Here is a 230686-nt window from a genome sequence, read left to right as displayed (position 1 = left end):
CTGTCGGCGTTCCGCGCGATGAACAAGGCCGCGGAAAACGTCTACACCGCAATCCGCCGCGACGGCACGCAGCAGAATGTCATCGACACCATGCAGACTCGCATGGAGCTTTACGATCGCATCGATTACCACACGTTCGAGCAGAAGCTCGATGCGTTGTTTGCACAAAAGAAAGGCTGAATCAAACCCTGTGGGAGCGAGCCTGCTCGCGAAAGCGGCGGGTCAGGCAATATCAATGTGACTGACACGACGCATTCGCGAGCAGGCTCGCTCCCACAAGTTTCCCCATACAAATTCAAGAAGATTGGAGAACACAATGGCCGAAGCAAAAGTACTCAGTGGCGCCGGGCTCCGTGGCCAGGTTGCCGGGCAAACCGCACTGTCCACCGTGGGCCAGGCCGGTGCCGGGCTGACCTATCGCGGCTACGACGTGCGTGAACTGGCAGCCGATGCGCAATTTGAAGAAGTCGCGTACTTGCTGCTGTACGGCGAGCTGCCAACGAAAGCGCAACTTGACGAATACCAAGGCAAACTGAGCAAGCTGCGCGACCTGCCGCAAGCGCTGAAAGAAGTGCTCGAACGCATCCCTGCCGACGCCCACCCGATGGACGTGATGCGCACCGGTTGCTCGTTCCTCGGCAACATCGAACCGGAGAAAGACTTCTCCGAGCAGCGCGACAAGACTGACCGTCTGCTCGCCGCGTTCCCGGCGATCATGTGCTACTGGTATCGCTTCAGCCACGACGGCAAACGCATCAACTGCGTTAGCGACGAGCCGACTATCGGCGGCCACTTCCTGCACCTGCTGCACGACAAGAAACCGAGCGAACTGCACGTCAAAGTGATGAACGTCTCGCTGATCCTTTACGCCGAACACGAATTCAACGCCTCGACCTTCACCGCCCGCGTTTGCGCCTCGACCCTGTCCGATTTGTATTCTTGCGTGACCGCCGCCATCGGCTCACTGCGCGGCCCGTTGCACGGCGGCGCCAACGAAGCGGCGATGGAAATGATCGAACGCTTCTCGTCGCCGGAAGAGGCAATCAAAGGCACCCTCGGCATGCTCGAACGCAAAGACAAGATCATGGGCTTCGGGCACGCGATCTATAAGGACAGCGATCCGCGCAACGAGGTGATCAAGGGCTGGTCGAAAAAACTCGCGGATGAAGTCGGTGACAAGGTGTTGTTTCCGGTTTCCGAAGCGATCGACAAGACCATGTGGGAGCAGAAAAAACTGTTCCCCAACGCCGATTTCTACCATGCCTCGGCGTACCACTTCATGGGCATCCCGACCAAGCTGTTCACGCCGATTTTCGTCTGCTCGCGCCTGACCGGCTGGGCTGCGCATGTGTTCGAACAGCGCGCCAACAACCGCATCATCCGTCCAAGCGCCGAGTACGTCGGCGTTGAACAGCGCAAGTTCGTGCCAATCGAACGTCGCTGAAATGGTGAGCTGACCCGGAACCAGAGAGCACCGCTAGACCCTGTGGGAGCGAGCCTGCTCGCGAAGACGGACTGACATCCAGCATGGATGTAGACTGATCTACCGCTTTCGCGAGCAGGCTCGCTCCCACAGTGGACGGTGTGTAACTCAGGTTTCTGGCCTCACCCTTTGAAACTACCGTGACCCGAGTCCTGACCCGATGAACACAGAATTCCGTAAAACCCTGACCGGCAGCCCTCTGGATTATTTCGACGCCCGTGCGGCGGTCGAAGCGATTCAGCCCGGCAGTTACGACACCCTGCCGTACACCTCCCGCGTGCTGGCGGAAAACCTCGTACGTCGCTGCGACCCGGCCACGCTCACCGATTCCCTCAAACAACTGATCGAACGCAAACGCGACCTCGACTTCCCGTGGTTCCCGGCGCGCGTGGTCTGCCACGACATTCTCGGCCAGACCGCGCTGGTCGACCTCGCCGGTTTGCGTGACGCGATCGCCTTGCAGGGCGGCGATCCGGCGCAGGTCAATCCGGTGGTGCCGACGCAATTGATCGTCGACCACTCGCTGGCAGTGGAAGCGGGCGGTTTCGACAAGCAGGCGTTCGAGAAAAACCGCGCCATCGAAGACCGGCGCAACGAAGACCGTTTTCACTTCATCAACTGGACCAAAAAGGCTTTCAAGAACGTTGATGTGATCCCGCCGGGCAACGGCATCATGCACCAGATCAACCTGGAGAAAATGTCACCGGTGATTCAGGTGCGTGAGGGCGTCGCGTTCCCCGATACTTGCGTCGGCACCGACAGCCACACCCCGCATGTCGATGCTTTGGGCGTGATCGCCATCGGCGTCGGCGGCCTCGAAGCCGAGAGCGTGATGCTCGGTCGCGCGTCGTGGATGCGTCTGCCGGAAAGCGTCGGCGTCGAACTGACCGGCAAGCTGCAACCGGGCATCACCGCCACCGACATGGTGCTGGCGCTGACCGAATACCTGCGCAAACAGAAAGTCGTCGGCGCGTGGCTGGAATTCTTCGGCGAAGGCGCCGCCGCGCTGACCCTCGGCGACCGCGCGACCATTTCCAATATGGCCCCGGAATATGGCGCCACGGCGGCGATGTTCTACATCGATCAGCAGACCATCGATTACCTGAAACTGACCGGTCGTGAAGACCAGCAAGTGCAGCTCGTCGAGCAATACGCCAAGCTCACCGGCCTCTGGGCCGACAGTCTGAAAGGTGCGCAATATGAGCGCGGTCTGACTTTCGACCTGTCTTCGGTGGTGCGCAACATGGCCGGCCCGAGCAACCCGCACGCGCGCGTCGCGGTGTCGGATCTGGCCGCCAAAGGCATCTCCGGGCAGTGGGATGACGTGCCGGGGCAAATGCCTGACGGCGCGGTGATCATCGCCGCCATCACCAGTTGCACCAACACTAGCAACCCGCGCAACGTGATTGCTGCCGGCCTGCTGGCGCGCAACGCCAACAAGCTCGGTCTGACCCGCAAGCCGTGGGTGAAATCCTCGCTGGCGCCGGGTTCGAAAACCGTGGCGTTGTACCTCGATGAAGCAGGACTGACCACTGAGCTGGAGCAGCTCGGTTTCGGTGTCGTCGCCTTCGCTTGCACCACGTGCAATGGCATGTCCGGCGCGCTCGATCCGCTGATCCAGCAAGAGATTATCGATCGCGATCTCTACGCCACCGCCGTGCTCTCGGGCAACCGCAACTTCGACGGCCGCATTCACCCGTACGCCAAGCAAGCGTTCCTCGCCTCGCCGCCGCTGGTGGTCGCCTATGCGATTGCCGGGACCATCCGCTTCGATATCGAGAAGGACGTGTTGGGCGTGGTCGATGGCAAGGAAATCCGCCTGAAAGACATCTGGCCGAGCGATGAAGAAATCGACGCCGTGGTGAAGTCTTCGGTCAAGCCTGAGCAGTTCCGTCAGGTCTACATTCCGATGTTCGCCATCCACGAAGACACCGGCCCGAAAGTCACGCCGCTGTACGACTGGCGCGAGATGAGCACCTACATCCGCCGTCCGCCGTACTGGGAAGGCGCACTGGCCGGCGCCCGTCCGCTCAAAGGCATGCGCCCGCTGGCGGTGCTGCCGGACAACATCACCACCGATCACCTGTCGCCGTCCAACGCAATCATGCTCGACAGCGCCGCCGGCGAATACCTGGCGAAAATGGGTCTGCCGGAAGAAGACTTCAACTCGTACGCCACCCACCGTGGTGACCACTTGACCGCGCAACGCGCGACGTTCGCCAACCCGAAACTGTTCAACGAAATGGTCGTGGAAAACGGCAAGGTCAAGCAGGGTTCGCTGGCCCGTGTCGAGCCGGAAGGAAAAGTGATGCGCATGTGGGAAGCCATCGAAACCTACATGGAACGCAAGCAGCCGCTGATCATCATTGCCGGCGCCGATTACGGTCAGGGATCGTCCCGCGACTGGGCGGCGAAAGGCGTGCGACTGGCCGGCGTCGAAGCGATTGCCGCTGAGGGTTTCGAGCGCATTCACCGCACCAACCTGGTGGGCATGGGCGTGTTGCCGCTGGAGTTCAAAGCGGGCACCGACCGTCACACCCTGGCCATCGACGGCAGCGAAACCTACGACGTGATCGGCGAGCGCAAACCGCGTGCGGATCTGACACTGGTGATCCATCGCCAGGACGGCGAGCGCGTTGAGGTGCCGGTGACCTGTCGTCTGGATACCGCTGAAGAAGTGTCGATCTACGAGGCTGGCGGCGTATTGCAGCGCTTCGCGCAGGACTTCCTTGAAGAGTCGGCGGTTGCCGTTTAAAAAATCAACTGATGTGGGCATGGGATTTTAAGTCCCATGCTTTCGGTAAGGAGCAATATGGCTCACGCACCACAAATCAAAATCCCCGCCACCTACATGCGCGGCGGCACCAGCAAAGGCGTGTTCTTCAGCCTCAAGGATCTGCCTGAAGCGGCACAGATTCCCGGCCCGGCTCGCGACGCTTTATTGCTGCGCGTGATCGGCAGTCCTGACCCGTACGACAAGCAGATCGACGGCATGGGCGGCGCGACTTCGAGCACCAGCAAAACCGTGATCCTGTCGAAAAGCATCAAGGCCGATCACGACGTCGATTACCTGTTCGGACAGGTCTCGATCGACAAGCCGTTCGTGGACTGGAGCGGCAACTGCGGCAACCTCTCGGCTGCGGTCGGTTCGTTTGCCATCAGCAACGGTCTGGTCGACGCCAGCCGCATTCCGCACAACGGTGTCGCGGTGGTGCGCGTGTGGCAGGCCAACATTGGCAAAACGATTATTGCCCACGTGCCGATCACCAACGGCGAAGTGCAGGAAACCGGTGATTTCGAACTCGACGGCGTGACCTTTCCTGCGGCCGAAGTGCAAGTTGAATTCATGGACCCGGCAGCGGAAGAAGAGGGTGGCGGTGGCTCGATGTTTCCTACCGGCAACCTGATCGATGAGCTGGAAGTGCCGGGTGTCGGTACGTTCAAGGCGACCATGATCAACGCCGGTATCCCGACGATTTTCGTCAACGCCGCAGACATCGGTTACACCGGGACCGAGTTGCAGAGTGCGATCAACAGCGATCCGCAAGCGCTGCAGATGTTCGAGACGATTCGAGCTTATGGCGCGTTGCGCATGGGCCTGATTGCCAATGTGGATGAAGCGGCCAAGCGGCAGCACACGCCGAAAGTCGCGTTCGTTGCCAAGCCTGCTGATTACGTGGCGTCGAGTGGCAAAGCGGTTGGGGCTGGCGATGTGGATTTGCTGGTGCGCGCGTTGTCGATGGGCAAGTTGCACCACGCGATGATGGGCACGGCGGCGGTGGCGATTGGGACTGCGGCGGCTATTTCCGGCACGTTGGTAAACCTTGCTGCCGGTGGCGTTGAACGCAATGCCGTGCGTTTCGGGCATCCGTCCGGGACCTTGCGCGTTGGCGCTGAAGCCAGTCTGGAAAACGGCGAGTGGATCGTCAAAAAAGCCATCATGAGCCGTAGTGCCCGCGTGCTGATGGAAGGCTATGTACGCATCCCCGGAGACTCTTTCTGATTCGATAACCTTTGCCCTCACCCCAGCCCTCTCCCGGAGGGAGAGGGGGCCGACCGAGGTGTCTGGGGTTGTACATTGATCTGATCGATTATGGATTCAGCGCAGATCGTTCACTTCGGTGAACCTCTGAAGCATCCCCCGATCAGTCCCCTCTCCCTCGGGAGAGGGCTAGGGTGAGGGGCCTCCCACTGAAGAAACCCCAAACAAGCAGGCACCCCAGACCTGCAATCAACCAGACCCGCCAAGCCCTGAGGAAGACCGCACCACTCATCATTCCCGCACAGGAGAACCGCAATGAGCGCCAACGTCGACCTGAACAACCGCCCCGATTACGACCGTGTCCTGCAGGACATTGCCGACTACGTCCTCACCTTCAAAGCCCCCTCTGCCGAAGCCCTCGACACCGCCCGCAACTGCCTGATGGACACGCTGGGCTGTGGCCTGCTGGCGTTGCGCTTTCCCGAGTGCACCAAACACCTGGGCCCGATAGTCGAAGGAACGGTGGTTCCTTACGGTGCGCGGGTCCCCGGCACCTCCTATCGCCTCGACCCAGTCAAGGCCGCGTGGGACATCGGCTGCATCGTCCGCTGGCTCGACTACAACGACACCTGGCTCGCTGCCGAGTGGGGCCATCCATCCGACAACCTCGGCGGGATTCTCGCGGTGGCCGATCATCTTTCGCAGAAGCGTCTGGCCAGCGCTGAAGCGCCGCTGACAATCCGCGATGTGCTTGAAGCGATGATCATGGCCCACGAAATTCAAGGCGTGATTGCCCTGGAAAACTCCTTCAATCGTGTAGGACTCGATCACGTCATTCTGGTGAAAGTCGCTTCAACCGCTGTCACCGCCAAACTGATGGGCGCCAATCGTGAGCAACTGTTGTCGGCGTTGTCTCATGCGTTTGCCGATGGTCAGGCCCTGCGTACCTATCGTCATGCGCCGAACGCCGGTTCACGAAAATCCTGGGCGGCGGGGGATGCGTCGAGTCGCGGTGTGCGTCTGGCCGATATTGCGATGCGTGGCGAGATGGGCATTCCCGGCGTTCTCACCGCCAGGCAATGGGGCTTTTATGATGTGCTGTTCAGCCACACCAACAGCGATCTGGCGCTGAAACCGGAAGATAAACGCGCCTTCAATTTCTCTCGGCCATTCGGCAGTTATGTGATGGAAAACGTCCTGTTCAAGATCAGCTTTCCCGCCGAATTCCACGCGCAAACCGCCTGCGAAGCCGCGGTGACACTGCACCCGCAAGTGCGCAATCGCCTGCACGAAATCGACAAAATCGTCATCACCACCCACGAATCGGCAATCCGCATCATTTCCAAGGTTGGACCGTTGGCCAACGCCGCCGACCGCGACCACTGCATCCAATACATGACCGCCGTGCCGCTGGCGTTCGGCAATCTGGTCGCCGAACAATACGAAGACGATTTCCACCGTGCGCATCCGATCATCGATGTGCTGCGCGAGAAAATGCTCATCGTCGAAGAACCGCGTTTCACCCGCGAATATCTGGAGGCTGACAAGCGCTCGATCGCCAACGCCGTGCAGGTGTTTTTCAAGGATGGCAGCAGCACTGAAAACGTCGTCGTGGAATACCCGATCGGTCATCGCCGGCGCCGTGCCGAGGGCATTCCATTACTGGAAGACAAGTTCAAGGCCAATCTGGCAACACGTTTCACCGGCCAGCGCAGCGGTGAGATCTTTGCGTTGTGCAAGGATCAAACCCGGCTCGAGGCCACCCCGGTAAACCGTTTCGTCGACCTACTTGTGATCTGACGAAAAACCTGTAGGAGCTGCCGCAGGCTGCGATCTTTTGACGTTGATGTTTAAAAACAAGATCAAAGGATCGCAGCCTTCGGCAGCTCCTACACGGACCGCGTACGCCATTTTTCGATGGGCAATTTGGTGATCGCAAAACCGCTCAACAAAATCGCTGAATAGATCATCAACTCCCGGGACAGGGGTTGTCCCTCGTACCAGGCGCCGATGATCACGGCGAACACCGGGAAAATGATAAACACGAACGACAGAATGATCGGGCTCAAGCGTTTAAGCAGCAAAAAGTAAACGATGAATCCGCCGACCGACGCCACCAGTCCTAGGTAAAACAGGGCGGCCCAGGAGCGTGCGCTGACATCCCTGAACACCGGCGTCTCAATGCTCAGCCCGACAATAAATAACATCGCCCCGGCAATGCCGATCGGCAGGGTGTTGTAGGTGATCACGCTGATCGCGCTGCCGTGTTTTTTCGTCACCACGTAACACAGCGCGTGCATCACCGCTGCGCACAGGATCGCCAGCCCCCCCAGCCATTCGGCCTGATCCAGGTGCAGACCCTGACTGCGGATAATCATGAACAGACTGCCAAAGCCAATCGCGATACCGAGCATCTGCGACGGGTAGATTTTCTCGCGCAGAAACAACGCGGAAAACAGCAGGATAAACACCGGCATGCAACTGAACAGCAGCGCTGTCAGGCCTGACGACACGTGCATCTCGCCATAGTTGAGCAAGTAGTAAGGCAGGCTGAAATACGACAGCGTGACGAACACAAAGAACCAGCGGCTTTGTCGGGGAAACAACAGCGGTTCCTTGCGCAACAGCGCGAAGCTCAGGAACAGCGGAAAAGCAATCAGAAAACGCAGCCCGGCGGCCGTCAGCGGCGGCACGCTTTCCACCGCAATCTTGATCCCCAGCCACGTCGTGCCCCAACTCAGGCAGACGATCAGAAACAAGGTGCTGGTAACCAGTCCTGCGAGCCAGGGTTTGCTGATGTGCATCGGTGTGCTGACGGCGGTCGACATGTGGCGTGCTCCGAACGGTGGAATTGACCTGATCGCGGAAACGGTCTATTTCTGATTGACCCTTTTTTAATCACGCTATTCGGGGTGAGAATGACTGTCAAAGTAAGTATTGCCATGGTGTCAATCCTCCGTGATGGTCTCGCCAATGGCGTGGGCGTGAAGTACAAACGCCTGGCGAATGCCGTCGCGCAGGCCATCGATGAGGGCGTCATCGATTCCGGTAGTAAACTGCCGCCGCATCGGTTGTTGGCCGACAATCTCGGAGTGACCATCGGTACGATCAGCCGTGCCTACGGCGAATTGGAACGCGTGGGATTGGTCGTCGCCCGCGTCGGAGATGGCACTTATGTGTGTCAGCGCGGGATGGAGCGGGCGCAGGACAAAGGCTTTCGTAATGTCAGCGATGAGCCGTCAGCCTGTTTCGATATGAGCCGCAATCAGCCGATTCCCGCACAGGAAGCGGCGTTCATGAGCCAGAGTCTGCAGGAACTGGCCAGTGATCCGCGGGTGTTACAGCAGTTGACCGGTTACACCGCCGAAGCGGGGCTGGCACGGCACCGATTGGCCGGGGCGGTCTGGCTGCAGCACGAAGCGTTCGTGCCGCACGCCGATCAGGTGTTGTGCGTCAACGGTGGTCAGCATGGCTTGTTGTGCGCGTTGATGGGCCTGCTCAAGGTCGGCGACACAGTGGTGACTGAGCATTTGTCCTACCCGGGATTGATCGGCGTCGCACGCCAGCTTGGGATAAAACTTGTCGGCGCGACGATGGATGACGAAGGACTGTTGCCGTCGGCACTGGAGGACATCTGCCGTCAACATCGTGTTTCAGCGCTGTATTGCACGCCAACGATCCAGAATCCTACAGCCGCTGTGATGTCGATCTCACGGCGCCAGGCGATTGCCGATATCTGCCGCCAGCACAATTTGCTGATTATCGAAGACGAAGCCCATGCGGTTCTGGACCGCCAGCGCCCGTTGCCGCTGAGTTATTTCGCGCCGGAGCGCTCGGTGTTGATCGGCAGTCTGAGCAAGGCTGTTTCCGCCGGATTGCGCGTCGGTTACCTGCATGCGCCACTGCCGCTGGTCGGGCGTTTGAGTTCCGCCATTCGTGCAACGTGCTGGATGGCCAATCCGTTATCGATGGAAGTGGCGAGCCTGTGGATTGAAAGCGGCATGGCCGAGCGCTTGTTGGACGAGCAAATAAGCGAGATTGGCCGGCGCAAGGCACTGGTTTCGCCCGTTCTGCAGGGCTTGAATTACAAGACTCATGCTTACAGCCCGCATTTCTGGGTGGAGGTGCCTGAGCTGTGGCGGGCGTCGCAGATTGCCGCGGAGTTGAAGGAAAACAACTATCTGGTCGCCACCGCTGAGGCGTTTGCGGTCGGGCATGCGGCGGTGCCGCAGTTTGTTCGGGTGAGTGTGTGTAATGCAGTGGGGGATGATGGGTTGTTGCTGGGGGGCTTTGAAGCTCTGGCGCAGGCATTAACAGAGTCCGTGTAATCGTTCTTCGCGAGCAAGCTCGCTCCCACAGTGGACCGCATTCTTTCAGTTGGAATGCATTCCCCCTGTGGGAGCGAGCCTGCTCGCGATAGCGGTCATTCAGACACCACAAATCTATTTGAACCGCCGCTCCACACCTTTCTCCACCAGAATCTTCGCCGAAATCTCTTCCACCGAAAAATGCGTGGAGTTGATGTTGGGGATGTTCTCGCGGCGGAACAGATTCTCTACCTCACGCACTTCGAATTCGCACTGGGCGTAGCTCGAATAGCGGCTGTTGGGCTTGCGCTCGTTGCGGATCGCGGTGAGGCGGTCGGGGTCGATGGTCAGGCCGAACAGCTTGTGCTGATGGGCGCGCAGGGCCGTCGGCAGGGTCAGACGTTCCATGTCGTCTTCGGTCAGCGGATAGTTGGCCGCGCGAATGCCGAACTGCATGGCCATGTACAGACACGTCGGCGTTTTGCCGCATCGCGACACGCCCACTAGTATCAAATCGGCTTTGTCGTAATAGTGCGTGCGCGCACCGTCGTCGTTGTCGAGGGCAAAGTTAACCGCCTCGATACGCTCCATGTAATTGGAGTTGTGCCCGATCGAGTGCGACTTGCCGACCGTGTAGGAAGAGTGCTCGGTCAGTTCCTGCTCCAGCGGGGCAAGAAAGGTCGAGAAAATGTCGATCATGAAACCATTGGACGTTGCGAGAATCTCACGGATGTCCTGATTGACGATGGTGTCGAAGATGATCGGGCGAAAGCCGTCGGTTTCAGCGGCTTTGTTGATTTGTTGTACCATGGCCCGCGCTTTTTCAACGCTGTCGATGTACGGTCGCGTGAATTTGCTGAAGGTAATGTTTTCGAACTGCGCCAGAAGGCTTTGACCCAGGGTTTCGGCAGTGATGCCGGTGCCATCGGAGATGAAGAAAGCAGATCGTTTCATTTGCACCTTGGGCCTTAAGCTAATGAGCATTTCTGGATATGATAGGCGCGATTTGTCGGCCGCGACTGGCCCGCATTCTCACTTATTTTCCAGGTCCAGGCCATACAACCGGCCAAGGCTCCCCCGGGCCGCCGGTTTCTGAGCTTTTCCAACACAGTTAGTGGAGAGATCACCTTGGTAGAGTACGTAGTTTCCCTCGATAAGCTCGGCAAACACGATGTTGAGCATGTGGGGGGCAAGAACGCATCCCTGGGCGAGATGATCAGTAACCTGGCAGGCGCCGGTGTTTCGGTCCCCGGCGGCTTCGCCACGACGGCTCAGGCTTATCGTGATTTCCTCGAACTGAGCGGCCTCAATGACCAGATCCACGCGGCCCTCGATGCGCTCGACGTCGACGACGTCAACGCCCTGGCCAAGACCGGCGCGCAGATCCGTCAATGGATCATGGAAGCCGAATTCCCGGAAAAACTGAATGCCGAGATCCGCACCGCCTTCGCCGCGCTGTCGGCCGGCAACCCTGACGTGGCCGTGGCCGTGCGTTCTTCCGCCACCGCCGAAGACTTGCCGGACGCCTCGTTCGCCGGTCAGCAGGAAACCTTCCTGAACATCCGTGGTGTGGAAAACGTTATCCGCGCCGCCAAAGAGGTGTTTGCTTCGCTGTTCAACGACCGTGCGATTTCCTACCGCGTGCACCAGGGCTTCGACCACAAACTGGTCGCCCTGTCGGCTGGCGTGCAGCGCATGGTGCGTTCGGAAACCGGCACTGCCGGCGTGATGTTCACCCTCGATACCGAATCCGGTTTCCGTGACGTGGTGTTCATCACCGGCGCTTACGGCCTGGGCGAAACCGTCGTACAAGGCGCGGTCAACCCGGATGAGTTCTACGTGCACAAGGGCACGCTGGAAGCCGGTCGTCCGGCGATCCTGCGTCGCAACCTCGGCAGCAAAGCCATCAAGATGATCTACGGCGACGAGGCCAAGGCCGGTCGTTCGGTCAAGACCATCGATGTCGACAAGGCTGACCGCGCGCGTTTCTGCCTGTCCGACGCTGAAGTCAGCGAGCTGGCCAAGCAAGCGATGATCATCGAAAAGCACTACCAGTGCCCGATGGACATCGAATGGGCCAAGGACGGTGACGACGGCAAGCTGTATATCGTTCAGGCCCGTCCGGAAACCGTGAAAAGCCGCACCCAGGCCAACGTCATGGAACGTTACCTGTTGAAAGAAACCGGCACCGTGCTGGTTGAAGGTCGCGCCATTGGCCAGCGCATCGGCGCCGGTAAAGTGCGCATCATCAAAGATGTCTCCGAGATGGACAAAGTCCAGCCGGGCGACGTACTCGTTTCCGACATGACCGACCCGGACTGGGAACCGGTGATGAAGCGCGCCAGCGCCATCGTCACCAACCGTGGCGGCCGTACTTGCCACGCAGCGATCATCGCTCGCGAGCTGGGTATTCCGGCTGTGGTTGGTTGCGGCAACGCCACCCAATTGCTGAAGGATGGCCAGGGCGTGACCGTGTCCTGCGCTGAAGGCGACACCGGTTACATCTTCGAAGGCGAGCTGGGTTTCGACATCAAGAAGAACTCCGTCGACGCCATGCCGGAGCTGCCGTTCAAGATCATGATGAACGTCGGCAACCCGGACCGCGCTTTCGACTTCGCACAGTTGCCGAATGCCGGTGTCGGCCTGGCCCGTCTGGAATTCATCATCAACCGCATGATCGGCGTCCACCCGAAAGCGCTGTTGAACTACGACGGTCTGCCACAGGAAATCAAGGACAGCGTCGACAAGCGTATCGCCGGTTACAATGACCCGGTCGACTTCTACGTCGACAAACTGGTGGAAGGCATCAGCACCCTGGCTGCAGCGTTCACGCCGAAAAAAGTCATCGTGCGTCTGTCGGACTTCAAGTCCAACGAATACGCCAACCTGATCGGTGGCAAGCTCTACGAGCCGGAAGAAGAGAACCCGATGTTGGGCTTCCGTGGCGCTTCGCGTTACATCAGCGAATCGTTCCGTGACTGCTTCGAACTCGAATGCCGCGCGCTGAAACGTGTGCGCAACGAGATGGGCCTGACCAACGTTGAAATCATGGTGCCGTTCGTCCGTACCTTGGGCGAAGCCAGTCAGGTTGTCGATCTGCTCGCCGAAAACGGCTTGAAGCGCGGCGAAAACGGTCTGCGCGTGATCATGATGTGCGAATTGCCATCCAACGCGATTCTGGCCGAAGAGTTCCTCGAATTCTTCGACGGTTTCTCGATCGGTTCCAACGACCTGACTCAGCTGACGCTGGGCCTGGACCGCGATTCCGGTATCATCGCGCACCTGTTCGACGAGCGTAATCCGGCGGTCAAGAAGCTCTTGGCCAACGCGATTGCCGCGTGCAACAAGGCCGGCAAGTACATCGGCATCTGCGGTCAGGGTCCTTCGGACCACCCGGATCTGGCCAAGTGGCTGATGGAACAGGGCATCGAAAGCGTGTCGCTGAACCCGGATACCGTGCTGGAAACCTGGTTCTTCCTGGCGGAAGGCCAGGCGCCGGCTTGATCAACATGTGAATGGGCCGCGTCCCCCTGTAGGAGTGAGCCTGCTCGCGATAGCGTCATGACAGTCTGCATTGATTCGAATGACACACCGCCATCGCGAGCAGGCTCGCTCCTACACGATTCGGCTCCTTATGATTCAAACAGGGCGGGGTCTCCGGATGCCGCCCTTTTTTGTGCAAGAGCATTATGCAAAGCAGCAGCAACCTGTTTCCTGTCGCCCTGATCAGCGCCGAACGGCGCGGCGATCTGAGCGAAGACGTTTACCGACTGAAACCCGGCAACAGTCCCGACTGGTCCGTGGAGATCGCCGTCACCCGTTTGGGCATGGCCGATGACTCCGCGCCACGCGGCGTGCCGGTGATTCTGCTGCACGGCAGTTTTTCCAATCGTCGCTTCTGGTTTTCACCGAAAGGCCTGGGCCTGGGCGCGTATCTGACGCGACTGGGGTTCGACGTGTGGATTCCGGAGATGCGCGGCCACGGCCTGTCGCAGCGCAATGAGGAGTACCGGCGCAATCGTGTCGCCGACTACGCCCGTTACGATCTGCCGGCGATTGCCGCGTTCGTGCGTGAGCAGAGCGGGCAGATCCCGCACTGGATCGGCCATTCGCTGGGCGGCATCACTTTGGCCGCAGCGCTCGGTGGCGAATACCTCGGCGAGCCTGCCGTAGCTTCGGCAGCGTTTTTCGGCACACAAGTCAGCCGCACTTACTGGCCGCTGAAAATTCCGCCGGTGGAGTGGAGCAGCCGCTTCATTCTCAAGCGTTTTGCGCAACTGTCGGGTTCACGCCTCAAGCGCGGCCCGGAAGATGAGCCGATCGGTCTGGCGCTGGAAAGCATGCGCTGGTACGGCTTGTTCGGCCGTTTTGGCGACAAGGACACGGATTGGTGGGCGGGGCTGGCCGATGTTCAAGTGCCAGTGCTGGCGGTGACTGCAGCAGGGGATCATCAGGATCCTGCGTGGGCCTGTCGCAAACTGTTTGAGCAAATTGGCTCCGAACACAAGCAGTTCATCAATCTGGGGCGCGAGAAGGGTTTCACTGATAATTTCGGTCATGTTGAAATGTTGGTGAGCAAAACCGCGCAGACTGAGGTGTGGCCGTTGGTGGCGCGCTGGTTGAACGATCAGCACGCGCCGTTGCTGGGCGAGCAGCCTGATCTGGTTGCTGCGGTCTGAGACGGAGGCTCTGAAGGGCATTTCGTTCAGATCGGCTTGCGGCTAAGATATGACGAATTGTGCGGTTCTGGTCATATTCGGTGACTGTTTAGCAATTACGTTTCAGCGTTTGTTCAGGTTCATTCAGCGAACATTCAATGAGCTAAGGTAAACAGCGACCAGCGGAGCTCGTCTCTTCAGAACGCGGCATCCTTGATCGTCTTCCTTTTTACAGGAGTTTTTCGATGAACCATTACCTTACGCCTGACCTGTGCGACGCCTATCCGGAGCTGGTGCAGGTGCTGGAACCGATGTTCAGCAATTTCGGTGGCCGTGATTCGTTCGGTGGCGAAATCGTGACCATCAAATGCTTCGAAGACAACTCGTTGGTCAAGGAACAAGCCGAACTCAAAGGCAACGGCAAGGTGCTGGTGGTCGATGGCGGCGGTTCGCTGCGTCGCGCGCTGCTGGGCGACATGATTGCCGAGAAGGCTGCTAAAAACGGTTGGGAAGGGCTGGTGATCTACGGTTGCATCCGTGACGTCGACGTCATCGCGCAAACCGATCTGGGTGTGCAGGCGCTGGCCAGCCATCCGATGAAAACTGAAAAACGTGGTATCGGTGACCTCAACGTTCCGGTGACTTTCGCCGGTGTGACGTTCCACCCGGGCCAGTACATTTATGCGGACAACAACGGCGTGATCATTTCGCCGAGCCCGCTGCAGATGCCTGAATAAGAGTTTCGACAAAGGGATGCGGATGTTCGAGGAAGAAAACGCGCAATGGGGGTTGGTGCATGCCCTGGTGCTGGACGGAAAAGGCGGTGCGCGTTCGATAGCCCGGACTGAGCTCGACGATTTGCAGTTGCAGGCCCATGAAAGCCTGTGGCTGCATTGGGATCGCAGCCATCCGCAGACCCAGACCTGGCTGCGCAAATCCAGCGGTCTCAACGAATTCACCTGCGACCTGCTGCTGGAAGAGAACACGCGTCCGCGCCTGTTGCCGTTGCCGGATGCCGAACTGCTGCTGTTTCTGCGCGGGGTCAATCTCAACCCGGGTGCCGAGCCGGAAGACATGGTTTCGGTGCGGATTTTTGCTTCGGCCCAACGGGTGATTTCCCTGCGCTTGCGCCCATTGCGCGCCACCGATGAACTGTTGGTTCAATTGGCGGATGGCAAAGGTCCGAAAACGGCCTCTGAACTGATCCTTTATCTGGCGCAGTTCCTCACCAACAAGGTTCAGGATCTGGTCACTTGCCTCTCGGAAATCGCCGATGAGGAAGAAGAAAAGATGGATGCCGACGAACGGTATACCCCTGAGCATGGCGCCATTTTGCACATCCGTCGCAGGGCTGCCGGGCTGAAGCGTTTTCTTGCGCCGCAGCGGGATATTTTTGGACAACTCACGCGGATAAAACTGCCGTGGTTTGTCGATGACGATGCCGATTACTGGAACGAATTGAACAACAGCCTGACCCGCTATCTCGAAGAGCTCGAATTGACCCGAGAGCGCGTGGGGCTTGTGCTTGAGGCTGAAGACCGGCGTTTGAGCGAGCGCATGAATCGCACGATGTACCGCTTCGGGATCATCACCTGCATCTTTTTACCGATGAGTTTCATCACCGGTCTGCTGGGCATCAACGTTGGCGGCATTCCATTCTCCAGCAGCCCCTATGGTTTCCTGATTGCCTGTTTGACGGTGCTCGCCCTGGCCTTTGGTCAGTGGTGGTTGTTCCGTCGTTTGCGCTGGGTTTGAACATGGAGCATGTGACCCGACCAAATCTGCCCGCGTCTTTCACAGACATCACGAGAGGTGCGTATGCACGATCCGTTTGAACAGTCTTTGCGCGACATGCTCAACGCCTCGCCGTCCAGCCGCGACGACGATGCGTGCTTGGGCCGCGTACTCAAAACCGCCAACCGCCAGGTTGGCGCCGGTGATCTGTTCAGCCTGCTGGGCCGCTGGCTGCCCGCGCTGATGATCGCCCTGAATAACGGCTCGGCCCATGTCTCGCCGGTTTCCCGTCTTCGTAAACCTACCGCTCGCACTGCTGATAAGGCTGATTGAATATGGAACTCGACCTCTGGACTCAGAGCCTCGTCACTGCAATGACTGCGTTGTGGACCAAAGTGGCCAATTTCATCCCGAACCTGTTCGGCGCACTGGTCGTGCTGCTGTTGGGTTTCGTCGTGGCCAAGCTGCTCGATACCTTGCTCTCCAAGCTGCTCGCCAAACTGGGCCTTGATCGCCTGATGGGCGGTACCGGGCTGACCAAATTGATGTCCCGGGCGGGACTGCAGGTTCCGATTTCGACGCTGATCGGTAAAATCGTTTACTGGTTCGTCCTGCTGATTTTTCTGGTTTCTGCAGCAGAATCCCTTGGCCTTGAGCGAGTTTCAGCTACGCTGGATATGTTGGCGCTCTATTTGCCGAAAGTATTCGGCGCGGCGCTGGTGTTGCTGGTAGGTGTCTTGCTCGCGCAATTGGCCAACGGACTGGTGCGCGGGGCGGCAGAAGGCGTAGGCCTGGACTACGCTTCGGGGCTTGGGCGAATTGCTCAGGGGCTGGTAATCATCATCAGCATCTCGGTCGCGATCAGCCAGCTTGAGGTCAAGACCGACCTGCTGAACCATGTGATCGTCATCGTTTTGATTACCGTTGGTCTGGCGGTTGCGCTGGCCATGGGTTTGGGAAGCCGGGAAATTGCCGGTCAGATTCTTGCGGGAATCTATGTGCGTGAGTTGTATCAGGTTGGGCAACAAGTGCGTGTTGGCGAGGTCGAAGGGCAGATCGAGGAGATCGGCACGGTGAAAACCACATTGCTGACCGATGAGGGTGAGCTAGTCTCTCTTTCCAATCGGATCCTGCTGGAACAGCATGTGAGTAGCCGCTAATCCGGCAAACCCTGCTAATGTATGCCGCCGCAAAATGCCAGCTGATGCTGGTCGCGGTGGACATTGACCTGACTGTCGGCACGACTTGTTTTGAATAAAGCCCAAACGCTATCCACGCGCTACGACCCCCGCGAGCTCTCTGATGAGGAGTTGGTCGCGCGCTCGCATACCGAGCTTTTTCACGTAACGCGCGCTTATGAAGAACTGATGCGGCGTTACCAGAGAACATTATTTAACGTTTGTGCGAGATATCTTGGGAACGATCGCGACGCAGACGATGTCTGTCAGGAAGTCATGTTGAAGGTGCTGTATGGCCTGAAGAACTTCGAGGGGAAATCGAAGTTCAAAACGTGGCTCTACAGCATCACGTACAACGAATGTATTACGCAGTATCGGAAGGAACGGCGAAAGCGTCGCTTGATGGACGCATTGAGTCTTGACCCCCTCGAGGAAGCGTCCGAAGAAAAGGCGCCGAAACCCGAGGAGAAGGGCGGGCTTGATCGCTGGCTGGTGTATGTGAACCCGATTGACCGCGAAATTCTGGTGCTTCGATTTGTCGCAGAGCTGGAATTTCAGGAGATCGCAGACATCATGCACATGGGTTTGAGTGCGACAAAAATGCGTTACAAACGTGCTCTAGATAAATTGCGTGAGAAATTTGCAGGCATTGCTGAAACTTAGTTCAGCGCAAATATCTCTTACGTGTAGGCAAGTTCTGATAGACTTGCCGCCGAGTTGTCCCCCGGTTTGCGGGACTGCTTCACAATCACCAGATGGGGATTTAACGGATGAAACTGAAAAACACCTTGGGCTTGGCCATTGGTTCTCTGATTGCCGCCACTTCGTTCGGCGCTCTGGCACAAGGCCAAGGCGCAGTTGAAATCGAAGGCTTCGCAAAGAAAGAACAATTCGACAGCGCTCGTAACTTCAAGAACAACGGCAACCTGTTCGGCGGTTCGATCGGTTACTTCCTGACCGACGACGTTGAACTGCGTCTGGGCTACGACGAAGTGCACAACGTGCGTTCCGACGACGGTCGTAACATCAAGGGCGCTAACACCGCTCTGGACGCTCTGTACCACTTCAACAACCCAGGCGACATGCTGCGTCCATACGTATCGGCTGGTTTCTCCGATCAGAGCATCGGTCAGAACGGTTCCGGCGGTCGTAACCGTTCCACCTTCGCCAACGTTGGCGGCGGTGCCAAGCTGTACTTCACCGAGAACTTCTACGCCCGTGCCGGCGTTGAAGCTCAGTACAACATCGACCAGGGCGACACCGAGTGGGCTCCTAGCGTTGGTATCGGTGTGAACTTCGGTGGTGGCTCCAAGCCTGCTGCTGCTCCAGTTCCAGCACCAGCTGAAGTTTGCTCCGACAGCGACAACGATGGCGTTTGCGACAACGTTGACAAGTGCCCGGACACCCCAGCCAACGTAACTGTTGACGCTGACGGCTGCCCAGCAGTTGCTGAAGTTGTTCGTGTTGAGCTGGACGTTAAGTTCGATTTCGACAAATCTGTTGTTAAAACCAACAGCTACGGCGACATCAAGAACCTGGCTGACTTCATGAAGCAGTACCCATCCACCACCACTACTGTTGAAGGTCACACTGACTCCGTCGGTCCTGACGCTTACAACCAGAAACTGTCCGAGCGTCGTGCAAACGCCGTTAAGCAAGTTCTGACCAACCAGTACGGTGTTGAATCGTCCCGCGTTCAGTCTGTTGGCTACGGCGAATCCCGCCCAGTTGCTGACAACAAAACTGAAGCTGGCCGCGCTGTAAACCGTCGCGTAGAAGCGCAGGTTGAAGCTCAAGCTAAGTAATTAGCTGCCGCTCTGAGAAAAGCCCGGCTTAGGCCGGGCTTTTCTTTGCCTGCGATTTGAGATTGAAGCTTTGAAACCAGGCTGCTCCTACATTGCGGCAATACGCGTCTCGCTGGCTTCCTGCGCATAACCGGCCACGGCGCCGATCACCAGTATCGCAGGGCTCTTCAATTGAAATCTGTAGGCTGCTTCGTTCATTGCCGTGAGATCGCTCCGGCATTCTCGTTGTTCTGGTAACGATGCATTCTCGATCATCGCCACCGGGGTATCCGCCGCCATTCCGCCCGCCAACAACTGATCGCGAATCTCGCCCAGCTTAGCCACGCCCATGTATATCACCAGCGTTGTGCCACTTTGCGCCAGTGCCTGCCAGTTCAACTGGCTGTCGTCCTGAGTATGCGCAGTCACCAGCGTCACCCCGCGCGCTACACCGCGTAACGTCAATGGAATATCGCACTGCGTCGCCCCAGCGAGCCCGGCGGTGATGCCATTGACCAACTCCACCTCAACGCCACGTTCACGCAGCCATTGCGCCTCTTCACCGCCACGGCCGAAGATGCACGGATCGCCGCCCTTGAGCCGCACCACACACTTGCCATGACGGGCATAGCGCAGCATCAACCGATGGATAAATGCCTGCGGCGTGGAACGGCAACCACCGCGCTTACCCACCGCAATAATGCGCGCGCCAGGGCAGTGCTCGAGCACTGCGTCGTTGACCAGATCATCGATCAGCACCACATCGGCCTCGCGCAGGGCGCGCACCGCTTTGAGGGTCAGTAATTCGGGATCACCAGGACCTGCACCCACCAGCCAGACTTTTGCGTTCATGGTGTTTTCCTCATCAGATGACGGCGACTGGCTGCACATCGGCAGCCAGCAAGCGTTTTATTTCCGGGACACAGGAGCCGCATTGCGTGCCGCAGCCCAGATTGTTTTTCAAGCCTTGCAAATCGAGCCCTTGGCGAATACCGGCGCAGACCGCGTTGAGGCTGACGTTCTTGCAGTTGCACAGGGTTTTATCCGCAGCGATCTGCGCCCCGGCACTACCCGGAGGAGCACTCATCGGTGCCAGCAACCAGCGCCGCAGTTGTTCGTCCGCACGGCCCTCCAGCCACAACCCTTGCAGCCAATGCCGGGCGAGGGTTTCGCCGGCCAGGCGAATCGCGGTGATTCGGCCGTTTTCAATGCGTACGCGCTTGCCAATGGCCCGACGTGGATCGTCGTAAGCCAGAACCGGGCCGTCGATCAGTGACAGGCATCGGTCGATTTCATTGAGCAACTGCGCATCCGGCGCCTCGCTGCTGGCTGCGCGTATCAGCAATGCCGGTCGTTCACGTCCGACAAGGCTGAGACTCACGTAGGAAAATGCCTCACAGAGCGGTCGCAGGGCCTCGAAATGCCGTTGAACATCACCCTCAATGAGCGCGAAAAGCTGCCACGGCAGATTGACCGGCTCCAGGCGCACGCCGCTGTGTTTGAGTTCCGGTTGTTTCGACAACGGGTCGAAGGCCGGCAGGGTCAGGCTGTTTACGCCACCCTTGAGAAAGCGGTCGCCCCAGTGCATCGGTAGAAATGCCTGTCCCGGACGCACACTGTCATCGCTGCCAACCGCGACGATCACTGCGCCGCGACGACTTTTGAGGTTGACCAGATCTCCTGGCTGCAAGCGATGCCTGCGCAGTTCGTCCGGGTGCAAGCTCAACACCGCTTCGCTGACATGCCCGAACAATTGCGCCGCCGTGCCGGTGCGGCTCATACCGTGCCATTGATCACGCAGACGTCCAGTGATCAACGTCAGTGGAAAACGTGCGTCGCGCTGTTCTTTGGCGGCGCGATAAGGGTCGGCTATGAATTGCGCGCGTCCGTTGGCGGTTGGGAAAATCCCATCCTCGTACAGGCGTGGCGTTCCTTGCCGCGCTCCGACAGGGAAGGGCCATTGCTGCGGTCCGATCTCGTCGATCAGCGCGTGACTGATCCCGGACATATCCAGATCGCGGCCGCGTGTCAGCCCTTTGAACTCATCGAACAACTGCGCGGGCCGAGTAAACGTAAACAGGCTCGGCTCAGCGGGACGCAGATGTTTCTCCAGGCGCTGTGCGAAATCCACTGTGATCGCCCAGTCCGGCCGCGCTTCGCCCGGTGGGAGGATGGCCTTGCGTACGTGGGAAATGCGTCGTTCGGAGTTGGTCACCGAGCCTTCCTTCTCGCCCCAACTGGCGGCGGGTAGCAGGAGATCGGCAAACGCTGCGGTTTCGGTGGTGCGAAAGGCTTCTTGCAGAACCACAAACGGGCAAGCTTCCAGCGCCGCGCGCACTGAGTTCTGATCCGGCATCGATTGCGCAGGGTTGGTGCAGGCAATCCACAACGCCTTGATCTTGCCGCTGCGCACTTGCTCGAACAGTTCGATGGCGCTGAGACCAGTGTTTTCCGGCAGTTGATCCACACCCCAATAAGCCGCCACTTGTGAGCGATGCTCCGGGTTGGCCGCGTCACGATGACCCGGCAACAGGTTCGACAAGCTGCCGGTTTCGCGTCCGCCCATGGCATTTGGCTGACCGGTCAGGGAGAAAGGTCCTGCACCCGGACGACCGATTTGTCCGGTGGCCAGGTGCAGATTGATCAGTGCACTGTTTTTCGCGCTGCCAGCCGTGGACTGGTTCAAACCCATGCACCACAGCGACAGAAAACTCGGCGAAGTGCCCACCCATTCGGCGCACTGCTGCAATTGCTCGACGCTGATGCCGCATAACTGCGAAACCATTTGCGGGGTGTAATCGCGCACCAGACTTTTCAGTTCGGCGAGGCCATCGGTGTGCGCTTTGACGAAATCGCGGTCGATCCAGTCTTCCCACAACAACAGATGCAAAATCCCATGAAACAAAGCGACATCGGTACCGGGCAGAATCGCCAGGTGCAAATCGGCAAGGTCGCAGGTGTCGGTGCGCCGTGGATCAATGACGATGACTTTCATCTGCGGGCGGCGAGATTTTGCTTCTTCCAGCCGACGAAAAAGTACCGGATGGGCGTAGGCCATGTTACTGCCGACGATCATCACGCAATCGCTGAGCTCCAGATCCTCATAACTGCACGGCGGGGCGTCGGCGCCGAGGCTGCGCTTGTAGCCGACCACGGCTGAGGACATGCACAGGCGCGAATTGCTGTCGATGTTGTTGGTCCCGACCAGTGCCCGTGCCAGCTTGTTGAAGGCGTAGTAGTCCTCGGTCAGCAACTGTCCGGAGATATAGAACGCCACGCTGTCAGGGCCGTGCTCGGCGATGGTCTCGGCGAACACGTTGGCAGCGTGTTCCAGTGCGGTGTCCCAGTCTGTGCGGCTGCGCGCCAGGCCTTTGCCCAGGCGCAATTCCGGGTACAGCGCGCGAGCGGCAAGGTCGCCGGTCAGATGCAGGGTCGAGCCTTTGCTGCACAGTTTGCCGAAGTTGGCCGGGTGCGCCGGATCGCCGCTGACGCCGAGGATGCGCTCGCCGTCATGCTCGATCAGCACGCCGCAGCCGACCCCGCAATAACAGCAGGTCGAGGCGGTCGTCTGGCGGTTCATCAGATGGCGTCCCGCAGGGCCAGTTGCACACGACCGTTTTCGACCCGCGCCGGGTGATGGTGCGCGCAACCGATGTCCGGCGCCTGCGCTTCGCCGGATTCGAGATCGATCTGCCAGTTGTGCAGCGGGCAGGCCACACGTTTGCCGTAGATCAAGCCTTGCGACAACGGCCCACCCTTGTGCGGGCAGCGGTCGTCGAGGGCGAAAACCTCATCGTCGCTTGTACGAAAAATCGCGATGTCACCTTTCGGCCCGGCAATGATCCGCGAGCCGAGGGCGTTGATCTCTTCGAGAGCACAGATATCCAGCCAGTTCATGCCGGCACCTCCAGGTTTTTCACAGGGATCACATCGAATTCTTTCTTCAGTTGCGGCTGCGCCAGGCGTTCTTTCCACGGGTCTTGTTCGAACGACAGGGAGAATTGCAGGCGTTCGTTCAGCGCTCTGCGGCGCTCCGGGTCTTCCAGCACGGCTTTCTTGATGTGTTCCATGCCGACCCGTTGCAGGTAATGCACGGTGCGTTCGAGGTAGAAGGCTTCTTCGCGATACAGCTGCAGAAAGGCGCCGTTGTATTCGCGCACTTCTTCGGCGGTTTTCAGCTTGACGAAGAATTCGGCGACTTCGGTTTTGATCCCGCCGTTGCCGCCGATGTACATCTCCCAACCGGAGTCGACGCCGATGATTCCTACGTCTTTGATCCCCGCTTCCGAGCAGTTGCGTGGGCATCCGGAGACAGCGAGTTTCACTTTGTGCGGCGACCACATGTTGAACAGGTCGTGCTCGAGTTCGATGCCCAGTTGTGTCGAGTTCTGCGTGCCGAAGCGGCAGAACTCGCTGCCGACGCAGGTTTTCACCGTGCGGATGGATTTGCCGTAAGCGTGGCCGGACGGCATGTCGAGGTCTTTCCAGACGCCGGGCAAGTCCTGCTTCTTGATGCCGAGCAAGTCGATGCGCTGACCGCCGGTGACCTTGACCATCGGCACGTTGTACTTGTCGGCGACGTCGGCAATCCGTCGCAGTTCCGAAGGATTGGTCACGCCGCCCCACATCCGTGGCACCACCGAATACGTGCCGTCCTTCTGGATGTTGGCGTGTGCACGTTCGTTGATCAGGCGTGATTGCGGATCGTCCTTGGCTTCGCCGGGCCAAGTGGAAATCAGGTAATAGTTGAGAGCAGGGCGGCACGTTGCGCAGCCGTTCGGCGTGCGCCAGTTGAGGTAGCTCATGGTGCCGGCGATGGTCAGCAGATGTTGCTCGCGAATGGCTTGGCGGATCTGCCCGTGATTGAGGTCGCTGCAACCGCAGATGGCTTTTTCGCTTTTCGGTTTGACGTCGGCCGCACCGCCGACGGTGTTGATCAGGATCTGTTCGACCAGCCCGGCGCACGAGCCACAGGAGCTGGCAGCCTTGGTGTGTTTCTTCACCTCATCGACGCTGAACAGGCCGTGTTCCTGAATGGCTTTGACGATGGTGCCTTTGCACACGCCGTTGCAGCCGCAGACTTCGGCGGTGTCGGCCATGACCATGGCTTTGTCCTGGCCCTGATGTCCTACGTCGCCGAGGGCGTTTTCGCCGAACATCAAGTGATCGCGGATCTCGCCGATGGCGTGATTCTCACGAATCTGCCGGAAATACCAACCGCCATCTGCCGTATCGCCGTACAGACAGGCGCCGACCAGTACGTCATCCTTGATCACCAGTTTTTTGTACACACCGCCGATCGGGTCGGAGAGGGTGATGGTCTCGGTGCCTTCGCCGCCCATGAAGTCGCCAGCGGAAAACAGGTCGATGCCGGTGACTTTGAGTTTGGTCGAAGTCACCGAACCCTGATAACGGGCGAACCCCAGTTGTGCGAGGTGATTGGCGCAGACTTTGGCCTGTTCGAACAGTGGCGCGACCAGACCGTAGGCAATCCCGCGATGGCTGGCGCACTCGCCGATCGCGTAAATGCGCGGGTCGTAGGTTTGCAGCGTGTCATTGACCAGGATCCCGCGATTGCACGGGATGCCGGCCTTCTCAGCGAGTTCGGTGTTGGGGCGAATGCCGGCAGCCATCACCACCAGATCAGCGGGGATGATGTCGCCGTTCTTGAATTGCACCGAGCCGACCCGGCCATTGCCAGCGTCGTGCAGGGCTTGGGTCTGTTCGCACAGACGGAAGTGCAAACCACGGGATTCGAGGGCGCTTTGCAGCAGTTGACCGCTGGTTTTATCCAGTTGCCGTTCCAACAACCATTCGCCGATATGCACCACGGTGACGTGCATGCCGCGCAGCATCAGGCCGTTGGCCGCTTCGAGACCGAGCAGACCGCCACCGATGACCACCGCGTGTTTGTGGGTTTTGGCGGTGTCGATCATGGCTTGGGTGTCGGCGATGTCGCGATAACCGATCACACCGTGCAGGGTGTTGCCGGGGATCGGCAGAATGAACGGCGTCGAGCCGGTGGCGATCAGCAGGCGGTCGTATTCGGCTTCGGTGCCGTCCTCGGCGATCACCCGGCGTTTGACCCGGTCGATCTCCACCACTTTGCGGTTGAGCAGCAACTTGATGTTGTTTTCCAGGTACCAATCGAGGTCGTTGAGGACGATCTCTTCGAAGGTCTGCTCGCCGGCCAGCACCGGTGACAGCAGAATGCGGTTGTAGTTGGTATGCGGTTCGGCGCCGAAGACGGTGATGTCGTACAGCTCGTTGCTCAGCTTGAGCAATTCTTCGAGGGTGCGGACCCCGGCCATGCCATTGCCGATCATCACCAGTTTGAGTTTTTTCATCAGGTTCTCCGGGGAGCTGCGGCTGGCCTCTTGTGGGCAGTCAGGCCTTGCTCGAGAAATTTTGCGCAAACAAAAAAAGGCGTCCCGCTAGTTGCCTAGCGAGGACGCCTTTGTCCTGGTCCCGTTCTCTCGGGAAGCGCAGCCTTCGTCGTTGAAGGTTGAGCTTTATGTGTGTGTTGGGAGAGGTAATGCAGTGGTTGTGCCAAGTGGGGACGGTGGCGGGTTTATTGGGGGTGACAGATTTTGAGGATGGATTTTTTGCACTGATTCGAAGCGGGTTGCTCGTTCGTGGGGCATTCAGGCAGTTGAATTTGTGGTGACTGGGCGGGCGCCTTCGCGAGCAGGCTCGCTCCCACAGTGGCTCTTTGTCGTTCACAAATTCCTTGTGGGAGCGCGCCTGCTCGCGAATGACGCGACGCGGTGTCAGCCATGAAACAACAAAACCAGCAGCACCATATTCCCCAATAAAGCCACCAACGCTATCGTCCGCCAAACCTTCAACGGCTCACGCTCCAGTAACGGTCTGGGCCGCACACTCAAACTGCGCCGCTCGCCCTGTTCCAACACCAACAGCCATTCCTCAGCCGTTTCAAACCGTTGTTGCGGATCAGCCGCCACCCCACGCTCCAGGCTCTGCGCCAACCATTCCGGCAGATCCGGCCGAAATCGACTGGCACTCACTGCCACAGCAAATCGCGGCCGCTGAAACGCTTCGATCTCGCCATAGGGAAAATGCCCGGTGAGCAAGAAATACAGGGTCACACCGACCGCATACAAATCCTGCTGCACATTCGGCGGATCCCCACGAAACGCTTCCGGGGCGATATAGGTGGGCGTTCCCGGCAACGTCGACGGCGCGTCTTCGGACAAGCCTGGGCAGTATGCCAGGCCAAAATCCAGCAGACGCAATTCGCCGTCGTCGCCCACGTGCAGATTTTCCGGTTTGATGTCCCGATGCAGGATCTGCCGCCGATGCAGCAGACCGACCGCACGCAACAGGCGCTCGGCGATGTCCTGCCACTGTGCCAACGGCAATGGGCCTGACTGTTGAAACAACTGTGCCAGCGTCGCCCCGGAATATTCTCGCATCACGTAGTACAAATGCTGACGCTGATTACACGCATGGACTTCAGGAAAATGCCGGCCGGCCACGCGTTTCAGGAACCATTCCTCGGACAGCAGCGCCTGCCCGGCGTGAGGATCATCGGCGCTGCGCGACGGCAGGGTTTTCAGCAACCACATCTGACCTTGCTCATCGACAATCCGATACAGCAGCGATTGCTGGCTCTGAGCGACAATGTCCAGCACTTGCCAGCCTTCGAACGACTGACCGGGTTTCAACGGTGGCGGCAGTGGCCATTGCTGCAAATGAATCAGTGCATCGCCGATATTTGCCTCACCCAAAGCATCCACCCGCACCAGCAAAGCACTGGCATTGTCCTGGCTCCCCGCAAGATGCGCGGCGTTGACCAGCGTCTGCGCGGCGCTGTGCAGATCCGGCTGATCACGCAGAATCGCCGCAATGGCGGTATCGCCGAGTGTCGACCAGACACCATCGCTGAGCAGCACAAAGCTTTCGCCTTCACGCAGTTCGCCATCGAGAAAATCCAGCACCAGATGCTGATCCAGCCCCAGCGCGCGTTTGAGCACATGCTGCATGCCCGGCTGATCCCAGACATGATCCTCCGAGATCCGCTGCAAACTATCGTAGTGCCAGCGATACACCCGGCAATCTCCGACGTGCGCGAGGGTAAAACGCCGACCGCGCATGACCAAAGCACTGACCGTGGTGAGCAACGGTTGCCCACCACCGTTGGCCTGCAACCAGCGGTTTTGCGCGAGCAGCAGGCGATCCAGTGCCTGCGCCACGCTCCAGGTTTCCGGCGTGGCGTAGTAGTCGAGCGCCAAGGCCTGCAAGGTCGAACGCGCAGCCAGTCCGCCATCGGCACACTGACTGACGCCGTCGGCGATGGCGAACAGAAAACCTTTGCTCGCCGCCAACGCCGGAGCGGGCGTGACCAGGCGCAAAGCGTCCTGATTCTCTGCGCGCGGGCCGGTGGCGCTGGCTTCGGCGAAACTCAGTTGCAGGGCCATCGATGCTTCAGACCCGCGCCGCCGTCACTGCCGCCGAACCCCAGGTGGTTCTCCAGCGACGCTTGACGCCGTGCAGGCCAAACCATGCCAACACGCCGAGACTGGCGAACAACCACAGGGCCAGTTGATAGCTGCCGGTGCTCTGTTTGATCGCGCCCATGCCGGCGGCCAAGGCAAAACCGCCGATGCCGCCGGCCATGCCGATCAGTCCGGTCATCACGCCGATCTCCAGACGAAAACGCTGCGGTACCAGTTGGAAAACGGCGCCGTTGCCGGCGCCCAGACCGAGCATGGTGCAGACGAAAAGTGCCAGCGCCGCATAGGAACTTGGCAGGTTGAAGCCGACAGCAGCGATACAGACAGCAGCGACGGTGTACATCGCCAGCAAGGTGCGGATGCCACCGAAACGGTCAGCCAGGGCGCCACCCAATGGCCGCATCAAACTGCCGCCGAACACGCAGGCTGCGGTGTAGTAGCCAGCGGTCACCGGGCTCAGCCCGTATTGATCGTTGAAGTAGCCGGGCAGGGCGCTGGCCAAGCCGATGAAGCCGCCGAAGGTGACGCTGTAGAAAAACATGAACCACCAGCTGTCGCGGTCGCCCAAGGCTTTGAAGTAGTCGGTCATGGCTTTGGCTTTCGGCCGCTCAGGCGCATTTTTTGCCAGCCAGGCGAACAGCACCAGAGTCAGGATCAGCGGAATCAAAGCGAAACCGAAGACATTGCTCCAGCCGAACGCGGCGGCGAGCACCGGTGCCAGCAGCGCGGCGAACACGGTGCCGGAGTTGCCCGCACCGGCGATACCCATGGCTTTGCCTTGATGCTGTGGTGGATACCATTGCGAGGCCAAGGGCAGGGCGACGGCAAACGACGCGCCGGCCATACCAAGAAACAGGCCGAGTATCAGCGCCTGTTCGTAACTGTGAATGCCGATTTTCCAGGCGCCGAACAATGCGCAGATGACGATGACCTGGCCGATCAGCCCGGCGGTTTTCGGCGACAGTCGATCGGCGAGCATGCCCATCACGAAGCGCAGTACGGCGCCGGCGAGGATCGGTGTGGCGACGACGAGGCCGCGTTGTTGCGTGGTCAGGTGCAGGTCGGCGGCAATCTGCACCGCCAGCGGGCCGAGCAGGTACCAGACCATGAAGCTCAGGTCGAAATAGAGGAAGGCCGCGAACAGGGTCGGGGTGTGGCCGGATTTCCAGAAGCTTGAATTCATCGCGCACCTCAGCTGAAAAGAGTCTCGAAAGGAGTCATGCAACAGCAGGTGGAGCGCCGCCACGGCCGCACCACCGGCCCCGAGCTGTGGGGCCAAAACGCAAAAACGCCGCTACCTGATGCGCCGGTTGGGCGAACGGGTGAGCGACGTCTTTGTCGTGGGTGGGGCAACCGCCGTTGGTTACCTGTGCGTTTTACGTAGCGAGATTTGTGCCAACAGCTGAAAGATCAAAAGCCCCTCACCCTAGCCCTCTCCCAGAGGGAGAGGGGACTGACCGAGGTGTCTTGCGCAAAACATCGACCTGAAACACGGAGTCGAATATGGATTCACCGAAAATCGTTCAGGTCGGCAGTATTACTGCGCCATCCCCCAATCAGTCCCCTCTCCCTCTGGGAGAGGGCTAGGGTGAGGGGCTTTTCAGCGGTGAGAACACCTCAGCCAAGCAACTCACTCATCGCAATAATCTGCTCCGCCACCTGAATCAGCTTCTGCTGCCGACTCATCGCCTGCCGCCGCATCAGGGTGTAAGCCTCTTCCTCATTGCAATCCTTCATCTTCATCAACAAACCCTTGGCCAGCTCAATACGCTTGCGCTCAGCCAATTGCTGATCACGCGCCTGCAACTGCGCACGCAAGGCCTGATCACTCTCGAAACGCGCCATCGCCACATCCAGAATTGGCTGCAGACGCTGGGCGTGAATGCCTTCGACGATGTAAGCACTGACCCCTGACTTGATCGCCTGGCGCATCACCCCCGGATCATGTTCATCGGTAAACATCACGATTGGCCGTGGCTGGTCGCGGCTGACCAGCACCACTTGCTCCATGACATCGCGGCTCGGTGACTCGGTATCGATCAGAATCACGTCCGGGCGCACCGTTTCGACGCGTGCGGGCAGGTCGATGGTCAGGCCGGACTCGTCGATCACCTCGAAACCGGCCTCGGTCAACGCAGCTTTCAGGCGACCGACTTTTTTCGCTGTGTCGTTGATCAACAGAATGCGCAACATGTTCGCGGTCTCCTGTCAGCGGCGGGCGAGAAGGGGGGCGTCGTCGTTCAACGCGTGCAGCTTGAAACTGCGCGCGTAGCCGGCGGGATCGCTGCCGTCCCAGACTTTGCCGTCGAGCAACTGGCTGCTGCGCATGTCTGTGCCCCACGCCGCTACGCCGACTGCCGTCGCAGCATCGCGGTAGATATCCATTTGCTGGACCTGACGGGCGACGGCGAGGTAATCCGGATCCTCACGCAGCAGGCCCCAGCGGCGGAACTGGGTCATGAACCACATACCGTCCGACAGATAGGGCAGATTCACCTCGCCGTTGCCGTGAAAACGCAGCGCGTGTGGATCCTGCCAGCGATTGCCGAGTCCATCGGCATAATCACCGAGAAAACGCGGCTCGATGCACGAAAGCGGCGCGTCCAGATATTCCGGAGCGCTGAGCAATTGCGCGGTGCTACGGCGATTCTCCGGGCTTTCTTCGATGAAGCGGCTGGCCTCAAGAATCGCCATCACTAACGCCCGCGCAGTGTTCGGGTATTGCTCGACAAATTCACGGGTGCAACCAAGGACTTTTTCCGGGTGATCGGGCCAGATGGTCTGGCTGGTGGCCAAGGTGAAACCGAGATCCTGCTGCACCGCACTGGCCGCCCAAGGCTCGCCGACACAAAAACCGTCGATGCGCCCGGCTTGCAGGTGCGCGACCATTTGCGGCGGCGGCACGACGACGCTGTCGACGTCCTGCAATGGATGAATGCCCTGACTCGCCAGCCAGTAATACAGCCACATGGCATGAGTGCCGGTGGGAAAAGTCTGGGCGAAGGTGAGTTTTGCGCGGCTTTGGTGCACGTGGCGGTCCAGCGCTTCAGGACTGCTCACACCAATGTTCTGGAGACCGTGGGAGAGGTTGAGGCTCTGACCGTTCTGGTTCAGGCCCATCAGCACGGCCATATCGGTCGGGGCGACGCCGCCGATGCCCAGGTGCACGGCGTAAATCAGGCCATACAGACTGTGCGCGGCATCCAGTTCGCCGCTGACCAATTTGTCGCGCAGATTCGCCCAGGAGGCCTGGCGCTTCAGGTTCAGCGTTAGGCCGTAAGGCTGGGCAAAGCCCTGTGTGGCCGCGACGACCACCGAGGCACAATCGCTCAGGGCCATGAAACCGAGGTTGATTGCAGTCTTTTCCGGGGCATCGCTGCCATTGACCCAGGCCAGTGGCCCTACCGAAGGTTCATTCATACACCGCCACCTCGAAAAAAAGCGCCGCCGCGGACTTTGCGCAGGCAAAACCCGGGACGACGCCATTGTCCTTGCCCGCGTGCCGTCATTGGCCTTGCGCGCTGATGGCAAGGAGGGTGCAAGGCATATGCCAGTGACAGCGATTTGCGCATGCGCCTCGCGCCGCAGGTCGATGCCCGGCTATAATCGCCGCCTCTTTTCGCCGCCCGAGTCATCGCCGCCCATGTACACCCTGGCCCGTCAGCTGTTGTTCAAACTTTCCCCGGAAACCTCCCACGATCTGTCGCTGGATCTGATCGGCGCGGGTGGGCGTTTGGGCCTCAACGGCTTGCTGTGCAAGGCGCCGGCGAAGAAACCGGTGACGGTCATGGGCCTCGAATTCCCGAACCCGGTGGGTCTGGCCGCCGGTCTGGACAAGAACGGCGCGGCCATTGATGGCTTCGCGCAACTTGGTTTCGGTTTTGTCGAAATCGGCACCGTGACTCCGCGCCCGCAGCCGGGCAACCCGAAACCACGGATTTTTCGCTTGCCGGAAGCCGAGGCGATTATCAATCGCATGGGCTTCAACAACCTCGGTGTCGATAACCTGCTGGCGCGGGTGGCAGTGGCGAAATACAAAGGTGTGCTGGGCATCAACATCGGCAAGAACTTCGATACTCCGGTTGAACGTGCGGTCGACGATTACCTGATCTGCCTGGACAAGGTCTACGCCCACGCCAGCTATGTGACGGTCAACGTCAGCTCGCCAAATACCCCGGGCCTGCGCAGCCTGCAGTTCGGTGATTCGCTCAAGCAATTGCTCGCGGATCTGGCCACGCGCCGCGCTGAACTGGCGTTGCGTCATGGCAAACATGTGCCGTTGGCGATCAAGATCGCGCCGGACATGACCGATGAAGAAACCGCGCAGGTGGCTCAAGCGTTGATCGAAACCGGCATGGACGCGGTGATCGCGACCAACACCACCCTCAGCCGGGTTGGTGTTGAAGGCATGGAGCATGGCGACGAGGCGGGCGGTTTGTCGGGCGCGCCGGTGCGGGAGAAGAGTACCAATACGGTGAAGGTGCTGGCCGGTGAGCTGGCTGGGCGTTTGCCGATCATTGCCGCGGGCGGGATTACTGAAGGCAAGCATGCGGCCGAGAAGATCACCGCCGGTGCGAGCCTGGTGCAGATCTACTCCGGCTTCATCTATAAAGGCCCGGCGCTGATTCGCGAATCGGTCGACGCGATCGCCGCCCTACGCTGATCCCCCTAGGCTGACCTGGCCAATGTAGGAGCCTTCGGCAGCTCCTACACGAAATGTGTGTCAGCCAGACAGGCATAAAAAAGGGCTCCTCGAAGGAGCCCCTGGGCCGCAGCCCGCCGTCCGGGAAGGACGTGCATGGTAAGTCGTTACAAATTCAGATTGTCGTGTCGGAATAAATGCCCTGTGTCAGCCGACGGCGTGAAGTTCGTTGAGTCTGTGGATTCCCGCAGTGCCGGTCATACCGTCCCAGTTGTCGCCGCGTCCTTCTCGCCAGCCGTTAATCCAGGCTTGACGTACCGACGGTAGAGTAAATGGGCAAAGCTCACGGGATTTGCCACCAACGCCATATTGATATCCGCGCAAAAATGCTCTTTCCAACGGATCACGCTTAAGTCTTCTCATAGGGTGTTTCCCTCACTTGTTGACTGTTTTGTGTCGCGTTGACCTCAACTGAGGTCTGGCAGAAGAAACCTGCCATGGTGCGGCTCGCTGCCGGCGTGGCGAGCCAAGGTGTTGACGCCGTTGCGACGTCAACCTGTGTTCAGTTCTAACCAATGAGTCACACCGAGGGAATGATCGTTTTGTCATAAGGACGTAACGAAATTAGTGCTACAGCCATAAGTAACGACGGGTTTCATGCACGGTTTTTCAGCAAACCCCGGTATGATCGGCCCCGCGCTGGATGATGGGGTTAATTCTTTAGTGAGAATGACCCACGTTTGCGCTGGGGTATAAAGCGACGAAGGGTCGCTTTAAGACTTTTTGTTGCATCAACTTTTTTATCTGTCCCGGCATCTAAGCTCTTTTAACCCGAGCAGCGGGGATGGAACGGCACACCTTCGTGCCACACGGGCGTTCTTTTAGAAAAGCGCCTGATTGAAAACCGGATCGGCAATGCGTTGCCGATTCACTAGCCAAAGGCTCTGGAAATACCATGTCCGACCGTTTCGAACTCTTCCTCACTTGCCCTAAAGGCCTTGAAGGCCTGCTCATCGAGGAAGCCGTCGGGCTTGGCCTTGAAGAAGCGCGCGAGCACACTTCCGCCGTGCGTGGCATGGCGACCATGGAAACCGCTTATCGCCTGTGCCTCTGGTCGCGTCTGGCCAACCGTGTGTTGCTGGTGCTCAAGCGTTTTCCGATGAAAGACGCTGAAGACCTCTACCACGGCGTGCTCGACATCGAGTGGCAGGATCACATGCTCAGCGACGGTACCTTGGCCGTTGAATTCAGCGGCCACGGCTCAGGCATCGACAACACCCACTTCGGTGCCCTGAAAGTCAAAGACGCCATCGTCGACAAACTGCGCACCCCACAGGGCGACCGTCCGTCGATCGACAAGCTCAACCCGGATCTGCGCATTCACCTGCGTCTGGATCGCGGCGAAGCGATTCTCTCCCTCGACCTCTCCGGCCACAGCCTGCACCAGCGCGGCTATCGCTTGCAGCAAGGTGCGGCACCGCTGAAGGAAAACCTCGCGGCAGCCATCCTGATCCGTTCCGGCTGGCCACGCATTGCTGCCGAAGGCGGCGCGCTGGCTGACCCGATGTGCGGTGTCGGTACGTTCCTCGTCGAAGCCGGCATGATTGCCGCCGACATGGCGCCGAACCTGCGTCGTGAGCAGTGGGGTTTCACCGCCTGGCTCGGTCACGTCCCGGCGCTGTGGAAAAAACTCCATGAAGAAGCCGTCGAACGCGCCGCTGCCGGTCTGGCCAAGCCACCGCTGTGGATTCGTGGTTATGAAGCTGACCCTCGTCTGATTCAACCGGGTCGCAACAACGTTGAGCGTGCCGGCCTGAGCGAGTGGATCAAGATCTACCAGGGCGAAGTCGCGACCTTCGAGCCGCGTCCGGATCAGAACCAGAAAGGTCTGGTGATCTGCAACCCACCGTACGGCGAGCGTCTCGGTGACGAAGCCAGCCTGTTGTACCTCTACCAGAACCTCGGTGAGCGCCTGCGTCAGGCCTGCCTGAACTGGGAAGCGGCGGTGTTCACCGGCGCGCCGGATCTGGGCAAGCGCATGGGCATTCGCAGCCACAAACAGTATTCGTTCTGGAACGGCGCACTGCCGTGCAAACTGCTGTTGATCAAAGTGCTGCCGGATCAGTTCGTCACCGGCGAGCGTCGCACTCCGGAACAGCGTCAGGCCGAGCGCGAGCAAGCGGCTTACGACCAGACCCCGGACGAGCCGCAAGAGCGCAAGTTCAACAAGAACGGCAACCCGATCAAACCGACGCCAGCCCCGGCACCGGTGATCGAGCAACCGCGCTTGAGCGAAGGCGGGCAGATGTTTGCCAACCGTCTGCAAAAGAATCTCAAGGCCATGGGCAAGTGGGTCAAGCGCGAAGGCATCGATTGCTACCGCGTCTACGATGCCGACATGCCTGAGTACGCGATGGCCATCGACCTGTACCACGATTGGGTGCACGTCCAGGAATACGCCGCGCCAAAATCCATCGATCCGGAAAAAGCCTCGGCGCGCATGTTCGACGCCTTGGCCGCCATTCCGCAGGCGCTGAACGTCGACAAGAGCCGCGTGGTGGTCAAACGCCGCGAACGCCAGAGCGGCACCAAGCAGTACGAGCGTCAGGCTGCACAGGGCAAGTTCAATGAAGTCAGCGAGGGCGGCGTGAAGTTGCTGGTCAACCTCACCGACTACCTCGACACGGGTCTGTTCCTCGACCACCGCCCGATGCGCATGCGCATTCAGAAAGAGGCCGCCGGCAAGCGCTTCCTCAATCTGTTCTGCTACACCGCGACCGCCAGCGTACACGCGGCCAAGGGCGGCGCGCGCAGCACCACCAGCGTCGATCTGTCGAAGACTTACCTCGACTGGGCGCGCCGCAACCTGTCGTTGAACGGCTACTCGGACAAGAACCGTCTGGAGCAGGGCGATGTCATGGCGTGGCTGGAAAGCAGCCGTGACGAGTACGACCTGATCTTCATCGATCCGCCGACGTTCTCCAACTCCAAGCGCATGGAAGGCATCTTCGACGTGCAACGTGATCAGGTGCAGTTGATCGACCTGGCCATGGCCCGTCTGGCAACCGGCGGTGTGCTGTATTTCTCCAACAACTTCCGCAAGTTCCAGTTGGAAGAAAACCTCGCCGAGCGTTACGCGGTCGAGGAAATCAGTGCGCAGACCATCGATCCGGATTTCGCCCGCAACACCAAGATCCACCGCGCCTGGAAAATCACGGCTCGTTGACGCTTTGCCGGGTTGGATCCACAGAGCCTTGATTTTTAAAGGCTCCGTGGATCTGCCCGCGCTAGCTAAATTAGTGGCTAATAGCTATAACTCACACACGGTCAATGGGGTTTTCCCGTAAATGCTGGCGTAGTGAGTTGTCTTTATGTCGTTGCACCCCGTGCGCCCAAAGATTCTGGGTTTCATCAGCGAAGACGTCTCGGCCTGGCTGGTCGCGCTGCTGGTATTGCTCGCCGGCGGGATTCTCACGGGGCTGCTCGCCTGGGCCACCCTCAATCAGTTTCAGCAACAAACCCGTCAGCGTTTTCAACTTCTGGCCAACGAACGTTACAGTCGCATCGAAGAACGCTTTCAGGATCAGGAGCAACGCCTCGACGGCCTGCGCCGCTTCTTCGCCAACTCTGAATCGGTGTCCCGCGCCGAATTCGACGGTTACACCCAACCCTTATTAATGCGTACCCAGGCCTATTCGTTTGCCCTCAAGGTCAGCGGTGCCGAGCGCGCTGCGTTCGAGCAACGGGTGCGTGACGAAGGCCTGAGTAACTTCACCCTGCGTGAACTGAATGCACAGGGCGAGCTGCAACTGGCTGGCGTGCGCGATGCCTATGTGCCGGTGCTCTATAGCCAGACGCAAAGTCGGCTCGGCTCACCGTTGGGTTATGACCTGCTCGCGCAACCTTTACGCCGCGACACGTTGCAACGCGCCGACAGGCTCGGCGGTCTGGCAGTATCGCAACCGATGCATCTGGTCAGCATCGAGCCGTCCTATGCGCGCGGTGTGCTGCTCGTCGCGCCTGTAAGCCGCAGTGGCGAGCGCCAATCGTTCGGCTACGTGATGGCGGTGATCAGCATGCGTCAGTTGCTGGCCGACGGTTTGCCGGATGCCTTCCATGACTATCTGTCGGTGCGCATTCTCGACATGTCGACCAATGATCAGCACGAGGTGTTGTTCGAGTCGACCAATGAACCGGCGCCGAGCGACCTGACTGCCACGCGCTTGGTGCGCATGGCCGATCATGATTATCAGGTCGATATTCTGCCGAGCGACGCGTTCGTTCAGGCCAACCATTCGTCGGTCGGCAGTGTGATCATTCTGGGCAGCTTGCTCAGTCTGCTGCTCAGCGCCTTGCTCTATGTGTTGGTCAGTCAGCGCCAGCGCGCCTTGCGCATGGTCGAATTGCGCACACAGGAACTGCATGCCAGCGAACAGGAGCTGCGCGGCACCCACGGTCAGTTGCGCGGCGTGCTGAATGCGGCGACGCAGGTGGCGATCATCGCTACCGACCTGCGCGGTGTGATCAATACCTTCAACCCAGGCGCCGAACAAATGCTCGGCTACAGCAGCGCCGAGGTGGTCGGTCACATGACCCTGGAAAACCTGCACCTGCCCCGTGAGCTGACGGCCCGTGCTGCCGAATTGAGTGCGCGCTACGGTAAAAGCATCCCGACCTGCCACGCGATGCTGGTCGAGGGCGGCGAAGTCGGCGGCCACGAGGCCCGCGAGTGGACGCTGGTGCGCAGCGATGGCAGCCATATTCCGGTGAACATGCTGGCCACCCCGGTGCTCGATGAGCAGGGTTTATGGGTCGGGCATCTGGCGATCTGCATCGACATCACCGAGCGCAAGCGCGTGCACGAAGTGCTGGCCGCGCGCGACGTGCTGCTAAAGAAACTCAGCGCGCACGTACCCGGCGGCATCTATCAGTTCAAGATGGAATTCGACGGACGCTTCAGTGTGATCTACGCCAGCGACGGCATCCGCGAGATCTACGAGCTGGAGCCGGACGTGCTGCTGTTCAACGCCGAAGCGATCTTCACGCGCATTCATCCACAGGACGTTACTCGTGTGCGTTCTTCCATTCGCGCCTCGGCCGACAGCCTCAGCCCGTGGCGCGAGGAATACCGCGTGCAACTGCCCGAACGTGGCCTGCGCTGGGTGCGCGGCGAGGCGACGCCGGAGGAACTGCCGGGCGGCGGCGTGCTGTGGCACGGCTATATCTCGGATATTTCCGACCTGAAACGCGTGGAAGAAGAACTGCGTGCGCTGTCGGTGACCGATTCGCTGACCGGCATCCACAACCGCCGCTATTTTCAGGAACGCCTGACCACGGAAATGGCCCGGGTCGAGCGCGGCGGCGGCGAGCTGTCGGTGATCATGCTCGACATCGACCATTTCAAACGCATCAACGATCAGTACGGCCATGCCGTGGGCGACCGCGTGCTGCAAGCGGTGTGCGAGCGGATCGGCCATCGATTGCGGCGCACCGATGTGTTCTGTCGCTTGGGCGGCGAGGAATTCATGGTGCTGTGCCCGGACATCGACGGCGAACACGCGTACATGTTGGCGGTTGAGTTGTGGCAGGGTTTGCGCAGTGCGCCGGTGGATGTGGTCGGCGTGGTCACGGCGAGTTTCGGGATCGCCAGTTGGCGACCGGAGGAGGGCGCGGATGCACTGTTGCTCAGGGCGGATTCGGGTGTGTATATGGCGAAGCAGCGCGGGCGTGATCGCGTCGAGCAGATGAGTTAGCCGCGACGCTAAACCCTTGTAGGAGTGAGCCTGCTCGCGATCGCGATATGTCAGTCACTTTGATATGCCTGAACTGACGCTATCGCGAGCAGGCTCACTCCTACAGGGGGCCGCGGTGATCAGAGGACCGAAGCGGTCTGCGCCAGTTTCGGCTGTTTGTACAGATCGAGCAGCACCTGATCCAGAACCGACGATGCCCCAAACGGTGCCTTGTCGTTGAGGATCGCCACCACCGCCCAAGTGTTGCCATTCACATCACGGCTGAAACCGGCAATCGCTCGCACAGTATTCAAAGTACCTGTCTTGACGTGCGCTTCACCGCGCATTGCCGTGGTCTTCAGACGCTTGCGCATGGTGCCGTCGGTACCAGCGATCGGCAGCGAGCTGATGTACTCGGCGGCATACGGGCTGTGCCAGGCGGCTTGCAGCATGCTTGCCATTTCACGGGCGCTGACCCGTTCAGCACGGGACAGGCCGGAGCCGTTCTCCATCACCAGGTGCGGCGCAGTAATGCCTTTCTTCGCCATCCACTGGCGCACCACACGTTGTGCGGCTTTCGCGTCATCACCGTCGGCGTCGTTGCGGAATTTCTGCCCAAGACTCAGAAACAATTGCTGAGCCATGGTGTTGTTACTGTATTTGTTGATGTCGCGGATGATCTCCGCCAGATCCGGCGAGTAGGCACGCGCGAGCAGTTTGGCGTTGCCCGGCGTCGAGGCCAGACGATCCTTGCCCTGAATGCTGCCACCCAGTTCTTTCCAGATCGCCCGCACGGCGCCGGCGGTGTAGGTCGCGTGGTCGAGCAGCGACAGGTAAGTCTGCGAGCTGCAACCTTCGCCCAACTGGCCGGCCACGGTCACGGTCACGCTGCCATCAGCTTCTGGCACCGGGTTGTAGCGCACGCCGCCGGTGCATTGTTTGGAGGGCAGGGCTTTAACGGTGTTGGCGATGTGGATGCTGGCAATCGGCGGTTCAACCGAGATCAGTACCCGGCCATTGTCGTTGCGGGCAACAAAGCGCAGGGCTTTGAGGTTGACCAGCAGCGAATCCGGTTTGACCAGGAACGGTTTGTTCTCGTCATTGCCGTCATCGTTGAATTCCGGCAGCACCGGCTGCACGAAGAAGTTGCGGTCGAGGATCAGGTCGCCGGTGATCTGGGTCACGCCGTTGGCGCGCAGGTCGCGCATCAGCAGCCAGAGTTTTTCCATGTTCAGCTTCGGATCGCCGCCACCCTTGAGGTAGAGGTTGCCGTTGAGGATGCCGCCATTGAGGTCGCCGTCGGTGTAGAACTCGGTCTTCCATTGATGATTGGGGCCGAGCATTTCCAGCGCCGCGTAGGTAGTCACCAGTTTCATGGTCGAGGCCGGGTTGACCGAAACGTCGGCATTGAACACGGTCGGCGTGCCCGGGCCGTCGAGCGGCACCATCACCAGCGACAGGGCGCTGGGCTGCAATTTGCTCGCCTTGAGGGCTTTTTCAACGTTGGGGGTCAGGGAAGTATTGATGGTGGCAGCAGAAACAGGCAGGGCCAGAGGCAGAAGAAGGCCAGCGAGCAATAGAGGACGCAACGATTTGATCATATGAAATAAAACCCTACAGTCGAGGGGAAAATAACGAGGACATGGATGAAAAAGCCCTCAGCGGTCATGAAAGTGTCGGCATTATGCCCCAAGGTGTTACAGCTTGTGCCTTGTCGGGGCCGGCCAATACGTTATTTTTTTACAGGCGGTCGGCTTCAGGGGCCAGAGAGTCGGGCAATCGACGGCTTAAACTGGTAAAGTGCCGGCCGTTAATACTTATGAGGATTGTTCCAATGGCGACTAACCGTTCCCAGCGTCTGCGCAAAAAACTGTGCGTTGATGAATTTCAAGAGCTGGGTTTCGAACTGAACCTGGACTTCAAAGAAGACTTGTCCGAAGAAGCCATTGACGCTTTCCTCGAAGCCTTCATCAAAGAAGCCATGGAAGCCAATGGTCTGGGTTATGTTGGCGGCGACGACTTCGGTCTGGTTTGCCTGCAGAAGCGTGGCTCGGTCAACGAAGAGCAGCGCGCTGCCGTTGAAGCCTGGCTGAAAACCCGCTCCGAGCTGACCAAGTATGACGTCAGCCCGTTGCTGGACGTTTGGTATCCGGAAAAGCCGATCAACGCGGCTAAGTGATACTGAAAAAAACGGCGACCTGAGGGTCGCCGTTTTTTTTCGTCTGGGGTTTGGGGGGGCGGTTTGGGATTTGTGGTGAGTCTACCCCTCACCCCAGCCCTCTCCCCCTGGAGAGGGAGCCGACTTGTGGGCTGTTCAAAATTTGAGTTCGACTCGGTATCCCGCGTCGCTATAACTCCCGCATACAACGCGGTCAGTCCCCTCTCCCTCCGGGAGAGGGCTAGGGTGAGGGGCTTTTGACCTTAAGCTTTGCGCCAATTGAGGATCAGCAAGGTCAGCACCCCCGCAACAATCCCCCAAAACGCCGAACCAATGGAAAACAGCGTCAACCCCGAGGCCGTGACCATAAAGGTGATCAACGCCGCTTCCCGTTCCTTCACCTCGGTCATGGCAATGCTTAAACCATTGATGATCGAACCGAACAACGCCAGCGCCGCAATCGACAGCACCAGTTCCTTCGGCAGCGCGGCAAACAATGCCGCCAATGTCGCGCCGAACACCCCGGCAATCCCGTAGAAAATCCCGCACCAGACCGCCGCGGTGTAGCGCTTGTTGCGATCTTCATGGGCGTGCGGCCCGGTGCAGATCGCTGCGCTGATGGCCGCCAGGTTGATGCCGTGGGAGCCGAACGGCGCCAGCAGCAGCGAGGCGATACCGGTGGTGGTGATCAGCGGCGAGGCCGGTACGTTGTAGCCATCGGCGCGCAGGACAGCGATGCCGGGCATGTTCTGCGAGGTCATCGCGACCACGAACAATGGAATGCCGATGCTGATGGTCGCCGCCAGCGAGAAGTGCGGCGTCGTCCATACCGGCGTCGCCACTTCCAGATGAAAACCGCTGAAATCCAGCAAGCCCATGAAGCCCGACAGCGCGGTGCCGATCAGCAGCGCGGCGAGCACGGCGTAGCGCGGTGACAGACGCTTGACCAGCAGATAGGTAAAAAACATCCCCAGTACCAGCCCGGTACGATGCTGCGCGGCGACGAAGATTTCGCTGCCGATCTTGAACAGAATCCCTGCCAGCAATGCCGCCGCCAAAGAGGCCGGAATCTTTTTTACCAGCCGCTCGAAGCTGCCGGTCAGCCCGCAGATCGTCACCAGCACCGCGCAAGTGATGTAGGCGCCGATGGCCTCGCCATAGCTGACACCGCCAAGACTGGTGATCAGCAGGGCCGCGCCGGGCGTCGACCAGGCGATGGTGATCGGCGTGCGATAGCGCAGCGACAGACCGATCGAACACACTGCCATGCCAATGGAAATCGCCCAGATCCACGAAGAAATCTGGCCGCTGGTCAGGCCCGCCGCTTGCCCGGCCTGGAACATCAGCACCAGTGAGCTGGTGTAGCCGGTCATCATCGCAATGAAACCGGCGACGATCGCCGAGGGCGAGGTGTCGGCCAGAGGGCGCAGTCGAGTGTGGGTGGCGTCGTTCATGACAACGGTGTTCCTTATACAGATAAAGATGTCCCCTTTGACGCGATCCCTTGTAGGAGTGAGCCTGCTCGCGATGGCGGTGTGTCAGTCGAATTATTATTGAATGACACACCGCCATCGCGAGCAGGCTCACTCCTACAGGGAAATGTGCGCTGAAGGCGGATTCTGTGATCAAGCCTAAACTCAATCGTAACGGATCGTTGCAATACAGCCGAAGTCACAAACAGCCGTACAGTCGTGTTGCCACCTTCCATTGTGTACAATCGCGCTGTTTTTTACGCGATACTTGCCAGCGACCTACTGTGCCGTATTACAGTCACGGTCTATTCGCCGCAGTTCTCCCGACTCGAGTGCCCATGAACGAACAGTTGCAACCCCTCAAGAAACAACCGCGAGCAGGCAAAGCCGGCCGCAGCGGAACCCAGGACGATATTGTCTACGCGCATATCTTCGAGGCCATCCTCGAACAGCGTCTGGCGCCCGGTACAAAATTGAGCGAAGAAGCGCTGGGGGAAATCTTCGGGGTCAGCCGCACCATCATTCGCCGCGCGCTCTCGCGTCTGGCCCATGAAGGTGTGGTGCTGTTGCGGCCGAACCGTGGCGCCGTGGTTGCCAGCCCGAGTGTGGAAGAGGCGCGACAGGTGTTCCTCGCCCGCCGTCTGGTGGAGCGTGCGATCACTGAGCTGGCGGTGCAACACGCCACCGCCGAGCAGATCGCCGAGCTGCGGCAGATGGTCAACGACGAGCGCGACAGCTTCTCCCGTGGCGATCGTGGTGCCGGTATTCGTCTGTCGGGCGAATTCCACCTGAAACTCGCGGAAGCGGCGATGAACGCACCGTTGATCAGCTTCCAGCGCAGTCTGGTTTCACAGACGTCGCTGATCATTGCCCAGTACGAAAGCGGCAACCGCTCGCACTGCTCGTATGACGAACACACCCAGTTGATCGACGCGATCGAGAAGCGCGACGGTGAGTTGGCGGTGAATCTGATGATGCATCACATGGATCACATCGACAGCAAGCTCAACCTCGATGAGGAGGGTGCGTCGGATGACTTGCATGCGGTGTTCTCGCATTTGTTGCAGACCAAGAAACCGGGGCGCCCAGCGGCCAAGCTCTGAGCCTGCTCGCGAAGGCGATCTGACAGGCAATAAAAATCCCCCGGGGTGAACACCACCGGGGGATTTTTTATGCCTTGGAAAAAGCTTAGCGCTGATGCACTAGCGCACCCGCCGCATACGTCTGCTGCACCGTGCGGTCATCACCCAGCGTCATCAGCACAAACAACGTTTCGGCAATGTTGTTGGCCTGCTTCAAGCGGTAGCTCAGCAGCGGCGTAGCGTGGTAATCCAGCACCAGGAAGTCGGCGTCGGAACCCGGTTGCAGATTGCCGATCTTGTCTTCCAGGCGCAGCGCCCGCGCACCGCCCAGTGTCGCCAGATACAGCGACTTGAACGGGCTCAGTCGCGCACCTTGCAGCTGCATCACTTTGTACGCTTCGTTCAGTGTCTGTAGCAGCGAGAAACTGGTGCCGCCACCGACGTCAGTGCCCAGGCCGACATTGAGCTTGTGCTTCTCGGCCATCGGCAAGTTGAATAGGCCACTGCCGAGGAAGAAGTTCGAGGTCGGGCAGAACGAGATCGCCGAGCCGGTTTCTGCCAGTCGCGCGCATTCGTCGTCGCACAAGTGCACACCGTGGGCGAACACCGAGCGCTCGCCGAGCAATTTATAGTGATCGTAAACATCGAGGTAGCCCTTGCGCTCCGGGAACAGCTCCTTGACCCACTCGATTTCCTTGAGGTTCTCGCTGATGTGGGTCTGCATGTACAGATCCGGGTATTCGGTCAGCAGTTGCCCGGCGAGGGTCAGTTGTTCCGGGGTGCTGGTCGGCGCGAAGCGCGGGGTCACTGCGTAGTGCAAACGGCCCTTGCCGTGCCAGCGCTCGATTAGCGCTTTGCTCTCGACGTAGCTCGATTCGGCGGTGTCAGTCAGATAGTCCGGCGCGTTGCGGTCCATCATCACCTTGCCGGCGATCATCCGCAGGTCAAGCTTCTCGGCCGCTTCGAACAACGAGTTCACCGACTGTGGGTGCACGCTGCCAAATACCAGTGCGGTGGTGGTGCCGTTGCGCAGCAGCTCCTTGACGAAAATGTCAGCGACTTCGTCGGCGTGGGCCTTGTCGCCGAACTGGCTTTCGCACGGGAAGGTGTAGGTGTTCAGCCAGTCGAGCAATTGCTCGCCGTAGGCACCGACCATGCCGGTTTGCGGAAAGTGAATGTGGGTGTCGATGAAGCCCGGAGTAATCAGCGCGTCTTGGTAGTGCTCGATTTCGATGTCTGCCGGCAGCGTCGGCAGCAAATCACTGGCGTGGCCAAGGGCGCTGATCTTGCCGCCATCGACCACCAGCAGGCCATCCTCGAAATATTCGTAGGAGGCTTCGATCCCGACTTCGGCAGGGTCGGCGATGCTGTGCAGGATGGCGGCGCGGTAGGCTTTGCGAGTCAGAGGCATGAGGGTTCTCTAATCAGTTTGAGGCTTTGAGTTTGGTGGCTTGACTGCGCCGCGACACCGGCAGCAGTTTGGCAATCGGTTCGGCGCTGGCAGTCTGCTGGCCGAAGTTGGCGTTGTAGGTGGCGATGATTTCGCCGGCGATGGAGATGGCGATTTCCACAGGCAGTTTGCCTTTGACCTCGCCGATGCCCATCGGGCAGCGCATGCGTTGCACGACGCCGCTGTCGAAACCGCGATCACGCAAACGATGTTCGAACTTCGCGCGTTTGGTCTTCGAACCGATCAGGCCGAAGTAGGCGAAGTCGTTTCGCTTGAGAATCGCGGCAGTGAGTTCAAGGTCGAGCTGATGGTTGTGGGTCATGACGATGCAATAACTGCCGGCGGGCAGCTCATCGATTTCATCCGCAGGCTCTTCGGAAACGATTTTACGCACGCCGTGGGGGATGTGTTCGGGGAATTCGGCCTCGCGCGAATCGATCCAGCGCACCCGGCAGGGCAGGCTGGCGAGCAACGGCACCAAGGCGCGGCCAACGTGGCCGGCACCGAACACAGCGATTTGCGCCTGCACCTGGCCCATCGGTTCGAACAGCAACACGGTGGCGCCGCCGCAGCACTGGCCCAGGCTGGCGCCGAGGCTGAAACGCTCCAGATGGGTGTCCTGCTTGCCGCTGGCGAGCATCTCGCGGGCGATCTGCATGGCTTTGTATTCCAGATGCCCGCCACCGATGGTGTCGAAACTCTGATTAGCGCTGATGACCATTTTCGAGCCGGCGTTGCGTGGCGTCGAGCCGAGTTCTTCGATGATCGTCACCAGCACACAGGGCTCGCCCTGGTTCTGCAGGTCGGCGAGGGCGTCGATCCAGTTGTACATAGTTCACCCCTACAACATCGTTGTCTGTTCGGGCCTCTTCGCGAGCGAGCTCGCTGCCACATTTGGAATGCATTCCCCTGTGGGAGCGAGCCTGCTCGCGAATGGCCGCGCCTCGGTCTTTAGAGCGGAGCCAACTCGGTTTCAGCTTCAACGGCTTTCACCGCTTTCAACTGACGCATCTGCTCACACCCCCACAACACCCGCTCCGGCGTCGCTGGCGCATCGATCTGCGGCTGATGCTTGTAATCACCGAGGCTCGCCACCGCATCCTTGATCGCACACCACGAGGCAATCCCGAGCATGAACGGCGGTTCACCGACAGCCTTGGAATGGAACACCGTGTCTTCCGGGTTCTTGCGGTTTTCCACCAGCTTCACCCGCAGGTCGAGCGGCATGTCCGCCACCGCCGGAATCTTGTAGCTGGCCGGGCCGTTGGTCATCAGCTTGCCTTTGTTGTTCCAGACCAGCTCTTCCATGGTCAGCCAGCCCATGCCCTGAATGAAGCCACCTTCGACCTGACCGATGTCGATGGACGGGTTCAGCGAGGCGCCGACGTCGTGAAGGATGTCGGTACGCAGCATTTTGTATTCGCCGGTCAGGGTGTCGACGATCACTTCGCAGCACGCCGCGCCGAAGGCGAAGTAGTAGAACGGACGGCCACGCGCCTGGCTGCGGTCGTAGTAGATCTTCGGCGTCTTGTAGAACCCGGTGCTCGATAGCGACACCTGATTGAAATACGCCTGCTGAATCAGCGCTTCAAAGGTCAGGATATGGTCACGAACACGCACGTGGCCGTTGTGGAATTCAACGTCTTCTTCAGTGACTTTGAAGTGACGTGCAGCGAATTCGATCAGGCGTTTCTTGATGATTTCCGCCGCGTTCTGCGCCGCTTTACCGTTCAGGTCAGCGCCGCTGGACGCCGCTGTCGGCGAGGTGTTCGGCACCTTGTCGGTGTTGGTCGCGGTGATCTGCACGCGATCGATTTCAACCTGGAACACTTCGGCCACGACCTGCGCGACTTTGGTGTTCAGGCCCTGACCCATTTCGGTGCCGCCATGGTTCAGGTGGATGCTGCCGTCGGTGTAGATGTGAATCAGCGCACCGGCCTGGTTCAAGAAACTCGCGGTGAAGGAAATACCAAATTTAACCGGGGTCAGCGCCAGGCCTTTTTTCAGGATCGGGCTGTTGGCGTTGTAGCGACGGATCGCTTCGCGACGCTCGTGATACTGGCTGCTTTCTTCCAGTTCGGCGGTCATTTCCTCGAGCATGTTGTGCTCGACGGTCTGGTAGTAATGGGTGACGTTGCGCTCGGTCTTGCCGTAGTAGTTGGCCTTGCGCACCGCGAGCGGATCAAGCTGCAGGTGACGGGCAATCGCGTCCATCACTTCTTCGATCGCGACCATGCCTTGTGGGCCACCGAAACCACGGTAAGCAGTGTTCGACGCGGTGTTGGTCTTGCAGCGGTGACCGTTAATGGTCGCATCGCCGAGGTAGTACGAGTTGTCGGAGTGGAACATCGCCCGGTCAACGATCGAGGCGGACAAGTCCGGCGAGCAGCCGCAGTTGCCGGCCAGATCCATGTTGATCCCGTGCAGGCGTCCGGTGCTGTCGAAGCCGACGTCGTATTCGACGTAGAACGGGTGACGCTTGCCGGTCATCAGCATGTCTTCAACACGCGGCAGACGCATCTTGGTCGGCTGACCGGTGAGGTGCGCGACCACGGCACACAGGCACGCCGGACTCGCAGCTTGAGTTTCCTTGCCGCCGAAACCACCGCCCATGCGGCGCATGTCGACGACGATTTTGTTCATCGACACGTCGAGTACTTCGGCGACCAGTTTCTGCACTTCGGTCGGGTTCTGCGTCGAGCAGTAGACGATCATGCCGCCGTCTTCGGTGGGCATTACCGAGGAGATTTGCGTCTCCAGGTAAAAGTGTTCCTGACCGCCGATGTGCAGCGTGCCTTGAATGCGGTGTTCAGCAGTGGCCAGCGCAGAGGCGGAATCGCCGCGCTGGTGGGTGTGGCTGTCGAGCACGAAGTGGCGTTTGCGCAGGGCCTCAACCACGTCGAGCACAGGTTCGAGGTCTTCGTATTCGATGATCGCCGCCATCGCGGCTTTGCGCGCGGTTTCCAGATCCTTCGCGGCGACGGCAAGCACCGGTTGACCGACGAACTGCACGTCATCGATGGCCAGCAGCGGATCGCCCGGCATCAACGGGCCGATGTCTTTCAGGCCTGGCACGTCTTCGTGGGTGATGGCGATGCGCACGCCCTCGAAGGCGTAGCACGGCGAGGTATCGATGCTGATGATTTTCGCGTGGGCGCGGTCCGACATGCGTGCATACAGGTGCAGTTGGTTCGGAAACTCCAGGCGGTCATCGATGTACTGCGCTTCACCGGACACGTGCTTGGCGGCGCTGTCGTGCTTGACGCTGCGGCCGACACCGGAGGTCAGATCCTTGGCGAACAATTCAGCCAGTTCAGCTTGAGTTTTCTCTACGCCGTGATGGTTAGACATAAGCGGTCACCCGAGTCTCGATGTGCGGTGTTTGCAGTTCGATGAAGTATTTGCGCAGCAGGTTCTGCGCGCTGAGCAGGCGATATTCCTTGCTGGCGCGGAAGTCCGAGAGCGGGGTGAAATCTTCCGCCAGGGCAGCGCAGGCGCGTTCGACTACGGCGTTGTTGAACGGCGCACCGATCAGTGCGGCTTCGCAATGGGCGGCGCGTTTCGGGATCGCAGCCATGCCGCCGAAGGCCATGCGCGCATCGGTGATAACGCCGTTTTCGACGCGCAGGTTGAAGGCGGCGCAGACGGCGGAGATGTCGTCGTCCAGACGCTTGGAGACTTTGTAGGCACGGAACAATTGCACGGCGCTGGCGCGCGGGACGATGATCTTCTCGATGAACTCACTTTCCTGACGGGCAGTGACTTTGTAATCGATGAAGTAATCGTCAAGGTTCAGGGTGCGGCGGGTTTCGCCCTTGCACAGCACAACCTGCGCGCCGAGGGCGATCAGCAGCGGTGGCGAGTCACCGATCGGCGAGGCGTTGCCGATGTTGCCGCCGAGGGTGCCCTGGTTGCGGATCTGCAGCGAGGCGAAGCGGTGCAGCAACTCGCCGAAGTCCGGGTACTCGGCGTTCAACGCTTCGTAGCAATCGGAGAGGGCGGTGGCGGCGCCGATTTCAATGCGGTCTTCGAAGGTGTCGATGCGCTTCATTTCCGCGACGTTGCCGACGTAGATCATCACCGGCAGGGTGCGGTGAAACTGGGTGACTTCCAGTGCCAGATCGGTACCGCCGGCGAGCAGACGCGCTTGTGGATAAGCATCGTAGAGGTCGGCCAGATCGGCGACGGTCAGCGGCACCAGGCAGCGTTTGTCGCCGCTGTTGAGTTCACCGATATCGGTCGGGGCAATGGCTTTGAGGCGCGAGATGGTCTCCGCTTCGCGGGCATCGAACTGATCCGTTTGCTTGCCGCAGCACGATTGCTCGGCAGCCGCCAGAATAGGGCGGTAACCGGTGCAGCGGCAGAGGTTGCCGGCCAGCGCTTCGTGGGCCTTGGCGTGATCCGGTGCATCGCTGTTCTTTTGCAGGGCGAACAGCGACATGACGAAACCGGGGGTGCAGAAACCGCACTGCGAGCCGTGGCACTCGACCATGGCTTTCTGCACGCTGTGCAGTTCGCCTTTGTGCTTGAGGTCTTCGACGCTGATCAGTTGTTTGCCGTGCAGCGACGAAACAAAGGTCAGGCACGAATTGAGGCTGCGATAGCGAATGTGTTCGCGGCCAGCGTCATCCGTTTGCAACTCGCCGACCACCACGGTGCAGGCGCCGCAGTCACCGCTGGCGCAACCTTCTTTGGTGCCGGATTTACCGACGTGTTCACGCAGGTAATTGAGCACAGTCAGATTCGGGTCCAGGGCGTGCTCGCTACGGAGTTCCTGGTTAAGTAAAAACTGGATCACGGAAGGCCTCGCAGACTCATTATTGTTGTTAACCGACTTGAGCCGAATTTAGCAGGTCTGACTTTTCGGTCAATGGTTTTCTGACTTAAAGGTCAGGAAAGTGTATTTCGTCGATCAACAACGTGTCTATTCAGTATTGACCCACATCGGATCTCCTGCTTTTTTGCGGGAATCGTGCCAAAAACCGCTGAGTGGGCACTCCGCCATGACCGTGCATTTGCGCTACACTGCGCCGCTTGTGCAGATCGATAGAGTTTGAAGGACAACCATGACGTTCAAGGCGCCGGACAGCCTCGCCGAGCAAATCGCTCACCACCTCGCCGAACGCATCATTCGTGGCGAAATGAAGCCGGGAGAGCGCATCCAGGAACAGAAGGTCACGCTGGCACTGAATGTCAGCCGCGGTTCGGTCCGCGAAGCCTTGCTGATCCTCGAACGCCGTCACCTGATCGCGATCCTGCCGCGCCGTGGCGCGCACGTTACCGAGCTGACGCCGCACAAGGTGCAGAGCCTGTGCACGCTGATGAGCGAGCTGTACATCCTGCTTGGCAACTCGGTGGCCAATGGCTGGCAAGTGCAGTCGGACATGGCGCCGTTCGTGCAGATCCAGCAGCGCTTGACCGCCAGCTACGAGCGTCAGGACATCCGCAGCTTTGTCGACGACAGCTTCGCGGTGATGCGCGCCGCTTATCCGTTCGCCAACAATCCTTACCTGCAAGAAACCGTCGAGAACCTGCAGCCGGCGATGAGTCGCGCCTACTTTCTCGCCCTCGAACAGCGCAAGGCCTCAATGAGCGAGTTCCTCGAACTGTTCGAACGCTTGCTGGCCGCTGTGCTCGCCCGTGATTTGCCGCAGATCCGCATCGTGCTGACGGCTTACGCCCAGCGCAGCTGCGATCTGGTGGTTTCTGCCCTGACGGTTGCCTAAGCGTGCGGCTCAAGTGCATCAAACTGGCGGGATTCAAATCCTTCGTCGACCCGACCACGGTGAACTTCCCCAGTAACATGGCGGCGGTCGTCGGGCCGAACGGTTGCGGCAAGTCGAACATCATCGACGCCGTACGCTGGGTGATGGGCGAGAGTTCGGCGAAGAACCTCCGTGGCGAGTCGATGACCGACGTCATCTTCAACGGTTCGACCAGTCGCAAACCGGTGAGTCAGGCGAGTATCGAGCTGGTCTTCGACAACTCCGACGGCACGCTGCTGGGCGAATACGCGGCCTACGCCGAGATCTCGATTCGCCGCAAAGTCACCCGCGACAGCCAGACCACTTATTACCTCAACGGCACCAAATGCCGGCGCCGCGACATCACCGATATCTTCCTTGGCACCGGTCTTGGCCCACGCAGCTATTCGATCATCGAGCAGGGGATGATCTCCAAGCTGATCGAATCCAAGCCCGAAGACCTGCGTAATTTCATCGAAGAAGCGGCCGGCATCTCCAAGTACAAGGAGCGCCGCCGCGAGACCGAAAACCGTATCCGCCGCACCCACGAAAACCTCGCGCGTCTGACTGACCTGCGCGATGAGCTGGAACGGCAACTCGAACGCCTGCACCGCCAGGCCGAAGCGGCGAAGAAGTATCAGGAATTCAAAGCCGAGGAGCGCCAGCTCAAGGCGCAACTGTCGGCCCTGCGCTGGCAGGATCTCAACGATCAGGTCGGCCAGCGCGAGTCGATCATCGGCACCCAGGAAATCAGTTTCGAAGCCTTGGTCGCTGAGCAGCGCAATGCCGATGCGGCCATCGAACGCCTGCGTGACGGGCACCATGACCTGTCCGAACGCTTCAATCTGGTGCAAGGGCGCTTCTATTCGGTCGGCGGCGATATTGCCCGGGTCGAGCAAAGCATCCAGCACGGCCAGCAACGTCTGCGGCAGTTGCAGGACGACTTGAAAGAAGCCGAACGCGCACGCCTCGAAACCGAGTCGCATCTGGGCCACGACCGCACGTTGCTACTGACCCTCGGCGAAGAGCTGGACATGCTTACCCCCGAGCAGGAAGTCACCAGCGCCGCCGCCGAAGAAGCCGCCGCTGCGCTGGAGGATTCCGAATCCGTCATGCACGGCTGGCAGGAGCAGTGGGACGCCTTCAACCTGACCGCCGCCGAACCGCGTCGTCAGGCCGAAGTGCAACAGTCGCGCATCCAGCAGTTGGAAACCAGCATGGAGCGCCTCGCTGACCGGCAGAAACGCCTCGGCGAAGAGCGCGCGTTGCTCTCGGCTGATCCAGAAGACGCGGCGATAATGGAACTCAACGAGCAGCTCGCCGAGTCCGAAGCGACCCTCGAAGATTTGCAGACCAGCGAAGAAGCCCAAGTCGAAAAACTCGAACAATTGCGTCAGGAGTTGCAGCAAGCACTGACCGCGCAGCAACAGGCGCAGGGCGATTTGCAGCGCCTCAACGGTCGCCTCGCGTCCCTCGAAGCCTTGCAACAAGCCGCGCTCGATCCAGGCACCGGCACCGCCGAATGGCTGAAGGAACACCACCTCGCCGAGCGCCCGCGTCTTGCCGAAGGCCTGAAGGTTGAAGCAGGTTGGGAACTGGCGGTGGAAACCGTGCTCGGCGCTGACCTGCAAGCGGTGCTGGTCGACGACTTCAGTGGCTTCGATTTATCCGGGTTCACCCAAGGCGATCTACGTCTGCTCAGCCCCGGCAATGATGGTGTGCGAGCGGCGGGCAGCTTGCTGGATAAAGTCGACGCGCAGATCGATCTGTCGCCGTGGCTGGGTCAGGTCAAACCGGTCGACAGCCTCGAACAGGCCTTGGCTTTGCGCGGGCAATTGAGCGCTGGTGAGAGCCTGATCAGTCGTGACGGTTACTGGGTCGGTCGGCACTTTTTACGCGTGCGTCGGGCCAGCGAAGCGGAAAGCGGCATGCTCGCCCGTGGCCAGGAAATCGAAGCGCTGCATCTTGAGCGTGAAGAGAAAGAAGCCACCGTCGAGGCGATGGAAACCCGTCTGCAAACCCTGCGTGCGCAACAGCGTCAGCAGGAAAACGGCCGCGAACATTTGCGCCGTTTGCTGCAAGACGAAGCGCGTCAGCAGGGCGAGTTGAAAGCACAGCTGTCCGCCGGCAAAGCCAAGGCCGAACAGCTGACCTTGCGCCGCAAACGCCTCGATGAAGAACTGGTCGAACTCGGCGAACAGCGCGAACTCGAGCACGAACAAATCGGCGAAGCGCGCATGCAACTGCAGGACGCGCTGGATGCCATGGCGCTGGACACCGAGCAGCGCGAGTTGCTGCTGGCCCAGCGTGACAGCCTGCGCGAACGCCTCGACCGCGTGCGTCAGGAAGCGCGGCAGCACAAGGATCATGCGCATCAATTGGCCGTGCGTCTCGGCTCGTTGCGCGCGCAGCACGACTCCACGCGTCAGGCGCTGGAGCGTCTGGAGATGCAGGCCGAGCGCCTCACTGAAAAGCGCGAACAGTTGAGTCTGAATCTGGAGGAGGGCGAGGCGCCGCTGGAAGAGCTGCGCCTGAAACTCGAAGAGTTGCTCGATAAGCGCATGACCGTCGACGAAGAACTCAAGACCGCGCAGATCGCCCTCGAAGACGCCGACCGCGAATTGCGCGACGCGGAAAAACGCCGGACTCAGGCCGAGCAGCAATCGCAGTTGATTCGCGGCCAGCTCGAACAGCAGCGCATGGAATGGCAAGCCCTGACCGTGCGCCGCAAGGCCTTGCAGGATCAATTGCTCGAAGACGGCTACGATCTCAACGGCGTGCTCGCGACATTAACCGCGCAAGCCAGTGAACGCGAAGCCGAAGAAGAACTCGAACGCATCAATGCGCGGATTCAGCGTTTGGGTGCGATCAACCTCGCGGCCATCGATGAATACACGCAACAATCCGAGCGTAAACGTTATCTGGATGCGCAGGACGCCGATCTGGTCGAAGCACTGGAGACCCTGGAAAACGTCATTCGCAAGATCGACAAGGAAACCCGTAATCGCTTCAAAGATACCTTTGATCAGATCAACGGCGGTTTACAGGCACTTTTTCCAAAAGTTTTCGGTGGTGGACGGGCGTATTTGGAACTGACGGGCGAAGATCTACTCGATACAGGGGTAACGATCATGGCGCAGCCGCCAGGGAAGAAGAACAGCACCATCCATTTGCTCTCCGGTGGGGAAAAAGCCCTGACCGCGCTGGCACTGGTTTTTGCCATCTTCAAATTGAACCCGGCGCCGTTCTGCATGCTCGATGAGGTTGACGCGCCACTGGATGACGCTAACGTTGGACGCTACGCACGCTTGGTCAAAGAGATGTCGCAGACCGTGCAGTTCATCTATATCACCCACAACAAGATCGCCATGGAAATGGCCGAGCAGTTGATGGGCGTGACGATGCATGAGCCGGGTTGTTCGCGACTGGTAGCCGTGGATGTCGAGGAGGCGATGGCGATGGTGGACGCCTGAGCCAGCGTGGTGTCGGAAAGGTAATTGAGGGTTGTAGGACTTTTTTACCGGGTTCGACTTGCTGGCCAATCGACATATTCGCGCAAGCCAATGAGACAGACGGTGTAAAGTTGTCTTTGGTCGTGCTAGTTTAATGTCAATTTTTCGTATACGTGGGCAAAACGCCTGTCAGAACATAGAGTTGGCGCCACGTTTTAAAGCGGTTTGCACAATGTAAACCCCTTATTTTTCAGCATTTTTTATAGAGGCACGGGATTACATGGAAATCGGTCTGCGCGAGTGGCTGATCGTCATCGGCATCATTGTGATAGCCGGTATTCTTTTCGATGGCTGGCGCCGTATGCGCGGCGGCAAGGGAAAACTGAAATTCCGTCTTGACCGAAGTCTGTCCAACCTGCCGGACGAGGACACCAGCGCTGAGCTGTTGGGCCCGGCCCGTGTTCTGGACAACCATAAAGAACCACAGCTGGACGAACACGACCTGCCGTCGGTGAGCATGCCGGCCCGCGAAGCACGCGAGCCTCGCGAATCCGGCTCGAAACGTGGCAAGCGTGGCAGCAACGGTCCGGCTCAGGGCGACTTGAACCTCGACCTGGATCTGGACGGCGGCCCGAGCTTCAGCAGCCGTGACGACGATTTCGCCGAAGACAGCAAGCCATCGCCGGCGGTGGTCGACAAGGATCAGCCGCAAGCTGAAGAAGTGCTGGTGATCAGCGTGATCTGCCGCGACGCTGCCGGCTTCAAAGGCCCGGCGCTGTTGCAGAACATTCTCGAAAGCGGTCTGCGTTTTGGCGAGATGGATATCTTCCATCGCCACGAAAGCATGGCCGGTAACGGTGAAGTGCTGTTCTCCATGGCCAATGCGGTCAAGCCGGGTATCTTCGATCTGGACGACATCGACCATTTCAGCACTCCGGCGGTGAGCTTCTTCCTCGGCCTACCAGGCCCGCGTCACCCGAAGCAGGCCTTCGACGTGATGGTGGCGGCAGCCCGCAAGTTGTCGCAGGAACTGAACGGCGAGCTGAAAGATGACCAGCGCAGCGTTCTGACCGCACAAACGATTGAGCACTACCGTCAGCGCATCGTTGAATTCGAACGTCGCGCCCTGACCCAGAAGCGCTAAGGCCAAGATCAAAAGATTGCAGCCTCGTTTCACTCGACAGCTCCTACAGGAATGCTATTTCTGTAGGAGCTGCCGAAGGCTGCGATCTTTTGCTTCTGCTGCCACAGATAGATGAATTAGAGCAGCCTCGGCTGCTCTTTTGCTTTATGAGAGAACACCCATGACCGCCGCGAAAAACCGCATTCTCGAGCTACGCGCTGAACTCGATCAACACAACTACCGTTACCATGTCCTCGACGAGCCGAGCATTCCGGACGCCGAGTACGACCGGTTGTTCCACGAGCTCAAGGCGCTGGAAGCGGCCAATCCGGAGCTGATTACCAGCGACTCGCCGACCCAGCGCGTCGGCAGCGTGGCGCTCACCGCGTTCACTCAGGTGCGTCACGAAGTGCCGATGCTCAGCCTCGGCAACGCCTTCGAAGAAAGCGACATGCGCGAGTTCGATCGCCGCGTCACCGAGGGGCTGGATATCCCTGCAGGTGATCTGTTTGGCGGCGGCGCGGCGGTGGAATACAGCTGCGAGCCAAAGCTCGATGGCCTGGCGGTCAGCCTGCTCTATCAGGACGGTGTGCTGGTACGTGGCGCCACACGCGGCGACGGCACTACTGGTGAAGACATCAGCGTCAACGTGCGCACCGTGCGCAATATTCCGCTGAAGCTGCACGGCGAAGGCTGGCCGGCGACCCTGGAAGTGCGCGGTGAGGTGTTCATGTCCAAGGCCGGTTTCGAGCGCCTTAATGCCTCGCAGCTGGAAGTCGGTGGCAAGACCTTCGCCAACCCGCGCAACGCCGCCGCCGGCAGCTTGCGCCAGCTCGATTCGAAGATCACCGCCAATCGTCCGCTGGAATTCTGCTGCTACGGCATCGGTCAGGTTTCCCACGATATTGCCGACACCCACATCGGCAACCTCAAGCAGTTGCAGCAGTGGGGCATGCCGATCAGTCACGAGCTGAAGCTGGCCAAGGGCATCGACGAATGTCTGGATTACTACCGCGACATTGGCGCGCGCCGTAACTCGCTGACGTATGAAATCGATGGCGTGGTGTTCAAGGTCAACAGCATTGCCGATCAGCGTGAACTGGGCTTCCGTGCCCGTGAGCCGCGCTGGGCGATTGCGCATAAATTCCCGGCGATGGAAGAACTCACCGAACTGCTCGACGTAGAGTTTCAGGTTGGCCGTACTGGCGCTGTTACGCCGGTGGCACGATTGAAACCGGTCAAGGTCGCTGGCGTCACCGTGGCCAACGCCACGCTGCACAACATGGATGAAGTCGCGCGTCTGGGCCTGATGATCGGCGACACCGTGATTATCCGCCGCGCCGGTGATGTGATTCCGCAGGTGGTGCAGGTGGTTCTGGAGCGCCGCCCGGAAAACGCACGGCCGGTGGCGATTCCCGAGAGCTGTCCGGTCTGTGGCTCACACGTCGAGCGCACGCAACTGGTCAAGCGCAGCAAAGGCAAAGAAACCGTCAGCGAAGGCGCGGTGTATCGCTGCGTCGGCCGTCTGGCCTGCGGCGCACAACTGAAGCAGGCGATCATTCATTTCGTTTCGCGTCGGGCGATGGATATCGAAGGGCTGGGCGACAAGAGTGTCGAGCAACTGGTCGATGAAGGTTTAGTCAATTCGCCGGCTGATCTGTATGCGCTGAAGTTTGACGATATCGTCGATCTGGAAGGCTTTGCCGAAGTCTCCAGCAACAAACTGTTGGCAGCCATTGAGGACAGCAAGAAGCCGGGGCTGGCGCGCTTCATTTATGCGCTGGGGATTCCCGATGTCGGCGAAGAGACGGCCAAGGTGCTGGCGCGCTCGCTGGGTTCGCTGGAGCGTGTGCAGCAGGCGCTGCCGCAAGTGCTGACCTACCTGCCGGATGTCGGCTTGGAAGTGGCGCACGAGATTCACAGCTTCTTTGAGGATGCGCATAACCAGCAGGTGATTGCCGAGTTGCTGGGGCATGGTTTGCAGATTCAGGATCAGGGTGAGCTGGGCGCCGAGTTTGCTGCCAGCACGACGCTGGGTGGCTTCCTCGACAAGCTGCACATTCCGTCGGTCGGCCCCGGTGGCGCGCAGAAACTGGCGGACAAGTTTGGCTCGCTGGAAGCGGTGATGGATGCGGACTGGCTGGACATGCGTCAGGCATTGCCGGAGAAACAGGCGAATTCGGTGCGAGAGTTTTTTGCGTTGCCTGAGCATCGGCAACTGGCTGAGGCATCTGAGAAACAACTGCGTGATTTCGGCATGCACTGGCAGAGCGAGAGGAAAGTCGTGGAAGGCTTGCCACTGTCCGGCGAAACCTGGGTGCTGACCGGCAAGGTCGAGTTGATGAGCCGCGATGTCGCCAAGGAGCATCTGGAAAGCCTGGGCGCCAAGGTCGCGGGTTCGGTGTCGGCGAAGACCCATTGTGTGGTCGCAGGCCCCGGCGCCGGTTCCAAACTGACCAAGGCCAATGAGTTGGGCGTGAAAGTGATGGACGAAGAAACTTTCATCGCGTTCCTCAAAACTCACGGCGTCGCCGTTTAAGATCAAAAGATCGCAGCCTGCGGCAGCTCCTTGGGGTTAGTGTCTAGCACATTGATCTCCTGTAGGAGCTGCCGCAGGCTGCGATCTTTTGATTTATCCCAAACACAGCGCGGGAACGATGTTGTCACGGGAATGATCTAGTCTTGGCAAGCCCCAGGGAGAGATCGCCATGCACCGTTTTTTCGAGCAGCTCAGTTCCCGCATCATCGCGCCGTTCATGGGCGAATCCTCACGCAACAGCAAAGTCTGGCCGTGCCGCTGCGGCCAGTCGCTGTTCTTTCGCAACAGCCAGTGCCTGGCCTGTAACGCTTTGCTCGGTTATCAACCGGAAGAAAGTCGTCTGACTTCGCTGCAACCGGGCCCGTACGAGGGCACCTGGACGCTCGACGCCGATCCCGACGCCGGATTGTTCCGCCGCTGCGCCAACCTCGACACAGCCGCCGCGTGCAACTGGCTGCTGCCGGCCAACGATCACGACAGCCTGTGCATCGCTTGCAGCCTCAATCGCACCATCCCCGACCTGTCCGATCCGGACAACCCCGAACGCTGGCGCAAAGTCGAAATCGCCAAGCGTCGTCTTGTCGCACAACTGATCACCCTCGGCTTGCAGGTCATCCCGAAGAGCGTGGATGAAGACGCCGGGCTGGCCTTCGATTTCATCGGCGTCGACCTCGAAGGCAACGCGCCGATGACCGGCCACGCCAACGGCCTGATCACCCTCGACATCAAAGAAGCCGACGATGCCCACCGCGAGCAGGTGAGGGCGCAGATGCACGAACCGTATCGCACGCTGCTCGGACATTTTCGCCATGAGGTGGGCCACTATTACTGGGATCGCCTGATCGCCAACGGCCCGTGGCTCGGCTCATTCCGCAGCCTGTTCGGCGACGAACGCGCCAGTTACGCCGAGGCGCTCGATCGTCACTATCAGCAAGGCGCGCCGCTGGATTGGCCGCAGCAATACGTCAGCGCCTACGCAACCATGCATCCCTGGGAAGACTGGGCGGAAACCTGGGCGCACTACCTGCACATGATGGATGCCGTGGACACCGCGTTGGGTTTTGGCATGAGCGCGCGGGAAATGGATTTTGATTACCAGCCGTTTCCGACCAGCACGCTGTATGACCCGGAGCATCCTGGTGGCGAGGCGTTCCTGTCGTTCGTCAACGCGTGGATCGAACTGGCCGGGATGCTCAATGAGTTGTCACGGAGCATGGGTCAGCCGGATTTCTACCCGTTCGTGCTGCCGGCGGCGGCGATTGCCAAGTTGCACTTCATTCATCTGGTGATCCAGCAGGCGGGCGGCCGGGCGGACGAGGTTTTGGCCCTGTAGGCGCTGCCGCAGGCTGCGATCTTTATGTCCTTGAACCCGTTCATATTTTTAATCTGCAACCAACGGTTGTAACTTCGTCTCAGATAGGTACAATGGCGCGGCTCGCCGACAGGCAAGCATCGTTATGGTGACCCCATCGGTCCCCCCGCAACGATTACCCGTGAACCTGGTCAGAGCCGGAAGGCAGCAGCCACAGCGGGAACATTGTGTGCCGGGGTGTGGCTGGTGGGGTTACCACCTTAACGAACAATCGAACGCTTCACCAGAACTGCATGGGTTTCGCCCACTGCGGTTTTTTTGTGTCTGCGATTTGTCAGGTCGACACAAATCCCCTGTAGGAGTGAGCCTGCTCGCGATGGCGGTGGGTCAGTCAGCTCATGTTTGGGAGACAGGACGCCATCGCGAGCAGGCTCACTCCTACAAGGGTTATGGGGTGGCTTCGGAGGACCCGGTATAGAGCCGGATAATCTCATCAATCTCCCCCGACATTTTCATCCGCAGTAACGTGCGCAATATCCGCTGCACCGGCACCTTCGGATCATTCCTCACATAACAACCGACCTTCTGCTCCTGCAACACCGCCACCGCTTGCAGTTGTTGCTCCGGCATCAAGCGTTGGTTAAACCAGTCCAGCGTCCACTGATTGCTCACTGCATACCGATAACGCCCGGCCAGCAGCTTCTCCAACACCTGCTCCTGATTGCGCGCATCTTCGCGTTGCAGTCGGTCAGCGTCGAACAACGGTTGCAGAGTCGGGTAGGTGTAGCCAAGCACGGTGCCGATGGATTGGCGGGGCAGGTGAGCGGGATCGGCGCTGGCAGGTTGATCCTTGCGGCTGATCAACAGATCGCGCTGGAAGAACAACGGCAGACTCCAGATGTAGTCCCCCGACTGATTCGGCAGCCATGACTGCGCGGCATAGCAGCGCACGTCGATCTCGCCGTGCTCCATCGCCGTCTGCACACGGGCGCGGGGCAGGACGTGAAACTCGGCCGGTACGCCGACCTGCGTGGCCAGGCTGAGCATCAGGTCGTAAAGAATGCCCTGGGTCGGGCGGCCGCGTTCGTATTGCACCATCGGCATCGCCCAGCTGTCGGGCATGGCGAAGCGCAACGGGGCTTGCGCTGCCATCACATTCAGGCTGATTCCCAGCAACGCCCCCACGGCCCACCGCATAAACGCTCCGGTAATTCCCGATCCCGAGCCGATAAAAGCCTCTGCTGATGCAGCTTAGCCATATTAGACGAGGACACCGGATGCAATTTTGCCCTTGCTCCGCTAGCATTAGCCGCTTCTGCTTCCTTCGCTGCGACGGTTTTCGATGAGTTATCAGGTTCTTGCACGTAAATGGCGTCCGCGCTCGTTCCGCGAAATGGTCGGCCAGACCCATGTGCTCAAGGCTCTGATCAATGCCTTGGACAGCCAGCGGCTGCACCACGCGTACCTGTTCACCGGTACGCGCGGGGTGGGTAAAACCACGATTGCGCGGATCATTGCCAAATGCCTGAACTGTGAGACAGGTATCACTTCCAGCCCGTGCGGCGAATGCTCGGTGTGCCGTGAAATCGACGAAGGTCGCTTTGTCGACCTGATCGAGATCGACGCCGCGAGCCGCACCAAGGTCGAAGACACCCGCGAACTGCTCGACAATGTGCAGTACGCGCCAAGCCGTGGGCGCTTCAAGGTCTACCTGATCGACGAAGTGCACATGCTTTCCAGCCATTCCTTCAATGCGCTGCTGAAAACCCTCGAAGAGCCGCCGCCGTACGTCAAGTTCATTCTGGCGACCACTGACCCGCAGAAACTTCCGGCAACGATTTTGTCGCGCTGCCTGCAGTTCTCGCTGAAGAACATGACGCCCGAGCGTGTGGTCGAGCATTTGACCCACGTCCTGACCGCCGAAAACGTGCCGTTCGAAGACGATGCGCTGTGGCTGCTCGGTCGCGCCGCTGACGGTTCGATGCGAGATGCCATGAGTCTGACCGATCAGGCGATTGCCTTCGGTGAAGGCAAGGTGCTCGCCACCGACGTGCGGGCAATGCTCGGTACGCTGGATCACGGTCAGGTCTATGACGTCCTGCATTCGTTGATCGAAGGCGATGCCAAGGCGTTGCTTGAGGCGGTGCGTCACTTGGCCGAACAGGGCCCTGACTGGAACGGCGTGCTCTCGGAAATTCTCAACGTGTTGCACCGCGTGGCCATCGCTCAGGCGTTGCCGGAAGGTGTCGACAACGGGCACGGTGACCGCGATCGCGTGCTGGCCTTGGCGCAGGCGTTGCCGGCCGAAGACGTGCAGTTTTATTACCAGATGGGCCTGATCGGTCGCCGCGATTTGCCGCTGGCGCCGGATCCGCGTGGCGGTTTCGAAATGGTCCTGCTGCGGATGCTTGCTTTCCGGCCCGCCGACACCGCGGACGCCCCGAGGCAACCGCTAAAGCCAGTGGGGATCAGCCAGGCCACAGTTGATTCCGCAAACTCCGTGGCTGCCGCGCCTAAACCTGCGCCGGTAGTCGCTGCGGCTGTTGCGCCGGCTCCAGCTCCGGCACCCGTGGCGGTACCAGCGCCTGCACCGGCTCCCGAACCCGCGCCGGTTGCGCCCGTTGCCGCGCCAGAACCTGAACATGATCCTGAACCTGCGCCTGTCGTCGCCGAAGCCGTCGTCGACCTGCCGTGGAATGCCCCGGCTGAGCCCGAGACGGAGCCAGAGCCCGAGCCTGCGCAGCAACCCGCCGTCGAGCCGGTACTGGAAACCACCGCCGAGCAACCCGATTTGCCGCCGATGCCGTTGCCGACCCCGGACAGCGTCGTTCCGGAGGCTCCAGAATGGGCCGCCGCACCGATTCCCGAGCCGTCGGTCGCCGATGTCGATGCCGCCACACCGGGCATCGACATGGACGACGAGCCGCCGCTCGACGAGGACTACATCGAGCCGGACATGGATTCGGCCTACAGCTACCTCGACGAACTGGCCAGCGAACACGCCGCCGAGCCTGCCCCGGAACCTGAGCCAGAACCGGCTGCAGCGCCGGCCACAGGTTTGGCGTTGCAATGGCTGGAGCTGTTCCCGAAACTGCCGATCTCCGGCATGACCGGCAGCATCGCCGCCAACTGCACGTTGATCGCGGTCGATGGCGATCATTGGCTGATGCACCTCGACCCGGCGCACAGCGCACTGTTCAACGCTACGCAACAGCGGCGTCTGAACGACGCGTTGAACCAGTTCCACGGCCGCACGCTGAGCCTGACCATCGAGCTGATCAAGCCCGAACAGGAGACCCCGGCTCAGGCCGCATCCCGCCGGCGCGCCAACCGTCAACGCGAGGCGGAGGAGTCGATTCACGGCGATCCGTTCATCCAGCAGATGGTTCAGCAGTTCGGCGCGGTGGTGCGACACGATACTATTGAACCTGTCGACGCCTTGGTCGCCCAAGGCTAATAACTGAAGGTGCCCGGCCTTGCTGGCCGGGCGCTGTTTTGATCCAAGTACTTTTGAGGTGATTCCCATGATGAAAGGTGGCATGGCCGGCCTGATGAAGCAGGCGCAGCAGATGCAGGAAAAAATGGCCAAGATGCAGGAAGAACTGGCCAACGCCGAAGTCACCGGTAAGGCCGGCGGCGACATGGTCACCGTGGTGATGACCGGTCGTCACGACGTGAAAAGCGTGAGCATCGACCCAAGCCTGGTTGAAGGCATGAGCGAAGACGACAAAGAAATGCTGGAAGCGGTGATTGCTTCCGCCGTCAACGACGCCGTGCGCAAGATCGAAAAAAACAGCCAGGACAAAATGGGCAACATGACCGCCGGCATGAACCTGCCAGCCGGTATGAAACTGCCATTCTGATTCGCCAATCGGCGGCAGATGAGCTACACAAAATGCCAGGCCTTGCGCCTGGCATTTTTGTTTCCGACTCTTGGTGGTGCGGTGTCTTTGAGGCCGCCTTCGCGAGCAGGCTCGCTGCCACATTTGAAACGCATTCCCCTGTGGGAGCGAGCCTGCTCGCGAATGAATTCACCTCGGTCCACCTGAATAAACATCGAACGCGCAAAAGCCTCAACGGTCTGCTCTATACCCGCTGAATTCACCCTTCACAGGAGACGCTGACATGTCCGAACCTCTCACCCTCAACCAGCGCTTTGTCCTCGCCTCACGCCCGGTCGGTGCGCCGACCCCGGAAAACTTCCGCCTCGAACGCGAAGCGCTGCCGGATCTGCAGGACGGTGAAGTACTGCTGAAAACCCTGTACCTGTCCCTCGATCCCTATATGCGCGGACGCATGAGTGACGCGCCGTCCTACGCTGCGCCGGTGCAAATCGGCGAAGTGATGACCGGTGGCGCTGTCAGCCGTGTCGAGGACTCACGTCATCCGAAGTTTCATAAAGGCGATCTGGTGGTCGGCGCCACCGGTTGGCAAAGCCACAGCATCAGCGACGGTCGTAACATCATCCCGATTCCGTCCGGTCTGCCGAGCCCGTCGATGGCGCTGGGTGTGTTGGGCATGCCGGGCATGACCGCGTACATGGGCTTGATGGACATCGGTCAGCCTAAAGAAGGCGAAACGCTAGTCGTCGCTGCGGCGTCCGGCGCGGTGGGCTCGGTGGTCGGCCAAGTGGCGAAGATCAAAGGCCTGCGCGCGGTCGGCGTGGCCGGCGGTGCCGACAAATGCAAATACGTGGTCGAAGAGCTGGGTTTCGATGCCTGCATCGATCACAAGGCGCCCGATTTTGCTGAGCAATTGGCCAAGGCCTGCCCCGATGGCATCGACATCTATTACGAGAACGTCGGTGGTCATGTGTTCGATGCGGTGATGCCGTTGCTCAACCCCAAGGCGCGCATTCCGTTGTGTGGCCTGATCGCCGGTTACAACGCCTCCGAAGCGCCGCAAGGCGCGGATCGCCTGCCAATGCTGCAACGCACACTGCTGACCAAGCGCGTGCGCATTCAGGGCTTTATCGTGTTCGACGACTACGGCGATCGTCAGCCGGAATTCATCAGCCACATGGTGCCGTGGGTGCGCGATGGCAAGGTCAAATTCCGCGAGGACGTGGTGGAAGGCCTGGAGCAGGCACCCGAGGCGTTTATCGGTCTGCTGGAGGGGCGCAACTTCGGCAAACTGGTAGTGAAGGTCGCGCAGGACTGAGTATTTGACGCTGGCCGGAGGCGCGGGTATAAACCGCGTCTCGTTGTTTTGTCGGACTTTTTACCCATGAGCTTCAGCCCTTTGATTCGCCAACTGATCGACGCCTTGCGCACCTTGCCGGGCGTGGGTCAGAAAACCGCCCAGCGCATGGCGTTGCAGATGCTCGAGCGTGACCGCAGCGGCGGTTTGCGTCTGGCCCAGGCCCTCAGCCAGGCTATGGAAGGGGTCGGTCACTGCCGCCAGTGCCGCACGCTGACCGAAGACGATCTGTGCCCGCAATGCGCCGATACCCGCCGTGACGACACGCTGCTGTGCGTGGTCGAAGGGCCGATGGATGTGTATGCCGTCGAGCAGACCGGCTTCCGTGGGCGCTACTTTGTGCTCAAGGGCCATTTGTCGCCGCTTGATGGCCTCGGGCCTGAGGCGATCGGCATTCCGCAGTTGATGACGCGGATCGAAGAGGCGGGGACGTTTACCGAAGTCATTCTCGCCACCAATCCGACAGTGGAAGGTGAGGCGACGGCGCATTACATCGCACAGCTGCTGAGCAACAAAGGCCTGATCGCTTCGCGGATTGCCCACGGCGTGCCGTTGGGTGGTGAGCTGGAGCTGGTCGATGGCGGCACGCTGGCGCATTCGTTTGCCGGGCGTAAACCGATCTCCCTCTGATAAAAATCAAAAGATCGCAGCCTTCGGCAGCTCCTACAGGGAAGCGCGTATTTCCAATGTAGGAGCTGCCGAAGGCTGCGATCTTTTGATCTTCTGCATCTTGTAAACCAAGCAAGCGCTCGGTTAAGTTCGGCGAACCCTTCCGTGGAGCTCGCCCATGCCTGCCTTTCAGGAATACTTCGACCCCAGCCACCAATTGGTCCGCGACAGCGTCAGACGTTTCGTCGAACGCGAGATCCTGCCGGACATCGATCAGTGGGAAGAAGCCGAAAGCTTCCCCCGCGAGCTATACCTGAAGGCTGGCGCGGCAGGCATCCTCGGCATTGGTTACCCCGAAACGCTGGGAGGCAGCCATGAAGGCGATCTGTTCGCCAAGGTTGCCGCCAGCGAGGAGTTGATGCGCTGCGGCTCTGGCGGCCTGGTAGCGGGGCTCGGCTCGCTGGATATCGGCTTGCCGCCGATCGTCAAATGGGCCCATCCCGAGGTGCGTGAGCGTGTTGTGCCGCAAGTGCTCAGCGGCGAGAAGATCAGCGCCCTGGCGGTCACCGAGCCCGTCGGCGGCTCCGACGTCGCCAACCTGCAAACCCGCGCCGTGCGTGACGGTGACTGCTACCGGGTCAGCGGCAGCAAAACCTTTATCACCAGTGGCGTACGCGCCGATTTCTACACCGTTGCGGTGCGCACCGGTGCGCTGGGTTTCGGCGGCATCAGCCTGTTGTTGATCGAGAAGGGTACGCCGGGCTTCACCGTTGGTCGCCAGCTGAAGAAAATGGGCTGGTGGGCGTCGGACACGGCTGAATTGTTTTTCGACGACTGCCGGGTGCCTGTGGGAAATCTGATCGGTGCCGAAAACATGGGCTTCGCCTGCATCATGGGCAACTTTCAAAGCGAACGACTGGCGCTGGCGCTGATGGCCAACATGACCTCACAGCTTGCGTTGGAAGAGAGCCTGAAGTGGGCGCGCGAGCGTGAGGCGTTCGGCAAGCCGATCGGCAAGTTCCAGGTGATCAAGCATCGCCTCGCCGAGATGGCCACGGCGCTGGAGGTCTCGCGGGAATTCACCTATCGGCAAGCGGCGAAGATGGCGGCGGGGCAGAGTGTGATCAAGGAGATTTCCATGGCGAAGAATTTTGCCACGGACACGTCGGACCGGATCACCACCGAGGCGGTGCAGATTCTCGGCGGGCTGGGGTATATGCGCGAGAGTCTGGTGGAACGGCTGTATCGGGATAACCGCATCTTGTCGATTGGCGGCGGGACGCGGGAGGTGATGAACGAGATCATCAGCAAGCAGATGGGGCTTTAGGTTTTGCGTGGAGGCGCCCGACGCCTTCGCGAGCAGGCTCGCTCCCACAGGAGAATGCATTCCAAATGTGGGAGCGAGCCTGCTCGCGAAAGCGGTCTGACAGGCGCTACTTACTTATCAGTCAGGGCAAACTGCGTCAGGCAGAAGGTAGGAATCCCCATGTCCTCAAGCCGCTGCGACCCGTTCAGCTCCGGCAAATCAATGATCGCCGCCGCCTCATGCACCCGCGCGCCCATGCGGCGAATCAGGTTGGCGGCTGCAATCAACGTCCCGCCAGTGGCGATCAAGTCATCGAACATCACCACCGAGTCGCCTTCACACAGGCTGTCGGCGTGTACTTCCAGGAACGCTTCGCCGTACTCGGTCGCATAACCTTCGGCCAACACGTCCGCCGGCAGTTTGCCTTGCTTGCGGAACAGCACCAGCGGCTTGTTCAACTGATAGGCCAACACCGAACCGATCAGGAAACCACGGGCATCCATCGCGCCGATGTGGGTGAAGTCGGCTTCAACGTAGCGGTGGGCGAAGCTGTCCATCACCAGGCGCAGGGCCGTCGGCGACTGGAACAGCGGGGTGATGTCGCGAAAGATCACGCCCGGTTTCGGGAAGTCGATCACTGGGCGGATAAGCGATTTGATGTCGAAGGAGTCGAAGACCATCGTCGAGGTGTCCTGGCAGGGCTGCAAACGGCGCAGTATACCCGCGGCTGAAACGCTTCGCTCAACCGCGGATCGAGATCAGCCTTCGATCGAGCCACCGGCCAGTGCGCACAACTGGATCGGGTCGAGGATGTGAATCTCCTTGCCCTCGGCGGCGATCAGCTCGTTTTGCTGGAAGCGCGTGAACACGCGAGACACGGTTTCCACGGCCAGACCGAGATAGTTGCCGATTTCATTGCGCGACATGCTCAGGCGGAACTGATTGGCCGAGAAGCCGCGAGCGCGGAAGCGCGCGGACAGATTGACCAGAAAGGTGGCGATGCGCTCGTCGGCGGTTTTTTTCGACAGCAGCAACATCATTTGCTGGTCGTCGCGGATTTCCCGGCTCATCACGCGCATCAACTGGCGGCGCAGCTGCGGCAGTTGCAGGGCCAATTCGTCGAGGCGTTCAAACGGAATTTCGCAGACCGAGGTGGTTTCCAGCGCCTGGGCGGAGACTGGGTGTTTCTCAGTGTCCATGCCGGACAGGCCGACCAGTTCGCTCGGCAGGTGGAAACCGGTCAGTTGCTCTTCGCCGCTGTCGCTGAGGCTGAAGGTCTTCAGGGCGCCGGAGCGTACTGCATAAACGGAATCGAACGTGTCGCCCTGGCGGAACAGGAACTCGCCTTTTTTCAGCGGGCGGCCACGTTTAACGATTTCGTCCAGCGCATCCATGTCTTCCAGATTCAGAGAAAGTGGCAGGCAGAGAGGGGCCAGGCTGCAATCCTTGCAATGGGCCTGGTTGTGAGCGCGCAGTTTAACTGGCTCGGACATTTCTTTAATCCTTGTGGGAAAACACACATAAGCCGTAAGGGTAACCCACGGGAGGACATTCAGGCCAGTCTGTGGCGACTTTGTCCCACCGCCATAAAGCCGCAGAGCGAGCCGCCGATATACAGGTATCAGAACGCATACAAGGAACGCTTCGATGGCCACCATTGGCACGCTGGGCCCCGGTAGCAGCGACGTTGCGGCAGTGCCGGAAACGTTTAAAGCTTCGTCGGGCAATGCACGCGACCCAGACTCGACCGAAGAGGCAACCCCGACCTTGGTCGAGGGCGTCAAAGTGTCGCTGTCCGGTGCGTCGATCGCAAAATCCGCCGGTGTCGGTGGTGAAAACAGCGACATCGACGACAGCGGATTGCCGGAGAACATCCAGCAATTGCTGAAGATGATCCGCAAGTTGCAAAAACAGATTGCCGAGAAAAAGGCGCTTATCGAAGCGGTCATGGCCGACAAGCGCCTTTCCAACGAAGAAAAAATCAACAAGGTCGCGGCTCTTCGCGGCGCCATCGCCGCGTTGAATACGGGTCTGATCACCGCCAACCTGGCCTTGTCCAAAGTGGTGGGGCAGTCGGGCCTGACGGCGGATCAGAATATGAAAGTCGGTTCGCTGCTGATGAAGAACTAAATCACCCGCGAGAAACGCTGGCGGTTCTGCTGTTCCAGATACGCATCGAACACCATGCACACCGAGCGCACCAGCAAACGTCCCGCCGGCAATACTTCGATCCGCTCGCGATCCAGTTCGATCAGGCCATCGCTGGCCATGCCTTGCAGCTGCGGCCACAGCGTGCCGAAATATCCCTGAAAGTCGATGTTGAACTGCTGCTCGATCTCGGCGAATTCCAGGCTGAAATTGCAGATCAGTTGCTGAATCACTGCACGGCGCAAGCGATCATCGGCGTTGCACACCAGGCCCCGGCTAGTCGCCAGTTGCGCGGCGGCGAGGGTGTTCTGGTACTCGTTGAGGTCGCTGCTGTTCTGGCAGTACAGGTCGCCGATCTGGCTGATGGCCGACACGCCCAAGCCAATCAAGTCGCAATGACCATGGGTGGTGTAACCCTGGAAGTTGCGTTGCAGGGTTTGTTCTTCCTGGGCAATCGCCAGCTCATCGTCGGGCAGGGCAAAGTGATCCATGCCGATGTAGCGATAGCCGGCGGCGGTGAGCTGTTCGATGGTGCGCTCGAGCATTTCCAGTTTCTGCGCGGGCGCCGGCAGTTCATTGCCGTTGATCCGCCGCTGCGGCATGAAGCGCTCCGGCAGGTGCGCATAGTTGAACACCGAGAGCCGATCCGGTTGCAGGCTGATCACTTCCTCGACGGTGCGGGCGAAGTTTTCCGGCGTCTGCTTGGGCAAGCCGTAAATCAAGTCGATATTGATCGAGCGAAACTGCAGGGTGCGCGCGGCATCGATCACCGCGCGGGTTTCTTCCAGACTCTGCAGGCGATTGACCGCGCGCTGCACCGCCGGATCGAGATCCTGCAGGCCGATGCTGACCCGGTTGAAGCCGAGTTCGCGCAGCAGGCCCATGGTCGACCAGTCGGCTTCGCGCGGGTCGATCTCGATACCGTAGTCGCCGGAGTCGTCGTCCAGCAGATTGAAATGCTTGCGCAGGTGCGCCATCAACTGCCGCAGTTCGTCGTGGCTGAGAAAGGTCGGCGTGCCGCCGCCAAAGTGCAATTGCTCGACTTTTTGTGCCGGGTCGAGGTGGCAGGCGATCAACTGGATTTCCTGCTCCAGCCGCTGTAGATATGGCGCCGCGCGACCTCGGTCCTTGGTGATGACCTTGTTGCACGCGCAGTAGTAGCAAATGTTCGCGCAGAACGGCACATGCACGTACAGCGACAACGGGCGCAGGGCCTTGCGGCTGTCGCGCAGGGCATGAAACAGGTCGAAGGTACCGACCTGACCGTGAAATTGCACGGCCGTCGGATAAGAGGTGTAGCGCGGCCCCGCCAGGTCGTAGCGGCGGATCAGATCAGAGTCCCAACGAATGGCGTCGAGCATGCGGGCATTCCCCCGGATAGGCTGGCAGTGTGGCGAGTCTAGGGGAGGGCGCGCAGGGGCATCTTGATTTGCATCAACAGCATAAGATCAAAAGATCGCAGCCTGCGGCAGCTCCTACAGGGAAACGCATTCCAAAGGTAGGAGCTGCCGAAGGCTGCGATCTTTTGATCTTAATGGCCCATCAACCAATGCTGATGCGGCCCGGGCAATGTCCATATCCCGAACAGAATCACCAGCAAACCACCGGCCATGCGCACGCTGCGTTTGCGCAACAGCGCCGTAACCCGCTCAGCCGCAAGCCCTGTGGCGAGCAACACCGGCCAGGTGCCGAGGCCAAACGCAAGCATCAACAACGCACTGTCCAGCGCATTGCCCTGACTCGCCGACCACAACAGCGTGCTGTAAACCAGTCCGCACGGCAGCCAGCCCCACAACGCGCCAAGCAACAGCGCGCGAGGCAAACTCGACACCGGCAGCAAGCGATTGGCGACCGGCTGAATGTAGCGCCACAGCCCGCGGCCGAGGCTTTCAATGCGGGTCAGTCCGCTCCACCAACCGGCCAGATACAAACCCATGGCGATCAGCAACAACCCGGCCAATACACGCATGAACAATGCGCCTGGACTGTTCGCCACCGCCCATCCCGCCAGCCCGATCAGCAAGCCAGCCGTGGCATAACTGAGGATTCGGCCCAGGTTGTACGCCAGCAACAAGCGAAAACGCCGACTGCGCTGCTCCTTGGGGATCGCCAAAGTCAGCGCGCCCATCAAACCGCCGCACATGCCCAGGCAATGACCGCCACCGAGCAGGCCGAGGATCAATGCCGAGACCAGCAAGGGCGCCAGTTCAAGCATGAGGCGGGGCCTTGTCGTCCGGTTTGCTGGCGTTGACTTCGTCCACGGCGGCGGTGTGGTTCGGATCCTGATCATCGAACAGAATGCTGTGCGCAGGGCCGTCGAGGTCGTCGTACTGACCGCTGTCCACCGCCCAGAAAAAGATGTACACGGCGATGGCCACAATCAGCAGGGCGGCCGGGATCATCACGTAGAGAGCTGGCATCGGTACTCCAGGCGCCCGCACGGTTCAGGCCGGCAGCGGGCGGGTTTGTGATCGGGTGCTGGCGGGCGGCGGACTCGGCAGGCGAGTCAGGCGCAGGGCATTGAGCACCACGGTCAACGAACTGATCGACATGCCGACGGCGGCCCACACCGGCGTGATCCAGCCGAGGGCGGCGAACGGCAACATGAGGCCATTGTACAGCGCCGCCCACAGCAGGTTCTCGATGATTACCCGGCGGGTGCGCCGAGCCAGAGTGAACGCTTGAACCAAGGCGTCGAGACGGTTGGACAGCAGCACCGCATCGGCGCTGGTTTTCGCCAGATCGGTGGCCGAACCCATGGCGACACTGATGTCGGCTGCCGCGAGCACTGGTACATCGTTGACGCCGTCGCCGAGCATCAGCACTTTGCGACCTTCCTTGTGCAGTTGCTGCAGGACTTGCAGTTTGTCGTCCGGGCGCAAGCCGCCGCGAGCCTCATCAATGCCCAGTTCCGCCGCCACACTGGCGACCATCGGCGAGCTGTCACCGGATAACAACAGCGTACGCCAGCCGCGTGCCTTACAAGCAGCGAGCAAGGCGGGGGCGTCATCACGCAAGCGATCGTCGAGGACGAACCACGCCAGTGGCCCTTGAGTATCGCCGAGCAGCAACCATTGGCCGGCCTCGTCCGGCATCGACGGTGCCGTTGCGCCGCTGAGGGCGCAGACAAACTCGGCCTGGCCGATGCGCAAACGCTGTCCGCCCACCAAGCCTTCGAGGCCAAGCCCCGGCGTGCTGTGGACGTCTTCAGCGGCCAGCGGCGCACGGCCAAAGGCACGGGCAATCGGGTGTTCCGACCGGTTTTCCAGAGCGGCGGCGAGGCTCAGGCATTGATCACTGTCCTGCGCGCCGAGTGGGCGAATCGAACGCAGCATCAATCGGCCTTCGGTGAGGGTGCCGGTCTTGTCGAAGATCACCGTGTCGATCTGATTCAAGCCTTCCAGCACATGCCCGCGCGTCAGCAGCAAACCAAGTTTGTGCAAGGTACCGGTGGCAGCGGTGAGCGCGGTCGGCGTCGCCAGCGACAGGGCGCACGGGCAGGTGGCAACCAGCATGGCGAGGACAATCCAGAATGCTCGCGACGAATCCAGTTCCCACCACAACAGGCCAATGGCGGCTGCGGCGATCAGCGATAACAACAAAAACCATTGCGCGGCACGGTCGGCGATTTCTGCCAGTCGCGGTTTTTCCGCTTGAGCGCGGTCGAGCAGGCGGACAATGGCCGATAGGCGCGTGTCTTGGCCCAGCGCCTGAACTTCCACGGTGAGCGCGCCTTCAACGTTGAGCGTGCCAGCGGTGACCGCATCGCCCGGCATGCGCGGTTGCGGCAGGTATTCGCCGGTGAGCAGCGATTCGTCGATGCTCGACTGGCCGTCGATGATCTTGCCGTCCGCCGGCAGAATCGAGCCGGCCTGCACCAGAATCCGCTCGCCGAGGCGTAGCTCGCTGAGCAGGATGCGTTCGCTCTGGCCGTTGTTGTCCAGCCGTAGACACGAGGCCGGCAATAGATTCACAAGTTGCGCCGTCGCGGCAGCGGTGCGCTCACGGGCACGGCGTTCCAGATAGCGGCCGGCGAGCAGGAACAGCGCAAACATGCCGACCGCATCGAAATACAACTCGCCAACGCCGGTGATCGAAGTCCAGATCCCGGCAATGTAGGCGCTGCCGATCGCCAGTGACACCGAGACATCCATGGTCAGGTGGCGCGTGCGCAGATCGCGCATTGCGCCTTTGAAGAACGGCGCGCAGCTGTAGAACACGATCGGTGTGGTCAGGAACAGTGCGACCCAGCGCAGGATCGTGTGCAGCTCGGGGCTGAGGTCGATGTTGAATTCCGGCCAAGTGGCCATGGTCGCCATCATCGCCTGAAACCACAGCAGTCCAGCCACGCCGAGCTGGCGCAGAGCGAGGCGGTTTTCACTGGCCAGTTGTTCGCTGGCACGGTCGGCCTGATACGGGTGGGCGGCGTAACCGATGTGGCGCAGTTCGGCGAGGATCTGGCTCAGCGGTAATTGCGCGTCGGCCCAACTCACGTGCAAACGATGGTTGGACAGGTTCAGCCGCGCCTCGGCCACGGCGGGCAGCGTGCGCAGGTGTTTTTCGATCAGCCAGCCGCAAGCGGCGCAACTGATGCCTTCCATCAACAGGGTGGTTTCGGCCAGATCGCCTTCATGGCGAACGAAGGGTTGCTGCACATCGGCGCGGTCGTACAGGGCCAGCTCATCGACCAATTGCACCGGCAATGCTTCGGGGTTGGCCGAGGCTTCGCTGCGGTGTTGGTAGTAGCTTTCCAGACCACCGGCGACGATGGCTTCGGCCACAGCCTGACAGCCCGGACAGCAGAACTCGCGGGAATCCCCGAGTACGACGGCGGTGAAGCGGCTGCCGGAGGGGACGGGCAGGGCGCAGTGGTAGCAGGGGAGTGGGGTGGTCATGGCATCGTTGAGGGGTTAAACCCTTGCATTGGAGTTGTCCGCTTGCCCTCACCCCAGCCCTCTCCCGGAGGGAGAGGGCGCCGATCGGTGTGAGCCTGGATTTTCACTGTCATACACAAAACGTGCAAACGCTCCAGATCAGTTCCCTCTCCTGGGGGAGAGGGCTAGGGTGAGGGGGCTTTCGAAGTTGCTTATTTTTTCAGGTCTTCGGCGCCTTGCAGCGGCTCATCACCGAGCAGCAGATCCTTGTCATGGCTCACCAACTCTTCCTCGAACATGCGCCACACATGGTCATCCTGACTGCCGAGCAATTCGACAAAGCGACGACCCTCAACCTTGTCACCCAGTTGACCGATGTAGCGGCCCGTTTCAGTCTCGCTGCGAGTCAGGATAATCTTGCGATCCTTCTCGGGCTGCGTCGGCGAAATCAGGTTCAATTCCAGTGTCTTCGGCTGACTGTCACCGCTCAAACGCAGATCAACCTCACCAGTAACATCATCCAGACGCACCGCCGCACGCATCTTCAGATTCTGCGCCAACAGCTCACGGTCCAGCGAACGGTTGATGCCTTTGCCAGCCTCGTAATAGTTGTCGTTGACGAGGTTGTCCGGGTTGTTCACCGCAATGGTCACCATGGACAGGGTCAGGGTCACCGAGCAGGCCAGAATCCCGATGATGATCCATGGCCAGAGGTGCTTGTACCAGGGACTTGCGGCGTTTGCTGCGGGCATGTTCAGTTCTCTCAACGGATTTGTGGGCCGATGAATCGGCTCTTGGCTTCAACGTGGACGCTGTCATCATCGGCATCCTTGAGGAGGAATTTCACCTCGTTGGTGCTCGATGGCAGTTGTTCCGGCGCGCTCGACAACTCGACCGGCATGCTGACGATGTCGCCGGCCGCGACTTTGATCTCGCGCTTGCCTTGCAGGCGCAGATCCGGCAAACCGCTGGCTTCGAGCACGTAGGTGTGGTCGCGCTGATCCTTGTTCATGATCTTCAGGCTGTAGACGTTTTCGATTCGGCCTTCAGCGTTTTCGCGGTACAGCACGCGGTCCTTGCTGACGTCAAAACCGACCAGCGAACGCATGAAGAACGCGGTGACCAACAGGCTGATCATCGCCAGCAACACCACGGCATAACCGATCAGGCGTGGCCGCAGTTTATGGGTTTTCTGCCCAGACAGGTTGTGTTCAGTGGTGTAACTGATGAGCCCGCGCGGGTAATCCATTTTGTCCATGATGCTGTCGCAGGCATCGATGCACGCGGCGCAGCCGATGCACTCGATCTGCAGGCCGTCGCGGATGTCGATGCCGGTCGGGCAGACCTGAACACACATGGTGCAGTCGATGCAGTCACCAAGGCCCTGGGCTTTGTAATCAATACCTTTCTTGCGCGGGCCACGGCTTTCGCCACGACGTGGATCGTAGGAGACGATCAGCGTGTCCTTGTCGAACATCACGCTCTGAAAGCGCGCATACGGGCACATGTAAATACACACCTGCTCGCGCAACCAGCCGGCGTTGCCGTAGGTAGCGAGGGTGAAGAAACCGACCCAGAAATACGACCAGCCATCGGCTTGCCCTGTGAAGAACTCAAAGACCAGTTCGCGGATCGGCGAAAAGTAGCCGACAAAGGTCATGCCGGTGACGAAACCGATCAATAGCCACATCACGTGTTTGGCGGCTTTGCGCAGGAACTTGTTGGCGCTCATCGGCGCCTTGTCGAGCTTGATGCGCTGGTTGCGGTCGCCTTCGGTGACCTTCTCGCACCACATGAAAATCCACGTCCACACACTTTGCGGACAGGTATAACCGCACCAGACGCGCCCGGCATACACGGTGATGAAGAACAGGCCGAACGCGGCAATGATCAACAGGCCCGAGAGCAGGATGAAATCCTGCGGCCAGAACGTTGCGCCGAAGATGAAGAACTTGCGCTCCGGCAGATTCCACCATACGGCCTGGTGACCGCCCCAGTTCAGCCACACCGTGCCGAAATACAGCAGGAACAAGGCGGCGCCGCCCATCATCCGCAAGTTGCGGAACAGACCGGTGAAGGCACGGGTGTAGATTTTTTCTCTGGAGGCGTAAAGGTCAACGCTGTTGTTCGCGTTTTTGCTCGGTGGTGTGACGTCGTGTACCGGAATCTGATTGCTCATCATTGCATCCCACGGCAGTGGAAAAATGCCTCGGTCGATACGTGCCAACCAAGGTCAAAAAGGGGCGTTGCAGTGGCGCAATGATACGCCGGTCGCTCTGGGTCGAGGGTGCGACCTTTGGTCGCGTTGGGTAAAAAACCTGAATGGTGTAGCGAATGCAGTAAAGCCTGATGCAGGTCAATTGACTTATTGAGTATGGACGGTTTTGGCGTGGTGGCTAATCCGTTGTTGTCAGGGGTTCATCGGTACGACGCGCTTGCCACCGCAAGCCTTGGAAAAATCTGGGTCGACTTGAAGGGGGGCGAGCACTGACAGTGTCATCTTCAGGTTTCCAGTTGCAGAAGTTGCCGAGTGAGCACTTCAAAGTGCAACTTCAAACATGGCTTTTTGCATCAGGCGTTGTTGTAAGTTTTTTTTGTGCCTGAAACATATCTACTTGATTGTTCTGGTTCGGTGCTTTGAAGTTTTCTGTTTTTTCTAATAAGTTCTGTTTTCGCGAAAACTTGTTCGCGTGTAATTGATTAATTTAAATGGAATTTTAAGTATGACTTTCAATAAGTTTACAAGCGTTGTGCTGGGGGTTTGTTTATTGGCTTCGGTTGCCTGCGCTCAGGCGATGACCGGAACCCCGAAACACATGGTTTTTGCCTCGGATACTCAATATCCCTGGACCGACAAGACAGATAACCGTGATCCTGAATCCGACTCGGAATTCGAAGTTCGCTCCAAGTGGCTGGTCGACAGTCAGCTTGCGAGTATTGCTGATTTCAGAAATCAGCATGGTTCGCAAGCCCAGGTTCCACTGATGATCAATGGTGACATAACCGCTTTTGGTCATGGCTGGCAGCGGTCTTTTATGAAGGATATGTTGAACAAACACTTTAAGGGTGACTACTTGTACGGCCTGGGTAATCACGATTATGAAAATAATGTTGATGATTGTTTTACCAATAGCTGTGCGGCGGGAAGTATCGTCGAGTTCAAGGAACATCATGAAGGCAAGGTGGACAGCTTTGATTTGAAAGTCACCAGTGGATTTCTCAGCAAGACGTACTCCGGCAGTCTCGCGTATTCAAAAAATATCGGCGAAGTTCATATGGTTCAGCTCAATAACGAGCCGACTTATACCACCCGGATTGCTCATCCACTGAACCCGACGACATTTGAAATCAACGACGCGCTGGACTGGCTCGAGAAGGACCTCAGGCTGGCACGAGTTTCGGGTTACGCCATCATCATCAATATGCATAAACCGTTGAACCACAAAGGGACCCAGGCGCAACAAAAACGCTTCCACGACATGGTCAATAAATATCAAGTGACGGCGATCTTTGCCGGCCATTTACATAAGGATGGAGGTGATGCTTATTGGGAGGGTAGCGTACCCATCTACCTGAGCGGCAGTACGTCTCAGCAAACCTATCTGATTGCCAGTTTCACCGAGGACCGCAAGCAGTTGCAGGTCTATCTGGTGAAGAACAATCAGTGGCGCAATCGAACGCTGATCGATACGACGCCGGTGCATTCAATCTTTGCCAAGCGCCCATAAAAAAAGCCCCGCCAGTGATTAGGCGGGGCTTTGTACGATCAGTGATTGGCAGCGTTCCATGGATTGATCAGATGAACGCCGCTGAGTTGGAAATCGGCAACATTACGGGTGACCAGCGTCAGCCCATGAACAAGCGCGGTGGCGGCGATCAAAGCGTCGCATTCATTGCTGCGATCAGGCACGTGCAGCTGTGCGCATCGGCTAGCGACGGCGCTATCGACCGAGAGGATTCTTCCCGAGAATGCGGGTTTGACATGACGCTCGAGCCAGTTGCGCAGCATCCCTCCTTGTGGCGGGTCGCGGCGTTCGATACGCAGAATGCCGGTTTCCAGCTCCAGCACAGTGATGGCCGATAAATACAGGCTGGCCGGGGCAACGCTGTTTGCCCATGTCACCACTTGCCGGTCGGCTTGGGGTTTTCTCAGCTCGGAAACGACATTGGTATCGAGTAGAAACATCAGGACAGATCCACGCTGCGAGGGAGGATGACGGCGCGCTCGGGTTCGAATTCGATGTCAGGCGCATTCGGCATGACCAGCAGGTCGACGATGCTGGTCTGGCTACCGGTCAGTTTCTGGTACTCCTCGATGCTCAGCAGTACATGGGCAGGCTTGCCACGATCGGTAATGATGACCGGACCCAGATGCGCGGCTTTTTTGGCAGCACTGGTGTCCTGATTGAATTCGCGGCTGGAAATGGTCGTGATGGCCATCAAGTTCGGCCTCCGGTGATTCTGGTGTAGAAACGTTACTACGCTGAGGTTTTCCCGGCAATCGGAAAGGTGGGTTGCGGACGATCGGTTTATCACTGTCATAACGGCACCAGCCAGAGCGCCCCAGCCAACGGGCAGGGGCGCAGGATATCGGGCGAATATTCGCTGCGTTTTGCTGCTTTTTCAGAGCAATCGGCCGCCGCCGAGACCGTCCAGACCGCCACCGTTACCTGGATGGGCCATGGTGTCTGGCGATGTCGAGCGTGCGAGCGCAGCAGGTGTTTTTACCGGCGTTGCTTGATGGTCAGGGCAGGGCTGCAAACATTTTGGCAGTGTGTTTTCGTTATTTTTTGACATGTAGGCTTCATCCTTGAAGGTTGACCCGATGCTGCTCATCGGGGTGGGAAAAACCTACAGGGCAGCTTTCCTCAGGTCTATTGAGCAAACGTTACAAGTCATGAATGCCAGCATGAAAAAAGGCCCCGCCAATCAATATTGGCGGGGCCTTTTTTTGTTTCAAGCGATGACCCTATTCGGCGTTCGCTTCCGGTGCTTTTTCACCGTGAGACAGGCTGTAAACGTAAGCCGCCAGCAGGTGCACCTTGTCGTTGCCTTGCAGTTGTTCCTGCGCAGGCATCTGGCCCTGACGGCCGTAACGAATGGTCTGCTGCAGTTGCGCAAAGCTCGAACCGTAGATGAAAGCACCCGGGTGAGTCAGGTCAGGCGCGCCCATGGCGGGAGTGCCTTTGCCGGCCGGACCGTGGCACGCCACGCAGTTGGCGGCGAACAGTTTGCCGCCGTTGGCCGGATCAGCCTTGGTGCCTTCCGGCAGCTTGCGGCCATCCAGATTGGTCACGACAAAAGCTGCCACGTCGGCAACGCCTTGCTCGCCAATCACTTCAGCCCAGGCCGGCATCACCGCGTGGCGACCGCCCATGATAGTGGTCTTGATGGTTTCCGGCTCGCCGCCCCAGCGCCAGTCGGCGTCGGTCAGGTTAGGGAAACCGTAAGCGCCCTTGGCGTCGGAACCGTGGCACACCGAGCAGTTGGAGGCGAACAGGCGGCCACCCATTTTCAGTGCTTGTGGATCCTTGGCGACTTCTTCGATTGGCATCGCGGCGAACTTGGCGAAGATCGGACCGAATTTGGCGTCCGAGCGAGCCATTTCCTTTTCCCACTCGTGTACGCCGGTCCAGCCGGTCTGGCCGTTGGCGAACGCGGTCTGTTTGTCGTTATCAAGGTAGTTGTAGCCCGGCAGCAGGCCTTTCCAGTTGCCCAGGCCCGGGTACAGCACCAGGTAACCCAAGGCAAAAATGATGGTGCCGACAAACAGCATGAACCACCATTTCGGCAGTGGGTTGTCGTACTCCTCGATCCCGTCGAAGGAGTGCCCGACCGTCTCGTCCGTCTGTTCGCTGCGCTGGCCCTTGCGGGTCGACAGCAGCAGCCAGGTCAGGGCGAAGATCGTACCGAGACTGAGGACTGTGACGTACAGACTCCAGAATGTAGTCATTCTTTGTTACTCCTAGAAGCTTGCTCGACGTGCTTGATGGCTTCGGGATCATCCGCAAAAGGCAACAAGGTCGCGTCTTCAAACTCCGACTTGCGCTTGGGGCTGAACACCCACAACGCCAGACCGATGAAGGCCACCATCACGACAACGGTGCCCAGGCCACGAATCATCCCGATATCCATCTAATTCACCGTTTGCTTTTGATGATGGTGCCCAGGCCTTGCAGGTAGGCCACCAGCGCGTCCATTTCGGTTTTGCCCTTCACGGCATCCTTGGCACCGGCGATGTCTTCGTCGGTGTAAGGGACGCCGAGCGTGCGCAAGACTTCCATTTTTTTGGCCGTCTCTTTGCCGTCGAGCTTGTTTTCCACGAGGAACGGGTAAGCCGGCATTTTCGACTCAGGCACTACGTTGCGCGGGTTGTACAAGTGCGCACGTTGCCAGTCATCGGAGTAACGACCGCCGACACGGGCCAGGTCCGGACCGGTACGTTTGGAGCCCCACAGGAACGGGTGGTCCCAGACGCTTTCACCGGCAACCGAGTAGTGGCCGTAGCGTTCGGTTTCAGCACGGAACGGACGGATCATCTGCGAGTGGCAGCCGACACAACCGTTGGCGATGTAAACGTCGCGGCCTTCCAGCTCCAGTGCCGAACGCGGCTTCATGCCTTCGACCGGCTTGTTGGTGACGTCCTGGAAAAACAGCGGAACGATTTGGGTCAGGCCGCCAACGCTGACGGCGATGACCATGAAGAAGGCCAGCAGGCCAATATTCTTCTCGACAGCTTCATGCTTCATCAGTGAGCTCCAACGACAGCGATCTGGGCAGCGGCTTCGGCTTCAGCCGGGTTCGAGGCGCGCACGGTGCGCCAGACGTTGTAAGCCATCAGGAACATGCCGCTGGCGAAGAAAGCACCGCCCAAGGCACGCACGATGTAACCCGGGTGGCTGGCTTGCAGTGCTTCAACGAACGAGTAGGTGAGGGTGCCGTCGTCGTTGATTGCACGCCACATCAGGCCCTGAGTGATGCCGTTGACCCACATCGAAGCGATATACAACACAGTGCCGATGGTCGCGAGCCAGAAGTGCGCGTTGATCAAGCCGACACTGTGCATCTGCGCACGGCCGAACAGACGCGGGATCATGTGGTAGATCGCGCCGATCGAGATCATCGCCACCCAGCCGAGAGCGCCGGCGTGTACATGGCCGATGGTCCAGTCGGTGTAGTGCGAGAGCGAGTTGACGGTCTTGATCGCCATCATCGGACCTTCGAAGGTCGACATGCCGTAGAACGCCAGGGATACCACGAGGAAACGCAGGATCGGGTCGGTGCGCAGCTTATGCCAGGCACCCGACAGGGTCATCATGCCGTTGATCATGCCGCCCCAGCTTGGCGCCAGGAGGATGATCGACATCGCCATGCCTAGCGATTGTGCCCAATCCGGCAGTGCGGTGTAGTGCAAGTGGTGCGGGCCGGCCCAGATGTACAGGGTGATCAGTGCCCAGAAGTGCACGATCGACAGGCGATAAGAGTAGATCGGACGCTCGGCCTGTTTCGGCACGAAGTAATACATCATCCCGAGGAAACCGGTGGTGAGGAAGAAGCCCACCGCGTTGTGGCCGTACCACCACTGGATCATCGCGTCGGTCGCGCCCGAGTAGGCAGAGTAGGACTTGAACAGGTTCACCGGCAGCGACATGTGGTTGACGATGTGCAGCATCGCGGTCACGACGATGAAGGCACCGTAGAACCAGTTACCCACGTAGATGTGCTTGGTTTTGCGCTTGGTGATGGTGCCGAAGAACACCAGACCGTAAGTGACCCAGACAATGGCCAGCAAAATGGCGATCGGCCATTCCAGTTCCGCGTATTCCTTGGTGGTGGTGTAACCCAGCGGCAAGGTAATGATCGCGCCGACAATCACCGCTTGCCAGCCCCAGAAGGTGAAGGCCGCGAGGCTGTCGGAAATCAGTCGCGTCTGGCAGGTTCGCTGCACGACATAGTAGGAAGTGGCGAATAGTGCACAACCACCGAAGGCGAAAATCACCAGGTTTGTGTGCAACGGGCGCAGGCGTCCAAAGCTCGTCCACGGCAGACCGAAGTTCAACTCCGGCCAGACCAGTTGCGAGGCGATGAAGACACCGAGCCCCATGCCAAGGATCCCCCAGACCACCGTCATGATGGCGAACTGGCGGACTACCTTATAGTTATAAGCAGTCGGACTGATTGCTGTGCTCATTCTAAGGTTCCACGGTTTGGGTGTTTTATTAGGATTAAAATCGGCCGCAAGTATGCAGAGAGCAGGGGGTCATTGCAACGCGCCATGACCTGGGTCAATGCTTTCCAACGCTGATTCTGCGGCCTTTCCATGCGCCGCGTAAGGACAAAATCGGCCTCGGACAAAATGTCGCAGCGGACGAAAAAAGCGAGGGGTTCAGGTCGCTTGTAACGGGGTGTGTTCAAACGCTCGGTTCGGGTGACGGATGGCAAATGGCACGACAGCCGGTATCTACCGGCGTTTGCGGCCACATCAGTCAGCCGGTTCGCGGAACACAGCAGTCAGCGTTGACCTGGAACCGGCACAAGCCAGTCCGCATCGAGCAAGCGTAGACCCGAATCCGGGGAACCGAAAGGAGAGGGTGTGAAGGGGTGCGACAATGCGTCGCAAAGGGGCTGGATGCTGCCGCACCGAGAATGGTGCGGCAGATGTGTACGCAATACTTACTTTTTCTTGTCTTCAGTAATCAGTTTTTCTGTATTCAATACGTGCGACAGGCTGTACACATAAGCGGCCAGCAATTGCACTTTATCGTTACCCAGCAGTTCGTTCTGCGCCGGCATATGGCCCTGACGACCGTGGCGAATGGTCTGCTCGAGTTGAGTCAGGCTGGTGCCATAGATAAACCCGGCCGGGTGCGTCAGATTCGGCGCGCCCATGGCTTCAGTGCCGTGACCGGTTGCCCCATGACAGGCCACGCAAGTGGTGCTAAATGCCTGCTGCCCCGCTTGCAGATCAGCCTTGCTGTCGGCGGGCAGCGGCAGGCCGGCGAGTTCGTGACGCACATAGGCGGCCACGTTCTTCACCCCGGCTTCGCCCAAAACTTCGCCCCAGGCCGGCATCGCCGCCATCCGGCCACCCATGATGGTGGTTTTGATGGTGTCGGCGTCGCCGCCCCAGCGCCAGTCGCTGTCGGCAAGGTTAGGGAAACCGAACGCGCCTTTGGCATCGGAACCGTGGCACACCGAGCAATTGGAAGCGAACAAGCGGCCACCCATTTTCAGCGCCTGCGGGTCCTTCGCCACTTCTTCCAGCGGCATGGCGGCGAACTTGGCGAAGATCGGGCCGAACCTGGCGTCAGCCTTGTTCATCTCCTTTTCCCACTCGTGCACGCCGGTCCAGCCATCCTCGTAACCCGGCAGGATGCCTTTCCAGTTGCCCAGGCCCGGATAAAGGATCAAATAGCCCACGGAAAACACCAGGGTGCCGGCGAACAGCATGAACCACCACTGCGGCAGCGGGTTGTCGTACTCCTCGATGCCGTCGAAGCTGTGGCCCATGGTCTGGTCGACGCTGCCCTTGGTTTCGCCCCGGCGGGTGCCGATCAGCAGCCACGTCAGGCCGATCAGGCTGCCGATGGTCAGTACGCAGATCCACGTACTCCAGAAGGTGGTCATGGCCGGGTACTCCTTGGTTCAGGTGCTTGGGTTGTTTCAAATGCTGGGGTAGTTTCGGGTTGTGGCTCGTCGGCGAACGGCAGCAGACGTGCTTCAGCGAACTCCGGGGTGCGCTTGCGGTTGAACACCCACAAGGTCAAGCCGACGAACGCTACAAACACGACAACGGTGCCTAAACCACGGATCAGCCCTGCGCTCATTTCAAAGACCATCGTGCTCACCTCTTGCTCTTGATCGCAGTGCCGAGCACTTGCAGGTAAGAAACGAGGGCGTCCATTTCGGTCTTGCCCTTGAGGCTGGCCACCGCGCCGCTGATGTCGTCGTCGGTGTACGGCACGCCGAGGGTGCGCATGGTCTTGAGCTTGGTTTCGGTGTGGCTGCTGTCGACCGCTTGCGTGACCAGCCACGGGTAGGCCGGCATTTTCGATTCCGGTACGACGTTGCGCGGGTTGTACAAGTGCGCGCGGTGCCAGTCATCCGAGTAACGGGCGCCGACCCGGGCCAGATCCGGACCGGTACGTTTCGACCCCCACAGGAACGGGTGATCCCAAACGCTTTCGCCCGCTACCGAGTAGTGCCCGTAGCGTTCGGTTTCGGCGCGGAACGGCCGGATCATCTGCGAGTGGCAACCGACGCAGCCTTCGCGGATATAGATGTCGCGGCCTTCCAGTTGCAGCGCGGTGTAGGGTTTCATGCCTTCCACCGGTTTGTTGGTGACGTCCTGGAAGAACAGCGGGACGATCTGGGTCAGGCCGCCGATGCTCACGGCGAACACCATGAGCAACATCAACAGGCCGACGTTCTTTTCAATCGTTTCGTGTTTCATGGCGGACTCCTCAGGCCATCTGCGCGGCAGCAACGACGTCAGCAGGCTGCGAGGCCCGCACGGTGCGCCAGGTGTTGTAAGCCATCAGGAACATGCCGCTGAGGAAGATCGCCCCACCAATCAGCCGCACGACGAAGCCTGGGTGGCTGGCCACCAGGGTTTCGACGAAGGAGTAGGTCAGCGTGCCGTCCTCGTTGACTGCCCGCCACATCAGGCCCTGGGCGATGCCGTTGACCCACATCGACGCGATGTAGAGCACGGTGCCGATGGTTGCGAGCCAGAAGTGCGCGTTGATCAAACCGACGCTGTGCATCTGCGTTTTGCCGAAGATTTTCGGGATCATGTGGTACAGCGCGCCGATGGAAATCATCGCCACCCAACCGAGGGCGCCGGCGTGTACGTGGCCGATGGTCCAGTCGGTGTAGTGGGAGAGGGCGTTGACGGTTTTGATCGCCATCATCGGACCTTCGAAAGTCGACATGCCGTAGAACGCCAGCGAGACCACAAGGAAGCGCAGGATCGGGTCGCTGCGCAACTTATGCCAGGCGCCCGAGAGGGTCATCATGCCGTTGATCATGCCGCCCCAGCTCGGCGCCAGCAGAATCAGCGACATCACCATCCCCAGCGACTGCGCCCAGTCCGGCAGCGCGGTGTAGTGCAAGTGGTGCGGGCCGGCCCAGATGTACAGGGTGATGAGTGCCCAGAAGTGCACGATCGACAGGCGATACGAATACACCGGACGCTCGGCCTGTTTCGGCACGAAGTAGTACATCATCCCGAGGAAACCGGCGGTGAGGAAAAAGCCTACGGCGTTGTGGCCGTACCACCATTGCACCATCGCGTCGGTTGCACCGGCGTACACCGAGTACGACTTGGTGAAACTCACCGGCAACTCAAGGTTGTTGACGATGTGCAGAATCGCCACGGTGATGATGAACGCGCCGAAGAACCAGTTGCCCACATAGATGTGCTTGGTCTTGCGCTGCATGATCGTGCCGAAGAACACGATGGCGTAGGCGACCCAGACGATGGTAATCAGGATGTCGATCGGCCATTCCAGCTCGGCGTATTCCTTGGAACTGGTGTAACCCAGCGGCAAGCTGATCGCCGCCAACAGGATCACCAACTGCCAGCCCCAGAAGCAGAACGCGGCGATTTTTGGTGCAAACAATTGGGTCTGGCAGGTGCGTTGCACCGAGTAAAACGAACTGGCGAACAGCGCACAGCCACCGAAGGCGAAGATCACCGCGTTGGTGTGCAGCGGGCGCAGACGGCCGAAACTGGTCCAGGGCAAATTGAAGTTGAGTTCGGGCCAGACCAATTGGGCCGCGAGAAAAACCCCGAGCCCCATGCCGACGATGCCCCACACCACCGTCATAATGGCGAATTGGCGGACCACCTTGTAGTTGTAGGCGGTACTGATAGAAGTGTTCATGGTTCCCCATCCACGGTTCAGCCGAAGTGAGCGCGCGCAAAAGACGCGGCGAATCCTTCGTCTGGAGTTATAGGCAGACTAAAAGCGAGGCAAGCATGGACAAACAGCACAAGGCCAGTATTGACGGGGATCAATGGGCGCAGTGCGTGCGTGATCATGGGTGGCTTTGGGATGCCGCCAGTGGTAAGGCTGCGGCGACGTTGATCCTTGCTCACGGTGCTGGTGCGCCGATGGACCGTGACTGGATGAATGACATGGCTGGGCGCCTTGCTGCACTGGGTGTGAACGTGTTGCGGTTTGAGTTTCCGTATATGGCGCAGCGGCGGGTGGATGGGGTTAAACGGCCGCCGAATCCTGCTGGGAAATTGCAGGAATGCTGGCGTGAGGTGTATGCCGAGGTGCGGCGTCATGTCGCTGGGGTTTTGGCCGTTGGCGGGAAGTCTATGGGTGGGCGGATGGCGAGTCTGCTTGCTGATGAGTTGGGGGCTGACGCGTTGGTGTGTCTGGGGTATCCGTTTTATGCGGTGGGGAAGCCGGAGAAACCGCGGGTTGAGCATTTGGCTTCTTTGCAGACTCGGACGTTGATTGTGCAGGGGGAGCGGGATGCGTTGGGCAATCGTGAGGCTGTCGAGGCTTACACTTTGTCACCGAGTATTGAGGTGGCGTGGCTAGTGACCGGGGATCATGACCTCAAGCCATTAAAGGTTTCCGGGTTTACCCATGAACAGCATTTGGCTGCCGCTGCGCAGAAAGTATCCGAATTTCTCAAGGGTTAACCGAGATCCCGAACCGCATAAAGATCGGCTCCCTTTCCCCCTCGCCCCCTTGGGGGAGAGGGCTGGGGTGAGGGGGTAGATCTTGAACGCGACACATTTTTCAATCTGAGTACATATCCATTGCTGCGGTAACGGCCACTTAGGGTTCCGCCCTTACGGCGGGTCACTTTTTACAAACGCCTAAAAAGTAACCAAAAACGCTTGCTCCTACGTCCGGCCCGCTCGCTAAAGCTCGGGGTTCCTTCGCTGCGGGATCGATCCGGGCGCAGCGCCTACGGTTTGCTTCGCTGCACCTCCTCTCGCTGTGTTTGGCTGCGCCAAACGGTCGCTGCGCTCCCACGCCCGGATCAATCCCTCCACTCAGCCTTCCGACGTCGCCCGTGGATCAAGATCAAGAGCAGGCGAGCTGACACTCGGCCTATTGAGTGGTTAAGGGCCAAGCGGTGTTCGGCTATTAATTTGTGTTGTGACTGCCCCTCACCCCAGCCCTCTCCCGAGGGAGAGGGAGCCGATTTGTGAGCTTTTCAAAGCCTGAGTTCAACGCGCTATTGCACGTCGGCGTACCTCTCCCAAACACCGCGATCAGTCCCCTCTCCCTCTGGGAGAGGGCTAGGGTGAGGGGCTTTTGATCTGTTTCAGAATCTGAACTCGACTCGGTATTTCACGTCGGCGTACCTTGCCCAAACGCCTCGGTCAGTCACCTCTCTCTCTGGGAAGGAGAAGAGCCGATTTGTGTGCTTTTCAGTGCTTGAGTTCAACGCGGTATTGCACGTCGGTATACCTTGCCCAAACACCTCGGTTCAGTCCCCTCTCCCTCTGGGAGAGGGTTAGGGTGAGGGGCGATTTCGCTGACACGATAAAAAACTGGAAGCGCTCTCTGTCCAGCATTTCCTGTGCGTAAACATGATTCCGTGAGCGCGTTTAAAGTACACGAACCGTTACGCCATCGGGCCTACAACACCTTGCGCCGTTACCTACGCGTACGCCAGAATCCGCCGGCTTACGCGGCTATAGGCCGGGCTATATCGTTTGCCTGTCACTGCAAATCAGTGATCGGGTTTGGTAGCCCGCTTTAAATTGTCGTTGTTGCGACACCGTCGATGCTGTCTCCTTTTTTGAGATATGGCTTTGTATGGTGGGCATGCGTGGGGCTCCTCTGTGAGCGCCGGGTTACCCAATTTGACCGGTCTACCAACCCGCGCATGGCCGCCACCCGCCGTTTGGTAGCGAGGGTGATGGCTCCCTTTTTTCAAATTGGAGCTTTATCTATGTTCAAAATCACACCAAACCCACCAGTCACCGACCCAGTCCCCCACGACCCCTCACTTGATCCGCAAAAGGTCAAAGAAGCGACTGATCGCGCCCTCGACTACTACCTCCGCCCCGAAGCCCTGGGGGCTCCACCAAGCTCGCCAAAATTTCGCCCCGTCTATCTCGTCGACCCCACGCTGGATGACGAAACCCTGCTGGTCGAGGCTAGCGAGTCGCTTTCATACGCCCATGCCATGGCCGGTAACATCGCCAACTCAATCGGCGGCCCGGAGCGCAAACCGCTGCTGGCGCTGCAACAGGTGATCATGCTCAACGAACTGTTGGTCAATCGACTGCTGGATAAGCTGAAGTTGCCTCAGTAGTTTCGCTGGCTGTTATGGCTTCATCGCGAGCAAGCTCGCTCCCAAATTGAATCTGCGGTGATCACTGATTGAGTGCCCGACAACGATCCCCTGTAGGAGTGAGCCTGCTCGCGATGGCGGCCTGCCAAGCACCATCGATTTCAAACAGGCAATAAAAAACCGGAAGCTTTCGCCGTCCGGGCTTTCAGAATTAAAAGATCGCAGCCTGCGGCAGCTCCTACACAATGGCTTTTTAGGAGCTGTGGCAGGCTGCGATTTTTTTGATTTACTTTGTAATGGGTAGCCTGCCAGTGATCACAAATTTATCGAGCACTTTCTGCCCATCACGGGCGGCTTGTCGAACATCAAGGAATGTCAGTTCATCACGAACTTTCTGTTTTGCGGGTTTTCGAGCAGGGGTTGTATTCATGCTTGCCGGTCTGCGTGATTGAGTAGCGACCGGCAAACGATAGAACCTGGCCTCAACGAGCACCAGTCGGCGCATTCTGGGTGAGTTGTAGGCAGTGTCTGCATTGCTTGAGTGAGATCGTCGTCGGCAGAGAAGGCCTCTTCGTGAGCAGGCTCGCTCCTACAGGGGATTGTCGTCGGACACAAAACTGTGGTCCCAAGCAGTTCCAATGTGGGAGCGAGCTTGCTCGCGAAAGCGGTCTGCCACCATCACTTTCAGACAAGCAACAAAAAACCCGGAAGCTCTCGCTCTCCGGGTTTTTTGTTATCGCCAGTTCAATCAGCGGTTAAACCGCTCCACCAACGAGTACTGCGTATTCGCCGTCTTCGTCAGCTCTTCACTCAGCAACGCCGAGTTATGCGCCTGTTCCGAGGTCTGATCCGCCAGTTCCGAAATATTGCTGATGTTGCGGCTGATCTCCTCAGCCACCGCACTTTGCTCTTCGGTCGCGGCTGCAATCTGCGTGGTCATGTCGGTGATGTTGGCCACCGCTTCACTGATCCCGACCAGCGCCTGATCCGCTTCCAGCACCCGCGCTACACCTTCTTCAGCCTGACGATGCCCGGCTTCCATGGTTTGCACAGCACTCGAAGCTGTCTGTTGCAGCTTGGCGATCAGAGCGTGAATCTGCCCGGTCGATTCGCTGGTGCGTTGCGCCAGTTGGCGTACTTCGTCAGCCACCACAGCAAAACCACGGCCCATTTCACCGGCACGCGCGGCTTCGATCGCAGCGTTCAGAGCGAGCAAGTTGGTCTGGTCGGCGATGCCTTTGATCACATCAACCACGCCGCCGATTTCGTCGCTGTCCTTGGCCAGTTGGGTCACGGTCAGACCGGTTTCCCCAACCACCACGGACAAACGCTGAATGGCTTCGCGGGTTTCGCCGGCGATGTCACGACCGCGACCGGTCAGGCGATTGGCTTCCTGAGTGGCGTCGGCGGTGCGCTGCACGTGGCTCGCCACTTCCTGAGTGGTCGCGGCCATCTGGTTGACGGCGGTGGCGACTTGTTCAGTTTCCACGCGTTGACGTTCCAGGCCGGTCGAGCTGCTGTGTGCCAGTCGGTCGGATTGCTTGGCCTGATCGGTCAGGTGTTCGGCCGTGTCCTGCAGACGGGTCAGGCAGGTTTTCAGGCGTGCTTCCTGGCTGAGGATCGACATTTCCAGACGCGCCTGGGCGCCACGGCTGTCGGTGTACATCTGCGCGATCAGCGGGTCGGAGGTGGTCTGTTCGGCCAGACGCAGCAGGCGCTTGAGCCCGCGTTGCTGCCATTGCAGGCCCATCAGGCCCAGTGGCACCGACAGACCGGCGGCGAGGGCGAAGCCCCACTGCGAGTTCAGGGTCGCGCCGATCACGAAGCTCAACTGGCTGACCAGAATGAACGGAAGCCAGTCTTGCAGCACCGGCAGCCATTTGTCGCTGGAAGGGATCGCCGACTTGCCTTGGTTGATGCGTTGGTAGAGCGCTTCGGCGCGGCGGATCTGTTCGGCGGTGGGTTTGATCCGCACCGACTCGTAACCGACCACCTGATTGCCGTCGAACACCGGTGTTACGTAGGCGTTAACCCAGTAATGGTCACCGGTCTTGCAGCGATTCTTGACAATGCCCATCCATGGCAAGCCTTGTTTCAATGTGCCCCACATGTGCGAAAACACCGCCGCCGGGACGTCTGGGTGACGGACCAGGTTGTGCGGTGCACGGATCAGCTCTTCACGCGAAAACCCGCTGATCTCGACGAAAGCGTCGTTGCAGTAGGTGATCACGCCCTTGGCGTCGGTTGTGGAAATCAACCGCTGCTGAGCCGGGAAAGTCCGTTCGCGTTGTGTAATGGGCTGGTTGTTACGCATGGTTTTTCAATCCGCAAGGCTTTGAAAGGTTGTCGGCGGTGACAGCTTTTTATTGAAATTTTTTTTCAATAATCAGTACGGCGTCGCAAAACGGCGCTTGCTTCAGCCGGCGAGCATCGGATAGGTGAACAAACCGAAATGCAGCAGGTTCAGGCCGAAATGCGTGGCGATTGCCGCGCCGAGCCCGCCAAAACGGTAGGCCAGACCATAGCCGACACCCGCCAGACCCGCCAGCAACACCCAGGTCCAGCCCGCGCCGGCATGCACCAGACCAAACAGCAGCGAGGCCAGCAGCAGGGCGAGGTTTTCACCGTAAGGCAGATGTTTGAAACGCTGGCTGAGGCCGCCCTGTATATAGCCGCGAAACAGCGCTTCTTCGACCAAGGTCACCAGCAGTAGGTTGTTCAGCACCCACAACCATGCCTGATCCGGCCACTTCGGCGCCCAGGCGATCACGCCCAGCAACAGTGCGCCGCCGAGAGCCAGAATCGCACTGAGAGTCAGGGCGAGGGCGGTGGCGTACACGCTCAGACGCAATGAACGGCGCCCGACAATCCACGGGCACACCAGCAGCAGCCAGAAACCAATCAGCGGTTTATCAAGATTCAGGTACATCGCGAACGGCACGGCGTTGTCTGTGAAGCGTTGCGGATCAATGGCGCGACCGTTGGCGAAGCCCGGCAGCCAGTGCAGTGCCAACGCCAAGGCGAGCACGATGAACAGGCCATGGCCGAGAAAACGTGCGACCGGAACCTGTTGCTGGCGAACGGCAAAACCGGCGAACGCCAGCAGCCCCACGGAAATCAAAGCGAGCCAGCCGAGGTGGCCGTAGCTCAGCGCCCATCCATAACCGAGGCTGAGAAGCGCCAGATAGAGCCATGGCAAAGCCTTCATCGAAAGTCCCTGTGCAGAATGTGTGGAGGGGCTTTCTACACGGGTGGGGGCGTGGGGACAAGTGAAGGTGTGGCGGTGATCGGGGACAACCAAAATATCCTTGGTAACCCGATCAACTGTAGGAGTGAGCCTGCTCGCGATTGCGGTGTGTCATTCAACGCAGATGTTGGCGGACCCACCGCAATCGCGAGCAGGCTCACTCCTACAGGGTTTTGTATTTGGCTGACGAATCAGTGCAGATTGAGTTTCGCGGCAGCACGCTCGGTGATTTCCGTGCGCAACTTCAGTGATGGCGCCGCACGCAAACGTGCCTCATCGACAATCGCACCCGGCGCAGTCTCCGGGCTGCCCGCGTTGAACGGCGGCGCTGGGGCATATTCCAATTGCAACTGAATCAGTTGCGCCGTGTCGGCCCCCACCAACTCTTCAGCCAACACCAAGGCAAAATCGATCCCCGCTGTAATTCCGCCACCCGTAAACAGATTGCCGTCACGCACCACCCGATCCTTCACCGCAATCGCCCCCAATGTCGGCAGCAAATCGTGATACGCCCAATGCGTGGTCGCGCGTTTGCCTTGCAGCAGGCCTGCTGCGCCGAGGACCAGCGAGCCGGTGCACACTGAGGTCACATATTTCGCCTGAAGGGCCTGGCGTTTGATGAAGTCCAGCGTCTGCGCGTCTTCCATCAACGGCCCGACACCGCCGCCGCCGGGAATGCAGATCACATCCAGACACGGGCAATCCTCGAACGTGATGGTCGGTTTCAATAGCAGACCGGTGCTGGCGGTCACCGGCATCAGATCCTTCCAGATCAGATGCACCTGCACGCCCGGCAACGAGGCGAGCACGTCGTACGGCCCGGTCAGGTCGAGTTGCTGAACCTGTGGAAACAACAGAAAACCGATCTGCAGCGTCATCGTTCTTGCTCCATGAAAAAGGGGTGGACGGCTTCACTGTAGGCGCGTAGGTTCTGGCGCATACGCCAATAACCCCACGAATTACGCCAAATGCCCAAAGCCATCCACGTACTCGCGTTTGCCAACATGCAGATCCTCGATGTCACCGGGCCGTTGCAGGTGTTCGCCTCGGCCAACGACATCGCCCGTCAGCGCGGCTTGCCGATGCCTTATGCACCGAGTGTGATTGCCAGCGGCGGCGGGGCGGTGATGTCATCGGCGGGTTTGGCGGTGTTGGCTGAGCCGTTGCCCGAAGCGCCCAGCGACACGTTGATCATTGCCGGTGGCTGGGGCATTTATCCCGCCGCCGAAGATGTGCCGCTGGTGGATTGGGTGCGCCAACATGCCGGCAAATGTCGACGCGTGGCCTCCGTGTGTACAGGGGCATTTCTGTTGGCCGCCAGTGGCTGGCTTGATGGCCGCAGAGTGGTCACCCACTGGACCCGCTGCGAACAACTGGCGCAGCAGCACCCGAAACTGCAAGTCGAAGCCAATCCGATTTTCATCAATGACGGCCCGGTGTGGACCTCGGCAGGTGTCACTGCCGGCATCGATCTGGCGCTAGCGATGGTGGAAGAGGACTTGGGCAGCGACATCGCATTGGACGTCGCCCGGCATCTTGTGGTGTTTCTCAAACGTCCGGGCGGACAGTCGCAGTTCAGCGTGACCCTGTCGTTGCAGAATCAGGGCAATCGTTTTGATGAGTTGCACGCGTGGATCGCCGAAAACCTCACCTGCGATCTCGGCATCCCGGCGCTGGCCGAGCAGGCTGGCATGAGCGAACGCAGTTTCGTCCGCCATTACCGCGCCGACACCGGCCAGACCCCGGCGCGGGCGATTGAACTGATCCGCGTCGAAACGGCGCGGCGCTTGCTCAGTGATACTGGTCTGCCGGTCAAACGCATCGCGGCCAATTGCGGGTTTGGCAGTGAAGAGACATTGCGACGAAGTTTTCTGCGCGCGATCGGGGTGACGCCTCAGGCGTATCGGGAGCGGTTTTCGGTTAGCGCTGCAGCAGAACTGGTGATGCCTTGAGCATTTCCGGTGGGGCTTTCTCCGGTTCAGATAGACTGCGCAGCTTATTCTGCCAACCGACTTCAAGGACGATGCATGTCACTCAAATCGCTGCTTGCTCTGCTGGTATTCGTCGGGATGCTGGCCGGTTGCGCTTCGCCGCCCCCGTCACTGCCGGATACCCCGCAACGCCGTGAACTGATGGAGCGCATGTTTGCCAAGTCGACGATCATGCTGTCATTCAAGGAACTCGAAGCACGAGCTGCCGCCGAGCCGGGCGAACGAAAGCGCCAAGTCTCTGCAGATGAGGCAGTGGCCAGCCATAAGAAACAAATGAATGTCGACCTGCCAGCCGCGTACTGGCAGCAGCGCCGCGCAAACCTCGCGCAACTGATCGATGCCAGAGCCAAGGGCGAAGCCATCGGCCTGACGGCTTATAAAGAAAAGTACTTCGAGCAGTTGTCCGAGGCTCCGACGCCCATGCTAGCGGCTCTGGCCGATGCACCGCGAATGGACGCGCTGCCAGAGTTTGCGCTGGTGCTGCCCAATGATCATCAACTCAGTTACTTCTACTTGATGACCGTCGCGGATGAGACGTTCTGGGAAATTGAGCAGTTTTACCAGCACATGGCCGATCTGGATGCCCAGTACGGCGTATGCGCGCTGTACCCGGATTGCTACCGCCCGGACTTCCGCACGGCTAAGCCTCGGCTTCCGCCACCTGATTGAAATACTTCGTCCGATCCGGCGTAAACGTCACCCGCATCTTCGTCCGCGAGCAGGTCAGCGAACGCTCTTCACTCAAATCGATATCCAGATCCTCGCCGCGCAAGCCTTGCCATTGCGCCAGATACTTCAGCGAGCCATATTTTTCGTTTTTCTTCAGGCTACGGCTCACGCCACCCTTCCAGCCGAGCACTGGCAGTTCGCCGGCGAGACATTTTTGCGCGAGGTCGGGGAAGCGGTTGGCGCGTTGGCGGCCGATTTCCCAGCATTTGATCAGGCCTTTGTCCGCGGCTTCCCAGAGTTGGGTGCGGGTCAGGCCGCTGCGAAGAGGCGTGTCGATGGTGCGCTGGACGTGCTGGGACATTCTGGTTCCTTGAATTCGGGTTTTATTGGACAGCTCCGCTGTGCCCGTTGCGGTGGATGGTAGGGGCGGATGTAACGGCTGGCAACAAGGTATTTCGGGGTGTAAGTGCAAGTTACGAGGGTGGCTTTGCGTGGCTTTTGTGAGTTTTTTGCAGGCATTGATTTACACAAAGTGTCGCCGCAGGTAACCGGTGCAGGGGGCAGCGCCGAAATTCGGCGCTGGGTGATGTGTGTGGCGTGTAGTCCGGCTTCCCACAAAAGGCGTTTAAAGTACGATTTATCTGACAGACGCTGACGAAGAACGGGACGACCTCAAGGCTGCCACTCACTCTTTTCCCCGCTCAAGCGTCGATCCAGAAAGCTCGCCGCACTGATCAACGCCAGATGTGTCAACGCCTGTGGCGTATTGCCAAGGTGCCGGCCATGGCTGTCGAATTCTTCGGCATACAACCCGAGCGGGTTGGCATAGCGCAGCAATTGCTCAAACTCCAGATGTGCTTTTTCAACCTGCCCCGCGCGAGCCAGGCATTCGACATACCAGAACGAGCACGCAGCAAAAGCGCCTTCGGTGCCGGCCAGGCCATCGATATTGCTGTCGTCGTTGCGATAGCGATACACCATGCCGTCGCGCACCAGATGTTTTTCAATCGCCTCAAGCGTCGACAGCCAGCGCGGATCCTTGGCGCTGACGAAGCGCACCAACGGCATCAGCAGCATCGAGCCGTCCAGCGCCGTGCCACCCTTGTACTGAACGAAATGCCCGCGCTTTTCATCCCAGAAGTTGTCCCAGATATCCGCGTAGATCGCCTGCCGGGTCTGATCCCATTGCGCGAATGGCGCCGGCAGCGAGCGTTTCGAGGCCAAACGAATAGCCCGGTCCAGCGCTACCCAGCACATCAAACGCGAGTGCAGAAAGTGGTGCTGCTCACCGCGCATCTCCCAAATGCCAACGTCTTTGGTCTGCCACGTCTCACAGACTTGATCGACGACTTCGCGCACGTGTTTCCAGCCCTCGTGGGAAATTGCATCGCCGTATTTGTTGACCAGATACACCGCGTCCATCAGCTCGCCGAAGATATCCAGTTGAATCTGATCGTAAGCGCCGTTGCCGATGCGCACCGGTTGCGCGCCGCCGTGACCGGACAGGTGCGAAAGCTCGGTTTCCGGCAATTCCTGTCGTCCGTCGATGGCGTACAGAATGTTCAACTTCATCGGCTTGCCGCAGCAATCGCTGACCCGTCCGCGCAGCCAGCCCATATAGGCGTTGGCTTCGCCGACAAAGCCCAGGCGCATGAACGCGTACACCGTGAATGACGCGTCGCGGATCCACGTGTAGCGATAATCCCAGTTGCGTTCGCCGCCGGGCGTTTCCGGAAGACCGAAAGTGGCGGCAGCGAGAATGGCTCCGTGTTTGCGCGACGTCAGCAGTTTCAACGCAAGGGCCGAGCGGTTGACCATTTCGCGCCAGCGTCCGCGGTAAATCGACTGTCCGATCCAGTCGCGCCAGAACTTCAGCGTGCGTTCCATGCACAAGTGTCCGGCGCCTTCGGCGAATCGAGGATCATCGGTGGCACCGAGCATGAACGCCGCCGTTTCATCTTGCTTGAGCGTGAATTGCGCCACCGCTGCTTGCGCATCGATCCGCAGCGGCTGGTCCGAAGCCAGGCGCAGTGATGGTTGGCCAGCAGCGCTGAACGTCACGTCTTGTTGATCCATCTCTGCTCGGGTGTCGGCTCGGGCGTAATCGTGGCGCACGGCGCAGCGCATCGTGAAAGTCGCCGAGCCACTTACTACGCGAACCCGCCGCATTAACAGCGGCAGGGCATCGTCACTGTCTCCGATAGGCAACAGGTCGGTGATTTCTACCACCGCACGCTCACTCAGCCAGCGGGTTTGCAGCACATTGGTGTCGGGCAGGTAAATCTGCTCGCGGCGCGCATCGGGCAAGTCCGGCGCCAACTGAAAAATCCCCGCGTCGGGGCTGTCCAGCAACGAACAGAAAATCGACGGGCTGTCGAACTCCGGCCAGCAGAAGAAATCCACGCTACCGCGATCATTGATCAGCGCTGCACTGCGCATGTCACCGATGATGCCGTGGGCATCGATCGGACTTTGTCGTTCCAGGTGATGCTCAGCCATTGCCGCGAAACTCCGGATAGAGGCTCATGCCGCCGTCGATGAACAGGGTGGTGCCGACGATGTAATCGGAGGCATCCGAGGCGAGAAAGACCACGGCGTTGGCGATGTCTTCCGCGTCGCCGATACGGCCGTAGGGGATCAGCTCCAGCAGCTTGTCGCCGGCAGCGCCTTCGGTCGCGTCTTTGTTGATTGCCGTGCGAATCGCCCCCGGCGCGATGCCGTTAATGCGAATGCGTTGATGGCTGACTTCCTGCGCGAGGGTCTGCATCAATTGATCGACGCCACCCTTGGACGCGGCGTAATTGACGTGCCCGGCCCAGGGAATGCGTTGGTGCACTGAACTCATGTGAATGATTTTGCCGGCGGCGCTGGACACGCCTTCGCGAATGCCCTGGCGATTGAAGATGCGCAGGGCGGCGCGGGCACAGAGAAACTGTCCGGTGAGATTGACGCCGATGACCGCGTTCCAGTCGTCGAGGGTCATGTCCACGGCGGCGGCGTCTTTTTGCATCCCGGAATTGGCGATCAGAATATCCAGTGAGCCGAAGGCGTCGAGGGTTTCGGCGAACAGTCGCTCAACGTCGTCTTCCTTCGAGACGTCGGCGCCGATGGCCAGCGCCTGGCCGCCGTCGGCAATGATCTGCCGGGCCAGTGCTTCGGCCGGTTCTGCCTGGCGGTTGTAGTTGATGACCACCGCCGCGCCGGCAGCGGCGAGGGCTTTGGCGGCAGCGTGGCCGATGCCGGAGCTGGCGCCGGTGATCAGGGCTGTTTGTCCGGCGAGGGAAATGTGCATGCAAAGTCGCACCTTGGGTCAGTGGGCTTATTTAGCTGACTGACGTGCGGCGGCGAGAGTTCATCTCGCGATCATGAAAAGATCGACAGCTTCAGACCCGATAGCGCCCACTTGTGCGATGCCATTCGACATTGCCGGCCAGCCAGCTCTTGATTCCGCACAGGTAACGTTTGAGCGGCGCTGATGCGTTCGGCAGTACGGACTGTTCTGCGGCTTCGTACAAATGCATGATTTCTTCGTGAATGGCGGCACTTTGCGCCATGGCTTGTTCGGGCGAGCATTGCTGTTCACGGGTCAACAGCAAAGGCAGGTTGAAATCACCGATCCCGGCCTGCTGTTCTTTCAGCGCCGAAAAAAGATCATTGGCAATGATCGTCGCGCTGGCGGCCAGAGCCGTGACGCGTCGCACATCCGGTGCGCTATACACATTCGCGGGGAGTTCGTAGCCCCCGATGATGTCGATCAACGACAGGCACGGCAGGAAACTGTTGACCTGACGGTGGGCCAGATATTCCCAAAGCGCGGGCGTGAGACCTTCGGTGCGCCAGGCCGCTTCGGCGCTCATGGTCACGAACATGGCGATGATTTCATGGCGTACGCGTGCGACCTGTGCCGGTGTTGCGAGGGCCTCCACCCGCGCCAGATAGCCGCGCAGAGCGACCAATACCGGATCGCTGCTCAATGCCTGCTCAAGACCGGGCCGGAACCGTTCGCTCAAGTACACCGGTTCCAGCGCCGCCAGCGCCACGGACAGGCGCGGGCCGACCATTTTCGGTTCAGATCCCGTTCTCTCATCATCACAGTAGTAATCATCGACAGCGAAGAGGGCGGCAAAACATTGCGCCGCCAGCAACAGCCGAGCCGGATCATCGGTGTCGGTATGACACAGCATGGCGAAGCGGCCGAAGCCCATGGCGCGCACTTTTGCATGGTGTCCTGGAAAAATTCCGACCTGCTCAATCCACGGCATGAGGCGATCATCCACTTCTGCCGCCAGAGAGAGGTCGACTCTAAAGGGCGCAAGTCCATAAAGCTGCGGGACGGTCCAGGGCGATTTCATCGACGATTCCTTCGCGGTTGAGCGCAGGGTCATCAGAGCCCTATTGGCCAAAAAAGGCACCTGTCAGACCTGACAGGTCTGTGCGTTTTGCGACGGATGGTCAACGTCGATCCAGCATCCAACGGAGATTTCCATCGGTCTGGTCAGTTGACACCGGCAGGCTCGCCGGGGCGGCTGAGTCATCTGTTTATCAAAAGGCCCTTGGACTTCACTCCTTCACATTCCACCAACAATTGCGCGCTTCCCCGCCACCCGACCCTATGGCAACTTGGCGGCCCTTGATGAGGCTGCAGTCCATGGCAAACCCTTACCGCGAATTATTCAACGCCCCCGGTGCACGAAATTTTGTGCTGGCCGGGATGATCGCGCGCATGCCGATCTCCATGACCGGTATCGGTGTGATCACCATGCTCTCGCAGTTGAAGGGCGGCTATGCGTTGGCCGGTGCGGTGGCGGCGATGTTTGCCTTGGCCACCGCGTTTTGCGCGCCACAGGTGTCGCGTCTGGTTGACCGTTATGGCCAGCGAAAAATTCTCCCGGTATCGGCGTTGATCGGCGGCGGAGCGCTGCTGATGCTGCTGCTCTGCACCCGCTTGCAGGCACCGACCTGGACGCTGTTCATCTTCGCCGCGCTGGCCGGTTGCATGCCGAGCATGTCGGCGATGGTGCGGGCGCGCTGGACGGAAATCTATCGCGGTCAGCCGCAATTGCAGACGGCCTATGCGCTGGAGTCGGTGCTCGATGAAGTCTGTTTCATCGTCGGCCCGCCATTGTCGGTGGGGTTGTGCGTGGCGGTGTTTCCCGAGGCGGGACCGCTGGCGGCGCTGCTGGCGCTGGCGATCGGCGTGACGGCGTTTGTCGCCCAGCACAGCACCGAGCCGGGGGTGCATCCGCACTCGTCCGAAGATCAGGGCTCGATCATTGGTTCGACCGACGTTCAATTACTGCTAGCGCTGATGATCGCCATGGGCGTTATTGTCGGCGTGATTGATGTAGTCAGCGTTGCGTTTGCCCAACAGCAAGGGCAGCCGGCGGCCGCGAGCATCGTGCTGTCGGTGTACGCGATCGGTTCGTGCCTGGCCGGCATCGCCTTCGGTGCGATGCGCTCGAAATTGCCATTGCCGCAGTTGTTCCTGTACGGCGGCGTGGCGACGGCGGTGACGACATTGCCGCTGTTGCTGGCGAGCAATATTTTCGGCTTGTCGCTGGCGGTATTCGTTGCCGGGCTGTTCTTCTCGCCGACGCTGATTGTGGCGATGGCGTTGATTGAACGCATTGTGCCAGCGGCCAAACTCACCGAAGGGTTGACCTGGCTGGTTACCGGTTTGAGTATCGGCGTGGCCGTCGGGGCTGCCGGCTCCGGTTGGCTGGTGGACGCTTTCGGTGCGCGCAGCGGTTTCTGGCTGGCGATTGCAGCAGGGGCGGTGGTGCTTGGCTCCGCGATACAGAGCTACCGCCATCTCAAGTAGGAGCTGCGGCACGCTGCGATCTTTTGATCTTGATCGTTAAAGTCAAAAGATCGCAGCCTCGTTTCACTCGACAGCTCCTACAAAGTGGAGGTGGCAACTGTTTACCAGCCCCGTCCCGAATTCACCCAGAAATTCACCGACAGTGATGTCGACACCGACTCCACCTGATGGAACCAGCCCTCCGGCAAAAACAGCAGATCCCCAGCCTCCAGCGTTACGCGCAGGAAGGTCACGTCCCGAGCGGCGGGGAAGCGCTTGTAATCCGGCGCATCGGGGTTGAAATCACAACCATCCAGCCCGCCCTTCGGCGCCGTCGACCAAGTGCCCAGCGCCTCGCGGTGATGCGGCGCGGCGAGGGTGAATTTCTTCTGTCCCCAGACTTGCGCGAACAGGTTGTCGGTGTCATCGCGATGCAGCGGCGTCAGCGTGCCTTTGGGACCGATCCAGATACGCGGCGGAATGAATAACGAGGCGTCGAAGTAGGCCGGGTATTTGATCTGTTGCATCAACTGCGCTGGCAGAATGTTGTTGCCCATATACGCTGGCGGCTCGCCATCCGCACCCTTGACCGCCGGTTGGTCCAGCGAGGCGATAAAGTCGGCCATCGACGTCGAGCGGAAATCACGTTCGGTGGAGAAGGTTTTCTTCACGTAATCGCCATGGCGGGTGATGCCTTGCAGCTCGGCGAAATGCACCAGCGATTCTTCGCGGCTGAGCTTGAACAGTGGCCAGTCGTGCAGCGCATTGCTGATCACCACCGGAATGCCATTGGGCAGGTAACGGCTGTTGAATTCGGCGACCGACAGATCACTGCGGGCAAGGCGTTCGATGCTGCTTTGGGTCGGCAGGCTGGCGGTGAGTTTTTCACTGAAGCGCGGCGGGGTTGGGTAGCGCTTGTTCATGTCGACTTTTTCCGCCACGGCGCCACCGTGCATCGCATGCTCGATGATTTGCGGCAGCATCGTTGCCAGGCCCATGTTGCCGCCGATTTTCAGGCGCCCGCTGGCGAACAGCTCCTCAACGTTGGCCATGCCGCTCATGATCCCGAGGAAATCGCGCTCGGCGACTTCAATGGTCACGTCCGGGCTGGCGTGAAGTCCTGGCTCGGTGCGGCTGCTGGCCTTGACCTCTGACCAGAAAGCCAGGTGCGGGCCAAAGACGAATTGGAAAACGCCTTCGATGCCGACGGCACCGGCATTGGCGAACAGCTTGCCCAGAATGCTCTGCAGGTCCACGGTGAATCCTCGTTATTGGTTTTGGCCTGAACAGTTAACGAGCGCCTGTGGGGGGAATTTACCGGTCGATGACTAATTTAACCGCCACGGGATCCGTTTCTCTCTACAGATGAATTTTCCGAGGAAAGCGTGGTGACCAAGCTGACCCTGCTGTGCCTGCCGTATTCCGGCGCCAGTGCCATGGTCTACAGCCGCTGGCGGCCGAAACTGCCGCAGTGGCTACACTTGCAACCGGTTGAGCTGCCGGGACGTGGCGCACGTTTTGGTGAGCCGCTGCACACTGACATGCGTGGGCTGGCGATGCAGCTGGCCAAGGAATTGCGCCCGACCCTAAAAGCGCCTTATGCGCTGTTCGGCCACAGCCTTGGCGCGTTGCTGGCCTGCGAAATTGCTCATGCCTTGCGTGCGCTGGGTTGTCCGGAGCCGGTGGCGATGTTCGCTTCGGGAACCGCGGCGCCGACGATGCGTGCCGATTATGATCGCGGCTTTGCCGAACCCAAGACCGACGCCGAATTGATCGAACAATTGCGCACGCTCAATGGCACCAGCGAGGAAGTGCTGGCCAACGAAGAATTGATGAGCCTGACCCTGCCGATCCTGCGTGCCGACTTCCAGCTCTGCGGCAAGTTCGAGCCGCTGGCCCGACCGCTGCTCAACTGCCCGGTGCATGTGTTGGGCGGCAAGGCAGATCGCGCCACCACCGAGCAATTGATCGGCTGGAGCAAGGAAACCCGCGGCAGTTTCTCGGTGGACATGTTCGCCGGCGGGCACTTCTTTATTCATGAGCATGAAGCGAAGGTATTGAAGGTGATCAAGGATCAGCTCGACGTGCATCATCGCCGGCATGCCATGGCCGCCACCGCCTGAACACCGAAAATCCCTGTGGGAGCGAGACTGCTCGCGAATGCGCCCTGTCAGCCAATATAGATGGCGCCTGACACACCGCGTTCGCGAGCAGGCTCGCTCCCACACTGATTTGCACATGTCTCAAACCCTCGCATAGCCCGCCTGACAGTTGTTCTCATTCGCTAATTTTTCCGGTCTGCATTCGTTTTATAGGGATGACGTGCCTTTGTGCTTCCTGCCTACTGATCCGGATGCTGAGAAATGAATGCTGAAGACTCCTTGAAACTTGCTCGCCGGTTTATCGGGTTGCCCCTGGAAAAGCGCCAGATGTTCCTCGCGGCGCTGCAAAAGGAGGGCGTGGATTTCGCCCGGTTTCCGATCCCGGCCGGGATCGAAGCCGAGGATCGCCTGGCGTTGTCCTACGCGCAGCGGCGCATGTGGTTTCTCTGGCAACTCGATCCGCAGAGCGGCGCCTATAACCTGCCGGGCGCGGTGCGCCTGAGCGGCCGCCTCAACCTCGGCGCGCTGGAGCAAGCTTTCGCTAGCCTGGTCGAGCGTCACGAAACTCTGCGCACGGTGTTCCAGCGCCAGGCGGACGACAGCCTGTTGCAGGTGCCGGCCACGGCGCCGCTGATGATCAGGCATGAAGATTTCAGCGCGCTGCCAGCCAGTGAGCGGGAACAGGCCGTGGTGCAGGCCGCCGAACAGCAATCGGTATTGCCGTTCGATCTGGCCGTCGGCCCGCTGCTGCGGGTGACCTTGCTCAAGCTCGCCGAGCAGGAACATGTTCTGCTGCTGACCCTGCACCACATCGTCTCCGATGGCTGGTCGATGAACGTGCTGATCGACGAATTCATTCGTTGCTACGACGCGTTCGATGCCGGTCAGCCGCCACAGCTGAGCGCGCTGCCGATCCAGTACAGCGACTATGCCCTGTGGCAGCGCCGTTGGTTGGAGGCCGGCGAGCAGGCGCGGCAACTCGATTACTGGCAAGCACAACTGGGTGACGAACACCCGGTGCTGGAGCTGCCGCTGGATCATGCCCGCCCGGCGATGCCGAGCTATCGCGGCACTCGTTACGAATTCGCCATTGATGGGCAATTGGCCGAGCAACTGCGCAATACCGCGCAGAAGTATCAGGTCACCCTGTTCATGTTGTTGCTCGGTGCCTTCAACGCGCTGCTGCATCGCTACACCGGTCAGACTGACATCCGTGTCGGCGTGCCGATTGCCAACCGCAACCGTGGCGAAATCGAAGGGCTGATCGGCTTCTTCGTCAACACTCAGGTGTTGCGTACTCGACTGGACGGGCAGACGCGAGTCGATGACCTGCTGCGCGGGATCAAGGAAACCGCGCTCGGCGCTCAGGCGCATCAGGATCTGCCATTCGAGCAACTGGTCGAAGCACTGAAACTGGAGCGCAGCCTCAGTCACACGCCGCTGTTCCAGGTGATGTACAACCATCAGCCGCAAGTGGCCGATATCGCCACCCTCAGCACGGCGTCCGGTCTGGTGCTCGACAGCCTCGACTGGCAGAGCCGCACCACCCAATTCGATCTGACCCTGGATACCTACGAGAAGGGCGGCAAGTTGCACGCCGCGCTGACGTACGCCAGCGATTTGTTCGAGCCCGCGACCATTGAGCGCATGGCGCGCCACTGGCTGCGTCTGCTCACCGCCATGGTCGCCGATCCGTCGCAACGCATCGGCGAATTGCCGTTGCTGGAAGCGGATGAACAACACACGCTGGTGCATGACTGGAACAACGTCCACGCGGTCTATCCGACCGAAACACCGATACACCAACTGATCGAAGCGCAAGTTGCGCGTACGCCGAATGCGCCGGCGCTGCTGTTCGGTGAGCAGACCCTGAGCTACGCCGAACTGGATGCCCGCGCCAACCGCCTGGCGCATCTGCTGCGTGAGCAAGGCGTGCGGGCCGACAGTCTGGTCGGTGTGTGCGCCCTGCGTTCGGTGGAAATGGTCATCGCGCTGCTGGCGATTCTCAAGGCTGGCGGTGCTTATGTGCCACTGGATCCGGAGTACCCGCAGGAACGTCTGGCGTACATGATCGAGGACAGCGGCATCACCTTGCTGCTGACTCAGGATGCTTTGCGGGCATCGCTGCCGACTGACGGGGTCAAGGTCATCACACTGGATCAGCCAGGTCTGCTTGACGGCTACAGCGACAGCCGTCCCGAGGTCAGCGTCGATCCGCTGAATCTGGCCTATGTGATTTACACCTCCGGCTCTACCGGTAAACCGAAAGGCGCCGGCAACAGCCACGCCGCGCTGGTCAACCGTTTGTGCTGGATGCAGGAAGCGTACGCGATCGATGCCAGCGATTCGGTGTTGCAGAAAACCCCGTTCAGTTTCGACGTGTCGGTCTGGGAGTTCTTCTGGCCGCTGCTGACCGGCGCGCGCCTGGTGGTTGCCGCGCCGGGTGCGCACCGCGATCCGCTGCAACTGATCGACATCATCAACCGCCACGGCATCAGCACGCTGCACTTTGTGCCGTCGATGTTGCAGGCGTTCATTCACGAGGCGGGCGTTGAAAGCTGCGTGGGCCTCAAGCGCATCGTCTGCAGCGGTGAAGCGCTGCCGCTGGACGCGCAACTGCAAGTCTTCGCCAAGCTGCCGAATGCCGGCCTCTACAACCTCTACGGCCCGACCGAAGCGGCCATCGACGTGACCCACTGGACCTGCGTTGACGAAGGCGCCGACAGCGTGCCGATCGGCCGGCCGATCGCCAACCTGCGTACCCACGTCCTCGACGCCGAGTTGCTGCCGGTGCCAAGTGGGGTGGCTGGCGAACTGTATCTGGGCGGTGCCGGTCTCGCGCGCAGTTATCACCAGCGTCCGGCGCTGACCGCCGAGCGTTTTGTGCCGTGCCCGTTCCACGACGGCGCGCGGCTGTACCGCACCGGAGACCGTGTGCGTCAGCGCGCCGACGGCGTGATCGAATACCTCGGTCGTCTCGACCATCAAGTGAAACTGCGCGGTCTGCGCATTGAGCTGGGCGAAATCGAAACCCGCCTGATGCAGCACCCGCTGGTGCGCGAAGCGGTGGTGCTGGTGCAGGGCGGCAAGCACTTGGTGGCCTACCTTGTGCTGGAACAGGCTCAGCCGGACGAACAGTGGCAGCAGGACGTCAAGGCGTGGCTGCTCGGCAGCCTGCCGGAATTCATGGTGCCGGCCTACCTGATGACGCTGGAAAAACTGCCGGTAACGGCCAACGGCAAACTCGATCGCAAAGCCTTGCCGCAACCGGACGCCGCGCCGCAACAGGCGTTCGTCGCGCCGCAGGATGCGCTGCAAAAAGCTCTGGCGGCGATTTGGGAGGACGTGCTCGGCCTTGAACGCGTCGGCCTCGAAGACAACTTCTTCGAACTGGGCGGCGACTCGATCATCTCGATTCAAGTGGTCAGCCGTGCGCGGCAGGCCGGGATTCGACTCAGCCCGCGCGACCTGTTCCAGTACCAGACTGTGCGCAGCCTCGCGCTGGTTGCCACGCTGGATAATCAGACCTCGGTAGATCAAGGGCCGGTGACCGGCAGCGCCTTACTCGGGCCGATCCAGCAGTACTTCTTCAGTCGCGCGATGCCGCTGCGTGAACACTGGAACCAGTCGCTGCTGCTGACGCCGCGCGACACATTGAATGCACAGTGGCTTGATGCCGCGCTGGCGCAGGTGATCAATCATCACGACGCCTTGCGCCTGCGCTTTGTCGAAAGCGCCGAAGGCTGGCAGCAAAGCCACGGCCCGCTGGTCGACAGTGCTGAGCTGTGGCTGCGTGACGCCGAGACTGCTGAGCAATTGCAGGCGCTGTGCAACGAAGCCCAGCGCAGCCTTGATCTGCAAAACGGTCCGCTGCTGCGTGCACTGCTGGTGACGCTGGCCGATGGCTCTCAGCGCCTGGCGTTGATTATTCACCACTTGGCGGTGGACGGCGTTTCCTGGCGGGTGTTGCTGGAAGATGTTCAGCAGGCGTACGAGCAATTGGCGGCGGGAGGCGGCATTCAGTTGCCGGCCAAGACCAATGCCTTCCAGACCTGGACCGCGCGCCTCGAAAGCGCCGCTTCACGCTTCGACGAACAACTGGATTACTGGAAAACCCAGCATCAAGGTGCGCAGGATTTGCCGTGCGAACGTCCCGATGGCAGCCTGCAAAACCTGCACGGCGAGAAAATCGAATGGCGCCTTGATGCCGAGCGCACCCGTCAGTTGCTGCAACAGGCACCGGCCGCGTATCGCACGCAGGTCAATGATCTGCTGCTCACCGCATTGGCGCGCACCATCAGCCGCTGGACCCGGCAGCCGGGTACGCTGATTGAACTGGAAGGGCATGGTCGTGAAGACCTGTTCGATGACATCGACCTGACCCGCACCGTGGGCTGGTTCACCAGTCTGTTCGCGGTCAAGCTGACGGCTAGTGACGATCTCGACGGGTCGATCAAGTCGATCAAGGAGCAGCTGCGCGCGGTGCCGGACAAAGGTCTGGGCTACGGCGTGCTGCGTTATCTGGCGGCGCCATCGGTGCGCGCCGAGCTGGCGCAGTTGGCACCGCCACGCATTACCTTCAACTACCTCGGCCAGTTCGACCGTCAGTTCGACGACGCCGCGCTGTTAGTGCCGTCCGCTGAAACCAGCGGCGTCGCCCAGGATCCGGCTGCGCCCTTGGCCAACTGGCTGACCGTAGAAGGTCAGGTGTATGGCGGTGAGTTGTCGATGAGCTGGGGTTTCAGTCGTGAGATGTTCGACAGCGCGACCGTGCAGCATCTGGTCGATCGATACGCGCTGGAACTGCATGCGCTGATCGAGCATTGCTGCACGTTGCAAGCCGCGCAAGCGACGCCGTCGGACTTCCCGCTGGCGCGCGTGACGCAAGCGCAACTGGATGGGTTGCCGGTGCCAGCGGGTCAACTCGACGATGTCTATCCTCTGTCGCCGATGCAGCAAGGCTTGCTGTTCCATACCCTCTACGAACAAGCCGCGGGCGAGTACATCAACCAGTTGCGCGTTGACGTACAAGGTCTCGATCCCGAGCGGTTCCGCGCTGCGTGGCAAGCCACCGTCGATGCGCAGGACATTCTGCGCAGCGGGTTCGTCTGGCAGGGTGAGCTGGCGCAGCCGGTGCAGATCGTCCACAAGCAGGTGCATCTGCCATTCAGCACGCTGGACTGGCGCGACCGCGACGATCAGCCCGCAGCGCTTGCGGCGTTGGCCGATGCCGAGCGTCAGCAAGGTTTCGATCTGAGCAGTGCACCATTGTTGCGACTGCTGCTGGTGCAGACTGGCGCCGAGCAATGGCACCTGATTTACACCCATCACCACATCCTCATGGACGGCTGGAGCAACTCACAGTTGCTCGGCGAAGTCTTGCAGCGCTACAGCGGGCGCACGCCGGCGAATGGCGGCGGGCGTTATCGCGACTACATCGCCTGGCTGCAACGCCAGGATGGTCAACTGAGTCAGGCATTCTGGAGCGGTCAATTGGCCGCGCTGCAAGAGCCGACGCGACTGGCGCGCGCAGCCACCGGCGGCGAGAACCTCAGCGGCCACGGCGATCACTACCTGACCCTGGACGTGCAGCGCACTCAAACACTGGAGGCCTTCGCCCGCCAGCAAAAAGTCACCGTCAACACCTTGGTGCAAGCGGCGTGGCTGCTGTTGCTGCAACGCTATACCGGTCACGAAGCCGTGGCGTTCGGTGCGACCGTGGCCGGGCGTCCGGCGGATCTGCCGGGCATCGAGCAACAGGTGGGTCTGTTCATCAACACCTTGCCGGTGATTGGCGCGCCGCGTCCGGATCAAAGCGTTGGCAGCTGGTTGCAAGCCGTTCAGGCGCAAAACCTGAGCCTGCGCGACTTCGAACACACGCCACTGGCGGACATCCAGCGTTGGGCCGGGCAGGGCGGTGAAGCACTGTTCGACAATATTCTGGTGTTCGAAAACTACCCGATTGCCCAGGCGCTGAGTCAGGCCGGACAAGGACTGACATTCGGCGAGGTCGGTAACCTCGAACAGACGCACTATGCACTGAGCGTGGCGGTCACGCTTGGCCAGCAACTGGCGTTGCACTACAGCTTTGATCGCGGCCAGTTTGACAGCGATGTCGTCGCCGGCATCAGTGCACACCTGCTGCAATTGTTGGAACAGTTCGCCCTGTCGGCCGAGCGCAATCTCGGTGAAATCGCTCTGGCAGATGCTCAAGAGCAGGCACGCCAGCAAGCCGAAAACCACCCGCAGCCGTACCCGGTGGACATCGGCGTGCATCAGCGCATTGCCGCATTGGCCGCTGAAAATCCGCAACGCACAGCGGTGATTTTCAATGATCAGCATTTCAGCTACGGCGAAATCGACCAGCGAGCCAATCAACTGGCGCACGCGCTGATCGCCCGTGGTGTCGGTGCCGAAACCCGCGTTGGCGTAGCGTTGCCGCGCAGTGAGTCGGTAATCGTCGCGCTGCTGGCCGTGCTCAAGGCGGGCGGCGCCTATGTGCCGCTGGACACCAGTTATCCGCGCGAGCGTCTGGCCTATCTGATCGAAGATTCCGGGCTGGCGCTGCTGATCAGCGACTCGTCGGTGTCGGCGCAATTGCCGGTCGATGAAGCGGTGCCGCTGCTGGAACTGGATCGCCTCGATTTGCGTGAGCTGCCGATCAAGGCACCGCAGGTGCAACTCGATCCGCACAACCTCGCCTACGTTATCTACACCTCCGGTTCCACCGGCAACCCGAAAGGCGTCAGCGTCGCGCACGGCCCGTTGGCCATGCACTGTCAGGCCATTGGTCAGCGCTATGAGATGCGTGACAGCGACTGCGAATTCCACTTCATGTCGTTCGCCTTCGATGGTGCCCACGAACGCTGGCTGACCAGCCTGACTCACGGTGCGTCGCTGCTGATTCGCGACGACACGCTGTGGACGCCGGAGCAGACCTACAACGCAATGATCGAACACGGCGTAACCGTGGTCGCCTTCCCGCCGGTGTACTTGCAACAACTGGCCGAACACGCCGAGCGCGTCGGCAATCCGCCGAAGGTGCGTATCTATTGCTTCGGCGGTGATGCGGTGCCGAACGCGAGTTTCGAGCGGGTTAAACGCGCGCTCGATCCGGACTACATCATCAACGGTTACGGCCCGACCGAAACCGTGGTCACCCCACTGATCTGGAAGGCCGGACGCGAAGTGCCATGCGGTGCAGCCTATGCGCCAATCGGCAGCCGCATTGGTGACCGTAGCGCTTATGTGCTCGACGCCGATTTGAACCTGCTGCCGCAAGGCATGGCCGGTGAGTTGTACCTTGGTGGTACAGGGTTGGCGCGGGGTTACCTGAACCGTCCGGGTCTGACCGCCGAGCGCTTTGTCGCTGATCCGTTCAGCACCACCGGCGGTTTGCTTTATCGCACGGGCGACCTGGTGCGTCAGCGTGGCGATGGCACGTTCGACTATCTGGATCGCATCGATAATCAGGTGAAAATTCGTGGCTTCCGCATCGAGCTCGGCGAAGTCGAAGCGGCGCTGCAAGCCCTCGACGGCGTGCGCGAAGCGGTGGTCGTCGCGCAGGAAGGCAGCGCCGGCAGTGGCAAGCGCTTGGTGGCGTATGTAGTCGGCGATGCAGACCGTGCCGGCTTCACCGACGATCTGCGTGCACAACTCAAGGCGACGTTGCCGGCGCACATGGTGCCGGCGTACGTGCTGCGTCTGGAACGCATGCCGCTGACACCGAACGGCAAACTGGATCGCAAGAACCTGCCGAAACCGGACGTCAGCCAACTGCAGCAAACTTACGTTGCACCGCAAACCGCGCTAGAACAGCAACTGGCGACGATCTGGCAGGACGTGCTCAAACTTGAGCAAGTGGGCGTCAGCGACAACTTCTTCGAGCTGGGCGGCGACTCGATCATTTCGATTCAGGTGGTCAGCCGTGCACGGCAGGCCGGGATTCGCTTTACACCGAAAGACCTTTTTCAGCACCAGACCATCGCGGCGTTGGCGTTGGTGGCGCAGACCGGTGAAGCGCTGCAGTCGATTGATCAGCAACCGGTGACGGGCAGCACTGCGCTGTTGCCGATTCATCAGGAATTCTTCGCGCAGGCGATTCCCGATCGTCATCACTGGAACCAGTCGGTGATGCTCAAGCCGAATCAGGCGCTGGACGCGCAGCTGCTGGAACAAGCGCTGGACGCTTTGGTACTGCATCACGACAGCTTGCGTCTGGACTTTGTCGAGCAGGCTGACGGCTGGGTCGCGCAATACCGCGATGCTGCAACGCAAGCGGGCGAGACCATCCTCTGGCAAGTCGAGGTGGCTGATCTTGCTGCCCTTGAGGCACTGGGTGACAAGGCTCAACGCAGCTTGCAATTGAGCGGTGGCTCGCTGATTCGCGCGGTGTTGGCGAACCTGGCCGACGGCAGTCAGCGTCTGCTGCTGATCGTGCATCACTTGGTGGTCGACGGCGTGTCGTGGCGGATTTTGTTCGAAGACCTGCAAAACGCTTATCGGCAGCTCAGCGCTGGCGCGTCCGTGCAATTGCCGGCGAAAACCAGTGCAGTCAAAGCTTGGGCGGCAGCCTTGCAGGACTACGCGGCAAGCCCTGCGTTGCAGACTGGGTTGAGCTTCTGGCAGCACCAGTTGCGAGGCGCTTCGGCTGACCTGCCTTACGACCATCCGCACGGCGGGCAGCAACACGATCAGGCGCTGACAATCCGCAGCAAACTGGACAAAGCCCTGACCCGTCAACTCTTGCAGGACGCGCCACAGGCCTATCGCACGCAGGTCAACGATCTGCTGCTGACGGCATTGGCGCGAGTGATGGTGCGCTGGACCGGCGCTGACAACGCGTTGGTCTTGCTTGAGGGCCACGGTCGCGAAGACCTCTTCGACAACATCGATCTGACCCGCACGGTCGGTTGGTTCACCAGTGTGTTCCCGGCGCGTCTGTCGCCAGTGGCTGAGCTGGGGGCTTCGCTGAAACAGATCAAGGAGCAGTTGCGGGCGATTCCGCACAAAGGCATCGGCTTCGGTGCGCTGGCACATCTGGGCGATGCGCAGGCTCGCGAAACGCTGCAGGCCTTGCCGGCGCCGCGCCTGACCTTCAACTATCTGGGCCAGTTCGATGGCAGCTTTGCCGAGGCGGATGAGGCTTTGTTCGCACCGACCAGCGAATCCGGTGGCGCCGAAGTCAATATGCAAGGGCCGCTGGGCAACCCGCTGGCGCTGAACGGCAAAGTCTTCGGCGGTGAACTGGACCTGAGCTGGACTTACAGCGGCGCCATGTTCGACGCGGCGACCATTCAGCGTCTGGCCGATGACTATGTGCAGGAGCTGACAGCACTGATCGGCCACTGTTGCGACAGCGGCAACCGCGGCGTGACGCCGTCGGACTTCCCGCTGGCGCAACTGTCGCAAGCGCAACTGGATGCGCTGGTGCTGGAGCCGCAAGGCATCGATGACATCTACCCGCTATCGCCGATGCAGCAGGGTATGTTGTTCCACACCCTGCTCGAACAGGGCAGTGGCGACTATATCAACCAGATGCGGCTGGACGTCGATGGCGTCGATCCGCAGCGTTTCCACGCCGCGTGGCAAGCGGTGGTGGATGCCCACGACATTCTGCGCACGGGGTTCTTCTGGCAGGGCGACTTGCCGCAACCGGTGCAAGTGGTGCAACGGCAGGTGGACGTGCCGTTCAGTGTGCTCGACTGGAGCGGCAAGGCTGATCTGGATTCGGCGTTGCAAACCCTGGTTGATGAGGAGCGCGCACTGGGGCTGGACCTGACCTGTGCGCCGCTGCTGCGTCTGGTGCTGGTGCGCACGGCGACTGATCGTCATCACCTGATTTACACCAACCATCACATCCTGATGGATGGCTGGAGCAGTGCGCAATTGCTCGGCGAAGTGCTGCAGCATTATCGCGGCGAAGCGGTGCCGCGTCCGGCGGGTCGCTATCGCGATTACATCGGTTGGCTGCAACGTCAGGATGCAACGGCGGCTGAAGCCTACTGGCTGGCGGCGCTGGAACCTCTGCACGAGCCGACGCGTCTGGCCAATGCCATTGCACGGCCAGTCGATGCTTTGCCAAGTGTCGGTTACGGCGACCATTACCAAGTGCTGGATGCTGATCTGAGCGTGCGTCTTGGTGAATTTGCCCGGGCCTCGAAAGTCACCGTTAACACACTGGTGCAAGCCGCATGGCTGCTGCTGTTGCAGCGCTACACCGGCAAGGACTGCGTGGCGTTCGGCGCGACCGTGGCCGGGCGTCCGGCGGATCTGCCGGGGGCCGAGGAGCAGATCGGTCTGTTCATCAACACCTTGCCAGTGGTGGCCGCGCCGCAAACGCAGCAAAGTCTGGCCAGTTGGCTGCAAGCCGTGCAGGCGCAGAACCTCGCTTCACGCGAGTTCGAACACACGCCGCTGGCGGACCTTCAGCGCTGGGCCGGGCAGGGCGGTGACGCACTGTTCGACAGCCTGATGGTTTTCGAGAACTATCCGATTGGCGAAGCGCTGGAGCGCGGCGCGCCGCAGGGTTTGCGTTTCGGTGCAGTGGTCAATCAGGAACAGACCAACTATCCGTTGACCTTGCTGGTGAGCATGGGCGCGCAACTGTCGGTGCACTTCAGTTACCAGCGCGACAGTTTCGCCCCGGCCAGCGTGGCGCAGTTGGGCGCGAGTCTGCAGCGTTTGCTGACGCAGATGGCTGCAGCAGGTGAACGTTCGTTGAGCGAGTTGAACCTGATCGACCACATCACGAACGTCGACACCGACTTCGTCACCGAACTGTGCATTCATCAAGGCATTGCCCGCCAAGTGGCAGCAACGCCGGATGCGCTGGCGGTGACCTTCGCCGATACACGACTGACCTACGGCGAACTGGACGCGCAGGCCAACCGTCTGGCGCACAAGTTGATCGAGCTCGGTGTCGGTCCTGAAGTGCGCGTAGGCGTGGCGATGCCGCGTTCCGAGCAGTTGCTGATTGCGCTGTTGGCAGTGCTCAAGTCGGGTGGCGCTTATGTGCCGCTGGACCCGGATTACCCGGCTGATCGCGTTGCCTACATGCTTGAAGACAGCCGTGCGCGAGTGCTGCTCACCGAGCAAGCAGTCGCGGCGACGCTGAGCGTGCCGGGCGATACGCAGGTGCTGCTGATGGATCAGGATTCGCTGAGCGGTTATTCAGCCGTCGCACCGCAAACCAAAGTGCAGCCGGACAACCTCGCGTATGTGATCTACACCTCCGGTTCCACCGGCAAACCGAAAGGCGTAGCGATTGCCCACCGCAATGTCATGGCGCTGATCGATTGGTCGGCCAAGGTCTACAGCCGTGACGACATTCAAGGCGTGCTGGCGTCAACTTCGGTGTGCTTCGACCTGTCGGTGTGGGAGCTGTTTGGCACGTTGGCCAATGGCGGTTCGCTGATCATCGCGCGCAACGCGCTGGAGTTGCCGAACCTGCCGGCGCGCGATCAGGTACGCCTGATCAACACCGTACCGTCGGCCATCGCTGCGCTGCAACGCGCCGGGCAGATTCCGCCGAGCGTGCGCATCATCAACCTGGCCGGTGAGCCGCTGAAACAAGGGCTGGTCGACGCGCTGTATCAACAGCCCACCGTTGAGCATGTCTACGACCTTTACGGCCCGTCGGAAGACACCACCTATTCGACGTGGACTCATCGCACCGCCGGTGGCCAGCCGCGCATCGGTCGTGCTCTCGATCACAGCGCCAGTCACTTGCTCGACGCCGATCTGCAAGCGGTACCGCACGGGGTTTCGGCGGAGCTGTACTTGTCTGGTGCCGGCATCACCCGCGGTTATCTGGGCCGTGCGGCGATGACCGCTGAGCGCTTTGTGCCGAACCCGTTGGTTGGCAATGGCGAGCGCATGTACCGCACCGGCGACCTGATTCGTGAACGCGAAGAGGGCGAGCTGGAGTACATGGGGCGGATCGACCATCAGGTGAAAATTCGTGGATTCCGCATCGAACTGGGCGAGATCGAGGCGCGATTGCTCGCGCAACCGGTGGTCACCGAAGCGGCGGTGCTTGCCGTTGAAGGCGAGGGCGGTGCGCAACTGGTGGCCTACGTGGTCGCCGCGCAACTGGATCTGTATGACGGTGAAGCGCAGCGGCAACTGCGCGACGGACTAAAGACTGGCCTCAAGTCTTCGTTACCTGACTACATGATTCCCGCGCACCTGCTGTTCCTTGAGCAGTTGCCACTGACGCCCAACGGCAAACTCGACCGCAAGGCCCTGCCCGCGGTGGATGCCAGCCAGATGCAGGCCGCGTATGTCGCGCCGCAGAGTGAGCTTGAGCAGCAGGTCGCGGCGATCTGGCAGCAAGTGCTCGAGGTTGAACGCATTGGTCTGAACGATCACTTCTTCGAACTGGGCGGGCACTCGCTGCTGGCGGTCAACGTGGTGTCGCGCATGGCCCTTGAACTGGGCCTGACGCTGACCCCGCAACTGTTATTCCAGCACCCCGTCCTGAGCGACTTTGTCGCTCGACTCGATACAGGAGGCGGGGCAATCAACGAACAGAAACTGAACAAGCTGGAAGCCCTGCTTGACGATATGGAGGAAGTCTGATGGACAAGAGTGTTGCTTTGAGGGTAGCCAAGCGCTTTATCACTCTGCCGCTGGACAAACGTAAGCTGTACCTGGAAAAGATGCTCGAAGAGGGCGTCTCTCCGGCCAACCTGCCGATCCCGGAAACACGTTCCGGGTTTGCAGCGATTCCTCTGTCGTACGCTCAGGAACGCCAACTGTTCCTCTGGCAAATGGACCCGCACAGCACCGCGTATCACATTCCCAGCGCCTTGCGCCTCAAGGGGCAGCTGGACGTGGCGGCGCTGGAGCGCAGCTTCAATGCCGTGGCCGCGCGTCATGAAAGTTTGCGCACCACGTTCGCCGAGCACGGCGAAACTTTCTGTCAGGTGATTCACCCGCAGTTGCCGCTGAGCATCACCCTGGCCCCTTTACCGGCCGGCCTCGACACCGCTGGCGCAGAGGCGGCGATCAAGGCGTTCGTCGAAAGCGAAACCGCGCGCCCGTTCAATCTGCAACAGGGGCCGCTGCTGCGCGTGGCATTGCTCAAGGTCGCCGATGACGATCATGTGCTGGTGTTGATCCAGCACCACATCATCTCCGATGGCTGGTCGATCAAAGTGCTGGTCAACGAGTTGATCCAGCATTACGCCGCCGACACCGCCGGGCAGCCACTGGCATTGCCGGAACTGGAGGTGCAATACGCCGACTACGCGATCTGGCAGCGTCACTGGCTGGAAGCGGGCGAGCGTGAGCGGCAACTGGCTTACTGGATCAAGACGCTGGACGGCGAGCAGCCGGTGCTGGAATTGCCCATCGACTTTCCGCGCCCGGCGGTGCAAAGCCTGCGCGGTGCACGTCTGCAACTGGACCTGCCAGCCGCCCTCGGCGATGCGCTCAAACAACTGGCCCAGCGTGAAGGCGCGAGCCTGTTCATGGTGTTGCTGGCGTCGTTCCAGGCGTTGCTGCATCGCTACAGTGGCCAGGCGCAGATTCGTGTCGGCGTGCCGACTGCCAACCGCAACCGGGTCGAAACTGAAGGCCTGATTGGCTTCTTCGTCAACACCCAGGTCTTGAATGCCGAGGTCAATGGTCAACTGCCGTTCAACCAATTGCTGGCGCAGGTCAAGCAAGCGGCGATGGCCGCCCAAGCGCATCAGGATCTGCCGTTCGAGCAGTTGATCGAAGCGCTGCAACCGGAACGCAGCCTGAGCCACAGCCCGGTGTTCCAAGTGATGTTCAACCATCAGACCAGCCGTGATCAGGGCCGTGGCGCGGTGCAACTGCCGCAACTGAGCGTCGAGGATGTGCAGTGGGAAGGGCGCACCGCGCAATTCGACCTGACCCTCAATACCTATGAATCGAATGACGGTTTTGCCGCCGAGCTGACCTACGCCACCGATCTGTTCAAACCGGAAACCGTCGAGCGTCTGGCCCGTCACTGGCAGAACCTGTTGCAAGGCATCATCACCGCGCCAACCCAGCGTGTCGGCGAACTGCCGCTGCTGGACAGCGCTGAACACGGCGTGTTGTTGCAGGACTGGTTGCGCGTGGCGGATCACAGTGCGCAGGCCGAGTGCGTGCAGCAGGACTTTGCCTTGCAGGCGCAACAAAACCCGCAGGCCACGGCGCTGATCATCGGCGACGAGGTGCTGACGTATGGCGAACTGGATACCCGGGCCAATCAACTGGCGCATCACCTGATCAAGGCCGGCGTCGGCCCGGATCAGCTGGTCGGCATCGAGGTCGAGCGCAGCGTCGAAATGATCGTCGGCCTGCTGGCAATCCTCAAGGCCGGTGGCGCGTATGTGCCGCTGGATCCGGCGTATCCCGAGGATCGTCTGGCCTACATGATCGAAGACAGCGGTCTGCAATTGCTGCTGACCCAAACGCACTTGCAGGCGCAATTGCCGATCCCGGCGGGTGTGCAAACCCTGTTGCTCGATCAGCCCGGTGACTGGCTGGCGGCTTACCCACAGACCGCGCCGGACGTTGCCGTCAATGGCGAACACTTGGCGTACACGATCTACACCTCCGGCTCTACCGGCAAACCGAAAGGCGTGATGGTACGCCACGCGGCGCTGCGCAACTTTGTCGCGAGCATGATCAAGCAGCCGGGGATTGCCGCTGCGGATCGCATGCTGTCGCTGACCACGTTCTCCTTCGATATTTTCGGCCTGGAAATCTACGGCCCGCTGCTCGCCGGCGCCTGTGTGGTACTGACCGGCAAGGACGTGCATCAAGACCCGCAAGCGGTGCTCGAACTGATCGAGCGTCATGCCGTCAGCGTGCTGCAAGCCACGCCATCGACCTGGCGCATGCTGCTCGACAACGAACACGCAGCGATTCTCAAGGGCCGCACGTTCCTCTGTGGCGGTGAAGCGCTGCCGCAGGAACTGGCCCAGCGCATGCTGGCGCTGACGCCGAGTGTGTGGAACCTGTATGGCCCGACCGAAACCACGATCTGGTCGGCGCAACATGCGCTGAGCGTGGACAACAGTCGTCCATTCCTTGGCACGCCGATCGACAACACCGCGCTGTACATCCTCGGCAGCGACCTTGAGTTGAATCCGCTCGGCGCACCCGGTGAATTGCTGATTGGTGGTGACGGTCTGGCGCGTGGTTATTTCCAGCGTCCGAGCCTGACCGCTGAACGTTTTGTGCCGGATCCGTTTTCGGCAAACGGCGCGCGTCTGTACCGCACCGGCGACCTGACCCGTTATCGCGCAGAAGGCGTGATCGAGTACATCGGGCGCATCGACCATCAAGTGAAAATCCGTGGTTTCCGTATCGAGCTTGGCGAGATCGAAGCGCGCTTGCTTGCGTTGGACAGCGTGCGTGAAACCGTCGTCGTCGCTCAGGACGGCCCGACCGGTCCGCAACTGGTCGGCTATGTGGTGCCGTCCGCCAGTGCTGTTGACGAAGTCGAACTGCGCGCCGCACTGAAAGCCAGCCTCAAGGCTGAGCTGCCGGAATACATGGTGCCGGCGCACCTGTTGTTCCTCGCGCAACTGCCGCTGACGCCCAACGGCAAAGTCGACCGCAAAGCCTTGCCGGCACCCGACGCCAGCCAGTTGCAATCGACTTACAGCGCGCCGCAAACCGCCACCCAACACACCGTCGCCGAGATCTGGCAAGCGGTGCTCAAGCTTGAGCGTGTCAGCCTCAGTGACAACTTCTTCGAACTCGGCGGCCATTCCTTGCTGGTAACGCAAGTGGTCTCCCGTGTGCGTCAGGCGCTGAACGTTCAGGTGCCGCTGCGCACGCTGTTCGAACACAGCACGCTGGAAGATTTCGTTGCTGCATTGGGTGTCGATCAAGCCACTCAGGAACCACCGATTGTTGCCTTGCCACGCCTGCAACCGCTGGCGCTTTCCTATGCACAGGAACGCCAATGGTTCCTCTGGCAGCTGGAACCGACCAGCAGCGCTTATCACGTTCCGGCGGCACTGCGTCTGCGTGGCGAACTGGATCTGCCGGCGTTGCAGCAAAGCTTCAATGCGCTGATCGAGCGCCACGAGTCCCTGCGCACCTGCTTCGTCGAAGAGCAGGGCCAGACCCTGCAAGTGATTCAGGCCCACGGCACGCTGAATCTGCAAGTGCAGGACGTGGCGGGGCTCGACGATGCGGCGCTGCAAGCGCTGGTCGCCGCAGAAACCCTGCACTTGTTCAATTTGCAGCAAGGCCCGTTGCTGCGGGTGAAACTGCTGCGCCTGGCCGCCGATGACCATGCGCTGGTGATCACCTTGCACCACATCGTCTCCGATGGCTGGTCGATGAACATCATGGTCGATGAACTGGTGGCGCTCTATGCCGCGTACAGCCAGGGCCAGACCGCGCAATTGCCGGCGCTGCCGGTGCAATACGCCGACTATGCCGTGTGGCAGAAACAGTGGATGGACGCTGGTGAACGCGAGCGTCAGTTGAGCTACTGGACCGCGCAACTCGGCGATGGTGATCAACCGTTGCTGGAGCTGCCGACCGACCGTCCACGTCCCGCCGAGCAAAGCTATCGCGGCGCGCGTCGCGACATCCCGCTGAGCCGCGAACTGGCCGCAGCCCTCAAGCACATCGCGCAGCGTGAAAACGTCACCCTGTTCGCGCTGCTGCTGGCCTCGTTCCAGACCTTGCTGCACCGTTACAGCGGTCAGGCCGACATCCGTGTTGGCGTGCCCGTGGCCAACCGTAATCGAGTCGAGACTGAAGGGTTGATTGGCTTCTTCGTCAACACCCAAGTGCTCAAGGCTGAATTCGACAGCCAGCAGACCTTCCGCAGCCTGTTGCAACAAGTGAAGAACACCGTGCTCGGCGCTCAGGCCCATCAGGATCTGCCGTTTGAGCAACTGGTCGACGCGCTGCAACCGGAACGCAGCCTCAGCCACAGCCCGCTGTTCCAGGTGATGCACAACCACCAGAGCCAGGCGCGTCAGGCGCAGGGTGCTACACGTCTGCCGCAACTGCAGATCGAAGGCTTGCCTTGGGCGTCGAATACCGCGCAGTTCGATCTGACGCTGAACACCTTTGAGTCGACCGACAATGTCTGGGCCGAGCTGACTTACGCCACCGACCTGTTCGACGTCGAGACCATCGAGCGTCTGTCGCAACACTGGACGAATCTGCTGCAAGGCATCGTCGCGGACAGCGCCCAGCGTATCGCCGAACTGCCACTGCACGATGCCACCGAGCGCGGCGCGACCCTGCTGCAATGGAACCCGGCCGTGGCCGACTTCCCAAGCGAGCAGTGCCTGCATCACTTGATCGAAGCCCAGGCCGCCCGCGCACCGCAAGCGGTTGCCGTGACGTATGCCGAGCAATCCTTGAGCTACGGTGAACTGAACAGCCGCGCCAACCAGTTGGCGCACAAGCTGATCGCCAATGGCGTCGGCCCGGACGTGCGCGTCGGTCTGGCAGCTGAACGCAGTCTCGACATGCTGGTCGGACTGCTCGCCATTCTCAAGGCCGGCGGTGCTTACGTGCCGCTCGACCCAAGCTACCCGGAAGAACGCCTGAGCTACATGATCGGCGACAGCGGCATCGGCCTGCTGTTGACCCAGAGCCATTTGCTCGCACGTCTGCCGGTGCCGGACTCGGTGCGCAGCCTGATGCTCGATCAGGGTCGCGAAGACCTCGAGGGCTACAGCGACAGCAATCCGCAAGTGAGCATGAGCGCGGATAACCTGGCGTACGTGATCTACACCTCGGGATCGACCGGCCAGCCCAAAGGCACCTTGCTCGTCCATCGCAATGTGCTGCGCCTGTTCGAAGCCACTGATGCCTGGTTCGATTTCGGCCCTTCAGATGTGTGGAGCCTGTTCCACTCCTATGCGTTCGACTTCTCCGTGTGGGAGATTTTCGGCGCGTTGCTGTACGGCGGCAAACTGGTGGTGGTGCCTTACGAGGTCAGCCGTGCGCCGGAAGATTTCTTTGCCTTGCTGTGCCGCGAAGGCATCACCGTGCTCAACCAGACGCCTTCGGCGTTCAAGCAGTTGATGCAAGTTGCTTGCGCCCCGGAGCACGCTGCGCAACAGCTGGCGCTGCGTTACGTGGTGTTTGGCGGTGAGGCGCTGGAAGTGAAAAGCCTGCGTCCATGGTTCGAGCGTTTCGGCGACCAAACGCCGCAACTGATCAACATGTACGGCATCACCGAAACCACCGTCCACGTGACGTACCGGCCGTTGTCGATGGCCGATTTGCAGCGTGACACCAGCAGCCCGATCGGCGAGCCGATCCCGGACCTGTCGTGGTATTTGCTCGACGGCGACCTGAACCCGGTGGCCAAAGGCTGCATCGGTGAGCTGTACGTCGGTCGCGCCGGTCTGGCGCGCGGTTATCTGAACCGTGCCGATCTGACGTCGTTGCGGTTTATTCCCGATCCGTTTGCCGCTGACGGTGGTCGTCTGTATCGCACCGGCGACCTGGCGCGTTATCGCGCTGACGGCGTGATCGAATACATCGGGCGGATCGACCATCAGGTGAAGATTCGCGGTTTCCGTATCGAACTCGGTGAGATCGAAGCGCAGCTGCTCGAACAGACTGCCGTGCGTCAGGCGGTGGTGCTGGCGCAACCGGGCCTCAGTGGTCAGCAACTGGTTGCTTGGCTAGTGCCGAACGATGCGGCGTTGCTCGACGCCAGCGCCGCTGAGCAAGCGCAATGGCGCGACAGCGTGCGTGCCGAGCTCAAGGAAAACCTGCCGGATCACATGATCCCGGCGCACCTGTTGCTGCTCGGGCAATTGCCGCTGACGGCCAACGGCAAGCTCAACCGCAGCGCGTTGCCGTCGCCGGATGCCAGTCAGGCGCAGCAGGCCTATCAGGCGCCGCAAAGTGAGCTGGAACAACGCTTGGCGGCGATCTGGCAAGACGTGCTGAAGCTGCCGCAAGTGGGCCTCAACGACAACTTCTTCGAGCTGGGTGGCGACTCGATCATCTCGATTCAGGTGGTCAGCCGCGCGCGACAGGCCGGCATTCGGCTGAATCCGAAAGATTTGTTCCAGCACCAGACCATTCAGCGTCTGGCGCTGGTCGCGCAGTTGGGCGACGACGAATCGAGCATCGACCAGCAAGCGGTCACCGGTGCGGCGTTGTTGCTGCCGATCCAGCAGCAGTTTTTCGAAGACGATATCCCTGAGCGTCAGCACTGGAACCAGTCGGTGTTGCTCAAGCCGCGTCAGCCGCTGGACGCGGAGAAAATCGAGCAAGTATTGCGCGCGCTGGTCGCGCATCACGATGCCTTACGCCTGAGCTTCACTCTGCACAACGGCGTGTGGCAGGCCGAGCACCGCGCGATTGAAGCGCAGCCGCACAACCTGCTGTGGCAAGAAGACGTCACCGATGCCGCTGCGCTGGAAGCCTTGGGCAATCGTGCCCAGCGCAGCCTCGACCTGCAGAGCGGGCCGTTGCTACGGGCGGTGCTGGTGAATCTGGCCGATGGTACTCAGCGTTTGCAGCTGGTGATCCATCACCTGGCTGTCGACGGTGTGTCGTGGCGGATTCTGCTGGAGGATCTGCAAAACGCTTATCAACAAGTGCTCGACGGTCAGCCCCTGAACCTGCCGTCCAAAACCAGTGCCTTCAAGGACTGGAGCGAGCACTTGCAGCGCTACGCCAACAGCGCGGCGTTGCAACAGGAACTGGCTTACTGGCAGGCATGCCTGAGTGATGTCGGCAGCGATCTGCCGTGCAAGCGGATGGACGCCGGTCAGCAGAACAGACTGGCGCAGACGGTACAGACCAAACTGGGCGCGGAGCTGACCCGACAACTGTTGCAAGAAGCGCCGGCGGCTTATCGCACTCAGGTCAACGACCTGTTGTTGACGGCGCTGGCGCGGGTGATCGGGCGCTGGAGCGGGCAGTCATCGACGCTGATTCAGCTCGAAGGCCATGGCCGTGAAGAGCTGTTCGACGGCGTCGATCTGACCCGCACCGTGGGCTGGTTCACCAGTCTGTTCCCGGTGCGTCTGACCCCGGCGGCTACGCCGGGCGAGTCGATCAAGCAGATCAAGGAACAACTGCGCTCGATCCCCAACAAAGGCATCGGTTTCGGTGCGCTGCGTCACCTTGGCGATGCTCAGGCACAACAGAGCCTGCGCACCTTGCCGACCCCGCGCATCACCTTCAACTACCTCGGCCAGTTCGACGGCAGTTTCGAGGGCGATGACGGCGCGCTGTTCGCTCCGGCGCCGGACAATGCCGGTCTCGACCAGAGCCCGGACGCGCCAATGGGTAACTGGCTGACCCTCAACGGTCAGGTGTATGGCGGTGAACTGCGCGTGGGCTGGACCTTCAGCAGCGAGCGTTTCGACAACGCCGTGATCGAAGCACTGGCGGCGGATTACGCCGAAGAACTGGCCGCTTTGATCGAGCATTGCCTGACCCCGGGCGTCGAAGGCCTGACGCCGTCGGACTTCCCGCTGGCCGGCCTGACCCAGACGCAACTCGACGGCTTGCCTTTGCCGGCCCAGCAGATTGCCGATGTCTATCCGCTGTCGGCGATGCAGCAGGGCATGTTGTTCCACAGTCTCTACGAACAGGCCACCGGTGATTACATCAACCAGGTCCGTCTCGACGTCGAAGGCCTCGACCCGCAGCGCTTCCAGCAGGCCTGGCAAGCGGCGGTGGATAACCACGACATCCTGCGCACCAGTTTTGTCTGGCAAGGTGAACTGGCGCGCCCGGTGCAAGTGGTGCACAAGCAACTGGACATGCCATTCAGCGTGCTCGACTGGCGCGAGCGGGGCGACTGCCGGACTGAACTGGACATGCTGGCCAGTGCCGAGCAGGCGCAAGGTTTCGACCTGAGTCAGGGGCCGCTATTGCGTATGGTCGTGGTGCGCCTGGACGATCAGCGCTGCCATTTGATCTACACCAACCACCACATCCTGATGGACGGCTGGAGCAACTCGCAGTTGCTCGGCGAAGTGCTGCAGCGCTACAGCGGCATTGCCCAGCCGACGCTGGCCGGGCGTTATCGCGATTACATCGAATGGCTGCAGCGTCAGGACGTGCAGGCCAGCGAACATTACTGGACCGCGCAACTGGCTGACCTGGAAGCGCCAACCCTGTTGGCGCAAGCACTTCAGGCGCAGCGTGGCGACGCCCCGCGAGACGGTCATGGCGAACATTTCTGTGTGCTCGACGCGGCGCAAACCCGGCAGTTGGGCGAGTTTGCCCGGCAGCAGAAAGTCACCCTCAACACGCTGATTCAAGCGGCCTGGTTGCTGTTGTTGCAGCGCTTGACCGGTCAACAGAACGTCGCATTCGGCGCTACGGTGGCGGGGCGTCCGGCGGAACTCAAAGGTGTCGAGCAGCAGATCGGTTTGTTCATCAATACCTTGCCGGTGATCGCCAGCCCACGTTCGCAATCGAGCGTAGGTGAGTGGTTGCAGAGCGTGCAGGCGCAGAATCTGACGTTGCGCGAGCATGAACACACGCCGTTGTTCGACATTCAGCGGTGGGCGGCGCGCAACGGTGAAGCGTTGTTCGACAACATTCTGGTGTTTGAAAACTACCCGGTGTCCGAGGCGCTGGAGCAGGGCGCGCCGCAGGAATTGCGCTTCGGCGAGATCAACAACCATGAGCAGACCAACTATCCGCTGACGCTGTTGGTACATCTGAGCGATGAGTTGTCGATGCACTTCAGCTACCAGTGCGACAGCTTTGCGGCGCACAGCGTTGTGCAGTTGGGCGAATACTTGCAGCGCCTGCTCGGGCAAATGAGCGAGTCGGGCGAACGTACGCTCAGCGAGTTGAACCTGATCGATAATGTCACGAGCGTCGAGACCGATTTCGTCGCCGAGCGGTGCATTCATCAAGCCATCGCTCGCCAAGTGGCGGCGACTCCGGATGCGTTTGCGGTGACCTTCGCCGATACACAACTGACCTACGCTGAACTGGATGCGCAGGCCAATCGTCTGGCGCACAAGCTGATCGAGTTGGGTGTCGGCCCGGAAGTGCGCGTGGGCGTGGCGATGCCGCGTTCCGAGCAGTTGCTGATTGCCTTGCTGGCGGTGCTCAAATCCGGTGGCGCGTATGTGCCGCTGGACCCGGATTACCCGGCGGATCGCGTTGCCTACATGCTCGAAGACAGCCGTGCGCGGGTGCTGCTCACCGAGCAAGCGGTCGCGGCGACGCTGAGCGTACCGGGCGATACGCAAGTGCTGCTGATGGATCAGGTTTCGCTGAACGCTTATCCGGCTAGCGCACCTCAAACATCGGTCATACCGGACAACCTCGCCTACGTGATCTACACCTCCGGTTCCACTGGCAAACCGAAAGGCGTGGCGATTGCCCATCGCAACGTCATGGCGCTGATTGGCTGGTCGGCCAAGGTTTACAGCCGCGACGACATCCAAGGCGTGCTGGCCTCGACTTCGGTGTGCTTCGACCTGTCGGTGTGGGAGCTGTTTGTCACCTTGGCCAATGGTGGTTCGCTGATCATTGCGCGCAATGCTCTCGAACTGCCGCAGTTGCCAGCGCGTGATCAGGTACGCCTGATCAACACCGTGCCGTCGGCCATCGCTGCACTGCAACGCGCCGGACAGATCCCCGCGAGCGTGCGCATCATCAATCTGGCCGGCGAACCGCTCAAGCAAGGCCTGGTCGACGCGTTGTATCAGCAGTCGACGGTCGAGCACGTCTACGACCTCTATGGCCCGTCGGAAGACACCACCTATTCGACCTGGACCCGCCGCGTTGCCGGTGGTCAGGCGCGCATTGGTCGTGCCCTGAACTACACCGCCAGCCATCTGCTCGATGCCGATCTGCACGTTGTGCCGCAAGGTGTGTCGGCGGAGCTGTACCTCTCCGGTGCCGGCATAACGCGCGGTTATCTGGGCCGTGCGGCCATGACCGCCGAGCGGTTTGTGCCCAATCCACTCGCCAGCAACGGTGAGCGCATGTACCGCACTGGCGACCTGATTCGTGAACGCGAAGAGGGTGAGCTGGAGTACATGGGGCGGATCGACCATCAGGTGAAGATTCGCGGTTTGCGTATCGAACTCGGCGAAATCGAAGCGCGCCTGGTGGCGCATGACGGCGTACGCGAAGCGGTCGTGGTGGCCAGTGAAGTGCAGGGCAGCCAGCAGTTGATCGCCTACCTTGTGCCGAGTGATCCGGCGACGGTCGACGCCAGCGCCGAGCAGCAACGTCAGTTGCATGACAGCCTCAGTACCTGGCTGGGCGCAACGCTGCCGGATTACATGGTGCCGACCCATCGTCTGTGGCTGGCGCAAATGCCGCTCACGCCCAATGGCAAGATTGATCGCAAGCGCTTGCCGATTCTGGAACTCACGGCGGCGCAACAACACGTCGACCCGGTCAATGCCACCGAGCAGGCGTTGGTGGAGATCTGGAAAGACGTGCTGGGGCTGGCACAGGTCAGCACCAGCGACAGCTTCTTCGCCCTGGGCGGCGATTCGATCATTTCGATTCAAGTGGTCAGCCGCGCCCGTCAGCAAGGCCTGGAACTGAGTCCGAAGGACCTGTTCCAGCACCCGACGATTGCGCAATTGGCCCTGCGCGTCGAAGCCTCCTGCGATAAGCCGGTGGCAGCACTGATCGAGGTGCCGCTGCATGGTCTGAGTGAGGTGCAAGTCGCGCAATTGCCGCTGCCGCAAGATCAGTTGGCAGGTCTTTATCGTCTGTCGCCGATGCAGCAGGGCATGCTGTTCCTCGGCCTGAACGCGCCGGAGTCGGATCTCTACATCAACCAGTTGTGCATTCCGGTGCAGGGCCTTGACCCCGCGCGGTTGAAAGACGCCTGGGCAACCGTCAGCCGACGCCACGATATCCTGCGCACCGGATTCCTCTGGCAGGACATGGCCGAGCCGCTGCAATTCGTCCTCGCCGATCCGCAATTGCCAATCAGCCTGCTTGACTGGCGCGAGCAGGATCACTCGGCCGAAGCGCTGCAAGCGTTGGCCGATGCCGAGCGAGCCAAGGGCTTCGATCTCGATCAGCCGCCGCTGCAACGCCTGACGCTGGTGCAAGTGGGCGAGGACAGCTATCAACTGATCTGGACCTACCACCACATTCTGCTCGACGGCTGGAGCAGTTCGCAGTTGATCGGTGAGGTGTTGAGCCAATACTCCGGCAAGCCATTGGCCGACGCCGTGCCGTACCGCCGCTATATCAACTGGCTGCAACAGCAGGATGGCAACGCCAGTGAAGGGTTCTGGCGTCAGCACCTGAGTCAGCTCGACGAGCCGACTTATCTGGCCGACGCCGTGGCGCGCACCGGCAGCGGTCGTGGCCACGAAGCGTTGTACAGCCGCCTGGGCGAAGAACGTACCGAACAGCTCAAAGCCTTCGCGCAAGCACAGCAAGTCACCCTCAATACCTTGGTGCAGGGCGCGTGGCTGATGCTGCTCAGCCGTTACAGCGGTCAGCGTTGTGTGGCGTTCGGCGCCACGGTGGCGGGGCGCCCGGCGAGTCTGCGGGCGTCGGAATCGATCCTCGGTCTGTTCATCAACACCTTGCCGGTGATCAAGGATGTACCGGCCGAGCAGGCGGTCGGCGACTGGCTGCGCGACTTGCAGGACTTCAACCTGGAAATGCGTGAGCGCGAATACACCCCGCTCACCGACGTGCAGCGCTGGGCCGGACGTGCCGGGCAATCGCTGTTCGACAGCATCATCGTGTTCGAGAACCACCCGATCGACCAAGCGCTGCGCGAGTGGCGCGATGACTCGCTGAAGTTCGGCGAGATCAGCAACGCCGGCCTGACCAACTTCCCGATGGACTTGATGGTCACCCTCGAAGAGGGGCTGGTGATCGAGTACATGTTCCTGCGCGAGCATTTCGACCGGGCGACCGTTGAAGGCATTCGCAGCAACATGGAAGGCTTGCTTGCGGCGTTGGCACAGGATGCGGCGCAACCGCTGGGGCGCATTGGTCTGCCAACGGGGCAGGCGGCTACCGCGCAGGTTGTGCCGGCCGCTTCGCAAGCACCGGCCGTGCATCAGCGGATCGCTCAATGGGCGGCGCAGCGTGGTGAGCAGACGGCGCTGATCTTCAATGGCCAGACCTTCAGTTACGGGCAGATCGACGCCCGCGCCAACCGTCTGGCCCATGCGCTGATCGCTGAAGGCGTCGGCCCGGAAATACGCGTCGGCGTGGCGTTGCCGCGTAGCGAAAACATGATCGTGGCGTTGCTCGCGGTGCTCAAGGCTGGTGGCGCTTATGTGCCGCTGGATGCGACCTATCCGCGTGAGCGCCTGAGTTATCTGATGCGCGATTCCGGAATTGCCTTGCTGCTCAGTGATTCGAGTCTGCGTCAGGTGCTGCCAACGCAGGACAACCTGCATGTGCTGGAGCTCGATCAACTGGATCTGAGCGCGCACTCCGCCAGCGCACCGGATGTTGCGGTGCAACCGGGCAATCTCGCCTACGTGATCTATACCTCCGGTTCGACCGGCCAGCCGAAAGGCGTCGGTGTCGCTCACGGCCCGTTGGCGATGCACTGCCAGGCGATCGGTCAGCGTTATGAAATGAGTGAGGCCGATTGCGAGCTGCACTTCATGTCGTTCGCGTTCGACGGCGCGCATGAGCGCTGGTTGACCACTCTGACACACGGCGCGCGTTTGCTGATCCGTGACGACAGCCTGTGGACCGCCGAGCAGACGTACAGCGCTCTGCATGAATATGACGTAACCGTGGCCGCGTTCCCGCCAGTGTATTTGCAGCAACTGGCCGAACACGCCGAGCAAGACGGCAATCCGCCGGCGGTGCGTATTTACTGCTTCGGTGGCGATGCCGTGCCGGTGGCGAGTTTCGAACTGGCCAAACGTGCGCTCAAGCCGCAATACATCATCAACGGTTACGGGCCGACGGAAACCGTGGTCACACCGCTGATCTGGAAGGCCGGTGCGGATGATCAGTGCGGTGCGGCCTACGCGCCAATCGGCAGTGTGGTCGGCGAGCGCAGCGGTTATGTGCTCGACGCTGACCTCAATCCATTACCCGCGGGCGTTGCCGGTGAACTGTACCTGGGCGGCGCGCTGGCCCGTGGTTATCTGGGCCGTGCCGGCGGCACCGCCGAGCGCTTTGTGGCCAACCCGTTCAGCACCGACGGCAGTCGTCTGTATCGCACCGGTGACCTGGTTCGCCAGCGCGAGGACGGCACTGTCGACTACTTGGGACGGATCGACCATCAGGTAAAAATCCGTGGTTTCCGCATTGAGCTGGGTGAAGTCGAGGCGCGTCTCAAGCAGCAGCCAGGCGTGCGCGACGCGGCCGTGGTGGCCCGTGAGGGGGCCAGTGGCAAGCAATTGCTCGGCTACGTGTTGGCGAATGCCGATACGCAAACCGATGGTTTGTGCGAACGCCTGCGCGAGCAGCTCAAGGCCAGCTTGCCGGACTACATGGTGCCTGCGCACCTGATGTTGCTCGACCGCATGCCATTGACGCCGAACGGCAAGCTTGACCGCAAGGCGCTGCCGAACCCGGACGCTGAACAGCGTCAGGATTACCTGGCGCCGCGCACTGAGCTGGAAAAGGCCCTGGCGAAGATTTGGCAGGAGGTGCTGAAAATCGAACGCGTCGGCCTCACCGACAACTTCTTCGAACTGGGCGGTGATTCGATTCTCAGCCTGCAAGTGGTGGCCCGTAGTCGTGTGCTCAAGGCTCAGGGGCTGAGCCTGAAACTGCGCGACCTGATGCAGAAACCGAGCATCGCCGAACTGGTCGCCAGTGTGCAGGGCAGCGCCGAAAAAGCTTCCGGGCTGTTGGCGATGAACGCAGAGGTCAAGGGCGTTGCGCCGCTGTTCTGCATCCACGCAGGCTTCGGCACGGTGTTCGACTACGAGCCGTTGGCGCGCCGTTTGAGCGGTCGTCGTCAGGTGTTGGCAATTCAGTCGCGCATGCTCTTGGACCCGGCATTCAACGATGTGTCGTTGCAGAGCATGGCCAGCGCTTACGTGGCGCAGATTCGCGAGAAGCAGCCACACGGGCCGTATCACTTGTTGGGCTGGTCGCTGGGCGGGACGTTGGCGATGTTGATGGCCGCGCAATTGGAACAGGCTGGTCAGACCGTGAAATTCGTCGGCCTGGTGGACAGCTTCGTGCCGTCGGCCAAGGTCAACGAAGGCGCAGTGGATGACTGGCAGGCTGATCTGCGCGATTTCCTGCGGGTGACCCTGCCGGATGCTGCGCAGGACTTGAGCATCGACGGTGAGGAAACACCGCAGAACCTGCGGGCACTGTTCGCCGGCGCCATGAGTGTCGAACGTGGCGCTTCAACCTACGTGGCACTCGGCGCCGATGAACTGGCCCATGTGTTCAGCGTGGCACGCCGGCTCAAGCAATTGTCGTTGCAACTGGATCGCTGTGCTCCGTTGGCGGTCAATCCGATCTGCTGGTGGACGCTGGGTCGCGAAGAGGAGGCTGTGGAACTGGCGGCGCAACTTGAGCAACCGGGTATGGGCGGCGAATGGCTCGATTGCGGGCACTTCCAGATCCCGCGCGATGAAACTTTCCTGTCCGAGGCTGAAGAAATGCTCGGCGAGATCGTTGAACCAGTAGCCATGTCCTGAACTATGTTCTGAACCTGAAAAAACGGTCGGGCGCCTTTATGGCGCTCGACCTGTCTGGAGAGATACGAATGTCGTTGAACCCTGATATCGCCGCGTTCCTGCAACTGGTCGGCAACGGCCGGGCCAGTGGCAAGCGCGTTGGCATGCATGAGCTGAGCCCGGCAGAGGCTCGCGAACAGTTTGATCAGTCGTCGTTGTTGATGGACGCCGGCGGCGAAGAGCTGGTTGTGGTGGATGAACTGCAATTGCCGGTGCGCGATGGCACGCGTCTGAACGCGCGGATCTACAGCAATCAGCCTTTGAGTAGTGGTGCCGGGCGTCCGGCGCTGTTGTATTTCCATGGTGGCGGTTATGTGGTCGGCAGCCTCGATTCCCACGATTCTCTGTGCCGGGCGTTGGCTTCGATGGCTGATTGTGTGGTGTTGTCGGTGGCGTATCGGCTGGCGCCGGAGTTTCGCTTTCCGACGGCAGCCAACGACGCCCGCGATGCCTGGGACTGGCTGGTGGCCCGTGCTGCGGATCTGGGCATCGATGCCGCGCGTCTGGCGATTGCCGGTGACAGCGTCGGTGGCAGCCTGACCACGGTGCTCGCCGCGCAACTGACGGATGCGGCTGTGCAGCCGCGCTTGCAGGTGCTGATCTATCCGGTCACCGATGCCAGTCGCAGCACGCCTTCCATCGAGCAGTTCGGCGAAGGGTATCTGTTGGAGAAGGCTTCGCTGCAGTGGTTTTATGAGCACTATCAGCGTGATGCCAGTGATCGTCTCGATCCGCGTTTCTCGCCGTTGCTGGCTGAGGTTAACGCTAACGTTGCGCCGGTGCTGTTGGTGTTGGCCGAGTGTGATCCGTTGCACGATGAGGGCGTGGCGTATGCGCGTCACTTGCAGGCGGCGGGGGTTGCGGTGGAGTTGAAGGTTTATGAGGGAATGACCCACGACTTCATGCGCATGGGGGCGATTATTGATGAGGCTGAAGAGGCGCAGGAGCATATTGCTGGGTGCTTGGTAGAGGTGTTTGCTTTGGCTTGACGAGGGGGGGGGGGAATATCCGTTGCTGCGGGTGTTGCTGATTAGGGTTCCGCCCTTACGGCGGGTCACTTTTTCCAGACGCCGAAAAAGTAACCAAAAAGGCTTGCTCCTGCGTGCGGCCCGCTCGCTGGGGCTCGGGGTTCCTTCGCTGCGGGATCGATCCGGGCGCAGCGTCTCCGGTTTGCTTCGCTGCACCTCCTCTCGCTGTGTTTGGCTTCGCCAAACGGTCGCTGCGCTCCCACGCCCGGATCAATCCCTCCACTCAGCCTTCCGATGTCGCCTTACAGATCAAGATCAAGAGCAGGCGAGCTGACACTCGGCCTATTGAGTGGTGAAGAGCACGGCGCGCACGGCTTTTGTTTTTGTGGTGCTCTTGCCCCTCACCCCAGCCCTCTCCCGAGGGAGAGGGAGCCGATTTATGGGCTATTCAAGACCTGAGTTCAACGCGGAATTGCACGTCGGCGTATCCCTCCCAAACAGCCCGATCAGTCCCCTCTCTCTCAGGGAGAGGGCTAGGGTGAGGGGCTCTTGATCTGGCTTTTGATCTGGCTTCGGCTTCGGCTTTTGATCTTTTGCCCCATCGGCAGGCCGAACGGAGGTGTTCATCCGGGGGTAGGCGCGCAGCGCCGTTCGACGAAGTCGAACACATCGAGAGGAGGTGCAGCGAAGCAAACCGTAGGCGATGCCCCCGGATGGACACCGTAGCGAGGGAACACTGAGCCTAAGCGAAGTGCCGTACGCCAGGGGCAAAGCCTTTTGCTTACTTTTTGGCGTTTGAAAAAGTGAGTCGCTGTAAGAGCGAAACCGCCAGCGGCAGCACCCGAAGCAACGGATATACACCCAAAACCCAAGATCCCCAAAAAAAACGCCGGCAAATGCCGGCGTTTCAGTGAGCGCAAAACGTATTACCAGTTGTAGGTCACGTCAGCAGTCATGGTACGGCCTTCGCCGTAGTAGCAGTCGAGGGTCCCGTTGCACGCGGCAACATACTTCTCGTCGGTGATGTTCTGCAGGTTAGCCTGCAGCTTCACACCTTTGACATGTAGAGGCGATTTTTCCAGATCATAGGAAACCATCGCGTCATACACGGTGTACGACGGTACCTGGAAGGAATCCGACTCGTAGTCCGAGCCGTAGCTTTGTTGTACGTAACGAGCACCCAGGCCCATGCCGAAACCGGCCAGAGCAGTAGAAATGTCGAAGTCGTAGTTGATCCACGCCGATGCGGTCAGCGGCGGAGCCATGGCCACGGTGCGACCTTCGCGACCATCGTTGGCGCTGTGCCACTTGGTCTGGTTACGCGACACGGCGGCCAGTACGCGCAGGTTCTGCGTGACATTGACCTTGCCTTCCAACTCTACGCCACGCGAACGCACCGTACCGCTCTGCACGCTGAACCCCGGGTTGTTGAGGTCGGTGGTCAGCATGTTGTCCTGGTCGATCTGGTAAGCCGACAGCTGAATGAAACCGTCGACGAAGGTCGGTTCGTACTTGATACCGACTTCGTACTGCTTGCCGGTGGTCGGTTCGAACGCACCACCGCCGATGTCAGTACCGGTTTGCGGCAGGAACGATTCGGCGTAGCTCACGTAAGGGGTGATGCCGTTCTCGAACTCGTAGCCAAGGCCGGCGCGACCGGTGAACTTCTCGTCTTTCTGGTTGCTGTGACCACCGGTCAGCGGTTGCTTGTTGTCGGTTTCGGCGAAGTCGTAACGACCGCCGAGGGTCAGGAACCACTGGTTCCAGCGCAGTTGATCCTGAGCGTACAGACCGGTCTGGGTGATGGTGTTATCCCATTTGTACGGCTGGCGGAAGTTGATCGCGCTGCCATACACCGGGTTGTACAGGTCGATACCCGGAGCAGTGCGGTCATACAGGCCAAGGAACTTCGAGTTGAAGTGGTAGTAGTCCACGCCCAACAGCACGGTGTGGTCGATATCGGCAGTCTTGAACTTGGCCTGGGCAATGTTATCGAGGCCGTAGACCTTGTTGTGCTGCGACCAGTCCACGGCGTAACGGCTCTGGAAGCTGCTGTCGTTGAGGCCGGTGACCGGGTTGGTCGGGAACGAATAGCCGTGCAGCGGCGCGACGTACTGGTCGTTGACGTCGGCGTAACGGGCATTCTGCTTGAAGGTCCAGACGTCGTTGAGTTCGTGAGCGATTTCGTAACCGACGACAAACTGCTCGCGATGGTATTTGTTCACGTCCGGCTCGCCGATGAAGCGGCTGCGGCTGATGCGACCATTGGAGGTGCTCTTGACTGTGCCGAACGCTGGCAGGCCCTGGGCTTCCGGTACGTCGTGGTCCTTCTGGTACTGGCCGAACACGGTGATGGTGGTGCGGTCGTTCGGCAGCCAGGTCAGGCTTGGCGCCAGCATCATGCGGTTCTGGCTGGCGTAGTCGATGGCCGAGTTGCTGTCGTTGACCACACCGGTCAGGCGATAGAGGAATTCACCCTGATCGTCGATCGGGCCGCCGAGGTCGAAGGCACCGTAGGCGCGGTCGTAGCTGCCGCCACCGATCTTCACTTCGTGCAGCGGTGTCGCGGTCGGACGCTTGCTGACCATGTTGACGATGCCGCCAGGCTGGTTCTGACCATAGAGCACCGAGGCCGGACCTTTGAGCACTTCGATGCGCTCCAGGGTGTATGGGTCGATCTGCAGCGAACCGCCGGTGCTGCCGCCGCCGTAAGGCATGTGCAGGCCGTCGAGGTACAGCGGAGTCGGGGAGAAGCCGCGGGAAGTCGGCTCGTCAAAAATCTTCACGCGGTCGGCGAATCCGCCACCAGTGATGCCCGGGGTATAACGCAGGGCCTCGGTGACCGATTGCGAACCGCGCATCTTGATTTCGTCCTGGGTGACGACGTTGATCGTCTGCGGGATGACCTTGATTGCCGTATCGGTTTTCGAACCCGTGGCGCTGCGTTTGGCGACGATCCCGTCGACCGGACCCCAGGCCGATTCCGCGGTGGCGGAGATGTTGGTCGGTGCCAGATCCAGACTGGCGCCGCTGTTGCTGCGCGAGCGCAACGCGACGTTATTGCCTTCAACGCTGTAGGCAATGTCGGTGCCGTTGAGCAACTGCGCGATGGCGGCAGTCGGTTCCAGGTTGCCGCTGACCGCGCTGCTGCGCAGACCACTCACTTCATCCGGGCTGTACAGCACCTGAAGGTTGGTCTGGCGGCCGAATTCCTGCAAAGCGCTCCCCAGCGACTGGGCAGGAATATTGATCGCCACGGCCGCAGCCTGCGCCTGGCCGATCATCGGCAAGGTCAGAACCATGGCGCACAGCGCTGGCAACGTGGAACGGAAAGAACGGCGGATCAGCAGAGCCTTGGCGAGCGGGTGGAGTCCGTGCGGTGCGGGCATTATTCTTCTACTCTTCAAAGTGTTGACTGAGAACTATTTCTATTAACTGTAAATAAGACGTTGAACCTTCCGAAAACCGGAAAGGCTCAACGCACTTTTTTTACAAATTTTTCACAATCAGGCGGGTTGAAGCTCGGTGACCACTTTGCCGGCGCTCATGCGCACCAATTGGTCGGCGACATCGAAGTAACGATCGTCGTGGGAAATGACGATGATGGTTTTGCCCAGACGCTTCAGGTCAGGCAGCAGCTCGGTGTAGAAAATGCGGCGGAAGGTCGGGTCCTGGTCGGCGGCCCATTCGTCGAACACCAGCACCGGACGCTCTTCCAGCCATGCGTTGATCAACGCCAGACGCTTGCGCTGGCCGGTGGACAGGTCGGTGGTGGTGAACGAACCGTCACGCACGCTGACCTTGTGGGCGATTTCCAGACGCTGCAGGTATTTGTTGGCGTCTTCCGGGATATGCGTGTCGCCCTGGACCACGTCGTCGAACAAGTAATAGTCGGCGAAAATCGTCGTGAACAACTGACGATAATCATCGCGGGTCGCGGCGTCGATGATCTGCTGGTTGAGGCGGATCTCACCCTGTTGCGGCGCGTACAGGCCCAGCAACAGCTTGATCAGAGTGGTCTTGCCACAGCCGTTTTCACCGACGATGAAAATGATGTCGCCCTGTTCGATTTTCAGGTTCACCGGGCCCAGACGAAACGGCGATGCACCTTCCACGGTGGGGAAGCTGTACGACACGTCGGTCAGTTCCAGACTGTGCACGACTTTGTTTTTCGGGCCTTGCTCGCTGAGCAGCAGGTGTGGTTCGGGCGAAGAAAATTGCTCCGACAGTTCGGCGATGCGGCGAAACGCGATCTGTGCGCGGCTGACAATTGGCAAAGTGCTGATCAAATGTTCCAGCGGACCTTTCATGTACAGCAACACCAGCACGAAGCCGCTGATCACCGCTTTATCGGCGCTCGGCCATAGCGATTGCAAGCCCAGCGCCAAACCGATGACCACGAAAAACAGCATCGAACCCAGGGTTTTGGCAATGACGAACGTATTCACCGAGCGTACCTGGGTGTCGCAGATCTTGTTCGCCGTTCCTTCGATGCCGGCAACGAACATGCGGTGCCGGCGCGGGCGGTGGATGCGCAGTTCTTTCGCGCCTTCAGCCACGGCGTGGTAGTTTTTCTGCAACTCGTCTTCGTAGTCGCGGGCCTTCATGAAGCCCTGCATGCCACGCCCGCGAGCAATGTACTGAATGATCGTGCTCAGCAGAATCGCGACCACCACCATCAAAAACATCGGCCATGACAACATCGCCAGATAGCCCATGCAGCCCAGGGTGACGGTCATGGAAATCGCCAGCGGGGCGAAAGCGAAAGCGAAGTCGCTGATGGTGTCGACGTCGTGGGTCAGCACCGGGATCAGCCGATGGCTGCGATAGCGCTCGATCTGTTCAATGGGGGCCGAGAGGACTTTCTCGCCCAGCTCCTTACGCAGTTTGGCAATGATGTGCTGGCCGACATAGTTGGTACCGATGTCGGAGAAAATCGAACTGGTCAGGGCCAGCAGGCACAACCCGGCGAAGAGCGCGACCATGGTGTTGCTCAGGTCGCCCTCGGTGTGCAGCACGCTGTTGATGGTCGCCAGCAACGCGGTGACACTCAGACCGCCGACCATACCGAGCAGGGTCGAGACGGTCACAATCAGCCGAAAGGGTTTGAGCAGGGCGAACAATTCTTTGATCACCCCGCGTGTTGGTTTGCTCATGGAGGTTCCCTGCTTGAAAGAGCGGCGAAGGCCGCTATTGATCGCGGACTTCGCCTGGATGACGTAGAGGGCGGTGGCGCACCGTGGCGGTTCGCGCTCACCTGTAAAACGACTGGCGGGACGGCTAATTTAGCCGGCGATGGCGTTACAGATCGCGGGCGACGCGAAAGCCGATCCAGTCGCCGCGCGTGTCGGTGTAGGTGGCATTGCGGTTACCGGAGCGGGAGAACACTGGCGCTTCGCCCCAGTCGTTGCCTCGGATGCGGCGGATCTCGCATTTGCCGCTCAGCCAGGCGCTGCCGTCGCTCGGTGCGCCGACGTAGTTTTCGTTGTAGCAGTCGGCGGTCCATTCATAGATGTTGCCGTGCATGTCGTACACGCCGAAGGCATTGGCTGGAAAGCTGCCGGCCGGCGCCGTGAAGTTGTAGCCATCGGCGGCGCCGTAAGTGTTGGCGTGTTTGGCGATGCTGTATTCCTTCCCCTCATCGAATGGGAAGGGGAACGGCCCGGTGCTGCCACCACGTGCGGCGTATTCACGCAGGGATTCGCTGACCAGTCGATATTGCTTGCCGGTCTTTTTCGACAGCCACGCCACGTACGCTTCGATTTCAGGAAAGTCCATGCACACTGCTGGGTGCTTGTCGGTGTACTGTTTGCGCGGGTCGCTGCCCTGATAGTCGGGAATGCCGGCCTTGCACGCACGACCTGGACGCGTGTCGCCGTCGGGCATTTTGTAGCCGCTGTCCTTGAGGTAGGCATCCCACTCGCCGCGCAGTACCTGAAAACGGCTGATCGCCAGCGGCTGGGCAAACGTCACCGGGTGCATCGGGCCTTCGTCAGGCTCGCGGCCGACTTCATCGTCCGGGGTGCCCATGGTGAAGGTGCCGGTGGGCAGCACGACCATTTCCGGGCAGTCCTTGCAGTCCTTGAACACCTTGCCCGGCGCCGGTGGTGTGGCAGCCTGGGCAGCGCCAGGCAGCAGGCCGGCGGCGAGGGCGGTGAGCATCAGCGCCGGCAGGGTCTTGAGAGGAAAACGACGCAGTTCACTGTTCATGGCGGGTCTCGCTAAAAGAAAAAGGGAGCGCTCAGAGGGCTTGGTCGAGCACGGCCAGCAGACGGTCGATTTGTGCTTCGTCGTTGAGCAGCCCGGGGGCGGTGCGGATCACCGGGCCGACATCGCGGTGGACGGCATCGGCGACCACACGGTTGGCCATCAGGTGCGCAGCGATCTTGTCGCTGTCCTTGCCCTTGACCCGGAAGAATGTGAAACCGGCGGACAGCGCAGGACTCAACGGCGTGACGAGTTCGATTTGCGGACGTTGTTGCAGGCGCTGTTTCAAGTAACTGTTGAGCGCGTGAATGCGTGCTTCGACATCAGCCTTGCCCAGTTGCAGGTGCAACTTGAACGCCTCGTCCAGTGCCCAGCGATGCTCGAACGCGTGGTAGCCACCCGGGGTCATGGTGGTGGAAAACGCTGTGGCTTCGGAGAACGTCGGAATAACCGGCGTGACGTATCTGACGTCTTCGAAGCGGCTGCAGATGATCCCGGTACCGCGTGGGCCGAACATCCATTTATGTGTGCCGGCGATGAAGAAGTCGCAGTTCATTTGCGCGAAGTTGAGGTTGTCCACGCCGAAGCCGTGCACGCCGTCGACCACATAGACGATCCGGTCGGCATCGCTGCGACCGCGATTGTGCTTGTCGACGATTGCGCCGATCTCGCCGATTGGCAGTTTCAGGCCGCTGCCCGAATGTACCCAGCACATGCCCAGCACGCGGGTTTCGGGGCGTATGGCGTTGTCGATGTTGGCGAGGATTTCGGCTTTGCTGGCGCTGTACACATCCTTGAACAACGGGATCTTGCGCACCCGCGTGCCATCGCGTTCGGTGCGCAAGGCGAGGATGGTGTGGGTGGCGTAATGTTCGTGGACGGTGGTGAGAATTTCCTGGTCGGCGCGCACATGCACGCCGCCATAAATCGTCGCCAGGCCTTCGGTGGTGCTGCCGGTCAGCGCGATCTGCTTGGCGTTGGCCTGCAAGTAGCGAGCGGCCCAGACCCGCACGTTTTCCTCGCGCTGTTCGATCACGCCCAGGTCCCAATCCATCGCCAGACCGGGGTTTTTGTCGAGGGCCGCGCGATGCTGCTCGATGGCCTCGCGCACCGGTTTGGGGTGCGAGGTGATCAGAAAATTGGAGAAGTGCAGCCAGTCCGGGTCCTGATCGAACAGCTGTTGCAGCTGCGCCCACTTGTTGCGCGGCAGCGGCGCAACGGCTGAAGCACTGGCGAGCGTGGGCAGGCTCGCACCCAGTGGCAGCGCCGCAGCCAGTATCCCGGCCTGCTTGAGAAAAGCACGACGATTGCTCATGGCCTAGCGGTTCCCGGTGCAGCGGCCAGTGCCGGTTTCGCGGCTTTCTCGACCTGATCCCAGACCCGCAGGAAGTTGCCGCCCCACAGTTTGGCGATATCCGCCTCGGAATAACCGCGCGAGATCAACTCGGCGGTGACGTTACGGATCTCGCCAACGTTCTCGAAACCTTTGACGCCGCCACCTTCGTTGAAGTCGGAGCTGATGCCGACATGATCGATGCCGATCTTGCGCACCGCGTAATCGATGGCGTCGCCCAGGTCCTTGAGGCTGGCTTTCGGCTCTTCTTCGAGGATGCCGTAGAGGCGGCCAGCGTACTGGCCGAACTTCTGTTCGGACCACGCGGCAATGATCGGATCACCGGGCATCAACGCCATGGCCAGGTTTGGCAGGGGCGGCAGATCGAAGTCCTTGCGCATCTCATTGAGTTTGTCTTGCGTGGTCTGCGTCAGTGGGCGCAGGTATTGCGAGAATGCGACGATCTGCACCACGCCGCCACTGTTCTTGATCAGCTGCATTTCCTTGTCGCTGAGGTTGCGTGGAATATCGACCATCGCGCGTGGCGCCGAGTGCGAGGCGATCAGCGGCGTGCGGCTCAGTTGCGCGACTTGCTCAAGGGCCTTGGTCGACATTTGCGAGACGTCGATGATCACGCCCAGATCGTTCAGGCGCTTGACCGCTTGCTTGCCCAGATCCGAGAGACCGTCGAGGGCGTCCGGTGAATCATTGAGGAACGGCAACGGACGCGATGAATCAGCCCAGTCGTTATTGCCGATGTAGCTGAAACCGAACATGCGCATGCCGCGCGCCGTCCACATATCCAGCAGGCTCAGATCGTGGCCCAGCGGGTAGGCGTTGAGCATGCTGATGAAAATCGCGAATTTGCCTTCGCCGTGCAGACGACGGAAATCATCCGGGGTGTAGGCGATGGCGACCTGATTGGGATAGTCGCGGACCATGCCGGAGATGATCTTGAAGCGAATTTCCTGCTGGTTGCGCGCCTCGTCAACGAAGCCGGGTGTTGGCTTGTGCGGTGCGTTCGGACCGTTCCACATTTCTGGCCAGCCGAAGATGGTCAGTGCCGCGCCGGACAGGCGACCGCGATTGGCTTTGGCCAGATCGAACTGGCCGTCACCGTCCTTGTCGGCCTCGTGGCCGTCGGTGCCGAAGTTCTGCGTCAGGCTGACATGGCTATCGAAAGAGAGCATGCGTTCGTGCAGCTCATCTGCCTGTTTCATGACTTTGACCGGGTAGCCCAGGTCATCCTTGAACCAGTGTTGCCATACGGCAAAGCCTGCGCCGGCGCTGATCGCCAAGGCTAACGGCAGGCCAATGAATAGAGCCTTTTTCGAACGTGGTTTTGTCATTGCCATCTCAGTCGGGTTCGCCATTGAGGTGCAGGCGCGGGGGCCTTTGCTATCTGGGAAGAACGAGTGGATGGCCGTGGAATTTAGGTTGCCAGGTTAAAAGATCGCAGCCTTTGGCAGCTCCTACAGGGATATACATTCCATGTAGGAGCTGCCAAAGGCTGCGATCTTTTCAAACCCACATAAATTTACCTGCGCAACAAACGTTCTAGCTTGGATAAAGCCTGCTTCATGGCTGACACAGGTAGGGCAATGAAGATTTCTCGACGATGGTTCATGGCAGGCCTGGCGCTGACTGGCGCTGCCGTGCCGGCGGCTTATTTTGGGCATCGTGAATGGACGAAGCCGGATCCGACGATCACGCCGGGCGAGGCCTCTTTTGATGTGGCGGACATGGCCGGTCAGCGCCTGGCGAACGCCTTGCGCGGGGTCTGGGATATCCGTTTCGAAGGCGCTGACGCGGGCCTTGCAGGCTTGCCGCAGAAAGGTCTGCAGGTGCTTCTCGACATTGGCCATAAAGGTCGGGGCGTGTGCGGTTTTCTCGATACGCCGGAGCGTTTGCGCTCTGGCGAAACACCTCGTTACCGAATTCTCGGTGATCTGGCCAAGGCCGATGCGGCGAAACTGAGTTGGCGGTTGATCGGCGCTGATGGCCAGATCAGCTATGAGCTGGACATGATCCTCGATGAGGTCTGGGCCGATTTCGGCAATGCCGGCAGCGGCACTCTCAGCGGCAAAGCGCTGCGCCTCGACCGGCCGTTGAATTTGCCTGCGCAGGACAACCGCTTCGTCGCGGTCAAGCAGCTGTTTCCCGAAGCCCGCGAGCGCACGCCGCTGAACGCGACGCTGCTGGCGTGGTTGATTTCTCCTGAGCATCGCCTGTTCCACCAGTTGTGGCATGCGACGCGCGACAAATGGCACAAGCTTCCCGAGGACAAGCGCGAGGCGCTGCGCGGGATTGGCTGGCAGCCCGGGCCGCGTGACAAGGAGCGAGATGCCCGTGGCCCGCGCAAAGATCGCAACGGCTCCGGCGTGGACTTCTTTTTCATGCACCGGCACATGCTCGGTACGGCGCGTTCCATGCAGGACCTGCCGTCCTGGGAGTATTTCCCGCTACCGCAGCCGGAGTTGATCCGCGATCGCATCGGTTTCGCCCGCTACTTCGACAACCACGACGGCACGGCTTTGCCGCCAACGTGGACGGCGGCGGGCGACGATGAGTTCAGTCAGTGGGTCAGCGACATCAAGACTGCTGAAACCTATGAAAGCAACTTCCAGGTCTGGGAGTCGCAATACCGCGATCCGGCGTATCTGGCGAAACTCACGTTGGGGCAGTTCGGCTCCGAAGTGGAGCTGGGGCTGCACGACTGGCTGCACATGCGTTGGGCTTCGGTGCCGCGCGATCCTTCCAATGGGCAACCGGTGCCGTTTGCACGGGATCCGGCAGACTTCGCTGCGCGCTGGTACAACGCTGAAAACGACTTCCTCGGTGACCCGTTTTCATCCCACGTCAACCCGGCGTTCTGGCACTTTCATGGCTGGATCGACGATCGCATCGAAGACTGGTTCCGCGCCCATGAGCGTTTTCATCCGGGTGAAGTCAGCCGCCTGCAGGTCAATGGCGTGCAGTGGTTTGCGCCGGGGCGTTGGGTCGAGGTTGATGATCCGTGGCTGGGGCCGATCACCCATGGCTGCAGCACCACGCCGGGTCTGCAGGTGGGCAAGTCGGTGGAAATGGATCCGGAAACCATGAAACTGGCGCTGCGCATCACCTTCATCACCGACGAAGAAAAACTTGCCGGGCTGTTCCGCCGCGTGCCGCAACGACCGTGGTATGCGCGCAATCTGAAGCCTAAAACCAGCCCGGCTTGAGGGCTGCGTCATCGTTCATTCGCGAGCAGGCTTGCTCCCACAGGATCAGGTGTTGCTCGCAGATTGCGCAAACACAGCCATTCATTGTGGGAGCGAGCCTGCTCGCGAAAGCGGTCTGTCAGGCAACGCTATTACTGCGTCCACCCACCGCCCAGCGCCTTGTACAGCGCAATGCTTGCCTGCACTCGTGACAGCCGCAGTTGCGCATTCTGGTCCTGCGCGGCATACAGCGTGCGCTGGTTTTCCAATACCGTGAGCAAATCTTCAGCACCGGCCTCGTATCGACTTTGCGCAATGTTGAAAGCGGTCTGCGCCTGATTCAATTCTTCGTTCTGCCACAACCGCTGCTCGTCCAGCCGACGAATGCTGTTGAGGGCTTTTTCCACGTCGGCGAAACCGTTAATGATCGCGCCACGATAGGTTTCCAGCAGCTCTTGCTGGCGTGCCGTGGCCTTGTCGCGTTCCGCGCCGAGGCGACCGTTGTTGAAGATCGGTGCGACCAGCCCGGCGGTCAGGTTGTAGAAAGGGCTGCGAATCAAATCGTCGAACTGGTTGGCGCCTGAGCCGAGCTGGGCGGTCAGGGTCAGTGCTGGCAACATCGCCGCTCGGGCGACTTTGACGTCAGCTTCGGCGGCGGCCAGTTGCGCTTCGGCGCGAGCAATGTCCGGACGATGAGTGAGCAACTCGCTGGGCACGCCGGCGGCAATATCAGGCCATTGCAGGTGATCGAAGGACTCTGTCGGCGACAGTTGCTGCACCGGTCTGCCGAGCAGGGCGGCGAGGCTGATCAACGCTTCCTGGGCTTGCTGTTGCACGCGCGGCAATTGCCACTGCTGGGCGGCGACCAGGCTCTTCTGCTGTGCCAGTTCCAGCGCGGTCGCCGAGCCTGAATCAAAACGCGTCTGCACCAATTTCAGCACGCTTTGTGCGTTGGCCAGATTGAGTTCGGCGATGCGGCTCTGCTCGCGCAGTGACAGGGTTTGCGCATACGTGCTGGCTACGCCGCTGAGCAATGTCAGCTCGACGGTTGCCCGGTCGAATTCGCTGGCCTGCAAAGTGAACTGCGCGCTGTCCCGCGAGGCGCGTTTGCCGCCCCAGAAATCGATTTCGTAAGTGGCGCTCAGATTGGTGTCGAAGTAGTCCACGGCTTTGTTGCTGCTGTTGGCATCGAGCTGGCTGTAGCCATTGCCGCGCAGCAGTTTCTGCCGATTGGCATTGAGCCCGGCCTTGACCTCCGGCAGCAGTGAGCCGCCGGCGATCACCGTGCCGGCCTGCGCCTGGCGCACGCGGGCAACGGCGGCCGCGAGGTCGAAACTGCCGACGCGGGCCTGTTCGATCAGGCGATCCAGCTCGGGGCTGCCGAACTGCGTCCACCACTGCAGGTTGTTGCGGGCGCTGCTGGCGCTGTGCGGCGACTGCCAGATCGCGGGCGCTTGCACGCCACTGTCGGGGCGTTGCACGGGACTGCCGCAGGCGCTGAGGATCAGGCACACGGTCAATAAACTGAGGCGCGGTTTCATAGATCGATCATTCACTGGTAAGGGCCGTGACCGGGTCGAGCCGGGCAGCTTTGCGGGCTGGCATGAAGCCGAAGACAACACCGGTGACAAGGGCGCAGCCGAAAGCGCCGAGCACTGCCATCAACGAGAACGCGACGGCCACTTCGCTCAGAATCAGCACGCCGCCAACGATCAACGCCAGGGCGATGCCGGCAATGCCGCCGACCACCGAGAGCATCACTGCCTCGGTGAGAAACTGGCGCAATATGTCGCGCTGCCGCGCACCGGTGGCCATGCGGATACCGATCTCGCGGGTACGTTCACGCACGGTCATGAGCATGATGTTCATCACGCCGATGCCGCCGACCAGCAGGGAAATCGCGGCAATCGAGCCGAGCATCAGCGACAGGGTATTTTGCGTGCGCGCCTCGGCCTGGATCATTGCGGCATTGTTGGTCAGCTCGAAATCCTTCTTGCCGTTGTGCAAGCGCAGCATGAGCTGCTCGATGGCTTCTTCGGCGTCCTTGACCTTGCGTGCGTCGGTGGCGGCGATGGCCACGTATTCCGGATCGCGGGTGCCGAACAGCCTGACGCTGGCGGCCGAGTAGGGGATGGCGATGCGGTTGTCGCTGTCGGAGTCGCCAGAGCTGGCGCCTTTTTCCGCCAGTACACCGACCACCTGAAACGGTACGTTCTCGATCAGGATGTATTGGCCGATCGGGTTGATCACGTCCTTGAGCAGTTTGCTCCGGACTTTGTGGCCAATCACCGCCACTGCGGCGGCGTTCGCCTCGTCGGCCTCGGTGAAATAGCTGCCTTGCACCACCGGCCAGTTGAAGATCGCCGGGAAGTTGGTGTCGTTGCCGCCGACGTAACTCAAGTGGTCGGCATTGCCGAACCGCACACCGGCCTCGGCGCCGTTGACCGGCATGATCCGTTGCACTTGCGGCAGGCTCGCCAGTGCGCGGACGTCGTCGAGGGTGATGATCCCCGGTGGCGTGCGCGGATTGGGCGCCGAGCCGCTGAGGTAAATGATGTTCGAACCGAACGCGCCCATCTGCGCCATGACCTGACGCTTGCTGCCTTCGCCGACCGCAAGCATTACCACTACCGAGGCTACGCCGATGATGATGCCGAGCAGGGTCAGCGCGGTGCGGAAGCGATTGATCCACATCACCCGCCAAGCGGCGTGCAAGGCGTCGACTAGTTCGCCTTTCCAGGCGCCGGTGGCTTCGGCGCCTTCGACCAGGCGTTTGCGCAGATCGACGGCTTGCAAGGCGCCAGGGTTGGCGCTGGTCTGGGCTTCGGGGTTGTCCTTGGCGCTGTCACTGATGATCAGGCCGTCGCGAATTTCAATGATGCGTTTGGCCCGCGCCGCCACTTCGCGATCGTGGGTGATGAGAATGACGACGTGGCCCTGACTCGCCAGTTCGTCGAGCAGCGCCATGACTTCCTTGCCGCTGTGGCTGTCGAGGGCGCCGGTCGGTTCGTCGGCAAGAATAATGTGGCCGCCGTTCATCAACGCACGGGCAATCGACACCCGTTGTTGCTGGCCGCCCGAGAGCTGGTGCGGACGGTTGCCGGTGCGTGAGGCCAGGCCGAGGCGGTCTAGCAGGGCGGCCGCGCGGGCGTGGCGCTCGGCGGCCGGAGTGCCGGCATAGATCGCCGGCATCTCGACGTTTTCCTGGGCTGAGCCTGACGGAATCAGGTGATAACCCTGGAACACGAAACCAAAGGCTTCGCGGCGCAGCCATGCGAGTTCGTCGCTGTCGAGGCCGGCGACGTTTTCCCCGGCGAAGCGGTATTCGCCGGACGTCGGGCGGTCGAGGCAGCCGAGGATGTTCATCAGTGTCGATTTGCCGGAACCGGATGCGCCGACAATTGCCACGAATTCGCCGGCGTGGATCGACAGGTCGATGCCGCGCAGTACATGAACTTCAGGTGCGTCGCCGCCGCCGTAGGATTTGCGGATGTCCTGCAGATCGATCAAGGGCGTTTGCATTCAACCACCACTGCCGTCAGCGGGGCCGATGAGCAGGTGATCACCTTCGTCAAGTCCTTCGAGAACCTGCACCTTGAGCCGATCGCTGATCCCGGTACGTACCTCGCGCGACTGGATCTTGCCGTTGGCAGCGACCACTTGGGCTGTTTGCAGGTTGGCGGTAGCGCTGCCTTGCAGAGCAGCCACTGGGGCAGTGAGGACGTCCCTGGCCTGATCAGCGACGAAAAACACCTGGGTAGTCATCTCGGCCATCAAGGCGTTATCGGCGTTATCGACGTCGAGCAAAACCGTGTACAGCACGACGCGAGCGCTGCCGCTTTTACTGCTGCTGGCCGGGCTGCCGCCGCCCTGGCTGGTCTGATCGAGCGGTTTTGGTGGCACCGGCAGAATTTGCCGCACGGTGCTGCTCCAGCGCCGGTTGCCGCCGCTGAGGGTGGTGAAATAAGCCGTCATGCCCGGTTTGACATGGCCGATATCTGCCTCGGAAACCTCGGCCCAAACGGTCATCGGTGACAGCTTGGCGATGCGCAGAATCAGCGGCGTCTGCTGTTGCGCGTTGAGGGTCTGGCCTTCGCGGGCATCGAGGGCGACCACGGTGCCGGCCATTGGCGCATAGATCCGCGTGTAGCCGAGCTCGGCCTGATCGCTGCGCAGGCTGGCTTCAGCCTGACGGATTTGCGCCTGGAACATGTCGATGCGCGCTTGCGTGGCTTTCAGTTCGGCGCGGGCGGTCTGCACGTCTTCCTCGCGGGTTGCACCGCCAGCCGCCAGATTCTGTTGGCGCTGATACTTCTGTTGCGCCAATTCGTGCTGGGCACGTTGTTCCTGCAATTGCGCCTTGAGGTTCTCGACCGAGAAGCGGCCGGCGTCAAGCTTGGCCTTTTGCGTTGATGGATCGATTTCCACCAACAACTGTCCTTCCTTGACCACGTCGCCGACTTCGACATGGATTTTCTGAATCTGCCCGGAGGCTTGCGCGCCAACATCCACGTAACGACGCGGTTGCAGTGTGCCAAGCGCGGTGACGCTGCTTTCGATGTCGCCACGGGTCACTTGCACAGTGGTGAATTTATCCCGACCTGGCGGCAGGATCTGCCACGCAGCGTACGCGACAGCGGGGATCAGACAAAGGACTACGAGCAGGGCGCGTCGGGCGGGGCGGGGACGTTTCATGCAGGGTTCCGGCCAGTGAAAATCGGCCCGTCGTTCGGCTGGCACACAGATTCGGGCAGCACTGAACGCTGTCGCAAGGTGCGACAGACACGGGGAGCTGTCCTGTAAACGATGGAAGTGCAGGAGAATTTAACTGCGGACATACGAAGTTACAGCTATAGAGCAGCACTATTTGTCGGTCAACGATAAACACCACTTTAAATCTATATGAGAATTACTATAAATTACGCACCTCAAGTTGCCACTATCTTGCTACTGCGTTTTGCGCAGGGGTCAATCAGTGAGCTCAAGGACAGAACCCGCAGGTTTGCGGCCGGGAGTCATGTTGGAAAACTACTATCGCGAGCTGGTGTGTTTCCTGAACGCCAAGCTCGGCAACCGTCAGGTTGCCGAAGATGTGGTGCATGACGCCTATCTGCGAGTGCTGGAACGTTCCAGCGACACACCGATCGAGCAACCCCGCGCCTTTCTCTACCGAACCGCGCTGAATCTGGTCATCGACGATCATCGGCGCAACGCTTTGCGCCAGGTCGAGTCACTCGACGTGCTCGATAATGAAGAGCGCTATTTCACCCCGTCTCCCCACGGCAACCTTGATCATGGCCAGCGCCTGGAGATGCTTCAGCGTGCGTTGGCCGAGTTGTCACCGCTGTGTCGCGAAAGTTTTCTGCTGCGCAAGATCGAAGGCCTGTCGCACCCGGAAATCGCCCGGCAGCTCGGCATTTCCAAGGCTCTGGTGGAAAAGCACATCGTCAATGCCATGAAGCATTGCCGCCTGCGCATCAAGCAATGGGATGCCCATTGAGCCGTCTGCGTTAAATTTTATTTCACTGTCCTCGTTCCTACTCAACAGACGACCTGCTGTCCTGCTCAAGGCCAGTCAGGTCACTTAGGCTCTCCTTGCCCCTTGTTGAGGGGTTCATCCAGAGGACACTGGAAATGACTCAGGCAATTGCATCGCCCATCGTTCACGACCTGATCGGCGTCGGTTTCGGCCCTTCGAACCTGGCACTGGCCATCGCTCTGCAAGAGCGCGGCCCGACCCAAGGCGAGCTGGATGTGCTGTTCCTCGACAAGCAGGCCAACTACAGCTGGCATGGCAACACCCTGTCGACGCAGAGCGAGTTGCAGATTTCCTTCCTCAAGGATCTGGTGACCCTGCGCAATCCAACCAGCCCGTACTCGTTCGTCAATTACCTCAAATATCACGGTCGTCTGGTCGACTTCATCAACCTCGGCACCTTCTATCCGTGCCGTATGGAGTACAACGACTACCTGCGCTGGGTTGCCGGGCAATTCGCCGAGCAGAGCCGTTACGGCGAAGAAGTGCTGACCATCGAGCCGGTCCTGCACAACCACCAGGTTGAAGCGCTGCGGGTGATTTCCCGTGGCAGCGATGGCCAGCAGCATGTGCGGACCACCCGTTCGGTGGTGGTCAGCGCCGGCGGCACGCCGCGCATTCCGGAGGCGTTCAAGGCGCTGAAGGGCGACACTCGTGTGTTCCACCATTCGCAGTACTTGTCGCAAATGGCCAAGCAGCCATGCGTCAACAATAAACCGATGAGCATCGCGATCATCGGTGGCGGACAGAGTGCGGCGGAAGCCTTTATCGATCTGAACGATTCGTTCCCGTCGGTACAGGTCGACATGATCCTGCGCGGCTCGGCACTCAAGCCTGCCGACGACAGTCCGTTCGTCAACGAAGTGTTCTCCCCGGAGTTCACCGACCTGGTGTTCCAGCAGAACAGCGCCGAGCGTGAGCGTCTGGTCAACGAGTACCACAACACCAACTATTCGGTGGTCGACATCGACCTGATCGAGCGCATCTACGGCATCTTCTATCGTCAGAAGGTGTCCGGGGTTGCCCGTCACGCGTTCCGTACGTTGACCACTGTCGAGAGCGCTACCGCGACCGAAAACGGTATCGAACTGGCCGTGCGCAACAACGCCACCGGCGAAGTCACCGTGCGCAACTACGATGCCGTTGTTCTGGCGACCGGCTACGAACGGCAGATGCACCGCAAACTGCTGGCACCGCTGGAAGAATACCTGGGCGACTTCGAGGTCGATCGCAACTACAAAGTGATCACCGACGAACGCTGCAAGGCCGGCATCTACATGCAGGGCTTCTGCCAGGCCAGCCACGGTCTGAGCGATACGTTGCTATCGGTGCTACCGATTCGTGCGGACGAGATTGCCGGTTCTTTGTATGAGCATGGCAAGAACCGTGGGCATCGTTCGATGGCGGACCTGTTGTTGGCGACTGCCAGCTAAGACCAGCGGCGCTGGAAAGACCGCTATCGCGAGCAGGCTCACTCCTACAATGTTCTGTGTACGCAGGACCAATGTAGGAGTGAGCCTGCTCGCGATGGGGCCTTCGAAAACACCAGAGTTTCACAATCCTGAACCCTTCCTGAACATCCCCCACATTCCCCGACACACCTCCTTTTGCGGGTTTACTCTCCAGACATCGGGGCGTAAGCTTCGCGCGTTTTCATCAATAGCGGAGACCCACAGTGGGTACTTGTTCGAGTGACAGTTGTCGGCCGGTCTCGGTAACCGGCAGATTCTCGGCAAGATAACGCGCAGACTTTCTCTGTCGTTGTCTCGCCGTAAAAGCGAGCAGCGGCATCCCGTGCATGACCCGTCCTGGGCCATGGCTAGACGTCCTTCTCATCGACGCTGAACAGAGCGTGATTGCGACTTCATTGTTGTGATCGCAGCCCTATCGACACGCCTGTCTTTTCTGACCGGCGCGCCAAGCCTTGCCGTGCCGGTTTTTCCGGCGGACGAGGCGCGGCGGTACCTGCTTGACGGTTTCCCGGCTGACCATAGGGGCAACAGCCATGAAACTTACGCTCAAGGAATTCTTCGCAGGTTTTCTGCGGACCCGCCACATCGCCCGGCACTTCCGTCGCCTGGCGCTGCTGGAATCGATCAGCGACTCCACGGTCAGCCGTGAAGTCCCGCCCACTCTGGCCAACACCCTGGTCGATGCCGCGCAGTGCGACAGCGGTATGTTGCTGTCGTCACTGGGTACGCATTCCGATGGCCTGACCGATTTCGAAGTAGATGCGCTGCGTGCGCAATACGGCCTCAACGAAGTTGAACACGAGCAGCCGCTGCCATGGTGGATTCACCTGTGGCACTGCTACAAAAATCCGTTCAACCTGCTGCTGACCCTGTTGGCGGTGATCTCGTGGTTGACCGAAGACCTCAAAGCCGCCGTGGTGATTTTCTCCATGGTGGTGCTGTCGACACTGCTGCGTTTCTGGCAGGAAAGCAAATCCAACCAAGCCGCCGATGCGCTCAAAGCCATGGTCAGCAACACCGCGACGGTGATGCGCCGTGACGCGCCACGCAGCGAGTTGCCGATCAAGCAATTGGTGCCGGGCGATCTGATCGTGCTATCGGCTGGTGACATGATTCCTGCCGATTGCCGGGTGCTCAGCGCCAAGGATCTGTTCGTCAGCCAAGCGGCGATGACCGGCGAATCGATGCCGGTGGAAAAGTTTCCACGTCAGGCTGATCGCGACACGCGCAATCCTCTGGAGCTGGACAACATCCTGTTCATGGGCACCAACGTCGTCTCCGGCACAGCGGTGGCGGTGATTCTCACCACCGGCAACAGCACTTATTTCGGTGCGTTGGCCCAGCGTGTTGGCGCTACTGATCGCGCAGTGACTTCCTTCCAGCAAGGCGTCAACAAAGTCAGCTGGCTGTTGATCCGTTTCATGTTCGTGATGGCGCCGCTGGTGCTGTTCATCAACGGTTTCACCAAGGGTGACTGGACCGAAGCGCTGCTGTTCGCACTGTCGATTGCCGTCGGCCTGACCCCGGAAATGCTGCCGATGATCGTCACCTCGACGTTGGCCAAAGGCGCGGTGTTTCTGTCACGCAAAAAGGTCATCGTCAAACGTCTGGACGCGATTCAGAACTTCGGTGCCATGGACGTGCTGTGCACCGACAAGACCGGCACGCTGACTCAGGACAAGATCTTCCTGGCGCGCAATGTCGACGTCTGGGGTGAAGACTCCGATGACGTGCTGGAAATGGCTTACCTCAACAGCTACTACCAGACCGGCCTGAAAAACCTGCTGGATGTCGCGGTGCTGGAACACGTGGAAATTCACCGTGAACTGAAAGTCGGCACGGCGTTTCGCAAGGTCGATGAGATTCCGTTCGACTTCAATCGTCGGCGTATGTCGGTGGTGGTCGAAGGGCGTGGCCAGCCACACCAGTTGATCTGCAAAGGTGCGGTGGAAGAAGTGTTGGCGGTGTGCAGCCGCGTGCGTCACGGCGAGGTCGATGAAGCCTTGAGCGATGAATTGCTGACCCGGATTCGTCAGGTCACCGCAGCATTCAACGCTGAAGGCTTGCGCGTGGTGGCGGTGGCTGCCCGCTCAATGCCCGAAGGTCGCGAGATTTACAGCCTGGCCGATGAGCAGGACCTGACGCTGATCGGTTACGTGGCGTTCCTCGATCCACCGAAGGAAAGCACCGCGCCAGCGCTCAAGGCCTTGGCCGAACATGGTGTGGCAGTGAAGGTGCTGACCGGTGACAACGAACTGGTGACTGCGAAGATCTGCCGCGAAGTCGGCCTCGCGCAACAAGGCCTGCTGCTGGGCAATGACGTTGAGCGCATGAGCGATGCCGAACTGGCGGTAGCCGTGGAAACCACCAATGTGTTCGCCAAACTGACGCCGTCGCACAAGGAGCGCATCGTGCGCATCCTCAAAGGCAACGGTCACGTGGTCGGTTTCATGGGTGACGGCATCAACGACGCACCCGCGCTGCGTACGGCTGACATCGGTATCTCGGTAGACAGTGCGGTGGACATCGCCAAGGAAGCGGCCGACATCATCCTCCTCGAAAAGAGCCTGATGGTGCTGGAGGAGGGCGTGCTCGAAGGCCGGCGCACCTTCGCCAACATGCTCAAGTACATCAAAATGACTGCCAGTTCCAACTTCGGCAACGTGTTCTCGGTGCTGGTCGCCAGTGCGTTCATTCCGTTCCTGCCGATGCTGCCGATGCACCTGCTGGTGCAGAACCTGCTCTACGACATTTCGCAGATCGCCATTCCATTCGATAACGTCGACGAGGAAATGCTGAAAAAACCACAACGCTGGCAGCCGGGCGATGTCGGGCGCTTCATGCTGTTCTTCGGCCCGATCAGTTCGATCTTTGACATCACCACGTTCGCCTTGATGTGGTACGTGTTTGACGCCAACACGCCGGATCACCAGACGCTGTTCCAGTCCGGCTGGTTCGTGGTCGGCTTGCTGACCCAGACGCTGATCGTGCACATGATTCGCACGCCGAAGATTCCGTTCCTGCAAAGCCGTGCCGCCATGCCGCTGCTGGTGATGACCGGGATCATCATGGCGGTCGGCATCTTCCTGCCGATGGGGCCGCTGGCGCACTACTTCAAATTGCAGGCGCTGCCGTCGCTGTACTTCGTGTTCCTGCCGGTGATTCTGCTGGCGTACATGGCGCTGACCCAGGCGGTGAAAGGTTTTTACATCCGCCGGTTCGGCTGGCAATAAACAGCTAGAACGCTGCCCCCTGTAGGAGCTGCCGAAGGCTGCGATCTTTTGATTCTGCTTCCAAAGATCAAAGGATCGCAGCCTTCGGCAGCTCCTACAGGGCTGTGTATTTTTTCAGGGAGATGACGATGCAAGCCATCAACAACCTCAACCTCGATTCGCTGCTCGACACCCTCGTCAGCCTCAGCGCTGCGTTCATTCTCGGCGGTCTGATCGGCTTCGAGCGCCAGTACCGGCAACGCACCGCCGGCCTGCGCACCAATGTGCTGGTCGCGGTCGGTGCGGCGATTTTCGTCGACATGGCCAACCGTCTCGCCGGCGCTGAAGGCGCGGTGCGTGTGGTCGCCTACGTGGTGTCCGGCATCGGTTTTCTCGGCGCCGGGGTGATCATGCGCGAAGAGGGCAACGTGCGCGGCCTCAACACCGCCGCGACTCTGTGGACTTCAGCGGCGGTCGGCGCCTGTGCCGGCGCCGATCTGCTCGCCGAAGCCGTACTCGGCACGCTGTTCATTCTGGCCGCCAACACCTTGCTGCGGCCGATCGTCAACAACATCAACCGCCAGCCACTGGACGTGGTCTCGGCGGAAGTCACCAACATCGTCTATGTCATCGCCCGACGCTCACAGCAAACCGCCGTGTTTGCCTTGCTCGAAGCCGAGCTTGAACGCAGCAACTACCCGGCCAGCGATGTTGATGTGCATGCGTTCGGTGCCGATGAAATCGAGATCGAAGCGACGCTGGCGGCAACGTCGGTCGATGGCGATGAACTCGACGCACTGGTGGCGCGAATTTCCACGTCGGCGCTGGTAGTGCAGGCGTTCTGGAGCCCGAGTACCACTGAGTAAACTGCCTCACCCTCCGATGAGTAGCTGTTTTTTTCGGAATATTCCTACAGATCCCGCCACGAGGCTTGCGTAGTCTTGCCGCACCCAGAAACCGTGACCCCGGGAGATTGACCATGATCAATAAAGCCCTGCGCATCCTGATCGCCGACTCGCAGCACTTCCACCGGATGAAAGTCGAGCGCTTGTTCAACAGCCTCGACTATTACCGCGTGGCGCCGGCGCAAAGCCTTATCGAACTGATGACGCTGGTGGATTACGGTTGCGAGCCCTTCGATGTGGTGGTCATCAACGCCGAACTGGCGGCGGGCTCGCTGGATCTGCTGGGGTTCTTCCTCGATAACCCGCAGGTTCGTCAGGCGTTGATCTACAACGAAGGCACGGCACCGCTACAGCAGGCTTCGGGCTTCGCTCAGGAAAATGTACACGTCAGTCATTTGTCACTGCCCTCAAAGCAGTCGATCCGCCAGTTGATGGCGCTGGTCGATGTACCCGCAAAGCCACACGAACCGGCCGTGCGCAAGGTGTGCCCGTCGGTGCAAAATGCTGCACATGCATAAAAAATCCCTGACCACAACTGTCAGGTCTGACAGGTGATTCGCTCGCCGTTCCATGTAACAGTCCCTGCGCAGCCACTGAGTCTGGATCAGCCCCCATCGGTGGCTCGTTCGCCAGACTTTGCATCGGGAGTGGCCATGAAGTCAGCGCTGATCGTCGATGATCATCCGGTGGTGCGCGCCGCCATCCGAATCGTGTTAATAGCTGCGGGTTTCAAACTGATCTACGAAGCATCTCAAGGCAACGAGGTGGTGTCGCTTATTCGTGAACACAAGCCTCAACTGGTGATACTCGATCTGAATTTGCCAGTACTCGATGGACTGGACGTTCTGGAGCGAATCAGGGTCAATAATCTTCAAAGCCCGGTGGTGGTTTTCAGTACATACGAACCTGCGTTCTATCAGGAGCGCTGTGTGCGTGCCGGGGCCATGGCTTACGTGACCAAAACCAATCAACTGGAGCAGTTGCGCAATGCCATTCGTGCGGTGATGTCAGGGCATACCTATTTTGCCGCACTCCCGGACTATTTCAGCACGCTGAATGCCGTGCAGGCCACGGAAAAACAGATGATCGATCAGCTCTCTGATCGTGAGATGAGCATTTTCCAGCAGCTGGCGCAGGGCAAGTCCAACAAGGCGATTGCCGAGGACATGCACCTGAGCCACAAGACCGTGAGTACTTACAAGACCCGCCTGATGAAAAAACTCGGGGTGATTTCGGCGATGCACTTGCGCGACTTCGCCAAGCGCAATCATTTGATCTGAGCGATCGCACATGAAGCCAGGATGCTGGATTGTCTGGTGGTGGTTGAGCCTGATGGCCACCTGTTGGGCGAGTGAAGCGCCGCAAGTGCTGCAAGTGCTGACCCGCACGGGACCGGGAAATGTCCAGCTACGTCTGGACGAACAGGATCGGCAATGGCTGCGTTTGCACCCGGTGTTGCGCATGGGCATTTCCGGACCGGATTACCCGCCGTTCGAGATCTCCCGCAATCAACAGGAACTCGAAGGGCTGACCGCTGATTACGCCGATCTGCTGGCGCAATTACTCGGCGTGCGCATCGAAGTCCTGCGTTTTGCCAATCGCGATGCGGTGATGGCGGCGCTCAAGCGCGGCGATCTCGATGTGTTGGGGACTTCCAACAGTTTTGAGACCGCCGACCCGGACATCATCCTGTCCCGTGCTTACGCCGAAGATCAGCCGATGCTGGTGACCCGGCTCGAAGAACAATTGCCGAGCGATCTGGCCGGCAAGCGTCTGGCCATGGTCGAGGACTATCTGCCGCTGGCGAGCGTGCAAGCGTTTTATCCCCACGCCAGCGTGCAGCGTTATCCTTCGGCGATGGATGCGCTGGGCGCGGTGGCCTTTGGCGCGGATGACGTTTATCTGGGTGACTTCATCAGCGCCAACTACCTGATCAACACCAATTATCGTAACGACCTGCAATTGGCCGGCCCGGCGGGACTGGACGCCAATGCGTTCGGCTTTGCCCTGTTGCGCAGCGACCCGCACCTCAAACGCATCGTCGATAAAGCGTTGGCGGCCATCCCCATGGAGCGCCGTCAACGTATCGAGCAACGCTGGAGCGCTGGCCTTGCCGAAATGGCTGAACAGTCGCGGGTGCAACTCAGTGCCAGTGAGCGGGAGTGGCTGGAGCAGCATCCGGTGGTGCGCGTCGGTGCCATCGAAGATTTCGCACCGCTGACTTTTTTTGATGCCGATGGCCGTTTCAGCGGGCTGTCGGCGCAACTGCTGAACTTGATCAGCCAGCGCAGCGGCCTGAAGTTCGATATCGTGCGCGGAGCATCGCTCGATCGCCAGATAGAACAGCTCAAGGCCGGTGAACTCGATGTATTGCCGGTGGTGACGCCGAGCAGCGAGCGCGAAACCGAACTGCAATTTACTCGCGCCTATCTGAACAATCCGTTTGTGCTGGTCAGCGCAAACACTGCGCAGGGGCCGCTCAACCTTGATGACCTGGCAGGCAAGCGACTAGCGATTTATCGCGGCCATCCGTTGCGCAGTTATCTCCTGGGACGCGTGCCGCGCGTTCGTCTGGTCGACGTCAAAAGTCCCGCTGAAGGCATGGCGATGATTGCCAAAGGTCAAGTCGACGCCACGGTGAGCTCTCTACTGGTCGCACGCTTTCTGATCGCCCGTCACTACCGTGAACACCTGCGGATCAGCGGCACCGTCGGCGATCAACCGGCGCGCATTGCGCTGGCGACCGCACCGCAAATGCCCGCGCTGCATTCGATCCTGAACAAGGCACTCCTGAGTATCGCCCCGCAACAGATGGACGAACTGGTTGAACGCTGGAGCCACGATGTGGTGGTCGATGACAGTTACTGGTTAAAACATCGCCAGGAAATCCTGCTTGGCTTTGCCGGTGCAGCGGTCTTGTTGGCGCTGGCACTGGCCTGGATCGTTTTTCAGCGCCAGCAGATTCGCCGGCGCCAGCAATGGTTGCAGCAATTGCAGGAAGCCAAGGATGCGGCGGACGACGCCAATCGGGCGAAAACCACCTTTCTGGCGACCATGAGCCATGAAATCCGCACGCCGATGAATGCCTTGATCGGTATGCTCGAACTGGCCTTGAAGCGCGCAGAAGAGGGTGTGACCGATCGTTTGGCCATTCAGGTGGCGTCCAACGCCGGGCAACAATTGCTGGCGCTGATCGGCGACATTCTTGACATCGCACGGATCGAAACCGGGCATTTGTCACTCGCGCCCGAACGCGCCAACCTGCGTGAACTGGTGGTGTCGGTGTGTCGGGTGTTTGAAGGGCTGGCGCGGCAGAAACGCTTGCTGTGGCACATCGAACTCGATGCGCGCAGCAATGTGGACGTGCTGATTGATCCGACGCGCTTCAAACAGGTGCTGTCTAATTTGCTCAGCAACGCGATCAAGTTCACCGAGGAGGGTGAGGTCAGTCTACGGCTGACGGTGAGTGCAAGAATGACTGAGCGCCTGGCCGTGAAGGTGCTGATTGAGGACAGCGGAATAGGGATCAGCCACGATGATCGGCAGCGGCTGTTCAGCCCTTTCGTGCAGGCGAGCAATCACTCGCAGTCGGTACGCAGTGGTTCCGGACTTGGGCTGGTCATCAGTCGCAGCCTCTGCGAAATGATGGGCGGCACGCTGCGGCTCGACAGTACGCCGGGCGAGGGAACGCAGGTCGAAGTGAGTCTCGAACTGCCACTGTTGGTCGTCCTCGCTCAGCCCCCGGCAACCCCACGAACTGCGGCTGCTGATACGTGTTCACTGAGCGTGCTGGTGGTGGACGATCACCCGGTGAACCGTTTGCTGTTGTGCTGGCAGTTGAGTGAACTCGGCCATCACACGGTCGACACCGAGAACGGCGATGAAGGGTTGGAGCGCTGGCGGGCGCAGGCGTTTGATGTGGTGATCACCGACTGCAACATGCCGCGGCGCAACGGTTATCAACTGGCGCGGACCATTCGTGATGAAGAAGCTATTACCGGTCGCGAACCCTGTCTGATTCTCGGGTTTACCGCCAATGCACAGGCCGAAGAAAGAACGCGTTGCCTGCATGCCGGCATGGACGAATGTCTGTTCAAACCGATCCGCTTGCACGACCTGGCGCAGGCGTTGGCGGCGGCCAGTCATTGCGACATCGCGGTTGACCCCGTTGAGGTGCTGGCGCTGGCGGAAATCGACCTGAGCACCCTGGAGCAAATGGCCGGGGATAATCGTGCCATGATCGAACAGTTGCGCAAGGAAGTGTTGAACAGTTTGCAACTCGATCTGCAACGTCTTGATGATTTGCAGCCTGAGCTGGATCGTGCAGGGCTGCGTGAACTCACTCATCACATCAAGGGCGGGGCGCAGATGGTGGGCGCGGCGCAAGTAGTGGCGGCGTGTGTTGATCTGGAACTGGCGAGTCAACAGGCGCAAGCGGCCACGCTGGGCATCGCAGTCGAGACGTTGCGCAAGGCCATGACCGGTCTCGCGCAACGTCTGCAGGCCTGAACGGGCAATATCGCTGGATCAGTCCCAGTCTGGCGCGATGCCTTTCGGACTGGTCAGGCGATGGCCGCGATCCAGTTTGGCAATCAGTGCCATGTCGGCGTCGCTCAACGTCAGCGCCGTGGCGGCGAGGTTGCTTTGTAGATTGGCCTGTTTGGTCGACGAAGGAATCACGGCATAGCCCGACTGCATTGCCCAGGCGAGAGTGACTTGCGCCGGAGTAGCCTGCAGGCGCTCGGCGATTTGCAGGATCAGCGGATCGTTCAGCACTTCACCGTAGGCGAGGGTCATGTACGACGTGATGTGGATGCCTTGGCTCTGTGCAAACTCGACGACTTTACCGTTTTGCAGGTACGGGTGCAGTTCGATCTGGTTGGTCGCGATGTGGTCGGCACCGACCGCGGCGATCGCCTGTTGCATCAGCTCGATGGTGAAGTTGGACACACCGATCTGCCGGGTCAGGCCCAGGCGTTTGGCTTCCAGCAGGGCGGCCATGAACTTTTCGACCGGGACCTGGTTTTCCGGCGATGGCCAGTGAATCAGCGTCAGGTCGAGGTAGCCGGTCTGCAGTTTTTCCAGGCTTTCCTTGAGGCTGTCGATCAGGCGATCCTTGGCGAAGTTGGCGACCCAGATCTTGCTGGTGATGAACAGCTCTTCACGCGGGATGCCGCTGGCTGCGATGGCCTGGCCGACATCGGCTTCGTTTTCGTAGATTTGCGCGGTGTCGATGACCCGGTAGCCGAGTTCGAGGGCGGTGCTCACTGAGTCAATGACGACCTGGCCTTGCAAGCGAAACGTGCCAAGGCCAAAAGCGGGAACAGACATGAAAGACTCCAGGGGTTGCAGTGGGAATGGCCGGGAGTATCCGCGTCTGCATCGTTGAGAAAAACCGCTGGCGGGGCAAAGCACTGTTGACCGCAAGTCATGAATCCACCCATTGATTTTTGTTGTTTGGACTGGCCCTATCGCGAGCAGGCTCACTCCTACATTGGAACGCGGTCTCCTGTAGGAGTGAGCCTGCTCGCGATGGTCGCGACTCGGTCTCAGGCTATATCGCTCTGCGCAAACTCCTCCCCGAGAAAATCAATCAACGTGCGCACCGACGGCAACAACCCGCGCCGCGACGGAAAGATCGCATGCACCACCCCGCATTTCGGAGCCCAGCCCGGAATCAACTCCACGACTCGTCCGGTAGCAATGTCCTCTCGCACGACTACGCTCGGCAGATGCGCCACGCCAACGCCGGCAATCACCGCCTGACGCAAGGCAATCAAATCATCGGTGACCATCCGCGGCGTATGCCGAATCAGCGCCGTGTTGCCATTCGGCCCGAGCAGTTCCCATTGATATTCGCGCTGCGCCGCCCCCCAATGCAGGCTCGGCAGGCCATTGAGGTCAGCAGGCGAGGGCGGTGATGACAGACGTTCGACGAACTACGGGCTGCCGACCACTGATTGCGTACTGTTGCCCAGCACTTTCATGACCATGTCGGTGTTTTCCAGCGGCGGGAAACGCACGCGCAAGGCAATGTCAATGCCTTCATGCAACAGATCGACACGGCGGTTGGTGCTCTCGATAAACAACTCCACCATCGTTCTCCAGATAGAACGCTAAGGCTGATTTTTGCAGTCTAGTGCATTAATGGTCATGGATTTAAGCTTAATCCATCACATCACTCACCCCATTGGAGACAACCATGAAAAACATCATCGGTATCTACACCAGCCCGCGCGGCCATTGGGTCGGCGATGGTTTCCCGGTTCGCACGCTGTTTTCCTACGACAACCTGGGCAAACACATCAGCCCGTTCCTACTGCTCGATCATGCCGGCCCGGCCGACTTCACCCCGACGACTGAACGGCGTGGCGTTGGTCAGCATCCGCACCGTGGTTTCGAAACCGTGACTATCGTGTATGAAGGCGAAGTGCAGCATCGCGATTCGACCGGCAGTGGCGGCGTGATCGGCCCGGGCGATGTGCAATGGATGACTGCGGCTTCCGGGATCCTCCACGAGGAATTCCATTCGGAAAACTTCGCCAGAACCGGCGGCAAACTGGAAATGGTCCAGCTGTGGGTCAACCTGCCGGCCAAGGACAAAATGGCCGCGCCGGGCTACCAGACGATTCTCGACAGCGACATCCCGAGCATTGCGCTCAAGGACAACGCCGGCAGCCTGCGCCTGATCGCCGGTGAATTCGAGGGGTACAAAGGCCCGTCGCGCACCTTCACACCGATCGACGTGTGGGATCTGCGCCTCAACGCCGGCAAGTTGCTGACGCTGGATCTGCACGAAGGCCGCAATACCGCGCTGGTGGTGTTGAAAGGCTCGGTGCAGGTCAACGGTGTGGAATCGGTGCGTGAAGGGCAGTTGGCGCTGTTCGAACGTGACGGCCATCAGATGACGCTCGAAGCCAGCCAGGACGCGGTGGTGTTGCTGCTCAGCGGCGAGCCGATCGACGAACCGATCGTCGGCCACGGCCCGTTCGTGATGAACACCGAGCAGGAAATTCACCAGGCCTTCGCCGACTTCCAGTCCGGCCGCTTCGGTCAGATGCACGCTTAACGCATCACCACTCCGCTCTACACAGGACGCGTAGGCCGGTTCGCAGGCCAGGGATGGCTGTTGCCTATAGAAAAGAGGAAACGCACATGACCACTCAATACAAACGTCTGGACAAGAACAACGCTGCGGTGCTGCTGGTCGACCATCAAGCCGGACTGCTGTCACTGGTGCGCGACATTGAACCGGACAAATTCAAGAACAACGTGCTGGCGCTGGCCGATCTGGCCAAGTACTTCAAACTGCCGACGATCCTCACCACCAGTTTCGAAACCGGCTCCAACGCCCGTTGGTGCCAGAGCTGAAGGCGCGTCCGGTACGTTCAACGAACTGACCAGCGAATCGGCGTGGAACCGCATGTCCAGCGCCGGTGCGCAATTGATGACCTGGTTCGGTCTGGCCTGCGAGCTGCATCGCGACTGGCGCAACGACATCGAAGGGTTGGGCACGCTGTTCTCCAACCACATCCCGGACTACCGTAACCTGATGACCAGCTACAGCACCCTGACTAACGGTAAGTAATCTGCCACCCCGTAAACCTGTGTAGGAGCTGCCGCAGGCTGCGATCTTTTGATGTTGTTTTTTAAAGATCAAAAGATCGCAGCCTGCGGCAGCTCCTACATGGGTTTCGCGGTGTTTTGGCGTGGGTGTTCAGGCTCTGAAATCAATTGCTCCTACACTTGCTCAATCTGTGCGATCTTCTCGCGATTGGCCCCCGTCGGAGTTGTTTGATGCTGTCTCTGCTCACCGAACATCCGTTGTTCTGCGCGTTGATCCTGATCCTCCTCGATCTGGGCCTGTGGCGTCTGATCTCCTCCCACGGCAGCGAGTGGAAACTGCTGGTGCGGGTGCTGATTTTCACGTTGTTCAGCGTGCTGCTGTTCAACGAAGGCCTCAACCCGATGGAGCCGGCGCCGTGGGCCGACAACGTGCCGCTGCATCTGGCGGCGACCGGATTGCAGATTGGCTGGTGGCTGTTCGGCGCGCGCACTCTGACGGTGTTGATCGGCGCGGTAATGATGCAGCGGGTCGGCCACACCGGGCGGCTGTTGCAGGACTTGCTCGGCGCGGTGATTTTCCTCATCGCAATCATTGCCGCGCTGGCCTATGTGCTGGATCTGCCGGTCAAAGGCGTGCTGGCGACGTCTGGCGCCTTGGCGATCATCGTCGGTCTGGCTTTGCAGAGCACACTCAGCGACGTGTTCTCCGGGATCGTCCTCAACACCACCAAGCCATATCAACTGGATGACTGGATTTCCATCGACGGCACGGAAGGGCGGGTCACCGACATCGACTGGCGCGCTACGCGTCTGCAAACCAGTCAGGGCAGCATGGCGGTGATCCCTAACTCGCTGGCGGCCAAGGCCAAGATCATCAACTTCAGTCGACCGAGCAATATGTTCGGTGTCGCGGTCAGCGTGCAGGTCAGCCCGCATGCCCGGCCCAGTTCGGTAATCGATGCGCTGGAGCGGGCAATGCAGGGCTGTCGGCAGCTGCTCGATACGCCAGCGCCGAGCGTGGCACTGAAAAGCTCCAGCAGCAGCGGTGCGGAATACGAAATCAGCGGGTTCGTCGCGTCGATGGGCGAGAAGCGTGTAGTGCGCAATCAGCTGTTCGATCTGGCCTATCGGCACTTGCAGGCGTCCGGGGTCAATCTGCTGTCGAGCGATGAAAGCTCTGCACCGACCAATTTGTCGCGGCCCCGGGCGTTGCTCGACAGCTCGCCGATTTTTTCCACCCTGCGTCAGGAAGAGAAAGACACCTTCAGCCAGAACATGAGCCTGCAAACCTTTCGCGCCGGTGAAATCATTCTTGCGGGCGGCGAGGTCAGCGATCACCTGTTCATTATCGAGTCCGGAGTGGTTTCGGTGACATTGAAGCGCCACGGCACACCATTCGAGTCCGGGCGCATGGGGCCGGGCGAGGTGATTGGCGAGGCTGGGATCTTGTCCGACACCGCGTTGCCGGCGGACTTTTCGGCGAAGACCTTTTGCGCGTTGTATCGCATCGAGAAGTCCTACCTTAAACCGTGCCTCGATGCGCGCCATGACATCCACGACGCGATGCAGACGCTGCTCGATTTCCGCCTGCACAAGGCGCAGTCCCTGACCGAGGAAGCGCCGGCGGTGGTACCGAAAAGAGGCTTTTTGCAGTGGCTGCGCAATCGCGCCTGAAGGGTCAGGCGCCGAGTTTCTGCTCCAGATGCAAGCGCACCTGCGGCCACTCGTCGTCGATGATGCTGAAGCGCACCGAGTTGCGCTTGCGTCCATCTGGCATGATCCGCTCATGGCGGACGATGCCTTCCTGTTGCGCGCCAAGGCGCAGAATCGCGTTGCGCGACTTCTGGTTGGTCTCGTCGGTGGTGAACTGCACGCGCACGCAATCGAGCACTTCGAAGGCGTGGCGCAGCATCAGGTACTTGGCTTCGGTATTGACGAAGGATTTCTGCCAGCTCGCCGCGATCCAGCTGCTGCCGATTTCCAGCTTGCGATTGAGCGGGTCAATCTTCCAGAAGCGGGTTGAGCCGATCACTTCCCCGGTGTCTTTCAAGACAATGACAAACGGCAGCACCGTGCCGGCGTCACGGCCGTCGAGGGCTTTTTTCAGGTAGCTGTCGACGATGCTTGCTGAAGGCACAACCGTGACGGTGAGGTTCCAAAACTCGCCATCGGCGGCAGCCTGGAGCAGGGCGGCGGCATCTGAATACTGAAGCGGGCGCAACAGGATGCGCTGACCTTGCAGCGTGGTTGGCATGGGATTCAGGTCTCGGCGGAACGGGCGAATGACGAGTGTCTATTACGCCGCAGTGGGTGGATCCGATGCAACCGTGGCGATGTTCACGAGGTCACAATTTTCACAGCCCATGGGCAGGAGCCTCAGCCGATGAAAAACCTGCGGATCGCCACCTACAACGTCAACGGCCTGCGCGCGCGTCTGCCAAATCTGCTGGATTGGCTCAAGCGCGAACAACCGGACATCGCCTGCCTGCAAGAACTCAAATCTGTCGACACGGCATTCCCCGCCGCAGAACTGGAAGCCGCCGGTTATGGCGCGATCTGGCAAGGCCAGGCGTCGTGGAACGGCGTGGCGATTCTCGCCCGTGATGCGCAACCGCTGGAGAGTCGACGCGGTCTGCCGGGCGATCCGGATGACAAGCACAGCCGTTATCTGGAAGCAGCGGTGCACGGCGTTCTGGTCGGGTGCCTGTACCTGCCCAACGGCAATCCGCAGCCCGGTCCGAAATTCGATTACAAACTGGCTTGGTTCGAGCGGCTGATCAGCTATGCGAAAGACCTGCAAAGCAGCGATCACCCGGTGGTGCTGGCCGGTGATTACAACGTCGTGCCCACTGATATGGACATCTACAACACCCGCTCCTGGCTCAAGGATGCGCTGCTGCAACCGCAGAGTCGCGAGTGCTACCAGCGCCTGCTCGATCAAGGCTGGACCGATTCGCTGCGGCATCTGTACCCCGAGGATCGCCTCTATACGTTTTGGGACTACTTTCGCCAGCACTGGCAAACCAACTCCGGACTGCGCATCGATCATCTGCTGCTCAACCCGGCGCTGAGTCCCTATTTGCACGAGGCCGGGGTCGACGCCTGGGTGCGCAACGAGCCGCATGCCAGCGACCATGCGCCGACGTGGATTCGTATCGGTTCACGCAAGAAACGCTAGCGGGCGATTGGCGAAATCAATTGTCGAAAACAGTGCCCGATCCCGTATACATGGCGACCATCAACGCAGTGACCTGCGGCCCCATGCATAAGGATCGAGCAATGAGTGAGCCACGCCTGACGAATCTGAAGCTGTACCTGCAACGTTTGGGCTTCGACACACCGCCCGCGCCGGCGCTGGACAGCCTGCGGCAGTTGCAACTGCGCCATACCGGCGTCTTCCCTTTCGAGAATCTGGCGACGATAACCGGTGCACCGGTGCTGATTGATCTGCCGTCCATTGAAGAAAAAGTCTTGCTCGGTGGGCGCGGTGGGTACTGCTATGAACTGAATAACCTGTTCTTTGCCCTGTTGCTGGAGCTGGGCTTCGATACACGGGCCATCAGCGGGCGCGTGGTGATGAATCAGCCGGAAGGCAGCTGGACGGCGCGCACGCACCGCTTGAGTCTGGTGACCATCGACGATGTGCGCTACATCACCGATGTCGGTTTTGGTGGCATGGTGCCGACTGCACCGCTGCTGCTCGACACCGAAGCGGAGCAACCAACGCCACACGAACCTTATCGCATTGAAAAACAGGCCGACGGCTACATGCTGCGTGCCAACGTGGCGGGAGAATGGCGGCCGATGTACCTGTTCGATCTGCAACGCCAGGAAGACATCGATTACACCGTCGGCAATTGGTATGTCTCGACTCACCCTGAGTCACCGTTCAGCCAGCGTCTGATGGTGGCGCGCACCGGGGAGGGCTGGCGCAAGACGCTGAATAACGGCAGTTTCGCTGTTCACCGCATGGGCGCTGAGAGCGAGCGGCGTGAGGTCGCGGACGTCGAGGATCTACTCGATCTGCTTGAGGTTGAGTTCGGGATACGTGTCGCGCGCCCAGAGTTGTTAAGGCCGGTGCTCGGACACCTTATCCAGCCTGGTCAGGGATCCTCAGCGTAAGCATCGACCTGGATCGTGAAGCGATTGATCTTCGCCCACGACTCCCGTTGCCTGACCTCTGTTTCCTCTGAGCCAATGCTGATCAGGTAGTTGATGCCTGTTGCTGGATCTCTGAATCCATTTTGGGTCGAGTCCCAGACACAACAGGCGCGCGTGATCGGCGAAATCCCGAAGTGCTGTTCAAGGTACTGTTCGGCTTTCGAAGCATTGGCCCCGGATACTTCATAGCTGGCGGAAAATGGCTGGCCCATGCGATCAAGCGCCTGTGTGCAGCCTTTGAATTCAACAAACGATGGCTTGTCTGCGAGCTTCGACAGAAAGTCATCACAGCCAAAGTCGGCACTGGCGCTGTTGGCAATGACCAGCAACAGCGCGGGTATCAATCGGATAAGTAGCAACCGTTTCAATTATTTCTCCACCAGCAATTCACCGACATATTTCCCGCCTTCACCTTTGACTCGCCGGCAGATCAGGTAGTCGTAAACATCGTTCCATTTGATCAGCTCATAAAAGGTTACACAGCCGTCGGACAAATGGCCGACGTGGATGTAACGACTGCTGTTGCCTTTTGTGCCTTGCAGTTCAATGGGAAACCAGACGTCGGTGCAATGCAGATTACCTTGTGCCTTGTAGCCACCTGTGGAGATATTTCCGTGGGAGCGGTCGGGTGCCATGATCCGGTGGCGTCCGGGAGGAATCGGGGTAAATTCGCCGCCCCACTGGCTGTTCAGCGTCACCTTCGCCGTTTTTCCATTGAAGCTGACCTGTGCCCATTGCTGCAGGAGTTTGCCTTTGAACTCCGAGACCGCATGAGCCGGTGCACCGGTGTACTTGACCTTGACGGTGGCCGGCGCCGTTGGCGGGGTATCCATCAGGTACTTCAAGGCATTTTCGGTTTTCAGGCTGGCCGTCTGCCCGACGAACTCAGAATTGCCGTCGGCGATGCGGAAGTAGGTCCGACCACCGGATTCCTTGGTGAAGGTCACTTTGGTGTATTCGCAGAGGGCGACAAGTGTGCCCTTAGGCTCGAGTTTGACACTCAGCCAACCGTTTTCGTCAGCCCGTTTGGTGTATTTGGTGACAACGACCGCCGGATGCGTACTGCCACCCTGTCGGTTCGAGGGAGCCTGGTTATTGTTGAGGATTGCCTGCGCCATGCTGGTTACAGCTCCTTTCAGGTGAATTCAGCCGCTGGTTTTTTTCTGCTCAGGCTAGGTCGTCAGGCTCCAGATGCAGCATTTCGCTCGCGCGGGTCGACACTCTTTGAGTCAGTCCGCGCTCATTGGTGACACCGCGGATTACCTTGCCCGACGCGGTGGTGATCTTGTAAGCGAAGTCGGGTACGGGCTCGCCATCGGCGTCCAGCAACGTGAACTGTTCGTCGAAACCCAAGTTGATCGGCGGAACGGGGCTGATCGCTGCGCCACCGCCGCTCTGGCCAATGATGACGGTGCCGGAACCGCCAACGATAACGTCGCCGTGGCTGCCCAGGCTGCCTTGCGTGGCGGCGTTTTTACCATTGATGAAAACGGTCGCGGAAATGTTGCCGCTGATGGAGCTGCCGCAAGAGGCGGGGTCGCCGAGGCGCGCGGCTGGCAAACCATCGAAGAATACGTCGGGGGAGCCGGCAACTATTTTCTGTGCCGCATGGGCAGGGCATGTCGTGGCATCTGTTGCGCGTGCAGCGGGCTTTCCACTCATGGTGATGTCCTTTTCTTGCCCGGCAGCGGGCATCCATTAATCCGTACGGCGTGGTGCTTGATCCTGCCACGTGATAGGGGAGCACTCAAGTGGTCAGGCCGTTTGAGTGATGAGTAACCCTCCGCTGTTTTTTGTATACAAAACCATGGACACTTGTCGCGAGTTTTGAATACAGTGTGCGCATAACAAAAACCAGGGAACCCCCCACCATGAAAACGCCCCATGTTTCACACCAACGGCCCGAGGACGAAAATCTCGGGGTCGGCGCGAATATGGCTTACGGCCTGCAACATGTTCTGACCATGTACGGCGGTATCGTTGCGGTGCCACTGATCATCGGCCAGGCGGCCGGCCTGTCGCCGGCGGACATTGGTTTGCTGATTGCTGCTTCATTGTTTGCCGGGGGGCTGGCGACACTGCTGCAAACCCTGGGTCTGCCGTTTTTTGGCTGTCAGTTGCCGCTGGTACAGGGCGTGTCGTTCTCCGGCGTGGCGACCATGGTCGCGATCGTCAGCAGTGGCGGGGAGGGCGGCTTTCAGTCGGTGCTGGGTGCAGTGATTGCGGCGTCCTTGATAGGCTTATTGATCACACCGGTGTTCTCGCGCATCACCAAGTTCTTCCCGCCCTTGGTCACCGGAATCGTGATCACCACCATCGGCTTGACGCTGATGCCGGTGGCCGCACGCTGGGCCATGGGCGGTAACAGCCATGCGCCGGACTTCGGCAGCATGCAGAACATCGGTCTGGCGGCGGTCACGCTGGTATTGGTGCTGCTGCTGAGCAAGGTCGGCAGCTCGACCATCTCGCGTCTGTCAATCCTGTTGGCCATGGTGATCGGTACGGTGCTGGCGGTGTTCCTCGGCATGGCGGATTTCTCCAGTGTCACCACGGGGCCGATGTTCGGCTTCCCGACGCCGTTCCACTTCGGCATGCCGACCTTCCACTTCGCCGCGATCCTGTCGATGTGCATCGTGGTCATGGTGACGCTGGTGGAAACTTCGGCGGACATTCTGGCGGTCGGTGAAATCATCGGCACCAAGGTCGATTCCAAACGTCTGGGCAATGGCCTGCGGGCGGACATGCTATCGAGCATGTTTGCGCCGATCTTCGGTTCGTTCACCCAGAGTGCGTTCGCCCAGAACGTCGGGCTGGTGGCGGTCACCGGGATCAAGAGCCGTTACGTGGTGGCCACAGGCGGTATCTTCCTGGTCATCCTCGGCCTGCTGCCATTCATGGGTCGGGTCATTGCGGCAGTGCCGACTTCGGTACTCGGTGGTGCCGGTATCGTGCTGTTCGGCACCGTGGCAGCCAGCGGCATCCGTACCTTGTCCAAGGTTGATTATCGCAACAACGTCAACCTGATCATTGTCGCCACCTCGATCGGTTTCGGCATGATCCCGATTGCTGCGCCGAACTTCTACGATCACTTCCCAAGCTGGTTCGCGACCATTTTCCACTCGGGCATCAGCTCGTCGGCGATCATGGCGATCCTGCTCAACCTGGCCTTCAACCACTTCACCGCCGGTAACTCGGATCAGCAATCGGTGTTTGCCGCAGCCGAAGAGCGGACGTTGCGTTATCGCGATCTGGCAGCGCTGCGTGAAGGCGATTACTTCAGCGACGGCAAGTTGCACGACTGCGATGGCAAGGAAGTGCCAGTCATCGAGCCTGATGATCACGATCATGGGCACGGTGCGCCGAAGGTGCAGGTGAAAAGCAGCGAGCATGTCTGACCGCTGTGGCTGAATAGAAAAGGGTCGATCTGTTAACCACAGATCGGCCCTTCTTCATTTCAAGATCAAAAGATCGCAGCCTTCGGCAGCTCCTACACAGATCTCATACTTTGCCGATTCTGCGGATGAACGCTGAACCTGTAGCTGCCGAAGGCTGCGATCTTTTGAGCTTTTCGAGCGCCCACAAAAAAGCCCCTGAATCTCTCGATTCAGGGGCTTTGCTATTTGGCTCCACAACCTGGACTCGAACCAGGGACCCAATGATTAACAGTCATTTGCTCTACCAACTGAGCTATTGCGGAATTGGTGCGTATGTTACTGATTCAAAAAGAGAAGTCAAGCGCCGGTTGCAAAAACGAGTGAATTCTCGGGACGGACGGTGGTTTGTCAGCGATTGGCGGTTACCAGAACCGTAGCAGAGGTCTACCATGGCCGCCCGGAAGTGGTCACACGCGCTGCCGGCCATTCGCCGAAAAAGGTCCGCGTCATGAACCATTTGTCCCGCAACAACGAGGTGTTCGCATGAGCATCGCGCAAATCAGCCTGCCTAAAGGCGTCGGTCCACACGCCGAAAAACTCTTCGACGCAATCACTCAGGCTGGCACCGCTGAAGAATTGAACCGCGCCGGCGGCAAGGCTGAAGGTTTTGTCCTCGGCCTGGAAAGCACCAAGGCGATCAAAAGCCAGATCGCCGAATCGCTGTATGTCGCTTATGACGATGCCGCCACTCAGCGCGCGAGCGAACTGGCTTAACTGCCGAAGGTAATGGTGCCCAGCATCAGTTTGGCGTAAGCCGCTGTGGCTGCCAGTTGCACCAGCCACAGGACCAGGCCACCCAGGAACACCCCGGCGGCGACTTGCAGCACCAGGCTTTTTTCGCGTTTGGCCGAGGCGCGAGGGATGAAATCATCCAGATCGTCACGGTCGGCGCGCAGGTTGTCGTTTTTCATATGGGGTCTCTTCAGAAATCTCGGGTGTACACAAAACCTGTAGGCCTTCGCCTGCTCGCGATAGCGTCGTGTCAGCCGAAGATTCATTACCTGACACGCCGCTATCGCGAGCAGGCTCACTCCTACAGTTTGATTTGTGTGCAGTCTAGAGGGTATGGGGCGTTATTCGTGACAATAAAAAACGGGAAGCCCCAAGGCTTCCCGTTTTTCATCACGCGGCGAAATCAGATGACCTGAACAATCGCATCCGTTACAGCCTTGATGTTGCTCTGGTTCAGCGCCGCCACGCAGATGCGGCCGGTGTCCAGGGCGTAGATGCCGAACTCGTTACGCAGGCGATGCACTTGCTCAGTGGTCAGGCCGGAGTAGGAGAACATGCCGCGTTGACGACCAACGAAGCTGAAATCGCGGCCCGGTGCTTTCTCGGTCAGCAGGGCAACCATCTGCTCGCGCATGCCGCGAATGCGCAGGCGCATTTCGGCCAGCTCGGCTTCCCACTGCGCGCGCAGTTCCGGGCTGTTCAGTACAGCAGCGACGATGCTTGCACCGTGGGTCGGCGGGTTGGAGTAGTTGGTGCGGATCACGCGTTTGACTTGCGACAGCACGCGCGCGCTTTCTTCTTTCGATTCGCTGATGATCGACAAGGCGCCAACGCGCTCGCCGTACAGCGAGAACGACTTGGAGAACGAGCTCGAGACGAAGAAGGTCAGGCCGGATTCAGCGAACAGACGCACGGCAGCGGCGTCTTCGTCGATACCGTCGCCGAAGCCTTGGTAGGCCATGTCGAGGAATGGCACGTGACCTTTGGTCTTGACCACTTCCAGCACGTTGTTCCAGTCCGCCGGGGTCAGGTCGACGCCGGTCGGGTTGTGGCAGCACGCGTGGAGGATAACGATCGAGCCGTTCGGCAGGGCGTTGAGGTCTTCGAGCATGCCGGCACGGTTAACGTCGTGGGTGGCGGCGTCGTAGTAACGGTAATTCTGCACCGGGAAACCGGCGGTTTCGAACAGCGCGCGGTGGTTTTCCCAGCTTGGGTCGCTGATCGCCACAACGGCGTTCGGCAGCAGTTGCTTGAGGAAGTCGGCACCGATTTTCAGTGCGCCGGTCCCGCCGACAGCCTGAGTGGTGATGACGCGACCGGCGCTGATCAGCGGCGAGTCGTTACCGAACAGAAGCTTTTGCACGGCCTGGTCGTAGGCAGCGATGCCATCGATCGGCAGGTAACCGCGCGAAGCGTGTTGAGCGACGCGAATCGTCTCGGCTTCGATCACGGCGCGCAGAAGTGGAATTCGCCCCTCTTCGTTGCAGTAAACACCCACGCCCAGGTTGACCTTGGTGGTCCGGGTATCGGCGTTGAATGCTTCGTTGAGGCCCAGGATTGGATCGCGGGGTGCCATTTCGACAGCGGAGAACAGGCTCATTATTGCGGCGGCTCTGAATGGAGAATGGAGGGACGTGTCGCGCTCCAGCCGGATGCACTAGAGCGGTGCACAAACGGGGAGCTAGTATAGAGGCCATTACTGAACAATGGCGACAGGCGATTCGGCTTTTAGGCCAAGTTTTTCCGATTATTTCTTGACCGTTAGTCGACTGCTCGTGTCAGAGTCTTTACCGGATGTAGGACGTTTGCCTTGAAAGGTGAGGCAATCGCCACCACATTGAGCACAATCCAGCTTTTTTCTTGCGCGACACTGGTCGTTTGCGGTCGTCCCCGTGGTGCTCCGTTTTACTCGGAATGCCGCGATTCCAGAGGTGTTTATGTCCGAATTCCAGCTCGTCACCCGCTTCGAACCCGCCGGCGACCAGCCGGAGGCCATTCGCCAACTGGTGGAGGGCATCGAAGCCGGCCTGGCGCACCAGACGCTGCTCGGTGTGACCGGCTCGGGCAAGACCTTCAGCATCGCCAATGTCATCTCGCAGATTCAGCGCCCGACGCTGGTGCTGGCGCCGAACAAAACCCTCGCCGCGCAGTTGTACGGTGAGTTCAAGGCGTTTTTCCCGAACAATGCCGTCGAATACTTCGTTTCCTACTACGACTACTACCAGCCCGAAGCCTATGTGCCGTCGTCCGACACCTTCATCGAGAAGGACGCGTCGATCAACGACCACATCGAACAGATGCGCCTGTCCGCGACCAAAGCGCTGCTTGAGCGCAAGGACGCGATCATCGTTACCACGGTGTCATGCATCTACGGTCTCGGTAGCCCGGAAACCTATTTGAAGATGGTGCTGCACGTCGATCGCGGTGACAAACTCGATCAGCGTGCGTTGCTACGGCGTCTGGCCGACCTGCAATACACCCGCAACGACATGGATTTTGCCCGTGCGACGTTCCGTGTACGCGGCGATGTGATCGACATTTACCCAGCGGAATCCGACCTGGAAGCGATCCGCATCGAGTTGTTCGATGACGAGGTCGAAAGCATTTCCGCGTTCGACCCGCTGACTGGCGAAGTCATCCGCAAGATGCCGCGCTTCACCTTCTACCCGAAGAGCCACTACGTGACGCCACGGGAAACCCTGCTCGACGCCATCGAACACATCAAGGTCGAACTGCAGGAGCGTCTCGAATATCTGCGCAGCAACAACAAACTGGTGGAAGCCCAGCGGCTGGAGCAGCGCACCCGTTTTGACCTGGAAATGATCCTCGAACTGGGTTACTGCAACGGCATCGAAAACTACTCGCGCTACCTGTCCGGGCGTCCGGCCGGTGCCGCGCCGCCAACCCTTTACGATTACCTGCCTGCTGACGCTTTGCTGGTGATCGACGAATCCCACGTCAGCGTGCCGCAGGTCGGCGCGATGTATAAGGGCGACCGTTCGCGTAAGGAAACCCTCGTCGAATACGGTTTCCGCTTGCCGTCGGCGCTGGATAACCGGCCAATGCGTTTTGACGAGTGGGAAGGGGTCAGCCCGCAGACCATTTTTGTCTCGGCGACGCCGGGCAACTACGAAGCCGAGCACGCCGGGCGTGTGGTCGAGCAACTGGTGCGTCCGACCGGGCTGGTCGATCCGCAGATTGAAGTGCGTCCGGCGCTGACGCAGGTCGACGATCTGCTGTCGGAAATCTCCAAGCGCGTGGCAATCGAAGAGCGTGTGCTGGTCACCACGCTGACCAAGCGTATGGCTGAAGATTTGACCGATTACCTCGCTGACCACGGCGTGCGCGTACGTTACCTGCACTCGGACATCGACACCGTCGAGCGGGTCGAGATCATCCGCGATCTGCGTCTCGGCACTTTTGATGTACTGGTCGGTATCAACCTTCTGCGCGAAGGCCTGGACATGCCGGAAGTGTCGCTGGTGGCGATTCTTGATGCGGACAAGGAGGGTTTTTTGCGCTCCGAACGTTCGTTAATCCAGACCATCGGCCGCGCGGCGCGTAACCTCAATGGCCGGGCGATTCTTTACGCCGACCGCATGACCGGGTCGATGGAGCGAGCGATTGGCGAGACCGAGCGTCGTCGCGACAAGCAAATCGCCTTCAACCTGGAAAACGGCATTACCCCGAAAGGCGTGTTCAAGGACGTCGCCGACATCATGGAAGGCGCCACCGTGCCGGGCTCGCGCAGCAAGAAGCGCAAAGGCATGGCCAAGGCCGCCGAAGAGAACGCCAAGTACGAAGCCGAATTGCGCTCGCCGAGCGAGATCACCAAGCGCATTCGTGCGCTGGAAGAGAAGATGTATCAACTGGCGCGGGATCTGGAGTTTGAAGCGGCGGCGCAGATGCGCGATGAGATTGCCAAACTGCGTGAGCGGCTTTTGGCTGTTTGATCTTCATTGCCTGAGCGGGCCTCTTCGCGAGCAGGTTCGCTCCCACCTTGGATCTGTGTCGTTCACAAAACCCCTGTGGGAGCGAGCCTGCTCGCGAATGGGGCGACTCGGTCTTAATGAGACTCCCCAGCCTTCAGCCCTTGCGGCAGTTTTTTGGTCAACAAAATCGCCAACATGCTGATCCCCAACGCAATCCCGACAAAGTGAAATGCATCGTTGTAGGCCATGATCGCCGCCTGCTGATGGACGATCTCGCTCAACTTGCCCAACGCTGCCGTGTCACTACCAAACCGATCCGTCATCGACGCTAACCGTTCCGCCACCTGCGGATTGGTCGGCACCACCGCCTCGCGCAAATAGTCGAAGTAAGTCTTGGTGCGCGCATCCAGCAGCGTCGCCAACAGAGCAATCCCGATCGCACCGCCCAGGTTACGCAGGATATTGAACAGACTCGACGCCGACCCTGCGTCCTGCGGCAGGATGTACGCCGTGGCGATCAGCGAAATGGTCACCATGATCAACGGCTGTCCCAGCGCGCGAATAATCTGAATCTGATTGAACTGCGGCCCGGCAAAATCCGGATTGAGCACACCGGACGAAAAACTCGCCAACCCGAACAACCCGAAGCCAAGCGTGCACAGCCATTTCGGCGAAACAATCTTCATCAGCTTCGGCACCAGCGGAATCAGAAACAGCTGCGGCACGCCCATCCACATGATCACTTCGCCGATTTGCAAAGCGTTGTAGTTCTGGATCTGCGCCAGATACAACGGCAACAAATAAATCGAACCGTATAACCCGACACCCATGCCCAGGCTGGAAATACTCGACAAGCCAAAGTTGCGATTGCGCAGAATGCCAAGGTTGATCAACGGATTCGGTTTGGATATCTGCACGATCACAAAAGTGATCAGGCTCACCAGCGCAATGCTGCCCAGCGTCACGATCAGGCTTGATTCCAGCCAGTCCTTGCGATGGCCTTCTTCCAGAAACACCTGCAAGCAGCCGAGGCCAATCCCCAGCGTGAGGATGCCGGTGTAGTCGGTGCTTTTCAGCAGTTCCCAGTGCGCTTCTTTCTTCTCCAGCCCGTACATCAAACCGGCGATCATGATCAGGCCCGGCGGAATGTTGATGTAGAAAATGTATTCCCAGCCCCAGTTTTCCGTGAGCCAGCCGCCCAGCGTCGGGCCGATGGACGGCGCGAAGGTGGCGGTCATGGCGAACATCGCCATGCCTTTGGCGCGGTGGTGTTCGGGGAGTTTGATCAGGGTCAGGGTGAACGCCAGCGGGATCAGCGCGCCGCCGGTAAAACCCTGCATGGCGCGGAAGACGATCATGCTCTCCAGGCTCCAGGCCATCGAGCACAGCAGCGATGAAACCAGAAAGCCCAGTGACACCCACACCGCCAGACGTCGCGCCGAGAGCAACTGCACCAGCCACGCGGTCAGCGGAATCATGATGATTTCCGCGACCAGATAAGAGGTGGAAATCCATGAGCCTTCTTCCAGCGTCGCCGACAGCGCGCCCTGAATATCTTTCAGCGACGAGTTGGTGATCTGGATGTCGAGCACCGCCATAAAGGCGCCAAGCATCACGCTCATTACCGCAATCCAATCGCGCCGGGTTGGTTCGCCGACCGGGCGGATCAGTGAATCACCGGCCATTGTCCGGGGCGTCTTTGATGTTCACGGTGGCGGTGACGGACATGCCCGGGCGGATTTTGCCGTGCAGCGGGTTGTCAGCCTTGAAGGTCAGTTTCACTGGAATCCGTTGCACGACCTTGGTGAAGTTGCCGGTGGCGTTGTCCGGCGGCAGCAGGCTGAACTGCGCGCCGGAAGCAGCGAACAGGCTGTCGACCCGCGCTTCGATCGGCGTGTCGCCATACGCATCAAAGGTCAGCTCGGCTTTTTGCCCGGGCTGCATGTGGCCGATCTGGGTTTCCTTGAAGTTGGCCTGCACCCAGATGTCTTCGTCCGGAACGATCGACAGCAGATAGGCGCCGGCCTGCACCACTTGACCATTACGCGCGGCGCGCTGGCCGACCAGACCACTGATTGGCGCGTGGATTTCGCTGCGGGTCAGGTTGAGTTCGGCTTGCGCGAGATCGGCGCGGGCGTTGGCGATTTGTGCGTCGAGGCGTTTGATTTCCGCGTTCAGGGCGTTGACCTGTTGGCGCTGGCCCTGTGCGTCGGCTTGCGCCTTGGCTACTTGCGAACGGGCGATATGCGCGTCAGCGGAGAGGGTGGTCACGCGTTCTTCGGAAACATAACCGGGTTTGCGCAGGGTTTCGGCGCGCGACAAATCCATCTGCGAGCGGCCCAGCGTTGCTTGTGTAGTCGCCACTTGCGCGTCACTGGAAGCAATCAGACTGGCTTGCTGAGTCAATTTGCTTTGCGCTTGCAGGCGTTCCGCCTCGCGCGTCGCGAGGGCGGCGTTGGCCCGATCAATGGCCAGACGGAAATCATTCGGCTCCAGGCGCACCAGCAGTTGGCCTTTTTCCACGTGTTGATTGTCCTGCACCAGCACTTCGTCGATGCGCGCGCTCAATTGGCTCGAGACACGGGTGATTTCGCCCTGGACATAGGCGTTGTCGGTGCTTTCATAAAAGCGTCCCTTGAAAAACCAATGGGCGAAAAAGCCCCCGGCGATCAGCAGGACGAGCAGCAGGAAAATCAACAGGCGACGCTTGAGTTGGGCAGGCATGGGCAAACTGTAGTCGAGGAATTGTAAGGAAAGTTATCAGCAGGCGAATCTGGCATACAGCCGATAAACGGTAAATGCCATCCGTTGATATTTGCCCATTCACCACGGCTTACGGGCGTTACAGACGCAAACTTGGCTTAAATGCCCTGCCCGCTGGAGCGGGGCGGGTGTCGCCTGTTACCATTCGCCGCTTGATTGTTTTGCTTTTCATTCTTTTCGAGACATGCCATGACCACCGTCCGCACTCGCATCGCGCCATCGCCTACCGGGGACCCCCACGTAGGTACCGCTTACATCGCATTGTTCAACTACTGCTTTGCCAAGCAGCATGGCGGTGAGTTCATCCTGCGGATCGAAGACACCGACCAGTTGCGTTCGACCCGCGAGTCCGAACAGCAGATCTTCGACGCCCTGCGCTGGTTGGGTATCGACTGGAGCGAAGGCCCGGACGTTGGCGGCCCGCACGGTCCATACCGGCAGAGCGAGCGCGGCGACATCTACCAGAAGTACTGCCAGCAACTGGTCGACATGGGGCACGCGTTCCCATGCTTCTGCACCGCTGAAGAACTCGATCAGATGCGCGCCGAGCAAATGGCTCGCGGCGAAACCCCACGCTATGACGGCCGCGCGCTGCTGCTGTCGAAAGAAGAAGTCGCGTCCCGCCTGGCCGCTGGCGAACCGCACGTAATCCGCATGAAAGTGCCAAGCGAAGGCGTTTGCGTGGTGCCGGACATGCTCCGTGGCGATGTCGAGATCCCGTGGGATCGCATGGACATGCAAGTGCTGATGAAGACCGACGGCTTGCCGACGTACTTCCTCGCCAACGTCGTCGACGATCACCTGATGGGCATCACCCACGTGCTGCGTGGCGAAGAATGGCTGCCATCGGCGCCGAAACTGATTCTGCTGTACGAATACTTCGGCTGGGAACAACCAGAGCTGTGCTACATGCCGCTGCTGCGTAACCCGGACAAGAGCAAGCTGTCCAAGCGCAAGAACCCGACTTCGGTGACTTTCTACGAACGCATGGGCTTCATGCCGGAAGCGATGCTCAACTACCTCGGTCGCATGGGCTGGTCGATGCCGGACGAGCGCGAGAAGTTCTCGCTGCAGGAAATGGTCGACAACTTCGACCTCAAGCGTGTCTCGCTGGGCGGGCCGATCTTCGACATCGAGAAACTGTCGTGGCTCAACGGCCAGTGGCTGCGTGATCTGCCGGTGGAAGAGTTTGCCAGCCGTCTGCAGACCTGGGCGCTGAACCCGGAATACATGATGAAGATCGCGCCGCTGGTGCAGGGGCGCGTTGAAACCTTCAGCCAGGTTGCGCCGCTGGGCGGGTTCTTCTTCGCTGGTGGCGTCAATCCGGATGCCAAGCTTTTTGAGTCGAAGAAACTCTCGGGTGATCAGGTTCGTCAGTTGATGCAGTTGATTCTGTGGAAACTGGAAAGCCTGCGTCAGTGGGAGAAGGACAACATCACCGCAACGATTCAGGCGGTGGTTGAATCGCTGGAGCTGAAACTGCGCGATGCGATGCCGCTGATGTTTGCCGCGATCACCGGGCAGGCGAGTTCGGTGTCGGTACTCGATGCGATGGAAATCATTGGCCCGGATCTGACGCGTTTCCGTCTGCGTCAGGCGATCGACCTGCTGGGCGGCGTGTCGAAGAAAGAAAACAAAGAGTGGGAAAAGCTGCTGGGCGCTATCGCCTGATAGCTTAACCCCCCTGTAGGAGCTGCCGAAGGCTGCGATCTTTTGATGTTGGCTTTTAAAAACCAGATCAAAAGATCGCAGCCTGCGGCAGCTCCTACAGGGGCATGCTTTATCCCAAGTCCCGGTTTTTCGGGAGGAGGGCGGTAAGTGATTGTTATGCCGACGAAAAACTTTGAAATTTTTCAAAAATAAGTTTGACAGGTTTTCGATACGCCCTTAAGATTCGCCCCGTCCTCAGCGATGACATCAACGATGAGGGGCTATAGCTCAGCTGGGAGAGCGCCTGCATGGCATGCAGGAGGTCAACGGTTCGATCCCGTTTAGCTCCACCAATTTACACTTCGAAGCCTGGCCACACCGGCTCCGAAGCGATCAACACTCAGCGTTGATCAGTTGTATAGAAGGGTTTGCGTCCCCTTCGTCTAGTGGCCTAGGACACCGCCCTTTCACGGCGGTAACAGGGGTTCGAGTCCCCTAGGGGACGCCAGTTTTACAGAAGCGATGTTGCAAAACGTCGCTCCGCCGCGAGGCGAAAAATCCGGGGCTATAGCTCAGCTGGGAGAGCGCCTGCATGGCATGCAGGAGGTCAGCGGTTCGATCCCGCTTAGCTCCACCAATTTACAGTTCAAGGTCTGGCCACACCGGCCTTGAATCGATCAGATCTCAGCACTGATCAGTTGTATAGAAGGTTTGTGTCCCCTTCGTCTAGTGGCCTAGGACACCGCCCTTTCACGGCGGTAACAGGGGTTCGAGTCCCCTAGGGGACGCCACGATTACCCGCTCTGCGGGATTTTATAAGGGTCATTCAATTATTGAATGGCCCTTTTGTTTGTCTGGCGTTTGGCCAACTCTCCTTTTTCCTTACACTGTGCTTCAGACCAGCGGTCATATCCTTGACTTGCAGAATATTATTATGCGAATAATATTCTAGTCGTAATATTCGGAGGCAACGATGAACGATAAAAAAGCTCAAACCCGCGAACGCATCCTCAAGGCTGCCAGCGCCGCACTGATTCAGCGTGGCCCGGCTGACCCGAGCGTGGGCGAAGTGATGGGCGCCGCCGGCCTCACCGTCGGTGGCTTCTATGCGCACTTCGAAAGCAAGGACGCAATGATGCTCGAAGCGTTCAAGCAATTGCTCGGTCGCCGCCGCGACCTGATTGCCGACATGGATGCCGAGTTGACCGGCGAAGAGCGCCGCGCCCTGGTCGCTGCGTTCTACCTGTCGCGCAAGCATCGTGACTCCAGCGACGCGGCGTGCCCGATTCCAGCTTCGATCGGTGAATTGGGCCGTTTGCCGGAGTCGTTCCGCATCGCGCTGAACGAGCACCTGGAATTGATGATTGCGCAGTTGGCGTCCAGCCCTGAGGACACCGACAAAGCCCTGGCCGACGTGGCCTTGATGGTGGGTGGTCTGGCCCTCGCCAGGGCGCTGGGCCCGGGAGATTTATCCGATCGATTGCTGCGCGCTGCCAAGTCGGCGGTGCGTTGACCTGAAGGCAACACGCCTGAGGAGAGAGCGATGAACACGTTGAAGTGGGTTCGTGGCGTTAATGGCACCTTGGGCTGGATTGCACCGAAACGGGTTGCGAGCAAAATGCGTCTGGCGTTCATGACGCCGCGCGCGCTGCCACTGCGCGATTGGGAGCTGCCGCTGCTGGCAAGTTCCGAGCGGATCACTTTGCGCTTCGGTCTCTCGGCGCTGCGCTGGGGCCAAGGCCCGGCGGTGTTGCTGATGCATGGCTGGGAAGGGCGGCCCACTCAGTTCGCTGCGCTGATCACTGCACTGGTCGATGCCGGGTATACCGTCGTCGCGCTGGATGGTCCGGCCCACGGGCGCTCGCCGGGGCGTGAAGCCAATGTCGTGTTGTTCGCTCGGGCAATGCTCGAAGCCGCTGCCGAATTGCCGCCGCTGCAAGCGGTGATCGGTCATTCCATGGGCGGCGCCAGTGCCATGCTCGCCGTGCAATTGGGCTTGCGCACCGAAACCCTCGTCAGCATCGCCGCGCCTGCACGCATTCTTGGCGTACTGCGCGGGTTCGCTCGCTATGTCGGCATGCCCCCTCGAGCGCGTTCCGCGTTCATCCGTCAGGTCGAGCAAGACGTTGGCATGCGCGCTGCCACGCTCGATGTCGCTCACTATCAGCTGGATATGCCCGGTCTGATCGTGCATGCCGAGGACGACAACTTCGTCTCGGTCAAGGAGTCGCAACTGATCCACGAATCCTGGTTCGACAGCCGCTTGCTGCGCCTTGAAGGAGGCGGGCATCAGCGTGTGCTGGCCGACCCGCGCGTGGTTGATGGCGTGTTATCACTGCTGGCTGGCCGCAGCCTTCAAGCGCGCCAATCGGCGTGAGCTCCGTTACACTGCCCCGGTTGAATACATTGACCGGGAGTGTGGCATGGGCTGGGATCGGGCAACGCCGTTTACCATTGATCTGCAAGTAGGCGCCGAGGACATCGATGGGCTGGGCCACGCGAACAACGCGGTGTACGTGACCTGGCTCGAGCGCTGCGCCTGGCGCCACTCGCAGCGTCTGGGCCTGGATCTGGTGGAGTATCGGCGATTGGATCGGGCGATGGCCGTGGTCCGTCACGAGATCGATTATCTGGCTGCCGCCTATGAAGGCGACGAACTGCAATTGGCGACCTGGATCGTCGATTGGGATCAGCGCCTGAAAATGACCCGGCATTTCCAGCTCAAGCGCCCGAGCGACAACACCACGCTGCTGCGTGCGCAAACCACTTTCGTCTGTATCGAGCTGTCCACCGGCAAGCCCAAGCGCATGCCGGCTGAATTCATCGAAGGCTATGGTCCCGCGATCCATATCTCAGAATCTGCGAAAATCTAATGTAGGAGTGAGCCTGCTCGCGATAGCGGTGTGTCAGTCACTTATTTTTGACTGACACACCGCTATCGCGAGCAGGCTCACTCCTACAAGGGAAATGTGTTGTTCTGCGGATTTGCGCGATATCCAGTAAACTGCCGCACGTTTTTCTTCAAGTAGTGTTTCCCCATGCAAATTGCTCTGGCGCCCATGGAGGGGTTGGTCGACGACATCCTCCGCGACGTGCTGACCCGCGTTGGCGGCATCGACTGGTGCGTCACCGAATTCATTCGCGTTAACGACCAGTTGCTTACGCCGGCCTATTTCCACAAGTTCGGCCCGGAGCTGCTCAACGGCGCCCGCACCGCGTCCGGTGTGCCATTGCGTGTGCAATTGCTCGGTTCCGACCCGGTGTGTCTGGCGGAAAACGCTGCACTGGCCTGCGAACTCGGCTCCGAAGTCATTGACTTGAACTTCGGCTGTCCGGCCAAGACCGTCAACAAATCCCGTGGTGGTGCGGTTCTGCTCAAAGAGCCGGAACTGCTCAACCAGATCGTCGAGCACGTGCGCCGCGCCGTACCCGCGCACATTCCCGTGACCGCGAAAATGCGCCTGGGCTTCGATAGCCCCGACGGTTCGCTGGTCTGCGCCACAGCGCTGGCCGAAGGCGGCGCCGAACACATCGTGGTCCACGCCCGAACCAAAATGGACGGCTACAAACCACCGGCGCATTGGGAGTGGATTCCGCGCGTGCAGGACGTGGTCAAAGTCCCGGTGTTCGCCAATGGCGATATCTGGAGCGTCGAAGACTGGCGCCGCTGCCGCGAAATCAGCGGCGTCGAAGACATCATGCTCGGTCGCGGTCTGGTGTCGCGCCCGGATCTGGCCAAACAGATTGCTGCCGCCCGCGCCGGTGAAGAAGTCGTCGAGATGAGCTGGGCCGAGCTGATGCCGCTGATCCAGGACTTCTGGCTGCAAGCCAAAGCGCAGATGACCGCACGCCAATCGCCGGGCCGTTTGAAGCAATGGCTGGCCATGCTGACGCGTAATTATCCCGAGGCCACCGAGCTGTTCACCGTCCTGCGCCGTGAGACCGAGCCGGATCACGTCTCGCGTTTGCTCGGTCTGCCGGTCGCCGAAGCGGCCTGAAAAAAATCTGCAAATAATCTCTTGAAATCAAATCAGCGGTCCCTATCTAAGGGTTACGCGATGCCGAATTCGGGTCGCGGAGTCAAAAAACCTTGCTGATTGTTTTCAGGAGATTTGAACCATGAGTACTGCATTTTCCCTCGCGCCACTGTTCCGTTCCTCGGTGGGTTTCGACCGTTTCAACGACCTGTTCGAAACCGCCCTGCGCAACGAGCCAGGCAGCAGCTATCCACCTTACAACGTGGAAAAACACGGTGACGACCAATACCGCATCGTCGTAGCGGCCGCCGGCTTCCAGGAAGAAGACCTGGAACTGCAAGTCGAGAAAGGTGTGCTGACCATCAGTGGTGGCAAGCGTGATGCCAACGAAGGCGTGACCTTCCTGCACCAAGGCATCGCCCAGCGTGCTTTCAAGCTGTCCTTCCGTCTGGCCGATCACATCGAGATCAAGGCTGCCGATCTGAGTAACGGTCTGCTGAGCATCGACCTGCTGCGCGTGATCCCGGAAGAAGCGAAAGCCAAACGCATCCCGATCAATGGGGTGCAGAAGCCGGCGCTGCAGCACTGATTCATGTGCCGCAACACAATCGTCTGAACAGGCGATGAGCCGCTGAATGAAGGCCCCGATACGTCGGGGCCTTTTTTGTGCGCGCAAGAAAACCGTTGTTCGGCTTTGCCGCAGGCGGCGGTTTCTCTACAATCCGCGGCAGTTTTGCCGACCCCCATTCCGCACCGGTCGGCCTGGAGCCTTTTTTCATGGACGAGATTCAACAGCGCTGGCTGTGCGCCCTGTCTGCGCCAATGGCGGCGATCAATACCGGCGCCAGCTACGACGACCCGGCGTTCTGCGACGATCGCTACATCGACCTGAAAGACAGTTGGGGGATCGATGACCGTGGGCAGCTGTTCGACATGCTCGAACGGATGACCGACGACGGCCATGCCAAACACCTCAGTGCAGCCTATATGGTGTGGCAGCGCTGTCTGCCGAGTGAATGGCAGGCCTTGCTCGACGACCTGAATCCCCGCGAACGCATCCTGCATGAGTTTGCCAGTCGCACCTTCGGCAGTTGCGGGCCGGGCGGGATTTTGTCCTGGGACTATGGCCGCATGGGTTTTCTCTTGCGTTGCGCGGTGCGCAATCAGTGGGTCGACCTGGACGAAAGCAACTGGCTGCACAGTCGTTTGGCCCTCAGAGCGCAATTTCACTACGGTAGCTGGATGGCTTACTTCGACGGCTTTGTGGTGGGCCGGACGTTTTGGTCCTGCCTGAGCGCCAGCGACGATGAGCTGGCGCGCGAACTCGATCGACAAGGCGCCAACGCCCTTAACCTGCGGATTGCCCGCGGCCTTGCCGAAAACATCCCTCGGTTCCTTGCTGATTTGCCGTGGCATATGGAAATCGATTTGCCGCCACGCCCGGCATCGCTCAAGGAGTTCGACTGGTCATGAGTTGCTGGATCCGCTTGGGCATCGAGCCTACTAACGACGAAACCCTGATTCGCAACGCCTACCGCGCACGCTTGCCGGCACATCACCCGGAGACTGACCCGCAAGGCTTCCAGGCGCTGCGCATGGCCTACGAAAACGCCCTGCGTCTGGCGCGTGAAGACGAGGAAGAAGAGCCCGAGGACGAGTACGAGTCCCAAGCCTCAGAACAGACTGTCGTTGAGATCCCTCCAGTGTTCGGGGATTTTTGCGAGCTGCTGGATGATCCCGCGCGCCGTTTCAATTTCGCCGCCTGGCAGGCCTTTGTCCGAGGGCTGGATGAGCTGTCGCTGGACGTGCTCGATGAACTCAGCTGGCCGCTGTACCACCGGATGGCCGACGCCGGTCCGTTGTCGTACCGCTGCGCGAATCTGTTGGCCAAGCGTATGGCCTGGGATCAACAGCTGCTGGATCTGGGCTTCGACGACGCGCATCAGGTGGGCTTCTTTCTCCAGCGAATCGAAACGCCGGACCCGTTCGATACGGATCTGATGTGCACATGGTCAGAGGCCGCCCAGACTGAAGCGCTGTGGTACGCCCGTAGTCTCGACTTCATCTTCAATCAGCGTCCACTGCAGGAGTTCGCCGACTTCGCCAGTCGGCACACCTGTCTGCCATTGCCGAATGATGCCGCGTTCCTCAAGCGTCTGTTGGTGCAGTTCACTCAGGCAGGTATTGGCGGGCCGACATTTTTGCAGTGCTGTGTCGAACAGCAGCTTGCTGCACCGGATGATGTCGACTGGCTTTACCTGTTGGCATGTCAGAACAGTCTGCAGGGGCGCGACGATCAGGCATTGCCGTGCTGGATCCGGCTGTGGAACGAGCACCGCCATCCGATGGCTGAAAGTCGTCTGCTGGAGTTGTGCGCCAAGCGCCAGCCGACTTTTCTGCCGCTGCTGATTCAGGCGTTCGATCGCCTGCAGGGCGTCTCTGACTGGCCAGAGGATCTTGGCGATGACGCCCAGGTTTATGGCTGTCCGTCTCAACATCCCGAGACGCTGAACCGCTGGCTGGGTGTCGGGCGGTTAAAGCTTGAGAGCATTGCGCAAAGCTTTGTCGATTGGCGCATGAGCGGTGATGAACTGCCATTGCTCGCGCAATTGCTGGGCGAAAATGCCGACAGCCGATTGCTGCATCTGTACCGCCACGCCTGGGCGCTGCATCGCGGTGATACGGCGTTGTTGCAGCAGATTGTGGATGCACCGCTGCCGATCGATGCCCTCGAAAGCCTGGTGATGAGTGGGTTCAAATATCAGGCCGAGCAACATCTGCGCTGGTTGCGCAGGGCACCGATTGCGCTGGCCATGAGCGCGTTCAGCGATGCGGATTCAGGTTCGCGGCCATTGCCGCAGGTGCTGACCAACGGTGAGCCGCACAAGGTCTGTCGTTTGTGGTTGCGTCGCTTGCGGCCTTACAGCGACGCTGCGCTGGAACGACTGGCAGACGCGTTCACGCTGGCCGCGGTCAAAGATGATTGCGACTTGTCCGAACTCGATTTGATTCTGCAGTTGAGCCGGCGCGGGATTCAGTTGCCACCGGTCGGGCTGGGTGAGGCCACCTGGGAGTGGCACGCGCAGACCTTGTTCTTGCTGGCATTGCTGGACCAGCCCGAACGCTGGTTGCAAATGATTGATATGCAGTGCGTGGAGCGCCTGCCTTTCAATCCGGCCCATCCGTTGAGTCGCCTGCAACCTTTGTTGCGGCGCTTGCTGCGCGAGCAAGGCAATTGCCACGGTTTGCTCGGATGGCTGCAAGGCAATGACCCGGTGCACGGTTTGTTGGTGCAGCAATTGTTCAGCGTACAGCAGGCACTCGACAGTGCCCGGTTGCCGGCCAATACCCTGCTTTACACCTGCCTCGAAAGCGATCGTGCTGCCTGCGGCGATGATTTGCTGGGGTTGATGATGTTCTGGGGCGTGCTCTATCACGACCCGAGCCTGAGTGCCGAGCAGCATCGCGCATTGTTGCAATCGATAGCGGCAATCAGTTGTGAGGACGAATGGTTCGAAGGCTTCCGCGACGGTTTGATCAAAGGCGAACCGGTGTGGCCGCCGCGCAAAGTGCTGACCGATTTTGGTGTCGACAAACTGCTGGCGTATGAAGCGCTGGATGCGCTCAAGGGCTTGCTTCGCTATGGCGCTGCCGGGGTGCCGAAAACGCGCGTCTTGCGCCAACTGCAACAGGGCAAGGACGATGTGCAGAACAGCATCGGCCTGCGCCTGGCCCTGTGCGCGATATTGTCCTGGTCGGAACGATTACTGCTGGCGAAAAGCGATGTTCAGCCGGTAGCGGCGACAGCGATCTGGCGCCTGGGATCGCGGTTGGGGCGCAAGGCTTTTATCGCTCAGGTCTTGGGGTGTCTGGTGATTGCGCCGGTGGCAGGGCTGATCAGTGGCACCACGGGCGCTGGCATTCTTATCTTGCTATTGGCCGTGCTGTTGTTGTTCGGCGCCATTCTGCGTCGCTTGCACGACATGGGCCGGGGCATCCCGACGTTGCTGATCTTCCTGGCGCTGACGCCGGTTTTGCCATTCCTGCCATTGGTGCTGTTCGGCTTTCCCGGTGACAAGCTGCCCAACCGTTATGGTGTGCCGCCGGACAGCGGCGATAGCGAGATGCTGTCCAGCGGCCTACAGGCTGCTTTACGGCGGCTCAACGGCTAGAGGCGCAGTTGATCCAGCGCCTTGTTCAGCTCCGAGCGATGGCTGGCAATCTCCGCTGATTGCTGGCCGCCGAGCACCGTGGTGAAGTTGTGCAGCCATTCGGCAATATGCTCGCGTTGCGCGCCGAGGCTCTGCATCCATGCCCGTTCCAGACGAGCCAGCAATGTGCGGTTGGGCAGCGCATCGCGTGGATGGACCTTCAGCGTCGACAGCCGGTTATGGCTGTCGCGGCGCGCTTGCTCATCCAGGCCCGTGGGGCTGCGGTCGATGCTATGACTGTGACGCTCGCCGGTTTCGAGCAGGGTGACGTCCACCTCGAGCAAACCGTTGATGTCATAACTGAAGCGCACATCCAGCGCCTGAATGTGCGCGGTGGGCGTCAAGGTGACATCGAAAGCATCAATGAGAATGTTGTCGCATACCCACGGCCGCTCACCCTGATAGACCGCGATGCGCAGCACTGCCTGCTGAGGGCGGGTGGTGTAATAGCGCTCCACCCGTGAGGTCGGAATGATGGTGTTACGTTCGATGATCGGCGAAAACGCGCCATCGATGTCTTTGCCGCGGATGGTTTCGATGCCCAGCGTATACGGGCAGACATCCGTCAGAATCAACTCTTCAACCGCCCCGTCACGCGCCTTGCACGCCGCTTGCGTCGCCGCCCCGAGCGCAACGATGGTATCCGGATCAAGATGCCGGTAAGGCAAACGCCCGAACAGCGTGGCGACCATTTGCTGCACCGCCGGCATGCGCGTGGCGCCGCCGACCAGTACCAGGCTGTCGAGGTCGCGGGGCTTGAGTCGGGCGTCGCGCAGGGCCTGTTCGATCGGCGCGCGCAAACGCGCCAGCAACGGTTCCCAGATTTTTACCGCAGCGGCTTCGTCCAGTGACCATTCGAAGGTCTTGTCGGCGTGGCGCCAGCTCAGGTGTTGAGTGCCTTCGCCGAGTTTGCATTTGAGCTGCTCAAGGGCATCACCGAGGCTGGCCATGCTTTGCGCATCGACCATTGCCGGGGTCAGTTGCCAGTGTTTCAGGCAGGCCTGCAACAGCGCCGCCGTGAAGTCTTCGCCGCCCAAAAAGTTGTCGCCGGTGGAGGCGTGCACTTCGATCAGTGGCAAAGCGTATTCCAGCACCGTAACGTCGAAGGTGCCGCCGCCGAGATCGAAGATCAGCGTGCGTTCGAACTTCTGCTCATGCAGCCCGTAAGCCATGGCGGCGGCCGTCGGTTCGTTGATCAGACGCGTCACCGAGAGCCCGGCCAGTTCGGCGGCAAACAGCGTGCGTTTGCGTTGCTCATCACTGAAATACGCCGGCACGGAAATCACTGCTTCCGACACGGTGTGGCCGAGAAAGGCTTCGGCGTCTTGCTTGAGTGAGCCGAGTACCAGCGCTGACAACTCTTCCGGGCTGAACCGACGTGTGCCGAGCTGAACTTGTTTGTCGCTGCCCATAAAACGCTTGAATGCTGCAGCGGTTCGTTCCGGGTGCGTGGTCAGGCGGGCGCGGGCGGCTTTGCCGACCAGAATCGTGTCGTCTTCATCGAGGCTGATCACCGAGGGCGTCAGCACATCACCCAGGGCGTTGGGAATCAGGCGGGCCTGACCGTCCTGCCAGACGGCGATCAGACTGTTGGTGGTGCCAAGGTCGATGCCCAGCAGAGCCGGGCGGGGGAGGGTTGCATCCTGCATGACAGATCTCGAAACGGCGCAAAAAACGCGACCCTACAGGTTGCCGCAAACCGTGGCAATTACGCGTCTGTTGCAACGTGCACCGGTTATGGCAGGAGTTTTTTCAGATCCTCCAGCGCAACCGGTCGACTGTGCAGATAACCCTGATACAAATGGCAGCCCAGACCTTGCAGGAACGCCAGTTGTTCGGGGGTTTCCACGCCCTCGGCAATAACTTCCAGCTCCAGGCTGCGCGCCATGGCAACAATCGCGCGGATGATCTCGGCATCGTTCGGGTCGGTCGTTGCATCGCGGATAAACGACTGATCGATTTTCAGCGTGTCTAGCGGCAGGCGCTTGAGGTAGGTCAGTGACGAATAACCGGTGCCGAAGTCGTCCATGGCGAAACTCACGCCGAGCTTTTTCAACCGGCGCATTTTGCTGATGGTGTCTTCCAGGTTCTGGATGACGATGCCTTCGGTGATTTCCAGTTTCAGCAGCGAGCAGGGCAGGCCATGGCTGCTCATGCTGTGTTCGACGCGCTCGACAAAGTCGTTCTGGCGGAACTGGCGCGGACTGATGTTGACGCACAGGCTGAAGTTCAGCGGGTCGACCAGTTTCAGCGCGATCAGTTGTTTGAAGGCATTGCAGGCCTCGTCGAGGATCCAGGTGCCGACTTCGAGAATCAGGCCGCTGTCTTCCAGCACCTTGATGAACTCGGTAGGCGACTGCGCGCCCAGTTCCGGGTGATTCCAGCGCACCAGGGCTTCGGCGCCGATGATGCGGTTGTCGCGGGCATCGACCTGCGGTTGAAAGTGCACATTGAATTCCCCGCGCGACAGCGCCAGGCGCAAGTCGGTCTCCATGCGCAGCCGCTCGCTGGCGGCTTTCTGCATGGTGTTGTGATACATCTGCGTGGTGTTACGCCCGGAATCCTTGGCCCGGTACAGGGCAATATCGGCGCGTTTGAGCAGGTCGGTCGGCGTCGAGCCGTGATCGGGGATCAGCGCCACGCCAATACTCGGGGTCACTTGCAGGCGCTGGCCGTCGAGGAACATCGGTTCCGAGAGCAGTTCGCGCAGGGTGTCGGCCAGATTGCGCACTTGCGCGCTGACTTCATTGCGCGAGCCTTCAAGACCGCTGAGCAATACCACGAACTCATCGCCGCCGAGGCGCGCGACCGTGTCTTCCATGCGCACGCTGGCTTCGAGCCGCGCGGTAATGATCTTCAGCACGGTGTCGCCGACCGGATGGCCGAGGGAATCGTTGATGTGCTTGAAGTGATCGAGATCGAGGAAAAGTAGCGCGCCACGCAAATTGTGGCGCTTGAGCAAGGCGATCTGCTGGCTCAGGCGATCCATCAGCAAGGCGCGGTTGGGCAGGTTGGTCAGCGGGTCGTGATAGGCCAGATGACGAATTTGCGCTTCGGCGTTTTTCAGCAGGCTGACGTCCCGCGCGGTCAGCAGCAGGCAAGCAGTTTCATTGAGGGTGATCGGCTCGACCGAGACTTCCACGGTCAGCATCTCCCCGCGTTTGTTGCGCCCGAGCATTTCCTGATGGTGCACGCGGCCCTTGATCTGCAATTCGGCGAGTAATGCCGAGCGCTGTTTTTCCTCAGCCCAAATCCCCACCTGATAAACCGTTTTACCCACGACTTCTTCTGCGCGGTAGCCAGTGAGACGGCAGAAACCGTCGTTGACCTCCAGATAACGTCCGGTGTCGCGCTCGGTGATGGTGATCGCGTCGGGGCTGGAGTGGAACGCCTTGGCGAACTTTTCCTCGCTGGCCTTGAGCGCCGCTTCCGAGCGCTGCTGCTGGGTAATGTCGCGCAGGGTGGTGACGATGCATGGCTGGTCGCCGACGCTGATCTGCCGACTGGAAATCACGCAGGTCAGCGACTGCCCGTCCTTGTGCTGGACGATGATCGCGACATTGCTCAAACCCTGTTCGCGGATGACCCGTTCAATGCGTTGCAGGCTTTTTGCCGAGGCGTCCCACAGGCCGATTTCTTCGGCGGTGTGGCCGATGACGTCGGGGGCGCTCCAGCCAAAGGTCTGAGTAAAGCTGTTATTGATTTCGATGAACTCGCCACTGTCCTGGCGGGTGACGCAGATCGGGTCGGGGCTGACCTGGAACAGCGTGGCGAATTTCTCTTCCGAGGCCACCAGCCGCTGTTCACGTTCGACCTGATCGGTGATGTCGAGCAACGTGCCGGCCATGCGCAGTGGCGCGCCGTTGTCGTCACGGTAGAGGCGGGCACGGCTTTCCAGATAGCGCGAGCTGCCGTCGGGCAGTTGCACGCGATAGGTCAGCTGATAATTGCCCGCCGGGCCTTCGCGCAGGCTGCGGTAGGCGTCGCGCATGCTGTCGCGCTCTTCGCCGGGCACGCCCTCGAAAAACTCATCGAACGACTCGTGAAACGGTTTCGGTTCCAGGCCGTGCAGTTGCGCGGCCCGCGCCGAGCCGTAGAGCATGCCGCTGGGAATATGCCAGTCCCAGGTGCCGAGCTGCGCCGAGTCCAGTGCGAGATCGAGGCGTTCCTGGCTGTCCTTCAAGGCGTGTTCGGCGGCTTTGCGCTCGGTAGTGTCGAGGAAGGTGCTGAGCAGATACGGCTGACCTTCAAGTTCGACTTTCTGCGCACTGAGAATGCCGTCGTGAATTTGCCCATTGCTGGCGCGAAATTGCACCTCCATGCTGATCAATTCGCCCTTGGTGTTGGTCTTCTTGACCAGTTCTGCGCGCTGCTCGGGGTGCACCCACAAGCCCAGCTCTAGCGTGGTACGACCGATGGCGCTTTGTACCGGCCAGCCAAACAGGCTTTCGAAATACTGGTTGGCTTCGCTGATCAGGCCGTCTTCCTGGCGGGTCAGCAGGACCATGTTCGGGCACAGGTGGAAAAGTGTCGCGAAACGTTTCTCCGAACTGCTCAGGGCCTGTTCGCGTTGTCTCTGGTGGGTGATTTCACGAATCACCCCGATCATTCGGGGGCGGCCGTGTTTATCCGGCAGCAAGCTGCCGCTGATCTCCAGCCAGTGCAGGCTGCCGTCGGGCCAGCGGATGCGGTGGTGCATCGCCTGTTCCAGCGGCGCCCCGGCAATCACCGCGTGGAAGGCGCGGACGGTTTTCGCGCGGTCTTCCGGCGGCAGCAGATCGAGGTATTCCAGATCTTCGGGCAGCGGTTGCCGAGGATCGAAGCCGAACAATGCCTGGGTGCCACGCGACCAACTGATCTGCCCGCGCTCGATGTCCCAATACCAGGCGCCGAGCCGCGCGCCGTTGAGCGCCGCCAGCAATTGCGGCGCACTCTCCCAGCTCTGCTCGGAATGTCGCGGGTCAATCGCCTGAATACGCGGCATCGGCGGAATTCGGTCAACAGATTTCGGCATTGTGGACAGGCCTTGAGCTGATGGTGGCGTTAGGCACAGGGGTAGCGGCTCTATAGGAGTAGCACAAGTTGGCCTTAAGTCCCTGGCAGATCGATTTGTGCATCCAGCAAGGCCATAAATGCTCTTGCCGCATTCGATAGCGTCCGTTCAGTGTGCAGGATATAGCCTAGCTGGCGACTGAGCTGTATGCCCGGCAATACGATGCTTGCCACCTGTTCGTCGAGCATGGTGCGTGGCAGAACGCTCCAGGCCAGACCGATGGAGACCATCATCTTGATGGTTTCCAGGTAATTGGTGCTCATGGCGATGTTCGGCGTCAGTCCCTGGGCCTCGAACAGGCGTTGGACAATATGGTGGGTAAAGGTGTTGCCGCCGGGGAAAACTGCCGGATGACCGGCAATGTCCGCCAGACTGACGGCTCCGTTATTGATCAGCGAATGCTCGGGCGCGACCACGAAATCCAGCGGGTCGTCCCACACTGGCTTGGCTTTGACCAGTGCGTGAGGCTCCGGCGCCAGGGTAATGACCGCCAATTCGGCGCGGCCGTGGAGTATTTCTTCGTAGGCCACTTCCGAATCGAGGAACTGTATATCCAGCGCCACCCGTGGGTAACGGCGGGTGAACTCCCTTAAAAGTGGCGGCAAACGGTGCAAGCCGATGTGGTGACTGGTGGCCAGGGTCAGGCGCCCACTGACTTCACCGGTGAGGTTGGTCAGCGCGCGGCGGGTGTCATCCAGCACGTTGAGTATCTGGTAAGCCCGTGGCAACAAGGCGCGACCCGCTTCGGTCAGGCCGACTTCACGGCCCAGCCGATCGAACAGGCGCACCTTCAATTGCTGTTCCAGCCCGGCGATGCGTTTGCTGATCGCCGGCTGCGTCAGGTGCAGCCGTTCGCCGGCGCCGGAGAAGCTGCCGGTCTCGGCAATCGCGATAAACGCGTTGAGGTTGGCCAGATCCATCGTCGTATTCCAGTTGGTTATCCAAAGCATAAAAAATATGAATTTGAGTTATTTAATCTAACCCCATAGGATCGGCCTCACAAGCCAAAGGGTTATTGATAAGCCCAGGGCATAGAAACAAGCTGATGAGGAACCGTCTGATGGCCGGCAAAACGCTCTACGACAAGCTCTGGGATTCGCATTTGGTCAAGCAGCGCGACGATGGCTCGGCGCTGATCTATATCGATCGTCACATCATTCACGAAGTGACCTCGCCGCAAGCCTTCGAAGGCCTGCGTCTGGCCGGGCGCAAGCCTTGGCGCATCGATGCCAACATCGCGACCCCGGACCACAACGTACCGACCACCCCGGAGCGCAAGGGCGGCATTGAAGCCATTGCCGATCAGGTCTCGCGTTTGCAGGTTCAGACCCTCGATGACAACTGTGATGAATACGGCATCGTCGAATTCAAGATGAACGACGTGCGCCAAGGCATCGTCCACGTGATCAGCCCGGAGCAGGGCGCAACCTTGCCGGGGATGACCGTGGTCTGCGGCGACTCGCACACCTCGACCCACGGCGCCTTCGGCGCTCTGGCTCACGGTATCGGCACTTCCGAGGTCGAGCACGTGCTCGCCACCCAGTGCCTGGTCGCGAAGAAAATGAAAAACATGCTGGTGCGCGTTGAAGGGCAACTGCCGTTCGGCGTGACCGCCAAGGACATCGTCCTCGCGGTGATCGGCAAGATCGGCACCGCCGGCGGCAATGGCCACGCTATCGAGTTCGCTGGCAGCGCGATCCGCGACTTGTCCGTCGAAGGCCGCATGACCATCTGCAACATGTCCATCGAAGCCGGCGCCCGCGTTGGCCTGGTGGCAGCGGATCAGAAGACCGTCGACTATGTGAAGGGCCGTCCATTCGCCCCGAAAGGCGCGGAATGGGACATGGCCGTCGAAGCCTGGAAAGACCTGGTCTCCGACGCTGACGCCAAGTTCGACACCGTGGTTGAGCTCGACGCTGCGCAGATCAAGCCGCAAGTCAGCTGGGGTACTTCCCCGGAAATGGTTCTGGCCGTTGATCAGAACGTGCCGGACCCGGCCAAAGAAATGGACCTGGTCAAGCGCGACTCGATCGTCCGTGCCTTGAAATACATGGGTTTGACCGCCAATCAGGCGATCACCGACATTCAATTGGATCGCGTGTTCATCGGTTCCTGCACCAACTCGCGGATCGAAGACTTGCGCGCTGCTGCCGTCATTGCCAAGGGCCGCAAAGTCGCTTCGACCATCAAGCAAGCGATCGTGGTGCCGGGCTCGGGTCTGGTCAAGGCTCAGGCAGAAGCCGAAGGTCTCGACAAGATTTTCCTCGAAGCCGGTTTCGAATGGCGTGAGCCGGGTTGCTCGATGTGCCTGGCGATGAACCCGGACCGTTTGGAGTCCGGCGAGCATTGCGCCTCGACCTCCAACCGTAACTTCGAAGGCCGTCAGGGCGCCGGTGGCCGTACCCACCTCGTCAGCCCGGCCATGGCGGCGGCGGCAGCGGTGAACGGTCGTTTCATCGACGTTCGTGAATTGATTTAAAGGAGCGCAGCATGAAAGCTTTTACTCAGCACACTGGTCTTGTCGCGCCTTTGGATCGTGCCAACGTCGACACCGATCAGATCATTCCAAAGCAGTTCTTGAAGTCGATCAAGCGCACCGGTTTCGGTCCGAATCTGTTCGACGAGTGGCGTTACCTGGATGTCGGGCAACCGTATCAGGACAATTCCAAGCGTCCGCTGAACAAGGACTTCGTCCTCAACGCCGAGCGTTATCAAGGCGCCAGCGTCTTGCTCGCTCGCGAGAACTTCGGTTGCGGCTCCAGCCGTGAACACGCGCCGTGGGCGCTGGAAGAATACGGTTTCCGCAGCATCATCGCGCCGAGCTACGCCGACATTTTCTTCAACAACAGCTTCAAGAACGGCTTGCTGCCAATCATCTTGAGCGATGCTGAAGTGGATGAATTGTTTAAGCAGGTTGAGGCCGAGCCGGGCTATCAATTGCAGGTCGATCTGCAAGCGCAGACTGTGACGCGTCCGGATGGCAAGGTGTATAGCTTTGAAATCGATGCGTTCCGCAAGCATTGCTTGTTGAACGGTCTGGACGATATCGGTTTGACCTTGCAGGACGGTGATGCGATTGCGACGTTTGAGGCCAAGCATCGTGTGAGCCAGCCGTGGTTGTTCCGCGACGCGTGATTTGCGTATGGCGAATGGCGACATCGCGAGCAGGCTCACTCCTACATTTGAAATGCGTTCCCCTGTAGGAGTGAGCCTGCTCGCGATGAGGCCCTCAAAAGCACCACAAGACTCACCCTAAAAAGGAAGTCCCATGACCAGCACCGCCCAACACACTCAGGTCGTACAAAAGCAATTCGGTGAGCAGGCCGCCGCCTACCTGAGCAGCGCTGTTCACGCGCAGGGCAGCGAATTCGCACTGCTACAGGCTGAGCTGGCCGGGCAGGGCAACGCCCGGGTACTGGATTTGGGGTGCGGCGCCGGTCACGTCAGTTTCCACGTCGCACCGCTGGTCAGGGAAGTGGTCGCCTACGACCTGTCGCAGCAAATGCTTGATGTGGTCGCCGCTGCTGCCGTTGATCGCGGTTTCACCAACATTGCCACGGTCAACGGTGCCGCCGAGCGTCTGCCGTTTGCCGATGGCGAGTTCGACTTCGTGTTCAGCCGTTATTCGGCGCATCACTGGAGTGATCTGGGCGTGGCCTTGCGTGAAGTGCGCCGGGTGCTGAAACCGGGCGGTGTGGCGGCGTTCGTTGACGTGTTGTCACCGGGCAGTCCGTTGTTCGACACTTACCTGCAAAGCGTCGAAGTGCTGCGCGACACCAGCCATGTGCGCGATTATTCCGCTGCCGAATGGTTACGTCAGGTCAGCGAGGCCGGTTTGCACGTGCGCAGTACTACCCGTCAGCGCCTGCGTCTGGAGTACACCAGTTGGGTTGAGCGCATGCGCACACCTGAAGTGATGCGCGCCGCGATCCGCCAGTTGCAGCACTCGATGGGCAACGAAGTGCGCGAATATTTTGAGATTGATGCTGAGGGCTCGTTCAGTACAGATGTCATCGTACTGATAGCTGAGCGATAAGAATTTTTCCGGGCGCGCCTCAGATGGCGCACCGACTGAAGACACGAGGAAAGCATGAGCAAGCAGATTCTGATTCTCCCAGGTGACGGTATTGGTCCGGAAATCATGGCCGAAGCGGTCAAGGTTCTTACACTTGCCAACGACAAGTACAGCCTGGGTTTCGAGCTGAGTCATGACGTGATCGGTGGCGCCGCCATCGACAAGCACGGCGTGCCGCTGGCCGACGAAACCCTCGACCGCGCTCGTGCTGCCGATGCTGTGCTGCTGGGCGCTGTGGGTGGTCCGAAATGGGACACCATCGAGCGTGACATCCGCCCTGAGCGTGGTCTGCTGAAAATCCGTGCGCAACTGGGTCTGTTCGGCAACCTGCGTCCGGCGATCCTGTACCCGCAACTGGCCGACGCTTCGAGCCTTAAGCCGGAAATCGTCGCTGGTCTGGACATCCTGATCGTCCGTGAGCTGACCGGCGGCATCTACTTCGGCGCGCCGCGCGGCACCCGCACTCTGGATAACGGCGAGCGTCAGTCCTACGACACGCTGCCTTACAGCGAAAGCGAAATCCGCCGCATCGCCCGCGTCGGTTTCGACATGGCCATGGTTCGCGGCAAGAAACTCTGCTCGGTGGACAAAGCCAACGTGCTGGCGTCCAGCCAACTGTGGCGTGAAATTGTTGAAGAAGTAGCGAAAGACTATCCAGAAGTCGAACTCAGCCACATGTACGTCGACAACGCCGCGATGCAACTGGTGCGCGCGCCGAAGCAGTTCGACGTGATCGTCACCGACAACATGTTCGGCGACATTCTGTCCGACGAAGCGTCGATGCTCACCGGTTCCATCGGCATGCTGCCGTCGGCCTCGCTGGATTCCAACAACAAGGGCATGTACGAGCCTTGCCACGGTTCCGCTCCGGACATCGCCGGTAAAGGTATTGCCAACCCGTTGGCGACCATTCTGTCGGTGTCGATGATGCTGCGTTACAGCTTCAATCTGCATGACGCGGCCGATGCCATCGAGAAAGCCGTGAGCGTGGTGCTGGATCAAGGCCTGCGCACTGGCGATATCTATTCGGCCGGTTGCAGCAAAGTCGGTACGCAGGAAATGGGCGACGCAGTAGTCGCCGCGCTGCGGAATCTGTAATCTCTCGGGCCCGCTGCGAAATTCAATACAAAGCAGCGGCCCACTTTTCAAGAAGGTGTAGTTGCGATGAAACGTGTAGGTCTGATCGGTTGGCGCGGGATGGTCGGTTCCGTGCTCATGCAGCGGATGCTGGAAGAGCAGGATTTCGATCTAATCGAGCCGGTGTTTTTCACCACGTCCAACGTCGGTGGCCAAGGCCCGTCCGTGGGCAAGGACATTGCTCCGCTCAAGGATGCTTACAGCATTGACGAGCTGAAGACCCTCGACGTGATTCTGACCTGCCAGGGCGGCGACTACACCAGCGAAGTGTTCCCGAAGCTGCGCGAAGCCGGCTGGCAGGGTTACTGGATCGACGCGGCCTCGAGCCTGCGCATGAACGATGACGCAGTGATCATTCTCGATCCGGTCAACCGCAAGGTCATCGACCAGCAGCTCGACGCGGGCACCAAGAACTACATCGGCGGCAACTGCACCGTCAGCCTGATGCTGATGGGCCTGGGCGGTCTGTTCGAAGCCGGTCTGGTCGAGTGGATGAGCGCCATGACCTATCAGGCGGCCTCCGGTGCCGGCGCGCAGAACATGCGTGAACTGATCAAGCAAATGGGCGCAACCCACGCCGCTGTCGCCGATCAACTGGCCGATCCTGCCAGCGCGATCCTCGACATCGACCGTCGCGTAGCGGATGCCATGCGCAGCGAAGCGTACCCGACCGAAAACTTCGGTGTGCCGCTGGCCGGCAGCCTGATCCCGTGGATCGACAAGGAACTGCCGAACGGCCAGAGCCGCGAAGAGTGGAAAGCTCAGGCCGAGACCAACAAGATTCTCGGTCGCTTCAAGAGCCCGATCCCGGTCGACGGCATCTGCGTGCGCATCGGCGCCATGCGCTGCCACAGCCAGGCGCTGACCATCAAGCTGAACAAAGACGTACCGATCGCCGATATCGAAGGGCTGATCAGCCAGCACAACCCTTGGGTCAAGCTGGTCCCGAACCAGCGCGAAATCAGCATGCAGGAGCTGAGTCCGACCAAGGTCACCGGCACCCTGAATGTTCCGGTGGGTCGTCTGCGCAAGCTGAACATGGGTTCGCAATTCGTCGGTGCTTTCACCGTCGGCGACCAACTGCTGTGGGGTGCGGCCGAACCGCTGCGTCGCATGCTGCGGATTTTGCTTGAGCGTTGATCGTTTGCGGCAATGAAAGAGCCCGTGCCTTGTGAGAGGTGCGGGTTTTTTTATGCCTTGGATTTCTCGGTTGCCTAGTCTGGCCCCTTCGCGAGCAGGCTCGCTCCCACAGGGGGAATGCATTTCAAATGTGGGAGCGAGCCTGCTCGCGAAGAGGCCGGTCCAGACACCGCAAATCCCGGCAGAAATTGCCTGTGCGCCAGTCACCCGGTAAAGTGCCGCTCCCCCCGTTTCGCCAGAGGCTCGCACCATGACCCAGACCCTAGATATTGCCGTGATCGGCGCCACCGGTACTGTCGGCGAAACCCTCGTACAGATTCTCGAAGAGCGCAGCTTCCCGGTCGGCACCCTGCACCTGCTGGCGAGCAGCGAATCCGCCGGCAGCTCGGTGCTGTACCGCAACAAGAACGTGCGCGTTCGCGAAGTCGACGAGTTCGATTTCAGCAAGGTCAAACTGGTGTTCTTCGCCGCCGGCCCGGCCATTACCCTGAGTTACGCCGCCCGTGCCCACGCTGCCGGCTGCTCGCTGATCGACCTGTCCGGCGCCTTGCCGGCCGATCAAGCGCCGCAAGTGGTACCGGAAGCCAACGCCGAAGTGCTCGCTGGTTTGAAAGCACCGTTCCAGGTCAGCAGCCCGAGCCCGTCGGCTACTTCGCTGGCCGTGGTACTGGCGCCGCTGCTCGATCTCATTGACCTGCAATACGTCAATGTCACCGCCAATCTGGCCGTTTCCGCCCAGGGTCGCGAAGCCGTTTCCGAGCTGGCGCGGCAGACCGCCGAGCTGTTGAACATGCGCCCGCTGGAGCCGACTTTCTTTGATCGGCAGATGGCGTTCAACTTGCTGGCTCAGGTCGGCACGCCCGACGCGCAGGGCCATACGCTGCTGGAAAAACGTCTGGTGCGCGAGTTGCGTCAGGTGCTGGCCAAGCCTTTATTAAAGATTTCCGCAACTTGCGTTCAAGCCCCGGTGTTTTTTGGCGATAGCTTTAGCGTGACCTTGCAGTCAACGTCGGCTGTCGACCTGGCGAAAGTCAACGCTGCACTCGAAGATGCGCCGGGTATCGAGCTGGTCGAAGCCGGTGATTACCCGACTGCAGTCGGTGACGCGGTAGGGCAGGATGTTGTCTATGTCGGTCGCGTGCGCAGTGGTGTCGACGACCCGGCGGAACTAAATCTGTGGCTGACGTCAGATAACGTACGCAAAGGCGCGGCCCTTAACGCTGTGCAGGTGGCTGAATTGTTGATAAAAGACCTGCTGTAAAAGATACTTGGCAACAATTTGTCGACTGATTCTAGGTGAGCGCTATGCTTGCCCAGATTGATCGATAACGTGTCACCCTCCGGGACATTCCGGGGCATCAAAGAAATGATCGCGCGCGACATCTGTCGTCGTCGCGCGCAATGCCTTACGGCAGCGGTATTCAACATCTTCTCGCTGGCCGAGGAACGTTCAAACAAAGGATGAGGCTATGGTTCAAGTTCGCAAACTGGTGTTAGCAATAGCGGCCGCCTCGGCGCTGTCCTCCGGTATGGCGCATGCCCTCGGGCTCGGGGAGCTGACCCTGAAGTCGACCCTGAACCAGCCGCTGGTGGCTGAAATCGAGCTGCTCGACGTCAAGGATCTCACCGCTGCCGAAGTGGTGCCGAGCCTGGCTTCACCTGAAGACTTCGCCAAGGCCGGCGTCGATCGCCAGGCCTTCCTCAATGACCTGACTTTCACTCCGGTGCTCAACGCCAGCGGCAAAAGCGTGCTGCGCGTGACGTCGAGCAAGCCGCTGTCCGAACCGATGGTGAAATTCCTCGTGCAGGTGATGTGGCCGAACGGTCGTCTGCTGCGCGATTACAGCGTGCTGCTCGATCCGTCGAAGTTCTCGCCGCAGACCGCTGACGCCGCCGCGCAACCGGCGCCGTCGCAGACCATTGCTGCGCCGACTACTGGCGCCACGCACCCGACGCAGTACACCACCACGCCGCGCGATACCCTGTGGGAAATCGCCGCGAAGGCGCGTACCGGCGGTTCGGTGCAGCAGACCATGCTGGCCATTCAAGCGCTGAACCCGGATGCGTTCATCGGCGGCAACATCAACCGCCTGAAAACCGGTCAAGTGCTGCGCCTGCCGGATTCGGTGCAAAGCACTGCGTTGCCACAATCGAAAGCGATTGCCGAAGTGGCGGCGCAGAACGAAGCCTGGCGTCAGGGCCGTCGTTATGTGGCCAAACCGGGCACTGGTCAGCAGCAGCTCGATGCGACCAACCGTGGTCGCGGCAATACCGCTGGTGCACAGAATGCCCAAGACAATCTGAGTCTGGTCTCCGCTGAAAGCGCCAAGGCGCGCGGCAAGGGCCCGGCGGGTGACGCCAAGGCGCTGAGCAACAAGCTCGCGGTCACTCAGGAAAGCCTCGACACGACCCGTCGTGACAATGAGGAACTGAAAAGCCGCGTGTCCGATCTGCAAAGCCAGATGGACAAGCTGCAAAAACTGATCGAGCTGAAAAACAATCAGCTGGCGAAACTGCAGGCCGAAGGGGCGGGCGCTGCGCCAGCCGCAAACGCTGCTGCACCGACGGTGCCTGCAATCACGGCTGAACTGGCTGCCACCCCGCCGGCCACCCCGGCAGAAGCGGCGCCGACGCCAGAGTCCGCGATTGCACCACCGGCTGAAACGCCAGTTGAGCCAGTGGTCGCACCGAAGCCGCCTGTCGATGAAGAGAAAACCTTCAACGATCTGCTGACCAACCCGATTCTGCTGGGGCTGATCGGTGGTGGCGCAGTCGTTCTGCTGCTCCTGCTGTTGCTGCTGGCGCGTCGCCGCAAAGCTCAGCAGGAAGCCGAGAAACATCTGCGCATGGCCCGTGCCTTGTCGGAAGAGCAAGAGTTCTCCGCCGAGCAGGATCTGCCGGAAAGCAGCTTCGAAGGTCTGGAAACTCCTGCGGCGAGCGTCAAGCTCAACACTCCGGCACCTGCTCCGGCCCCCGTAGTGGCTCCGGTAGTCGCCCCGATAGTGATGGCCGAACCGATTGCTGCGCCACTGGTGGCGCCGGCCGCCGAACGTTCGGACGACGTGCTCGACAAGGCGCAATCGCACATCAACGCCGGTCGCCTGAATCAGGCAGCCGCGCTGCTCGAAGAGGGCGTCAGCCTAGAGCCGCAGCGCAGTGACCTGCGTCTGAAGCTGATGGAAGTTTACGGTCAGCAGGGCGACCGCGATGCCTTCGTCGGTCAGGAGCGTCAACTGGTGGCCAATGGCGACAACTTCGCCAAGGTCGAAGAGCTGAAAAGCCGCTTCCCGGCCATGGCCGTCGTTGCTGCCAGTGGTCTGGCCGCTGCCGCCGTGGCTGCCGAACTGGACGCGCAATACGTCAAGGATCTGCTGCTGGATGAGCCAGAAGCACCTGCGCCAGCGCCAGTGGAAGACGACCTCGACAGCGCGTTTGATCTGAGCCTGGACGATCTCGACAACATCACGCCGGTAGAGCCTGCGCCGGTGGTTGAGCCTGAAGCACCGGTCGAGCTGGACGAATTTCCGGCGGACGACGACCTGAGCTTTGAGTCGGTGCTGCAACAGCAGACCGATATCAAAGAGAACCTGGATGATCTGTCGGACTTCGACCTCGATCTGGACCTCGGTGCCGAGCCGGCGGCTCCTGCGGTTGATCTGGCGGACGATGACTTCCTGCTGGATCTGGACGAAGGCGTGAAGGATCTGCCGCCGGTCGAGGCGCCGGTGGTGGCCGATGTGCCGCAGGATGATCTGGAGCTGCCGGCCGATTTCGATCTGTCGCTGGCCGATGAAATGGACAGCAACCCAGCGGCCGAGCCTGATGCGTTCGCTGCTGAACTGGACGACGTCAACGCCGAGCTGGATCGTCTGTCGCAAAGCATTGCAGAGCCGACCTTCACTGAAGCCGATGCAATGAAGGGTGATGATCTTGGCGAGGATGATTTCGACTTCCTCGCTGGCACCGATGAAGCGGCGACCAAGCTCGATCTGGCTCAGGCCTACATCGACATGGGCGACAGCGACGGTGCGCGCGACATCCTCAACGAAGTGTTGACCGAGGGTGACGAGAAGCAGCGTGGCGAGGCCAAGGACATGCTCTCGAGCCTGTAGTAAGTCCAGCGGTAAACGAAAACGGCAGCCCGGTGAGGCTGCCGTTTTTGTTTCGGTTGGATTATGGGTTGTCTGATTTGCCGTCTTCGCGAGCAGGCTCGCTCCCACCTTTGAAATGCATTCCCCTGTGGGAGCGAGCCTGCTCGCGAAGAGGGCGGCACTGCTGATAGAGAACTCTGGTATCCCTGAACCGCCGCCTTATAATGCCCGCCTTTGCACAAACAGCAGGCTGTCCCACCTTGGCAAACATAGATAACCCGGTCGCCGAAATGGCCCCCGACGGCTTTTACCGCGTCGCGCTGGGCGTTGAGTACAAAGGCTCGCGCTACAGCGGCTGGCAGCGTCAATTGGCGGGTGTGGCGACGGTGCAGGAAGAACTCGAAAAAGCCCTGTCGAAAGTCGCCAATTCGCCGGTTTCGCTACAGTGCGCTGGTCGCACCGACGCGGGCGTGCATGCTTGCGGACAAGTGGTGCATTTCGATACGACGGTCGATCGTTCACTGAAAGCCTGGGTCATGGGCGCCAATATCAATCTGCCCCATGACATCAGCGTCAGTTGGGCGCGGGTGATGCCGGCGCATTTTCACGCGCGGTTCAAAGCTATCGCGCGGCGTTATCGCTATGTGATCTACAACGATCAGATTCGCCCGGCGCATCTCAACGAAGAAATCACCTGGAACCACCGTCCGCTGGACGTCGAGCGCATGGCCGAGGCCGCGCAGTACCTGATTGGCACCCACGATTTCAGTGCGTTCCGCGCCGGCCAGTGCCAAGCCAAGTCGCCGATCAAAAAAATGCATCACCTGCGCGTGACCCGTCACGGCAAGATGATCGTGCTCGATATACGCGCCAACGCGTTCCTGCATCACATGGTGCGCAATATCGCCGGCGTGCTGATGACCATTGGTGCCGGTGAGCGCCCGGTGGAGTGGATGAAGGAAGTGCTGGAAAGCCGCGAGCGCCGTTCCGGTGGCGTTACGGCGCATCCGTACGGTCTGTATCTGGTGCAGGTCGAGTACCACGACGAATTCCCGTTGCCCGAGCGTTTTATCGGGCCACATTTCCTTACGGGTTTCTCCGAACTTGACGGCTGACGCCCTCGAACGCTTTTGTTACCATCCGGGACTTTCCCGGATTTTGCCTCGGAGTTTTTCTCGATATGTCAGCCGTTCGCAGCAAGATCTGCGGGATTACCCGCATAGAAGATGCGCTGGCCGCCGTTGAGGCCGGGGCAGATGCGATCGGGTTCGTGTTCTATGCCAAGAGTCCGCGTGCGGTCACCGTGCAGCAGGCGCGGGCGATTATTCAGGCATTGCCGCCGTTCGTGACCACCGTTGGCCTGTTCGTCAACGCCAGTCGCTGCGAGTTGGGGGAAATCCTCGATGCCGTGCCGCTGGATCTGTTGCAGTTCCATGGCGATGAAGCCGCTGAAGATTGTGAAGGCTGGCATCGTCCGTATATCAAGGCGTTGCGGGTCAAGGCCGGTGATGACATAGCGGCTGCCGTTGACGCTTATCCCAGCGCCAGCGGTGTTCTGCTCGATACCTACGTTGAAGGCGTGCCCGGCGGAACCGGTGAGGCGTTCGACTGGTCTTTGATTCCGCAGGGGTTGAGCAAGCCATTGATTCTGGCGGGTGGTTTAACCCCAGAGAACGTCGCAGAGGCCGTGGCTCGGGTAAAACCCTACGCGGTGGATGTCAGCGGCGGGGTGGAGGCGAGCAAAGGCATCAAGGATCACGCAAAGGTTCGGGCGTTCATCAACGCGGTACGCAAAGCGCCATATTGATGTGACGGCTGGCAGTCTGCCGCCGTCCATCAATGCACTTGCACAAAGCAGGCGCGGCTGAGGGTTTCTGGATCGCACGCAGGTCATGTTTCGCGCTGACCGTGGCTGTCCACCAACCATCGCCACACACATGAATTTAGCTGAAGGGCATACGCGGGGCTGCGAACCAGAGCGTTCGGGCCGCCGGTACTGGAGAAAGAAAGCATGAGCAACTGGTTAGTAGACAAACTGATCCCTTCGATCATGCGTTCCGAGGTCAAGAAGAGCTCGGTCCCTGAAGGTCTGTGGCACAAATGCCCGTCTTGCGAGGCGGTGTTGTATCGTCCAGAGCTGGAAAAGACCCTGGACGTTTGCCCTAAATGCAACCACCACATGCGCATTGGCGCACGTGCGCGAATCGACATCTTCCTCGATGCCGAAGGTCGCAACGAACTGGGCGCCGATCTGGAGCCGGTTGACCGTCTGAAATTCCGCGACGGCAAGAAGTACAAGGATCGCCTGACCGCTGCACAGAAGCAGACCGGCGAAAAAGATGCGCTGATCTCCGTCAGCGGCACCTTGCTGGGCATGCCTGTAGTGGTTTCGGCCTTTGAATTCGCCTTCATGGGCGGTTCCATGGGTGCCATCGTCGGTGAGCGCTTCGTGCGCGCCGCCAACTACGCGCTGGAAAACCGCTGCCCGATGATCTGCTTCGCCGCCTCCGGTGGTGCGCGCATGCAGGAAGCGCTGATCTCGCTGATGCAGATGGCCAAGACTTCGGCTGTGCTGGCGCGTCTGCGTGAAGAAGGCATTCCGTTCATCTCCGTACTGACCGACCCGGTCTACGGCGGTGTTTCGGCGAGTCTGGCGATGCTCGGCGACGTCATCGTCGGTGAGCCGAAAGCCCTGATCGGCTTCGCCGGTCCGCGCGTTATCGAACAAACCGTGCGTGAAAAACTGCCGGAAGGCTTCCAGCGCAGCGAGTTCCTGCTGGAGCACGGCGCGATCGACATGATCATCCACCGTCAGGAACTGCGCCCGCGTCTGGGTAACCTGCTGGCACAAATGACTGGCAAGCCGACGCCGAAATTCGTCGCCGCGCCAATCGAGCCGATCGTGGTTCCACCGGTACCTGCTGGCCTATGACCGAGCGCACCCTTGGCGAATGGCTCGCCTACCTTGAGCAGTTGCATCCGTCGGCCATCGACATGGGTCTGGAACGTTCACAACAGGTAGCGTCCCGTATGGGGCTGGGCCAGCCGGCGCCTCGGGTGATCACGGTCACCGGCACCAACGGCAAGGGTTCCACCTGCGCTTTCGTGGCTTCATTGCTGCGGGCGCAGGGCCTGAGCGTTGGTGTCTACAATTCTCCGCACCTGCTGCGTTACAACGAGCGGGTGCAGCTCAATGGCGTCGAAGCCACTGACGCACAGCTGTGCGAAGCCTTTGCAGCAGTCGAGGCCGGGCGCGGCGACACTTCCCTGACTTACTTCGAAATGGGCACCCTCGCGGCGTTCTGGCTGTTTCAGCAGGCCGGGCTTGATGCGGTGGTGCTGGAAGTCGGGCTGGGCGGGCGTCTGGACACGGTCAACGTGGTCGATGCCGATATCGCACTGGTCACCAGCATTGGCGTCGATCACGCCGATTATCTGGGCGACACCCGCGAATCTGTGGCCTTCGAAAAGGCCGGGATCTTCCGCCAGGGCAAGCCTGCTCTGTGTGGAGACCTCAATCCACCGCAACCACTGCTCGACAAGGCGCGTGAACTGGCATGTCCGTTCTTCCTGCGTGGGCGTGATTTCGACCTCGGTATCACTGATCAGCACTGGCAATGGCGCGGCACTGATGCGCAAGGTCAGGTTGTCGAGTTGCGCGACTTGCCGCTGCTCGATCTGCCGATGGAAAACGCCGCGCTGGCGTTGCAGGCGTATTTGCTGCTCGGTTTGCCATGGAATGCCCAGCAGATCGTCGCTGCGTTGCGGGCCACTCGCGTGGTCGGGCGACTGGATCGCCGCGCGTTCGAGTGGAACGGCAAGCGCCTGAATCTGTTGCTCGATGTTGGTCACAACCCGCATGCTGCCGAGTATCTGGCCCGTCGTCTGGCCTCGCAGTCACCGGTCGGCAAGCGCTTGGCGGTATTCGGCCTGTTGGCCGACAAGGATCTGGATGGTGTTGTCAGCGAATTGAATGCTAGTGTCGAGCATTGGGCCGTTGCACCGCTGGATTCACCGCGCACACGTCCAGTGGCTGAATTAAGCGCTGCATTGCAGAACCTTGGCGCTGCGGTCACGTCTTACGACAGTGTCGCGTCCGCGCTGGAAGGGCAGTGCGCCGTGGCAACCAGTGACGACGAGATTCTGTTGTTCGGATCATTTTATTGTGTCGCCGAGGCCCTTGAATGGCTGGCCCGGCGCTCCACGGAGGAAGCGGCAAATGGCTTTGCTGGATAAAGCGTACAAGCAGCGCATGGTTGGCGCTTTGGTGCTGGTCGCGCTGGCGGTGATCTTCCTGCCAATGCTGTTTTCCCGTCAGGACGAGCAGCGTCAGGTAACTGTCGAATCGCCCGCCGCACCACAAGTACCTGTCGTGCCGCAAGTGCAAATGGAAACCGTGGCTGTTCCCGAGCCGCAAGCCTTGCCGCAAGAACCGGTGCCGACGGATGAAGAAGTCGCAGAAGATACTGCACCTGTTGCGCCTGCGCCGGCGGCTCCCATTATGATTACCAAGCCTGTTGCGCCGCCGGCGGTGGCCAAGCCGATTCCTGCGCCTGCCCAGCCGATTACCTCTGCATCGAGTAAGCCTGACACGACGCAAAGCCGCGTCGATGCCAACGGTCTGTCGGTGAGCTGGTCGGTGCAACTGGCCAGTCTGTCGAGTCGTGCCAGCGCCGAAAGCCTGCAGAAGACCCTGCGCAGTCAGGGCTATAACGCTTACATCCGCTCCGCCGATGGCAAGAATCGGGTGTTTGTCGGTCCGCTGATCGAGCGTGCCGAGGCTGATCGTCTACGTGATCTGTTGGGTCGTCAGCAGAACCTCAAAGGGTTTGTCGTGCGCTTCCAGCCTGAGCGCGGCTAAAAACTATCGCGCCGATTGAAATGCACTGACAATCGCAGCTTACCGAGAGGCATGCGCTCTGCTAAAATGCGCCGCCTTATCCGTCTGTAGGCTGCACTGTGCCATTTACCTGGGTTGACTGGGCGATCGTTGCAATCATCGCCATCTCCGCTTTGATCAGTTTGAGCCGCGGCTTCGTCAAGGAAGCATTATCGCTGGTGACCTGGATCATCGCAGGAGTCGTCGCCTGGATGTTCGGTGGCTCATTGTCCGAGTACCTCGCCGGATACATCGAAACCCCATCGGCTCGCGTGATCGCGGGCTGTGCCATCATGTTTGTCGCCACGCTGATCGTGGGCGCAATGATCAATTATCTTATCGGCGAGTTGGTTCGCGTCACCGGGTTGTCCGGGACCGATCGATTCCTCGGCATGGCCTTCGGCGCAGCGCGTGGCGTGTTGCTGGTGGTCGTGGCGGTCGGGCTGTTGAGTCTGGGGCCGGTACAGCAGGACGGGTGGTGGAAAGAATCACAGCTCGTACCAAAATTTCTATTGGTCGCTGATTGGTCCAAAAACCTGATTCTCGGGTGGAGCAGTCAGTGGCTTGCCAGCGGAATCAGCGTACCCGCTGATATTCCGTTCAAGGAGCAACTCTTGCCGTCGGCGAAAACGCCCCAGTGAGTGTTGTTCAGTTCAGATCCATTAAGTAGGGGTTGCGTCGCATGTGTGGCATCGTCGGTATCGTCGGTAAGTCGAACGTCAATCAGGCGCTGTATGACGCGCTAACCGTGCTCCAGCACCGCGGCCAGGACGCTGCCGGTATCGTGACCAGCCATGATGGCCGGTTGTTCCTGCGCAAGGACAATGGCCTGGTGCGTGACGTGTTTCAGCAGCGTCACATGCAGCGTCTGGTCGGCCACATGGGTATCGGCCACGTTCGTTACCCGACCGCGGGCAGCTCGACTTCGGCCGAAGCCCAACCGTTTTACGTCAACTCGCCTTACGGCATTACGCTGGCGCACAACGGTAACCTGACCAACGTTGAACAGTTGGCCAAAGAGATCTACGAATCCGATCTGCGTCACGTCAACACCAGTTCCGACTCGGAAGTGCTGCTTAACGTGTTCGCTCACGAACTGGCCCAGCGCGGCAAGCTGCAACCGACTGAAGAAGACGTGTTTGCCGCCGTGACCGACGTGCACAACCGTTGTGTTGGTGGTTACGCCGTTGTGGCGATGGTGACCGGTTACGGCATCGTCGGTTTCCGTGACCCGCACGGCATCCGCCCAATCGTGTTTGGCCAGCGTCATACCGACGAAGGCGTCGAGTACATGATCGCCTCGGAAAGCGTTTCGCTGGACGTGCTCGGTTTTACCCTGATTCGCGACCTGGCCCCGGGCGAAGCGGTCTATATCACTGAAGACGGCAAGCTGCACACCCGTCAGTGCGCGACCAACCCGTCCCTGACACCGTGCATCTTCGAGCACGTCTACCTGGCGCGTCCGGATTCGATCATCGACGGCGTGTCGGTCTATAAGGCCCGTCTGCGCATGGGCGAGAAGCTCGCCGAGAAGATCCTGCGCGAGCGTCCAGAGCACGACATCGACGTGGTTATCCCGATTCCGGACACCAGCCGCACTGCGGCACTGGAGCTGGCCAACCACTTGGGCGTGAAATTCCGCGAAGGTTTCGTCAAGAACCGTTACATCGGTCGTACCTTCATCATGCCGGGCCAGGCGGCTCGCAAGAAGTCGGTTCGCCAGAAACTCAACGCTATCGAGCTGGAATTCCGCGGCAAGAACGTGATGCTGGTCGATGACTCGATCGTGCGCGGTACCACCTGCAAGCAGATCATCCAGATGGCCCGCGAAGCCGGCGCGAAAAACGTCTACTTCTGCTCGGCAGCCCCAGCGGTACGCTTCCCGAACGTGTATGGCATCGACATGCCAAGCGCCCACGAACTGATCGCGCACAATCGTTCGACTCAGGACGTGGCGGATCTGATCGGCGCTGATTGGCTGATCTATCAGGACCTGCCTGACTTGATCGAGGCGGTCGGTGGCGGCAAGATCAAGATCGAGAACTTCGATTGCGCGGTGTTCGACGGCAAGTACGTCACCGGCGACGTCGACGAGGCGTACCTGAACAAGATCGAGCAGGCGCGTAACGACTCCTCGAAGATCAAGACCCAAGCGGTCAGTGCGATCATCGATCTGTACAACAACTGAGTTATCACCGGCCCTGAGGGGCCGGTTTTGTATCTGACTTTCAATTTTCGCGAACAGGGCAAGGAGTGACAGCATGAGTCAGGAATGGGATGCCGGTCGACTGGATAGCGACCTCGAAGGCGTAGCGTTCGACACCCTGGCCGTACGTGCCGGTCAGCACCGTACGCCGGAAGGCGAGCACGGTGATCCGATGTTCTTCACCTCCAGCTACGTGTTCCGCACCGCTGCCGACGCAGCCGCGCGGTTTGCCGGCGAAGTGCCGGGCAACGTTTACTCGCGTTACACCAACCCGACCGTGCGCGCGTTCGAAGAGCGCATTGCCGCGCTGGAAAGCGCCGAGCAGGCCGTTGCCACCGCAACCGGCATGGCCGCGATCATGGCAGTGGTGATGAGCCTGTGCAGTGCCGGTGATCACGTACTGGTTTCGCGCAGCGTATTCGGTTCGACCATCAGCCTGTTCGAGAAGTACTTCAAGCGTTTTGGCGTTGAAGTCGATTACGTTCCGTTGGCTGATCTGTCGGCATGGGATTCGGCGATCAAGTCGAATACCAAGCTGCTTTTCGTCGAATCGCCATCCAACCCTCTGGCTGAACTGGTCGACATTGCCGCACTGGCGGAAATCGCTCACGCCAAAGGCGCGATGCTGGTGGTCGATAACTGCTTCTGCACGCCAGCGTTGCAGCAGCCGCTGAAAATGGGCGCAGATATCGTTGTGCACTCGGCGACCAAGTTTATCGACGGTCAGGGCCGTTGCATGGGCGGCGTGGTTGCCGGTCGCAGTGAGCAGATGAAAGAGATCGTCGGCTTCCTGCGCACCGCCGGGCCGACCTTGAGCCCGTTCAATGCGTGGATCTTCCTCAAAGGTCTGGAAACCCTGAACCTGCGGATGAAGGCCCACTGCGCCAACGCCCAGGAGCTGGCCGAATGGCTGGAGCAGCAGGACGGCATCGAGAAGGTGCATTACGCCGGTCTCAAGAGCCATCCGCAGCACGAACTGGCCCAGCGTCAGCAGAAGGGCTTCGGTGCGGTAGTGAGTTTCGAGGTCAAGGGCGGCAAAGAGGGCGCGTGGCGCTTTATCGATGCCACCCGGTTGATTTCGATCACTGCCAACCTCGGTGACAGCAAAACCACCATCACGCACCCGAGCACCACCTCCCACGGCCGTCTGGCGCCGCAGGAGCGTGAAGCGGCAGGCATCCGTGACAGCCTGATCCGCATTGCGGTCGGTCTGGAAGATGTGGCGGACCTGCAGGCCGATCTGGCGCGCGGTCTGGCAGCGTTGTGATCGAGTTGTCTACGCCGACAGCGGGTACCCATGGCCGCGTTGCGCTGGTCACGGGAGCCGCGCGCGGTATCGGTCTGGGGATCGCGGCATGGCTGATCAGCGAAGGCTGGCAAGTGGTGCTGACTGATCTGGATCGTGCGCGCGGTTCGAAAGTGGCGAAGGTGCTGGGCGAAAACGCCTGGTTCATCGCCATGGACGTCGCCGATGAGGGCCAGGTCGCGCTCGGCGTTGCCGAAGTGCTGGGGCAGTTTGGTCGCCTCGATGCGCTGGTGTGCAACGCGGCGGTCGCCGATCCGCACAACATCACCCTGGAAAGCCTCGATCTGGCGTACTGGAATCGTGTGTTGGCGGTGAATCTCAGCGGGCCGATGTTACTGGCTAAGCACTGTGCGCCGTATCTGCGCGCGCACAACGGTTCGATCGTCAACCTGGCCTCGACCCGTGCGCGGCAGTCGGAGGCGGACTCCGAGGCGTATGCGGCGAGTAAGGGCGGCTTGTTGGCGCTGACGCATGCGCTGGCCATCAGCCTCGGGCCGGAGATTCGCGTCAACGCAGTCAGCCCGGGCTGGATCGATGCGCGGGATCCCTCTGCGCGTCGGGCCGAGCCTTTGGCCGATGCCGATCATGCTCAGCATCCGGCGGGCAGGGTAGGGACGGTTGAAGATGTGGCGGCCATGGTCGCCTGGTTGCTGTCGAGGAATGCCGGGTTTGTCACTGGGCAGGAATTCGTCGTCGATGGCGGTATGACGAAAAAGATGATCTATAGCGAGTAGATCGCCTTTTTCTCTGAATTTGCGTTGGATGAACTGACGCCTTCGCGAGCAGGCTCGCTCCCACATTTGGAATGCATACCCCCTGTGGGGGCGAGCTTGCTCGCGAAGGCGGTCTTGCAGGATGGAAACAATTTCGTCTTTTTAAGAAAAACTTCAATCCTGCTATTGACTTAGGTTCGCTACCTGCGTACATTTCGCGGCCTCGGAGATGCAAACGGGTGATTAGCTCAGCTGGGAGAGCGTCTGCCTTACAAGCAGAATGTCGGCGGTTCGATCCCGTCATCACCCACCACTCCCCGAGAAACTTGCGTAAGCAAGAGCGTAGGCTGAAAGTGCCTGCACCGACGCGCAGCGGTAGTTCAGTCGGTTAGAATACCGGCCTGTCACGCCGGGGGTCGCGGGTTCGAGTCCCGTCCGCTGCGCCATATTTTACGAATCAGGCTTGTCTGGTTCGCGATTGCAAAGCACCGAAGCTTGCAGTCAAAACGAGTTACTTGAGCGTAAGCTCAAAGCGATACGCAGCGGTAGTTCAGTCGGTTAGAATACCGGCCTGTCACGCCGGGGGTCGCGGGTTCGAGTCCCGTCCGCTGCGCCATATCTGCTTCAAGGACCACTGAACGCCTTGAAGCACCGAAAGCAACCCTTGGTTGATTCGGAATCGATAGCAAAGACCCTGGTCGAAAGACTGGGGTTTTTTGTGTCTGAAATTTGGCTATCCACCTCTTTTTCTCCTGCCTAAATCCTGAATCCAATACAAATCCCTGTAGGAGTGAGCCTGCTCGCGAAAGCGGTGTGTCAGCTAATAATGTGCTGGCTGACACTACGCCTTCGCGAGCAGGCTCGCTCCCACAGGGGGGGATATCTATTGGTTCGGTAATCTGCTGCGGTGCCACGTCGCATTGATTTTTTGATTCTTTAGTCAAATTTTTGTAACTGGTTGTTTGCTGCGAGCGCAGAAACCTTTAAAGTTAACCTTTCGGTCAGCTTTGCACTGTCAACACGCCCTTTGTTTCGCCAGAAAGGGCTTCTGCAAGACTCGAGATTCCCCAGTAGATAACCAGAAGGGCGGACACATAACCGCCCAGAGGATGATCCATGTCCAACCGTGATATATCCCGGCGCTCGTTCCTCCAGGGCGGGCTGGTGGCGGGTGTGAGCGTCACGCTCACGCCGCTCAGCACCCAGGCGCTGGCTGCCTTGATGGAAAACACTGTCACCGTGCCGTCCGAAAAATGGCTCGGCAATAACGGCAAGGCGCGTCAGCGTAACGATGCACTGTCCAAAGTCTGCGGCAGCAAGGTCTTCGCCCGCGACATCCGCTCCAAGGACATGCCGGGCTGGCCTGAACAGCAAGGCCACGCCATGCTGCTGAAAACCATCAAGGCTGACCGCATCTACGCCGGTTACGACCTATCGTGGCTCGGCGCCGATTTGCAGCCGGACCGCATCGTCACCGCGGCTGACCTGGACAAGGACGGCATCGTCTTCCCGGAAGAGCACGCCCCGGATCCGTTGCTGCCGGAAGGCAAGGTGCCGATGTTCATCGGTCACCCGGTAGCGATCCTGATCTGGAACGATTTCGAGCGTTTCCGTCAGGCCAAGAACAAACTCAAATTCAATGACAAAGCGATTCGTTACGGTGCGAAAGTGCCGTTCTACGAAGGCGATCCGTATGGCAGCTTCCGCTACGTACGTGTGGGCGGCGCGACCTCGGCAGACGAAGATGAATTTGCCAGCCTCAAGGATTCGATCCTGTTCCCGATGCTGAAAAACCGTCGTCCAGTGTGGAATTCTCAGCCCAATCTGCATGGCAGCCTGACCGAGCGCGGCCTGTTCTACGCCGACCGCATGAAGAAAGAGATCGACACCCCGCCGGACAACTGGCTGGTGTTCGACGAGCGCTACAAAACCCCGTCGATCGAACCGGCCGCGATGGAGCCGGACAACGGCAATGGCTGGTACGACCCGAAAACCAAAACCCTGCACTTCGTCGTGGCCACCCAGTGCCCATTGGAAGCTGCGACCGAGACCGCGAAAATGATCGCGCCGTCGCGCTTCGGCCTCGACAACCTGAGCATGCACCCGGGTTACACCGTGGGTTACGGTTCCAAAGACCACAACATTTTCGTCTACTACGCAGCCCTTGCTGCACTGTACGGCGCTGGCGTGCCAGTGCGTCTGGCCAACGACCGCTACGAGCAATTCCAGAGTGGCATCAAGCGCCACCCGTTCGACATCCGCTACCAATTGGCCGTGGACAAGAACGACTACAGCTTCAAGATTTTCCGCGCTGACATGAGCGTCGACGGTGGCGGCCGGGTCAACTACAGCCCATCGGTAGCGGCGGTTGGTGCCACGGCGGCGCAGTCGATCTACTACATGCCGCAGAATGACCTGCAGGTCACCGCCTACCACTCGCGTGGTGTCGAGGCCGGTTCGATGCGTGGTTACGGCACCCTGCAGAGCATGGCGGCGACCGAAATGATGGTCGACGAAATCGCCAATCGCCTCGGTGTCGATGCCATCGACCTGCGTCGCAAGAACGCCCTGCGTTCGGGCATGAAAAACACCCAGGGCGCGATCCCCGCCGGTGCTTTGCGCCTGCATGAAATTCTCGACAAGGCCTCGGTGCACGAGGTCTGGAAAAACCGCGACGCGATCAAGAAACAGCGCGAAGCTGCCGACCCGGACAACTGGTACGGCGTTGGTTTTGCCATTTGCCAGAAAGACTTCGGCACCGGTTCCGAAGCGCCGATGGCCAGCATCGAATTCACCGCTGACGGTCGCATTACTCTGCGCCATATCGGCATTGAGATCGGCACCGGCATGTCCACCTCGCAAGCCTTGGTCGTGGCCGACTTCCTCGGCAGCCCGGCGCACGAAGTGAAAACCGGCGAAACCGAGTGGAAGGAAATGCAGCTGATCACCAGCGGCAATCCTTACATCATGAGTCAGGCCGAGCAGGACAACCTGCTGCGCAACCCGCGTTGGGTCGGCAAACTGGCTTCGGCCTCGTCGGCGACCAACTCGGCTTACTACTTCAGTCACGCTACCCGTGAAGCAGCGCGCGTGCTGTTCAACAACGGTTTGTGGCCGGCGGCAATGGAGATCTGGCGTCAGGGTCCTTACGGCGGTCAAGCCAACCCCTACGTCGTGCGTCGCGAAGATGCGCATTGGGTCAACGGCAAACTCACGGCCAACGGCATGCAGCCGTTGACCTTCGAAGAGCTGGCCAAACACGCTCACGAGCGTGGTCTGGTGACCGGCGCCACCGTTCACGCATTCAACCGCTGGAGCTGGGCAGAAGCTGAATACAGCATCGACGGCGTGCGCGAGCGTCTGCCGCTGGATGGTCTGGCAGTGAAGTATGGCGATGGTGCGCCGAAGGCGAAGAAAGCGTTGATGACCACGTCTGGTTTCCATCTGTTGGACCGCCAGAACATCAATTATCCGGTTGTTCAGCTGAACAACGCTGCCGTGACTTACTACAGCCCGGTCGCCACGCTGGTCGAGCTGAAGGTCAACAAGGGTTCTGCTGAAGTCGAAGTGCTCAACCACCATTCGTGGGTCGAGTGCGGTCGTGTGTTGGTGGAAGAATTGGTCAAGGGCCAGCTCGAAGGCGGTATTGCCATGGGCATCGGCCACGCTTTGATGGAAGAGATGCCGCTGTATGAAGGCGGGCCGGGGGAGGGTGACTGGAACTTCAACCGTTACCGTCTGCCGATGGCACGTCACGTTGCCGTGTGGAAACAGACGTCGGAGATTCTGCCGGCGCTGTCGCCAAGTGATCCGTCCAAAGGCATCGCCGAAGTGGTGATGATCCCGATTGTCGGTGCCATCGGTAACGCCGTGGCCCACGCCATCGGTAAACGTGTTCGCGACCTGCCCATCACTCCAGCGCGCATCAAGGAGGCCCTCAATGGCTAACCGTCCGCTTCAACTGACCCTCAATGGTCAATCCGTCGGCCCGGTGGACATCCCTGATGACCTGCCGATGATCGACTACCTGCACGAATACAAAAACCTCACCGGCTCGCGTCTGGGCTGCGGCCAGGGCATCTGCCACGCCTGTGTGGTGATCGTCGACAACCCGGACGGCACCAGCGAAGAAGTGCGCACCTGCATCACCGGCGCGCATTACTTCGAAGGCAAGAAAGTCCGCACCATCGAAGCTCACGCCAAGCGTGATGAGGCGGGCCAGGTCACCGAACTGAACCCGATCCAGCAGCGCTTCGTTGATGAGTTCGCCTTCCAGTGCAGTTACTGCGCGCCGGGCTTCGTCAACGCTGCGACCGTGCTGGTTGAAAAGCTGCAGCGTCAGCCGACCGTGCAAAGCAAGCTCGAACAAGTCATCGAGGACAGCCTCGGGCATCACATCTGCCGTTGCACCGGGTACGTGCGTTATTACAACGCGACCCGCAACGTGCTGACCGATCTCGGCCTGGTCAAGGAGGGTTAAGCATGAAGCTTTTTCTGACCCGCCTGACCCTGGCGGTCGGCCTCGCCGCGCCGGTGTTGTTTGCCCACGCCGATGATCAGGTCAAACGCGGCGAATACCTCGCTCGCGCCGCTGACTGCATGGCTTGCCACACCGCAGCGGGTGGCGCGCCGTTTGCCGGCGGCCTGCCGATCGTCTCGCCGTTCGGCACGATCTATGGCACCAACATCACCCCGAGCAAAGAGCACGGCATCGGTCTGTACAACGATGACGAGTTCTTCGCTGCGCTGACCGAAGGCAAACGCCGCGATGGCGCGAACCTGTATCCGGCGATGCCGTACACCTCGTATCACTTGATGCCGCGTGCAGATTCGGATGCGATTCATGCGTACCTGAAAACCATCGAGCCAATCGAGCGCGCAGCGCCGGTTACCAGCCTGAGCTTTCCGTTCAACGTGCGTCTGGGCCTGATGGGCTGGAACATGATGTACGGCAAAGTCCTGAAACTGGAGCCAGCCGAAGGTAAAAGTGAAGCCTGGACGCGCGGCCAGTACATGGTCGAGGTGCTCGGTCACTGCGGCGAATGCCACACGCCGCGCGGCCTGCCGGGCGCGATGCAGTTGGATAAACGCCTGACCGGCGGCATCCTCAATGGTTATCTGGCGCCGAGTCTGCTGGCCACTGATCTGGCTGCGCGCGGCTGGAATGAGCAGGATCTGAGCACGTTCCTCAAGCACGGCATGAGTGCGCAGGGGACGATGTTCAATGAGATGTTCCCGGTGTTCCACAACAGCACCCAGGGCCTGAGCGATGCGGATCTGGCAGCGATGGCGACGTTCCTGCTCGGCGACCAACCTCCTGCAGCCAAAACGCTGGTTGAAGTGCCAGTCGAGAAGCTCAGCGCCAGTGCCCAGCGCGGTCGTCAGGAATACCTCAACGTTTGCGCCGGTTGCCATGCGGTTGGTGGCGAAGGCAAGCCGCACATCGCGGTGGCCATGCGCGGCAACACTACGCTGCGCCTGGAAGACCCACGTAACCTGTTGCGGGTGATCGAAGATGGTATTGGCGAACAGAAGTTCTCCGGCTTCGAGCATATGCAACCGATGCCGGGTTTCGCCGACAAGCTCAGTCCTGAACAGCTGACGGATCTGCTCAACTATCTGCGTCAAGGTTGGGGTGGTCAGTCCGCTGAGTTGGCGGTGAGTGAGGTGCAGAAGCTGCAAGCCGACGCACCGTCCATCGAGCACAAGGCGCACTGACATGCAGCATCTCGATCTACAAGTGGTGCGGCGAGCGCTGGAGTGGTCGGTGGCGGGGCAGCGCATCTGGCTCTGCACCGTGCTCACCACTTACGGTTCGGCACCGCGTGCGCCGGGTTCGCTGCTGGCGGTGAACGATGGCGGACAGTGGATCGGCTCGCTGTCCGGCGGTTGCGTCGAGGAAGATTTCCTGGAGCGCGTCGCCGAAGGTGCGTTTCTCGATGCGGTCAACGTCGTGCGTTACGGGGAAGGCGACGATCCGCGTTCGCGAGTCAGCCTGCCTTGTGGCGGCATTCTCGACGTGCTGGTTGAGAAATTTGACGCTGACTGCGAGGTGCAGGCGCATCTGCGTGAATTGGAATCGGCGCTGCTCGGTCAGCGTCGCTTGATTCGCGAGGTCGATCTGGTCAGCGGTGCGCGCAGTTTGTTCGCTGATCGCGAGCAGGGTGCGCGGATCGAGCGTGAGATTGATCGGGTGCGCATCCGTGTCGGCGCGGCACAGCGTCTGTTGCTCGCCGGCTACTCCAGCGTGGCGCAGGCGTGTGCCGAGTTTGCCGTTGGATTGGGTTTTGAGGTGATTCTCTGCGATCCGCGTGACGAGGTGCTTGAAGGCGTGGTGCTGGATGGCGTGGAAATTCGTCGGCAATTGCCGTCGGTGTTTATTGCTGATGGTGGCTGTCATCGTGATACGGCGGTGGTGGCGCTGACGCATGATCCGCGCATCGACGACCTGGCGATGATGGAAGCAGTGCGCACCGAAGCGTTCTACATCGGCGTGATGGGGTCGCAGCAGACGTCGCAGAAGCGCTTCGAGCGGTTGCGTCGTATTGGTGGCTTGGGCGAGGCGGAGCTGGCGCGGATTCATGCGCCGATCGGTCTGAACCTCGGCAGCAAGACCCCGGCGGAAATTGCTTTGGCGGTGCTGGCCGATATCCTGCGCATCCGCAGCGGGATTGCTCGGGATCAGCTCTGAGTGCTGTATTTAATAAAAAGGGCCGCGACCAGCGGCCCTTTTTTTACATCCCGAATTTATCGCGTAGCCCGTAATACCACGCACCCAGTGCGGCAAACGGCGTGCGCAACAGTTGCCCGCCGGGGAACGGGTAGTGTGGCAAGTCGGCAAACGCATCGAAGCGCTCAGCCTGACCGCGCAGCGCCTCAGCCAGCACCTTGCCTGCCAGATGCGTGTAAGTCACACCATGGCCGCTGCAACCCTGCGAGTAATAGATGTTGTCGCCCAAACGGCCGACTTGCGGCAAACGCGACAGGGTCAGCAGAAAATTTCCTGTCCAAGCGTAATCAATCTTCACATCCTTGAGTTGCGGGAAAGCCTTGAGCATCTTCGGGCGAATGATCGCTTCGATGTTCGCCGGATCACGCGCGCCATACACCACGCCGCCGCCGAAGATCAGGCGCTTGTCGCCGGTCAGTCGGTAGTAGTCGAGCAGGTAGTTACAGTCCTCGACACAGTAATCCTGCGGCAGCAGCGCTTTCGCCAGTTCATCACCTAGCGGTTCGGTGGTGATCACTTGCGTGCCGCATGGCATCGATTTGGCCGCCAGTTCCGGCACCAGATTGCCGAGGTAGGCGTTGCCCGCGACGATGATGAATTTCGCCCTGACCTTGCCTTGCGGTGTATGCACCACCGGGTTGGCGCCGCGCTCGATGCGCACGGCAGGCGATTGTTCATAGATAGTGCCGCCGAGGGATTCAATCGCCGCCGCTTCGCCAAGCGCGAGGTTCAGTGGATGGATGTGCCCGCCGCTCATATCAAGCATGCCGCCGACGTACTGATCGCAGGCAACCACTTCGCGGATGCGGCGTTGATCGAGCAATTCCAGTTGTGTATGGCCGAAGCGCTCCCAGAGGCGCTTCTGCGATTCCAGGTGGCCCATCTGCTTGGCCGTCAGCGCGGCGAACACGCCGCCGTCCTTCAGGTCGCACTGGATGTTGTACTTGGCCACACGCTCGCGAATGATCCGGCCGCCCTCGAACGCCATATGTCCGAGTAGTTGCGCCTGCTTCGGGCCGACACTGCGTTCGATCACATCGATGTCACGGCTATAACTGTTGACGATCTGCCCGCCATTACGCCCGGAAGCGCCGAAACCGACCTTGGCCGCTTCCAGCACGGTGACGCGAAAACCGTTTTCCAGCAGAAACAGGGCAGACGACAATCCGGTATACCCGGCGCCGATCACACAGACGTCCGTCTCCACATCATCCTGCAAGGCAGGGCGGGGCGGTACGGCATTGGCCGACGCAGCGTAATAGGACTCTGGGTAAAGGGTGTTCGCCATCCTGCAGCCTCTGTTTAATATATTTTACGAGTGCGTCGATCCTACCCGAGTTGAAAAACCTCCGCTAGCCACCGGAAAATCTTCGCCAACGACCCGAAATTAAATATTTTGCATATTCATAGGGTTAGGTGAAAAAAAGGTGTTGACACCCCTCCGGAATTCCGTAGAATGCCGCCTCACAGCAGGCACGTAGCTCAGTTGGTTAGAGCACCACCTTGACATGGTGGGGGTCGTTGGTTCGAGTCCAATCGCGCCTACCAAACAAAATCCGCTCTGCTGGGCGGTCTGGAAGGGCTCACCGAAAGGTGGGCCCTTTTTTGTTGTCTGCGATTTGCAAAACTTTTGCAAAACCCTCCGTAGAGTGCCAGTTCGACTCCGCGCTTAATCGATCTCCGGACATTCCAAATTCCATGAGTAGACCTTCATGGTTTTAATATCTTCGCCCACGGTTCCTGCTCCAAGGCAGGTTCTCTGTTCGGTGTAGTTGAAGCTGCAGTGTTGAGTTCCCATGGTGCAGGATTCAATTTCTACGAAGCCTTTTCTCCTTACGATGTTTTCTACGCCAAACTTCCCTGAGTGGCGGGAGATTGAGGAATCGCCGTTCGTCGCCAGCGTCCTTTGAAAAAGTGTGGATATTGAATAGGTTACGATTGTTACTAACCAGCCAGTTATCAAAAAAATGTTGTTCCTGTTCGTGGAATTAAGTAACATTCGCCCCGCGTTCACCACCACGGTTTATGCATTTTTAAATCCCAAGCTTCCATCAGCTGCTTGGGATTTTTTTTGCCTGCGATTTGGCATCTGCTGTTTCAAATTCTCCTCGCAATGCCTCATCGCGCCCGACGATTCCGTCGCAAGCAAATCCCTGCTTTTTCGACTACTACTGACTGGCCGATTTTCAACTCTTTCTGGTGGAGGTGTGTCGATGCTGGTTCACTGGTTTCTCGCAGCTGTTCATCTGCTGGCTTTTGCTTTGGGCTTTTGGGCGGTTCTGACTCGCGGGGCGGCATTTAGTCGCCTGGCTGCCGGTTCAGGCGAGGCCAAGCGCGTTTTACTGGCCGATAACCTGTGGGGCATTTCTGCGTTGATTCTGCTGGTGACAGGCGGGATGCGGGCTTTTGGCGGCTTTGAAAAAGGCACTGACTATTATCTTCACCAGCCACTGTTTCATCTGAAGATGACCCTGTTTGTGCTGATTTTGATTGTAGAGCTCGCCCCGATGATCACGTTGATCAAGTGGCGGATCGCATCTGCGCGCGGCGCGGTACTCGATACCGGGCGCGCGAGGCTGTACGCCCGAATCAGTCATGTCGAGGCATTGTTGCTGGTGCTGATGGTGGTTGCGGCGACGGGGATGGCGCGTGGCGTGACATTCGGTTAGAGGGCAAATTCTCTGCGGTCTATCGGAAACGTCCGACAGCCAGCCTGGGGGAGGGCAGGTAGTATCGTGCGGCAAGGGAATAGAGGGGGGAAGTAGAATCGGCTTATCGTGTCAGGCGCCGTACCCAGCAGAGTGGGGAGCGGATGGCAAAACGGCGCATGAAGCTCTAGCCAGTCATTCCACAAGGTAAACGGACTGGCTACTGACTGCGAGGCGGCTCAGGGAGTTTGTGGTTTGTCCGGGGCGGTCAGGCCAGCCTGAATGCGCTGGTAAATCTCTTCTCTGTGCACGGCAACGTTTTTCGGAGCGTTGATACCAATGCGGACCTGTTGGCCGCTTACGCCCAGAATGGTGATAGTGATGTCATCACCGATGTTTATGCTTTCACCGACTTTGCGGGTGAGTATCAGCATGGTCTTCTCCTTGATTGCTTTGTAGGGCACCTGATTCAGACAGTGCAGAGGTCGGTGGTACGTATAGATTAGTGCGAAGTCTCACGGTTTGGGTGCCTCTTTCTGACGCGCAGATGCGGCATTAATTCCCAGGGCGTAACTATACAGAGGCTGCAGGCATCAATCTCGTTGTTTTGTGCCCATTTTGCGGGGCTCGCGAAGTATTTATGAATGATAAGATCGCGGCTTTGAGAATTTCGAGGAAAGCGTTGTGCGCAAATTGGTTTGGGTAGTCGCGGCACTGGTATTGGCAGGGTGTGGTGAAGGCAAGAATGCAGACGCACCAAAACCACAGTCGGCAGCAGTGACGGCGCCGGCGGCGGCCGCTGCACCACAATGGGATCTCGAAGTGCGCGGTGAAACGCCACAGGCTATCAGCGACCTGAGTGGCTGGTTGATCGAGCACGCCTTCGTACCTACGGTGATCAAGGACAGCAGTGGCAAAGCGCGAATTCTGATTGGTCCTTTCAACTCGCAAGCCGACGCTGAGGCCCGAAAAGTACAAGTGGATGCTGCTCTGGTGAAAGCCAAGAAGCAGAATATTGAATCGGTAGTGATCGAGCACCCGATCACGCCGTAAACGCTGCGTTTCAGCGGAGCGACCTAAAGGACCTTGGATGTGGCTCGTCTTATACGAGTCAGTCACGATTTTCCGAAGGAGCTCCGCATGGCCTCCGCCAATCCTTACAAGCTGTTCGACGTCATCCTGCATCGCAAAACCTTACTCAGCCCGCACATGATGCGGATCACGCTGGCCAGTCCTGCTGTTAAAGAAATGGCCACTTGGGCGCCTGATCAAAGGGTGAAGCTGTTTTTTCCTGCGGCTGATGGTTCGCCTGCCAGGCTTGCTCAGGGAGAGGGTTGGTACGCCCGGTTCAAGGCAATGATTGCCGATCGACGTCCGGCCATGCGCACTTACACCATTCGCCATTTGCGTGCAGAACAAGGCGAAGTGGATATTGATTTCGTCCTGCATGGCGAAACCGGACCTGCTTCGCGTTGGGCGCTTCGGGCGCAGCCCGGTGATTCGATGCAGGTTCTCGCTCCGGATCGCCGGTTTTCAGCACGGGACGCCGGAGGATTCGAATGGAAGCCGCCGCAGACCCTCAAGCAGGTTTTGCTGGTCGCCGACAGCACCGCGCTACCTGCGGCCATGGGCATTCTCGATGAGTTGGCCGCTATGGCCGAGCCACCTCTGACTCAAGTGTTTTTCGAAGTCGACAGTGTCGAGGATATGCTGGCAGTTCCCGATTGGGCCGGGCTGACGGTGCAGTGGCTGATCCGGGACCAGGCCAGCGCCGGTACGTTGATGGCGGCGGCGGTACAGAAAGTCGTTCCAGCCATTCATGCCTCATCCATCGGCAAGGCTGTCGAGTTGGCCGAGGTCGATATCGATAAAGAGATTCTTTGGGAAATAGCCGAGACAGCCAGTGAGGGTTTCTATGGCTGGATCGCTGGAGAAAGCGCTGCAGTGATGAGCCTGCGCAGATACCTGATCAAAGAGTGCGGGATCCCGAGGGAGTCGCTCAACCTGATGGGTTACTGGCGCTACAACAAGGCGGGCAGCTAGCCACAAAAAAGGCCTCGGACATGACGTTCGAGGCCTTTTCGTTTAAGTGGTCGATCAACCGCAGGCTTTCATATTCACCGGACCGACAAATTCATTGCCGCGCCCCATCACGCACGCCACGCTCTGATTGCGCTGGCGCTCCCAGTCTTGCACCGGGTAAGTCTTGTCCCATGCCTCATACAATTGCCGATCCTGCTTCGACAGGCGCAAGCCGTACTGCTTGCTCATGTAGAAGTATGTGCGGGCAATCATGCCGCGAATCGACGGGCGAGGCATGACCTTCTTCGCCTTGAAGTCGACCTGGGTCAGGCACGAACCGTATTGCCCGGATTGCACTGGCAGCCAGCCGTAGCTGAAATTGCTGCGATCGCCATTGACCTCGCCAATGCTCGGCACCAGGTTATGCAGATCGGCTTCAGCCTTTTGATAGCTTGGGTCGTATCGGGTGCAGTTCTTGCGGCCGCCTTCCTGCCAACACTGACGCTGATGGCCGAACTGCCAGGCCGGCACGATGTGTTCCCATTCAATACGTGACGCACGTTTGGCATTCTTGCGCGGTACGTAACCGCAAGCCTTCAGGTCAACCTTGTTGCCGGTGTACTTGCACCCGCAATAAAACTCTGTGGACTGCGGTGCATAAAGCTTCCAGGCAACCTTCTTGGCTTCGGTAAATGTGCGGGGGGCGCCAGCCTGGGCACCCATGGCGATGAACAGCAACAGCAGAGCAAAACAGCGGACACTCATTGAATCAATCTTCCTTCGGCACAACCCAAAAAATCTGCACGCCACCGTCGTCGCGATAGGCAAGGGTAACGTTGTCGTTCTCGTCGATTTCCTCGAGCAGGCGCTCCCACTCGTCCATCGGCTCGTCCGGCAGACGGAAGATCAGTGCCGCTTTGGCTTTCTGTGCGGTGGGGGAATTGATGATTTTCTGAACGCGCATGCCCATGCGTTCGTAAGCGTCAGGAGCATCAGGGGAGGTGGCCACGAGGTTATCCTTATTAAGCTGTACGTGCATACAGTATTTAACTGTAAGCATTTTCGCAACTGCTTAAAATTCAAGAAAATCCTCTGACAGCGCTTTTCCGATTTTGGTGTAGGTCGTGTCGAATTTTTTGTGGGAAAAGTGCGAGAGCGTTGTGAGCGATGCACCACCCGCCCGACAGGCGAATGGCGCAGGGTGCCCAATCAAGAATTGATTGGGCGAAGGCCCATCAATATTCCCAGAACATCCGTTGCAGCTCTTTGCTGTCGTTGGTTTTGGTCAGGGCGACCATTGCCAGGATGCGGGCTTTTTGCGGGTTCAGGTCGTGAGCCACAACCCAGTCGTACTTATCATCTGGCTGTTCGGCGTTACGGAGGACGAAGCCGCCAGCGTTGACGTGGGAGGAACGAATGATTTGCACGCCATCCTTGCGCAGTGCTTGCAGGCTCGGAACTACGCGAGAGGACACCGAGCCGTTGCCGGTACCGGCGTGGATGATTGCCTTGGCACCGGATTGTGCGAGGGCCTTGTAGGCAGTATCGCTGACGTTGCCGTAGGAATAAGCGATTTCTACGTCAGGAAGGCTCTTGATGTTTTTGATGTCGAATTCAGAATCCATGGTGTGACGCTTGGCTGGCAAGCGGAACCAGTAGGATTTGCCTTCTACCACCATGCCCAGTGGGCCCCAGGCACTTTTGAAGGCTTCGGTCTTGATGTTGATCATCTTGCTGACGTCGCGGCCGGACTGGATTTCATCATTCATGGTCACCAGTACGCCTTTGCCGTGCGCTTCTTTGCTGCTGGCTACGGCCACGGCGTTGTACAGGTTGAGCATGCCGTCTGCAGACATTGCGGTGCCCGGACGCATCGAGCCAACCACGATGATCGGCTTGTCGGTTTTTTCCACGAGGTTGAGGAAGTAGGCGGTTTCTTCCAGGGTGTCGGTGCCGTGGGTGATGACGATGCCGTCGACGTCTTTGCTGTCGGCCAGTTCGGCTACACGACGACCCAATTGCAGCAGGTTTTCGTTGGTGATGCTTTCCGAGGCAATCTGCATGACTTGTTCGCCACGCACGTTCGCCAGTTTGCTCAGTTCGGGAATGCCGGCGATCAATTGTTCGACGCCAACCTTCGCCGCCTGGTAGGTGGCGCTGTTGGCGGCGCTCGCGCCAGCGCCGGCGATGGTGCCGCCGGTGGCTAGTACTACGACGTTAGCGAGCTTGGTCTGGGTTTCGACTTCTTTCGCCTGAAGGGCGGTGGGCAGGAGCAGGAGGAGGGCCAAAGCGCCCGGAACCAAAGTGTTGAAAGCAGATTTCATTATTTTTCTCTCTAGTAGTGAGACGGTGCTGATGCAGGTTCATCTAGATGCACTCCGAGCCGATCTGGATGCCCGGGGTGCGGTGAAGGGAGCAGGATCTGTACCAGCCGTACTTTGCGTCAGAGAAATGTTTAACTCGATGATTTACATCAAGATTTTATTAGTTGGCAAATCGCGGGACGAATCGTTTATCCGGGTTTCCGAACAATGGGCGCTTTCTCGTTCGGCTCTCCGAAAAGGACTACTGCTTTTGTCGAGTGATTCCAGTGGCCGGTTTCGGCTTTTGTGCTAAAGAAACCTTCGCGGGGGCCGATGGTTGTTCAAGTAAACAGAATCTAGGGAGTTCACATGTCACTGACGGTCGGTTTATCTAATCCTGCTGCAGTCACCATCGGCGGCAAAACCGCAGCGACAATCAATGCATTGAGCGAGGCGGGAGCTGAGGCTTCCACCGAGGCGCTGGGCACTGAGAAAGAATCGAACAATCAGGTCCGGACCGGTGGTGCTGCTGCGCCAGAAGACAGCAAGGCTGAAAGCGGCGACAACCTGAGCGTCACGGTCAAGATGTTGCTCAAGCGCATGCAGGAATTGCAGAAGCAACTTCAGGAGCAGCAACAACAACTGGCGGCCGCACAGGCCAAGAGCTATCCGACGCCTGAGGCCAAATCGCAGGCGGTGATGTCCATTCAGGGGCAAATCGCGCAAACCAGCGCTGCGATGGCAGAAGTGGCCGGTGCACTGGTCAAGGAAATGACGAAGAGTTCCACCAGCGGTAATCTTGTCAGCACCACGGCATAAGCAGCGGAGGGCGAGTCGGACGATTCGCCCTAAAAAAAATGACGATTTCTGATTGTTGACAAATGTCGGCGGGATTCGCATAGTTCGGTCTACGCAAACGTTTGCGCGGCTCTCCCGGCGCTATATGGCCCGCAGATAGCCAAGTAGCTTACGCCAGCGCAAGCGTTGCTCACAATAATCATAAGATCGGAGTGAACCCATGAAGCTGCCATTCGCTGGACGTCTTCTTGCTGTCGCTATGCTGGCTGCCACAGCCGCCGCACTACCTGTCTCTTCGGCATTCGCCGAATCCGCCGAAAAACCTAAAGTCGCGCTGGTCATGAAGTCTCTGGCCAACGAATTCTTTTTGACCATGGAAGATGGTGCCAAGGCCTACCAGAAAGAACACTCCGCCGATTTCGACCTGATCTCCAACGGCATCAAGGATGAAACCGACACTGCTGGCCAGACCCGCATCGTCGAGCAAATGATTCTGGCCAAGGTCAATGCACTGGTCATTGCGCCTTCCGATTCCAAGGCCATGGTGCCGGTGATCAAGAAAGCCGTCGACGCTGGCATCACCGTGATCAACATCGATAACCAACTCGATCCGGCAATCGTCAAAAGCAAAAACATCAGCGTGCCTTTCGTAGGTCCGGACAACCGCAAAGGTGCGCGTCTGGTCGGTGAGTACCTGGCCAAGCAGCTGAAGGCCGGTGACGAAGTCGGCATCATTGAAGGCGTGTCCACCACGACCAATGCCCAGCAGCGCACTGCTGGCTTCAAGGATGCGATGGATGCGGCGCAAATCAAGATCGTTTCCCTGCAGTCCGGTGACTGGGAGATTGACAAGGGTAACAAGGTTGCCGCCTCTATCCTCAGCGAATACCCAGACGTCAAAGCACTGCTGGCCGGTAACGACAGCATGGCCGTCGGTGCTGTTTCCGCCGTACGTGCCGCCGGCAAGGCTGGTCAGGTTCAGGTCGTCGGTTACGACAACATCAACGCGATCAAGCCAATGCTGAAAGACGGTCGCGTGTTGGCCACGGCTGACCAGTTCGCTGCCCGACAAGCGGTGTTCGGCATCGAAACCGCGCTGAAAATCATCAAGGGTGAGAAAGTTGACAGCGGCGCCAACGGCGTGATCGAAACACCGGTCGAGCTGGTCACCAAGTAAGTCTTCTGGCGACACAACGGCGCTCGTCCGTCCGGGCGAGCGCATGGAGAGTTTTTATGTCAGTTTCCGCCCCGAACGCTGTCCTCTCGGTCAGCGGTATCGGTAAGACCTATGCGCAGCCGGTGCTCAGCGGCATCGATCTGACGCTGATGCGCGGTGAAGTGCTGGCGCTGACCGGCGAGAATGGTGCCGGTAAAAGTACCCTGTCGAAAATCATCGGCGGACTGGTCACCCCGACCACCGGCCAGATGCAATTCCAAGGCAAGGACTACCGTCCGGGCAGTCGTACCCAGGCTGAAGATCTCGGCGTGCGTATGGTCATGCAAGAACTCAATCTGCTGCCGACCTTGTCGGTCGCGGAAAACCTGTTTCTCGACAATCTGCCAAGCAATGGCGGCTGGATCAGCCGCAAGCAACTGCGCAAAGCGGCGATCGAAGCCATGGCGCAAGTCGGTCTCGACGCCATTGATCCGGATACGCTGGTTGGCGAGTTGGGTATCGGCCATCAGCAGATGGTCGAAATCGCCCGCAACCTGATTGGCGACTGCCATGTGCTGATTCTCGACGAACCGACCGCGATGCTCACCGCGCGCGAAGTTGAAATGCTCTTTGAGCAGATCACCCGCTTGCAGGCGCGCGGCGTTTCGATCATCTACATTTCCCACCGTCTCGAAGAGCTGGCCCGAGTCGCACAGCGCATTGCCGTGCTGCGTGACGGCAATCTGGTCTGCGTCGAGCCGATGGCCAATTACAACAGCGAGCAACTGGTTACGCTGATGGTCGGTCGCGAGTTGGGTGAGCATATCGACATGGGCCCGCGCAAGATTGGTGCCCCGGCGCTGACGATCAAAGGACTGACGCGCTCCGACAAAGTTCGCGATGTCTCGTTCGAAGTCCGTGCCGGCGAGATCTTCGGGATTTCCGGATTGATCGGGGCAGGGCGCACAGAATTGCTGCGCCTGATCTTCGGTGCAGACACCGCCGACAGCGGCACCATCGCCCTCGGTTCGCCAGCCAAGGTCGTCAGCGTACGTTCGCCGGTTGATGCGGTGCGTAATGGCATCGCGTTGATTACTGAAGATCGCAAAGGTGAAGGCCTGCTGCTCAGTCAGTCGATCAGCGCCAACATCGCCCTCGGCAACATGCCGGAAATTTCCACTGGTGGGGTCGTCAACAACGGCGAAGAGATCGCTCTGGCGCAGCGTCAGATCGACGCCATGCGCATCCGCAGTTCAAGTCCGACACAACTGGTCTCAGAGTTGTCTGGCGGCAACCAGCAGAAGGTCGTGATCGGCCGCTGGCTGGAGCGTGACTGTTCGGTGCTGCTGTTCGATGAGCCGACCCGAGGCATCGACGTTGGTGCCAAGTTCGACATTTATGCCCTGCTCGGCGAACTGACGCGCCAAGGCAAAGCACTGGTGGTGGTGTCCAGTGATCTGCGTGAACTGATGCTGATCTGCGACCGGATCGGCGTGCTATCGGCAGGGCGCTTGATCGACACCTTCGAGCGGGATAGCTGGACCCAGGATGACTTGCTTGCCGCCGCGTTCGCCGGCTACCAAAAACGTGATGCGCTGCTCAATGAAGCGGCGCCTAGGGATCTCCCATGAAAACTGCTTCTCCTGCCGGCAAACGTGGTGGCAACTTCTATGGCCTGGGCACTTATCTGGGCCTGGCCGGTGCCTTGCTGGCGATGATTGCGCTGTTCTCGGTCTTGAGCAGCCACTTTCTGTCCTATAACACCTTCAGTACCTTGGCCAACCAGATTCCCGATCTGATGGTGCTAGCGGTCGGCATGACCTTCGTGTTGATCATCGGTGGCATCGACCTTTCGGTGGGTTCGGTTCTGGCGCTCGCCGCTTCGACGGTCAGCGTCGCCATTCTTGGCTGGGGCTGGGGCGTGTTGCCGTCAGCATTGCTCGGCATGGCAGTGGCGGCACTGGCCGGTACGGTCACTGGTTCGATCACAGTGGCGTGGCGCATTCCATCGTTCATCGTTTCCCTGGGTGTGCTGGAAATGGCTCGGGGACTGGCCTATCAGATGACCGGATCGCGCACCGCGTACATCGGTGACTCGTTCGCTTGGCTGTCGAATCCGATCGCGTTCGGCATCTCGCCGTCGTTCATCATTGCCCTGCTGGTGATCATCATTGCTCAAGCGGTTTTGACCCGCACCGTGTTCGGTCGCTACCTGATCGGCATCGGCACCAACGAAGAGGCGGTGCGTCTGGCGGGGATCAATCCGAAACCCTACAAGATTCTGGTTTTCAGCCTGATGGGCCTGCTGGCCGGTATCGCCGCGCTGTTTCAGATTTCCCGTCTGGAAGCCGCTGACCCGAATGCCGGTTCTGGTCTGGAGTTGCAGGTGATCGCCGCTGTGGTGATCGGCGGCACCAGCCTGATGGGCGGGCGCGGTTCGGTGATCAGCACGTTCTTCGGCGTGTTGATCATCTCCGTGCTGGCGGCGGGTCTGGCGCAGATCGGGGCGACCGAACCGACCAAACGAATCATCACTGGCGCGGTCATCGTGATAGCGGTGGTACTCGATACTTATCGCAGTCAGCGCGCCAGTCGCCGGGGCTAAGAAATGGCAACGATCAAGGACGTGGCAGCCCTCGCGGGAATTTCCTACACGACGGTGTCGCATGTGGTGAACAACACGCGGCCGGTCAGTCAGGAAGTGCGGCTGAAAGTCGAGGCAGCGATCAAGAGCCTCGACTATGTGCCAAGTGCAGTGGCGCGCTCGTTAAAGGCCAAGACCACTGCAACCATTGGCCTGCTGGTGCCGAACAGTCTCAACCCGTACTTCGCGGAGTTGGCGCGGGGCATCGAGGATTACTGCGAGCGTAACGGCTACTGCGTGATCCTCTGCAACTCCGATGACAATCCTGACAAGCAGCGCAGCTATTTGCGTGTGTTGCTGGAGAAGCGCATCGACGGTTTGATCGTCGCCTCCGCTGGCGGTGACAGCGGTCTCGCGCAGGGACTGGCCGGGGTGAAAACGCCGATGGTCATCGTCGACCGTGGTCTAGACGGTGTCGATGCCGATCTGGTGCGCATCGACCACGAATACGGTGCATACCTGGCGACCCGTCATTTGCTGGAATTGGGTCACCGCGACATTGCCACCATCGGCGGCCCGGCCAGTACCAGTGTGGCGCAGATGCGTCAGGCCGGTTATTGCCGGGCGCTGAAAGAGGCGGGCATCGACGTCCGCCAGGAGCGCATGCTGGAAAGCGACTTCACCAGTACGGGTGGATACAACGCGGCGGCGATTCTTCTTGAGAGCAATCCACCGAGCGCGATCTTTGCCGGTAACGACATGATCGGCATCGGTGTGCTGCGTGCGGCGGCGGAACGTAATGTCCGCGTGCCGAGCGAGTTGTCGGTGATCGGTTTCGACGATATCCAGATGAGCCGTTACGTATATCCGGCACTCACCACTGTGGGGCAATCGATCCTGCAGTTGGGCGAGATGGCGGCCGAAGTGCTGTTGCGAAGGATTGCTACGCCGACTCTGGGTACCGATCAGCGGATCGTGACCCCGAGTATTGTCTTGCGCGAATCGACCGCACCGTTGTCCGGCGTGTTCACCGAATACCGCTGAAACCGAATTGACGAGTAATGATGTATGCCAGCAAATGTAGTGGTAATAGGCAGCCTGAACATGGACCTGGTGACCCGGGCGCCACGGTTGCCCGTAGGTGGTGAAACGCTGATCGGTCATTCGTTTGCCACGGTTTCCGGTGGCAAGGGCGCCAATCAGGCGGTGGCCGCAGCGCGTTTGGGCGCACAGGTGGCAATGGTCGGCTGCGTTGGCAATGACGACTATGGCGTGCAATTGCGTGACGCTCTGCTGGCTGAGCAGATCGATTGTCAGGCCGTGAGCACGGTCGAGGATTCCAGCGGTGTGGCGTTGATTGTGGTCGATGACAACAGTCAGAACGCCATTGTCATTGTCGCCGGTGCCAACGGTGCCATGACACCCGCAGTGATCGATCGGTTTGATGCGGTGCTGAAAGACGCCGACGTGATCATCTGCCAGCTGGAAATTCCGGATGCCACGGTGGGGCATGCGCTCAAGCGTGCCCGCGCCCTCGGCAAAATCGTCATTCTCAATCCGGCACCGGCCAGTCGTCCGTTGCCGGCAGACTGGTTTGCCGCGATCGACTACCTGATTCCCAACGAGAGCGAAGCGAGCGCATTGAGCGGATTGCCGGTGGATTCGCTGGAAGCCGCAGAAGCTGCTGCCAGCCAGTTGATCGCCATGGGGGCGGGCAAAGTCATCATTACTCTGGGGGCTCAAGGCTCGCTGTTCGCCAATGGCAAGGGCTTCGAGCATTTCCCTGCGCCGAAAGTGAAGGCCGTCGACACTACAGCGGCAGGTGACACCTTCGTCGGTGGTTTTGCCGCTGCGCTGGCCAATGGCAAGTCCGAGGCCGAGGCTATTCGCTACGGACAGATTGCCGCTGCGCTGTCGGTAACTCGTGCCGGCGCGCAGCCGTCCATTCCAACCCAATCCGACGTACAGGCCTTTGAACCCGTATGAAAAAGACTCCTTTGCTTAACGTCGCCTTGTCGCGGCTGATCGCGTCCTTGGGCCATGGCGACATGGTGGTTATTGGTGATGCCGGGTTGCCAGTGCCGCCGGGTGTCGAGCTGATTGACTTGGCGCTGACCCACGGCGTCCCGGATTTCATCAGCACTCTGAAAGTCGTGCTCAGCGAGATGCAGGTGGAAAGCCATGCGCTGGCCAAAGAAATCTTCGACAAACAACCGACCGCGCTTAATACGCTGGATGAGTTGAATGAAGAGGGGGCCCTGGGTCGTCGCGATCTGCTCAGTCATGAGCAATTCAAGGTTCTCAGCCGACAGGCTCGGGCGATTGTTCGTACAGGTGAATGTCAGCCGTACTGCAACATCGTGCTGGTCGCTGGAGTCACCTTTTAACTTTTGATTTCACAAGCACAAGGAATGCGCCATGCAACGCTATGCTCAGAAACTGCATCAATTCATCCGGAGCCTACTGCTTTTGTCCGTGATAACTGCCACCGGCGCTCAGGCGGCGGAGAAAATCGACCTGATCATCGACACCGACCCAGGTGCTGACGATGTAGTCGCCTTGCTGTTCGCTCTGGCCTCGCCGGACGAGCTGAATATTCGCGCGCTGACCACCGTCGCCGGCAACGTGCGCCTCGACAAGACTTCGCGTAACGCCCGACTGGCGCGCGAGTGGGCAGGGCGCGAAGACGTACCGGTTTATGCCGGTGCGCCAAAGCCGCTGATGCGCACGCCGATCTACGCCGAGAACATCCATGGCAAGGAAGGCCTGTCGGGTGTCACCGTGCACGAACCGAAACAGGGTCTGGCTGAAGGCAATGCGGTCAATTACCTGATCGATACGCTGAAAAAAGCCAAGCCGCACAGCATCACGATCGCCATGCTTGGTCCGCAGACCAACCTGGCATTGGCGCTGATCCAGGAGCCTGAAATTGTTCAGGGCATCAAGGAAGTGGTGATCATGGGTGGTGCGCACTTCAATGGCGGCAACATCACCCCGGTGGCTGAATTCAACCTGTTTGCTGACCCGCAAGCGGCTGAAGTCGTGCTGAAAAGCGGCGTGAAACTGACCTACCTGCCACTGGACGTGACCCACAAGATTCTCACCAGTGATGCGCGCCTGAAACAGATCGCGGCGCTGAACAATAACGCGAGCAAGATTGTCGGCGACATCCTCAACGAGTACATCAAAGGCGACATGGAGCACTACGGTATTCCGGGTGGCCCGGTGCATGACGCTACCGTTGTGGCCTATCTGCTCAAGCCGGAACTGTTCACCGGTCGTTCGGTGAATGTCGTGGTGGATAGCCGTGAAGGGCCGACTTTCGGTCAGACCATCGTCGATTGGTACGATGGCCTGAAAGCGCCGAAGAACGCCTTCTGGGTGGAAAACGGCGACGCGCAAGGCTTCTTTGATTTGCTGACCGAGCGCCTGAAGCGCCTGAAGTAAATCATTCGCCCGCAGGTGCCAGCCTGCGGGTTTCTACACCCTCTCAGTGTGTTCAACCTGCTCGGTCGGGTAACGCTCGAAAATCTGCTTGATGAATTGCTGAGCCGCCTCCGTGCCCAACTCCTTGACCAATAGATCGATACCAATCAGCGCAAGCTCCTCGGTGGTTCCCGGGCTGTAAGAGCTGTGTCCGTCTGCCCATTTGGCATTAATGGCGGCGTCGATGCTGATGCTGGTCATGAGAGCGCTCGAGAAGTCGGAAAGTCTGAGTTTCGAGTTAACCATTTTGTCGGGCTTTTGGCACTGCGACTTAGGCATGAGCGGAGCGCTATGCGACACTTGGTCTTTTAGGGCTTTCCAAGGATCGTGCTGTGCAGATCGATTTGAACACCCCTGACGGCCTCACGCTCGACGCAGTGCGCCAGTTGCTCGCTTCGGCCAGTGATGAAGAACACACGCAGCTGCGCGTGACCAAGGGCGGTATCGCTTACATTTCTTCCGGCGTTACCGGTGGGCAGGATATCGACGGTTTGCTGTTTCGCCTGGAAACCTGGGCCAAGGGCTCGGGCTACGTGGGCAACGTCGCGGCCAGTGATGAGGTGTGGGTGATGCAGATTTTCAACGCGTTGAAGGACAACTGGCCCAATCCGCCGTATGACTACATCGACGTCTACTGAGCGCCATTAATATTCAGTCACGATTGATTGATGAAGTGGTACGTGCCGCTCAGGCACACTCGGCGTTTTTCCGGTCGTGGGGCAGGGTGATGGCCTTGGCTGTGAAACCAAACGCCGGAATGGCGGTCGCACGATCTCAGCTTAACCATTTTGAAAACAAGGAGGCTTCATGCCTTTGAAGTTCGCGACACTGGGTGCACTTATGGCCGCTGCCATGTTGGCCGGTTGCAGCACGACCTCCAGCGAGTCGGCAAAGGAATCTGCGGCGACCGAAGCCGGTCACAGCCGCTGTGAAGCAACGGCGGCGGAGTTCGCCATTGGCA

At 59.9% G+C, this 230686-nt stretch carries 166 protein-coding genes, 9 tRNA genes, 1 other RNA gene and 2 pseudogenes (2 of these 178 only partly in view); 106 read left to right on the top strand and 72 right to left on the bottom strand.

The window, feature by feature from the left end; translation table 11 throughout:
• From prpB to prpD, 5 genes are all read left to right on the top strand, one after another.
• Positions 1 to 180: the end of a methylisocitrate lyase gene (prpB, locus tag ACI514_RS16220; RefSeq protein WP_103303868.1), read on the top strand. It extends 714 nt beyond the left edge of the window; only the last 180 of its 894 coding nucleotides appear in the window; the start codon falls outside the window, past its left edge; its stop codon occupies positions 178 to 180.
• A gap of 136 nt (positions 181 to 316) precedes the next feature.
• Positions 317 to 1444, top strand: a complete 1128-nt coding sequence (gene prpC, locus ACI514_RS16215) for a 2-methylcitrate synthase (RefSeq protein WP_405122026.1) — start codon at positions 317 to 319, stop codon at positions 1442 to 1444.
• A 199-nt stretch (positions 1445 to 1643) separates the two neighbouring features.
• On the top strand, positions 1644 to 4238 hold the full coding sequence (acnD, locus tag ACI514_RS16210; protein WP_405122025.1) for a Fe/S-dependent 2-methylisocitrate dehydratase AcnD: 2595 nt from the start codon (positions 1644 to 1646) through the stop codon (positions 4236 to 4238).
• 57 nt (positions 4239 to 4295) lie between these two features.
• The gene (gene prpF, locus ACI514_RS16205; RefSeq protein WP_405122024.1) at positions 4296 to 5486 is read left to right on the top strand and encodes a 2-methylaconitate cis-trans isomerase PrpF; all 1191 of its coding nucleotides are present in this window, start codon (positions 4296 to 4298) and stop codon (positions 5484 to 5486) included.
• 294 nt (positions 5487 to 5780) lie between these two features.
• The gene (prpD, locus tag ACI514_RS16200; RefSeq protein WP_160057053.1) at positions 5781 to 7265 is read left to right on the top strand and encodes a 2-methylcitrate dehydratase; all 1485 of its coding nucleotides are present in this window, start codon (positions 5781 to 5783) and stop codon (positions 7263 to 7265) included.
• An 89-nt stretch (positions 7266 to 7354) separates the two neighbouring features.
• On the opposite strand, the gene ACI514_RS16195 is transcribed toward prpD, so the two are convergent.
• On the bottom strand, positions 7355 to 8269 hold the full coding sequence (locus tag ACI514_RS16195) for a DMT family transporter (protein WP_405124226.1): 915 nt from the start codon (positions 8267 to 8269) through the stop codon (positions 7355 to 7357).
• Positions 8270 to 8383: 114 nt separating this feature from the next.
• Here ACI514_RS16195 and ACI514_RS16190 point away from each other — a divergent pair, with 114 nt between their 5' ends.
• The gene (locus tag ACI514_RS16190; protein ID WP_405122023.1) at positions 8384 to 9793 is read left to right on the top strand and encodes a PLP-dependent aminotransferase family protein; all 1410 of its coding nucleotides are present in this window, start codon (positions 8384 to 8386) and stop codon (positions 9791 to 9793) included.
• Positions 9794 to 9907: 114 nt separating this feature from the next.
• Here ACI514_RS16190 and ACI514_RS16185 read toward each other — a convergent pair whose 3' ends face one another.
• On the bottom strand, positions 9908 to 10726 hold the full coding sequence (locus tag ACI514_RS16185) for a pyruvate, water dikinase regulatory protein (protein WP_034152875.1): 819 nt from the start codon (positions 10724 to 10726) through the stop codon (positions 9908 to 9910).
• 174 nt (positions 10727 to 10900) lie between these two features.
• Between ACI514_RS16185 and ppsA the strand changes: the two genes are divergently transcribed.
• The 8 genes from ppsA (at position 10901) to ACI514_RS16145 (ending at position 19147) form a co-directional block, all read left to right on the top strand.
• Positions 10901 to 13276: a phosphoenolpyruvate synthase gene (gene ppsA / locus ACI514_RS16180; protein WP_160057057.1), complete on the top strand. Its 2376-nt coding sequence runs from the start codon at positions 10901 to 10903 to the stop codon at positions 13274 to 13276.
• A 185-nt stretch (positions 13277 to 13461) separates the two neighbouring features.
• Positions 13462 to 14451, top strand: coding sequence for an alpha/beta fold hydrolase (locus ACI514_RS16175; protein ID WP_160057058.1), 990 nt, complete (start codon positions 13462 to 13464; stop codon positions 14449 to 14451).
• 224 nt (positions 14452 to 14675) lie between these two features.
• Complete coding sequence (gene rraA, locus ACI514_RS16170) at positions 14676 to 15167, top strand: ribonuclease E activity regulator RraA (RefSeq protein WP_137218790.1); 492 nt, start codon at positions 14676 to 14678, stop codon at positions 15165 to 15167.
• A gap of 22 nt (positions 15168 to 15189) precedes the next feature.
• Complete coding sequence (locus ACI514_RS16165) at positions 15190 to 16185, top strand: zinc transporter ZntB (protein WP_160057059.1); 996 nt, start codon at positions 15190 to 15192, stop codon at positions 16183 to 16185.
• A gap of 63 nt (positions 16186 to 16248) precedes the next feature.
• Positions 16249 to 16497 (top strand): hypothetical protein, encoded by a 249-nt coding sequence (locus ACI514_RS16160; RefSeq protein ID WP_008076827.1) that lies wholly within the window; start codon positions 16249 to 16251, stop codon positions 16495 to 16497.
• A gap of 2 nt (positions 16498 to 16499) precedes the next feature.
• Positions 16500 to 17324 (top strand): mechanosensitive ion channel family protein, encoded by an 825-nt coding sequence (locus ACI514_RS16155; RefSeq protein ID WP_007916401.1) that lies wholly within the window; start codon positions 16500 to 16502, stop codon positions 17322 to 17324.
• Between the two features lie 90 nt (positions 17325 to 17414).
• Complete coding sequence (gene sigX / locus ACI514_RS16150; protein ID WP_011333251.1) at positions 17415 to 18005, top strand: RNA polymerase sigma factor SigX; 591 nt, start codon at positions 17415 to 17417, stop codon at positions 18003 to 18005.
• A gap of 107 nt (positions 18006 to 18112) precedes the next feature.
• On the top strand, positions 18113 to 19147 hold the full coding sequence (locus tag ACI514_RS16145; protein ID WP_160057060.1) for an OmpA family protein: 1035 nt from the start codon (positions 18113 to 18115) through the stop codon (positions 19145 to 19147).
• 87 nt (positions 19148 to 19234) lie between these two features.
• On the opposite strand, the gene cobA is transcribed toward ACI514_RS16145, so the two are convergent.
• From cobA to ACI514_RS16105, 8 genes are all read right to left on the bottom strand, one after another.
• A complete protein-coding gene (gene cobA / locus ACI514_RS16140; protein ID WP_160057061.1) occupies positions 19235 to 19978 on the bottom strand; it encodes a uroporphyrinogen-III C-methyltransferase in 744 nt (247 codons plus the stop codon).
• 13 nt (positions 19979 to 19991) lie between these two features.
• Positions 19992 to 22706, bottom strand: a complete 2715-nt coding sequence (locus ACI514_RS16135; RefSeq protein WP_160057062.1) for a nitrate reductase — start codon at positions 22704 to 22706, stop codon at positions 19992 to 19994.
• On the bottom strand, positions 22706 to 23023 hold the full coding sequence (gene nirD, locus ACI514_RS16130) for a nitrite reductase small subunit NirD (protein WP_053118721.1): 318 nt from the start codon (positions 23021 to 23023) through the stop codon (positions 22706 to 22708). Before nirD ends, ACI514_RS16135 begins: the two co-directional genes overlap by 1 nt.
• The gene (nirB, locus tag ACI514_RS16125; protein ID WP_160057063.1) at positions 23020 to 25473 is read right to left on the bottom strand and encodes a nitrite reductase large subunit NirB; all 2454 of its coding nucleotides are present in this window, start codon (positions 25471 to 25473) and stop codon (positions 23020 to 23022) included. Before nirB ends, nirD begins: the two co-directional genes overlap by 4 nt.
• A gap of 423 nt (positions 25474 to 25896) precedes the next feature.
• On the bottom strand, positions 25897 to 27567 hold the full coding sequence (locus ACI514_RS16120; protein WP_405122022.1) for a protein kinase domain-containing protein: 1671 nt from the start codon (positions 27565 to 27567) through the stop codon (positions 25897 to 25899).
• A gap of 7 nt (positions 27568 to 27574) precedes the next feature.
• On the bottom strand, positions 27575 to 28786 hold the full coding sequence (locus ACI514_RS16115; RefSeq protein WP_095120053.1) for a NarK/NasA family nitrate transporter: 1212 nt from the start codon (positions 28784 to 28786) through the stop codon (positions 27575 to 27577).
• A 434-nt stretch (positions 28787 to 29220) separates the two neighbouring features.
• Positions 29221 to 29796: an ANTAR domain-containing response regulator gene (locus tag ACI514_RS16110; protein WP_007916390.1), complete on the bottom strand. Its 576-nt coding sequence runs from the start codon at positions 29794 to 29796 to the stop codon at positions 29221 to 29223.
• Positions 29797 to 29811: 15 nt separating this feature from the next.
• A complete protein-coding gene (locus ACI514_RS16105) occupies positions 29812 to 31023 on the bottom strand; it encodes a CmpA/NrtA family ABC transporter substrate-binding protein (protein ID WP_405122021.1) in 1212 nt (403 codons plus the stop codon).
• 223 nt (positions 31024 to 31246) lie between these two features.
• Between ACI514_RS16105 and ACI514_RS16100 the strand changes: the two genes are divergently transcribed.
• Positions 31247 to 32266 carry a quinone-dependent dihydroorotate dehydrogenase gene (locus ACI514_RS16100; RefSeq protein WP_160057066.1) on the top strand — a complete coding sequence of 340 codons (1020 nt, stop codon included), beginning with the start codon at positions 31247 to 31249 and terminating at the stop codon, positions 32264 to 32266.
• Positions 32267 to 32452: 186 nt separating this feature from the next.
• On the opposite strand, the gene rmf is transcribed toward ACI514_RS16100, so the two are convergent.
• On the bottom strand, positions 32453 to 32668 hold the full coding sequence (rmf, locus tag ACI514_RS16095; protein WP_003223300.1) for a ribosome modulation factor: 216 nt from the start codon (positions 32666 to 32668) through the stop codon (positions 32453 to 32455).
• Between the two features lie 532 nt (positions 32669 to 33200).
• Here rmf and rlmKL point away from each other — a divergent pair.
• Together rlmKL and ACI514_RS16085 are read left to right on the top strand one after the other, a co-directional pair.
• The gene (gene rlmKL / locus ACI514_RS16090; protein ID WP_095047738.1) at positions 33201 to 35471 is read left to right on the top strand and encodes a bifunctional 23S rRNA (guanine(2069)-N(7))-methyltransferase RlmK/23S rRNA (guanine(2445)-N(2))-methyltransferase RlmL; all 2271 of its coding nucleotides are present in this window, start codon (positions 33201 to 33203) and stop codon (positions 35469 to 35471) included.
• A gap of 145 nt (positions 35472 to 35616) precedes the next feature.
• Positions 35617 to 37998 (top strand): diguanylate cyclase, encoded by a 2382-nt coding sequence (locus tag ACI514_RS16085; RefSeq protein WP_160057068.1) that lies wholly within the window; start codon positions 35617 to 35619, stop codon positions 37996 to 37998.
• Between the two features lie 119 nt (positions 37999 to 38117).
• Here the strand turns inward: ACI514_RS16085 and dacB are convergent, their stop codons facing one another.
• Complete coding sequence (gene dacB, locus ACI514_RS16080; RefSeq protein ID WP_160057069.1) at positions 38118 to 39578, bottom strand: D-alanyl-D-alanine carboxypeptidase/D-alanyl-D-alanine-endopeptidase; 1461 nt, start codon at positions 39576 to 39578, stop codon at positions 38118 to 38120.
• Positions 39579 to 39811: 233 nt separating this feature from the next.
• Between dacB and ACI514_RS16075 the strand changes: the two genes are divergently transcribed.
• Positions 39812 to 40156 (top strand): YggL family protein, encoded by a 345-nt coding sequence (locus tag ACI514_RS16075; protein ID WP_160057070.1) that lies wholly within the window; start codon positions 39812 to 39814, stop codon positions 40154 to 40156.
• Between the two features lie 242 nt (positions 40157 to 40398).
• Here the strand turns inward: ACI514_RS16075 and ACI514_RS16070 are convergent, their stop codons facing one another.
• A complete protein-coding gene (locus ACI514_RS16070) occupies positions 40399 to 41589 on the bottom strand; it encodes a benzoate/H(+) symporter BenE family transporter (protein WP_160057071.1) in 1191 nt (396 codons plus the stop codon).
• A 356-nt stretch (positions 41590 to 41945) separates the two neighbouring features.
• On the opposite strand from ACI514_RS16070, the gene ACI514_RS16065 reads away from it, so the two are divergent.
• Positions 41946 to 42710, top strand: a complete 765-nt coding sequence (locus ACI514_RS16065) for a GntR family transcriptional regulator (protein ID WP_007918375.1) — start codon at positions 41946 to 41948, stop codon at positions 42708 to 42710.
• Between the two features lie 85 nt (positions 42711 to 42795).
• Here the strand turns inward: ACI514_RS16065 and guaD are convergent, their stop codons facing one another.
• The 4 genes from guaD to xdhA all read right to left on the bottom strand — a co-directional run bounded on the left by guaD (position 42796) and on the right by xdhA (position 48937).
• Complete coding sequence (gene guaD / locus ACI514_RS16060; protein WP_405122020.1) at positions 42796 to 44100, bottom strand: guanine deaminase; 1305 nt, start codon at positions 44098 to 44100, stop codon at positions 42796 to 42798.
• Positions 44101 to 44113: 13 nt separating this feature from the next.
• The gene (gene xdhC / locus ACI514_RS16055; protein ID WP_405122019.1) at positions 44114 to 44971 is read right to left on the bottom strand and encodes a xanthine dehydrogenase accessory protein XdhC; all 858 of its coding nucleotides are present in this window, start codon (positions 44969 to 44971) and stop codon (positions 44114 to 44116) included.
• Positions 44972 to 45090: 119 nt separating this feature from the next.
• Positions 45091 to 47490 carry a xanthine dehydrogenase molybdopterin binding subunit gene (gene xdhB / locus ACI514_RS16050; RefSeq protein ID WP_122597605.1) on the bottom strand — a complete coding sequence of 800 codons (2400 nt, stop codon included), beginning with the start codon at positions 47488 to 47490 and terminating at the stop codon, positions 45091 to 45093.
• Positions 47483 to 48937: a xanthine dehydrogenase small subunit gene (gene xdhA / locus ACI514_RS16045; protein ID WP_405122018.1), complete on the bottom strand. Its 1455-nt coding sequence runs from the start codon at positions 48935 to 48937 to the stop codon at positions 47483 to 47485. Before xdhA ends, xdhB begins: the two co-directional genes overlap by 8 nt.
• Before the next feature lie 268 nt (positions 48938 to 49205).
• On the opposite strand from xdhA, the gene ACI514_RS16040 reads away from it, so the two are divergent.
• From ACI514_RS16040 to ffs, 6 genes are all read left to right on the top strand, one after another.
• Positions 49206 to 49865: a GntR family transcriptional regulator gene (locus ACI514_RS16040; RefSeq protein ID WP_160038949.1), complete on the top strand. Its 660-nt coding sequence runs from the start codon at positions 49206 to 49208 to the stop codon at positions 49863 to 49865.
• A 2-nt stretch (positions 49866 to 49867) separates the two neighbouring features.
• Positions 49868 to 53356 carry a chromosome segregation protein SMC gene (gene smc, locus ACI514_RS16035; protein WP_405122017.1) on the top strand — a complete coding sequence of 1163 codons (3489 nt, stop codon included), beginning with the start codon at positions 49868 to 49870 and terminating at the stop codon, positions 53354 to 53356.
• 259 nt (positions 53357 to 53615) lie between these two features.
• Positions 53616 to 54479 (top strand): cell division protein ZipA, encoded by an 864-nt coding sequence (gene zipA, locus ACI514_RS16030; protein WP_160057077.1) that lies wholly within the window; start codon positions 53616 to 53618, stop codon positions 54477 to 54479.
• A gap of 160 nt (positions 54480 to 54639) precedes the next feature.
• Positions 54640 to 56997: an NAD-dependent DNA ligase LigA gene (gene ligA / locus ACI514_RS16025; RefSeq protein WP_160057078.1), complete on the top strand. Its 2358-nt coding sequence runs from the start codon at positions 54640 to 54642 to the stop codon at positions 56995 to 56997.
• A gap of 169 nt (positions 56998 to 57166) precedes the next feature.
• Positions 57167 to 58330 carry a putative zinc-binding metallopeptidase gene (locus ACI514_RS16020; RefSeq protein ID WP_405122016.1) on the top strand — a complete coding sequence of 388 codons (1164 nt, stop codon included), beginning with the start codon at positions 57167 to 57169 and terminating at the stop codon, positions 58328 to 58330.
• Between the two features lie 134 nt (positions 58331 to 58464).
• An RNA gene (gene ffs, locus ACI514_RS16015) (signal recognition particle sRNA small type) lies at positions 58465 to 58561 on the top strand.
• Between the two features lie 195 nt (positions 58562 to 58756).
• On the opposite strand, the gene ACI514_RS16010 is transcribed toward ffs, so the two are convergent.
• Positions 58757 to 59506, bottom strand: coding sequence for an ABC transporter substrate-binding protein (locus tag ACI514_RS16010; RefSeq protein WP_160057080.1), 750 nt, complete (start codon positions 59504 to 59506; stop codon positions 58757 to 58759).
• A gap of 145 nt (positions 59507 to 59651) precedes the next feature.
• Here ACI514_RS16010 and dnaX point away from each other — a divergent pair, with 145 nt between their 5' ends.
• From dnaX to ACI514_RS15985, 5 genes are all read left to right on the top strand, one after another.
• Positions 59652 to 61766: a DNA polymerase III subunit gamma/tau gene (dnaX, locus tag ACI514_RS16005; protein WP_405122015.1), complete on the top strand. Its 2115-nt coding sequence runs from the start codon at positions 59652 to 59654 to the stop codon at positions 61764 to 61766.
• A gap of 67 nt (positions 61767 to 61833) precedes the next feature.
• Positions 61834 to 62172 (top strand): YbaB/EbfC family nucleoid-associated protein, encoded by a 339-nt coding sequence (locus tag ACI514_RS16000; RefSeq protein WP_016984747.1) that lies wholly within the window; start codon positions 61834 to 61836, stop codon positions 62170 to 62172.
• Positions 62173 to 62434: 262 nt separating this feature from the next.
• Entirely contained in the window at positions 62435 to 63469 is a 1035-nt protein-coding gene (locus ACI514_RS15995) for an NADP-dependent oxidoreductase (RefSeq protein ID WP_160057082.1), read from the top strand.
• Positions 63470 to 63535: 66 nt separating this feature from the next.
• Positions 63536 to 64138, top strand: a complete 603-nt coding sequence (recR, locus tag ACI514_RS15990) for a recombination mediator RecR (protein ID WP_007918335.1) — start codon at positions 63536 to 63538, stop codon at positions 64136 to 64138.
• Positions 64139 to 64295: 157 nt separating this feature from the next.
• Positions 64296 to 65444, top strand: a complete 1149-nt coding sequence (locus ACI514_RS15985) for an acyl-CoA dehydrogenase family protein (protein WP_160057083.1) — start codon at positions 64296 to 64298, stop codon at positions 65442 to 65444.
• Positions 65445 to 65554: 110 nt separating this feature from the next.
• Here the strand turns inward: ACI514_RS15985 and ACI514_RS15980 are convergent, their stop codons facing one another.
• Positions 65555 to 66103, bottom strand: coding sequence for an adenine phosphoribosyltransferase (locus ACI514_RS15980; RefSeq protein ID WP_038365388.1), 549 nt, complete (start codon positions 66101 to 66103; stop codon positions 65555 to 65557).
• Positions 66104 to 66181: 78 nt separating this feature from the next.
• Positions 66182 to 66916, bottom strand: a complete 735-nt coding sequence (gene fnr, locus ACI514_RS15975) for a fumarate/nitrate reduction transcriptional regulator Fnr (protein WP_007918332.1) — start codon at positions 66914 to 66916, stop codon at positions 66182 to 66184.
• A gap of 154 nt (positions 66917 to 67070) precedes the next feature.
• Here fnr and ACI514_RS15970 point away from each other — a divergent pair, with 154 nt between their 5' ends.
• The gene (locus ACI514_RS15970; RefSeq protein ID WP_405122014.1) at positions 67071 to 67553 is read left to right on the top strand and encodes a hypothetical protein; all 483 of its coding nucleotides are present in this window, start codon (positions 67071 to 67073) and stop codon (positions 67551 to 67553) included.
• Here ACI514_RS15970 and hemN read toward each other — a convergent pair.
• The 6 genes from hemN to ccoG form a co-directional block, all read right to left on the bottom strand.
• Positions 67550 to 68932 carry an oxygen-independent coproporphyrinogen III oxidase gene (gene hemN / locus ACI514_RS15965; protein ID WP_160057085.1) on the bottom strand — a complete coding sequence of 461 codons (1383 nt, stop codon included), beginning with the start codon at positions 68930 to 68932 and terminating at the stop codon, positions 67550 to 67552. The two genes, ACI514_RS15970 and hemN, sit on opposite strands and share 4 nt — an antisense overlap.
• 170 nt (positions 68933 to 69102) lie before the next feature.
• Positions 69103 to 69786 (bottom strand): sulfite exporter TauE/SafE family protein, encoded by a 684-nt coding sequence (locus tag ACI514_RS15960; RefSeq protein ID WP_405122013.1) that lies wholly within the window; start codon positions 69784 to 69786, stop codon positions 69103 to 69105.
• Positions 69779 to 69991, bottom strand: coding sequence for a cbb3-type cytochrome oxidase assembly protein CcoS (gene ccoS, locus ACI514_RS15955; RefSeq protein ID WP_160057087.1), 213 nt, complete (start codon positions 69989 to 69991; stop codon positions 69779 to 69781). The genes ACI514_RS15960 and ccoS overlap by 8 nt, the downstream gene beginning before the upstream one ends.
• 24 nt (positions 69992 to 70015) lie before the next feature.
• On the bottom strand, positions 70016 to 72466 hold the full coding sequence (locus tag ACI514_RS15950; RefSeq protein ID WP_160057088.1) for a heavy metal translocating P-type ATPase: 2451 nt from the start codon (positions 72464 to 72466) through the stop codon (positions 70016 to 70018).
• Between the two features lie 191 nt (positions 72467 to 72657).
• Complete coding sequence (locus tag ACI514_RS15945) at positions 72658 to 73197, bottom strand: FixH family protein (RefSeq protein ID WP_405122012.1); 540 nt, start codon at positions 73195 to 73197, stop codon at positions 72658 to 72660.
• Positions 73198 to 73208: 11 nt separating this feature from the next.
• Positions 73209 to 74624, bottom strand: a complete 1416-nt coding sequence (gene ccoG / locus ACI514_RS15940; RefSeq protein WP_077571861.1) for a cytochrome c oxidase accessory protein CcoG — start codon at positions 74622 to 74624, stop codon at positions 73209 to 73211.
• Between the two features lie 544 nt (positions 74625 to 75168).
• Here ccoG and ACI514_RS15935 point away from each other — a divergent pair.
• A complete protein-coding gene (locus tag ACI514_RS15935; protein ID WP_160057090.1) occupies positions 75169 to 76173 on the top strand; it encodes a metallophosphoesterase in 1005 nt (334 codons plus the stop codon).
• Between the two features lie 38 nt (positions 76174 to 76211).
• On the opposite strand, the gene ACI514_RS15930 is transcribed toward ACI514_RS15935, so the two are convergent.
• The 10 genes from ACI514_RS15930 to ccoN (ACI514_RS15885) all read right to left on the bottom strand — a co-directional run bounded on the left by ACI514_RS15930 (position 76212) and on the right by ccoN (ACI514_RS15885) (position 84333).
• A complete protein-coding gene (locus tag ACI514_RS15930) occupies positions 76212 to 76631 on the bottom strand; it encodes a type II toxin-antitoxin system VapC family toxin (RefSeq protein ID WP_095124870.1) in 420 nt (139 codons plus the stop codon).
• Complete coding sequence (locus ACI514_RS15925) at positions 76631 to 76885, bottom strand: type II toxin-antitoxin system Phd/YefM family antitoxin (RefSeq protein ID WP_160057091.1); 255 nt, start codon at positions 76883 to 76885, stop codon at positions 76631 to 76633. The genes ACI514_RS15930 and ACI514_RS15925 overlap by 1 nt, the downstream gene beginning before the upstream one ends.
• Before the next feature lie 529 nt (positions 76886 to 77414).
• Positions 77415 to 78398 carry a cytochrome-c oxidase, cbb3-type subunit III gene (gene ccoP, locus ACI514_RS15920; protein ID WP_007917163.1) on the bottom strand — a complete coding sequence of 328 codons (984 nt, stop codon included), beginning with the start codon at positions 78396 to 78398 and terminating at the stop codon, positions 77415 to 77417.
• The gene (locus ACI514_RS15915; RefSeq protein ID WP_003175465.1) at positions 78395 to 78580 is read right to left on the bottom strand and encodes a CcoQ/FixQ family Cbb3-type cytochrome c oxidase assembly chaperone; all 186 of its coding nucleotides are present in this window, start codon (positions 78578 to 78580) and stop codon (positions 78395 to 78397) included. Before ACI514_RS15915 ends, ccoP (ACI514_RS15920) begins: the two co-directional genes overlap by 4 nt.
• A 5-nt stretch (positions 78581 to 78585) precedes the next feature.
• Positions 78586 to 79194 (bottom strand): cytochrome-c oxidase, cbb3-type subunit II, encoded by a 609-nt coding sequence (gene ccoO, locus ACI514_RS15910; protein WP_160057092.1) that lies wholly within the window; start codon positions 79192 to 79194, stop codon positions 78586 to 78588.
• Entirely contained in the window at positions 79194 to 80636 is a 1443-nt protein-coding gene (ccoN, locus tag ACI514_RS15905) for a cytochrome-c oxidase, cbb3-type subunit I (protein ID WP_007917159.1), read from the bottom strand. Before ccoN (ACI514_RS15905) ends, ccoO (ACI514_RS15910) begins: the two co-directional genes overlap by 1 nt.
• 482 nt (positions 80637 to 81118) lie before the next feature.
• Positions 81119 to 82072 carry a cytochrome-c oxidase, cbb3-type subunit III gene (gene ccoP, locus ACI514_RS15900; protein ID WP_405122011.1) on the bottom strand — a complete coding sequence of 318 codons (954 nt, stop codon included), beginning with the start codon at positions 82070 to 82072 and terminating at the stop codon, positions 81119 to 81121.
• Entirely contained in the window at positions 82069 to 82284 is a 216-nt protein-coding gene (locus ACI514_RS15895; RefSeq protein WP_053118838.1) for a cbb3-type cytochrome c oxidase subunit 3, read from the bottom strand. Before ACI514_RS15895 ends, ccoP (ACI514_RS15900) begins: the two co-directional genes overlap by 4 nt.
• Positions 82285 to 82289: 5 nt before the next feature.
• Positions 82290 to 82898, bottom strand: a complete 609-nt coding sequence (gene ccoO / locus ACI514_RS15890) for a cytochrome-c oxidase, cbb3-type subunit II (RefSeq protein ID WP_003223389.1) — start codon at positions 82896 to 82898, stop codon at positions 82290 to 82292.
• A gap of 10 nt (positions 82899 to 82908) precedes the next feature.
• Positions 82909 to 84333, bottom strand: coding sequence for a cytochrome-c oxidase, cbb3-type subunit I (ccoN, locus tag ACI514_RS15885; protein ID WP_077571869.1), 1425 nt, complete (start codon positions 84331 to 84333; stop codon positions 82909 to 82911).
• Between the two features lie 95 nt (positions 84334 to 84428).
• Here ccoN (ACI514_RS15885) and ACI514_RS15880 point away from each other — a divergent pair, with 95 nt between their 5' ends.
• Positions 84429 to 85109: an alpha/beta family hydrolase gene (locus ACI514_RS15880; protein WP_405122010.1), complete on the top strand. Its 681-nt coding sequence runs from the start codon at positions 84429 to 84431 to the stop codon at positions 85107 to 85109.
• Positions 85110 to 86377: 1268 nt separating this feature from the next.
• The gene (locus ACI514_RS15875) at positions 86378 to 86743 is read left to right on the top strand and encodes a DUF6124 family protein (protein ID WP_016983499.1); all 366 of its coding nucleotides are present in this window, start codon (positions 86378 to 86380) and stop codon (positions 86741 to 86743) included.
• Positions 86744 to 87470: 727 nt separating this feature from the next.
• Here ACI514_RS15875 and ACI514_RS15870 read toward each other — a convergent pair.
• The 3 genes from ACI514_RS15870 to inhA all read right to left on the bottom strand — a co-directional run bounded on the left by ACI514_RS15870 (position 87471) and on the right by inhA (position 90847).
• Positions 87471 to 89036 (bottom strand): PAS domain-containing methyl-accepting chemotaxis protein, encoded by a 1566-nt coding sequence (locus ACI514_RS15870; RefSeq protein ID WP_007917140.1) that lies wholly within the window; start codon positions 89034 to 89036, stop codon positions 87471 to 87473.
• 102 nt (positions 89037 to 89138) lie between these two features.
• Positions 89139 to 89930, bottom strand: a complete 792-nt coding sequence (locus tag ACI514_RS15865) for a CPBP family intramembrane glutamic endopeptidase (RefSeq protein ID WP_405122009.1) — start codon at positions 89928 to 89930, stop codon at positions 89139 to 89141.
• Positions 89931 to 90160: 230 nt separating this feature from the next.
• The gene (inhA, locus tag ACI514_RS15860; RefSeq protein ID WP_405122008.1) at positions 90161 to 90847 is read right to left on the bottom strand and encodes an isonitrile hydratase; all 687 of its coding nucleotides are present in this window, start codon (positions 90845 to 90847) and stop codon (positions 90161 to 90163) included.
• Between the two features lie 90 nt (positions 90848 to 90937).
• Between inhA and ACI514_RS15855 the strand changes: the two genes are divergently transcribed.
• Together ACI514_RS15855 and ACI514_RS15850 are read left to right on the top strand one after the other, a co-directional pair.
• A complete protein-coding gene (locus ACI514_RS15855) occupies positions 90938 to 91921 on the top strand; it encodes a GlxA family transcriptional regulator (RefSeq protein ID WP_405122007.1) in 984 nt (327 codons plus the stop codon).
• A gap of 75 nt (positions 91922 to 91996) precedes the next feature.
• Entirely contained in the window at positions 91997 to 92629 is a 633-nt protein-coding gene (locus ACI514_RS15850; RefSeq protein WP_160057100.1) for a hypothetical protein, read from the top strand.
• On the opposite strand, the gene ACI514_RS15845 is transcribed toward ACI514_RS15850, so the two are convergent.
• The 4 genes from ACI514_RS15845 to ACI514_RS15830 form a co-directional block, all read right to left on the bottom strand.
• Positions 92601 to 92990: a hypothetical protein gene (locus ACI514_RS15845; protein ID WP_405122006.1), complete on the bottom strand. Its 390-nt coding sequence runs from the start codon at positions 92988 to 92990 to the stop codon at positions 92601 to 92603. The genes ACI514_RS15850 and ACI514_RS15845 overlap by 29 nt on opposite strands.
• 311 nt (positions 92991 to 93301) lie before the next feature.
• Positions 93302 to 95128, bottom strand: a complete 1827-nt coding sequence (locus ACI514_RS15840) for a glycoside hydrolase family 15 protein (protein WP_405122005.1) — start codon at positions 95126 to 95128, stop codon at positions 93302 to 93304.
• The gene (locus ACI514_RS15835; protein ID WP_405122004.1) at positions 95121 to 95921 is read right to left on the bottom strand and encodes a glucose 1-dehydrogenase; all 801 of its coding nucleotides are present in this window, start codon (positions 95919 to 95921) and stop codon (positions 95121 to 95123) included. The genes ACI514_RS15840 and ACI514_RS15835 overlap by 8 nt, the downstream gene beginning before the upstream one ends.
• Before the next feature lie 91 nt (positions 95922 to 96012).
• Entirely contained in the window at positions 96013 to 97014 is a 1002-nt protein-coding gene (locus tag ACI514_RS15830; RefSeq protein WP_405122003.1) for a family 2 encapsulin nanocompartment cargo protein terpene cyclase, read from the bottom strand.
• Between the two features lie 263 nt (positions 97015 to 97277).
• Between ACI514_RS15830 and ACI514_RS15825 the strand changes: the two genes are divergently transcribed.
• A complete protein-coding gene (locus tag ACI514_RS15825; RefSeq protein WP_405122002.1) occupies positions 97278 to 98450 on the top strand; it encodes an MFS transporter in 1173 nt (390 codons plus the stop codon).
• Positions 98451 to 98551: 101 nt separating this feature from the next.
• On the opposite strand, the gene ACI514_RS15820 is transcribed toward ACI514_RS15825, so the two are convergent.
• The gene (locus ACI514_RS15820) at positions 98552 to 99685 is read right to left on the bottom strand and encodes a cupin-like domain-containing protein (RefSeq protein WP_405122001.1); all 1134 of its coding nucleotides are present in this window, start codon (positions 99683 to 99685) and stop codon (positions 98552 to 98554) included.
• 129 nt (positions 99686 to 99814) lie between these two features.
• Here ACI514_RS15820 and ACI514_RS15815 point away from each other — a divergent pair, with 129 nt between their 5' ends.
• From ACI514_RS15815 to ACI514_RS15800, 4 genes are all read left to right on the top strand, one after another.
• Positions 99815 to 100552: a thioesterase II family protein gene (locus tag ACI514_RS15815; protein WP_160057107.1), complete on the top strand. Its 738-nt coding sequence runs from the start codon at positions 99815 to 99817 to the stop codon at positions 100550 to 100552.
• Between the two features lie 240 nt (positions 100553 to 100792).
• A complete protein-coding gene (locus ACI514_RS15810; protein WP_405122000.1) occupies positions 100793 to 113113 on the top strand; it encodes a non-ribosomal peptide synthase/polyketide synthase in 12321 nt (4106 codons plus the stop codon).
• On the top strand, positions 113113 to 128100 hold the full coding sequence (locus ACI514_RS15805; RefSeq protein ID WP_405121999.1) for a non-ribosomal peptide synthase/polyketide synthase: 14988 nt from the start codon (positions 113113 to 113115) through the stop codon (positions 128098 to 128100). The genes ACI514_RS15810 and ACI514_RS15805 overlap by 1 nt, the downstream gene beginning before the upstream one ends.
• A gap of 68 nt (positions 128101 to 128168) precedes the next feature.
• Complete coding sequence (locus ACI514_RS15800; RefSeq protein ID WP_160057110.1) at positions 128169 to 129128, top strand: alpha/beta hydrolase; 960 nt, start codon at positions 128169 to 128171, stop codon at positions 129126 to 129128.
• Between the two features lie 905 nt (positions 129129 to 130033).
• Here ACI514_RS15800 and ACI514_RS15795 read toward each other — a convergent pair.
• From ACI514_RS15795 to pvdM, 5 genes are all read right to left on the bottom strand, one after another.
• A complete protein-coding gene (locus tag ACI514_RS15795; RefSeq protein ID WP_160057111.1) occupies positions 130034 to 132496 on the bottom strand; it encodes a TonB-dependent siderophore receptor in 2463 nt (820 codons plus the stop codon).
• Positions 132497 to 132613: 117 nt separating this feature from the next.
• Positions 132614 to 134263, bottom strand: coding sequence for a cyclic peptide export ABC transporter (locus ACI514_RS15790; protein WP_405121998.1), 1650 nt, complete (start codon positions 134261 to 134263; stop codon positions 132614 to 132616).
• A 145-nt stretch (positions 134264 to 134408) separates the two neighbouring features.
• Complete coding sequence (locus tag ACI514_RS15785) at positions 134409 to 135317, bottom strand: formylglycine-generating enzyme family protein (RefSeq protein WP_160057113.1); 909 nt, start codon at positions 135315 to 135317, stop codon at positions 134409 to 134411.
• A gap of 31 nt (positions 135318 to 135348) precedes the next feature.
• A complete protein-coding gene (locus ACI514_RS15780; RefSeq protein ID WP_405121997.1) occupies positions 135349 to 136629 on the bottom strand; it encodes an aminotransferase class V-fold PLP-dependent enzyme in 1281 nt (426 codons plus the stop codon).
• The gene (pvdM, locus tag ACI514_RS15775) at positions 136626 to 137996 is read right to left on the bottom strand and encodes a pyoverdine-tailoring dipeptidase-like protein PvdM (RefSeq protein ID WP_405121996.1); all 1371 of its coding nucleotides are present in this window, start codon (positions 137994 to 137996) and stop codon (positions 136626 to 136628) included. Before pvdM ends, ACI514_RS15780 begins: the two co-directional genes overlap by 4 nt.
• A gap of 252 nt (positions 137997 to 138248) precedes the next feature.
• Between pvdM and ACI514_RS15770 the strand changes: the two genes are divergently transcribed.
• Positions 138249 to 139868: a PvdJ/PvdD/PvdP-like protein gene (locus ACI514_RS15770; RefSeq protein WP_405121995.1), complete on the top strand. Its 1620-nt coding sequence runs from the start codon at positions 138249 to 138251 to the stop codon at positions 139866 to 139868.
• 131 nt (positions 139869 to 139999) lie between these two features.
• Here ACI514_RS15770 and ACI514_RS15765 read toward each other — a convergent pair whose 3' ends face one another.
• Genes ACI514_RS15765 through ACI514_RS15755 form a run of 3 tightly spaced genes read right to left on the bottom strand, consistent with a single transcriptional unit; the run spans position 140000 to position 144542 of the window.
• Positions 140000 to 141388 (bottom strand): efflux transporter outer membrane subunit, encoded by a 1389-nt coding sequence (locus ACI514_RS15765; protein ID WP_405121994.1) that lies wholly within the window; start codon positions 141386 to 141388, stop codon positions 140000 to 140002.
• A gap of 7 nt (positions 141389 to 141395) precedes the next feature.
• Positions 141396 to 143369 (bottom strand): MacB family efflux pump subunit, encoded by a 1974-nt coding sequence (locus ACI514_RS15760; RefSeq protein WP_160057118.1) that lies wholly within the window; start codon positions 143367 to 143369, stop codon positions 141396 to 141398.
• The gene (locus tag ACI514_RS15755; RefSeq protein ID WP_160057119.1) at positions 143370 to 144542 is read right to left on the bottom strand and encodes an efflux RND transporter periplasmic adaptor subunit; all 1173 of its coding nucleotides are present in this window, start codon (positions 144540 to 144542) and stop codon (positions 143370 to 143372) included.
• Positions 144543 to 144864: 322 nt separating this feature from the next.
• Between ACI514_RS15755 and ACI514_RS15750 the strand changes: the two genes are divergently transcribed.
• The 7 genes from ACI514_RS15750 to ACI514_RS15720 all read left to right on the top strand — a co-directional run bounded on the left by ACI514_RS15750 (position 144865) and on the right by ACI514_RS15720 (position 155481).
• Positions 144865 to 145347: a sigma-70 family RNA polymerase sigma factor gene (locus ACI514_RS15750; RefSeq protein ID WP_405121993.1), complete on the top strand. Its 483-nt coding sequence runs from the start codon at positions 144865 to 144867 to the stop codon at positions 145345 to 145347.
• Positions 145348 to 145481: 134 nt separating this feature from the next.
• Complete coding sequence (locus tag ACI514_RS15745) at positions 145482 to 146816, top strand: lysine N(6)-hydroxylase/L-ornithine N(5)-oxygenase family protein (RefSeq protein ID WP_405121992.1); 1335 nt, start codon at positions 145482 to 145484, stop codon at positions 146814 to 146816.
• A 572-nt stretch (positions 146817 to 147388) separates the two neighbouring features.
• Positions 147389 to 150088: a magnesium-translocating P-type ATPase gene (gene mgtA / locus ACI514_RS15740; RefSeq protein ID WP_160057122.1), complete on the top strand. Its 2700-nt coding sequence runs from the start codon at positions 147389 to 147391 to the stop codon at positions 150086 to 150088.
• 128 nt (positions 150089 to 150216) lie between these two features.
• The gene (locus ACI514_RS15735; RefSeq protein ID WP_405121991.1) at positions 150217 to 150933 is read left to right on the top strand and encodes an MgtC/SapB family protein; all 717 of its coding nucleotides are present in this window, start codon (positions 150217 to 150219) and stop codon (positions 150931 to 150933) included.
• 113 nt (positions 150934 to 151046) lie between these two features.
• Entirely contained in the window at positions 151047 to 151490 is a 444-nt protein-coding gene (locus tag ACI514_RS15730) for a chemotaxis protein CheY (protein WP_160057123.1), read from the top strand.
• 135 nt (positions 151491 to 151625) lie between these two features.
• On the top strand, positions 151626 to 152252 hold the full coding sequence (locus ACI514_RS15725; protein WP_160057124.1) for a response regulator transcription factor: 627 nt from the start codon (positions 151626 to 151628) through the stop codon (positions 152250 to 152252).
• 10 nt (positions 152253 to 152262) lie between these two features.
• A complete protein-coding gene (locus ACI514_RS15720) occupies positions 152263 to 155481 on the top strand; it encodes a transporter substrate-binding domain-containing protein (protein WP_405121990.1) in 3219 nt (1072 codons plus the stop codon).
• Positions 155482 to 155499: 18 nt separating this feature from the next.
• Here ACI514_RS15720 and dkgB read toward each other — a convergent pair whose 3' ends face one another.
• Entirely contained in the window at positions 155500 to 156303 is an 804-nt protein-coding gene (gene dkgB / locus ACI514_RS15715) for a 2,5-didehydrogluconate reductase DkgB (RefSeq protein ID WP_405121989.1), read from the bottom strand.
• A 218-nt stretch (positions 156304 to 156521) separates the two neighbouring features.
• Positions 156522 to 157070 (bottom strand): annotated as a pseudogene (locus tag ACI514_RS15710) (LysR substrate-binding domain-containing protein); the annotation flags it as partial.
• 104 nt (positions 157071 to 157174) lie between these two features.
• Between ACI514_RS15710 and ACI514_RS15705 the strand changes: the two are divergent.
• The 3 genes and pseudogenes from ACI514_RS15705 (at position 157175) to ACI514_RS15695 (ending at position 160212) form a co-directional block, all read left to right on the top strand.
• Complete coding sequence (locus tag ACI514_RS15705; RefSeq protein ID WP_160057127.1) at positions 157175 to 158041, top strand: pirin family protein; 867 nt, start codon at positions 157175 to 157177, stop codon at positions 158039 to 158041.
• A gap of 86 nt (positions 158042 to 158127) precedes the next feature.
• A pseudogene (locus ACI514_RS15700) lies at positions 158128 to 158560 on the top strand (hypothetical protein).
• A 209-nt stretch (positions 158561 to 158769) separates the two neighbouring features.
• A complete protein-coding gene (locus ACI514_RS15695) occupies positions 158770 to 160212 on the top strand; it encodes a mechanosensitive ion channel domain-containing protein (RefSeq protein WP_405121988.1) in 1443 nt (480 codons plus the stop codon).
• A gap of 4 nt (positions 160213 to 160216) precedes the next feature.
• Here the strand turns inward: ACI514_RS15695 and ACI514_RS15690 are convergent, their stop codons facing one another.
• Positions 160217 to 160792 (bottom strand): GNAT family N-acetyltransferase, encoded by a 576-nt coding sequence (locus tag ACI514_RS15690; protein WP_405121987.1) that lies wholly within the window; start codon positions 160790 to 160792, stop codon positions 160217 to 160219.
• A 129-nt stretch (positions 160793 to 160921) separates the two neighbouring features.
• On the opposite strand from ACI514_RS15690, the gene xth reads away from it, so the two are divergent.
• The gene (gene xth / locus ACI514_RS15685) at positions 160922 to 161716 is read left to right on the top strand and encodes an exodeoxyribonuclease III (protein ID WP_160057130.1); all 795 of its coding nucleotides are present in this window, start codon (positions 160922 to 160924) and stop codon (positions 161714 to 161716) included.
• A 101-nt stretch (positions 161717 to 161817) separates the two neighbouring features.
• On the top strand, positions 161818 to 162660 hold the full coding sequence (locus ACI514_RS15680; RefSeq protein WP_405121986.1) for an arylamine N-acetyltransferase: 843 nt from the start codon (positions 161818 to 161820) through the stop codon (positions 162658 to 162660).
• On the opposite strand, the gene ACI514_RS15675 is transcribed toward ACI514_RS15680, so the two are convergent.
• Genes ACI514_RS15675 through ACI514_RS15665 form a run of 3 tightly spaced genes read right to left on the bottom strand, consistent with a single transcriptional unit; the run spans position 162642 to position 164361 of the window.
• Positions 162642 to 163067 carry a DUF4952 domain-containing protein gene (locus ACI514_RS15675; protein WP_150751578.1) on the bottom strand — a complete coding sequence of 142 codons (426 nt, stop codon included), beginning with the start codon at positions 163065 to 163067 and terminating at the stop codon, positions 162642 to 162644. The genes ACI514_RS15680 and ACI514_RS15675 overlap by 19 nt on opposite strands.
• Positions 163068 to 163817: a hypothetical protein gene (locus ACI514_RS15670; RefSeq protein WP_160057132.1), complete on the bottom strand. Its 750-nt coding sequence runs from the start codon at positions 163815 to 163817 to the stop codon at positions 163068 to 163070.
• A gap of 49 nt (positions 163818 to 163866) precedes the next feature.
• Complete coding sequence (locus ACI514_RS15665) at positions 163867 to 164361, bottom strand: PAAR domain-containing protein (RefSeq protein ID WP_102900938.1); 495 nt, start codon at positions 164359 to 164361, stop codon at positions 163867 to 163869.
• 209 nt (positions 164362 to 164570) lie between these two features.
• Here ACI514_RS15665 and ACI514_RS15660 point away from each other — a divergent pair, with 209 nt between their 5' ends.
• Complete coding sequence (locus ACI514_RS15660; protein ID WP_007913403.1) at positions 164571 to 166094, top strand: nucleobase:cation symporter-2 family protein; 1524 nt, start codon at positions 164571 to 164573, stop codon at positions 166092 to 166094.
• 226 nt (positions 166095 to 166320) lie between these two features.
• Here ACI514_RS15660 and ACI514_RS15655 read toward each other — a convergent pair.
• Positions 166321 to 166396, bottom strand: a tRNA-Asn gene (locus ACI514_RS15655).
• Between the two features lie 220 nt (positions 166397 to 166616).
• On the opposite strand from ACI514_RS15655, the gene ACI514_RS15650 reads away from it, so the two are divergent.
• Positions 166617 to 166847, top strand: coding sequence for a hypothetical protein (locus ACI514_RS15650; RefSeq protein WP_160057133.1), 231 nt, complete (start codon positions 166617 to 166619; stop codon positions 166845 to 166847).
• Here the strand turns inward: ACI514_RS15650 and ACI514_RS15645 are convergent.
• Both ACI514_RS15645 and ACI514_RS15640 read right to left on the bottom strand, forming a co-directional pair.
• Positions 166844 to 167044, bottom strand: a complete 201-nt coding sequence (locus ACI514_RS15645; protein ID WP_053118898.1) for a hypothetical protein — start codon at positions 167042 to 167044, stop codon at positions 166844 to 166846. The two genes, ACI514_RS15650 and ACI514_RS15645, sit on opposite strands and share 4 nt — an antisense overlap.
• Positions 167045 to 167268: 224 nt before the next feature.
• Positions 167269 to 168465 (bottom strand): amino acid aminotransferase, encoded by a 1197-nt coding sequence (locus tag ACI514_RS15640; protein WP_405121985.1) that lies wholly within the window; start codon positions 168463 to 168465, stop codon positions 167269 to 167271.
• A gap of 337 nt (positions 168466 to 168802) precedes the next feature.
• Between ACI514_RS15640 and uvrB the strand changes: the two genes are divergently transcribed.
• A complete protein-coding gene (uvrB, locus tag ACI514_RS15635) occupies positions 168803 to 170818 on the top strand; it encodes an excinuclease ABC subunit UvrB (protein WP_008083013.1) in 2016 nt (671 codons plus the stop codon).
• Positions 170819 to 170931: 113 nt separating this feature from the next.
• Here the strand turns inward: uvrB and ACI514_RS15630 are convergent, their stop codons facing one another.
• Positions 170932 to 172482, bottom strand: coding sequence for an MDR family MFS transporter (locus tag ACI514_RS15630; protein ID WP_160057135.1), 1551 nt, complete (start codon positions 172480 to 172482; stop codon positions 170932 to 170934).
• On the bottom strand, positions 172472 to 173521 hold the full coding sequence (locus ACI514_RS15625) for an HlyD family secretion protein (protein ID WP_127926569.1): 1050 nt from the start codon (positions 173519 to 173521) through the stop codon (positions 172472 to 172474). The genes ACI514_RS15630 and ACI514_RS15625 overlap by 11 nt, the downstream gene beginning before the upstream one ends.
• A gap of 228 nt (positions 173522 to 173749) precedes the next feature.
• Here ACI514_RS15625 and gltX point away from each other — a divergent pair, with 228 nt between their 5' ends.
• The 12 genes from gltX (at position 173750) to ACI514_RS15565 (ending at position 183359) form a co-directional block, all read left to right on the top strand.
• Positions 173750 to 175231, top strand: a complete 1482-nt coding sequence (gene gltX / locus ACI514_RS15620) for a glutamate--tRNA ligase (RefSeq protein WP_242208497.1) — start codon at positions 173750 to 173752, stop codon at positions 175229 to 175231.
• Positions 175232 to 175487: 256 nt separating this feature from the next.
• Positions 175488 to 175563 (top strand) — tRNA-Ala (locus ACI514_RS15615).
• Between the two features lie 79 nt (positions 175564 to 175642).
• Positions 175643 to 175718, top strand: a tRNA-Glu gene (locus tag ACI514_RS15610).
• 53 nt (positions 175719 to 175771) lie between these two features.
• Positions 175772 to 175847 (top strand) — tRNA-Ala (locus tag ACI514_RS15605).
• Positions 175848 to 175925: 78 nt separating this feature from the next.
• Positions 175926 to 176001: transfer RNA gene (locus ACI514_RS15600), tRNA-Glu, on the top strand.
• 182 nt (positions 176002 to 176183) lie between these two features.
• Positions 176184 to 176723 carry a TetR/AcrR family transcriptional regulator gene (locus ACI514_RS15595; RefSeq protein WP_007913421.1) on the top strand — a complete coding sequence of 180 codons (540 nt, stop codon included), beginning with the start codon at positions 176184 to 176186 and terminating at the stop codon, positions 176721 to 176723.
• Positions 176724 to 176753: 30 nt separating this feature from the next.
• On the top strand, positions 176754 to 177587 hold the full coding sequence (locus ACI514_RS15590; protein WP_405121984.1) for an alpha/beta fold hydrolase: 834 nt from the start codon (positions 176754 to 176756) through the stop codon (positions 177585 to 177587).
• Positions 177588 to 177633: 46 nt separating this feature from the next.
• Positions 177634 to 178083: an acyl-CoA thioesterase gene (locus tag ACI514_RS15585; RefSeq protein WP_405121983.1), complete on the top strand. Its 450-nt coding sequence runs from the start codon at positions 177634 to 177636 to the stop codon at positions 178081 to 178083.
• A gap of 165 nt (positions 178084 to 178248) precedes the next feature.
• Positions 178249 to 179208 (top strand): tRNA-dihydrouridine synthase, encoded by a 960-nt coding sequence (locus tag ACI514_RS15580; RefSeq protein ID WP_160057139.1) that lies wholly within the window; start codon positions 178249 to 178251, stop codon positions 179206 to 179208.
• A 121-nt stretch (positions 179209 to 179329) separates the two neighbouring features.
• Positions 179330 to 179776: an Hsp20 family protein gene (locus tag ACI514_RS15575; RefSeq protein WP_016985252.1), complete on the top strand. Its 447-nt coding sequence runs from the start codon at positions 179330 to 179332 to the stop codon at positions 179774 to 179776.
• A 188-nt stretch (positions 179777 to 179964) separates the two neighbouring features.
• Positions 179965 to 180660 (top strand): DUF1266 domain-containing protein, encoded by a 696-nt coding sequence (locus ACI514_RS15570; protein WP_405121982.1) that lies wholly within the window; start codon positions 179965 to 179967, stop codon positions 180658 to 180660.
• On the top strand, positions 180657 to 183359 hold the full coding sequence (locus ACI514_RS15565; protein ID WP_405121981.1) for a DUF805 domain-containing protein: 2703 nt from the start codon (positions 180657 to 180659) through the stop codon (positions 183357 to 183359). The genes ACI514_RS15570 and ACI514_RS15565 overlap by 4 nt, the downstream gene beginning before the upstream one ends.
• On the opposite strand, the gene ACI514_RS15560 is transcribed toward ACI514_RS15565, so the two are convergent.
• From ACI514_RS15560 to ACI514_RS15550, 3 genes are all read right to left on the bottom strand, one after another.
• Complete coding sequence (locus tag ACI514_RS15560) at positions 183356 to 185047, bottom strand: molecular chaperone HscC (RefSeq protein WP_160057142.1); 1692 nt, start codon at positions 185045 to 185047, stop codon at positions 183356 to 183358. The genes ACI514_RS15565 and ACI514_RS15560 overlap by 4 nt on opposite strands.
• An 86-nt stretch (positions 185048 to 185133) precedes the next feature.
• Positions 185134 to 188412 carry a bifunctional diguanylate cyclase/phosphodiesterase gene (locus ACI514_RS15555; protein ID WP_160057143.1) on the bottom strand — a complete coding sequence of 1093 codons (3279 nt, stop codon included), beginning with the start codon at positions 188410 to 188412 and terminating at the stop codon, positions 185134 to 185136.
• Between the two features lie 74 nt (positions 188413 to 188486).
• A complete protein-coding gene (locus tag ACI514_RS15550) occupies positions 188487 to 189371 on the bottom strand; it encodes a LysR family transcriptional regulator (RefSeq protein WP_160057144.1) in 885 nt (294 codons plus the stop codon).
• Positions 189372 to 189511: 140 nt separating this feature from the next.
• Here ACI514_RS15550 and leuC point away from each other — a divergent pair, with 140 nt between their 5' ends.
• The 23 genes from leuC (at position 189512) to ACI514_RS15435 (ending at position 214689) form a co-directional block, all read left to right on the top strand.
• Positions 189512 to 190930 carry a 3-isopropylmalate dehydratase large subunit gene (gene leuC / locus ACI514_RS15545; protein ID WP_016984527.1) on the top strand — a complete coding sequence of 473 codons (1419 nt, stop codon included), beginning with the start codon at positions 189512 to 189514 and terminating at the stop codon, positions 190928 to 190930.
• A gap of 11 nt (positions 190931 to 190941) precedes the next feature.
• Positions 190942 to 191586 carry a 3-isopropylmalate dehydratase small subunit gene (gene leuD / locus ACI514_RS15540; protein WP_007913445.1) on the top strand — a complete coding sequence of 215 codons (645 nt, stop codon included), beginning with the start codon at positions 190942 to 190944 and terminating at the stop codon, positions 191584 to 191586.
• Positions 191587 to 191719: 133 nt separating this feature from the next.
• Positions 191720 to 192487, top strand: a complete 768-nt coding sequence (locus ACI514_RS15535) for a class I SAM-dependent methyltransferase (protein ID WP_405121980.1) — start codon at positions 191720 to 191722, stop codon at positions 192485 to 192487.
• A gap of 54 nt (positions 192488 to 192541) precedes the next feature.
• On the top strand, positions 192542 to 193624 hold the full coding sequence (gene leuB / locus ACI514_RS15530; RefSeq protein ID WP_160057146.1) for a 3-isopropylmalate dehydrogenase: 1083 nt from the start codon (positions 192542 to 192544) through the stop codon (positions 193622 to 193624).
• A 66-nt stretch (positions 193625 to 193690) separates the two neighbouring features.
• Positions 193691 to 194803: an aspartate-semialdehyde dehydrogenase gene (gene asd / locus ACI514_RS15525; protein ID WP_007913448.1), complete on the top strand. Its 1113-nt coding sequence runs from the start codon at positions 193691 to 193693 to the stop codon at positions 194801 to 194803.
• 250 nt (positions 194804 to 195053) lie between these two features.
• Positions 195054 to 196064, top strand: a complete 1011-nt coding sequence (locus tag ACI514_RS15520; protein ID WP_160057147.1) for an aspartate-semialdehyde dehydrogenase — start codon at positions 195054 to 195056, stop codon at positions 196062 to 196064.
• Positions 196065 to 196272: 208 nt separating this feature from the next.
• Positions 196273 to 198915 carry a FimV/HubP family polar landmark protein gene (locus ACI514_RS15515; protein ID WP_405121979.1) on the top strand — a complete coding sequence of 881 codons (2643 nt, stop codon included), beginning with the start codon at positions 196273 to 196275 and terminating at the stop codon, positions 198913 to 198915.
• A gap of 269 nt (positions 198916 to 199184) precedes the next feature.
• Positions 199185 to 200009: a tRNA pseudouridine(38-40) synthase TruA gene (gene truA, locus ACI514_RS15510; protein ID WP_174244500.1), complete on the top strand. Its 825-nt coding sequence runs from the start codon at positions 199185 to 199187 to the stop codon at positions 200007 to 200009.
• A gap of 65 nt (positions 200010 to 200074) precedes the next feature.
• Positions 200075 to 200701, top strand: a complete 627-nt coding sequence (locus ACI514_RS15505; protein WP_405121978.1) for a phosphoribosylanthranilate isomerase — start codon at positions 200075 to 200077, stop codon at positions 200699 to 200701.
• 204 nt (positions 200702 to 200905) lie between these two features.
• Positions 200906 to 201826, top strand: coding sequence for an acetyl-CoA carboxylase, carboxyltransferase subunit beta (accD, locus tag ACI514_RS15500; RefSeq protein WP_007913458.1), 921 nt, complete (start codon positions 200906 to 200908; stop codon positions 201824 to 201826).
• Entirely contained in the window at positions 201823 to 203130 is a 1308-nt protein-coding gene (folC, locus tag ACI514_RS15495) for a bifunctional tetrahydrofolate synthase/dihydrofolate synthase (protein WP_405121977.1), read from the top strand. The genes accD and folC overlap by 4 nt, the downstream gene beginning before the upstream one ends.
• The gene (locus tag ACI514_RS15490; protein ID WP_160057152.1) at positions 203114 to 203755 is read left to right on the top strand and encodes an SPOR domain-containing protein; all 642 of its coding nucleotides are present in this window, start codon (positions 203114 to 203116) and stop codon (positions 203753 to 203755) included. The genes folC and ACI514_RS15490 overlap by 17 nt, the downstream gene beginning before the upstream one ends.
• Positions 203756 to 203853: 98 nt before the next feature.
• Positions 203854 to 204414, top strand: coding sequence for a CvpA family protein (locus ACI514_RS15485; protein ID WP_007913461.1), 561 nt, complete (start codon positions 203854 to 203856; stop codon positions 204412 to 204414).
• A 41-nt stretch (positions 204415 to 204455) separates the two neighbouring features.
• The gene (gene purF, locus ACI514_RS15480; RefSeq protein ID WP_007913462.1) at positions 204456 to 205961 is read left to right on the top strand and encodes an amidophosphoribosyltransferase; all 1506 of its coding nucleotides are present in this window, start codon (positions 204456 to 204458) and stop codon (positions 205959 to 205961) included.
• A 73-nt stretch (positions 205962 to 206034) separates the two neighbouring features.
• Complete coding sequence (locus tag ACI514_RS15475; RefSeq protein WP_405121976.1) at positions 206035 to 207246, top strand: O-succinylhomoserine sulfhydrylase; 1212 nt, start codon at positions 206035 to 206037, stop codon at positions 207244 to 207246.
• Positions 207243 to 208019 (top strand): SDR family oxidoreductase, encoded by a 777-nt coding sequence (locus ACI514_RS15470; protein WP_008083223.1) that lies wholly within the window; start codon positions 207243 to 207245, stop codon positions 208017 to 208019. Before ACI514_RS15475 ends, ACI514_RS15470 begins: the two co-directional genes overlap by 4 nt.
• 216 nt (positions 208020 to 208235) lie before the next feature.
• A tRNA-Val gene (locus ACI514_RS15465) sits at positions 208236 to 208311 on the top strand.
• A 56-nt stretch (positions 208312 to 208367) separates the two neighbouring features.
• Positions 208368 to 208444, top strand: a tRNA-Asp gene (locus tag ACI514_RS15460).
• A 93-nt stretch (positions 208445 to 208537) separates the two neighbouring features.
• Positions 208538 to 208614 (top strand) — tRNA-Asp (locus tag ACI514_RS15455).
• Positions 208615 to 209114: 500 nt separating this feature from the next.
• Positions 209115 to 211946 carry a xanthine dehydrogenase family protein molybdopterin-binding subunit gene (locus ACI514_RS15450; protein WP_405121975.1) on the top strand — a complete coding sequence of 944 codons (2832 nt, stop codon included), beginning with the start codon at positions 209115 to 209117 and terminating at the stop codon, positions 211944 to 211946.
• On the top strand, positions 211939 to 212478 hold the full coding sequence (locus ACI514_RS15445) for a (2Fe-2S)-binding protein (RefSeq protein ID WP_405121974.1): 540 nt from the start codon (positions 211939 to 211941) through the stop codon (positions 212476 to 212478). Before ACI514_RS15450 ends, ACI514_RS15445 begins: the two co-directional genes overlap by 8 nt.
• A gap of 2 nt (positions 212479 to 212480) precedes the next feature.
• A complete protein-coding gene (locus tag ACI514_RS15440; protein ID WP_405121973.1) occupies positions 212481 to 213716 on the top strand; it encodes a c-type cytochrome in 1236 nt (411 codons plus the stop codon).
• Position 213717: 1 nt separating this feature from the next.
• Positions 213718 to 214689: an XdhC family protein gene (locus ACI514_RS15435; protein ID WP_160057157.1), complete on the top strand. Its 972-nt coding sequence runs from the start codon at positions 213718 to 213720 to the stop codon at positions 214687 to 214689.
• Between the two features lie 43 nt (positions 214690 to 214732).
• Here the strand turns inward: ACI514_RS15435 and ACI514_RS15430 are convergent, their stop codons facing one another.
• Positions 214733 to 216016 carry an NAD(P)/FAD-dependent oxidoreductase gene (locus tag ACI514_RS15430; RefSeq protein WP_405121972.1) on the bottom strand — a complete coding sequence of 428 codons (1284 nt, stop codon included), beginning with the start codon at positions 216014 to 216016 and terminating at the stop codon, positions 214733 to 214735.
• A gap of 183 nt (positions 216017 to 216199) precedes the next feature.
• On the opposite strand from ACI514_RS15430, the gene ACI514_RS15425 reads away from it, so the two are divergent.
• Together ACI514_RS15425 and ACI514_RS15420 are read left to right on the top strand one after the other, a co-directional pair.
• A tRNA-Val gene (locus ACI514_RS15425) sits at positions 216200 to 216276 on the top strand.
• Between the two features lie 665 nt (positions 216277 to 216941).
• Positions 216942 to 217397 carry a DUF2214 family protein gene (locus ACI514_RS15420; protein WP_405124225.1) on the top strand — a complete coding sequence of 152 codons (456 nt, stop codon included), beginning with the start codon at positions 216942 to 216944 and terminating at the stop codon, positions 217395 to 217397.
• A 218-nt stretch (positions 217398 to 217615) separates the two neighbouring features.
• Here ACI514_RS15420 and csrA read toward each other — a convergent pair whose 3' ends face one another.
• Positions 217616 to 217810 (bottom strand): carbon storage regulator CsrA, encoded by a 195-nt coding sequence (gene csrA / locus ACI514_RS15415; protein ID WP_003179932.1) that lies wholly within the window; start codon positions 217808 to 217810, stop codon positions 217616 to 217618.
• Positions 217811 to 218060: 250 nt separating this feature from the next.
• Here csrA and ACI514_RS15410 point away from each other — a divergent pair, with 250 nt between their 5' ends.
• A complete protein-coding gene (locus ACI514_RS15410; protein WP_160057159.1) occupies positions 218061 to 218429 on the top strand; it encodes an SPOR domain-containing protein in 369 nt (122 codons plus the stop codon).
• Between the two features lie 87 nt (positions 218430 to 218516).
• Entirely contained in the window at positions 218517 to 219419 is a 903-nt protein-coding gene (locus ACI514_RS15405; RefSeq protein WP_160057160.1) for a siderophore-interacting protein, read from the top strand.
• A 54-nt stretch (positions 219420 to 219473) separates the two neighbouring features.
• Here ACI514_RS15405 and ACI514_RS15400 read toward each other — a convergent pair whose 3' ends face one another.
• The 3 genes from ACI514_RS15400 to ACI514_RS15390 form a co-directional block, all read right to left on the bottom strand.
• On the bottom strand, positions 219474 to 220163 hold the full coding sequence (locus tag ACI514_RS15400; protein WP_034152754.1) for an endonuclease: 690 nt from the start codon (positions 220161 to 220163) through the stop codon (positions 219474 to 219476).
• A 4-nt stretch (positions 220164 to 220167) separates the two neighbouring features.
• A complete protein-coding gene (locus tag ACI514_RS15395) occupies positions 220168 to 220437 on the bottom strand; it encodes a DUF1654 domain-containing protein (RefSeq protein WP_166219800.1) in 270 nt (89 codons plus the stop codon).
• A 196-nt stretch (positions 220438 to 220633) separates the two neighbouring features.
• Entirely contained in the window at positions 220634 to 221722 is a 1089-nt protein-coding gene (locus ACI514_RS15390; protein ID WP_160057162.1) for an asparaginase, read from the bottom strand.
• A 348-nt stretch (positions 221723 to 222070) separates the two neighbouring features.
• On the opposite strand from ACI514_RS15390, the gene ACI514_RS15385 reads away from it, so the two are divergent.
• From ACI514_RS15385 to ACI514_RS15350, 8 genes are all read left to right on the top strand, one after another.
• Entirely contained in the window at positions 222071 to 222520 is a 450-nt protein-coding gene (locus ACI514_RS15385; protein WP_116031048.1) for a hypothetical protein, read from the top strand.
• A 199-nt stretch (positions 222521 to 222719) separates the two neighbouring features.
• Entirely contained in the window at positions 222720 to 223676 is a 957-nt protein-coding gene (locus ACI514_RS15380; RefSeq protein ID WP_034152750.1) for a sugar ABC transporter substrate-binding protein, read from the top strand.
• 56 nt (positions 223677 to 223732) lie between these two features.
• Positions 223733 to 225286, top strand: a complete 1554-nt coding sequence (locus ACI514_RS15375) for a sugar ABC transporter ATP-binding protein (protein WP_160057164.1) — start codon at positions 223733 to 223735, stop codon at positions 225284 to 225286.
• Positions 225283 to 226260 (top strand): ABC transporter permease, encoded by a 978-nt coding sequence (locus ACI514_RS15370; RefSeq protein ID WP_095123149.1) that lies wholly within the window; start codon positions 225283 to 225285, stop codon positions 226258 to 226260. Before ACI514_RS15375 ends, ACI514_RS15370 begins: the two co-directional genes overlap by 4 nt.
• 3 nt (positions 226261 to 226263) lie before the next feature.
• A complete protein-coding gene (locus ACI514_RS15365) occupies positions 226264 to 227283 on the top strand; it encodes a LacI family DNA-binding transcriptional regulator (protein ID WP_160057165.1) in 1020 nt (339 codons plus the stop codon).
• Positions 227284 to 227307: 24 nt separating this feature from the next.
• Complete coding sequence (gene rbsK, locus ACI514_RS15360; RefSeq protein ID WP_160057166.1) at positions 227308 to 228225, top strand: ribokinase; 918 nt, start codon at positions 227308 to 227310, stop codon at positions 228223 to 228225.
• The gene (gene rbsD, locus ACI514_RS15355) at positions 228222 to 228626 is read left to right on the top strand and encodes a D-ribose pyranase (protein ID WP_160057167.1); all 405 of its coding nucleotides are present in this window, start codon (positions 228222 to 228224) and stop codon (positions 228624 to 228626) included. The genes rbsK and rbsD overlap by 4 nt, the downstream gene beginning before the upstream one ends.
• 31 nt (positions 228627 to 228657) lie before the next feature.
• On the top strand, positions 228658 to 229686 hold the full coding sequence (locus tag ACI514_RS15350) for a nucleoside hydrolase (RefSeq protein ID WP_160057168.1): 1029 nt from the start codon (positions 228658 to 228660) through the stop codon (positions 229684 to 229686).
• A 33-nt stretch (positions 229687 to 229719) separates the two neighbouring features.
• On the opposite strand, the gene ACI514_RS15345 is transcribed toward ACI514_RS15350, so the two are convergent.
• Positions 229720 to 229926, bottom strand: a complete 207-nt coding sequence (locus ACI514_RS15345; RefSeq protein ID WP_405121971.1) for a hypothetical protein — start codon at positions 229924 to 229926, stop codon at positions 229720 to 229722.
• Between the two features lie 131 nt (positions 229927 to 230057).
• Between ACI514_RS15345 and ACI514_RS15340 the strand changes: the two genes are divergently transcribed.
• Both ACI514_RS15340 and ACI514_RS15335 read left to right on the top strand, forming a co-directional pair.
• Positions 230058 to 230363 (top strand): hypothetical protein, encoded by a 306-nt coding sequence (locus tag ACI514_RS15340; protein ID WP_405121970.1) that lies wholly within the window; start codon positions 230058 to 230060, stop codon positions 230361 to 230363.
• A 169-nt stretch (positions 230364 to 230532) separates the two neighbouring features.
• On the top strand, positions 230533 to 230686 hold the 5' end (the start) of the coding sequence (locus ACI514_RS15335) for an I78 family peptidase inhibitor (RefSeq protein WP_007913486.1). Its footprint extends 164 nt past the window's final position; only the first 154 of its 318 coding nucleotides appear in the window; it begins with the start codon at positions 230533 to 230535; its stop codon lies beyond the right edge, outside the window.

The organism is Pseudomonas sp. M20, from assembly GCF_045037865.1.
In the GTDB taxonomy this organism is placed as follows: Bacteria; Pseudomonadota; Gammaproteobacteria; order Pseudomonadales; family Pseudomonadaceae; genus Aquipseudomonas.
The sequence above is the reverse complement of the archived record's forward strand: the minus strand, read 5'-3'. Positions and strand labels throughout refer to the sequence as shown.

What these genes read in the sequence shown, in the direction of transcription:
- prpC (WP_405122026.1), top strand. Translation starts at nt 317, where the DNA reads ATGGCCGAAGCAAAAGTACTCAGTGGCGCCGGGCTCCGTGGCCAGGTT.
- acnD (WP_405122025.1), top strand. Translation starts at nt 1,644, where the DNA reads ATGAACACAGAATTCCGTAAAACCCTGACCGGCAGCCCTCTGGATTAT.
- prpF (WP_405122024.1), top strand. Translation starts at nt 4,296, where the DNA reads ATGGCTCACGCACCACAAATCAAAATCCCCGCCACCTACATGCGCGGC.
- prpD (WP_160057053.1), top strand. Translation starts at nt 5,781, where the DNA reads ATGAGCGCCAACGTCGACCTGAACAACCGCCCCGATTACGACCGTGTC.
- ACI514_RS16195 (WP_405124226.1), bottom strand. Translation starts at nt 8,269, where the DNA reads ATGCACATCAGCAAACCCTGGCTCGCAGGACTGGTTACCAGCACCTTG.
- ACI514_RS16190 (WP_405122023.1), top strand. Translation starts at nt 8,384, where the DNA reads ATGACTGTCAAAGTAAGTATTGCCATGGTGTCAATCCTCCGTGATGGT.
- ACI514_RS16185 (WP_034152875.1), bottom strand. Translation starts at nt 10,726, where the DNA reads ATGAAACGATCTGCTTTCTTCATCTCCGATGGCACCGGCATCACTGCC.
- ACI514_RS16175 (WP_160057058.1), top strand. Translation starts at nt 13,462, where the DNA reads ATGCAAAGCAGCAGCAACCTGTTTCCTGTCGCCCTGATCAGCGCCGAA.
- rraA (WP_137218790.1), top strand. Translation starts at nt 14,676, where the DNA reads ATGAACCATTACCTTACGCCTGACCTGTGCGACGCCTATCCGGAGCTG.
- ACI514_RS16165 (WP_160057059.1), top strand. Translation starts at nt 15,190, where the DNA reads ATGTTCGAGGAAGAAAACGCGCAATGGGGGTTGGTGCATGCCCTGGTG.
- ACI514_RS16160 (WP_008076827.1), top strand. Translation starts at nt 16,249, where the DNA reads ATGCACGATCCGTTTGAACAGTCTTTGCGCGACATGCTCAACGCCTCG.
- ACI514_RS16155 (WP_007916401.1), top strand. Translation starts at nt 16,500, where the DNA reads ATGGAACTCGACCTCTGGACTCAGAGCCTCGTCACTGCAATGACTGCG.
- ACI514_RS16145 (WP_160057060.1), top strand. Translation starts at nt 18,113, where the DNA reads ATGAAACTGAAAAACACCTTGGGCTTGGCCATTGGTTCTCTGATTGCC.
- cobA (WP_160057061.1), bottom strand. Translation starts at nt 19,978, where the DNA reads ATGAACGCAAAAGTCTGGCTGGTGGGTGCAGGTCCTGGTGATCCCGAA.
- ACI514_RS16135 (WP_160057062.1), bottom strand. Translation starts at nt 22,706, where the DNA reads ATGAACCGCCAGACGACCGCCTCGACCTGCTGTTATTGCGGGGTCGGC.
- nirD (WP_053118721.1), bottom strand. Translation starts at nt 23,023, where the DNA reads ATGAACTGGCTGGATATCTGTGCTCTCGAAGAGATCAACGCCCTCGGC.
- nirB (WP_160057063.1), bottom strand. Translation starts at nt 25,473, where the DNA reads ATGAAAAAACTCAAACTGGTGATGATCGGCAATGGCATGGCCGGGGTC.
- ACI514_RS16120 (WP_405122022.1), bottom strand. Translation starts at nt 27,567, where the DNA reads ATGGCCCTGCAACTGAGTTTCGCCGAAGCCAGCGCCACCGGCCCGCGC.
- ACI514_RS16115 (WP_095120053.1), bottom strand. Translation starts at nt 28,786, where the DNA reads ATGAATTCAAGCTTCTGGAAATCCGGCCACACCCCGACCCTGTTCGCG.
- ACI514_RS16110 (WP_007916390.1), bottom strand. Translation starts at nt 29,796, where the DNA reads ATGTTGCGCATTCTGTTGATCAACGACACAGCGAAAAAAGTCGGTCGC.
- ACI514_RS16105 (WP_405122021.1), bottom strand. Translation starts at nt 31,023, where the DNA reads ATGAATGAACCTTCGGTAGGGCCACTGGCCTGGGTCAATGGCAGCGAT.
- ACI514_RS16100 (WP_160057066.1), top strand. Translation starts at nt 31,247, where the DNA reads ATGTACACCCTGGCCCGTCAGCTGTTGTTCAAACTTTCCCCGGAAACC.
- rmf (WP_003223300.1), bottom strand. Translation starts at nt 32,668, where the DNA reads ATGAGAAGACTTAAGCGTGATCCGTTGGAAAGAGCATTTTTGCGCGGA.
- rlmKL (WP_095047738.1), top strand. Translation starts at nt 33,201, where the DNA reads ATGTCCGACCGTTTCGAACTCTTCCTCACTTGCCCTAAAGGCCTTGAA.
- ACI514_RS16085 (WP_160057068.1), top strand. Translation starts at nt 35,617, where the DNA reads ATGTCGTTGCACCCCGTGCGCCCAAAGATTCTGGGTTTCATCAGCGAA.
- dacB (WP_160057069.1), bottom strand. Translation starts at nt 39,578, where the DNA reads ATGATCAAATCGTTGCGTCCTCTATTGCTCGCTGGCCTTCTTCTGCCT.
- ACI514_RS16075 (WP_160057070.1), top strand. Translation starts at nt 39,812, where the DNA reads ATGGCGACTAACCGTTCCCAGCGTCTGCGCAAAAAACTGTGCGTTGAT.
- ACI514_RS16070 (WP_160057071.1), bottom strand. Translation starts at nt 41,589, where the DNA reads ATGAACGACGCCACCCACACTCGACTGCGCCCTCTGGCCGACACCTCG.
- ACI514_RS16065 (WP_007918375.1), top strand. Translation starts at nt 41,946, where the DNA reads ATGAACGAACAGTTGCAACCCCTCAAGAAACAACCGCGAGCAGGCAAA.
- guaD (WP_405122020.1), bottom strand. Translation starts at nt 44,100, where the DNA reads ATGCCTCTGACTCGCAAAGCCTACCGCGCCGCCATCCTGCACAGCATC.
- xdhC (WP_405122019.1), bottom strand. Translation starts at nt 44,971, where the DNA reads ATGTACAACTGGATCGACGCCCTCGCCGACCTGCAGAACCAGGGCGAG.
- xdhB (WP_122597605.1), bottom strand. Translation starts at nt 47,490, where the DNA reads ATGTCTAACCATCACGGCGTAGAGAAAACTCAAGCTGAACTGGCTGAA.
- ACI514_RS16040 (WP_160038949.1), top strand. Translation starts at nt 49,206, where the DNA reads ATGACGTTCAAGGCGCCGGACAGCCTCGCCGAGCAAATCGCTCACCAC.
- zipA (WP_160057077.1), top strand. Translation starts at nt 53,616, where the DNA reads ATGGAAATCGGTCTGCGCGAGTGGCTGATCGTCATCGGCATCATTGTG.
- ligA (WP_160057078.1), top strand. Translation starts at nt 54,640, where the DNA reads ATGACCGCCGCGAAAAACCGCATTCTCGAGCTACGCGCTGAACTCGAT.
- ACI514_RS16020 (WP_405122016.1), top strand. Translation starts at nt 57,167, where the DNA reads ATGCACCGTTTTTTCGAGCAGCTCAGTTCCCGCATCATCGCGCCGTTC.
- ACI514_RS16010 (WP_160057080.1), bottom strand. Translation starts at nt 59,506, where the DNA reads ATGCGGTGGGCCGTGGGGGCGTTGCTGGGAATCAGCCTGAATGTGATG.
- dnaX (WP_405122015.1), top strand. Translation starts at nt 59,652, where the DNA reads ATGAGTTATCAGGTTCTTGCACGTAAATGGCGTCCGCGCTCGTTCCGC.
- ACI514_RS16000 (WP_016984747.1), top strand. Translation starts at nt 61,834, where the DNA reads ATGATGAAAGGTGGCATGGCCGGCCTGATGAAGCAGGCGCAGCAGATG.
- ACI514_RS15995 (WP_160057082.1), top strand. Translation starts at nt 62,435, where the DNA reads ATGTCCGAACCTCTCACCCTCAACCAGCGCTTTGTCCTCGCCTCACGC.
- recR (WP_007918335.1), top strand. Translation starts at nt 63,536, where the DNA reads ATGAGCTTCAGCCCTTTGATTCGCCAACTGATCGACGCCTTGCGCACC.
- ACI514_RS15985 (WP_160057083.1), top strand. Translation starts at nt 64,296, where the DNA reads ATGCCTGCCTTTCAGGAATACTTCGACCCCAGCCACCAATTGGTCCGC.
- ACI514_RS15980 (WP_038365388.1), bottom strand. Translation starts at nt 66,103, where the DNA reads ATGGTCTTCGACTCCTTCGACATCAAATCGCTTATCCGCCCAGTGATC.
- fnr (WP_007918332.1), bottom strand. Translation starts at nt 66,916, where the DNA reads ATGTCCGAGCCAGTTAAACTGCGCGCTCACAACCAGGCCCATTGCAAG.
- ACI514_RS15970 (WP_405122014.1), top strand. Translation starts at nt 67,071, where the DNA reads ATGGCCACCATTGGCACGCTGGGCCCCGGTAGCAGCGACGTTGCGGCA.
- hemN (WP_160057085.1), bottom strand. Translation starts at nt 68,932, where the DNA reads ATGCTCGACGCCATTCGTTGGGACTCTGATCTGATCCGCCGCTACGAC.
- ACI514_RS15960 (WP_405122013.1), bottom strand. Translation starts at nt 69,786, where the DNA reads ATGCTTGAACTGGCGCCCTTGCTGGTCTCGGCATTGATCCTCGGCCTG.
- ccoS (WP_160057087.1), bottom strand. Translation starts at nt 69,991, where the DNA reads ATGCCAGCTCTCTACGTGATGATCCCGGCCGCCCTGCTGATTGTGGCC.
- ACI514_RS15950 (WP_160057088.1), bottom strand. Translation starts at nt 72,466, where the DNA reads ATGACCACCCCACTCCCCTGCTACCACTGCGCCCTGCCCGTCCCCTCC.
- ACI514_RS15945 (WP_405122012.1), bottom strand. Translation starts at nt 73,197, where the DNA reads ATGCCCGCAGCAAACGCCGCAAGTCCCTGGTACAAGCACCTCTGGCCA.
- ccoG (WP_077571861.1), bottom strand. Translation starts at nt 74,624, where the DNA reads ATGAGCAATCAGATTCCGGTACACGACGTCACACCACCGAGCAAAAAC.
- ACI514_RS15935 (WP_160057090.1), top strand. Translation starts at nt 75,169, where the DNA reads ATGACTTTCAATAAGTTTACAAGCGTTGTGCTGGGGGTTTGTTTATTG.
- ACI514_RS15930 (WP_095124870.1), bottom strand. Translation starts at nt 76,631, where the DNA reads ATGTTTCTACTCGATACCAATGTCGTTTCCGAGCTGAGAAAACCCCAA.
- ACI514_RS15925 (WP_160057091.1), bottom strand. Translation starts at nt 76,885, where the DNA reads ATGGCCATCACGACCATTTCCAGCCGCGAATTCAATCAGGACACCAGT.
- ccoP (WP_007917163.1), bottom strand. Translation starts at nt 78,398, where the DNA reads ATGACTACATTCTGGAGTCTGTACGTCACAGTCCTCAGTCTCGGTACG.
- ACI514_RS15915 (WP_003175465.1), bottom strand. Translation starts at nt 78,580, where the DNA reads ATGGATATCGGGATGATTCGTGGCCTGGGCACCGTTGTCGTGATGGTG.
- ccoO (WP_160057092.1), bottom strand. Translation starts at nt 79,194, where the DNA reads ATGAAGCATGAAGCTGTCGAGAAGAATATTGGCCTGCTGGCCTTCTTC.
- ccoN (WP_007917159.1), bottom strand. Translation starts at nt 80,636, where the DNA reads ATGAGCACAGCAATCAGTCCGACTGCTTATAACTATAAGGTAGTCCGC.
- ccoP (WP_405122011.1), bottom strand. Translation starts at nt 82,072, where the DNA reads ATGACCACCTTCTGGAGTACGTGGATCTGCGTACTGACCATCGGCAGC.
- ACI514_RS15895 (WP_053118838.1), bottom strand. Translation starts at nt 82,284, where the DNA reads ATGGTCTTTGAAATGAGCGCAGGGCTGATCCGTGGTTTAGGCACCGTT.
- ccoO (WP_003223389.1), bottom strand. Translation starts at nt 82,898, where the DNA reads ATGAAACACGAAACGATTGAAAAGAACGTCGGCCTGTTGATGTTGCTC.
- ccoN (WP_077571869.1), bottom strand. Translation starts at nt 84,333, where the DNA reads ATGAACACTTCTATCAGTACCGCCTACAACTACAAGGTGGTCCGCCAA.
- ACI514_RS15880 (WP_405122010.1), top strand. Translation starts at nt 84,429, where the DNA reads ATGGACAAACAGCACAAGGCCAGTATTGACGGGGATCAATGGGCGCAG.
- ACI514_RS15875 (WP_016983499.1), top strand. Translation starts at nt 86,378, where the DNA reads ATGTTCAAAATCACACCAAACCCACCAGTCACCGACCCAGTCCCCCAC.
- ACI514_RS15870 (WP_007917140.1), bottom strand. Translation starts at nt 89,036, where the DNA reads ATGCGTAACAACCAGCCCATTACACAACGCGAACGGACTTTCCCGGCT.
- ACI514_RS15865 (WP_405122009.1), bottom strand. Translation starts at nt 89,930, where the DNA reads ATGAAGGCTTTGCCATGGCTCTATCTGGCGCTTCTCAGCCTCGGTTAT.
- inhA (WP_405122008.1), bottom strand. Translation starts at nt 90,847, where the DNA reads ATGACGCTGCAGATCGGTTTTCTGTTGTTTCCACAGGTTCAGCAACTC.
- ACI514_RS15855 (WP_405122007.1), top strand. Translation starts at nt 90,938, where the DNA reads ATGCCCAAAGCCATCCACGTACTCGCGTTTGCCAACATGCAGATCCTC.
- ACI514_RS15850 (WP_160057100.1), top strand. Translation starts at nt 91,997, where the DNA reads ATGTCACTCAAATCGCTGCTTGCTCTGCTGGTATTCGTCGGGATGCTG.
- ACI514_RS15845 (WP_405122006.1), bottom strand. Translation starts at nt 92,990, where the DNA reads ATGTCCCAGCACGTCCAGCGCACCATCGACACGCCTCTTCGCAGCGGC.
- ACI514_RS15840 (WP_405122005.1), bottom strand. Translation starts at nt 95,128, where the DNA reads ATGGCTGAGCATCACCTGGAACGACAAAGTCCGATCGATGCCCACGGC.
- ACI514_RS15835 (WP_405122004.1), bottom strand. Translation starts at nt 95,921, where the DNA reads ATGCACATTTCCCTCGCCGGACAAACAGCCCTGATCACCGGCGCCAGC.
- ACI514_RS15830 (WP_405122003.1), bottom strand. Translation starts at nt 97,014, where the DNA reads ATGACCCTGCGCTCAACCGCGAAGGAATCGTCGATGAAATCGCCCTGG.
- ACI514_RS15825 (WP_405122002.1), top strand. Translation starts at nt 97,278, where the DNA reads ATGGCAAACCCTTACCGCGAATTATTCAACGCCCCCGGTGCACGAAAT.
- ACI514_RS15810 (WP_405122000.1), top strand. Translation starts at nt 100,793, where the DNA reads ATGAATGCTGAAGACTCCTTGAAACTTGCTCGCCGGTTTATCGGGTTG.
- ACI514_RS15805 (WP_405121999.1), top strand. Translation starts at nt 113,113, where the DNA reads ATGGACAAGAGTGTTGCTTTGAGGGTAGCCAAGCGCTTTATCACTCTG.
- ACI514_RS15800 (WP_160057110.1), top strand. Translation starts at nt 128,169, where the DNA reads ATGTCGTTGAACCCTGATATCGCCGCGTTCCTGCAACTGGTCGGCAAC.
- ACI514_RS15795 (WP_160057111.1), bottom strand. Translation starts at nt 132,496, where the DNA reads ATGCCCGCACCGCACGGACTCCACCCGCTCGCCAAGGCTCTGCTGATC.
- ACI514_RS15790 (WP_405121998.1), bottom strand. Translation starts at nt 134,263, where the DNA reads ATGAGCAAACCAACACGCGGGGTGATCAAAGAATTGTTCGCCCTGCTC.
- ACI514_RS15785 (WP_160057113.1), bottom strand. Translation starts at nt 135,317, where the DNA reads ATGAACAGTGAACTGCGTCGTTTTCCTCTCAAGACCCTGCCGGCGCTG.
- ACI514_RS15780 (WP_405121997.1), bottom strand. Translation starts at nt 136,629, where the DNA reads ATGAGCAATCGTCGTGCTTTTCTCAAGCAGGCCGGGATACTGGCTGCG.
- pvdM (WP_405121996.1), bottom strand. Translation starts at nt 137,996, where the DNA reads ATGACAAAACCACGTTCGAAAAAGGCTCTATTCATTGGCCTGCCGTTA.
- ACI514_RS15770 (WP_405121995.1), top strand. Translation starts at nt 138,249, where the DNA reads ATGAAGATTTCTCGACGATGGTTCATGGCAGGCCTGGCGCTGACTGGC.
- ACI514_RS15765 (WP_405121994.1), bottom strand. Translation starts at nt 141,388, where the DNA reads ATGAAACCGCGCCTCAGTTTATTGACCGTGTGCCTGATCCTCAGCGCC.
- ACI514_RS15760 (WP_160057118.1), bottom strand. Translation starts at nt 143,369, where the DNA reads ATGCAAACGCCCTTGATCGATCTGCAGGACATCCGCAAATCCTACGGC.
- ACI514_RS15755 (WP_160057119.1), bottom strand. Translation starts at nt 144,542, where the DNA reads ATGAAACGTCCCCGCCCCGCCCGACGCGCCCTGCTCGTAGTCCTTTGT.
- ACI514_RS15750 (WP_405121993.1), top strand. Translation starts at nt 144,865, where the DNA reads ATGTTGGAAAACTACTATCGCGAGCTGGTGTGTTTCCTGAACGCCAAG.
- ACI514_RS15745 (WP_405121992.1), top strand. Translation starts at nt 145,482, where the DNA reads ATGACTCAGGCAATTGCATCGCCCATCGTTCACGACCTGATCGGCGTC.
- mgtA (WP_160057122.1), top strand. Translation starts at nt 147,389, where the DNA reads ATGAAACTTACGCTCAAGGAATTCTTCGCAGGTTTTCTGCGGACCCGC.
- ACI514_RS15735 (WP_405121991.1), top strand. Translation starts at nt 150,217, where the DNA reads ATGCAAGCCATCAACAACCTCAACCTCGATTCGCTGCTCGACACCCTC.
- ACI514_RS15730 (WP_160057123.1), top strand. Translation starts at nt 151,047, where the DNA reads ATGATCAATAAAGCCCTGCGCATCCTGATCGCCGACTCGCAGCACTTC.
- ACI514_RS15725 (WP_160057124.1), top strand. Translation starts at nt 151,626, where the DNA reads ATGAAGTCAGCGCTGATCGTCGATGATCATCCGGTGGTGCGCGCCGCC.
- ACI514_RS15720 (WP_405121990.1), top strand. Translation starts at nt 152,263, where the DNA reads ATGAAGCCAGGATGCTGGATTGTCTGGTGGTGGTTGAGCCTGATGGCC.
- dkgB (WP_405121989.1), bottom strand. Translation starts at nt 156,303, where the DNA reads ATGTCTGTTCCCGCTTTTGGCCTTGGCACGTTTCGCTTGCAAGGCCAG.
- ACI514_RS15705 (WP_160057127.1), top strand. Translation starts at nt 157,175, where the DNA reads ATGAAAAACATCATCGGTATCTACACCAGCCCGCGCGGCCATTGGGTC.
- ACI514_RS15695 (WP_405121988.1), top strand. Translation starts at nt 158,770, where the DNA reads ATGCTGTCTCTGCTCACCGAACATCCGTTGTTCTGCGCGTTGATCCTG.
- ACI514_RS15690 (WP_405121987.1), bottom strand. Translation starts at nt 160,792, where the DNA reads ATGCCAACCACGCTGCAAGGTCAGCGCATCCTGTTGCGCCCGCTTCAG.
- xth (WP_160057130.1), top strand. Translation starts at nt 160,922, where the DNA reads ATGAAAAACCTGCGGATCGCCACCTACAACGTCAACGGCCTGCGCGCG.
- ACI514_RS15680 (WP_405121986.1), top strand. Translation starts at nt 161,818, where the DNA reads ATGAGTGAGCCACGCCTGACGAATCTGAAGCTGTACCTGCAACGTTTG.
- ACI514_RS15670 (WP_160057132.1), bottom strand. Translation starts at nt 163,817, where the DNA reads ATGGCGCAGGCAATCCTCAACAATAACCAGGCTCCCTCGAACCGACAG.
- ACI514_RS15665 (WP_102900938.1), bottom strand. Translation starts at nt 164,361, where the DNA reads ATGAGTGGAAAGCCCGCTGCACGCGCAACAGATGCCACGACATGCCCT.
- ACI514_RS15660 (WP_007913403.1), top strand. Translation starts at nt 164,571, where the DNA reads ATGAAAACGCCCCATGTTTCACACCAACGGCCCGAGGACGAAAATCTC.
- ACI514_RS15650 (WP_160057133.1), top strand. Translation starts at nt 166,617, where the DNA reads ATGAGCATCGCGCAAATCAGCCTGCCTAAAGGCGTCGGTCCACACGCC.
- ACI514_RS15645 (WP_053118898.1), bottom strand. Translation starts at nt 167,044, where the DNA reads ATGAAAAACGACAACCTGCGCGCCGACCGTGACGATCTGGATGATTTC.
- ACI514_RS15640 (WP_405121985.1), bottom strand. Translation starts at nt 168,465, where the DNA reads ATGAGCCTGTTCTCCGCTGTCGAAATGGCACCCCGCGATCCAATCCTG.
- uvrB (WP_008083013.1), top strand. Translation starts at nt 168,803, where the DNA reads ATGTCCGAATTCCAGCTCGTCACCCGCTTCGAACCCGCCGGCGACCAG.
- ACI514_RS15630 (WP_160057135.1), bottom strand. Translation starts at nt 172,482, where the DNA reads ATGGCCGGTGATTCACTGATCCGCCCGGTCGGCGAACCAACCCGGCGC.
- ACI514_RS15625 (WP_127926569.1), bottom strand. Translation starts at nt 173,521, where the DNA reads ATGCCTGCCCAACTCAAGCGTCGCCTGTTGATTTTCCTGCTGCTCGTC.
- gltX (WP_242208497.1), top strand. Translation starts at nt 173,750, where the DNA reads ATGACCACCGTCCGCACTCGCATCGCGCCATCGCCTACCGGGGACCCC.
- ACI514_RS15595 (WP_007913421.1), top strand. Translation starts at nt 176,184, where the DNA reads ATGAACGATAAAAAAGCTCAAACCCGCGAACGCATCCTCAAGGCTGCC.
- ACI514_RS15590 (WP_405121984.1), top strand. Translation starts at nt 176,754, where the DNA reads ATGAACACGTTGAAGTGGGTTCGTGGCGTTAATGGCACCTTGGGCTGG.
- ACI514_RS15585 (WP_405121983.1), top strand. Translation starts at nt 177,634, where the DNA reads ATGGGCTGGGATCGGGCAACGCCGTTTACCATTGATCTGCAAGTAGGC.
- ACI514_RS15580 (WP_160057139.1), top strand. Translation starts at nt 178,249, where the DNA reads ATGCAAATTGCTCTGGCGCCCATGGAGGGGTTGGTCGACGACATCCTC.
- ACI514_RS15575 (WP_016985252.1), top strand. Translation starts at nt 179,330, where the DNA reads ATGAGTACTGCATTTTCCCTCGCGCCACTGTTCCGTTCCTCGGTGGGT.
- ACI514_RS15570 (WP_405121982.1), top strand. Translation starts at nt 179,965, where the DNA reads ATGGACGAGATTCAACAGCGCTGGCTGTGCGCCCTGTCTGCGCCAATG.
- ACI514_RS15565 (WP_405121981.1), top strand. Translation starts at nt 180,657, where the DNA reads ATGAGTTGCTGGATCCGCTTGGGCATCGAGCCTACTAACGACGAAACC.
- ACI514_RS15560 (WP_160057142.1), bottom strand. Translation starts at nt 185,047, where the DNA reads ATGCAGGATGCAACCCTCCCCCGCCCGGCTCTGCTGGGCATCGACCTT.
- ACI514_RS15555 (WP_160057143.1), bottom strand. Translation starts at nt 188,412, where the DNA reads ATGCCGAAATCTGTTGACCGAATTCCGCCGATGCCGCGTATTCAGGCG.
- ACI514_RS15550 (WP_160057144.1), bottom strand. Translation starts at nt 189,371, where the DNA reads ATGGATCTGGCCAACCTCAACGCGTTTATCGCGATTGCCGAGACCGGC.
- leuC (WP_016984527.1), top strand. Translation starts at nt 189,512, where the DNA reads ATGGCCGGCAAAACGCTCTACGACAAGCTCTGGGATTCGCATTTGGTC.
- leuD (WP_007913445.1), top strand. Translation starts at nt 190,942, where the DNA reads ATGAAAGCTTTTACTCAGCACACTGGTCTTGTCGCGCCTTTGGATCGT.
- ACI514_RS15535 (WP_405121980.1), top strand. Translation starts at nt 191,720, where the DNA reads ATGACCAGCACCGCCCAACACACTCAGGTCGTACAAAAGCAATTCGGT.
- leuB (WP_160057146.1), top strand. Translation starts at nt 192,542, where the DNA reads ATGAGCAAGCAGATTCTGATTCTCCCAGGTGACGGTATTGGTCCGGAA.
- asd (WP_007913448.1), top strand. Translation starts at nt 193,691, where the DNA reads ATGAAACGTGTAGGTCTGATCGGTTGGCGCGGGATGGTCGGTTCCGTG.
- ACI514_RS15520 (WP_160057147.1), top strand. Translation starts at nt 195,054, where the DNA reads ATGACCCAGACCCTAGATATTGCCGTGATCGGCGCCACCGGTACTGTC.
- ACI514_RS15515 (WP_405121979.1), top strand. Translation starts at nt 196,273, where the DNA reads ATGGTTCAAGTTCGCAAACTGGTGTTAGCAATAGCGGCCGCCTCGGCG.
- truA (WP_174244500.1), top strand. Translation starts at nt 199,185, where the DNA reads ATGGCCCCCGACGGCTTTTACCGCGTCGCGCTGGGCGTTGAGTACAAA.
- ACI514_RS15505 (WP_405121978.1), top strand. Translation starts at nt 200,075, where the DNA reads ATGTCAGCCGTTCGCAGCAAGATCTGCGGGATTACCCGCATAGAAGAT.
- accD (WP_007913458.1), top strand. Translation starts at nt 200,906, where the DNA reads ATGAGCAACTGGTTAGTAGACAAACTGATCCCTTCGATCATGCGTTCC.
- folC (WP_405121977.1), top strand. Translation starts at nt 201,823, where the DNA reads ATGACCGAGCGCACCCTTGGCGAATGGCTCGCCTACCTTGAGCAGTTG.
- ACI514_RS15490 (WP_160057152.1), top strand. Translation starts at nt 203,114, where the DNA reads ATGGCTTTGCTGGATAAAGCGTACAAGCAGCGCATGGTTGGCGCTTTG.
- purF (WP_007913462.1), top strand. Translation starts at nt 204,456, where the DNA reads ATGTGTGGCATCGTCGGTATCGTCGGTAAGTCGAACGTCAATCAGGCG.
- ACI514_RS15475 (WP_405121976.1), top strand. Translation starts at nt 206,035, where the DNA reads ATGAGTCAGGAATGGGATGCCGGTCGACTGGATAGCGACCTCGAAGGC.
- ACI514_RS15450 (WP_405121975.1), top strand. Translation starts at nt 209,115, where the DNA reads ATGTCCAACCGTGATATATCCCGGCGCTCGTTCCTCCAGGGCGGGCTG.
- ACI514_RS15445 (WP_405121974.1), top strand. Translation starts at nt 211,939, where the DNA reads ATGGCTAACCGTCCGCTTCAACTGACCCTCAATGGTCAATCCGTCGGC.
- ACI514_RS15440 (WP_405121973.1), top strand. Translation starts at nt 212,481, where the DNA reads ATGAAGCTTTTTCTGACCCGCCTGACCCTGGCGGTCGGCCTCGCCGCG.
- ACI514_RS15435 (WP_160057157.1), top strand. Translation starts at nt 213,718, where the DNA reads ATGCAGCATCTCGATCTACAAGTGGTGCGGCGAGCGCTGGAGTGGTCG.
- ACI514_RS15430 (WP_405121972.1), bottom strand. Translation starts at nt 216,016, where the DNA reads ATGGCGAACACCCTTTACCCAGAGTCCTATTACGCTGCGTCGGCCAAT.
- ACI514_RS15420 (WP_405124225.1), top strand. Translation starts at nt 216,942, where the DNA reads ATGCTGGTTCACTGGTTTCTCGCAGCTGTTCATCTGCTGGCTTTTGCT.
- csrA (WP_003179932.1), bottom strand. Translation starts at nt 217,810, where the DNA reads ATGCTGATACTCACCCGCAAAGTCGGTGAAAGCATAAACATCGGTGAT.
- ACI514_RS15405 (WP_160057160.1), top strand. Translation starts at nt 218,517, where the DNA reads ATGGCCTCCGCCAATCCTTACAAGCTGTTCGACGTCATCCTGCATCGC.
- ACI514_RS15400 (WP_034152754.1), bottom strand. Translation starts at nt 220,163, where the DNA reads ATGAGTGTCCGCTGTTTTGCTCTGCTGTTGCTGTTCATCGCCATGGGT.
- ACI514_RS15395 (WP_166219800.1), bottom strand. Translation starts at nt 220,437, where the DNA reads ATGCACGTACAGCTTAATAAGGATAACCTCGTGGCCACCTCCCCTGAT.
- ACI514_RS15390 (WP_160057162.1), bottom strand. Translation starts at nt 221,722, where the DNA reads ATGAAATCTGCTTTCAACACTTTGGTTCCGGGCGCTTTGGCCCTCCTC.
- ACI514_RS15385 (WP_116031048.1), top strand. Translation starts at nt 222,071, where the DNA reads ATGTCACTGACGGTCGGTTTATCTAATCCTGCTGCAGTCACCATCGGC.
- ACI514_RS15380 (WP_034152750.1), top strand. Translation starts at nt 222,720, where the DNA reads ATGAAGCTGCCATTCGCTGGACGTCTTCTTGCTGTCGCTATGCTGGCT.
- ACI514_RS15375 (WP_160057164.1), top strand. Translation starts at nt 223,733, where the DNA reads ATGTCAGTTTCCGCCCCGAACGCTGTCCTCTCGGTCAGCGGTATCGGT.
- ACI514_RS15370 (WP_095123149.1), top strand. Translation starts at nt 225,283, where the DNA reads ATGAAAACTGCTTCTCCTGCCGGCAAACGTGGTGGCAACTTCTATGGC.
- ACI514_RS15365 (WP_160057165.1), top strand. Translation starts at nt 226,264, where the DNA reads ATGGCAACGATCAAGGACGTGGCAGCCCTCGCGGGAATTTCCTACACG.
- rbsK (WP_160057166.1), top strand. Translation starts at nt 227,308, where the DNA reads ATGCCAGCAAATGTAGTGGTAATAGGCAGCCTGAACATGGACCTGGTG.
- rbsD (WP_160057167.1), top strand. Translation starts at nt 228,222, where the DNA reads ATGAAAAAGACTCCTTTGCTTAACGTCGCCTTGTCGCGGCTGATCGCG.
- ACI514_RS15350 (WP_160057168.1), top strand. Translation starts at nt 228,658, where the DNA reads ATGCAACGCTATGCTCAGAAACTGCATCAATTCATCCGGAGCCTACTG.
- ACI514_RS15345 (WP_405121971.1), bottom strand. Translation starts at nt 229,926, where the DNA reads ATGACCAGCATCAGCATCGACGCCGCCATTAATGCCAAATGGGCAGAC.